We start from the raw sequence: 230686 nt of genomic DNA on the forward strand, positions 1-230686 counted from the left end.
GCTTATCGAAGATGATGTCGCTTTGGGCGAAGGTGTTCATCAGGCCCTGAGCCGAGAAGGTTATACCGTCGACTGGCTAAAAGACGGCAGTAGCGCGTTGCATTCGTTGCTCACCGAAACCTTTGATCTGGCCATTCTCGATCTTGGGCTACCACGCATGGATGGCCTCGAAGTCTTACGCTGCTTGCGCCAGAGCGGCTCGACGCTGCCTGTACTGATCCTCACGGCACGCGATGCCACCGAAGACCGAATTGCCGGTCTGGATGCAGGCGCTGATGACTACCTGATCAAACCGTTTGATCTTGCCGAATTGAAAGCCCGCCTGCGCGCGCTGTTGCGACGAAGTGCAGGGCGCGCACGGGTGCTGATCGAGCATGCGGATATCAGCCTGGACCCCAGCACCCAGCAGGTGACTTATCATGACGAACCGGTTGCGCTGACCCCCAAGGAATACCAGTTGCTCCATGAACTGCTGTCTCCCCCTGGACGGGTCATGACCCGCGAACGATTGATCCAGCTACTGTATGGCTGGAGCGAAGAAGCGGAAAGCAACACACTCGAAGTGCATATCCATAATCTGCGCAAAAAATTCTCTTCTGATTTGATCCGGACCATTCGTGGCGTCGGCTACCTGGTTGAAGAGCACCGATGACGTCAATCAGAAAGCGCACAATGACGCTGATCCTTGGCCTGTTGCTTATCGGCCTGTTGATCATGAGTTTCTTCAACCTGCATGACAGCAATCATGAAATTGCCGAGGTCTACGACGCGCAATTGGCCCAAAACGCTCGTCTGCTGCAAGGCATCATGCGCACGCCGATGGCCAGTCAGGAACTGTCAGCCCTGTACCAGGCCTTTAACCTGGCCCTCAGCCAAGCCTCGCCCAGAGTCGTCGGCCATCCCTATGAGAGTAAAATCGCGTTCCAGGTATGGAATCATCAAGGTGAACTGTTGGTGCACACCGCGAGTGCCCCCGTCTTTACTACCCCCCCGTCCACGCCAGGCTTCAGCAATGTCGTTGACCTGAAAAGTCATCAGTGGCGGACATTCATTCTCGACGATGCGCAGTACGGACTGCACATTTGGGTCGGCGAGCGTGAGGATGTGCGAAGTGATCTGGTCGACCGTATCGTGCAACATACGCTGGGCCCAAATCTGTTGGGCGGCCTGATTCTCGTGGCGGTGGTCTGGTTGGCGATTGGCTGGGGGTTGAAGCCTCTGGCCGATTTGGCTGCAACGTTGCGCGCCCGCCACTCTGGTTCCCTGGAGCCCCTGCATATCGAGCCATTGCCCAGCGAACTTGAACCCATGCAGGCCGCACTCAATCGCATGCTTGCGCAGATACAAGAGGTGTTGGGGCGGGAGCGGCGTTTCATTGCCGATGCGGCACATGAAATGCGAACACCGTTGGCGGTACTTCGGGTGCATGCGCAGAACTTGCAAGAAGCGGGCACCGAGGAAGAAAAACGCGAGTCACTCGAATACTTGATCATCGGTGTGGACCGCACCAGCCGTCTGGTCAACCAATTGCTGACCATGGCCAGGCTTGAACCTCAGGCAATAACCCCGCCCCTGCAAACCATCGACCTGACGGCGACCGTGCGCGACAGCCTGATTCAGCTCACGCCCTGGTTGCTGAGCAAGGGCCTTGAGCTTTCTTTCGACGTCAGCAATGTCCCGTACATCACCGATACCGATCCTGCGGCCATCAACATCGCACTGAATAACCTGGTGACCAACGCCGCGAATTTTTCTCCGGAACAAGGCTTGATCACCGTACGGCTGACAAAAGACGACGGACACTTCCAGCTCGCGGTGGAAGATCAGGGCCCAGGTATCAACGAGGAGGATCGTGAGCGGCTCTTTGAGCGTTTCTATAGTCAAGGAAATGACCAAGGCGCAGGGCTTGGCTTGACGATTGTACAAACGATTGCCACGCGACTGGGCGGTCGAATAAGCCTGGAGAACATTGCGGATGGCGGCCTCTGTGCAACACTGGAAATCCCTGCCCTCTCAGCCGGTAGCAAACGTCCTCAACCTTGACGCCGGGCAGGCAGCGCTGCAGCACCTTTTGTGGTCATTGTGCCTCGTCCGGGCTGGCGATTTTTTGCTCGCTTTTAAGGGCGTTGTCCTTGCGGAATTGTTTGATGTCCGCAAGACGCAGCTCTTCTGGCAGCGTACGACGGTGCTTGCTGTGGCCTAGTCGCTGCGCGTGGTAGATGCCGGTGTGCCCAGAGAAGAGGTAGCTGGCTATGCACGCAATGGCGGCAAGCGGGCCGATTTCCGTGCCGAAGAGTTCCATGGCCATGACGATGGTGGCCAAGGGCGTGTTGGCCGCGCCGGCGAATACCGCTACAAACCCGATCCCCGCGAGCATCGAAAAAGGCAGATGCAACAGCGGAGCCAACGCATTCCCCAACGTTGCGCCGATATAGAAGAGCGGGGTTACTTCGCCCCCCTTGAAGCCAGTCCCTAGCGAGGTGACGGTAAACACGAGTTTGCCGAGAAAGTCCCAGGGAGCCATCGGTACTTCGAAGGACTGAACGATGCTCGGAATACCCAAGCCGATGTATTGATAGGCATCCAGCGCCCACACGGCGATCGCAATGACTACGCCGCCCGCGAAGGGGCGCAAAGGTGGATAAGCGATGAGGCGTTTGACCAAAGCGCCCAGCCGTTGTGTGGCTGTCGCGAATATCAGACCAGTAAGTCCGAAGATGATGCCGGCTGCGACCACTGCCATCACGCTCCAGAACGCTACCGGCACCACCTCGCCAATCACATAGTGGGTATGGTGCACGCCCCACGCCTGGCCTACCTGATCCGCCACGATTGCGGCAACTACACACGGAAACAGTGCGTCGTAGCGCATACGCCCAATAGCCAACACCTCTAAACCAAAGAGCGCACCCGCCAGCGGGGTGCCAAACACCGACGCGAATCCCGCGCTGATGCCTGCCATCAGCATTATCCGGCGATCCTCCCGGCACATGCGAAACAGGTGCGAGAGCTGATCCGCAAGCGCCCCGCCCATCTGGACCGCCGTCCCCTCACGCCCGACCGAAGCACCGAGCAAATGGGATATCACCGTTCCGCCCAATACCAGCGGCACCATGCGCAGCGGCACGACCTTCTTGGGATCGTGGATTTCGTCGATGATCAGATTGTTGCCCGCGTCGACTGCCTTACCCATCAGGTGATACACGAGGCCGACTGCGAAGCCCCCTACCGGAAGCAGCCAAATCGCCCAGCGATGGGTCTCGCGCCAGTTTGTCGCGTGATCCAGGGCAAAGAGAAAGAAAGCAGACGCGGTGCCTGCCAGGAAAGCGACAGCGGTTGCGATGAGAAGCCACTTGCCAATGTAAGGCAGGAGTTCAAGTTGTTCAGGACGTCGGAATCGAGACATGTGGTCAGCCATATGAATAAGTCAGGACTGACCAAAAGGAAGGAATGTGAACGCAAGCGCCTGCAGACCTGATTTTGATCAGATGTCTGTAGGCATCATCAGCTGCAATCGCGCAGCGGTTCATGGAGGAATGCCATCTCCAGTGCCGCGGATCATATCCAGTAACGATTTCAAAGTAAAACGGCTTTTTTCAACCCAAAATCAGCGGGATGGCGTGACGAATTTATCGGCCTTTTTGCCGACAGTGCCCAACTCAATGGGCGCCTTTATGTAGAACAAGGAGAAGTCTTCGGCCTCCAGGCGCTCGAACAGGCGCACGCACTCGTCTTCGGTAATCGCCATACGAATTTCGGCAGGCTGATCGGCAAGTTCAAAGAAGTGCGTGGAATGCAGTTGGCCTGTGTGTCCAAAACCCTCTATGCCCGTCGCCAGCGTAGCGCCACGTAGCCCCATCTCTTTGGCCAGATCCACAAGCCAGTCACCGAGCATTTTTCCGTGATAGCGACGACTCTGCTGCGTGAAGAAAATCACCAGAAAGCCTTTCATGATCCATCTCCTGTCAAACAACCCGTAACCCATTGAAAAATAATAGTAAATGTTATTAAATTTTCAGCCAAACGCTGATCCCTTGTAGGAGCTGCCGAAGGCTGCGAATCGGTCCGGGGTCGCGTCCGACCGTAGCAGTCGTAAACTCTGGATTGCTGAAGGTCGTGCCGACCTTTTCGCAGCCTTCGGCAGCTCCTACAGGGATCCAGTTTGCTGCGCGACAGCGCGGCGTCTAAGCCATGATTTCAGCATAGCCGCCGCCCTCCTCGTTGCTCGATCCCTCAACGGATTTATTTAATGCATCGGACTAAATAAAGCCCATCTTCCACCTCGACGCCGTGGGTGTCATGGGTGAAACCCGGGAAGTGTCGGTCGTACTCTTGCAGCGCCTTGAGGTAGCCGAGAATCGGGCCATTCGCCGCACCAGCGTTCTCTCCGGGCATCAGCAACGGGATGCCAGGTGGATACGGGACCACCCCGGTCGCCACGGTGCGGCCCGCCATTTGTTCAAGGGTCAGGATTTCGATATTGCCGCGCACCAGTTGCTCATACGCCGCGACCGGACTGAGTTGGGGCACAGGCAAGGTTGAGAATGCCCGAGACATGGCTTCAGTGGTGTGCAGTCCGGACATGGCCTGGAACATGGTTTCGCACAGGGTTTTCAGGCCCATGCCTCGATAGCGTTGCGGGTGCGCGGCAATCAGCGTCGGCAACACGCTTTCCAGCGGCGCGTTGGCATCGTAGTCACGTTTGAAGTCAAGCAAGGTGCTGACCAACGTGCCCCATTTGCCTTTGGTCACACCAATGGAGAACAGGAACAGAATCGTGAAATCGGTGGTTTTCTCCACCACGATGCCCTGCCGGTCCAGATAGGCACTGAGCACCACCGCAGGAATGCCCTGCTGGCTCATGCCGCCACCGGGCAAAATCCCGGGGGTGGTGATCGAGACCTTGATCGGATCAAGCATGCAGTAGCCGGCTTCGATGTCACCGAAACCATGCCAGGCCGCGTTGGGTTTTAGCACCCAACACTCAGGTTCACTTGCCAGCAACGCCTCATCGGCGGTGTGAAAATGCACCTCTTCGCCACTCTCAGGGTCGGTGACGGTATCTGGCTGCCAGACGTTGAAAAACCACTCGCCCCTGGCCTGAAACTCTTCGTTGAGTCGAGGCAGCATGCGCCGGAAAGCGATCGCCTCGCGAATAGCATCGCCCGTCAGGGCTTTACCACCAGGGCCGTCCATCATTGCCGCACTGACATCGTTGGAGGCGATGATCGCGTAATTGGGCGAGGTCGAGGCATGCATCATGAACGCTTCATTGAACCGCGCATGTTCGATAGGTCGGCGGCCATCGCGCACATGGATCATCGAGGCCTGGGACAGCGCTGCCAGCAGTTTATGCGTGGATTGGGTCGCGAAGACAGTCGGCCTGTCGGCACTGTAATCAGCGGGTTCACCGTGCATCGCGAAACGTTCGCGGTAGATCGGGTTGAAGCGCGCATAGCCGAACCAAGCTTCGTCGAAATGCAGACGGTCAACGCTTTGGCCAAGCAGTTCTTCGACACGGGTCACGTTGTAACAAAGGCCGTCGTAGGTGGAGTTGGTGACAATCGCGTGCATCGGCGTCGGGTCTATCCCCTCGCGCACCAGCGGGTTGTTCGCCACGGCCGCGCGCACGGCCGCGGGGGTTAGGCGCTGGGGCGGTATCGGGCCAATCAAACCATAGTGATTACGGGAAGGAATCAGGTAGGTCGGAATCGCCCCGGACATGGTCATGGCGTGCTCGACCGACTTGTGGCAGTTGCGATCACACAATGCCACCTGGTCGCGCGTCACGCTGGCCATCAGAATCACACGATTGGAGGTCGATGAACCATTGGTGACGTGATAGGTACGATGAGCACCGAAAACCTTCGCTGCGTACACTTCGCTGGCACCGATGGGGCCCGAGTGATCAAGCAACGAGCCCAGTTCGCCGACTGAAATCGACAAGTCCGAACGGAACAGGTTTTCGCCGAAATAATCGAAAAAAGCCCGCCCTACCGTCGACTTCAGAAACGCTGTACCGCCGGTATGTCCCGGGGTGTGCCATGAGTATTCGTACACTTGCGAGAACCGCACCAGCGCACCAAACATCGGCGGCAGCACGGCCTCACGGTAACGCTGAATGGCGGCGACGATGCGCCCGCTGATAAAAACGGTGGTGTCTTCCAGCAGCCAGATGAAGTCGTCTGATTTCTGCATGGCGTCAAGCGGGATGGTGGCCGCACTGTTGCGATCAGCCAGCAGAAAAATCGGCAGCGTTTCACTGCGCCCGCGAACAGCATCCAATACGCTGTTGGCTATTGCGTGGCTGTCGTCGAGGGCCAGCTCCCAATCGAGCAACACGCATTGGACCGTCGGGTCTGCGTGAATCAGGACGATGGCATCCTGTGCCGACTGTGCCAGCACGACCTCTACCTGACGCTTTTCCAGCTCATGCGCCAGTTGCCTGACGGCGCGGCCTGCGGACGTATTGGCCGCAAGATCTTCATGAATAAGCAGTGCTTTCATGCCAAGATGATTTTGCTGGTGAGGGGACATAATGTCTTCCAAAAAGAAATAGAAGGTAACTCGAAGCCCGCAACCGCGAGGCTCGAGATTAGATGTTCAGCGCGTGAAGGCCGGCGCTGTGGAACGCGCGTTATCGCTGCCAGGCAATCAGATTGACCTCCAGCGGGACCGCCAGCCCAGCGGAATCATTGGCGATTACGCGCGCAGTGTATGCCTGCGCAGAACGATCATTGGGCACCTCTGCGCGATAGATCAAAACACCATCAGGAAGTACCCCTGGGTCGATCAGCATGTCCTGAACTTCAGCGGCCATGCCCTCCATTCCTTCGGCGTATAGCTGCACGCGCAAGTGATTCGGGGACAGTCCCGCAAGGTCCATGTGTAACGTGGCAGCGTAGCGGTCCGCATGCGTTTGCATGTCGAACTGCAAAAAGCGGATATCGGCCCAACGAACGTTCAAGTCCTCACGCACACGAGTGAGTTGAGCAGCCAGTCGACTCTCATCAGCCGCACGTGCCCGGTAGGCCGTTGCTGCGGGTAAATAGTAGCGCTGGGTATAGTCGCGTACGGCCCGGTCTGCGGAAAACTGGGTCACCAGCGCGCCCATGCTGCACCGCATGCGCCTGATCCATTGCTCGGGAACCCCTGCGGCATCGCGTTCATAAAACGCGGGCACCACTTGTTCCTCAAGCAACGTGTAGAGCTGAGTAGCGTCGACGCTGTCATAGTCGGCGCCGTGCTCGGCACCATTACCAATCCCCCAGCCCACCTCCTCGGTACAGGCTTCGGCCCACCAGCCATCGAGCTGGGACAGGTTCAACCCACCGTTGGCGAGGACTTTCATCCCACTGGTGCCGCAGGCTTCCCACGGACGTCGGGGGGTATTGACCCAAACGTCGACACCCTGCAGCAGATGGCGCGACACACGCATGTCATAGTCTTCGAGAAAGGCCACTCGCCCATTGACCTCCGGGCGGCGAATAAATGCGTGCCAGTCACGAATCATCTGCTGCCCGACGATGTCGGCCGGGTGAGCCTTGCCGGCGATGAGCAGCTGCACGGGCCGGGTTGGATGATTGAGAATACGCAGCAGACGGTCGGGATCCTGCAGCAGCAGGTTGGGTCGCTTATACGTGGCAAAACGACGGGCAAAGCCCAGCGTCAAGACCTTCGGATCGAACAAGGCGCCTGCCGATTCGATGGCCTCCAGCGAGGCACCGTGGATGGCCTCGCTGCGCGCCAAATACGTGCGGACGAATTCGAACAGCAAGGTCCTGGCCTGCTCGCGCAAACGCCAGAGAAGCCCATCATCAACCTGCTCCAGCAACTCGCTGACCCGCGACTCACTGGTGCCGCGCCACGGCAGCTCACCACCGTGCATGGCTTGCCAATGCGCCTCGGCTTCCAGAGATACCCACGTCGGCAGGTGGACCCCGTTGGTTACATGCCCGATCGGCACTGCATCGCGGGGCCAGCGTGGAAACAGACTCTGGAAGATATGGCGGCTGGTAGCGCCATGCAGGCGGCTAACCGCATTGACCGCACCCGCGCAACGCGTTGCCAGGAAAGCCATGTTGAACAGTTCTTGCGGATTGTCAGCGTTCTGCCGTCCTAGCGCCAGAATGGCGGATAACGGCTGACCCAGTTCATGTTCGACATAGCGCCCCAGGTATTTACCCATCAACTCAGGGGGAAACCGGTCGAAACCAGCCTCGACCGGCGTATGGGTGGTGAACACATTACCGGCACGGGTGGCGGTCAGCGCCACATCGAACGTCACCTTGTTGGCTTGCATGTAGCTGCGGGCGCGCTCAAGGACCGCAAAGGCGGCGTGTCCGTCGTTGAGATGACAGACTTCCGGGTTATAGCCGGCCGCCTCCAATAAACGCCAGCCACCGATACCCAACACAATTTCCTGGCGCAGACGCATCTCCACGTCGCCCCCATACAGCTCACTTGTGATCAGCCGGAAGGGGGCCGGGTTTGCCGGGTCATTGCTGTCGAGCAGCAACAATTTGTTGTGCCCCACCGTTGCCTGCCAGCCCCGCAGCCAGACCGTCAGGCCCGGCAATTGAACCGCCAGCCGCAACAGGCTGCCGTCTGGGCGCAACAAAGGCTCCACCGGCAATTGGCGTGTGTCGTTGACCGGATACAAGGCTTGTTGGTTACCCTGAAAACCAATTTCCTGACGGAAATAACCGTGCTGCCAGAGCATGCCGACAGCCACCACAGGGACACCTAGGTCGCTGGCTGCTTTCAACTGGTCGCCCGCGACATTGCCCAGACCGCCCGAATAGATCGGCAGTGCCTCACTGAGCATGTACTCCATGGAGAAGTAAGCCACCTGATGCAAATCCACATCAGCGTGTTCGCGTTGGAACCAAGTGTCGCGAGCGAGAAAATCACGGTGGATCTCGGCGACGCTGGTGACCCGCGCATGAAAATGACTGTCGGCCCACAGAACATTGATTTTGTGTTCTGAAACGGCATTGAGCACTAGGCATGGATTGTGGGTCAGCTCCCATAACTCATTGTCCAGACTGCGCCAGATATCATCATTCAAGCTCGACCAACGAATGGATTGGTCGAACGCCAGTTGGCGCAAAATGTCGAGACTCGAATCAAGAGCATTGCTGCGAGACGGCATGGACTGGCCCTTATATGAACGGGGGGCAAATAGGGCCGACCACACCCAAGGTGTGGCCGGTGATCGGAGCCGGTCAGGCGTCGGTAAATGTCTGGCCTCTTGTATGACCCTTGGCCAAGGGTGCCGGGCTGTCCGGCTGGCTGAAGTCAGCGGTCCAGTGCCAATTGCGTATCTCGGGAAGGTCCTCGAAATGCTCGCGGATGTAGGTGTGATGCTTGCGCAACTGGCTTTCGAAATAGCTCATCGCGTCCAGGCTGTGCGAGCGCAGGCGCGGCACATGGCTCAATGCGTCGATAGCGAGGTGATAACGGCTCATCTGGTTCAACACCACCATGTCGAATGGCGTGGTCGTGGTGCCTCGATCGGAGAAGCCACGAACATGGAAGCGGGCTTCGTTTGACCGGCCATGCACCATGGAATGGATGACCCAGGTAGAACCGTGGAAGGCAAACATCACCGGCGCTTCACGCGTAAACAAGGCCTCGAAAGACACCTGATCCATGCCGTGAGGGCGCGTTTCCGGGCTGCTGAGAATGCCCAGATCCACGACATTGACCAGCCGCACGCGGATGCCGGGCACGTGCTTTTGCAGCAGCCATGCTGCGGCCACCGCTTCGGTGGTCGGCACATCGCCGGCGCACGCCAACACCACATCAGGATCGCCATCCTCATCACTGCTGGCGAACGTCCAGATCGAGGCGCCTTGTGAGCAGTGCTTCAGCGCCGCGTCGAAATCCAGCCACTGAAAATCCGGTTGCTTGCCGCAGGTCACCACGTTCACGTAATTGCGGCTGCGCAAGCAGTGGTCGAACACATTGACCAGGCAGTTGGAGTCCGGCGGGTAGTAAACGCGCACCACGTCGGAGCGACGTTGCAGCACATTGTCGACAAAACCGGTGGACTGATGACTGAAACCATTGTGGTCGTTGCGCCACGCGTGACTGGTGAGCAGGATATTGAGCGAGGCCAAAGGACGGCGCCACGGAAACTCGCGACTCTGCTGCAACCATTTGGCATGTTGCGTCACCATGGAATCGACGACTTGGGCGAAGGCCTCATAGGTCGACCACATGCCGTGGCGTCCGGTAAGCAAATAACCCTCCAGCCAGCCCTCACACAGATGCTCGCTGAGCACCTCCATCACCCGGCCATTGGCCGCAAGGTGATCGTCGATCTCGAGTACCGGCCCCGCCGCCGTTCGGTTGGTGGCTTCAAACACGGCGTTGAGTCGGTTGGAGTTGGTTTCATCCGGTCCGAACACGCGGAAGTTGCTGGGGTTGGAGCGAATCACATCACGCAGGTATTCACCCAGCTTGCGCGGTGCCTCAGCGATCACTTCGCCTGGCCCTGGTACTTCCAGGCCGTAGTCGGCAAAGTTGGGCAGGTCCAGCGCGGTCAGCACTCGGCCGCCATTGACATGGGGAACAGCGCCCATCCGTAACGCAGCCGGCGGGGTCAGTGCTCTCAGCTCAGGCACCAGCGCGCCATTGTCATCAAACAGCGTCTGGGGCGAATAACTGCGCATCCAGGCCTCGAGCTGGGCCAGGTGTCCTGGGTTCTGGATCACGTTGGCCAGCGGCACCTGATGCGCACGGAACGTACCTTCGACTGGCAGGCCGTCCACCACCTTCGGTCCGGTCCAGCCTTTAGGGCTGCGCAGAATGATCATCGGCCAACGCGAACGCTCGACCAGACCGTCGCTCCGCGCACGGCGCTGGAGGTTACGTATGTCGGCATAAGACGTGTCCAGGGCATCAGCAAACCGCTGGTGCATACCCGGCAAATCATCGCCCGCGACAATAATCGGCTCATAACCGCGTCCACGGTACAGCTCGATCAGGTCAGCATCGTCCGTGCGCGCTTCCACGGTGGGGCCGGAAATCTTGTAGCCGTTGAGGTGCAGAATGGGCAGTACTGCACCGTCGTATAGGGGGTTGAGGAAACGAATACTTTTCCAGCTGCCTTCCAGTGGACACGTCTCGGCCTCGCCATCACCAATCACGCAGGTCACCAGCAAGTCTGGATTGTCGAACGCGGCGCCGAAGGCATGCACCAGTGAGTAACCGAGCTCACCGCCTTCATGCAGGGAATTGGGCGTGTGCGGACCACAGTGGCTAGGCACGCCGCCAGGGGTTGAGAAACTGCGGAAAAACCGCAGCATGCCCGCCTCGTCCGGCGTTATATCGGGATGCACGTCACTGTAGGTGCCTTCCAGCCAGGCGCAGGCGTTAAGCGTAGGGCCGCCATGCCCAGGTCCGGAGATATAAACCATCTGGACATGCTGCTCACTGATGAGCCTGTTCAAGTGCACATAGATGAAGTTCTGACCCGCAGACGTGCCCCAGTGCCCCAGCAGGCGTGGCTTGATGTGCTCGGCCGTCAAGGGTTCCCGCAACAGCGCATTGGCCTTGAGGTAGATCTGGCCCACGCACAGGTAATTAGCGGCGTGCCAGTAGCGATTCATTCGGTCGAGCAGATCGGGCGAGAGCGGTCCGGTACCGATGGGTGCACGCGACATGACCGGGACGTCTGATGGCTTATCCGCACTGGAAAACAATGGGTTAAAGGTATACATGGCGACTCCATGGGCGGCGTTGTAAAGCTTCCACAACAGCAGATCAATCGCACTCAAGGCGTGTCTTCATAACCTCAAGAGCACTCTGGTTGCACGGCAGAAGGCAACTGCATGCCTTCTGCCACCCTTTAGTATTTCTGGCTATCAGACCGGAAATTTATCGCTGACGAACTGAGGATGTTCTTCCTTCAGGAAACGCCGAGCGACGGTGCCATACAATGTCCAACCCAGCATCGTCACAATGCCGCCCAGCATCATTGCGTCAGCACCGGAGCTGTAGAGCGCGTAATAGCTGTAAGCAGCGGCGATATAGGCGACAGCATTAGCCAGTAAGGCTTGGCGCGGGGTAATACCTGCTGCCTTCTGAATCGTCATCAAGGCAGCCATCGACATCAGATAAGGCACCAGGTTGGTCACTACCGCCAGGTTAACGAGCCGATCGAACTGCGCGCTCAGGTCTGGACTGATGGTCATGAACGACAACACGGTCTGGCACGCGAGCAGCACCAGCATACCGGCGACAGGTGTGCCGGTTTTGGTCGCCTTGCCGAAGATTTTCATGAAGTAACCGACATCGGCCGAACTTTTGAACACTTGGCCAATGGTGAACTGCCACCCCAGCAACGAGCCAATACAGGCCACGATCATCAAGCCCATGACAATGTTGCCCACCAAGGGCGTAAACATCGTGGCAAAAGCCAGGCCAAAGGGTGCGGTCGACGCAACCAGGTCGGCATTGGGAATCATGCCGGCGATGACGTTGGTCGAGACGATGTAGATCACCGCTGAGGCCAAGGTGCCCCCCAATACCGCGATGGGCACGTTACGCTCAGGGTTTTCGACGGCATCGGTGTTGGCACACGCGGATTCAAGCCCCAGGAATGCCCACAACGTAATCGAAATCGAGGAGCCAACCGCCTGCATAAACGGCATGTTGTGAGGATTCCAGGCCGCCCGGTAGGTTGAGAAGTCGAACCAGAACCAGCCGATGATCGAAAGGACAACCACAGGCAGGATGACCCCCCAAATGGTGACGTTACCAATCTGACCGGTGATCCTCGCGCCCCCGAAGTTGGCAAACATCGTCACCCAAAGCAGCGCGATGGTTGCTACGGCGGTGGCCACGGGTGACAGCGTTGTATTGAACAGGACGACCGAATAGCCCACCGCCGTAATGGCGATTGCAATATTGGCAATCAGCAGCGACACACCGTAGGTGTAGTTGGACATGAAGTTACCCGAGCGCCCGAAAGCGTACTCGGCATACCCACCCATCCCACCGGCCTTGCGGCTGAAACGGCCACATTTGGCAAACGCATACGCCAGTGCCAGCGAACCCAGGGCGGTCACGATCCAGGAGAAAATCGAGATCGTTCCGACCTGTGCCAACTTACTGGGCAACATGACGATGCCCGACCCGAGCATGTTGACGGCCGTCAGCACCGTCAACTGCACGACGCTCATCTTTTTAACTGTAGTACCCACTTTCTACCCCTTTTTACTGCCCGAAACGACATTTGAAATCGACACGCCTCACCGGTTGGCGGGCGTCCACACGGGTAAGTCGTTACTGCTTGAGCATGTAGCCATAAGCCCGTAGGCGACCATCGTCTTCCTGTTTCAGGTACACGCCCTGCAACTCAGGGTTGAACCCCGGGAATTGATTAATGGCATCCTGGAGTGCGAGGAAATACTTCAGCGCTGCCCCGTCCCACACCTCACCGGGTACCACGCACAGCACGCCTGGCGGATAAGGCAATGCGCCCTCTGTGGCAATACGCCCTTGCGCCTCTTCGAGAGCAATCAACTCGACATTGCCGCGGATGAACTCCAGATTGGCGTCGCGCGGGCCCATTGCAATAGCCGGCATGTGCGACTGCCGAAACATCTCTTTTTGCAACTGTTTGACGTTATGCCCCACATACAGGTTATGCATTTCCTGGCACAACTGAACAATGGTGTAGTGCTTGTAGCGCGCTTCGTGCGCAGCATAAATACCGGGCAATACGACACTTAACGGCGCGTCTTCTTTAATGAACCGTTCAAACCGGGCAATCTCGGCCACCAGGTGGTGCATCTTGGCCTTGCCTTCGGCAGGCGTCAGCAGAAACAGAATCGAGTTCAGGTCGCTTTTCTCCGGCACGATGCCGTTCTGGCGCAGGAAGGTCGCCAGGACGCCCGCATGGATCCCGAAGCTCGTGTATTGACCGGTGACCGCGTCGATGCCCGGGGTGGTGAACAACAACTTGCACGGGTCAATAAAGTATTGCTGCTCGGTATACCCCTCGAACGCATGCCAGCGTTCATCGGGATGGAACATGAAGAACCGGAGATTGCTGGCAATCTCGTCGGTGGAATAATCCTGCCAGTATTTGCCATCAATCGTCGGCGGCACGAATGGCCTGATCAATGTGCAGTTGTCCATCACCAACTTGCGCGCCTCAATGCCGGCACGTACACATTCGCTCCACAAACGCCGGCCGCTGCGGCCGCTGTGCATGCGGGCATTGACATCGAGCGAGGCGAACAGCGGATAAAACGGACTGGTGGACGCCTGCGCCATGAACGAGTTATTCAGGCGATGGTGATTGCAGTAACGGTCCTGCCCTTTGATGTGGCGATCTTTTTTGTGGATTTGCGACGCTTGAGAGAAGCCGGCCTGTTGTTTGTGTATGGACTGAGTCACAAAAATGCCGGGGTCGTCAGGGCCCAGTTCCAGCAACATTGGCGAGCAGTCACGCATCATCGGGATGAATTGCTCGTAGCCTACCCATGCCGAGTCGAAAAGAATGTAATCGCAGAGATGGCCTATCTTGTCGACCACCTGACGGGCGTTATAAATCGTGCCGTCGTAAGTGCCCAACTGAATCACCGCCAGCCGGAAGGGCCTTGGCGCATTGGCCTTTTCGGGCATGATTTCCTGCAAACGCTCACGCAGATACGTTTCATCAAAGCAATGCGCGTCGATGCCGCCGATAAACCCGTAGGGGTTGCGCGCTGTTTCCAGGTAAAGCGGCGTAGCGCCTGCCTGGAATAAAGCACCTTGATGCACCGACTTGTGATTGTTGCGATCGAACAGCACCACATCCCCCGGCGTCAGCAGAGCCGTGGTCACGACTTTGTTTGAAGCCGAGGTGCCGTTAAGGACGAAGTAAGTTTTATCCGCGTTGTAAATCTGAGCGGCACGTTGTTGGGCGGCCAGCGGCGCGCCTTCGTGGATCAGCAGGTCACCCATCTCCACATCGGCGTTGCAGCGGTCGGAGCGAAACAGGGTTTCCCCAAAAAAATCAAAAAACTGACGTCCAGCAGGATGCTTTCGAAAGAACTGTCCACCTTGGTGGCCGGGGCAAGCAAACGTTGAGTTGCCAAGTTCCTCATAGCGTTTGAGTGCGCCGAAAAAGGGTGGCAGCAGATCCTGTTCATATTGACGGGCGGCGGTTTCCAGCTTGTCACCATAGAACTCGGCCGTGTCGCTGCCCAAGTCGAACACGCCACTGATCTGCATCAACACATCGTCAATGCCAGGAAGCGTGTCACGAGAGAATTTGTCTTGTGCGGTAACAGCAAAGAAAATAGGAATATCGAACCCGGAATTACTAATAACTTCGATCAGGCCATGGCGCACGTCTTCAGCCGTAAGAACGGCAGCAGCAATGTCGGTTAAATCGGTTTGATCAAAACCTACTACTTGTCGCGAGGTCAAAAAACTGGCCTGTGCAGCAACGCTCGAAGCCACTTTCAACTGTTTCATCGCTTTTCCTTAATGCCACTACGTTGTCAATCCATTCGCACCCGCACGCGGATGAGTCACTGCTCAGTCACTCTGGAATGGAGCGTATCGGGCGTCGTTAATTCAATAACTTTTAGTTTTCTTTCGTACGGCCTGACAGTCGCCGTTGGTGTGCAACAACTGCAAGGTATGACGTGCGATTACGTTGTCTTCATCGGTGGGAATCACCCAGGCCGCCACGCGACTGTCGGGGTGCGACAGGCAAGGCCCGTGCGCTTGGTTTGCCTGCTCATCTATGTCCAGTCCGAGCCAGGCGCAGCCCTCAAGAATGCCGGCGCGCACAGCGACCGCGTGTTCGCCAATGCCACCGGTAAACACCAGCGCATCCAGCCCGCCCAGCACGGCAGCGAACGCCCCTATCTCACGCACGACGGTGTGCACGTACAGGTCAATGGCTTCCTTGGCTTCAGGGGCCTGGCTGGCGGACAGCTCACGCATGTCGCTGGAAATACCGCCCGAGACACCGAGCAAGCCACATTCGTGATAAAGCAAATGCTCAAGCGCCTGGACACTCATGCCTCGTTCGCGCAAGAGGTACAGCAGAATCCCTGGGTCAAGCTGGCCTGGACGAGTGCCCATGAGGATGCCGTCCAGCGTGGTGAACCCCATACTGGTCGCGCAGCTAAGGCCCCCACGCAGGGCGCACACACTGGCGCCATTCCCGAGGTGGGCGACAATGGTTCGACCCGCCGCCGCACGCTGATCGTAGCCCGGCAAGACACTGGCGATGTATTCGTAGGAAAGACCATGGAACCCATAACGACGTATCCCCTCTTCGCTCAACGCACGGGGAAGTCCATACAGGGTTTCCAGGCGATCCAATGTGTGGTGAAACGCGGTATCGAAACAGGCCACTTGCGGCAGTAAAGGGTGCTCACGCGCCAGATAACGCACGGGGGCCAGACACAGGGGTTGATGCAAGGGCGCGATCGGTATCAGCGCTTCCATTTCCGTCAATACCGTCGAATCGATCAGCAGGGCGACTTCCTTTCGTTCACCGCCATGCACGATCCGGTGGCCTGCGGCCGCCAATGTGTCGTCGGTGTAACGTTCGATCCATTCAACCAACAGGCCCAATGTCTCGTCCGTGACCGACTCGTCCGCCTGCGGCCATTGCTCCTCGACCTCCGCATCACCGGCCACTTCGCGAAAGCGTAACCGGTACACGTTGCCCTGCCTCTCCAGACTCCCGTGGCCGCGGGCCACGGGTTGTCCTTGATCATCCAGCGCGGATGGGTAGATCGAGAACTTGATGCTTGAAGAACCTGCGTTCATGACAAGCAACACGCCCTCGGAAGGCGGACGCAATGGGACGCGTCCCTGATCATCCATACGATTTCCTTGGTGTCGGACCGTGATCGAAAACGCTCTATTGAGACAGAATCACTTTTATAGCCTTTTCTTTGGCCGCGTTGCCGAAAACTTCATACGCCTGCAGGATCTCGTCAAGTTTGAAGCGATGAGTGATGAGCTGGCCCGGCTCTATTTTTCCGGATTGAACCGTTTTCAATAACATCGGGGTGGTATTGGTGTTGACCAGACCGGTGGAAATATTGATGTTTTGAATCCACAACTTTTCCAGATGCAGCTCGACACTTTTGCCATGCACACCCACGTTGGCAATATGCCCACCCGGAGCAATCACCTCCTGACAGGTATCGAAGGACGCGGGAATACCCACCGCTTCGATGGCAACATCCACACCCACCCCATCAGTCAATGCAAAGATTCGCTCAACAGCATTCTCCACGTTGATGTCAATGGTGTGAGTGGCGCCGAATCGCATGGCAACTTCCAGTCGATTTGGATCGGCATCCACCACAATCAACATGGCCGGAGAATAGAACTGGGACGTCAGTAATGCAGCCAAGCCGACCGGGCCTGCACCCACGATGACAACTGAATCACCCGGCTTAACCTTGCCCGACAGCACACCTATCTCAAAACCCGTGGGCAGAATATCGCTCAACATCACCAGCGCTTCTTCATCGGCGCCAGCAGGTATCGGGTACATGCTGTTGTCTGCGTGCGGAATACGCACCTGTTGCGCCTGGGTACCGTCAATCAAGTGACCCAGAATCCATCCGCCATCAGCGCAGTGCGAATACAGTTGACGCTTACAGTTGGCACAACTGCCGCAGGAAGTGACACACGAAATCAGTACGTGATCGCCCTTCTTGAAGTTACGGACAGCCGAACCCACCTCCTCCACCACGCCCACGCCTTCATGGCCCAGCGTGCGTCCTTTGGTAACGGCAGGAACATCACCTTTGAGGATATGCAGGTCAGTGCCACAGATGGTGGTGTGCAGGATTCGCACAACAGCGTCTGTAGGTTTTTCGATGACAGGGCTTGCTTTGTCCTCCCAGGATTTCTGGCCAGGACCTTGATAAACGAGAGCTTTCACTAATGTCACTCCTAAACTAAGGCGTAAACCATCACATTGGGCTCCCTGTCGGCACGTCAACTGGGTGTTTCACTTTCTCAACGTCAACGCCATTCAAGGGACAAACCTCACCCCTTTGTCGACCCGAAACCCGAATTTTATGTGCAGCATAGGCTGGTATTTATAGCAGGCTGGATTTTGTGACGGTTGATCTGGGTCAGTAAACCGGGGGGGGGCATGATCAACATGACCTCCTATCAAACAGTAACTAATTGAAAAATAAAAAATAAAAAATAAATGTTATTAAATTTTCAGCCAAACGCTGACCCCCTGTAGGAGCTGCCGAAGGCTGCGAATCGGTCCGTTTGCTGCGCGACAGTGCAGCGTCGAAGACGCGGCGAGGCCTCCTATAAAGCTTCTTTTTAATCGTTTAAAAAGTAACCGTCCGGCCAACACACCTTTCTGATCCCAACACTAATGGCGATCGTGTCCGCGCAATTTAAGTGAACGTTATGTTCAGCCTGATTACGCGGGTCGCGATGAGCCACGACATCAATGCCAATGTCGTGCGCAAATGGATGCCGCTTTATCGCGATGTGGCTTCCACCCATTTGCCAGACTCTTAAAGCTGGAACCGAAGGTTCAGGCTAGCCCTGAACAATCGATCAGCTTTGAGGTGCCCTACGGACATGAAACGCGGATCCCGAAGGGTGCGTTCGATTTGTGCGCGGATTAACCTGATGATCCGCATCGATTACATCTGGCTCGCCACTGAGCCCATAGAATCAATGCGTCGCGAATTGGGGCCGAAGTGGCTACAAAATCCCGCTCAATGCGGGATGAGATTTAACCGGAACGAACTCAGTGACGCTATAAACGGCTATACCGTTCTGATGGAACGGATCTTTTGCAAGTATCGCGTCCAGTTCTGAGCGGCTGACCCGACCGCTTACAATGATTACTCCACCGTTGCGTGGATTTTTGGGGCCGGACGCTAGAAACACCTCCTGAGTGTATTGTTCGTCAAGGAACTGGCGATGTGCCTCTAGATAAACTTCAATTACATCAATGGTTTTCAGATATGTTAGATCTACGATGTACATTGCTTATCACGACCTCTAGGGCAGTTAGAAAGTCACCTTTGTCCTACTCAGCTGTTGCACTAGGCCGTTGAGTGCAGCCTTGCACAGTGAATAGACCAACGCCTGCGGCTGGGAACCGCAGATACCGCCCCATTATGCCCATAACACCTTGCGTCATAAAGCAGGCGTCCACTTATGCGGCAGTAACTCGGCAATTTCAATAGCGCGCTGCGTCGGCAGGCGTGTGAGGACGTCCTTCAAATAAACATACGGATCATGCCCATTGAGTCGCGCCGACTGGATCAAACTCATGATCGCGGCAGCCCGTTTGCCGCTGCGCATGAGGTGGCGGTGAAGGTTGGGTTGCCGGTGGATGGAAGGGTTTCGTTTTTTCAACCGGTGGAGTTAATGGGGTTAATTTAAGGAGGGCTACTCCTACCGCGACCGATCAATCAGCAGCAGCGAGGGAGACTGCCCGTTGCCGCCACCGTAAAAACGCGCCACGACTGGCGTGGCGCGCGGGGTCAAATACGACAGTCCATCACGGGTTCAGCAGCACTTCGGGCCACCTTTGCCGCCGTAACGAGCCTCTTGGCGTTCACGAAAAAACGCTTCGTAGGTCATCACCGGCTTATCGGGGTGCGTGATCTGCATATGCTCGACGTAATTGTCGTAGTCAGGCATGCCTACCATCAGGCGCGCAGCCTGACCGAGGTATTTCCCGAGGCGACTCAGGTCATTGAACATAGCCAGCTCCTCCGTTGAAGCCGGGGGTCATTGTGCATCCGGCAGCGCCTGGAATGGCGCTTCTTTGTCCGTACGCTCTTTGCTGCCCCAGGCTTCAACACCGACTTTGACCGCATAGAACATGATGCTGAACACCACGAACAGGAACAGACCCGTCAAGGTAGCGTTGGTATAGGCGTTATAGATCACATGTTGCATCTGATCGATGGTCTTGGCCGGCGCCAACACCTGACCCGCATCCAGGGCCGTGCGGTACTTGGTCGCCAGCGCGAGAAAGCCGACCGCCGGGCTTGGGTCGAACAGCTTGATGTAGCCCGCCATGGTGGTGCAAATCAGCAACCACACTGCAGGCAGCAGGGTGACCCAGATGTAGCGTTGGCGTTTCATTTTGATCAATACGACGGTCGCGAGCATGAGCGCGATACCCGCCAGCATCTGGTTGGAGATGCCGAACAGCGGCCACAAGGTATTGATCCCGCCCAATGGGTCGATCACGCCTTGATACAGCAGGTAACCCCACATCGCCACGCAGCCAGCCGTTGCGATCAGGTTGGCAGGCCACGAATCCGTGCGTTTAAGCGATGGCACAAAGGTGCCGAGCAAATCCTGGAGCATGAACCGACCGGCGCGGGTCCCCGCATCCACGGCCGTGAGGATGAACAGCGCCTCGAACAGAATCGCGAAGTGGTACCAGAACGCCATGGTGTCTTTGCCCGGCAGCACCTGGTGCAGGATCTGCGCGATACCGACCGCCAGGGTCGGCGCACCGCCGGCACGGGCCAGCACGGTGGTTTCACCGATGTCTTTAGCCACCGCGATCAGCGCATCAGGAGTGATAGCGAAGCCCCAACTGCTGACGGTTTGCGCAACCGTGACTGCGTCGCTGCCGACAATCGCCGCCGGGCTGTTCATCGCAAAGTACACGCCTGGATCAATCACCGAAGCCGCCACCATGGCCATGATCGCCACGAAGGACTCCATGAGCATCGCGCCGTAGCCGATGTAACGGGAGTTAGCTTCACTGTCGAGCAGTTTCGGCGTAGTACCCGACGCGATCAACGCGTGGAACCCAGACACCGCACCGCAGGCAATGGTAATGAACAGGAATGGGAACAGCGCGCCTTTCCAGACCGGGCCGGTGCCATCGGTGAACTGAGTCAGCGCCGGCATTTTCAGCTCGGGCGCAATGATCAGGATGCCAATCGCCAAGGCGACGATGGTCCCGATTTTCAGGAAGGTAGACAGGTAATCCCGTGGTGCCAGCAGCAGCCAGACCGGCAATACCGCCGCGACGAAGCCATAACCGACCAGCATCCAGGTGATCTGTATACCGGTGAAGGTGAAGGCTTTGGCCCAGACCGGATCAGCAGCGATCTGCCCGCCGGTCCAGATTGAGGCCAGCAGCAAAATCACACCAATCAGCGAGATCTCACCGATGCGACCTGGGCGGATGTAGCGCATGTAGATGCCCATGAACATCGCAAGCGGGATCGTCGCCAACACTGTGAACATGCCCCATGGGCTGTCCGCCAGTGCTTTAACCACGATCAGCGCCAGCACCGCGAGGATGATGATCATGATCAGGAAGCAACCAAACAAGGCGATAGTGCCAGGCACCTTGCCCATTTCTTCACGCACCATCTCGCCCAGGGAGCGACCGTTGCGCCGCGTGGACAGGAACAGAATCATGAAATCCTGCACCGCACCGGCAAACACCACACCGGCAATCAGCCAGAGTGTACCGGGCAGGTAACCCATTTGCGCCGCCAACACGGGACCGACCAGAGGACCGGCGCCAGCGATGGCCGCAAAGTGGTGACCGAAAAGAATATGTTTGTTGGTCGGCACATAGTCCAGACCATCGTTATTGACGACCGCAGGGGTGGCGCGATTGGGGTCCAGCTGCATCACTTTAGTGGCAATGAACAGGCTGTAATAACGGTAGGCAACCAGATAAATCGCCACGGCGGCGACCACGATCCAGAGTGCGTTGATGGCTTCACCGCGGCGCAGCGCGACGACACCCAATGCAATTGCCCCCAAGCAGGCAACGGCGAACCAAGCTAGATGTTTGGTCAGTCGAGTCATTGTGGGTCTCCTGCCGAGGACCATGGCCCAGCGGCGATAATTGTTATTGTTATGCCCGGTAAAACAGGGCATCACTACTATCCACGTAGATCGCGACCATAGACATCCGCAGTACTACTAAGGCTTCTACGTAGAACTACGTGGGTCAATTGCCGCGCGACACGGCTACCATGTGCCGTCAAGTCGCTCGATATTCGGTACCTAGCCCCTGTAGGCAAGCTCGTCAGCCTGGATTCCACTCGTCATGCAACTCAAATACAAGATCGTCGCCCTGGGCATCCTCCCGCTGATATTGGCCGTCGCGGTCATCAGCGCGTTGGTCATCTTTCAGAACCAGCGGTTGGGTGAACAGCAAGCGCAGCTGATTGAAGACAGCATTCTGGCCAGCAAGCGTGCGGAGCTGAAGAACTACGTAGAAATGGCCATGAGCGCGCTTGCGCCGCTGTATGAGAGTGGTCGGGACGATGAGCAAACCAAGCAAAAAGTCCTTGATGAGCTGGCAAAGCTAAGTTTTGGCATCAACGGCTACTTCTTCGTTTATGACCATAACGGCCGTAGCCTGATGCACCCCCGTCAGGCCACGCTGGTGGGCAAAGATTTGTGGAGCATGACCGACCCCCATGGTTTGCCGGTCATTCAGGCGCTGTTGAAAAGCGCACAGTCCGGCGATGGGTTTCAGCATTACGCATGGGAAAAACCCTCGACAGGACAAGTCACCGACAAACTGGCCTACGTCGTCATGCTCGACCGCTGGGGCTGGATGTTGGGCACCGGGATTTACCTTGAGGACGTCGAGCGCGCCACCCATCAGGCACGCGAAGAAGTTGCCAGGGGCATCTACACCACCATGCTCGCCATCGGCGTCGTGGCCCTCGTCGCCGTGTTGCTGGTCTTCGCGTGCGGGCTGACCTTGAACGCCAGCGAACATCGTCTGGCCGATAAAAAACTACAGGGTTTGACTCAGCGCATTGTCAGCCTTCAGGAAGAAGAGCGATCACGGCTCTCGCGCGAACTGCACGACGGCATCAGCCAGGTATTGGTTTCAATCAAGTTTCAGTTCGAACTGGCTGCCCTCGAACTGGAGGCGGGTCGCGAAAAAGGCCTGGATATCCTTCGCCAAGGGATAGACCGACTGGCGGACGCAATAGGTGAAGTCCGGAGCATTTCCCATGATCTGCGCCCTTCGCTGCTGGACACACTGGGGTTGGCCCCCGCCGTCGCCCAGTTGGTGACGGAGTTCGAACTGCGAAGCGGTTTGACCCTTCACTATGAAAATAACCTCGGCGACGTCCAACTGGTCGATGGCACCCCCGTGGCACTGTTCAGAATCCTCCAGGAGGCACTGACCAATATCGAACGTCACGCCAAAGCGAAGAATGTATACATTGATCTGGAGGGTGACCCGGTCCAGGTCAGACTATCGGTGTGCGACGATGGCGTCGGATTCAAGACCCATCGGCTCGAAGAGATGCAAGGTGGAATCGGCTTGCGCAACATTCGCGAGCGCGTTGATCACTTCAACGGCCATTTCAGCCTGTCGTCGGTCCCTGGCAGAAGCGAACTGATCATTACCCTGCCCACCCGCCTTCGCTCGCTCGCGTAGTTATCAATACGATCCCAAGAATCATCCCAATAATTAGAGTGCGATCATGAACACCTCATACCCTATCCGTATTGCCTTGGTGGACGATCACTCTTTAGTGCGTGATGGCGTACGCGCACTGCTGGCTGTCCGGCCTTCGTTCGAAGTCGTCGGCGAAGCTGAGAATGGCGCTCAAGCGCTCGATCTTTGTGGTCGGGTCTCACCCGATATTCTGCTGGTCGACATCGGCTTGAAAGACATGAACGGCCTGGAGCTTACCCGGCTGCTGCGCATTCAATACCCGGACATCAAAATCCTCATCCTGAGCATGTACGACAATCATGAGTACATCGCCACGTCTATTCGGGCAGGCGCCAGTGGCTATGTGCTGAAAAACGCACCGTCAAAGGAAATCATCGCGGCGATCGAGGCAATCGCTACCGGCGGGACGTTTTACAGCGCTGAAGTGGCCCTTAAACTGGCCACCAAAAAACCAGATGAAACCGAGCTCACTCCGCGAGAAAGCCAAGTGCTCATCGGGCTGGCGCAGGGTCTGAATAACAAGACCATTGCCCGAGAACTCGCTATCAGCGTGCGCACGGTTGAAACCCATCGTTTGAGCATCAGGCGCAAGCTGAAGGTCGACAAACCGGCCGGCCTGGTCAAATACGCCATGGAACACGGCCTGCTGTCGCGTTGAAACGCCTGCGTCAATCCACCGCAACAATAAGCGGCACGATCAATCTAAAAATTGACGAGAATCATTACTGTTCGTAAGAAATCTTCCTAAACTCTGCGTCCACAGTTTTACGGCTCAGAGGAAGACATTGATGCGAGCAATCTTTCCATTTTCGCTAGGTTTAGCGCTACTCACCACCGTTGCCCACGCCAAGGAATACCCTATTGGCGCGCCGCAGCAATGTGAAGGCCTGGAAATAAGCGCTGTCTACCTGCAACCGATCGAGATGGAACCGGCAGGCATGATGCGCTCGGTGGCGACTTCCGATGTCCATCTTGAATCCGATATCCGGGCCCTTGCTGATAATCGCCAGGGCTTTCAGGAAGGCAGTTTCGTGCCCTACCTCAATGTGACCTTCGAGCTCGCCAAGCAAGGCGGTGAAGCGCCTCTCAAGGGTGATTTTCACGCCATGGTCGCCAACGACGGGCCGCACTATGGCAACAACGCCAAACTGCAGGGCCCTGGCAACTATCAACTGACGCTCATCGTTCTGCCCCCCGATGGCCGCTCCATGTTTGGTCGACACACGGACAAGGAAACCGGCGTAGCCCCTTGGTTCGCGCGCTGTGAGCTGCACTACACGTTCACCTATGCCGGTATCGGCAAGAAAGGCGGCTATTGAAAACGCCGGACGCAATGATAGTTGTCACGTCTCCGGGGAGGTCCGGTATGTCACGCGTTGGGGGGATCTGCTTGTCGCTTGCCCTTGGCATGCCCTTGACCGCCTTCGCCGAATTGCCGACCTACGAGCTAACCATTCGGGACGGGCAATTCAGCCCTGCCTTGATCGAAGTCCCTGCCGGAGAACGCTTCAAAATCGTTCTGCATAACCTGGGGCAAGGTCCGGCGGAATTTGAAAGCACCGTCTTGCGGGTGGAGAAAGTGCTCGCGACCGGGGTGACGACGTTCGTGGTTATTCATCCCTTGCGGCCGGGTCACTACCCGTTCTTCGATGATTTCCATCGTGAGCTGCCCGAGGGCGGCATCCTCGCCAAATGAAGCGGCGGGACAAGGAGTATTAAATGAATCAGGCGATGTTCATCGTCTGGCGCGAGAGCGTCGAGGCCTTGCTGATCATCGGCATTTTGCAGACATGGATCAACCAGCAGACTGAGCGCCGCCGGGCCATGACCTACCTTTGGGGTGGCGTCATTCTCGGCGTGGCCTTGTCGGGATTGCTGGCATTGCTGATCCTGTTTGCCGGCGAAGCCTTGGCCGGACCTGCCGGAGAATGGTTTCAAGCGGCGCTGGTGCTGACGGCCAGCCTGTTGATTCTGCAAATGGTCGGTTGGATGCGCAAGCACGGCCCTACGCTCAAGCAAGAGCTACGCAAGACCGTTGACGCCAGTCTGGATAAACGCGGTGGCTGGGGCCTGCTGATATTGGCGATGCTCGCGGTCGGGCGTGAGGGCAGTGAAACCGTCGTGTTCCTCTATGGCCTGGGCATCAACAAACACGGGGCCGATTTAGGCTTGTTCGCAGCGGGCGGTGCAATGGGGCTGGCCTTGGCGCTCCTGACTTTCCTGGTGCTGCAAGCCAGCAGTCGGTTCATTTCCTGGCGGCGGTTTTTTGCCTTCAGCGAAGCCATTCTGTTGCTGCTGGGTGCCGCACTATTGGTCGCTGGACTCGACCGCATCAGCGGCCAATTGATGAGCATGGATCTACCCGAGCGCCTCTACAGCTGGTTTGGCAATGCCGTCTGGGACACCTCGGCCAGCCTCAGTGACACCCAGGGACTTGGCTCGATCCTGGCCAGCTTCACCGGTTATAGAGCGACCCCCTCTGCCGCGACATTGGTGGCTTTTGCCGGGTACTGGTTGGTCGCCGGTTACTGGCTGCGCCGAAAGGCCCCAAGAACTGTCGCGGTCCCGGCATGAGCAGCCTCAATGGCGCACTGCGCCTACTGGGCGATGCGCTGCGTCGACACGGACGATTGATTCGCTACCTGCAATGGCTGGTGGTGGGGTTTTACGCGGTCTTGCTGGTCGTACCCGCGCTGCTGCCGTTACCTGCCAGCCAGGCGCGTATCCTGAGCAACCTGACGCTTTTGGCTCAGTTTCTCTTCTGGGGCATCTGGTGGCCCTTCGTCCTGCTCTCGATCGTGTTGTTCGGTCGCATGTGGTGCGGGGTTTTCTGTCCGGAGGGCTCGCTGAGCGAATGGGTCAGTCAGTATGGTCTGGGTCGTGGCGTACCGCGCTGGGTGCGTTGGGGTGGCTGGCCCACCGTGGCGTTCTGTCTGACCACTGTTTATGGCCAGTTGATCAGCGTCTACGACTACGCCCAGGCAGCCCTGCTGATTTTGGGCGGATCGACCCTGGCGGCCATGGCGGCGGGCTTGTTTTTTGCTCGCGGCAAACGCGTCTGGTGCCGCTATTTATGCCCCGTCAGCGGTGTATTTGCCTTGCTGGCGCGCTTGGCGCCGATGCACTTCAAGGTCGATGAACAGCGCTGGGTAGAGAACCTGGCACCGCGCCTGCCGCCGCCCAACTGTGCCCCGCTTCTGGATATCCGGCGCATGCGCGGGGCCACTGACTGTCATGCCTGCGGACGCTGCAGCGGACAACGCGGCGCCGTCCAGTTGCTTGCCCGATCCGTTAATCAGGAAATACTGCAAACCCAGGCTGAAACCCTATCGCCGTGGGACGCTCGTTTACTGTTGTTTGGCGTGATCGGACTGGCCATGGGCGCTTTCCAATGGACGGTCAGCCCCTGGTTCGTCGATCTCAAACAGTACTTGGCAACCGGGTTGATCGAACGCAATCTGCTCGGCCCCTTGCAGGACAATGCGCCCTGGTGGCTGCTTACGCACTACCCCGAGGTCGGCGACACGTTTACGTGGCTCGATGGCTTTTCCATCCTGATCTACCTGGGCACAACCTCGCTGTTGTTCGGCGTAGGGTTAGGACTGTTGTTGCGATTGGCCGCCAAGGCTGCCGGGCACCCGTCTCTGTATCCGACCCTGGCCTTGACCCTGACTCCGCTCGGCGCCGGTGGTTTATTTCTGGGGTTATCCGCTACCACGGTCAAGCTTCTGCGCTATGAAGGGCTGCTGCTGGCCTGGGTACAACCCGTCCGCGCAGCCCTACTGGTCAGCATGATGCTATGGAGCCTGATGCTCGGCTGGAAAGTACTGAGTCGCCACGGCGTGCGAGGCCTGCGCCGGTCAATCGGTGCTGGCTGCGTGGCGCTGGCGGCATTGTTGGTAGGGTATGGCTGGTGGTTGCAATTCTGGGGTTGGCATTGAGGACACGCCGATCAGCCATGCCAGTAGAACATTGCCTTGGCCAGGATCACGATCCCGATCATATGGCAGAACAGACTCAGATGAATAAAGCGCGAGTAACGCGCATTCATCCGCCCGGTTTTTAACAGGAACATGGCGGTGAGAAAATGCCCAAGGACGCTGACGGCCAGGATGATTTTCAGCGTCAACAACAGGCTGAAAGAAGACGCCAACGGTGTGGCAAGCACTGGCAGGTAGCGCTGCCAGACCATGCCCAATCCGGCGCCAAACAGAATCAGCAAGACCCAAGGCATCAGCTTTCGGGCACGTAGAGCAATGCCCCGCTCGACCATAATCATCGCCTTGGCCGGCATTTGCTTGAGCACGCTTTCGAGGATCAGCACCTCGAAAAACACCGTACCGATGAAGATCAGTGCGGCAAACAGGTGCAGGGTCAGCAGGATGGGATAGCTCATGGTCTTCTCGAATTCGGGGTGACAGGATTTCACTCGGCGCACCGCTAGCGGTGCTTTCCGTAAAATCCAAGACAGGATCTCGCTACTGGCGCGATAGCGCCCTGTCCTGAATCAAGTGTTCACGGAATGACCTTGGCTTAACGCAGCTTCAGCGGGTCTACTATTCCGGCCACTATGGCCATGCCCACCAGTTCCGGCAGGTGGTCGGCCTGCATGCGCTTCATCACCCGTGATCGGTAAAGGTCCACGGTTTTTGCGCTCACCCCCAGTTGCTCGGCGATTTCGCGGGTGGTGTAACCCTGCACCAGCGGCAGCAAGACATCGCGCTCGCGTGGCGTCAGCGTGAGCAGGCGAGCCTGCAACTGTGCATGGCCCTGACTGCCGGAGCGGTTTGCATCGAAGCTGCCCAGCGCCTGTTGCACGCTGTCCAGCAGCAGTTGTTCGTTATAGGGCTTTTCGATGAAATCATGGGCGCCCGCTTTGAACGCACGCACAACAATCGGCACGTCTGCGTGCCCGCTGACGAAGATGACGGGCAAATGCAGTTCACGTGCGCGCATCTCTTCCTGCACATTCAACCCGCCCATGCCGGGCATGCGTACATCCAGCAGCACGCAGGCGTTGAGTCGAGCATCGCATGCGTCAAGGAAGGCGCTGCCACTGGTAAATGGCAATGCCTTGAGGCCCACCGACTCCAACAACCAGACGGTTGAGTCGAGCATGCCTTGATCGTCGTCGACCACATAGACCACCTGCTCCGCGACACTTGTCATTCATTCACTCCTGCTGTTGTTTTAAGGGGCCTACAAGCGGCAAGTAGCAACGCATCAACAGCCCGACCGGTACGCGCTGAGCCTGCAATTCACCACCAAATCCTTCGATGATGCTGCGGCTCATGGACAACCCCAATCCCAATCCATCGACTTTGCTGGTGTAAAACGGGGTGAATATGTTCTCCAGCGCTGACTCGCTCACGCCGGGACCTTGATCATGCACGCTGATCTCTACCCGTCCGTCATTGGCCCGCTCAGCCACGAGCACAATCTTCGAAGGCTGTCCCGGATGAGCCTCGCGGTTGGCGTCGATGGCGTTGCGCAACAGATTGAGCAACACCTGCTCCAACAACACCCGGTCGGCATAAACGAGCGGTAGATTATCGGGCAGTCGCTCCTCGATAGTCACCTGGCAATTGCTCGCCTCCCAGGCACACAAACGCACCGCCTCACGGGCGACTTCGGCGACGTTCAGCGCCTGCATGCGCCGCTGGCCCTTGCGCAGGAATGCGCGCAAACGCTTGATCACTTCCGACGCGTGATTGGCGTGCAGGGTAATGCGCTCCAAGCCTTGGGCTACCCGTTCGGCAGCCTGCGGGTTTGTGCCCAGGGCCTGTAAATAACGTTGGCTGGCATTGGCATAGTTGACCACTGCCGCCAACGGCTGATTTATTTCGTGGGCGATACCCGAGGCCAGTTCACCCAGCGTCACCAGCCGCGCGGTGTGCGCCAATTCGTCCTGATGGTGGCGCTGTTGCACTTCGCGCAGTTCATGCTCAGTCATGTCCCTCGCGACCAATGAGTAGTAACGCTCCCCCCCGGCAGAACGGTGAGCCAGCAGCACCAGCGATACCGGTACCGAAGCACCGCCGCTCGGCGGCTGAAGCCGCGTCTCCAGGTTCCAGGAGCCATCGCGCTCCGCAGTGCTCCAGCCCTCCCGTTGCAGACGCGCCAAGTCGTCGCTGGCAAAAAAATCGCTCAGAGCCGGCATCGACTGTTGCTCGCCCAGACGCAAAATACGTCGCGCGGCGGGGTTCAGATACGTGACCTGGCCATTGGGATCGATGAACAACACCGGATCGGTGTTGGCCTCCACCACTTCAGCCAGACGCCGCTTGTTTTCCTCGGCCTGCACACGCTCAGTAATATCGCGCGACACGCTGACCACCTCGACCACCGCACCGGTGTAGGTTTCACGGATCGCGCGGCTGGCCGTCTCGAACCAAAGGTAATGCCCTGCACGATGACGGATGCGGTAGGTCATGGTGTGATAACCGTCCTGCTCCAGGGCATCCCGAGCACGCTGTACCAGACCGGCCAGATCCTGAGCATGGAATAAACCTTGGGCCGGCTTCCCACGCAACTCTTCGGGCCAATAGCCGAGCAACGTCCAGGACGCCGGCGAGGCATCCAGAAAGTACCCATCCGGTGTGTGCCGGGAAATAAGGTCGGTAGTGTTCTCGATGATCAATCTGTAAAGCCGCCGCGCCTTGGCCGCCTCGCGCTCGGCCAGCACCTGTGCGGTAGCTTCCCGGCATCGAGCAAACACACGGTTTTCCTGTAGGTCAGGAATAAAGGTCCAGATCAATATCCGGTCATCTAACTGCGCCTCGACCCCTTCGATGGCACGTTGTTGTTCGAGACAAGCGCGTATCAGTACCCGTTGGTTAACCGGCAGAAAGTTCAGCACATCGCTCAAAGGCCGTTCGGCGAGCAAGGCCAACAGAGCAGTATTGAGCTCCAACGGGCGACCCTGCGCATCCAGCAGCAGGCTCGGTTGCGGATCAAGGCCAAGCAGCGGCGAACCTCGCTGCATGCCGTTGACGCCACTCAACAGCGTCGCCAACAGATCTTGTACCCAGCCCAGCCAGTCCAGGCTCACCCCTTCGCAAACTTCCACCAGCAGCAGCCCGGCTTGCCCCGGCTCCAGTGCAAGATCGAATACCTGACCATAGCTGATAGCCGCACGACGCAGACGACCGGACAGCCAGCAATTGAGCTGCCGTACCTGATCCAGATCGAGGCGCCCTTCCTCGGCCAGGCGGTCGAACAACAACTGGTCGCTGGCCAATAAAGGGTCTCCCAGACCCGGTGGCAAATGCTGGGCGGCCCCTTCATGGCTATAAATGCGCGCTCGCGGTTGCCAACTCAGGTATACCGCCTGGCGCACCCCTGGGCAGTCCTGAAACACCCGGCACAAGGCATCGGCGCGTGTAGGCAGAGACACGCCCTCGCGTTGCAGGCGCAACCAACTGTGCAATCGAACGGGGGTTGGGGTCATCGCGGGTCCTTGTAAGTGTGGCCAAGGATATACTCGCCTTAGCGGTATAGCGTTACCCATTCAGATAAAAATGAATAATGTATAGTACTATTACTATACTACGCAGGTAGTACTTCCATAACTTATAGTGATTAGCATATAAGGTACCTCGGAGAATTAACTGACCTAACTGAGCAATCCGAAACGGTCAGATATAGAGCTAATAATCAGCCACCGAGTACCCGTACATGTCGATCTTCGAGCAAGGACTAGCCCGTAAGGCTGTCAATCATATTGCCTTGTCCCCGCTCAGCTTCATCGAGCGCACTGCCAGCGTCTACCCTGATTACCCCGCCGTTATCCACGGTTCGATCCGCCGTACCTGGGCGCAGACCTATGCCCGTTGTCGTCGTCTGGCCTCGGCGCTGGCCGGTCGCGGCATTGGCAAGAACGATACGGTGGCGGTGATGCTGCCTAATATCCCCGCCATGCTTGAGGTCCACTTCGCCGTGCCGATGATCGGCGCGGTGCTCAACCCGCTCAACGTGCGCCTGGATGCCGAAGCCATCGCCTTCATGCTCCAGCATGGCGAGGCCAAGGTACTGATCACCGACCGCGAGTTCCATGACGTGATTCGCGCAGCGATTGGCATGCTCGATCACCCACCCTTGGTGATCGACGTCGATGACCCGGAATATGGTGAAGGCCAGGCCGTCAGCGACCTCGATTACGAAGCGCTGCTGGCAGAAGGCGATCCAGCGTTCGCCTGGCAGTGGCCGGAGGATGAGTGGCAAGCGATTGCGCTGAATTACACCTCGGGTACCACCGGCAACCCTAAAGGTGTGGTCTACCACCACCGTGGCGCTTATCTGAACTCACTGGGTAACCAGATGATCTGGGGTATCGGTAACCACCCGGTTTTTCTGTGGACCTTGCCGATGTTTCACTGCAACGGCTGGTGCTACCCGTGGATCATCACTGCGATGGCCGGCGTGCATGTGTTTTTGCGCCGCGTCGACCCGCAGAAGATCCTGACCCTTATCCGCGAACATCAAGTCACCCACTTCTGCGGCGCACCGATCGTGCTCAACGCCTTGGTCAACATGCCCGAATCGGCAAAAGCCGCCATCGATCACCCGGTCAACGCCATGGTCGCCGGTGCCGCGCCGCCGGCCAAAGTGATCGGTGCCGTGGAAGAGATGGGCATCAAGGTCACTCATGTCTACGGCCTGACCGAGACCTATGGCCCCGTCACTATTTGCGCCTGGCATGCCGAATGGGATGAACTGCCGCTTGATGAACGCGCCCAGATCAAATCCCGTCAGGGCGTACGCTATCCCACCCTGGAAGGGGTGATGGTGGCAGACCCTAAGACCCTGGAACCGACGCCGAGTGACGGCCAGACCATCGGCGAGATTTTCATGCGTGGCAATACGGTGATGAAGGGTTACCTGAAGAACCCTACCGCCACCGCAGAGGCCTTCGAGGGTGGCTGGTTTCATACCGGCGACCTGGCGGTCCGTCATCCCAACGGTTATGTCGAGATCAAGGACCGGCTCAAGGACATCATCATCTCGGGTGGCGAGAACATCTCCACCATTGAGCTTGAAGGCGTGCTCTACCGCCACCCGGCCGTGCTCGAAGCGGCGGTGGTTGCGCGCCCGGATGAGAAGTGGGGAGAAACGCCCTGCGCGTTCATCACCCTCAAGGCCGACCACCAGGACGTTCAGGAAGCCGACATCATCAGCTTTTGCCGTGAGCATCTGGCGGGGTTCAAGGTGCCGCGCACCGTGGTGTTCACCCTGCTGCCGAAGACCTCCACCGGGAAAATCCAGAAGTTCGTCCTGCGGGACATCGCCAAGAACCTTTAACCCCCGGCCCTTTAACCCTCGATAAGGCCCGCATCAAGCGACAGGTCCAACCTGTCGCTTCGGGGCTGTACACGCCGAAATCGACCTGATAGCCATACCGCAACCTCTAGCTTCAGCTTCAGCTATGAAACGTTGGCGACTAAAGCCATCCAGGCACATGCCGGCGTCTGGAACATCATGGGGCCCGGCACCTGCCATCAGGTGCCCGTCAGAGAGGCAAAAAATGCCGGAATTCTTCTCTGGCATGACCTGAATATCAACGTCCATCGCGCACACTCGTGGCGCTCAATCGATACCTCTATCGATGCGAGGAACCGCGAGCGTCAGACGCCGTTACTTGCCCCTCAACCTACGACTACCCACTCAGCGAATTCTTCAACAACAGGGATATCGGATCGCGCGGAAGGTCCTGATCTCCAAGCCATTTCCGGCAAAAGAGCTGGAAACATGGTTATCCAGTCGCCGTATCAACGTCTAATGATTTCAAGCTTATACTGGCGGGCTGAAATCGCCCATCGCGGCTCCACCCCACCCGACGTTTCAAACGTAGAGCCGAAGATGATCGCTATCACCGCACTAAACACGTTCATCGTCATAGCAGCTGTCTGCATACACTATGAATTACTGCTTCGCCTCAACTCTTTAATGCCCAAGCTAAAGGCCTGGCACCGATTCAGGGTAGTCGTTGGCGTGCTGGGCGCACTCACCGCTCACGCGGTTGAAGTGTGGATCTTCGCCCTCGCCTATTACTTTATGATCGAGGCGGGTAACTGGGGTACGTTGAGGGGGGATTTTGATGGCAGCCTGATGGACTGTGTCTATTTCTCGTTCACAACCTTTACCACACTGGGCTTTGGTGACATCGAACCGGTAGGGGTTCTTAAATTTCTGACAGGGCTTGAAGCACTGACAGGTCTGGTGCTGATTACATGGACGGCATCCTTTCTTTTTATCGAGATGCAGAAGTACTGGAAGACACCATAGTACGTGCGCGCCTTCGGTCCTGTGGGCTTGCCAGCAGGTGGGAGCTACGCATGGCAGGTGTGTCACTGGGTGCGAACTTACCGGCCCATGATCGCGAGATGCATTTCATGCAATGGCAATACTCTCTTTGCCGCACCCAGTTTGACAGCCTCCTTGGGCATCCCGTAAATAACGCATGTAGCCTCGTCCTGGGCCACTGTCAGCCCCCCGGCATCCAGCATTTCTTTCAACCCCCTGGCGCCATCATCTCCCATGCCGGTCATGATGATACCCGTCGCATTTCTGCCGGCAAATTTGGCGACGGAACGAAACAACACATCCACTGATGGACGATGACGGTTGACCAGTGGGCCATCAATGACTTCAACATGGTAATAAGCCCCACTGCGCTTAATCAGCATGTGCTTGCCACCCGGAGCAATAAGCGCGAGGCCAGGTATGACTCGGTCATTGTTTTTGGCTTCTCGAACTTCGATCTGTGACAACGTGTTGAGGCGTTCGGCGAATGAGGCGGTAAATTTCTCCGGCATGTGCTGCACAATCACAATCCCGGGGCAGACCCTGGGCAGCGCAGTCAGCACGGCCTCCAACGCCTGAGTTCCACCGGTAGAGGTGCCGATGGCAACGATACGTTCGGTGGTTTGCAGCATGGCCTGGTTACCGGATGCGCTGAGAATCGCGTCAGCGCAGAGTTTCGCCGCCACAGGCGCACGGACGACAGGCGCACGGAGCAGATTCCTGACATTGACATGGGCCGCCGCCCTGACTGCGGCTATAAGTTCAGCAGAAGAGTCCAGAAGGAAATTTTTCAGCCCTATCTTAGGCTTAGTGATGATTTCGACCGCACCGGCAGCCAGCGCTTGCAAGGTTGTTTCCGCACCCTTGTCCGTAAGCGACGAGCAAATCACGACGGGGGTTGGGTGCTCGGCCATGATTTTTTTCAGAAATGTAATGCCATCCATACGCGGCATCTCTATGTCCAGAACGATCACGTCCGGCCAATCACGGGACAGTTTTTCCATGGCGAATATAGGATCCGAGGCCGTGCCAATCACCTGAATATCCGGCTCCGACTCCAGGATTGCCAACAGAACCTGACGCACCACGGCGGAATCATCCACCAGCAAAACCTTGATCTTTTTCATCAGTTTCTCAACCCTGTTTCAGTTGTTGATGCCGTACCCAGGCATGACCGCTCTGAATATCGAAATTGACAGCCCTGTGTCCGGTCAGGCCGAGGTCTTGAGCCATCAGGTTCAGGTTATGTTTTGCCACAAGGCTATGTGCCGCCTCCACGTTTCTAAGGGCAACATCAGCAACTCCCGGTTTTATGTGGCGCTCTGGAAACATGCTGCCGCCGCCGAAGAGCTTGACCTGATACTCCTCCGGGACCGTGTTGTGGCGTGCGACATCCAGTAGAAAAAGCGCCATCGCTTCGTCTGCATACCGCCCATTGAGCGGACCTGTCTTGCGCGCGCGACTTGGCAGCATGTAATGACACATCCCGCCGATCAACAGGACCGGATGCCACAGGGTGATCGAAACACAGGAACCCAGGAGGGTGCGGATCAGGGTGGAGGCATCGCCAAAATAGACGTCGCCGGGCTGCAGGAATATATCGATGGTACCGTCGGGCGTTTTCATGACTTCTGATAAATGGAGGGTGCTAATAACGTCAGGGCATCGGTGATGCCATTCAAACTTTCCGAATGGCTAACAATGAAATAGCCCCCAGGCTTGAGCAATGGCAATACGCGCGCGACAACTTTGCGTTTAGTGTCCTGGTCAAAATAAATCATGACATTGCGCAAAAAAATCACATCGAACTCCCCGATCTGCGGCAGCGTCTCGTTGAGGTTGATCTGCTGAAAATGGACCCTGTCGCGCAGGCGCCGCTCAATCAGGAAGGTGCCCTCCTGACGACCGGTGCCCTTTAAGCAATGTTTGACCAGCAGCGGCTTTGGAATGGTTGCCGCCCGAGCCATCGGGTAATGACCACTGCGGGCTCTTTCCAGTACCTGGCAGCTTATATCAGAGCCGATGATCTCCCAGGGCGTACTGCCCAAACCATCTGCCAACGTCATCGCCAGGCTGTAGGGCTCCTCGCCAGAGGAACTGGCGGCGCTCCACAGACGGAACATCCTGGCGGCTGCGGCGCTGGGCAGCACGTGTTGACGCAAAAAATCGAAGTGCTTTGGCTCACGAAAAAAATAGGTTTCATTGGTTGTCAGCAGGTCCAGGGCGACCTGCAACTCTGTTTCGCCACCCTCGCCCATAATCAACAGCAAGTAATCGCCGTAGTTGGTCAATTGATGGTGTTGCAGGCGTTTGGAAAGGCGACCGGCAACCAACGCTTTTTTCGTTTGAGACAGATTGATCCCGGCGGTGCGATACAGCCAGGACTGAAACTGATCGAACTCGCGATCTTTCAACGGAGAAGCATTCAAGGTAGACATCCTTGCCTGGTGCATCGGCGGGTATTTCGGGAAGCGCTTCCCGGCTGACGCCTGTCACGCCTGTCACGCCTAGTAACCGGGGGGCCTTCTAACGGCCCCCCTGCAATTGCCCCCCGATTTAAAGGCTCTTACGGAGCGGTACTCTCGAGGTTCCCTGCTTCGGCCAGCATGGACATTTCGTCGATCGACATCACACGGTCAACATCGAGGACGATAACGAACTTGCCATTGACCTTGGCCATGCCGCTGATGAAGTCAGCGCGTATCCTGGTACCGAAACTCGGAGCCGGCGCTATTTCAGTCGCCGGAATCTCCAGCACCGCCGATACCGCATCCACCAGCAGGCCAATATCCTGCGGGTTGCCTTCATCCGAGTTGGACTCGATGATCACGATGCAACTGCGCCGGGTGATCTCCGAGTTATGCCGTCCGAAGCGGGCCGAAAGATCCACCACGGGCACCACGGCACCGCGCAGATTAATAACCCCGCTGACGAAGTTTGGCATCATCGGGACGATGGTGAGATTTCCATACTCGATAATCTCCTTGATACCGAGAATACCAATGGCAAACATCTCACCACCGAGCAAGAACGTCAGGTATTGAGCCTCCTCTTCCTGGAGGACGACCGCTGTACGATTTGTCGTGACTAATGCGCCCATGCTGATCTCCAGTTAAAACCGGGTGAATTCGGCTTCTGCGGCGCTACTCGCTGCCTGACCAATGACGGTTTTATGGGGCGGCTGTGCGAAGCTCTGGGACGAGAACTTACTGCCCTTCGGCGCCCTGCTCGTGGCGGCCCTGGACAGGCTGGCAGTGTCGCCGGCTTCCAGGACAAAGAAACTCATGACCGCCTGTAGCTGCTCGGCCTGGCTGCTCATCTCCTCCGCCGTTGCTGCCAACTCCTCGCTGCTCGATGCGTTCTGCTGGGTGATCTGATTCAGCTGATTCATCGCCATGTTGATCTGGGCGACACCGGCTGCTTGCTCTTCGGAGGCGGCGCTTATTTCCTGAACAAGGTCGGAAGTCTTGTTGATCGAAGGCACCATTTCATCCAGCAGCTTGCCAGCCTTCTCTGCCAGCTCGACACTGCTCGAGGACAACTGACCAATTTCCTGAGCCGCGATCTGACTGCGTTCGGCCAGCTTGCGCACCTCCGCCGCCACCACAGCAAAGCCCTTGCCATGTTCGCCGGCCCGCGCCGCTTCGATGGCGGCGTTAAGTGCCAGCAGATTGGTCTGGTAAGCAATGTCATCAATGATGTTGATGCGTTGGGCGATCTGCTTCATCGCCGAGGCTGTCTGCTGTACCGATGCACCGCCTTCTACAGCCTCCTTGGCCGCCTTGCTGGCCATGCCGTCGGTGACCTTGGCGTTATCGGTATTTTGATTGATGCTGGCGCTCATTTGTTCGATCGACGCACTGGTTTCTTCCACGCTGGCCGCCTGTTCGCTGGTCGCCTGACTCATGGCTTGGGCCGTTGAACTGACCTGCTCCGAAGCGCTGGCCAGGCTGCTAGCGGCGCCACGTACCTCGCCGATAATCTGCGACAGCTTGCCGACCATGTTCTGCATGGCGGTCAATACCATGCCGGTTTCATCCTTGGAGGTCACCTCGATTTTGGCGGTAAGGTCGCCCTCGGCGAGCTGGCTGGCCACTTTGGCGGCGAGATTCAGCGGGCGCGAGATGATGCGGGAAATAAACAATGCGAGGAACAGACCAACGAGCAAAGAACCGAGCAGGACTCCGATGATGGCTATTCGAGCACTGGCATATAGTTCGTCGCCATGTTTGCTGGCCGTAGCCCCGCCTTCCTCGTTGAGCGTCACCATCTTCTGCAGGTCTTCAGTGACCGCATCAAAGGCTCGCTTCGAGTCGCCGTTGAGCAGCGTCAACGCCTGATCTTTCAGGTTCTGACGTGAGTAACCCAGCAGAGTCTTACTGTAGTTTTGATAAACCGTAAAATCGCTAATAAAATTCTCGTATAATTTGCGCTCTTCTGGACTGGCGATGAGTTTTTCATAAATCACAATCTGGACGGCCATCTGTTTATTTATATCGCTAGTAGAGCGCTCGAGCTCGTCCATTTCGGTGACCGATTGAGACAGAATATGGCGGGCTTCACGCAAGCGAAAATGAGCAACATCGAAGCGAATAGAGGATGCGGCACCCATAGCGGGCATCCAATTGGTTTCCATGTCGGTTGCAGTCAGATTCACCTGGCGAAGCTGGATGATAGAAAAGACGCCCATGAAGGCGGTCAATGCCAGCACAGCAAGAAAGGAGGCGATCAGTTTTGTGGCAATCTTCAGATCGTAGAACCATTGCATGGTGTATACCCCTGGGATAATGCTGCAACCTGCTCAGCGAGCGAGTATGACTGTTCTGTTTTTTTGTAATGGATTCAGTGTTTGCTGATGAGTAATCTGTTGCACCATCGATGGCACATCAACAATCAAGGCCACCGCACCGCTGCCCAGGATGGTTGAGCCACTGATGCCGCGCAGAGCATTGAACAACTTGCCCAGAGGTTTGATAACGGTCTGGAACTCGCCAAGGAGTTCGTCCACCACTAACCCTGCTTTCTGTTCGGCGCAATGCACCACCACCACGTTTTCCCGACGTCCCGGTTTACCCCCGACACTGAAGTGATCACGCAGAAATACCAGCGGCAGTACTTCGCCGCGCAACTCCAAATAGTTTCGTTCGCGAGTCGCCCGACGATCCTCTTCACTCAACTCGATGCACTCTTGCACCATGTCCAGCGGCACCACGTAGCTGGACTGGCCGACGCTGATCAGGAAACCGTCAATGATTGCCAGGGTCAGCGGCAGGCGGATGCGCACAGTGGTGCCCAGGCCGGGCTGGCTGTCGAGATCCACACTGCCGCGCAGAAGCGTGATGTTTTGTTTGACCACGTCCATGCCAACGCCGCGCCCGGAGAGGTTGGTGACGGCCGCAGCAGTGGAAAACCCTGCCTCAAAAATCAGGTTGTAGATTTCCTGATCGGAAGGCGTTGCATTGAGGGTAAGCAAACCCCGCTCCCGTGCTTTTTCGAGGATGCGCTCGCGGTTGAGTCCGGCACCGTCGTCCGCAATCTCAAGGACGATGCTGCCGGCATCGTGGTAAGCATTGAGGTGCAGTCGACCTTTGGCCGGTTTGCCAGCAGCCTGGCGAGCTTCGGGCGATTCGATACCGTGATCCATTGCGTTGCGCAGCAGGTGCATCAGCGGATCGCCGATTTTTTCTACCACGGTCTTGTCTAGCTCAGTTTCGCCACCGCTGATCACCAGCTCGATATCTTTGCCAAGCTCGTGACCGACATCCCGTACGACTCGCTGGAAGCGACTGAAGGTATCGCCGATTGGCACCATGCGTAGGCTTAATGCCCCGTCGCGAATTTCCTCCACCAGCCCGGAGACGATCGAGGAGGCTTCCTGCAGCGCATCATTACCTTGGTTCTTGGCGATCAAACTGGCTCCGGCACTGGCGATGACCAGCTCTCCCACCAGATTGATCAATTCGTCCAGTTTGTCCGCATGCACACGGATGTAGCGGTTTTCCTTGTTCTTCTGGTCCTGGACCTGGGTTTGTTTGTTCAGCGCGGCTTGCACCAGCACCGGCTCTACCGAGCACCGTTCAACCAGAATCTCACCCAGCGGTGTCGCCGGGCCGACTTGCCTGGAATTAACCCGCTGCACGTTCAAGCCGTCTTCGAGTTCTTGCGGGGTCAGAGCGCCGCTGCCGACCAGAATCTCACCGAGACGAATGGCGTCTTCCGGCAGGGCATTGATCAGCTCGATGTATTCCCCGATTTTGCTATGTGGCGGTAGAACATGCAGTACACAGTCATCGCGCACAAAGTCGAAAACCTCAGCGATGGTTGTCTTGTCAGACATGGATTGAAAGTCGATCTCAAAACCCAGATAACACGACTCAGCGTCCATCCTGTCAGTCTGCGGCATGCCCTCAGCCAGCGTAGTAATGCTGACAATCGTTCCCAAGGTGCTCAGGTAACGCAGAAACGACAGAGGGTCCATGCCATTGCGGAACACATCGGGGCCAAAACGCAGGGAGATATGCCAAAGATCCGAAACAACCGAGTCACTGCCGTATAGAGGGGTCAACTCAGCGGTTTCGAATGGGGCAACCGACGTTGGCACCTGCTGTACCGTAGACCCCTGGTAAATCTGTAAAGCCAGACGCAAGGCGTTTTCCCGGGTCACTGCGGCGACATCCAACTGCCCCCCTTGGGCCGCAACTACATTGACCAGCTCCAGCATGTGGTCATCACTTTCCAGCAGTACCGCCACCAGCTCCGAGGTGATTGTAATGCCGCCGTCACGGACCCGATCGAGCACGTCTTCGACAATGTGGGTAAAGCTGACAATGGGGTCCAGTCCGAACAACCCGGCGGAACCCTTGATCGTGTGCGCGGCACGAAATATAGCGGACAGGGTCTCGCTATCAGCCGGGTTATTCTCCAACAGCAGCAGCGACGCCTCCATGTCCTGGAGCAACTCGCGAGCCTCAACGATGAAAGTTTGAAGTGCCTGATCCAGGTTAAGACTCACACAAAATTCCTTTTAAATGCGTTTAGTAATTGACCGCCTGGGTCAACACCAATGGGTCACCCAAAAAAGCCGCCAGGTTGCACAGTTCAAACGCCTCCTGCACTGCCCGGCTGTGCGAGGTTAGCAGCAGCGTTTGACCTGTAAGCCGGGTTTCGCGCTTGGCCAGGATCAGGAGTTGCAGGCCTGCACTGTCGACCTCACTGACCTGAGACAGATCAATTTCCAGCCCACCCGAACGGGCCAGGTGGGGCAGCAGCTGTGACTTGAGTTCGTCTGCAGTGTAGATGGTCATCTCGCCTTCGATATGCAGCAGCGATATGCCATTTTTTTCTTCTATGCGGATCGTCATGCTGCGTTACTCCGAAACAAAGGAAGTTAAGGCAGGATCAGCTTGGAGACAGCGGCCAGCATCTGTGCTGGCTGAAACGGCTTGACCACCCAGGCCTTGGCGCCAGCCGCCTGACCTTCCAGCTTCTTGGCTTCTTGAGATTCGGTGGTCAGCATGATGATGGGTGTGAACTTGTAACTGGCCAGTTTCTTGACCTCTTTGACGAGGGTGATGCCATCCATGTTTGGCATGTTCACATCGCTGATCATCAGATGAATTTTCTGCCCATTCAGCTTGGCTAGTGCATCTTTGCCATCGCAGGCTTCGATCACATCGTAGCCTGCACTCTTGAGGGCAATACTGACGACTTGGCGTACGCTACTGGAGTCATCAACAACCATTACGGTTTTAGCCATGGGGTTCTCCTAGAAAAAAGTGATGGCCTGTTCTTGCACTGAACTCACCCTGCCACCATGGTGGATCTGGCGTTGCTCCTCGGTGGCGTAGGTCAACTCCATCTCCGCTAACCAAGCTTGAGCATCAATCTGTGCAACCTCGCCAGGACGCTGTCGACAGTGCTCCAAGTGCCGGTGCAGGCCCTCCATGTTGTCTCTTACATGGGCCAGAATCTGGCTAACCCGATCCTGGAACTGCAGGGCAACAAGAACCTCGGTAATTTCGTCACGAATACCGACACTCTCTTTTTGTAATATTTCGGCCGAGCCCGCCAGACGCTCCGTGATGCTATTAAAGCGCTCCAGAACCTTCTTGATCGAGGCTTCTGACCCTGCAACAGAGCCGCTATCGTGCTTGGCACTGCTTGCGGCAACCTCAACCAGTTGGGTGATGGCACTGTTGATAATGTCCACCTTGGCCGACATTTTTTGCCCCGTATCACTGGACTGGCTTGACAGTGTTCGTACTGCATCGGCCACTACCGCAAACCCCCGCCCTGCCTCCCCTGCCCGAGCAGCTTCGATTGCAGCATTTAAGGCCAGCAGGTTCGTTTGTGCAGCAATTGCAGCGACATCAGCGGCCATTGTTCTCAGCTCGCTGGTGTAATCCGTGAGGCTGCAGACCTGCGCTAGCATCTCGTCGCGGGTTTGTTGTGCTGCCCTCAATGTGTCGATTACATGCGTTAGTTCGGCCTCGCTTTGAGCCAGTACCTCCAGCGCCCCGCCTTCAGCTCGGCCAGCCAAGTCGCCTGCAGCGTTTTGTGACGTGTGAACAGCATCCTCCAGCTTTGTGCTTATTCCATAAAATCGGTTGCTAAGGGCAACAATGGCATCTTCGGTTTGTCGGCGGGAGCTTTCGACCTGCTTGGCCCAAATAGGGACAGCCTTGAGACATACCGCTTGTAAGCCATTGGCCGCAGCCGCTGTGTTTATCTCGATGGATCGCGCCTGTGCATCAGAAGATGCTTGAGCAATAACGCTTATAAGTTCACTACGCTGGCGACGGCCGACCCATACGCCAGTGCCTATCCCTAGTCCAATCAACAACAGGGCGGATGCCAACGAGATCGAATCGATTCCTGCATGGACGAGCAACAGGACAGCGCCAATGAAACTTGAGCCGAATGCCGGCCAGCAGAAAAAAGTCTGCCGGGACAGGAGTGATACGTATTGGTCAGCATCGATGTGCGGAGGCATAGGTTCCTTCCTAAGTAATTCTGACGATTTGGACAGTGAACAGCCTCAAAGGCTAAAGCGCCGCAGAATGACCTCTAACCCAGTGAACTCAACGATGTTCACGGCGTACATATAGGCGATTTTTTCAAGTCCCGCAGCGGCAGAGAGCCTGCCAAAAGAAACAAATGAGTCCTGATGTTCCATTTTGCCATGATGAGTAATTCCATTACTGAGCAGAGCGCATGTGTCTATTTTTATTATTTAAATCAGCTGCTTATCAAGCTACCTGACCAACCAATATCGTGTTGGTAATCGGTATTTTACGGAACACTTGTATTTTGCAGTGCGATGGCATCATGCCATACAGCACTCGCGCTTATTTATACTTATTTATACTAAATTGAACTGACAATCACGATTAAATGATATAAAGAACACCTTTGCTCATACGCTCCAGCACTGGCCTTAGCTGCATACAAAATAATGAATGTGATCGTGTGTCTCGAGAAATCGCGTCACTTCTTTACTGTTGCTCTTGGCTGAAGCACGCGTGAAACGGCATGGCGTAACCTGATCATTGCCTTCGAGCATTTCAACGAACAGCATCCCCATGGCACGTTGAAATACCGCACCCCAAAAGAATTCTGTAGCCATAACCCTCAATCAGTAAGCCTTCAGTTTATGAACAGCGCAGGGGGACCTTATGCCAATCCAACGGCCGAATGAACTGAGCCCGGCACCTAGCTATTGTCGTAGCGCTGTTCCGAGATGACCTGGACCACGGCCGAGAGCTGCGGCGTAAAATTCGCAGTCACCTATGCACCGACCAACCTATCGACGTCGGCACTCCAATCGCTGGTATAACCGGCACCGCTGGGCCTGAAGACGCTAGAGACGTAGTCCGTTTTTTCGCTGGAGTGGACGACATCCACAGTTCCGAAGCGACTGAAAGAAAATATTGGCGCGTCTTGATCATCGGCGCTGGCAGCGGCGGTATAGAGCGTTATACGCTTCTGTTCAAAATGACGCTTGACCCTAGGCATGACCGTGGTCGGAGCAGCTATAGTGGCACTTTGGAACAATCTTCTGTGCGCCCCCCCGCTTAAATCAGGTGCTGCGAAAAGGACGAACCAAGGCGAAAAAAACTGTTGCCGCAGATTCGGCTAAAATTGTTCAACTTTGTTCATTCCTGTGTAATATCTTGAGCATAAAATGCTACGGTTAAACGAGTTTCCATTTTCCGCCTGGACTGATTTGAGGCAAAAAACCCGTTCTGAAAATGGCCTGCTGGAGCTAAAGGGTCCCTCAAGCTCAACAAAAAGGGGTGCGACATGGCTCGCGATAAATATACGAGCGTCACCGACGTGACATGGACAGAGGTCGCAATGCAGAGCAACCCATGGTCCCAGAGTCAAAGGCAATTGCCTCTCACGGGCCACGCCCCGTCAGAAACGAGCAGGAAGCGGTATGCCCTCGGTCTCTCACCGACGCGCACAGATCCGTGTACCGGGGCTCAAGCTATACAGCACTGAAAGTGCCGTTAGCTTGAGCCCCGGAGTAAGTCCGTAATGGCTCCAAAAAGGATGTTTGATTCAACGGATAGATGAGGCCGTCATGTATAGAGTAAGCACGGGCTATGCCAGTGTATTGGTGAATACGCTCTCGGCTGAAGGCTTGAATGTGGTCGACCTGTGCAAGGAGGCTGGCCTGGATATGGAAATTCTGGGTCAGCCGTCAGCCTTTTGTCGGCGCAGTATTATGTACCGTTTGTGGGACTTGGCAGCTCAGGTGTCTGGCAATCCGAGTATCGGCCTGAAAGCCTACGGGCATGTGCACCCCGGCAGTTTACAAATCGTGGGGTACACGATGATGTCCAGCTTGAACCTGAAACGGGCCCTTGAACGTTTGGTTCGTTTCAGCTCATTGATTGGCACTGGATTCAGCCTTTTCTTTGTTCAAGAAGGGCCGAATTATCGCTTGTCCGGACTCGATCTGCAGCAACCTGACTCGGTTAAACCCCGGCAATACACCGATGCAGGGCTCGCTTCACTGCTCGGCTTCTGCCGCTGGCTTACGGGTGGAAACCTGCCGCGACCACTGAGTGTCGAGTTTACCTATCCAGAACCCGAGAACACCCATGAACATCAGCGGGTTTTTGGTTGTCCTTTAGTTTTCGGGGCAGCCTATGACAGCATCGTGTTCGATGGGCAGGAGCTCCTGCATCCCTTGAGTATGGCCAATGAGGCTTTGGCCACACTCCATGACAGTTTTGCCGAGGCTCAGATGGACCTGTTGTTTGGCTTCTCTATCCTTGGCCGGGTTCGCGCGATGATCACTGAGCGCTTGAGCCAAGGGCAAGGGCAAGACCTCTATGACATGGCGTCGATAGCGGCAGAGCTGCATATCAGCAAACGAACACTTCAGCGAGCACTTGAGAAGGATGGTGTGCAATACAAGGATGTCTTGAGCGATTTGCGTAGGCAAATGGCTGACTTCTATCTGCGCCACTCTCATTACAACATGAAGCATGTGGCCTACCTCCTCGGCTTCCACGACCATAGCAGCTTCCATAAAGCCTGCTGTCGCTGGTTCGATATGCCTCCTGGACAGTACCGAGTCCATGGGTCGCCACTCAAGGTCGAGGAAGAAGAGCACCCCCCTATCGAGGCAGAAGAGAACGTTCAGGAACCGCATCGGCAAGAGGGCGCATACGCTTGGCCAGGATTCTTGCTGGGTGGCAATCAAGCCGTGTAACGCTCCAGTTTCTCCGGACCTCTCGATATGAGCCTGCGCCGCAGGCCTCCATACCCTGCACCCTGCGGGGTGCATCCACAGTTTTCCAGTGAGCGCTAAAGACATCCGGACAACCCTTAGCGCAACACCGATCCGCGGCAGTGGTCATAGTAGGATAAGATGCTTGCGAATCAGGCTCGCAATGAGAAGCCCCGCATGACAGATAACAGTCGGAACACTACCCGTCTGATCAAGAAATACCCCAATCGCCGCCTCTATGACACGCACACCAGCAGTCATTTGACCTTGGCGGATATACGTCAGCTGGTTGTCGATAAAATCCCGTTCCAGGTGGTCGACGCAAAGAGCGGCGAGGACCTGACTCGAAGTATCTTGCTTCAGGTGATTCTAGAAGCCGAAAGTGGCGGTGAACCGATCTTCTCCAGTGACATGCTCATGGGAATTATCCAGTTCTACGGCCCCTATCAGGGAGTCCTCGGCAGCTACCTGGATAAAAGCATCCAGACCGTCATCGACGTCCAGTCCCAAACGGGTGCGCAGTCCTCTGAGGCCTGGAGCGAGTTCATGCACCAGCAGGCACCGGTCATGCAGGATTTGATGCGTCAATATGTCGACCAATCAAAGGCGCTTTACCTGAACACTCAAAACCTCTTCGGTTTGTTCGGCGGCACACCACCAAGCCAGCCTGGAACCGGCGCCGGACGAAAAAAAAATGACGATGGGGAGTGAACCCATCGCCATTCGTAAAACTAATCTTTACTTGATTTGAATCGACTTACTTGTTACCGCCAGCCGCCTTGCCCGGTGCAGCTTTGCCAGCTGCGGCAGTCGCAGCGTTGAAACCGCTCTGGGCAATATCAGCAGCCTGTTTGGCAGCTTTCTGTGCGTTTTCATAAACGCTACCGGCATTCGCCAACGTCGACTTGAATGCAGCCACGACAGGCTCTGAGCCAGCCGGTGCATTTTTGCTGATCACTTCGATGAACTCTTGCACCTGCTGGGTGCCCGCTTCTACCTGACCTTCAGCCAGTTTGGCGATTTCCGACTGAGTGCCGACAATCAATTCCTGGATTTGACGATTGAACTCAGCCAGGCGCTCGGCCTGTACATTTGGCTGGGTAAAAGAAGCTTGCAGCTCAGCGAACCCTTGTGGATCACGTACTGCCAACAGCTTGCGGAAACCGTCGAAGTACTCTTCAGTGGACGCCCGCAGAGTTTTGAACTGCAATTGGCTGAGCTGTTCAACACTCGAGAAGACTTTGCCGCTGATTTGCTGCAGAAGATCGAGGTTAGCTTTCTGAGCGGCTTGCAATTTATCCGAATTAAAAAAAGACATGCTTGAATCTCCTGATGCTGGAAGGCCGACATGGGCCTGAGGACGCGACAGCAATCCTGTTGAGTCATCGCGTTAGCCTTAATATTGCAGCGCACAAAACCGTTTGGCAACCTTTTTTTGTGCACTGCAAAAAAGCTTTGCCCATTTTGCCACTATTCGCTATAAAACCCTCAGAAACCGAATAGATCGGCCAAACCACATCCCTTCCTGGATAGCGGGGGCTGAGGCTAGCTACTTACCATGCATACCGCCAGGAGATCATCATGGGCCAGGAAGATATTGTTGCGCCGCAAGATAGAGGGCTTTTTTCACCGCACGGCCTAGTAGAACATCTGAGTCACCTGCAACACATGAACACCTCGAACGCCCTCGACGCCTCGCGCCAGCGTCAGGAAAAAACCCTTACCCCTCTGTTTCAGGGTCAACTCCGTCAACCCACAGCCGATGACTGGCAGGAATACTTCACCGACCTCAGCCAACGCAGCCTGTTGTTCTGGGACACCCTGCGCCAGCGCGGCGACAATACGCTTGCCCATGAGCGCGCCGGGTACCCACTGCTGCTCAAGTTCAATCATGAAACGCTGATCGCCGGCTCGGACCTCCCCCGCCCGGTCAACTACTCGCTATTGCGTATCTTTCCCGAACCCGAGCAACGGATCGACAGCAGCAGCCAGCCAGTGATCATCATTGATCCACGCGGCGGCCACGGCTCGGGCATCGGCGGCTTCAAACAGGATTCAGTCATAGGCGAAAGCCTCAGAGCTGGCCACCCCACCTATTTCATCGCCTTCAGTCACGCACCGACGCCAGGGCAAACGCTTGCGGACATTGTAGAAGCCGAAGCCCACTTCATCGAAGCAGTCAGTGCCCTCCACCCTGCCAGCAGCAAACCCATAATGGTCGGCAACTGCCAGGCCGGCTGGGCTTTAATGGGTTTGGCTGCAACACACCCAGAACTGCCGGGCTTGATCATCATTAATGGCGCCCCCCTGTCGTACTGGGCCGGTGTCAATGGCCGCAATCCGATGCGTTATACCGGCGGCCTGCTGGGTGGAGGTTGGACCACTCGCTTGGCAAGCGATTTGGGCAACGACCGTTTCGACGGTACCTGGCTGGTCAGTAACTTCGAAAAACTGGACCCCGCCAACACCTATTGGAACAAGTACTACCAGCTGTTCAGTCAAGTCGATAGCGAGGCGCCGCGCTTTCTCGATTTTGAACGCTGGTGGGGCAGCCCGAGCCTGTTAAATGGCGAAGAAATCGAAATGATTGTCGACAACCTGTTCATCGGCAATCAACTGTCCGGCGGCCTCGGTCGCAAGACCAACGGGCTTGACCTGAAAAGGATCGAAGTACCGGTGGTGGTGTTCTGCTCTTACGGAGACAACATCACTTCCCCGCAGCAAGCGTTGAACTGGATCGCTGACGTGTATCACAGTGATCTAGCGTTGCATAACGCTGGGCGCACTATCGTCTACCTGCAACACGCCAGTATTGGCCATCTGGGCATTTTCGTTTCCGGCAAGGTTGCCCGGCGTGAACACCGCGAGTTGCTCGGCGCTGTCGAGGCCATCAATGCGCTGTCAGCGGGGCTGTATGAAATGCTGATCGACGATCTGCCTGACCCATCAGGCAGCGGTGACGCACACTATCGCGTACATTTCGAACCAAGGAAAATCGCCGACATCCATAATGACCGCGAGCCGACGCGTGATGACGATCGCGAATTCGCGCTGGTAGAGCGCACCTCCGAAATCAATAGCTCGCTGTACGACTGGTTCGTCCGTCCCTGGATACGCCAACTGGTCAATGAGCCCAGTGCCGAACTGATGCGCAAGGCACACCCGTTCCATCAGCAACAGGTGGCCTGGAGCAGTCTGAACCCAGCACTGTGGTGGCTTGCAGGCACCGCGACTCTCGCGCGCAATGATCGTCGCCCGGTACGCAAGGACAACCCACTGCTGGCGTGGCAGGACCTGTTCTCCAACCAGATGCAAGATGCTCTAAATGCTTATCGTGATGTGCGTGATGCATCCCTGGAGCTGTGTTTCTACGGTGTGTATGGCGGGTTAAGCGCCCTCCTTGACAACAAGCCTGCGCGAAATCTCCAGAAGCATGCCGACCTGCAGGACAAGGCCCTGATAGAAAGCCTGCATCAAGCACTCTCCCTCGGCGGTAAATTGGAAGCGCTGGCACGGATCCTGGTTCTGATTGGCCGTGACAACGACGCAATCGACAAGCACCGCATCGAGCAACTGATCCAGCAAGGCAATGTCCCGGTCCAGCACTACATCGATCCGATTATCCTGCGCGAAACCATACGACTGCAGAGCCTGCTGGTCTTTGTCCATCCAGAAGAAAGCTTGACCAGCCTGCCCTTGCTGCTTCCACAGGCTGAGGCGCGCCAGCAGGTTCTGACGGCCGTGGCGCAATTCGTGCCTGAACTGCTGACGACCACCGGGACTGGCTTTGGACTCTGGCGTGAACTGCACTCGCTATTCGACATCCCTCTTCCCGGTTTTAGCTTGACCCAGTCGCCAAGTGAAGCAGATGCCATTCAGAAGGTAGCGCCTCTGGAGCTATCGCCGCCTGTAGTGACGCAGCCGCCAGAGGTAGCGGAGGTAACACCCGTAATAGCCAAACAAGCAGAGACCCTCGCGCCACTTGCCCCACCTGCGGAACGCACAGTCAAAACAGTCGCACCTGAACGTCAGCGTGCCAAGGTCAAGGTCAAGGTCAAAAGCACTCGACCAGCAACACTCCCAACCGTTGCAACGCCAACGCCAACTGTAATTCCAGCTGCAGCGCCAACCGAAACTTTAATTCCAACCACAATACCCACTGAAACTGTAATTCCAACTGCAGCACCAATTGAAACTGTAATTCCAACCGCAGCACCAACTGAAACTGTAATTCCAATCGCAGCACCAATTGAAACTGTAATTCCAACCGCAGCACCAATTGAAACTGTAATTCCAACCGCAGCACCAATTGAAACTGTAATTCCAACCGCAGCACCAATTGAAACTGTAATTCCAACCGCAGCACCAATTGAAACTGTAATTCCAACCGCAGCACCAACTGAAACTGTAATTCCAACCGCAACTGCAATTCCAGCTCCAGCTCCAGCTCCACAGTTGGTGCCCGCGCCGACCCCCACCACGGGTAAAGGTCCAGCGCACACGCCAAAGAAGGGGGCGAAAGGAAAAAAACAGATCAAGCCCGACATCCTCGGGTAACCCGCGATCTGCAACGGCCGGAATAGGAATCTCTCATATACAGTCCAGCCTGTTGGAACAGGCTGGCAATACCCAAGCGGTGGATCCGAACAACATATTCATTAGCATGCTTGCATAAACCGAATTCATTTCCTGTGCGTGGCACCGTAGGACACGAAACAGTCACCTCCCAACACTTCCGTGTGACCCGTCAATACAGAACAATCCACGTATTGCAGCGCAACACATAAAAAAGGAAGTTGAAGCATGGAATCACGTAGTCGTATTGCAGTAGTAACAGGCGGGATGGGCGGTATTGGTACAGCGATCAGCCGACGTCTTTATCAGGATGGATTCAGGGTAATTGTTGGCTGCAGTCCCAATTCAAGCCGTAAAAATGATTGGATCGCGAACCAGCTTGAGAGCGGTTATCACTTCGAGTGCGTCGACACCGACATCACCGACTGGGAATCAACCCGCAAAACCTTCGAACTGGTCCGCGAAATGTGTGGCCCGGTCGACGTGTTGGTCAACAATGCTGGTATTACTCGCGACGCCTCGTTTCGCAAGCTCACCCCAGAAGACTGGAACGCCGTTATCGGGACCAACCTGAGCGGACTGTTCAACACAACCAAACAAGTCATCGAAGGCATGTTGGCCAAAGGGTGGGGGCGGATTATCAACATCTCCTCGATCAACGGCCAGCGCGGCCAGTTTGGTCAGACCAACTACTCCGCCGCAAAAGCCGGCGTTCATGGTTTCACGATGGCGCTGGCCCGGGAAGTTTCCGGCAAGGGCGTGACCGTCAATACCGTATCCCCAGGCTATATCGAGACCAATATGACCGCGGCGATACGCCCGGACATTCTCGAAGCCATGATCTCGGCAATACCGGTCGGTCGCCTTGGTCTGCCCGCGGAAATCGCATCGATCGTTGCCTGGCTGGCCTCCGATGAGTCCGCTTACAGCACCGGTGCCGACTTCTCGGTAAACGGCGGCATGAACATGCAGTAACCCCTCCAGGGGCTCCAATGCCCTGGTTCTGTTTGACACTTTTTTTGTCTTACCCATAGAGGTTATGCATGAACGACGTCGTAATTGTTGCTGCCACTCGTACTGCCATCGGCAGCTTCCAAGGTGCTCTGGCTGGGATTCCCGCCACAGAACTGGGTGCCGCCGTTATTCGCCATCTGCTGGAGCAGACGGGTGTCGATCCAGCCCAAATAGATGAAGTAATCCTCGGCCAAGTGCTCAGTGCTGGCGCTGGACAAAACCCGGCACGCCAAACGGCAATCAAGGCTGGCCTGCCACACACCGTCCCCGCCCTGACCTTGAACAAGGTCTGCGGCTCCGGTCTCAAGGCGGTCCACCTCGCCGTACAGGCGATTCGTTGCGGTGACGCGGAGCTAGTCATCGCTGGCGGCCAGGAAAATATGAGCCTGTCTCCGTATGTCCTGCCCAAAGCACGCACCGGCCTGCGCATGGGTCATGCGCAACTGGTCGACACCATGATCCAAGACGGTCTGTGGGATGCCTTCAACGACTACCACATGGGTATTACCGCCGAAAATCTGGCGCAAAAGTACAGCATCAGTCGCGAGAAACAGGATGCCTTCGCCGCCGCCTCGCAACAGAAGGCTGCAGCTGCCATTGAGGGCGGGCGTTTCAAAAGCGAAATCACTCCGATCCTGATTCCTCAGCGCAAGGGTGATCCGCTGGTCTTCGACACGGACGAACAGCCGCGCGTCGACAGCACCGCACAAGCCCTGGCAAAACTCAAACCCGCCTTCCAGAAAGACGGAAGTGTGACCGCCGGTAATTCGTCGACCCTCAACGATGGAGCTGCTGTTCTGTTGCTGGCCAGTGCCGCCAAAGCAGAGGCCCTGGGTTTACCGATTCTGGCACGGATCAAAGCCTACGCCAGTGCTGGCGTGGACCCGGCACTCATGGGCATCGGCCCTGTCCCGGCCACACGCCTCACCCTGGAAAAAGCGGGCTGGCATGTGGACGAACTGGACCTGATTGAAGCCAACGAAGCCTTTGCAGCGCAGTCGCTGGCAGTTGGTCAAGAGCTGGGTTGGGACACCAACAAAGTCAACGTCAACGGTGGGGCCATCGCGCTTGGCCATCCGATCGGAGCGTCAGGCGCTCGGATATTGGTGTCGCTGGTGCACGAACTGATCCGCCGCGATGGCAAAAAAGGTCTGGCTACCTTATGCATCGGTGGTGGACAAGGCGTCGGCTTGGCCATCGAACGCTAGACCACGGCACATCAGCAGTCCTGGGGCGGGCCTGGACCCCCGCCCTATACACCACGTTGGCGTCAAAACAGGGCTGCCCGCCTTTACATCATCGTTGCGCCGGGCTCAGGCAGAGTCCGGCTTATTTTCTGTCCGGTTCATCTTTCCGGGCAAGGAGCTCTATGGACAATAACACGCAAACATTCAATACCTACTGGTCGGGCCAGGTTCCCTTCATTGCCTCCTTTGCAGTGCAACAATTACGTCTCTGGGTCAGCAGCAATCAATGGTTTTCCGGGCATGAGCACAGTGACTGGTTCGACTTGCCTCGCGCGACGCTAGACAGCCTTCAGGCCGATTACCAACTTCAATGGGGACAACTCGGCCAACAGCTGTTGACCGGCCAACCCTTCAACTTTGATGATCGTCGATTCTCCAGCGGCAATTGGAGCGAGCCACTGTTCGGCTCCCTCGCCGCCTTCTATTTACTCAACTCCAACTTCCTCCTGAAACTGCTCGATAAGCTGTTGATCAAAGAAGAGAAACCGCGCCAACGCCTACGCTATCTGGTGGAACAAGCCATTGCCGCCAGTGCACCAAGTAATTTCCTGACCAGTAACCCTGATGCTCTCCAGCGCGTGGTTGAAACCCAAGGTGCCAGCCTGTTTACAGGTCTGCTGAACTTGGCCAGCGACCTGCAGGAAGGCAAGATGCGCCAGTGCGACAGCGGCGCCTTCGAAGTGGGTGTCGACCTGGCCACCACCCCAGGCGAAATCGTCTTCGAGAATGATCTCTTTCAGCTCATTCAGTACTACCCGCAGAGTGAAACACAGTACTTGCGCCCGGTTTTCATCGTGCCGCCCTCGATCAACAAGTACTACATCCTCGATCTGCGCCCGGACAACTCCGTCGTTAAACACCTGCTGCAACAAGGGCACCCAGTGTTCATGATGTCCTGGCGCAACTTCGGCCCGGAACATGCCGAAACAACCTGGGATGACCTGATCGAGCAAGGCGTGCTCAGAGGCCTACAGGTTACTCGGGCGATCAGTGGTGAACAGCGGATCAACTGCGTGGGCTTCTGCATCGGAGGCACCCTCCTGAGCACCGCCCTGGCGGTATTGGCGGCGCGTGACGACCGCGAGATCGGCAGCGTAACCCTGTTGACCACCTTTCTGGACTATCTCGATACCGGTCCAATCAGCGTATTCGTCGACGAAGAACTGGTGGCCTACCGAGAGCGCACCATCGGCGGCATAGATGGCCCAACCGGTCTGTTTCGTGGCGAGGACATGGGTAACACTTTTTCCATGCTTCGCCCCAACGACCTGTGGTGGAACTACAACGTCGACAAATACCTCAAGGGGAACAAGCCCATTCCTCTGGACCTGCTGTTCTGGAACAACGACAGCACAAACCTCCCCGGTCCGATGTACTGCTGGTACCTGCGCCACACCTACCTACAGAATGACCTGAAGTCAGGAGACCTGGACTGCTGTGGCGTCAAACTCGACTTGCACGCCATTGATGCACCCGCCTACATTCTCGCGACTCATGACGATCATATCGTGCCCTGGAGAAGTGCCTTCGCCAGCACCAACCTGCTCTCCGGGACCAAGCGATTTGTATTGGGCGCCTCCGGGCATATTGCGGGCGTCATCAATCCCCCCGCCAAACAGAAGCGCCACTACTGGACAAACAATCGAGTCACGAAAAACCCTGACACTTGGTTCAAGAATGCCGAACAGCATCCTGGCAGCTGGTGGGATGACTGGTTCACCTGGCTTGCTGGACACGGCGGAGAGCGCCAACCTGCAGTGGCGAACATCGGAAATGACAAATACCCGATTCTAGAGCCAGCACCAGGCCGTTATGTGAAGCTATAACAAACTGCCTATGGTCACCGGGACCACTTCGTCTGAATTGATACCACGCAACAGGAGGCGGAGCCCGGTTCCGCCTCTGTTCAGGACGCATAAAGCCAAATCTTTATGCTCAGATGCCGCCGCCGTCATTTTCCGTAGAAACGCTTGACTCACATCAAACATACCGAGCCCCGGTCGGACCTATACTGTTCCATATCCTATAAAAACAGGGACTTGGGATAAATCACCCCTTCGCCCCCCCATGAAGGTCGCAGCATGCGCGTGATGATTCTGGAAGATGATCCCTGGATCGCGGACATGCTCAAACAGATTGTCCTGAGTATCTGCCCGGACGCTCCGGTGGACCTCTTCAGCGAGGTACGTGACGCCGATGAGGCCTGCAAGCGCATTTCTTATCAGTTAGTGCTCGCGGACTGGGCCCTGTCAGATTCAACGGGCGTGCGCCTGCTTCACAGTGTGCTCCACAATAATCGCCCCGCTCCTCTGGTCGTTGTTACCGGCCGCGCCGATCGGGAGAATGTGCTGGCCGCGCGCTCACTGGGGATTGGTACCTTTATCAGCAAACCCTTTCACGTACAGCGTGTAGTGGCCCGCCTGAAGAAGCTATTACCCGAAATCGTAAAACCCTCAAACGAACCGCTAACGGAGCAAGACTTCATTGCCTATCTTGGCAGCCTGTCCGCCGCTGACCTGGACCTGCCTCTGCTTAGCAATGTCAAAGACACACTTCAACTGATCCTCAAAGGTGAAGAGCTGGACCTGCGCGAGCTTGTCGATAGCTGGCAGTATGACCCGGCCTTGAGCGCCCATCTGGTCGCCGCGTCCAACAGCAGCGCCTATATTGGCATTGGCCACCCCTATATGAGCCTGCCCGAGGCTTTGCAACGCCTGGGCGGACCGACCAGCCTCAACATGGCCCTGTGCCTGGCATTGCGCCAAGCCAACGAGCCGAGCAGTTCTTTAGTGCAGGTGTTAGCCCAAGCTCATCTGAACGACGCAGAAGCCCTTAGTGATCAAGTAACGCGTTTGGCACAGGGATGTGGGGTTGATCCCGCGCCACTCCAGTGCGCGGCTTTATTGCACCGAATAGGAGAACTTTGTGTGATCTATCAGGCTCAAGCCTGGGAACACAAAGGCCACAGCCTTAGCGAAAGCTCGCTGAGGCAAGCTATAGGCGAATTCAGCAACACCTTTGCAATCAACCTTAAGGCGCACTGGGGCCTGCCTATGGCCCTGCGGGACCTTATTGGTGCAGTGTACATCCTGCCGCTGGCGCAATTTCGTCGAGAAAAGGTGCTTATGCGTTTGGCCGCAGCCGAAATCAACGGCGAGGAGCAAGCCAGCCTGGAGCGCCTGCGACGCCTTGCCGGCCTTGCCTGAAACACCTCAAAGGCTGTCTTGGATCCTCGCGATCACTCGTCAAGGTAATTCCTTTGATACAGCGCAGACCACCCGTTTATCCAATGAGCTGGCTGAAACGACCCGATTACGGCCCGTTTGTTTTGCGGTATAGAGCATGTTGTCGGCTATTTTCAGCACTTCATCGACGCGGCTGGAGCTTAACGGCCAGTGCGCAACACCTAACGAGACAGTGATATGCCCAATAGGGTCCATCTGAGTGTGTTCTACCTGCTCACGCAGGCGCTCAGACACGCGCTGGGCTACCTCAGGCGAGGCATCCGGCAAAAGAATAAGAAACTCTTCGCCACCCACTCGGCACAGCACATCACCGTCGCGGGTATTAACACGCATTAACGCTCCCAGGCGTTTGAGCACCCCATCGCCGGCATCGTGACCATAGGTATCGTTGACACGTTTAAAGTGATCGATATCCAGCGCCACGGCGGCGAAAGGGCGATGTTCGCTCTCCAATTGCGCTAATGAACTTTCAAGAACGCGACGGTTATGCAGCCCCGTGAGTGAATCTGTTTGCGCATCGCTAGTCAGTTTGCCGATCTGCGCATTCAATAGACGAATCCCGATCAACATTGCCCGTTTGAGCTGTGTCGATTCGTAGTACCACGATCTTACGTGCTCGATACGCTCGGCCGCGCCAGGGATATCCATCTTCTGGGCGCTATCGGCCAGCTGCAACAAGGGGCGGGAAATCAGGCGCGCGAGCCACCAAATGACGGTAAAACCCAGAACGCTCAGCGGCAGCGTATTGCGAAGCACATCCAGCATTAGATTATTAAGTGCCGCCAGCGTTGCATCCGTCTGCTTTTGCGCCACGATACCCCAGTGGGCTGAGGGTACGCTCGCATAACCGGCGAGCATGTCGATGCCCCGACTATTAATAAGGCGCTGCTTTCCACTCTCTCCACGCATCACGGCCTCGATAACCGAATTGTTAAGCACCACCTGAGCGATCTGCATCTGATCCGGGTGGTACAACACTCGCTGATTCTGATCCACCACATAAAGGTAAGAGCCATCGTGGTAATACTGCTGGCCAAGCAAGTCGTCTAGAATACTCTTGTGTTTGAGATAAATAGTACCGCCGACGTAACCCAGGTATTGACCATCACCATCAATGATTGGATGGGAAATGAACACCACCAGATTACCCGCAACGGAGACGTAGGGTTGACTGATGAGTGGGCGGCGCGCGTTCAATGCCTCGATAGCACCGGGCGTGTTCAATTTTCGTTCCTTGATCGGCAATGTCTCGGGCGAGACCGCACGTAGCCAACCCTGCGCATCAGCAATCGCTATCGAGTTGAAGCTGTTGGTCTGTAACCGCAACCGGTCGGCCTCGCTTTGCAACGTCGGCTTGCTATCAAGCTGATCACTCAATAGTCCGGCGCTGTAGGCCAGTTGCTGCTTCGCCGCTTCAAGAAAGACTTCAGTATTATTGGCCAGCTTGGCCGCATAAACACGATTGGATTCCAGCGTGCTATCGATGAGCAACTGGCGCTGTACACAATAGCTTGCATACAGACTGTTGGTGAGCGTGAGAATGGCACTGAAAAATGCCAAAAAGAGAATCAGTCGCCTTAAGTTAATGCGAAAACAGTGCTTGATTGACATACGCCGACGCTCGAACGGACACTCCGTTTAAACGGAGCGCTCTCAAATTATTTACGACAGAAAACACTCATCTGCCACTGTGTATAGGTCCCGACTGAGCACAACAGAGCTGTCGATATTCGTCGCCGCCGAAGCGGTTCTTGAATAGCACTTGAGTCGTAACTTTTTACGCATGCAGCACCGTGGTTAGCGCGCATAAATAATTGTAGCCAGCATTCCTTGGGAGGGCCTTAAGATATCACTATACTCCGCAGGGTTATAGCTATTTCAAACTTCACAGGCATCATTATGCATAACCGCCGACTGCATTTTGACGCCAATGATTGCAACCAATAACTGGATCCAATTTCTTATCGCGTATGCCGTAATAAATATACATTCATCAAATAAATGGCTATTCACAGAAGTTATATGAGTGCACCCATTACCGCAGACGTCACGCCTTAAGGCGATTAATTTAATACAGCACTGTCGCCTGACGAAGTGTCCAGCCCATGTCCATTGAAACGTTCAAGCCCCTCTTTATTGTATAAAATCGTATAAAAATTATCGGTAAGCCCCCCGATAAAGTCAGACCTTTTCATGGCCGCGCAAGCACAAACTGCACAGTAACTTCAAAGCCATCCTGCTTGCCTGTTGCGGGGGATGCGAGGCTCATTGTCGCCTCGACGCCTCGAACAATCGTTTGTGCGATTGCCAGTCCAAGACCAGAGCCGCTGGCCTCGCTGTTACCTCTCACGAAACGCTCGGTGAGCCGCTCCAAAACCTGCGCAGGCACTGTCGAGCCCGCATTCACGACTTTTAGAAGCGCCTGACTCGACAAGCCCACTTCTATTGGCTGATCCGGCGCGCCATGCTTCAACGCATTCTCGATCAGATTGCGTAAAAGGATGGCAAAGGCGTCCGGGTCAATCGTTGATAACACTTCCCCCTCCGCAGGCAGCGTTAAATGAATCCGCTGTCCGGCAGTAGCGCTCACCTCTTCCGCCACGTGGGCCAGCAGCGGGATGAGGTCTTGCGGGGTTTCCGATAGAAGCCCACCCCCTTCGGCCTTGGCCAGTTGCATGAGTTTTTCCGAGAGTCGTGCCAACTCACGGAGCGACGCCTCAATCTTTGCCGCACGCACTTGCAACGGCCCTTCAGGTGCCTCGCGACGTAACCGCTGCATCTGCGCTAATGCCGCCGCCAATGGGGTGCGCAGCTCATGGGCGCTATTGGCGGTAAAGCTGCGTTCAGCCTCCAGTGCCCGACGCAGCCGCTCCATCAGATGATTGACCGCTTCCGCCAGCGGATCGATTTCTGCGGGCAATTGAGAAACCCTTATGGGGGATAGATCGCCTACCCCACGGGTCTCGATTGCGCGACGGTAAGCCAACACGCTACGCAGACTGAAGTGAACCAATAGCCAGGTTCCCAACAAGCTGATCGGGATAAGTATCAGTAATGGCAGGAGCAAGGCGAGCAACGCTTCTTGCGCAGCTTCGCGGCGATGTGCCAATGGCTCCGCGACCTCAATATAAACTGTTTCGCGTAGGGCGCTGACGGTATATAGACGGTACTTCCCAGTGGTGGTGAAGCCCTCCATAGGCTGGGCATTGAATACTCTCGGGTCGGCATCGTGAGACTGCAACAACGTATTGCCCTTGGCATCCCGCACCAGATAGGCGAGGTATTCCTTATGTTCTCTCAGTCCCTCGATATGTTTCGACTGGCGAGACTCACCACGATTACTGATTTCGAGTACGGCCAGGGGCAAAATACGCTGCGCCGTTTCTTCCAGAGCACTGTCGAAGGCCTCATTCAGCTCATGTTGCACGACCAACCAGGCGCCCGCCGTGGCGCCCAGCCAAAGCAATGTCATCCCCAGCGTCAGCCCAAGCCCCAGACGTTTTTGCAAACTGAAGGTAGTCTTCATAGGGGCATCAGCCGGTAGCCCATACCGCGGACGGTTTCAATCAAATCGCGCCCCAATTTCTTGCGCAGACGACTGATGTACACCTCAATGGTGTTGCTTTCGATCTCGGCGCCGAACGCGTACAGGCGCTCTTCAAGCTGCGATTTCGACAACAGCGCGCTGGGGCGCTGAATGAACGCTTCCAGCAGAGCCCATTCGCGAGCAGTCAAATCCACAAGGGTGCCGACACGCTGAACGGTGCGAGCAGTCATGTCGATGACCAGTTCTCCCACTTTCAGCTGTGGATTGGGATTACCGCTGTAACGTCGCGCGACGGCGGCTACTCGAGCAGACAATTCAAACAGATCGAAGGGTTTTACCAGGTAGTCGTCGGCCCCCGCATTCAAACCGGCGATGCGCTCGGATATCTGGTCTTGAGCCGTGAGGATGATCACAGGCGTTACATCGCCAGCCGACCGCTGCTTGCGCAGAAAGTCCAGTCCGCGCCCGTCCGGGAGCATCAGATCCAGCAAAATCAGGTCATAGACCGTCGTGCGCACGCTCGTCTCAGCGTGGTCAAGCCGTTGCACCCAGTCCACTGCATGGCCGTCATCGGCAATTTGCTCACGCACTGCGTCCCCCAGCCCCACCGCGTCCTCAACCAACAAAACCCGCATATCTACCCCTTCTGTGTTCATTCCCAGCGCTGCACGTTAGCGGCTGTACCTGAATAAGACCTGAAGTACTACGTTGAGCACGATTCAGGTTGCTGTCAGGGAAACTCGCTAGGGTATGCCACAGAGACTCAAGCGGGAGAGAAATCATGCCCCGCGACTAAAACCTCCTTGTCCCGCAGCTGAAAACTACCTGATCAACTTTTTTTCACGCCTTCAGGTTGCATTCAGCTAGCAAGGCCAGTATTCCGCCACAACGTTCTAACAGGAAACCCCACCATGAAAATGATTGCTGCTGCACTGTGTCTCGCCGGAGCCATCGCGCTGCCAGGGTTAGCTCAGGCGCGCGAAGTGACCTTGACCACCCAGTTAAAAAACTACAACGGCAACGATGCTTATCTGGCGTTTTATGTCACCGATGCCAATGGCACCTATCAGAAAACCCTCTGGGTCGCTGGCAAGAAAGCCAAGTATTACAAACACCTTCCTGACTGGGCTCGCGGCAGCGGCTTGAAGCCCAGTGAGTTTGACGGGGTCAGTGGTGCCAGCGTCGGTAGCGGGCGCACCCTGAAAGTCAGTGTAGAACTGGCTGACACCCTGATTGATGCGGGTTATCAGATCCGCGTCGACAGCGCTGTCGAGAGCAAACGTGAGGTTCGCGCTGACGTTGTCGTACCGCTGACGACTAAAGGTGCGGGCAAGCCTGCATCCGGCAACGGTTATGTAGAAACCTTTACCTACGACATGTGACTTCGGCACCTATTGGAGGCTGAACATGCTTCGCCAGTTTCATTCACTGCCCGGCCTTATCGCGGCCCTGTTGGTTATGGTGTTGGCCATCAGCGGCGCGATCCTGTCAATTGATCCAGCCATAGAACGAATGAACGCGAACGTACCCCCGGTCGGCCAATTGAACGTTGCCGAGTTGGCGGGCCGGGTGGCGCACACCTATCCAGCGGTTGAACAGATTCGGCGCAGCGCTTCTGGCTCGATCATCGTTTACTACAGCCAGGACGGTCAGGCGGGCGCCGAGCTTGTCGACCCCATGACCGGGCAGGGTATTGCGCCCTATGCACCGTCAGCATTCTCACGCTGGGTGAAAGACTTGCACAGGTCATTGCTGCTGGGCACGCCCGGCCATGCGATGTCAGGTATTGCAGCCTTAGTGATACTGATCTTATCGGCCTCCGGAGCCGCGTTACTGGCAAGACGCCTGGGTGGCTGGAAGCAAATCATGCGCCCGCTGCAGGGCAATTTCAGCCAACGCTGGCACGCTGAAGTCGGGCGTTACGCGATCCTCGGTCTGCTGCTATCCGCATTGACCGGGATGTATATGTCAGCGGTGACGTTCGAGTTCATCCCTGACGGATCCCTGCAGGAACCCGCTTTCCCGACCACCATGAGCGGCGGTCCGGCAGCGCCTGTCGAGACCTTGCCTGCGCTGCTGGCGACCGATCTTAATGATCTGCGCGAGCTGAACTACCCCAGTCCCGGCAACCCGACTGATGTGTTCTCGCTGCACACGGCCCAAGGCGACGGTTTTGTTGATCAAGCCAGTGGCGCGCTGCTGTCTTACCAGCCCCATGACAACGCCCATGATGCCTATGAATTGATCTACCAGCTGCATACCGGCGAAGGTTTCTGGTGGCTTGGCCTGTTACTCGGCATTTGCGCGCTGAGCGTGCCGTTGATGAGTGTCACAGGCGCCCTGCTCTGGTGGCGCCGCCGTCAGTCGATGCCACACATCAGTCACAATAGTGGCGCACAGTCCGCTGACACGGTGATTTTGGTGGGCAGCGAAAACAACAGCACCTGGGGGTTTGCGAAAACGTTGCATGAGGCCTTGAACCAAGCGGGTCACCGCGTGCATACCGCCACCATGAACCAACTGGCGACTGAGTACCGCAGTGCCGAGCGCCTGTTTATTCTGACGGCGACTACCGGTGACGGCGACGCGCCAGCCTCCGCCAGACAGTTTTTCAAACGACTGGCGAACGTACCTGTAAAACCGGGCCTTGGCTTTGCCGTACTGGGCTTTGGCGACAAGCAGTTTCCAAACTTTTGTCAGTTCGCCAAGGATACGCAAGCTGCTTTACGTTCACAGGGTTGGTCGCAACTGCTTGAACTTGACACCATCAACCGACAATCAAGCCAGGAGTTCACGCGTTGGGGGCATGCCGTTGGCCTGTTGATCGGCCACGAACTAACGCTTATGCATACGCCCGATCGACCTCAAACCTATACGTTCCAACTGGCGGAGCGTGTGGAGTATGGCGAACAGGTCAAGGCACCCACTCACATCCTGCGTTTCAAAGCCGTAGCGCCTTCGCCTGCGCCGAGTTGGCTGGCGCGCGCGCGCAAGGGAGACACACTGCCTCATTTCGAAGCCGGTGATCTGGTCGGGATTCTGCCGCCTGGAAGCTTGCTGCCGCGCTTCTACTCGTTGGCCAGCGGGTCGAGGGACGGCGTTCTGGAAGTCTGCGTGCGCAAGCATCCTGATGGCCTGTGTTCCGGCCTCCTCCACGACTTGCCGATTGGTTCGCCAATTGAAGCATTCATACAGCCCAACCCAGACTTCCGCCCTGCCTCTGGAAGCGCTCCAGTCATTCTTATCGGTGCGGGCACAGGTATTGGTCCTTTAGCCGGTTTCATCCGTAACAACACCGCCAGACACCCGATGCACCTGTATTGGGGTGGCCGCCACCCAGCCTCGGATTTTCTCTATGAACCTCAGCTCAATGGCTACCTGGCGGACCAGCGACTCACCGAACTGCAAGCGGCTTTTTCACAAGTACACGACCGCAGCTACGTACAAGACCGAATCATCAGCGACGCCCTGCAGATGCGCCGACTCATTGAAAAAGGTGCCCAGGTATTGGTGTGCGGCAGTCGCGAAATGGCAAAAAGCGTAATGCGCGCACTCGATGAAGTCCTGGCACCGCTTAACCTGACCGTGCTGACACTCAAGGCACAAGGACGCTACCGTGAAGATACCTACTGAACGTCAGCCCTCCTCCGCCTTGCAACGGCACAGCCTAAGCGGAGAGACCATGGGCACACGCTACACGGCGCTGTTCTATGCAGAGCCGCAGGTGGACGAGCCTGCCATTGGCAATGGCCTGTTTGAGGCTGTCGACAAGGTGGATCAGCAGATGTCGACGTGGAAGCCAGGGTCAGACCTGAGTCAGCTTAATGCCGCGCCTGAGCATGAATGGCGGCCCCTGCCCAAAGAGCTGATCGTTGTACTGACGACGGCTCTACGCGTCGGCCACCAGTCCAAGGGGGCATTTGATATCGCCGTGGGCGATCTGGTTAATGCGTGGGGCTTTGGTCCCGCCGAGCATCAACCCACTGCACAGCAGATCGGCGCGCTAAAAAATCAGGTGCGGCTGCGTGCAACAGACGCACTCGAGATTGATGCGCTACGTGGCCAGGTCCGTAAACGTGCAACGACGACACTTGATCTTTCGGGCATAGCCAAAGGCTTCGCAGTGGATGAACTGGCCCGCTGCCTCGACAGTTGGGGGATAACACGTTACCTGGTGGGGATTGATGGCGAAATGCGCGCACGCGGCCTCAAACCTGACGGACAGCCTTGGGTGGTTGCGATTGAAAAACCTAACCGGGGGGTTCGTGAAGTCATGGGAGTGATGGACCTCAGCGATGCAGCCATTGCGACCTCCGGGGACTACCGACACTGGGTCGAAGTCGATGGCCGCCAGTACTCGCACACCATGCACCCCACGTTTGGAGCGCCCTTGACCAATACACTCGCGGCGGTGACAGTGGTTGCATCGAGTTGCATGCTCGCCGACGCATGGGCCACCGCACTTATGGTCCTTGGGGAGGATGCAGGTCCTGAACTGGCGCAAGCGCGCGGCATGGATGCAGTGTTCGTATTACGTGAAGGGCAAGCGTTCCGGGAAATATCAATTGTTGCCGGGCGCCTTCAGACGACCATTGAGACTCGTTAATAAAACACAGCCCGGTCACGGCCCTCATGAGCAGCGTTATCTCCAACATCGACCCCCTCACCGCGAGCGTCATTCATTGATGAAGTTCAAACGCAAACATGCCGAGTCCCATAGAAGTGACCGGATTGGTTGGCTTCGCGCAGCGGTACTGGGTGCCAACGACGGAATTGTGTCAACCGCTAGCCTGTTAATCGGGGTTGCCGCTGCCCACGCCACGCACAGCACCTTAATGGTGACCGGTATTGCAGGACTGGTAGCGGGCGCCATGTCGATGGCCGCCGGAGAATACGTTTCAGTGCACTCACAGGCCGACACCGAGCGAGCGGATCTCCTGCGTGAACAAACCGAGCTTAAAACGAATCCGGTTTCTGAACACTCGGAACTGGCGTCCATTTACATGGGTCGCGGTGTTGAACCTGATCTCGCCAGGCAAGTGGCAACGCAATTAATGGCACATGATGCGCTAGGCTCACACGCTCGCGATGAGCTTGGAATCTCTGTCACCCTAAGCGCAAAACCCCTGCAGGCAGCATTAGCATCGGCAGCCAGTTTTATTGTCGGCGCGGCGTTGCCGCTGGCGGTTACTTTTAGTGCACCCGCTCAAAGCGTTATCCCGTGGATCTCAGGGATGTCACTTCTATTTTTAGCAACGCTCGGCGGTATAGCGGCCAAGACCGGGGGCGCGAGTGTTCCAATGGGCGCGTGGAGAGTGACCTTATGGGGGGCTCTCGCCATGGCTATTACAGCGCTGGTAGGCACCTCACTCGGTGCCGCTGTCTAACATCAATCATCCAGCCACTGCCTTGAAACTTGATCCGTATCAAACTCTGCGCCACGACTCAGCGCATGCTTGTGTTCAATCGCTACCCACGATGGCAACTAACGGCGTTCTTGCAGAGGTGCACCATGGCCAACCAACAGCGACTCATGCTCATCGCATCACCCTTGATGCATAAAACCCCGGCTTTTGATCGCGCTGCGGCATTGGCAAAGGCCAAGGGTGCAGCCCTGCACATTGTTGCCTTTGATTATCTGGAAGGTTTGGCAGCCGTCGGACTGGCCAACCAGCAGGTGCTGGAGGAAATGCGCTCCAGCTACGTCGAGCGCCACCGTCAATGGCTGGAAGAGCAAGCGCATCCGCTACGTAACCTGGGGATACAGGTCACGACAGAGGTGGTCTGGGTCGAGCAGGCTCTAAAGGAAATATTCACGCACCTGCATGAGATGCCTGTTGACCTGGTAATCAAGGATTTGCATCACGAGTCCTTGTTAATGCGCACTCTATTTACCAGCATGGATCTGCACCTGCTTCATAATTGCCCCTACCCTTTGCATTTCGTTGCAAAAAACCATAACCCCATGCCTCGCAGAATCATTGCAGCGATTGATCTACTCAAACCGGATGGCCAGTACCCTGGGTTCAATGACAAGATTATTTACGAGGCGTTGAAATTGGGCATTCAATGCAAAGCTCGGGTGGATGTGCTGTATGCCTATGACCTGTCAATGATCGATGCAGCCGATTATAGCTACGCCAATGCCTCGATGATGCTTGACTCAAACATGACACCGACGACGCCGACGTTGTATGACCTGGAAACCAATGCCTTCAATACATTGGCGGAGCGCAATGGTATTCCCACGGAAAATCGTCACTTTTTACTGGGAAACCCTGCCAAGGTATTAACTCGCTTTGCCGAGAGCCAGGCCATAGACGTCATCGTTATGGGCCGGGTACACCATCGAGGTTTGGGAAACTTACTTGGCAGTACGGTAGAGCGCGTCCTGTATAAGATGCCCAGCAGTGTATTGGTACTCAATCCACCCAACTCGGAAACGTGAGCAGACCAAGGACCGCCCATCGCCATCAATGGGCGCTCGGTTAACGCGCGAACCGCCAAAATCAAGAGCAGCATCAACCCGTGAAGGCCTGTCGACAGATCACCTGGCGAAAAGACACCTCAATGCCGTTTTTCGAGCGCATGGGGGCCGCTTTAGTCCTTGCCCAGCGGGCCTCTCTCTACGATGCTGTACCAAACCAAGAACAACACTGGAGAGGCCCACATGAAGAGCGTTGCTCAACTACTGAAGTTAAAAGCCAAGCAACATCAACACGTTCACACCATCGCACCCGATCAGTTGGTGCTGGAAGCGCTGAAGGTCATGGCTGAAAAAAATGTCGGCGCTCTACCGGTGATTGAGAATGGTCAGGTGGTAGGCGTTATCAGTGAACGCGACTACGCGCGCAAGATGGTCCTGCAGGGACGCTCCTCCGCGGACACGCCGGTCAGCGCAATCATGAGCGCGCCCGTAATAACAGTGGACTCCCATCAAACCATCGAAACCTGTATGGGCATCATGACCGATAGCCACCTGCGCCATTTACCGGTGGTGGATAACGGTCAACTGCTGGGCTTGCTGTCTATTGGCGACCTGGTTAAAGAAGCCATCGCCGAACAGGCTGGCCTGATCCAGCAACTGGAGCAGTACATTCGCGGAGACTAGGTTCTGTACGAGAAGTCGGCGAGCGAAGGTTAGGCAAGGCAAAAACAGGCGAGGAAGCGGACTGGGCTCGCACGCGAGTTTAGGCCTCTAAATGAGCATTCTGATCGGACTCGCGCACGAGCCTGTTTTTAACGCAGCATCACCGAGCGCAGCCACTTTTCGTACAGAACCTAAGCTGACTGCGCTGCGAAATAGCCCGTCGTTGCCAAACGACTGGGCGTTCATAGGAGCTGCTTACTTCCCCTTACGGGCCTTCTTCATCGCCTCCAGCCAGGCTGGATTCAATTGAGACTGCTCAGTGTCGATTGCCAGCGCCTCCATGCACGCCTTGTGTTGATCGATGTCTCGCACCATCTGGCTCAGGGCGCTGGAATTGCCATCCAACTGGTGCATCTGCGTGAGTCCCAGATGATAAAAGCGCAGCAGCTTGATGGCCTGCGGGTCACCGGCCAGCACGCCGTCGGTGACCGAATGCATGACATTGGTAATGCGCATTAGGCTACGTTTGAGCTGCCAACCGTAGACGGCCGGTGCCATCCAGGGCTGCGACCAGAATTTGATCCGCACCAGCGCCACGGTCAGCACCAACGCCACAATAACCCCACCCATATTCAAGCGGAAATTATCGCCACCGACTTCACCGAACAGCCTCACGGCAAAGTCAGACAGCGCCATGGCCAGCACCGCGAAGATCACGGCAATGATCAGCGTGCTGCGTCGGGTTTGTCGGCGATATGCTTCAGGATTAAATGGCTTGATCTCGAACATCACTGCTGCAGGACTCCACTGTTGAGCTGAAAATAAAATCGTGGGGCATTATCACCTGTAGAGAGCGGTACAGACACGCTTAATGAAGCCGCCAGGGGTTTTAGACCCCACAGCGCCCGGCGCTTTAAAAAAGAGACAGATTTATTCAGCAAAAATAAATCTGCCTCTTTTATTTTCAACGCTTTTTTCAAGCAGCGACTATTGCATGCCGACCGCAGTGGCCAGTAGTGGAGCGGCCTGTTCATCGGTCAGCGCTGGGTGAATCTCCATACTCATAAGGTCACTCCATTCCAGCACCCATTTCTGTATCAGCGTGAGATCAGTGGCCTCTGCAACGCCAAAGCCGGTCATGCGTCCTACCGCATGCCAACGTCCCAGCATCGTCACGCCTGCTGGTGGAACTGCACCTGTTTTGAGAAAACGTTCGATCGCGCTATTGCGGCGTTCGGGATTGATTGACCAACTGACAATGAATAGCATTTGCCACCTCCTGATAGAGACTGGCACCTGTTCTTCTCTTCGCGTACCTGGCTGGCGCCGCGACCATGGTCACGCGTCTGTTCCCAACCTGCATCCTGGCGGGCCGGAACGACTGCTCCCATGCAGGCTGTGTGAAAATTACTGCGTTTTCATACCGCCTGCATGGGAAGGAATAGCAGCCTCCCGAACCCTGCGCATGACCGCTGATCCTCTTTCCTTGTCTCTACCCCACCCAACGTAACCGCCAAATCCGCTGAGGCAGAGGCGAAGACCGACTGCGCATCGCCTGGTGGAGAGCTACACTTATTGATCCCGACCACCCCCGAGCAGGTTGTTGTCTGGAGTCGCAACGTCTTGGCCGGTGGCCTTCTTGATAGGAGGACATGCCATGAATGAGGCCAAACTCAATGAGTTCATGGGCAAGCTGGTTTCCGACATGGGCGGAGCGGCGATGCTCGCCAATATCATCCTCGGCGATGAACTGGGTCTATACCGCGCCATGGCTGACAGCCAGCCTGTCACCCCCGAAGCGCTCGCTAGCAAAACCGGGTGCAACGCGCGCCTGGTCCGTGAGTGGCTCAATGCTCACGCCGCTTCCGGCTACATCGAGCACATTGATGGGCAGTTCCGTCTGCCAGAGGAACAAGCCATGGCGTTGGCGATCGAGGACTCCCCGGTCTATGTGGCAGGCGGGGCGGTGGTCATAGCAGCGTTGTTCCATGACAAAGACAAGCTGGTCGCCGCCATGCGCGGCGATGGCTCACTCGCTTGGGGCGATCACCATCCGTGTATGTTCAGCGGTACGGAGCGCTTCTTCAGGCCCGGCTATCGAGCGCATCTAGTCGCCGAGTGGCTGCCTGCCCTGGAGGGGGTCGTCGACAAGCTGAAAGCCGGCGCCAAGGTGGTGGACATTGGCTGCGGGCATGGCGCGTCGACAGTGATCATGGCGCAGGCCTTCCCGGCATCGCGTTTTGTAGGCATTGATTACCACGCGCCGTCCATAAGCATCGCCACGCAAAGGGCGGAGGAAGGAGGCGTGGCGGATCGTGTGAGCTTCGCCCAGGGCACCGCCAAGAACTACCCTGGCAACGATTACGACCTGGTCTGCTACTTCGACTGTCTCCACGATATGGGCGACCCGGTAGGTGCTGCCCGGCATGCCTATCAGTCACTCAAGCCGGACGGTACGGTTCTGTTGGTGGAGCCTTACGCCAACGACACGCTCGACGAGAACATAACCCCCGTTGGACGCCTGTACTACGCCGCGTCGACCTTTATCTGTACACCGAACTCGCTGTCTCAGGAGGTCGGCCTTGGTCTGGGCGCACAAGCTGGAGAGGCGCGCCTGCGCAACGTTTTCACCGAAGCGGGGTTCACCCACTTTCGTCGGGCAGCGGAAACCCCGTTTAACCTGATCCTGGAAGCACGCAAGTAATCGGGTAATTCACCCGCATTGACATGGCGCTGGCTGGATTCGGCGCCATGCCGAGGTCTATCGCGCTCAAGCTCATCCATGAGAGGCGTTCCTGTGTCGCTGAACAGTGCGCGGCTACCCTAGCTGATCAACCATCACCGAGTTGGTATAGATCAAGCTGCCGTCACTCGCCCGATGCCCGACCAAATGGAACTGGCCGCGCTGATCACTCAAATAGACGCGCAATTGGCAATCGGATAAGGGGCCGTATCCCTCTGGGATGATCAAGTCTATCGAGTTCATATCGACATCGACCATGACTTCAGGCTCGTGGGTCTTCTGCAAGCGTTCTTCGGCCTGCTCCAGACGCAAATGGACGGGTCCATTGATGTAAAAGTGGATGTCCCCCACCGGGGTGGACTTTTGCTCGCCGCTGATTTTGCACCAGCCGTCGATCGTCAGGGCATTCATGGCGAAACCTCCTGATATGGACCTTTGGACACTGAATGGGCTCCTTGCGTATCTACGCCAAGGTGCCGACTTTCAACGCTTGATCAGGGAAATCTTCGTTCCCTCGATGCTGACCCCAGCCATCAACCCTTCCTGGTCGAAGATGAACGCGTAGGCATCGCCCTTCAGCGTCGAGCTCGACAGATTCTTCGCGGCCCCAGCGTCAACCACGACAACGGTTGGCCCCACACCGATTTCCCAGCCTTTGGTCTTGCGCACATAGTTCACGGCTTTGTCGGTCATCAGGAAAACCACATAGCCGTAGGATTGGGCGCCTGCCTGCAACCCCCATGACCCGGTCACAGAGTTGTAATAACCCGCCACTTTCGAGCCCTTCAATAACTCGCCTTCACCATAGCTGCCCCCAAACACAAGGCCCGCCTTGATGATTTTCGGGAAGACAAGCACCGCTTTGGCACTGTGCGAGATGGTCTCGGCAAATGGAGTAGCCTTGTAGAGGATTTGCAACGCTTGCCGGGACTCGGCATTCAGATCCTCGGCGGTTGCAGCGCCTGCGCTGTTCAGCAGACTCGCTGATGCCAGTGATACTGCTGCGAGGACAATTGATAGGAAGAACCGCAGTGACTGAGTCATTTTCGTGCTCCGATGCGGGAGGACCGACAGGATGGGAATGAATCCACCCATAGTGTAGGTCGACACTCGCCTTCGCGCCCGCCGGACTGGCAGGATAGTCACGATCATCAGGGTCGATTGGCCGCGTCGGATGCGGACATGGACTTGCGCGGGTCAGCGAAGCCCTGAAACAGGGCTTCGCATCACTTACATCACTTAATAACCCAGTGAAAGTCCTGACCCCTGCCGCGGATCGTTCGCACCATAGAAGCGGTTCTTGCCGACCGGTTTTCCGCCCAGCGAAGGTGCACCGACTAAAATCGCCGCAACATGGTTGAACGGCTGCGGCCCCGTGAACTTTTGCCCCCAACCTTCGAGGATTTTCTGGGTATCAGGGCTGACAGCGAACGCTTCAAGATTGGTCTCTTCAGGCAACCACTGCTGATGGAATCGCGGCGCATCGACTGCTTCCTGAATATTCATGCCGTAGTCGATCACATTGAGCATTGTCAGCAACGTCGCCGTGATAATCCGGCTGCCTCCTGGGGTGCCGACGACCATGACGGTTTTTCCGTCCTTGGTGACGATCGTCGGACTCATTGAGGACAGCGGTGTTTTCCCTGGGGCGATAGCGTTAGCCTCCCCTTGCACCAAACCGTACATATTGGGAACGCCCACCTTGGAGGTGAAATCATCCATCTCGTCATTGAGGATGACCCCGGTCTTGCTGGCCATGACCCCCGCACCAAACCAATCATTCAGCGTGTACGTCACCGAGACTGCGTTGCCCCACTTGTCGACGATCGAGTAGTGCGTTGTGTTGTTGCCCTCGTGAGGCGCCACCCCTGGCTTGATATCGCGAGAAATCCCGGCTTTTTGCGGATCGATAGCAGCGCGGAGCTTGGCCGCATAATTTTTATCCAGCAGGTGCGCCACCGGGTTCTTGATGAAGTCAGGGTCGCCTAGATAGCTGTTGCGGTCGACATAGGCGTGCCGCATGGCCTCGATCTGGTACTGCAGCCCCTGAGCCGAATGAAAACCAAGGCTTTGCATCGGGTAGCCATCGAGGATATTCATAATCTCGCAAATAACGACGCCGCCCGAACTTGGCGGTGGTGCCGAGACGACGTGGTAGCCGCGGTAATCGCACTCGATGGGGGCGAGTTCGCGGGTCTGGTATTTATCAAGGTCGGCCTGAGTGATAATGCCCTTCCCGGCCTGGCTTGAAGCAACGATAGACTGGGCAACCCAGCCCTTGTAGAAACCGTCGGTGCCCTTAGCGGCAATTTCCCGCAGTGTCTTGGCCAAGTCCTTTTGCACCAGCTTCTGGCCGACCTGCATTGGCTCGCCTTTGCTCAGGAAGATCGAACCTGAGTCGTGCATATCTTTCTTGAAGTCGGCGGTCGCAGTTCCGAGCAAATCTACGTCGCCCTGCTCAAGCACGAAGCCTTCCTCGGCATACTTGATGGCCGGCGCAATGACCGTGGCGCGCTTCATCGTGCCGTATTTCTTTAACGCCAGTTCCATGCCTGACACGGTACCCGGCACGCCGACGGCCAAATATCCCTTCGTGCTCAGGTCCGGGACAACGTTGCCGGCCTTATCGAGGTACATGTTCGCGGTGGCAGCCTGGGGCGCCTTCTCGCGGAAGTCGAGGAAGGTCTTGCGGCCATCGGCCAGTTGGATGGTCATGAAACCGCCGCCGCCAAGGTTGCCTGCAGCAGGGTAGACCACCGCCAGCGCATAGCCGACCGCCACCGCCGCATCGACTGCGTTGCCGCCGTCCTTGAGGACATCAACGCCAACATGAGTGGCCAGGTGTTGAGCCGTGACCACCATGCCGTTCTCGGCAGCAACAGGGGCTTGCGAAGCCGCTTGTGCACAGATGGAGCCAATAGCGAATGCCGTCGCAATAAGCGATTTGGCAAAGGGTTCGAATTTCATGAGCCGACTCTCTTGTTTTAAGGTAAGGGAATGTCGTGTGGACAGTTGCTCGCATGCTGTGAATGACGTGTTGCGCATGCTCATCAAGCGGTGCGCGGTAAGCTTGCCAGATGACTGACGCCAACAGACTGTAGGACAGTTTCGGCTCGCTTGCCCCGCTAATCAGGTTGCGCGCCCCCTTACACGGCAGCGGGCTCACTAAACCGAATGCTGGCTGAACCATGATCCACGCCAGAAGAAAGAGCATAACGATAGATCATATCGATATAAGTAGGTGGGGAGAAAGATCGTTATGCTGCGGACCATATTCTTCGTGTAGTCGCGCTTGATGTGTGGGATGGGCAATGGATTTCGGTAATGTTGGGTTAGCAATTGCAGGCTTGGTTGTCGGATTTATTGTCGGGATGACCGGTGTGGGTGGCGGCTCTTTAATGACTCCCATTCTATTATGGTTTGGGATTAATCCGGCCACCGCAGTGGGGACGGATTTGCTGTATGCAGCCATCACCAAGTCTGGCGGTGTATTGGTTCATAGAAAGAACAACAATATTGACTGGTCAATTACCGGTTGGTTGACACTCGGCAGTGTGCCAGCGGTAGCGCTTACCCTGTGGTTTTTGAGCAGCTTAGATGCGCCCGAAGCGCTGAATGCGGTTATCAAGCAGACCCTGGGGTTCGTTTTATTGATCACGGCGCTGGCCGTGTTCTTTAAAAAACAGCTGCTTGCATTTGCCCATAAACGTGCGGGCGGCAACTATCAACTCAGCGGTTATCGCTTGAATCTGTTGACGGTCGTCACGGGTCTCGTACTTGGCAGCATGGTGGCATTAACCTCCATCGGCGCCGGCGCATTAGGCACCGTGGCGCTCTTTATCTTGTACCCTTTCCTTCCCACCAGGCGTTTAGTCGGTACGGAGATAGCCCACGCGGTCCCCCTGACGTTGGTCGCTGGCTTGGGGCATGCAAGCATGGGAAATATGGATTGGCATGTATTAGGCTTTCTATTGGTAGGTTCACTTCCAGGGATTTACCTCGGGAGTCATTTATCTGGCCGAATCTCTGACGAAACACTGCGCCCTTGCCTGGCTATAATGCTGGTTTTCATTGGTTATAAGTTGGTGTTTTGATCCGGCTTTAATAATGACCAGCACGACGACCACCCGCCTTTGCAGTTCAATGTCAGGACGGCAATCAGAATGGTTCAAAGGGAGACGCACAGATGACCCGTCTTACTGCGAAAGATTTTGCCCCTGAACTGCTGGAACTGTATGACTACTACGCCCATGGCAAGATCAACAGGCGAGAGTTTCTTGATCGTGCGGCGGCATTCACGCTGGGTGCGCTGACGGCCAGCGCTATCCTCACCGCCCTGAGTCCGAATTACGCGCTCGCCGAGCAGGTGGAATTTACGGACCCGGACATCATCGCCGAGTACGTTTCCTATCCCTCACCCAAGGGCAACGGGCAGGTTCGTGGTTATCTGGTGCGCCCTGCGAAAGCCACCGGCAAGGTGCCGGCGGTGGTTGTCGTGCATGAAAACCGCGGGCTCAACCCTTACATCGAGGATGTCGCTCGGCGGCTGGCCAAGGCGGGATTCATCGCCCTCGCCCCCGATGGCCTGACCTCGGTAGGGGGTTACCCCGGCAACGATGACAAAGGCCGAGAGCTTCAGCAGAACGTAGACCCTGAAAAGCTCATGAATGACTTCTTCGCCGCCATTGAGTGGCTGATGAACCATGACGCGACCACTGGAAAAGTGGGCATCATTGGGTTCTGCTATGGCGGTGGCGTCGCCAATGCCGCAGCCGTGGCCTATCCAGAGCTAGGGGCTGCCGTGTCCTTTTATGGCCGTCAACCGAAGGCTGAAGATGTCATCCGCATTCAGGCGCCTCTGCTGCTCCACTACGGCGAACTGGATACGCGCATCAATGAAGGATGGCCCGCCTATGAGCAGGCGTTGAAAGCCGCAGGCAAGACCTATGCAGCCTACATCTACCCAGGCGCCAACCATGGCTTCCATAATGACTCCACGCCCCGATACGATGAAGCCGCCGCCAAGCTTGCATGGAGCAGGACCCTGGAGTGGTTCCGGCGATACCTGGTTTAGGCAGGAATGTAACGCTACCGGATCGGCATAGCCAAGCAAGATGCATTCGCTGCTTGCGTGTACAGGAACTCAAGATACTCATTGGAGAAATGGATGCTTCATTCAACCCGCATAGTTTTTATTCACGGTTTAATCGGCCCACTCAATGAAACCATCTTGATGGAGGGGGCAAAGTCTACGCAAATGCTCGCTCCAGATATGCTCGGCTACGGCGCCTTGGCAGAAGTAGATCCGGCAATGATGAACCTGGATGCCCAGGTCGAGTATCTGCATAAGGAAATCAACACAGTCTCTGCAGCGCATGACCGCTGGTACCTCGTAGGACACTCGGTCGGTGGTGCGATTGCTGCGCTTTTTGCCGCAGCGTACCCGGATCGCGTGAAAGCGGTGATCAGTGTTGAAGGCAATTTCACGTTGGATGACGCTTTTTGGTCGCAAAAGCTGGCAAAGATGTCACTTGAAGAAGTCGAGGCCAAGCTGATGGACGACCGTTCAGAGCCTGAAAAATGGTTGCAGGGCGCTGGCGTAAAACCAACCGAAGCCACCTTGCTGGCGGCGGGAACCTGTCTTTCGTTTCAGCCGGCGAGCACCCTTCAACAAATGGCGGCCTCAGTCGTTGATATCACGGGCGACCCTGCCTACCTGAAGGGAATCAAAGGCTGGATTGATAACATTCCGCTCCATCTTATTGCCGGTGAGCGATCAGCCGATGGGTGGCACATTCCAGCCTGGGTCAAAGAAAAAGCCGCGTCATACCGGGTAATGAAAAATTGTGGCCACCTGATGATGCTTGAGGATGCCCACCAATTTTCGTCCGCCATCACCTCCATCATCGAAAAAAACTAAAGCCCCCTTTGGATCGGTTTACGCATGAAGACCCGGGCGAACCCATTTTCTGTGGCTCGGTGCGTTTCCTGGTAACCCAGCCTTTTGTAGATTTCTATGTTTTCAGTCATCAGTTGATGGGTGTAAAGCTTGATGGCGTCGCAACCCATAACCTGCGCATATTCTTCACAGAAAGCCATCAGCGCCTTTCCGATGCCTTTTCCCTTGCACCGGGGTAATACGGCGATGTTGTTCAGAAGCAGTTCGGTGTTCTCCTGGCTCAATACCAGAACACCCACTATGTCTGCATTCTCTGCCAACACGAAAACGCAGAAATCAGCGACAACCTGCCTATAGTCATCGAGCATAGGGGCCGGCTTTTTTCCGATTCGCGGAATGTAAGGCGAGTAGGCCTCGGCAACCAGTGCAGCTATGCACTCGGCGTCATCCTGAGTGGCCCTGCGAATAGTCGTCTGTGTTTCCATTCCATTACCGGCCTAAGACGAATGATTGAGCGGCTAACTGTAATGCACGCCAAGCCAGCAGGGCTACTGGCTTACATTGCCAATGCCCGCAAGGGTCGGATGGCGACCCTCTGTTGGCCCAACGCCGCTGCGCAAAAACATTGGATGGGCCCATCGCCAATCAAATAGAGATAAGTGCCCCGACCGGTAAGCGTCGTTATGAGCATCTCGTACCCTCACCCAGACTCGGTTGCCGCAATCCAGCGGCACATGGTTGGATCGAGTCAATGGGCCACGCATACCTTTACCCTCTGATGGACTGGCCGAAATCGACCGGTATGGGTCTATTTCCGCCAGGTGTGATCGGCAGCACTCGGCCGAGGCTGTGTAAAAACGTTTTAGAGCAGGTTTGAAGGTCAGAATCGGAACGAAAATCGCGTTCCTACGCAAATTTCCGGTCCGCTAATTAACCAATCACTGGCAGATTTTACGTAGCAACGCAGACTTCAAAACGGTGCCTGCGTTTTTACACAGCCTCGGCCAGAAGCGGCCTCTGAAGAGAATCTGCAATCGAGCTAGCACTGACGATTGAGTATCCGAGCCGCAAGTGATGGTGTCAGGCGTTATACAAAGGTGAATCGCCAACCCCAAGACGCATGAGCGCACCCCTCGCAATTATCGCTCAGGTAGGGACTCCGATGAAGGGTTGTATCTCAAAGGAGGAACGTTGCCTGTTTACTAAGTGACACGCCTCATAAAACCCTACACTGCTTCAGCAGGGTTATTGCCACCTTTGCTCAGCGATCCGCCGGTGGCCATGATCTAGCCGACCATGGGAATTCGAACCTGCTTGTGATGAACAGAGTAAACGCTTGCTACCGCCATCTTGGTTTCTTGGAGACAATGCATCTATTAATCGGCTGAGTAGGCCGAATCATGGCAGAGCGCCATCTCTAGGGTTTACGATAGGGAAACGAGGGGCTAAGGTGGGTACGTCCTACTAGGGAAGTCCATTGCTTCCGCCAAGCTTATTCGCGATGCAGAAATTTTCTCAACTTGGAATTCATACTGAGGCATCAAAACTACGGCCTGTAGAACTTCGCTGAGTCTGATGTAGGCATATCTAGGCCAAAGACCATTACTGCTTTTCTAACTTAATCCCCTCTAGCATAAAACCACGTTAGTAGGGGTATTGCTTTTTTTGGAAGGAAATGATGAAAGAAATCTCCTGGCTTCATCTCAGCGATCTTCATGCGGGAATGCATAGGCAAGGATGGTTGTGGCCTAATCTCAAGCATGCATTGTTCAATGACCTACGGAGCCTGCATAACGCTAATGGCCCTTGGGATTTCGTAATTTTTTCAGGTGACCTTACCCAAAGAGCATCAGTTGAGGACTACGCCAAATTAACTGACGTGATATTAGAGCTATGGGGTGTTTTCAAAGAACTAGGTTTTAGCCCCTCTTTATTATGCGTCCCCGGCAATCACGACCTGTTGAGACCTCCAAAATTTCAATCTGAAACGATGGTGCTAGAGGGTTGGTGGAGTACTCCTGAAGGGTTTCATGCGGAATTCTGGAATGAAGGAAATCCATACCTCGATCTAGTCAATAAAAATTTTGATAACTACCGCACTTGGCTTATATCACTGGACAGCCTTGGCATAAAATCAGTTTCCACACAGACAGGAATCATAGTTGGTGACTCGTCGGGCGTAATTGAAAAAGAAGGGATAAAACTGGGGGTCATAGGATTGAATTCTGCTTGGCTCCAGCTGGGGGGCGGAGATTACAAAGGACGATTACACGTCGACATAGCGCAAGTTGGCAATGTAACAGCAGGCGACCCCGAGAGATGGTGCGCAAATAATGACTTCAATTTACTTGTAACGCATCATCCACTCAACTGGCTAAACCAAACCAGTCAGGCTGATTTCAAGGAGCTCATTGCCCCTGACGGGCGCTTTACGTGCCATTTGTTTGGACACATGCACGAGCCGAATCATCAGACCATTTCTACTGGGGGGAGTAAACTCCGAAGAGAGTTGCAGGCTGCATCTTTGTTTGGCCTGGAAAAAATACAAAGCACTGGAGTTGAAAGGATTCATGGCTATTCTTTAAATAAGATCTCTTGCAATAGTGGGAATGCAGAATTGTCTTTTTGGCCGAGAAAAGACAGACTCGTAGCAGGGAATCGCAGAGTAGTAGGGGCGGACCCATATTTTGAATTTGAGGTCATAAAGGAAACTTTGATTGGTTCAAAACCATCAAGTCCAATACCAAACCAGCCAAAACACATTCCAGTTTTCACACTCTCAGAACTCGCAACTACAACTGAGGGCGTTCTCGATACTTTTGCGTTAAAAATCCCGCTAGCGCCGGAGCATATTAATGTTCGGCGTTTAGAGGCCGACAAGTTAATCGAAGCGCTTGCAAAAGATAGATGTGCATGGGTTATCTCTGAGTGGGGAATGGGTGAGGATGGTTTCCTTTGGGCTCTTCAGCAGAAGCACAAAGCCAAGATAGCCAACTATATTGTCGTCAATATGGCCAGCTTTAAAAGCTTATATAGCTTTCAAGAGGGCATAAAAAGCGATACAGGGCATTCACTTGAAGTGCTGTGCAGCGCACTTGAAAATATTAATGGTGTAGGGCTGTTACTTGATGATATTCCAGTAGATATAAACTGGAGTGAAGAAAAAACACAAGAACTGCTGAAGCTGGCAAGGATATTTTTGGATTTTGCTCCTTATGTTAATGTCATATTGAGGGCCAGAGTCTCTCCTAATAATCGGGAGTATGCTGAGGTTGATTTAAAAGCCTTAGATCAAGGTGATACTAGGTTATATGTATTAGACCATCCGAATGGTGGGTCTAAGTACGGTACGTATGACGCTATTGATAGAATATATCGCAATACTGATGGAATACCATGCGTCATTGATTCCGTGCTAAAGAACTTGTCAGTGACTGGGTTGTCTGGACTTTCAGCTATTTCTTCAGATGTAGCAGGTAAAGAGGTAATTGTCTCTACGGGCAATGATGCCTTAAAAGACATGATCCTTGATATCGGTAACTCGCCTGATCCCGCATTAAAGCGTAGCTACGACCTCCTTAAAGCTCTTACCATATTCCCTCAAGGTGAGCAGCTCCAGAGAATAAAATACTTAAACCCAAGAGCGCCATTTTTCTATTCCAGCGTCCACGAACTCAAGAGCCGCGGGCTCGTTTCGACAGTGGAAACAGAAAGCCTGGGTATATATCAACCTAATACCGAAAACACAATTATTGTTAACAGGCTAGCTAGAGAAGTTTTAATAAATATGTTGAATCCCGCGCAGTTCAGGGATTTAAATCGCAAAGCTGCAGATCTTTATTTCGGAGACAGAACCTCACAAGGCGTTTTCAAACCACCGAGATCGCTACGGTTCGACAAGCCTGGCAGGTCAAGCTCCGAAATTTCCAATGCCGCAGTTATCATTCAGCGTCTTGCAGTTGATGCTGCATACTCTAAAGATAAGGTAAAGGTTAATTACGTCGTAGAGCTTGCTTCGTTTCATGCAAGCGTTTTATTTAGTGGAGGCTACTTTAAGGCGTCGTGTGATTTTTTTCAAGATATCTTCCCACTGCTGTCCGAGCATATTACTGACAAACAGCATGCATACTTTACCACGCAACACGCCTCTGCGTTAAGAATGCTGGATGGCGACGTATACTCCGAACAGGCGAGGGATATGATTCTGAGCATAGAACCAAACTTGCTTGAAAAATCAGATCGATTACATACTGAACTTAATCTTGCTCTTTGCCATCACTCGCTTAAATCATCGGCCGAAACTATATCAAGCGCTGAAAATGTTATTGCACTGGATAAAAGGTCTAATGCAGCGGTGCAAGCCCAGTGGATTATTCTTCAGAATCAACCGGCTGACCCTGAACGGGAGTCGAAACTAAACCAGCTGCTTAAGGTTGCAGAGAAGAAAAAAATATCCACCGTTCTCAATAGTATCAAACTTGAGAAAGCTAGGAAGGAACAAGATCCAGCCACTCAGAGAGGCATGTACGAAAGCATATTGCTTCAAGCCAATAGCAACGGCGACACGTATGATGCGACGAGGACGATAGTTGCGCTTGGCGCAGCTAACTCTGATAATCACACTCCGCAAGATAAGAGCAGGCTTATCCAAGCATACCACTATCTTTACAAGGGTGGCTTCCTATACCTATTTAATAGCTGTCATGACGCACTTTGGAGGATTTTTGAAAAAGAACGCGATATGACAAACTTGCTGCAATTATTTAAATACAGTTCTTTGGTTTGGCGATTGCGGGGGATCGAGAACCGGGAAAGAGAAGCAATAAGCAAACTAAAATCTTACGTTGCTGGTCAAGCAATTGAAGTTTCCGCCTCAAGCCAAACGATGGCTTATTACATTTTCAGAAGTACGCCGGGCAGTTAATTGTCCATATCGGATGTGGCGCCAACGCATTGAGCGAGCATTACTTGCTCCATGCGTTGATTGGCCTAGAGGTCATCGTCTCTGGCCGCTACAGAGTCTTGCTTGTTATGAACCTTTTCGGAGGGGCACGATCCGGATTCCCAAACTCGACCGTTACAGACATTACACTGTCCAATGTCATCCCCGCCGATACCGAGGCCGGCCGGGCAGTACATCCGATTGGCCCAATCACAAATCTGACGCTCGGAAGCATGATGCTATGTAAGCGCGCCATAAAGCACACATTCCAAGCCGTCGGCTAATGCCTGACGCTGTGCTCCCGATCTCTCTCTGGAGCCAGCACCGTCATGATGCGACCCGACGCCAAAGTTGAAAAAGTGTATCTCTACCCCAAGCCGGTGGACTTTCGAAAGTCAATCGACGGCCTGGCCGCTCTGGTCGAACTGGATATCAAAGTCGCAGTGTTCGACCCTGTACTCTTCGTCTTCCTGAATCGCCCCCGTAATCGAGTGAAAATACTCTACTGGGAGCGCAACGGTTTTTGCCTCTGGCTTAAGCGCCTGGAGTCCGAACGTTTCAAAACATCGCCCGACATCACTGACGAGGCCATCGTGCTGACCGTTCAAGAACTGAACTGGTTGCTGGATGGTTTTGACCTCTGGCGCAACCGCCCACATCAAGTTTTAACCCCTCGATTCGTCGCCTGATCGGATATAATCCGGGCATGAATTTGATGCCTGATAACCTTCCTGATGATCCGGTTCTGCTCAAGCAAATGCTTGTGCAGATGCTCGGTGAGCGTCAAGTAGACAAGGGCCAGATCGTCGATCTGAAAGAGCAGATCAAGTTGTTGCGCGACCGATTATTCGGTCGCAAGTCCGAGCAAACAGTCGATCCGCAGACGCCGCAACTCGCGCTCTTTAATGAGCCCGAAAGCATCGTGATTCCGGTCAGTGAAGAGTCTGACGAAGAAGTCGTTGCCCCCACCAAACGTCGTGGCAAACGCAAACCACTGCCTGCCGACCTGCCGCGCATTGAAGTCATCCACGAGCTGCCCGAACACGAACTGACCTGTGCCTGCGGTTGCCGCAAACACACCATCGGTGAAGAAACCAGCGAACAGCTGGAGATCGTGCCGATGCAGATCCGCGTCATCAAACACATCCGCAAAATTTACGGGTGCCGTGGCTGTGAAACCGCCCCGGTCACCGCTGACAAACCGGCGCAGTTGATTGAAAAGAGCATGGCCAGCCCCAGTGTCCTCGCGATGCTGCTGACCACCAAGTATGTCGACGGACTGCCGCTGCATCGCTTCGAAACAGTACTCAGCCGCCACGGCGTGGATATCCCGCGCCAGACATTGGCGCGCTGGGTTATCCAGTGCGGCGAACACTTGCAGCCTCTGCTGAATTTAATGCGGGACCGATTGCTGGAAAGCCCCGTCGTCCACTGCGATGAAACTCGGGTGCAAGTCCTGAAAGAGCCGGGTCGAGACCCGACCAGCCAATCCTGGATGTGGGTGCAGGCCAGCGGGCCGCCGGATCGAAAAGTAGTGCTGTTTGACTACACGACCAGCCGTGCGCAGGAGGTGCCGCTGCGCCTGCTTGAAGGTTATCGGGGTTACCTGATGACCGACGATTACGCCGGCTATAACGCCTTGGGTGTGCAACCGGGCGTTACGCGACTGGCTTGCCTGGCGCACGTTCGACGCAAGTTCGTCGAAGCGCAAAAAGTGCAACCCAAGGGCAAAACTGGCCGTGCCGATATAGCCCTGACGATGATTAACAAGCTGTACGGTATCGAGCGTGAACTGAAAGACGTAAGCGATGAACAACGTTTTGTCGGTCGGCAGGAAAAGAGTTTGCCGGTCTTGGCGCAACTGAAAAGCTGGCTAGAGAAAACACATCCGCAGATTACGCCGCAGAGCGTGCTCGGCCGAGCCGTCAGTTACCTGGCCAGCAACTGGAGCAAGCTTGAGCGCTACACAGAGGCTGGCTTTTTACCCATCGACAACAACGTCGCCGAAAGAGCAGTAAAGCCGTTTGTGATAGGTCGCAAGGCATGGCTGTTCAGCGACACACCCAAGGGCGCCACCGCCAGTGCCCAGATCTACAGCCTGGTCGAAACTGCCAAAGCCAACGGCCAGGAGCCCTATACGTGGCTGCGCCACGTACTTGAACGCCTGCCACAAGCCTCGTCGGTAGAAGACTTCGAAGCCTTGCTGCCTTGGAACTGCTCGCCAGAGATGCCAAGGTAAACGTAAACCCCATCTAACGGTACGTGGGGTTTATGGGTCGCTTACGATGCTATTGCGACTCGGAGGTAATACTCATGCCTTTTGCGTTGAATAACAACGGGCTCACGATAGCGGCTACTGCCTGCAGCGACTGACTGCTATCGGCCGAGGCTGTGTAAAAACGTTTTAGAGCAGGTTTGACGGTCAGAGCCAGAACGAAAATCGCGCTCCTACGCAAATTTCCGGTCCGCTGATTAACCAATCACTGGCAGATTTTACGTAGCAACGCAGACTTCAAAACAGCGCCTGCGTTTTTACACAGCCTCGGCCAAAAGCGGACGTTTGCGCAAAGGCTGAGCGCTTTGTCGATATAGCGTTCCACACCAATGTCAGAGCGCGGCTGCCTCGATATGTTTGGATTCCCCATAAATAAGCCTGCCTATTATTTGCAAGGCTTCCGAGAGTGGATGACTTTCTATTGCTGAATGTCCAGCTCTTACCTTGAACCCTCTACCGTTTTCCGGTTATGTTTTACTGTCATTGCAAATCAAGCAACCAGTTATGGCCATTACGCTACGTACAAGCAGTACAAGGCCACATCAAGCCAGTTTTAAGTAAAGGAATTTTTAATTGACAGGAAGGACCGATAAAAAAACCCCGGCTCTTTAATATTCTTTATGGCCTCGATAAATATTTTTAGGCATAGAAGAAAATTGCTATGCTCAACCAACAACTTATCTTTCGATATCGCGACTATTTGGGAATCCTGCCTTAGCAAGACTGGCGAGACAAGACTATAGGTCATATAGGGGAACATTTGCTGAGGCGTACTATAAAACCTCCCCACTGCATGGGTAGGTATAATTTTATAGGGCACTTCAATTCTATATGCCCATCGGCGATACTGGCCCATATGGTATTCCGCAACAATGGGAGATATGTGCGAAGGGAAAATGTTAAGCTTGAAATCTTCGTACGCTCCAACCACATAAAATCTTAACATTAATACTCGCGCCCCTCTATTCCATATTTTGGATTATACGTAACGACCTTACCCTTTAGTATGATGCTTAGCTTTCTTATTGCTGGGTTTGACATATATGTATTAGGTATAAACATTTTCTTTATGTGCTTTTCTGTAAGCGTGTACCCTAATTCTAAACAAAACTCAAAAAGCCAAGCATGGGGGTTTGTTTCGCTGTACATGAAATCTATTACGGCAGTAGAAAAATATTTTTCAAGGACAGGCTTTAAAGTGTTGCAGGCTGTGTGAGTATTTAGTTTTTCCAGTGACGGGCCGGGCAGGCTGAATAGATCTGCTGTCAGCGCGTGAAATTTTTCGTAATCGCAACTTATCATTTGCAGGAAGAGGTCCTTGTCAAAATCCGGCTTAAGAAATCCAAACTTAAGACTCCCTGTATCAACAGGGCTCCCTGCCTTGAAAAACTGACTATTATCAGTCAGGAACAACATATTCATATCTATAACAATTGACCCCCTGAGAAGAGGCGGATTCCCAATGGGAGAGCCAATATTGAAATAGTCAGCTTGCAGGCTGCCGTTACCGACGGCACCAATGATATTTTCAATAATATGCAGTTTATTCAGCGTAAGTACTTTGGAGAAAACTTTCATTTGTCTTTGTCTTTGTCTTTGGTTTTCTGTATGTATTGTTGCCACTGTCCATTCGCTGCGTTCAAAATCTGCTGATACCGTTCTTGATATAAGTCGACTTTCTCAAGTGTTATTTTGTGGGTTTCCTCATCATCTTCCTCCTTCTTTCTATCCATAGTAATTGTGTGGCTTAGTTCGTAGATGGCGCAAACCGTTGCAATATTCATAGCCATCCTTTCTTCATACATATATTTGCTCAGAAGCTGGCCGGCCAGACTAGCCAGAGAGCTAGTTACAAGAGTGGCTACAGTGATCGAGAAGAAGGATATTTTAGTATTGACGGCTATCAGTAGAGTAGTAAGGGCGCTCAGGAGTACCTGCCCTAGTGAATATAATTGATTATTTTTTTTGTTTTTGGCGCGTTTTTCATTGAATTCTACAATGCGCCTTCCGATCTGGACCTCCAGTTCGGTTAAGCTCTTTAACTTGTGCGCTGTGTTCACGAAACACCCTTTGGTGGTTGGTCGGCGAATCAACATACATATGATGACATAATGATGTCAATAAAAGTCGCGGCCACGAAGGTTGTTTTTCACATTATGAAGAGAGCTTTCAAATTGGCTTGAATTCGTGCTCATGTTTCATTGACCAGCAAGGTAGCAGTGCCGCTTTAGAATTGACCTTGAACGATGTGACGTCCCCAGGTAAAGGTAAGGCATGTAAAAGGAGGCATATGTAATTTTAATCTGGCCGAGGTGCACTAGGGGAATCCCAATTAAGACCAGCACAGGTCTCCTGAGCTGTCCTCAAATAGCCCTCTGCTCAGCCACCTTCAGCAATAGGCTTAACGCCGTTCTAGGGCGAACTGAACGTCAGCCGTTAGGACCACTGCCAATCACCAGAGCTGGCTTCTGGCCGATTGCTACCGATGGCGGCCGTCCGCTTCGGGTCGAGGCTGTGTAAAAACGTTTTAGAGCAGGTTTGACGGTCAGAGCCAGAACGAAAATCGCGCTCCTACGCAAATTTCCGGTCCGCTGATTAACCAATCACTGGCAGATTTTACGTAGCAACGCAGACTTCAAAACAGCGCCTGCGTTTTTACACAGCCTCGGTCGCAAGCTGCCGGTCGCGACCGGCAGCAATCGGCCGATTGTGTTGAAAAAGTCGGTTTTCTCAAACTGCCGAAAAATTGATCGGTGAAAGCGCCTTTTGGCACGCTGCTACGTGAAATCCCAGTCCGAATGCCTCTGCGAAAATTCTGGATTTCAATCTCCGGCGCTTACTTTTTTGCCATGGGAACTAAGGCCGGCTTTTTCAACAGAATCGGCCAGAACCGATCAGTCGTTCAAAGTACCTTGCACCGTAGCCTTCAACGCCGCGTCCCTTTACGATCAAGTGACCAAACGAATGGAAGCGCCCAAATGGACTGCCTGATTCGAAACGCAACAACCGAGGACGCAACAGGCATAAGCCAGGTCGTTGTTGCTGCCCTGCGTGAGTCCAATGCCCGAGACTATTCGCCAGAAATCATCGCGCAAGTGGAACAAAGCTTTTCCCCACAGGCGATCCTTCACTTACTCGGCCTGCGTCGGATATACGTGGCAACAATCGACGGCCATGTAGTTGCAACTGCCAGCCTCGATCGGGACATTGTCCGAAGCGTGTTCGTCGACCCACCCTGTCAAGGAACAGGCATAGGACGATTGCTTATGGAAAGCATTCAGTCAGTGGCCGTCAATGCCGGAGTCAAACTATTGCGTGTTCCGTCTTCGATCACCGCAGAAGGCTTTTACTCTGCCCTTGGATTTAAAAAACTTCGAGACGAATTTCACGGTGCTGAGCGCACGATCATCATGGAAAAAAGACTCGATCAATAGCGTACATCTGCGTATTCAAAAGGCACCTGTTGCCTGTCAGTTTCCTCTGATGAATGGCGGCTTTTGGGTCCAGCCTGTGTAAAAAATTTTTAGAGCACGTTTGACAGTCAGAATCGTTGAAAACATTTATCTAGATCGAAAGGGCGAATCGGCATTCGTCTCCCGTTTTGTCGTTACAAGATAGTTGTTCAAGCAAGAATCCGCACCGACCAAGGACCTTTTTTGAGCCCACATTTTCCTTATATACATAAGCGACGAGTTGCGTAAGTTCCCAGCGCCTCTGTGCCACAGGCCGAAATGGCCGCCATCGGCTGTGGATTCACTCAGTTTCGATAACAGCGCTCAGACAAGTAATTCGACGGTCTGCAACATGCGCCGATAAGGCGAGTGCGGATGCCTCATCTCAGAGTGAATGGTTTCGATCAGACATTCCAGAAACCGTTCGGCCGCCGGCCGCAGGGGCTGCCCGCTTCGGCTGATGGCCCCCACTGAGGCACTGCTCACCGGCTCGCGCAACGGCAAGGCGCACAAGCCTTCTCTCTGAGCGCAAATTTCCACCAGCGGCCATGGAAAGATGCTCAACATGTCGGTTTCACGCAGCAAGCTCAAGATGATCGACAGCGAATGGGCGAAATGCACATGCCCCTGCGTCGTAATCGTCCCGTCTTGCTGCGAGGCCAGAATCCAGTCGGCCAACGCCAGTTCCTCCATGGCTCGACTGTTCGACAAGGGATGTTGCTGACGGGCTACCACCGCACAATCGGCCGTGAACAGAGGTAGATAGGTCAGGTCGGCGCTGGAACACCGAGTATCAAGCCGTCCGATAAAAAGATCGATGCTCGCATCCCGCAGCTGCGGACAGGCGACGGACGAAAGACCTTCATGCAGCTCAAGTTGTACGTTTGGAAATAACTGGCGAAAACGCACGACGGCCTTGGGCATGAGCGTCATCGCCAACCAAGGTGTGACGGCTACCGACAAACGTCCAACCAGTTCCCCATTGCAATCAGCCAATACTTGACGGGCATTGACCATCTGCGCCACCAGCAAGCGTGCCTGAATCAACAGTTTTTTGCCGAGTTCGGTAAACACAATCCCGGAGGTAGTGCGGATCAGCAATTGTGTTGCTGTGTCTGCCTCCAGTTTCTGTATCGCTTTGGTGACTGCGGCCGGCGAGGTGTCGAGCCTTTTTGCGGCGCCGCGAATGCTGCCTGCGTCGGCCACCGCCACCAGTGCATTGAGTTGATAGAACTTCATAGTGTCCGCCGGTGTTAACCCTGGGTTGCCTTGTTCACTTTTGATTGCCTATTGGCCTTTCCCTTTGCCCTCTAAGCTCAAACCAACGCCGCCTAGGCTCCGAGCCTCACCAAAAGACCGTATCAGAAAAAGCGTAGGCACTTTGATGAAACGCATGTTGTCGTGAGCCATAGCGTGGGATGTGGCCCTAACGACAGATCTGTTTCTCCTCTTGGTAACAAAGGAAAAACTCTGCCAATGACGCAGTTCATGACGCTACTAAAAGAGATCGAGCACGAAATGCGCGAACTCCGCCACCATATCCATGCCAACCCTGAACTCGGTTATCAGGAGGTCGAGACTAGCGAACTGGTAGCCGAGCGATTAACCAAATGGGGGTATGAAGTGACGCGTGGCTTCGCTGAAACTGCGATCATCGCCACGCTTAAAAAAGGCACCAGCCCCCGTGTTCTTGGCATAAGGGCTGACATGGACGCACTGCCTATTCTAGAGAAAACCGGGCTCCCCTATGCAAGCCGGATACCAGGCAAAATGCATGCGTGCGGCCATGACGGGCATACTGTCATGCTCCTCGCCGCCGCATACGCCCTTGCCCATGGTCACCCGTTCGATGGCACCGTACACCTGATTTTCCAGCCGGCTGAAGAAGGCCTGGCCGGCGCCCGAAGAATGATTCAGGAAGGTGTGCTGCAACGGTTTCCCTGCGATGCGGTGTTTGCCGCACACAACATGCCTGGCTACCCTGCCGGAAAACTCGGGTTCCGAGCCGGGCCCTTCATGGCCTCCGCCGACCAGGTCAATGTCACGATTCACGGAAAAGGTGGTCACGGCGCGATGCCGCATCTGAGCGTCGATCCTGTGGTGGTCTGCGCAAGCATCATCATGGCCTTGCAGACAATCGTCTCGCGCAACGTTTCACCTCAGGAAATGAGCGTTATCACCGTCGGGGCCATTAACGCAGGCAAGGCGTCCAACGTGATTCCGGACAGCGCACAGATGCTGATGTCGGTCCGCTCGCTAAACAACGCCGTCCGAGAGCGCCTGGAGAGCCAGATAAAACGCCTCATTCATGCCCAGGCAGAGGCATTCGGCGCGACCGCCGACATTCACTACAGTGCCGACTACCCCTTGCTGGTGAATGACGAAGAAATGACCCGGTTCGCCAGTCACGTAGCCATCGACTGGCTCGGTGAGGACGAGGTGATGATGGACATCGTGCCCTTCAATGGCAGCGAGGATTTCGCCTACTTCCTGCAGCAATGCCCTGGCTGTTACCTGATCATCGGCAATGGCGACGGTGAAAAGAGCTGCATGGCTCACGACCCACGCTACGACTTCAATGACGACATCCTGATTCGTGGCGCTGGCTATTGGGTCAAGTTGACCGAGGCCTTTTTACCGCTTAACGCTTGAGCAACGACCTGCCAAAACGTGAAAACCAATAAAAAATGAGGTCATCATGCAGTTACGCAAACTTCAGTACACCGTGATGCTGTTCGGGCTGATCATCACCCCGATATCGCAGGCGGAACCGGTGATCAAATTCGGCGTAGACCCCAGCTACCCACCTTTCGAGCAAAAGCAGCCAGACGGTTCACTGAGTGGTTTTGATATCGATCTGGGCAACGCCCTGTGTGCCGAGTTACGCGTCAAATGCATTTGGGTCGAGCAGAGCTTCGACAGCATGATCCCGGCGTTAAAGGCGAAGAAATTCGACGCCATCCTGTCTGCATTCAGCGCCACCGAGGCGCGTCGCCAGCAGGTCGATTTCAGCCATAAGATCTACACCGCTCCGTCTTCTCTTATCGCCAGAAAAAACGCCGGATTACTGCCGACGGCTGAGTCATTGAAAGGAAAGTCCGTAGGGGTTGTTCAAGGGTCACTGCAAGAAAGTTATGCCAAATCGCAATGGGGCCGCCAAGGCATCGAGATCCTTTCCTACCAAACCCAGGATCAAGTGTTTTCAGACCTTATCAACGGGCGCCTGGATGCTTCGTTCCAGGCCTCGGTACAGGCAGATATCGGGTTGTTGCAAAAGCCTCAGGGTCAGGGGTTTTCCTTCGCGGGTGAACCCATCACCGACAAAAGCATCATTGGCGATGGCGTCGCAATCGGTGTCAGAAAAAACGAATCTGATCTGAGAGAGCAACTGAATATGGCCATTGCTGGCATTCGCCAGTCAGGCCAATACGACCAGATCGCGAAGCACTATTTCAACTTCGATATTTACGGCGAGTGAGCGAATCCCCATGAACGAAATGACACAATGCGCTGAGCCTCGTCTTGCCGTTCCCATCAGTGACGAGACTGTGCGCGCCTTCCAGACTCAGGGCGCGGTGTGCATCCGCAATGCGTTTTCTGCGCAGCAAATCAGCGAACTGACCCAAGGCATCGAGTGGAACCTTGCTCATCCCAGCCATCGAGCAAAAGTGGCGAGCAGTGCCTCCGATCCGGGATGGTTCTTCGAGGATTTTTGTAACTGGCAAGAGAATGCGCACTATCGCAACCTCATTTTCAACTCCGCCATCGCGCCTATCGCTGCTGCCCTGTTGAACAGTCAACAGGTGCGCCTGCACCATGACCACTTACTCGTGAAAGAGCCCCATACGCGCCAACGCACGCCTTGGCATCAGGACCAGCCTTACTACAACATCAGTGGCTCGGACACCGTGAGTTTCTGGATTCCCGTCGATCCAGTGCCCAGGGAATCGACCCTCGAGTTTATAGCGGGTTCACACAAAGGACCTTGGTTGATGCCTCGGTCCTTCATGGACAGCCAGGCCAAATGGTTTTCCGAGGGAACATTGGGCGAGCTACCGGATATAGAAAGCCACCGCGAGGACTTTCCTATCCTGGGATGGGCGTTGTCGCCGGGGGACATGGTGTGTTTCAACATGTTGACCTTGCATGCCTCTGCCGGGGTGGGAGGGCAAAACCGCCGTCGCGCATTTTCAGTGAGGGTCATAGGCGATGACGTACGGCATGCTCCTAGACCTTGGGCCACCTCACCCGATTTCCCTGGGCTTCGGGATACTCTGGCGTCAGATGCGCCTATGGAACACGAGCTGTTTCCGACACTTTGGCATCGCGGGATCTGAATGGCCGCCTCTTTTATAGACATTTCTGAACGCCTATAAAGGGTCAAGCCTGTGTGAAAACACCATCAAAACCGAGCGCACCCAAGTCGAGTTCGTCGACGAAGAGTAAGCGTCCGGGCAACACACCTTTCTGATCCAACGCTTAGGGCGATGATCGCCATTACCCCTATCGGTCTTGGCATGCTCGTCAGGCAGGTGACTTGCCCAGACGCTTACCCTTGATGGATGGCACTGTCATACTCTAATCTTCGAACTCACAGTGGTCGCAAGCATTGAGCATGGCTTTTTCCGAGGGTACCGAAATCGACCCGCAGCTTGACCTACGTGCATGAGCACATTGCCGAACGCCCTATCAATCGGGTGAGCGAGTTGCTGCCCTGGAACATTTCTTTGAACCACACTGAACACTGCGAGGCCGCCTGATCCATGGTTAAAACTGTCCGGTTACCCAAACCCGCCCCCGACCTGTTGCTGCTGCGCATTGAGTTGAAGTGGATCACTCCGACGATCTGGCGTCGGTTCGCGGTGCCTGAAGACATCACCTTGGGCAAACTGCACCATGTCATCCAGATCGTGATGGGCTGGAGTGATAGCCATCTGCATAAGTTTGAAATTGCCGGTGAGAAGTACAGTACTCCCGATCCTGATGGCTGGGGGCCGACGGGGAACCCGGAAGCCCATAAAACGCTGATCAAGGCGCTTAACGGAAAGCGGACATTCAAGTATCTCTACGACTTTGGTGACAGTTGGCTTCACAGTATCAAGGTCGAGAAAAAGCTACCCGCTATTGCTTGTCCTCAGGTGCCGTACTGCATCGAGGGCGCCAATGCTTGCCCACCGGAAGACATAGGTGGCGGGCCTCGTTATGAGGACTTTCTGGAGGCAATGGTCAACCCCAATCATCCAGAACATGACGCCATGGTTGAATGGCATGGAGATGCTTTTGATCCAGCGGCATTTGAGTGCGAGCGCGTGAATCAGTGGTTTAAACGGATTAAGGTTTGAGTTGCAAGGCGGTGTAGTTCGGACGCTTACGAAGACATCGACCACACACGTAGTCTGCAAAAGCCATCATGCCTATAGCACCCACAATCGCCATTGTTGTAATCGGACCGCCCAAGGCATTCTTCGATAAGGACTGGAAACCCAGCTATTTACAGAAGCAGGATTAAACATATTCATCGCTAAAGGATGAACATACCCTGGCCCTGCCCGCTTTCTTCGCCTCGTAAAGTTGCTGGTCCGCAGCCGCTATCAACGCCTGGAATTCAAGATCACCAGTGGGCATCAATGTGGCTACGCCTAGAGAAATAGTCACCACACGATCTACATCAGAAGCAGAGTGTTCGATATCCAGTGCCCGGATACGTTTTTGCATTTTTTCTGCAATTTCGACCGCTCCAGAAAGACCTGTATTGGGCAGTACGCAGGCAAACTCTTCACCGCCATACCGAGCGACCAGGTCATAGGGGCGTCTAACCGTTTCAGATAACGCCTGGGCAACGGATTTCAGGCATCCATCGCCAGCCAGATGCCCGTATCGGTCGTTGTAGCGTTTGAAATAGTCGACATCCACCAAAATGAGCGACAGCGGCTTTTGCTCTCGAAAGCACTGACGCCAATCCGCCAATATGTCCTCATCGAATTTGCGTCGATTGGCCACTCCAGTAAGGCCATCCATCAACGCCATTGAGCGCAGCAGATCGTTCTGTAGTTTCAGGGTCAGATGTGTTCGCACACGCGCTCTGACAATGGTGGGATTGATCGGTTTGCTGATGAAGTCCACCGCGCCTAGCTCCAGCCCTAGCACCTCATCCGACTCCTGCTGCTGTGCGGTAATGAAGATAATGGGAATGCCCTGGGTCGCAGGGTCAGCCTTGAGTCGACGGCATACTTCATGCCCGTCCATGCCCTCCATAACCACGTCCAGCAAAATCAGGTCGGGTAGTTGGGCCTGGCATACGGTGATCGCCTGTTCACCGCTGGTGGCCATGAACACATCACAGTCCTCACGAAATAGCTCATGCAGTACCCTGATATTTGTCGGTTGATCGTCAACAATAAGGAGTTTTTGACGGTTATGGGGATGCACTAACCAGGTGTCCATCGATTGTTCCATCAAGCAGATCTCAAAAGTTTACGACCCATCGGCATCGCAGCGGAAAAGTCTAGCGACTGCACCATGGCAACAAGTTCGTCGAACTGTGGGCGCAGGGATGGCGGCGTTTTTGACGCCAATGCGTCTGCCAGCTCTATGGCTTGAAGGTTACCCGCCTCCAGCAATAGCAAAATCTCTTTAAGGGATTCTTTCCATTGCGTCGGCTCCATTGTTTCCTTGCCTGCACTGATTTTTGCCCGTGGGCAACGACCAAAGTCGACATCCATCTGCTCAAGGCTTTGTTGCAGTAACCTGCTCAATTCGTCAAACCATGTTGCGTCAGCAAAGATGCTCGCTACAGACTCTGCATCGCCGTGCTTTAGTTTGTGCTCCAAGTTGCCGGCCAGCAGCGACACCGCCTTGGCACCCATGGTGCCGCTGCTGCCTTTAATGGTATGGAGCACGAAAGCGGCCCCCGATGCGTCTTGCCGCTGGATCTGATCGTGCAACCGGACAAGCTGCTTTTCCAACTCCGGGCCAAAGTTTTTCAGAACGTTGCGGATCAACTCGAGGTTACCGCCAAAGCGGTCAATGATCGATGCACGAGGCTCTATGACGCCTTCTCCTGTATTGGCTTGCCCCAAGGCTAGAGATGCCTGGCTATCCTCGCGGCCCGCTTGAAAGAGCAGCGTTGCGACGAGTTGTTCCAGATCTATGGGCTTACCGACATGATCATTCATCCCTGCAGCAAGACAGGCTTCACGGTCAGCATTGGAGGCATTGGCGGTCATCGCCACAATCGGCAGCGCTGCAAAGCGCGGATTCGATCGAATGCGACGGGTCGCCTCCAAGCCATCAATATCCGGCATCTGGATATCCATCAACACGGCGTCGAAGGACACATTTTCAGTCATCACCCTGCTCACACTTTCCAGCCCACCTTCAGCCAGCGTCACCTGAGCGCCTTCCCCTGTCAGTAACTCATCGGCAACCTGCCGATTAAGCGTGTTGTCTTCCACAACCAATAGCCGCAGCCCGGCCAGACGCTGCGGCCTGTCAACAGTTGACTTGGACGGGAGTGACTGAGAAAGGCCTTTGCCGTTGAATGCTCGCTGAATAGCCTCGGCTAACTGCTTGGGAGTGACAGGCTTGGTGAGAAACCCTACGAAGGGAGCGTCTCCCGTCTCGTTTGTGTCGGCCAGCACTTCACGGCCGTAAGCGGTAATCATAATGACCATTGGAGGAGGTACGCCGTTGCCCTGCTGATGGATCAATTGCGCGGCGGTCAGCCCATCCATATCGGACATCCGCCAGTCCATCAGTACCACGTCGTAGGCTTCGCCTCTCGCCTGGGCGTTCTGCACCCATTCCACTGCTTGCGTGCCACCACTCACGTGGTCGGCCTTCCACCCCAATGCATGAACCGTTCGCAACAGCAATTCACCCGCCACGGCGTTGTCGTCGACTACCAGTATCCGTATGGACACATCGACTCCAGGGCTATCAGATCTCAGCAGCGAATTCGGCGCTACATCCAGGGCGATATCGAACCAGAAGCGACTTCCCACACCCTGCTGGCTCTCCACCTGAAGTTCACCGCCCATCAAAGTGACCAGCCGCTTGCAGATCACCAAGCCCAGACCGGTGCCGCCAAAGCGACGGGTGGTTGAAGCCTCGGCCTGAGTGAATCCGTCAAAAATGCGCTGAAGTTGCTCCGGGCTGATACCGATGCCTGTATCAGAAACGGCGATGCGCACGCTCACAGAGTTTTCCGTGCGCATCAGTTGCTCGATGCTGACCACGATCTGGCCTTCCAGGGTGAACTTGAGGGCATTACCCGCCAGGTTGATCAGCACCTGTTGCAGCCGCAGGCTATCGCCTATCAGGTCGCTGGGTAGATTGGAGTCCAGGTCGAACATGACCTCGACCTCTTTCTGGCCCTGGTTGCCGGCCAGCACAACGGCGAGGTCACGCATGAGCGGTTCAAGTTCGAACGGGTGCACATCGAGTTGCAGCTTGCCGGCCTCAATCTTGGAGTAATCGAGGATGTCATTGAGCAAACCCAGCAGTGATTTCGCAGCTGTTTGTGCTTTGGTCACGTAATCGAGCTGGCGACCATTCAGGTCAGTGTTCTGCACCAACTGCAACATACCCAGCACGGCGTTCATCGGCGTGCGTATTTCATGGCTCATGTTGGCCAGGAACGACGATTTGGCCGCGCTCGCGGTATCGGCCTGTTCCTTGGCATAAAGCAGGTGTGACTCAAGCTCGCGCTGGGAGGTGATGTCCCGATTGATACCCGTCACACGCAAAGCCGCACCGCTTGGACCGCGTTCGACCTGCGCACCTGCCTGTATGAAGCGGATCTGGCCGTCCGGGCGAACGACGCGGAAAATTGCGTCGTACACACCCGTTCCCTCGACTGCGGCATTCAGCTTTGCAGCCGCAGCCGTAGCATCCTCGGGGTGAACGCGAGAGTACCAATGCTTATAACTCAGACCATTATTGCGCAACGTCAGTGGCTGCCCGTAGAACTCGAACATGCGGTCATTCCACTGCAAGGCATTGTCCATCAATGTCCAGGACCAGATGCCCAGTTCGGCTACTTCAGCGGCCATCAGCAACTGATCATGCACGGCCATCAGTTCGCTACGTTGTTTCTGTGTCGTCTCCAGGCTCGCAGCCAGCTCCTTTTCTGCCGCTTTACGTTCCGTGATGTCTACAGCGATGCCTAGGTAGCCGCTCAAGTTCCCATCTTCATCGCGCATGGCCGTGACCACTAGCGTGACAGGAAACCGTGAGCCGTCCTTGCGTATGTAAGTCCACTCACGTGTTTCTGCGCCTTCAAGCTCAGGTTTATGGATAATCACACGGAAACCGTCGATTACCTGAGCGTACTCCTCACTCAGTTCAACGCCACGAGCAGCGACTTCCTCGGGTACATGGATCAGCGCTGGGGTGTCTTTACCCAATAACTCATCAGCGTCATAACCCAATAAATGCTCGGCGCCTTTGTTGAACACACAGATAACACCCTCGAGATCCGTCGCAATGATCGAGACCTCAGTGGCCGAGCGCAGCACAGTACCCAACAACAGATTGAGATGCCGCAACTCGGACGTTCGCTGCGCAACCTGCTGCTCCAGGTTAGAATTGAGTTCGAGAATTCGGGCCTCTGCTGCTTTTTTCGCCGAGATATCCCTTAACGTCTTGGAGGCTCCAATGACGCGACCACCCTCGCCATAAATGGGTGAGACGTTGACGGAGACATCGATCAGCCGGCTATCTTTGCGACGGCGTTGGGTATCAAAGCTGGTAATACGCTCCCCCGCCCTGATACGCACAAGGATATCGGCTTCCTCAGCGATACGCTCCTCAGGAACAACCAGGCCGGCCAGTGTCTGGCCCACCGCCTCCTCGGCGGTGTAGCCCAGAAGGTGCTCGGCTCCTTTGTTCCAGTTGGTGACTATGCCATCGAGTGTTTTTCCAATAATGCCATCAGCCGAGCTTTCGACGATGGCGGCCAGCCTTGCCTGCTCGGCGAATATCTGCCGCCGGCGTTGACGGCTGACACTCACGACACCCGCCAGAGTAGCCAGAAGAAGAGTGAGCAAACCACCCATAAACAAGACGACCGTTGGTGAAACCTGATGCAGGCGCTGGATGAACAACGAGTGCGCGCTGAGTTCAATTTGCCATCGCCTCCCGTATACGTCGCGCTCCAGCTGGTGGGTCACTTGCGTTTCATGGCTAGTCGAGCTGTCGGTGCTTTCATAAAACAGTTTCTCTTGCCCAGGGACAGTGATATCCCTCAATCGCAGGTGCACCGTCTCATTTTCTATGCGAAGGCCTCTGAGTACCTCCTCGGTCTGCAACGCGACATAGCTCCAGCCAAAAGCTGCGGCCTCTCGTTCAGCAGCGGTCGCTGGAGTCACTCCGCCACGAAAGATGGGCATCAAAACCAGGAAAGACTGCTGCGGTTTTCCTATGGACTGTATCAGCGTGATAGGCCCAGTGATCCGTGCCATACCGCTTTGTATCGAGGATTGGGCGGCCTCTCGCCGCGATGTTTCCGAAGCAATGTCCAAGCCAATGGCGGGCTGGTTACCCTCAACCGGTTCGACATACTGGATAACGTAACGCTCGCCTGAATGGGGTGAGAGTTGACGAATGGAGAAATCAGCTTTGCCGTCAGCCCGAGCATGCTTGAGAAACTCGCTTTCCTCCTGCTCCGGTACACGCCTGATAAAGCCCAAGGCACTTGCGCCGGGGAACTCGGCAGCGAAGTCGCGCGTTTGGTTATAGTGGCCAAACACCTCACGGCTGATGCCATGGTCACCCGCTGTCAGCAAAGCTCCACGAGTGCCTCGCAATCCGTATTGGTAAATATTGAGACGAGCCGAAACCAAATCTGCGGCTTCTTCGGTAGCCGCAACGATCGCTTCCTGAACCTGCTGCTCGTTGATGCGTTCAAGGGTCCAGCCACCCAGAATGCTTGCCCCTAACCCCACAGCCAGAGTGATAGCTACCCCCCAGCTCAATGCAAAAAACTTATGTTTTCTCACCCGCACTGTCCCTTTGCAGAAAGCCTTCAATATTAAAGTTCGGGCCCTGTTGGGGGCGTCAGAAACTTAGCTCGTAGGCATAAAATCAACCTTGAGCCCCGTGGATGCCCAGTCTGCGTTCCCAAATGCGCTCAGGTCAGGCCCGCCAATCGTTGAAGTCTTTCGAGGTCCGCTTGAGGCTCGCCATTCTTCATGGCGGCCCCAAGTCGCATGATCACTTGCTCGCGGCGTACCTGCATGGGAGGCAACGCATAGATCGCGCCTATCAACTCACGCAGTGTCTGAGGGAGCCCCCAGGAGGCTTTCAACTTGATGGCAAAGGGGGCGGCGAAATCACGCAGGGCATGGGTGAGCACTTTTTCATCCACCCTATGCCCCTGCCCCTGCCCCTCCCACTTCTGGATTTGGTAAAGCACACAAAGCTCGCCTATCCGGTGCAGCAACGCAGCACTCTGTAGTGGCGTAGGATCCAGCTTGCATTGTCGAGCCAGGGAAACAACCTGTTCAGCCAGGCCCTCGGCATTATCCAGATAAGACTGCATGCAGGTCATCAGCACCCCACTGGTTTGGGTATTGGCCTGTCGCAGGGCCTGGCTCAACGCCAGATTCACACTGGTACGCCCTCCCAATCGTTTAATGGCATCGATCAAACTGGTGCAGGGTTGGCCAACCCCGTGATACGCCGCACTGTTGGCTGCCGCAATCAGATGAGCGCAAAGCGCCGGATCATGCTGCCAATCGATGACCAGCTCGCGAATATCCAGCAGCCCTCCCCCGTACCCCAGTTGAAGTCTTTCCTTTACCTGAGCGAGTAAAGGCAGGTCCAACTCATGGGCGGATAAGCCACTGAGATAGTCGATCAGACTTTTATCAATAACAGGGGGGGCCTGCACAGACGTATCGGGAGGAAGGAGCGTTTTGAGACATTCAACGACTCGCGACACCTGAAACGGCTTGGTAAAAAAAGCGCTAATCCCCAGAGGCCTCACCGCCAAGACACTGTCTCGATCGGAACGCCCGGTGATCATAATCAGCGGTATTTTCAGATCCTGTGCACGAATCGTTTGCAACAGACTTACACCACTGGCATCCGGTAGATTCCAGTCGGCCATGACCATCTGGTAGGCACTCTGCTGCCAGGCATGCAAGGCGCTGGCAACATCGCCAAAGCAATCGACTTGCGCCTGCGGACGGATGCTCAAAACCAGCTGTTTCAGCAGGTCTGCTATCCAGGGGTCATCATCCAGAATCATTACGCGCATTCGGTCACCGCACTGGAATGATGCACCATTTCGCAAGGTCTTGCGGCCCGGGTTTGTTCGACGACGAAGTAGAGGTCGCTCACGTCAGGAAGTGTGGTGTTGAGCGAGTAATCGGACTTGAGTCACGGCGATATCCATTTCTATTTTGGGTGTAAAAATGTTCAAACTCGAATCTATCCCTCACCGGCGAACTATACAAGTAAGCAAACAGCTCGCAGGTAAATGGGCGGGGTAATGCATGAATGCTGCGATAGCGCAATTGCTTAAGTGGTTCCATCCTGCTGCTCGCTGCACCCGGCCCCCCCCCAAAAAAAAATGCGCTAGATCCAAATGGTACTGGCTACCAGCCCGAGCGACAGTCGACCCATTGTTCCGAATGGTTTTATTTCAACGCCCAGGGAATGATCTGACCTCTACTGAGGGAGCACGTGTCGAAGGGTCGAAAGCGGACCTTCGTGACCGGCTGCTTTCGGCCCAGGCTGTGTGAAAACGTTTTAGAGCGCGTATGACAGTAAGAACCGCAACGAAAATCACGCTCCTATCAAGCAACCTGTAACTAATTGAAAAATAAATAAAATTTTCAGACAAGCGCTGATCCCTGTAGGAGCTGACTTGTCTGCGAATCGGCTGCGAAGCAGTCGTAAAATGGCTGAATTCACCACCGCATGAAGGTCCTCCGGGCAGAATCGAGACCCAGTTTGCTGCGCAACAGCGCGGCGTCGGAGACGGGGCGACATCTCCTACGCAAATTCCAGGTCTGCTGACCGACCAAACGCTGGCGGATTTTACATAGCAACGCAGACTTCAAAACGGTGCACACGTTTTTACACAGCCTCGGCCACGAGCTACCTGTCGAAAAGCCATTACCCGCCTCGCTCTTTCAAAGCTTAGCTGGCGTCCAAGCCCTGAGACACCAAGGAAGAAATGGCAAATAGCCACCCACGAGACTATGCTGCGCGCCCATTATTTTTTGGACTGGAATCCACCATGAAAACGAACGTCGCGCTGCTGCTTTTGGCCGTCGCAAGCTTGTCCGGCTGTGTGCAGACCGCCTACAGCAAAAGCATCGCCGTCACCAAGGACGCCGATGGCCGCATCATCCAGACCGTTGAAACCGAAACGGTGACGCAACCTGGCCAGCAGGGTTATCCAATCCACCTGGAAAAGATCAAGGGCGTACAACCCTGAATAGCTTCAAGAGGGGGACCTTTCGGTACCCCTATTGTGCCTTCAGCGGCAATCTCACCCTACTTCGTTCTGACCCCGAAACATCCGGGCCATTTCAAATGCTTTGAATGACCTATATCGGGTCGATTTCGGCCCTTGGCGATAGGAAGCAATCGGCCGACTCTGTTGAAAAAGTCCATCCGGCAAAGACGCCTGTGCATTGAGCGACGAAAGCGACTTTTTGCGCGCTGCTACGTGAAATCCTGACCCGGAACCCTCTACGTAAAGCAGGGATTTCAATCTCAGGTGCATACTTTTCTGCCGTGGAAACCAAAGCCGACTTTTTCAACAGAATCGGCCAAAAGCAGTCGTTCGGATACGTTTACAAACCTAAGGTCGATTCACTAATCCACTCGCACAATTCTGAAAAAAAATCCTCCTTAGAAAAAATCGCATATGCTTAATGCCACTATACGAACCACATGGAAGGGTTTTATGTTAACGAAAATGGCCTCAATTTTTGACGTCGAGTGGGCTGATGCCAAGCTCAAAGTCGGTCATGTCGTCCTTTTCGTCGCAGCAGTGTGTATTTCATTGATAGCGATAAGCATCTGGGGGGTTTTTAACTCTTTGGAGTACCACTTGCACGACAAAGAAACTGAGATGTCAAACCTTTCTAAGACCTTATCATCCAGTATAGCGGCTACGCTCACTCAAGCCGACACAGTGATTTTAGGGGCTAAGGAACGAGTGGAAACTGAAGGTTCCGGCCCGGAGAATTTAAAAAACTTAGGGGAGATGCTAAACGTACAACAAAAACACCTACCTCAAATACATGGTTTCTCTATTTATGACGAACAGGGACGCTGGCTGCTTAACTCAAACGGCACAATCCCGGCTGGCGTAAATAACTCAGATCGCGAATACTTTATTTACCACCGCGACCATACCGACCCGGGCCCTTTTATTGGCCCATCTATACTCAGCCGCTCAACAAACGAATGGATCATAACAATATCGCGGCGAATTAATCATCCTGACGGTAGTTTTGCTGGCGTCACGCAGGCCACCGTGTATCTTAAATATTTTCTCGGCCTTTACGATGATATAGACATAGGGGGAAATGGCATTATAAATCTTGTATCCTCAACAGGGAAGATTGTATTGCGCAAACCATTTCGTGATGCTGACGTCGGCACTGACATTTCAAGCGGACAAGCATTTTCCCTATTAACTCCCGGGGTAAATTCGGGCACCGCAACAATAAAATCACTTATCGATGGTGTAGAGCGGGTCATCAGTTTTCGCCGTCTTGATGGATATCCCCTTGTCGTTATCGCTGCATTTAATAAAGGTGAAATACTTGCGGACTGGCGTAGCGAATCCCTCGCCAGTTTATTTGTGTCATCCATAATGCTAGTGATTCTTAGCCTTCTTGGATATCGACTCATCAAACTTATGAGCCAGCAAATCCAAGCACAAAAAGAATTACAACTCTCTCAGAAAACCTATATCGAAGTCAACAAAACCCTCGGATTACTTGCTCTCGAAGATGGATTAACAGGGCTTTCCAATCGCCGTCAATTTGATTTTTTCATTGGAGCTGAAATCAGTAGAACAAAACGAAAATCAGATGACACAGCATTAATCATGATCGATGTAGATCTCTTCAAGAAGTACAACGACCATTACGGTCACGTACAAGGAGATGAATGCCTAAAGGCCGTGAGCGCTATAATCAAGAAAAATGTAACCCGGGCAGGCGATCTTGCCGCACGATACGGAGGAGAAGAATTTGCCATCGTACTTTCAGACACAGATTATGTTGGCGCTTTCCTGATAGCCGAAAAAATTCGAATCGAATTAGAGCAAAGTGCAATTCAACACAGTGAATCTCCTATTGGAGTAGTGACCATCAGCGTTGGCATCAGCGCATTGTCAGGCTCAAAGACTGATACACCCGAAAACTTGGTAGACATCGCTGACAAAGCGCTCTACATCGCCAAATCTAGCGGGAGAAACCGAACTGTTATTTCCAATTAACTATCCAACAGCCAACATTAAATTAGCTCTACAGAGCCCGGCGCAGCGCCGGGCCTCTTTATTTGCCATCACTAATACTTCGCACACGGCTGTTGGGCAAGCACGGACTTAAAAGAGCCAGCCCAGCAAAACGCACCCAAATGCGCTAAACCCGCTAAACCGACCCAAGGGTAGGCGCAACACCGTCTAATCTGAGTAGAGCGCCACCACAAACACGCCTCTAGCCTATTGATACAGGGGAAATGGGATGACCGGAAAAACAGCGCGCCAATGCTCGTCATGGGTCCTGCCCTCCCTGCTCGCCATCAACCTGGCGCTGACAGCTGGATGTGCAAGCAAAGCTGCCACGGCTCGCTATTCGGCCTCAAGCATAGGCTCAAGCTGCTATGCAAAAGCGCTACCCACTGCCGGCGAGGGCGGCGTGGCTTGGGGCTCCACCTTGAACATGGCTCGCAAAAAATCCCTGGATAATTGCATACGCTATGCTGGCCGATCCGGTGGCACGCCAAATACCTGCCAAGTGGTGGTGGCGGAGTGCAGAAATCAATAGAGCGGCAGCGAAGCGGGCCGTTCGGTTCGCGATCAACCACCTGACCGAACGTACGTCGGTCATGACCGAGGGCAACCGATCGGTTTGGGTTGAAAGCCGCCCCTCCTACCGACTGATGCCTATCGTCATAGACCAAGGCAGGCAGCGAGCCCCGGTCCACTGTGATCGGCCTCTTAAACCGTGGTGTGGGTCAACCCGGTCAAGGTGTCAGCGATGGTCTTTGTGCGTTGCGCCGTGCCTTCGGTAGTGCGGCTTGAGTCTTCCAAGGCATCGAGCATCTCGCGCAGGGCGTCTACGGCTATGGACTGGTCTTCGATCTGTTGCGCGACGCGCTGGATCTCGCCTGACAGCAGGTCAATATCGACGCCAATTTCAGCGGCATTCTTGCGGGTAATTTCCGCCAGTTTACGCACTTCGTCAGCCACCACCGCAAAACCCCTGCCCATTTCGCCGGCCCGCGCCGCTTCGATGGCGGCGTTGAGTGCCAGCAGGTTGGTCTGCCCGGCGATTTGCTGAATCACTTGCACGATCGACTGGATACGCAAACTTGAGCCGGCCAGCGCGCGGGCGCCTACCACCGCTTCACCAGCTTGCGTGGTAAGGCGCTCAACGGTAGTCCCGGCCTGCGCCGCGACGATGTTTTGCCGGTCTATGGTGCCCGCCAACTCGTCCATCGACAGGTGCAGCTCGCCCGAGTAATGCTTAATTTGCGTGGCCATCTGCTCTTGCTGCTGGCTGGCCTGGGCCAATACCTGGCCCAGGTCCGCCAGGCCGTCGAATACTGGCAAAATCGTGCTGTCCAGCCCGCGGGTGTCCAAGGCGCTGCTGAAGTCATTGTTCTTGAACGCCATGATCTGCTTGACCACTAAATTGTTCAGCCCCGCCAGCTTCTTGACCTGACGGCGCAGGAAAAATGCCTTGAACTCGCCGTAGTGGGCGATGAAATTGTCGACGTATTCATCGGTAAAACTGGCGCCCTTGGCGACTCGAAAGAAGAAAATCGCCGTCAGCGTTTGGTTAAGGTTCAAGCCCAGGATTTCACCGAAAGTCGAGAAACCGGCCAGGGGCACATCACCGAAAATACCGGCCATGCTGCCCAGCTCACTGCTGTTGTTGAGCCGGCGCAGGATGCAGTCGTTGAGAATGGCCGCTACCGGCTGGCCACCTTTACCTCTGAGGAATTGCTCGTAGTCGGTACGGGTGGCATCGCGAAGGGGCGTGCGTTTGACCATCACCATTTCTTCGCCGGGCGCGACGTCGCAATACAGCTGGACAATTTGCTGTTGATAGTCGATGCGGGCAATGGAGCGCACGAACAGTTCATCGCCCACACGGATGGCGAATGAGTAATCGGCCAGCTTCTTTTCCAGTGCCTGGGCGTTGCACTCAAATGCGTCGCACAGTGCCTGCACCATGCTCTTGATGTTGCCGCGGCTGTCGATAACCTGGTCTATGGTGCGGTCTTCAACCGAAGCGGTCAGCACACTGAAACTCAGCCCGGCAGGTTGGAAGTTCTGGCTTTTGAATACCCCGAAGCGTACATCCGCAGCGGTCTTCAAGAAGACAATTTGCGCGTGGTTCTGATAACTGCGCTGGCCATCGCTGATCAGGGTCTTTTTAAAATCAAGCTTGCCACCGGCAGAGCCGCCGACGAACAGGCAAGGGAAACGCCCAGACTCGTAAAGCGCTTCCATAAAGAATGATTCGGATGCCGAAAGGCCATCGAACACCACGTACGCCAAGGTGTCGCGGTGGTCAATGGACGTGCGCACCTGCGCCTGCTTGATGTTACCCACCAGTTTGGCGATCCGCTCGCGCATCGCCAGGCGTTTGCCGCCACTGCGAATGTCTTCGCACTCCAGCCGCACCATGACCACCTCGGCCGACACAATCACACTGGCGTCAAACAGTTGCAGCACCACCCGGTCCCAACTGTCACCCGTCGCGCAGTACAGTGTGTTCGGGCCGTTGCACAGCTCCCCCGACGTAGTGCACAGGCTGATAGCACTGTGCGCAAAACGCTGTTTGACCTTGGCGGCGATCTGGTCGATGTCCAGGTGAGGGGAAACAAACCCGGTGACCAGCACCGGGTCTATGCGCAGGCCAGCCAGAGCTTGGTCAAGCTCGACAGCGGTGCAGGCCACGCTTACAGCGCCTTGGGCGTTGGCTCGGGCCTTATTGAAGAGGTTCAGTGGGTTCATGGCTGGGCTCGTTAGAATGGGTGGCGTGACGTATGCGTGGCATACGTGCGGGGCCCTCCTCTGTATCGGCCATGGCTGAGCGGGCTAAAGCGTGGGTGTTGGCTTTCGTTACGCGGGGACGCGCCTGGCTCCGTTCAGGTTCTATATGAAAACTGGCTGCGCTCGGCCATGCTGCGTTTAACACAAACTCAGAATGCTTATGCACGCCCCAGTACACCGTGCTTCTTCGCCTGTTTTTACCTTGCATGATCTTCGATCGCCGGCCTTTTGTACGAAACCTAGGCGAAACACTCAAGCATGAATTTAATGGAACTGCGCAATTTCCGCTTTCGGCGAAAACAGGACATTCCTTACGCCGCCAGTTTGGGCTTTGTAGGAATATCGGCCTGGAGCAGTCCCTCGTCAAAATTGCAGCCCGGACTTCCATAAGTCGATTCTGCTCAACAAGCGATTCTCAGCTACGCCTTCGTCAGCCACCTGCGCATAGAGATTGACGGCCAAGGCATTACATTTCAGGCTGGATGGGTGCCGGCTTGTCTGTAGCTTCGTAAACTCCGTGGTAAACGTTTAGGTATTCGAATAGCAATTTAGTGGGGAGCAGCAACGTTTGGAATTAAGACAACTGCGCTATTTCGTAAAAATCATCGAGCACGGCAGTCTCGGGCGTGCGGCACTTGAACTGGACGTTGGTGTGTCAGCTCTAAGTCAGCAAATCTCCAAGCTGGAAAACGAGTTATGCACCCGCCTTCTGAATCGCACCACTACCGGCGTGACACCCACTAGCGCTGGATTTGCATTTTTACACCATGCCCAGCTAACACTGCGCCAAGCGGAGAACGCCATCATGGCCGCCCATCGCGGGCGAATGAGTGGCTACGTCAGCGTCGGCTTACCACCGACCACCGCGACGGTGCTCGCTCTGCCGTTGATCAACGCAATGCGTGCCCGTTATCCGGACATACAACTGCACCTGGTAGAAATGCTTTCCGGGCACTTGGCAGCACAGCTCAATGCAAGGCAGATTGATCTGGCAATTATGTTCCAACTCGAAGGGGGTAAACGCTGGAGCGTGACTCCCCTGCTTGATGAAAAGCTGTTTGTAATTGCCTCGCCCAGCCTGCCTCATGCTCCCTGTGGCGACAGCGTGCAGTTAGCAGACCTCGGTGGCTTGCCGCTGGTGATGCCCAGCGCGCAACATGGTTTGCGCTCGGCATTGATGAGCGCGTTTGAGCGGGTAGGATTGACACCCAATATCATCATGGAAGTGGACGGTCTCGCCGTTCTGATGAACGCCGTCCGTGCAGGTCATGCTGCGACGATACAACCGGGGGCCGCCGCTGCGTTGAAAGGCGAGTCTGGACTTTCACTGGTTAAAATCGCCGATCCCCATGTGGGCCGGCGTAATCTTCTGGCGACGCTGGCTGACGACGAACTCTCTCCTGCGGCGTTGGCAACGCGGTTGGTCATCGTCGATGTGGCGCGACAATTGGTCGTCGACAAACAGTGGCCGGGAGCAACGTGGATTGAGGATGTAGACGCGTGACACCAGGTGCGATCCATCTCGGCCACATAAAAGTCGCGTCAAGGCGAAGCCTTTAGAAAAACTAAATACCCCGCGTCAAAAGCAGCCTTTCGGCTCTTCGCTCCCCACCCTATCGTGCTCCCAACTCGCAAGGAGCACATCGTTCCTGCCTCCTTGCAAATCGAGGAGCGATAATGATCGATGTTTTAATCATAGGTGGTGGCAATGCAGCCCTGTGCGCCGCACTGATGGCACGAGAAGCCGGCGCCAGCGTAATGCTGCTGGAAGCCTCACCAAAAACCTGGCGTGGCGGTAACTCACAACACACCCGTAACCTGCGTTGCATGCACGACGAACCGCAAGACGTACTGGTCGACGCCTACCCGGAAGAAGAATACTGGCAAGACCTTTTGAAGGTCACCGGTGGCATCACCAACGAGAAACTTGCCCGTATCGCCATCCGCGCATCGTCTTCTTGCCGCGACTGGATGCGTTCACACGGCGTGCACTTCCAACCTCCGCTGTCCGGCGCCCTGCATGTGGCGCGCACCAATGCTTTTTTCATGGGCGGCGGCAAAGCGCTGGTTAACGCCTATTTCCGCAGCGCTGAACGCCTGGGTGTGAAAGTCCGCTACAACACTCAAGTCACCGATATTGAGTTGGACGATGGCAAATTCATCGCCGCCCACATTGGCGAACGTGAAGTCGATGGTCAGCGCGTAGCCGCAGAACGAATTGAAGCCCGCGCGTGCGTTCTGGCGTCAGGCGGCTTCGAATCCAACCGTGAATGGCTGCGCGAGGCATGGGGTCAGAATGAACGCGGTGAGTGGCCGTCCGACAACTTCCTGATCCGTGGTACACGATTCAATACCGGCATTTTGCTGCGGCGAATGCTCGACCTTGGCGCTGATGTGATCGGCGATCCGACGCAAGCGCACATGGTAGCGATTGATGCCCGCGCGCCACTGTACGACGGCGGCATCTGCACTCGCATCGACTGTGTATCGCTGGGTGTTGTGGTCAATCGTGACGGTGAACGCTTCTACGACGAAGGCGAAGATTTCTGGCCAAAGCGCTATGCAATCTGGGGGCGTCTGGTAGCCGGACAACCAGATCAGCAGGCGTATTCGATCATCGATCAACAAGCCATCGGTCGCTTTATGCCGCCCGTCTTTCCCGGAACCACTGCTAATACTCTGCAAGACCTCGCCCGCCAGTTGAAGCTGCCTCAAGAACAATTCGTCAAGACCGTCGAGGAATACAACAACGCCTGCCGGGTCGGCACTTTTGACCACACAGCCCTGGACGATTGCTACACCCAAGGGCTGACGCCCGCCAAAACCCATTGGGCGCGGCCGTTAGCGAAACCACCTTTCTACGCCTACCCGCTTAAACCGGGTGTCACTTTCACCTACCTCGGCCTCGCTACCGACGAAACCGCCGCCGTTCACTTCAAGGGCGAGGCCAGCCCCAACCTGTTCGTCGCAGGAGAAATGATGGCGGGCAACGTGCTGGGCAAGGGCTACACCGCCGGAATCGGCATGGCCATCGGCACCGCATTCGGCCGCATCGCCGGTGTGCAGGCAGCGGCTTCGGCCGGCTTCGTTTCTTCTTCACAAACGGAATTTCAACATGCAGCTGTTTGATCCCAAGGCACCGAGCGATTTGATTCCGGTGCTCAACCTTGATGAAAGCGAAGTTCAGCGGCAAATGACCATTTGCAATGCCTGCCGTTACTGCGAGGGCTTCTGCGCTGTATTTCCTGCTATGACACGGCGCCTGGAGTTTTCTCAGGCAGATATCCATTACTTGGCGAACCTTTGCCATAACTGCGGCGCGTGCCTGCACGCCTGTCAGTACGCCGCTCCACACGAATTCGCGGTCAATGTGCCCAAGGCCATGGCCAAAGTTCGCCTCGATACCTACGCCGAATACGCATGGCCGCAGGTGATGGGCAAGTTGTATCAGCGCAACGGACTGACCTTGGCGCTGGCTTCTGGTGCGGGACTGGCATTGTTCCTGTGCCTCACGCTGATGGTTATGGGCAATCTGTTCAAGATCATGCCAGGGGGCAACTTCTACGGGATCTTCCCGCACAACACGTTGGCGCTGATGTTCGGCGCGGTCTTCGGCTTCGCGACACTCGCGTTGACGATTGGCGTGCGACGCTTCTGGCGCAACGTCTCACCGGTTGCAGCACCCTTGCAGCTAAAAACATCCGCAGCACTGGAGGCCACGGCCAACGTCGCCCAACTCAAATACCTGGACGGCGGGCATGGTGAGGGCTGCAACAACGCCGATGATAAATTCACGTTGTGGCGTCGGCGCTTCCACCATCTCACCTTCTACGGCTTCATGCTGTGCTTCGCCGCCACTGGCATTGCCACGCTTTATCACTTTCTTCTGGACTGGTCGGCCCCCTACCCGATCTTGAGCTTGCCGGTGATGCTTGGCCTCGCAGGTGGACTTGGGCTGCTGTTCGGCCCTGCGGGTTTGTTGTGGTTGAACCTGCGTCGTAACCCTGAGCACGGTGACGAAAATCAGAAACCCATGGATCGCGGTTTCATAGCCCTGCTGTTTCTAGTGAGTGCCAGCGGCCTGGCATTGCTTGCGTTTCGTGAAACTGGCGCCCTAGGTCTGTTGCTGGCGATCCATCTCGGTCTGGTCATGGCGTTTTTCCTGACCATGCCCTACAGCAAATTCGCCCATGGAATCTTCCGCAGCGCCGCGCTGCTCAAATACTCCATCGAAAAACGCCAACCCAACCCAATTAACGCCGGAAGCGACTGACCGCTAAACCACTCATTCTAAAAACAATATTGAGCACTACGGTAGCCATGATGAAAACAACAACTAAAGAAACCCGTTCCAAGGGCTCTAAATTGGGCGCTATCTTGCGGGTCACCAGCGGTAACTTTCTCGAACAGTTCGACTTCTTTCTGTTCGGGTTCTACGCGACCTACATCTCCCAGACTTTCTTTCCTGCCACCAGCGAGTTTGCCTCACTGATGATGACCTTCGCCGTATTCGGCTCGGGATTCCTGATGCGTCCGTTGGGCGCTATTGTGCTGGGGGCATACATCGACAAGGTCGGACGTCGTAAAGGATTGATCGTGACGCTGTCGATCATGGCCACAGGTACGGTATTGATCGCATTGGTGCCAGGCTACGCCAGCATTGGTGTGGCAGCACCGATATTGGTGTTACTGGGGCGGCTTTTACAGGGCTTCTCCGCAGGCGCGGAAATGGGCGGCGTTTCAGTCTATCTGGCTGAAATCGCCACTCCGGGCCGCACCGGTTTCTACACCAGTTGGCAGTCGGCCAGCCAACAGGTTGCGATCATTCTTGCGGCAGCGCTGGGTTACACGATTAACGCGTCTATGGAAACCGCTGAAATTGCCGCTTGGGGCTGGCGCATTCCATTCTTGATTGGTTGCGTGATCATCCCTTTCATCTTCATCATTCGCCGCTCGCTACAGGAAACTGAGGCGTTCAAAGCGCGCAGCTATCATCCAAGTGCCAGTGAAGTTTTTCGCTCAATGCGAGACAACTGGCGCACGGTACTGGCGGGCGGTCTGCTGGCGTCAATGACCACTACCACGTTCTACCTGATTACCGTCTACACCCCCACTTTCGGCAGGTCGGTACTAAATCTGAGCACCACCGACAGTCTGGTGGTCACGCTCTTCGTCGGCCTGAGCAACTTCATTTGGCTACCCATCGGCGGGGCAATCTCCGACCGCATCGGTCGTCGGCCGCTGTTGCTGACCATTTCCTTGCTGTGCATCTTCACCGCCTATCCCGCCATGCACTGGTTGGCCGAGGCGGCGAGTTTCGAACGACTACTTGCCGTTTTGCTGTACTTCTCTTTTTTCTTTGGAATTTACAACGGCGCGATGGTCGCGGCATTAACTGAAGTGATGCCGCAAAACGTTCGAGTAGTAGGATTTTCCCTAGCCTTCAGTTTAGCGACAGCTGTGTTTGGTGGTTTTACACCCGCAGTGTCGACAATACTGGTACAGGCAACAGGAGACAAGGCATCCCCCGCTTATTGGTTAATGTTTGCTGCCATGTGCGGGTTCACGGCGACGACGATTCTATATCGTCGGCAAAAAGCTTTAGCGGTCAAACCCGTTTAGCTCCAGTTGGATAGCCGTCGCTTACCACTCGTTGATCCATGACGGGTACTGGGTGAGTGGCGGCTTGGGGTCGAAATGACCCTCGATCTACGCGCACTTGAGGAAGTCGGCTTGGAAACGCACGGTGTATCCGCTGCGCAGCGGCAAACGAGCCGCAGCAATCATGAGTTTGATCCAGTCGGCATGGCTCAACGGGCATGATCCGCATGCCTATTTGAAGGACGTGCTCACTCGCCTGCCAACGCAGCGGGCGAGTGAGATTGCCGAATTGCTACCGCATAACAGGTAGGAGGATCGGCCTCTCCCTCGCGGGAGAGGCCGGGTGCCAACCTTATGCGTGATGAATTTCTCGATCCTTGGTTTCCGGCAGGAAGAAAGTGCCAAGAATGGCCGTCATCACGGCGATGACGATGGGATACCACAGCCCGAAGTAGATATCACCCGTGGCCGCTACCATGGCGAACGCCACCGTGGGCAGAAAGCCGCCGAACCATCCATTGCCAATGTGGTAAGGCAGCGACATCGATGTGTAGCGGATGCGCGCCGGGAAGAGTTCAACCAGCCAGGCGGCGATCGGACCGTAGACCATAGTCACGTAGATCACCAAGAGGGTCAGGAGCGCCAGCACCATCGGGTAGTTGGTCTTGGCCGGGTCGGCCTTCTCGGGGTAGCCGGCGTCCTTGAGGGTGGTACCGAGAGTGGCGGTGAAGACGTCGTTCCTGACCTTGAAGTCGGCGGCCGGCATGCCGGTGCCCTCGAAGCTCTGGATCAGCTTGTCGCCGATGCGGATCTGCGCGACGGCGCCCGGCTCGGCCTTCTCGTTCGCGTAGGGGATGGCCTTCCTCGCCAGCAGGCTCTTGACGAGGTCGCAAGAGCTGGTGAATTTGGCCTTGCCCACCGGGTCGAACTGGAACGAGCACTGGTTGGGGTCGGCGACCACAGTGACCGGATTTTTCCTCTGCGCGGCGAACACGTCGGGGTTACCGTATTCGGTCAACGCATGAAAGATCGGGAAGTAGGTCAGCGCAGCAAGGATGCAGCCGGCCATGATGATCCCCTTGCGGCCGATGCGGTCGGACAGGCTGCCGAACAGGACGAAGAACGGCGTGCCGATCAGCAGCGAGCCGGCAATCAGCAGGTTGGCGGTCTGCGGGTCGATCTTGAGTATCTGCAGCAGGAAGAACAGCGCATAGAACTGCCCGGTGTACCAGACCACGGCCTGGCCGGCGGTGCCGCCGAGCAGGGCCATGATCACCACCTTGAGGTTGTCCCAGCGGGCGAAGGACTCGGTCAGCGGCGCCTTGGAGGTCGTGCCTTCGGCCTTCATTTTCTGGAACACCGGCGACTCGCTGAGCTGCAGGCGGATGTAGACCGAGACGATCAGCAGCAGGATCGACAGCAGGAAGGGAATCCGCCAGCCCCAGGCCTCGAATGTTTCGGTGCCGAGGATGGTGCGGCAGGCGAGGAGCACCAGCAGCGAAAGGAACAGACCGAGGGTCGCGGTGGTCTGGATCCACGAAGTGAAGTAGCCGCGCTTGCCTGGCGGCGCATGTTCCGCCACGTAGGTCGCCGCGCCGCCGTACTCACCGCCCAGGGCCAGGCCTTGCAGCAGGCGTAGGGTAACCAGGATGATCGGCGCCGCCACGCCGATGGTCGCGTAGCCGGGCAGCAAGCCCACTACGGCGGTGGATGTACCCATGATTACAATGGTGATGAGGAAGGTGTGCTTGCGCCCGATCATGTCGCCCAGCCGGCCGAACACAATGGCGCCGAAGGGGCGTACGGCGAAGCCCGCGGCGAACGCAAGCAGAGCGAAGATGAAGGACGTTGTCTCATTGACGCCAGCGAAAAAGTGCTTGGCGATGATCGCGGCGAGGGAGCCGTAAAGGTAGAAGTCGTACCACTCGAACACGGTGCCCAGGGACGAGGCGAAAATGACCTTGCGCTCCTCCTTGGTTATCCCGCGGTTGGGCGCGTTGCCCGCGGATGTACTGTCGATTGCCGCCATGAGTCTTCTCCGTCTTGCTCTTGTTGAAGGCCGGAGTACCTCACTACCACTGCCACACCCAGGCCCTGGGGCTGATGTCATCGGATTACGAATTGCGCGAAGCATGGAACAGGCTGACGGCCTCGCATCTCTGCCGGGTCCCTTAAAGCATAATCACCTTCGCGCAGATATCAACTCGCCATCCCACTCAAACCCAGGCTGGGGAAGATGTCTCTGCCAACCAAGACGACTCGACCGCCAACCGTGGCACAGGAAAGGGCTTTGCCGCTATAGCGAGGCAAGTGAAGCGCCAACTACTTGCCCGGCCATAGAACTGTTGATTGGCGTTTGGAATATCGCAAGACAGAAATGTCTGGCGATCTGACTGCTTTCGGCCAGATGCGGGCCATGGACACAATGCACGTGCCGATGCACCAAGAACAGAGAACCGAGAAGAATTTCGCCATTGCGAATGCCGGCTAACCAGTCAATCAAGCGGACGCCTAGCGGCGCCGTTTATTTCCAACGCTGGGCACTAAGAGCGCACCACAGGGATCTGGTTCAATATTTTAAGCTGGTATCATTCAAGAATTTACAAGCTGAGTAGAAAAATATGAATCGTCGTAAAAAAATAAAGCAGTTATTAAAGGCTCACGCCAAAAAGGCCAGTGCCAAATTGGCACCGCCAAACAAGTCTCAATACATTAGTAAAGCTGACCGATTGAAACTAGCTGCTGAATCCAGTCACGACTCAATCATTTCCTCTGAGAACTGATCTATGTATCTTAAGCACCACCGGAATTTATAAATCCGGTTGGGCTAGGCATTCCGATGGCACGCACCGCAAGGGCGCGGCCTAACCATGCACTCAACGTCGCTCTCTTCGGTTGCTGGACGCTGCGCGATAAAGCCGCGTAGCACCGATTAGTTCTACGTTAGCCAATGCCTGCAAGGGGTCGTGAGCTGCCGGTCGTGACAGGCAGCACTCGGCCAAAAGCAGTCGGTCGGATATACCTACAAACCTAAGTCCGACTCAGTGTGAGCCACTCGCCCATCCAAATCACCGGTTACGTCAAAAACGCAATGCTCGCTGGATCACTTAGTAGGGGCAGCGCCCACTGCAGCGCGACCCAACGACGGTGCAGATGCCGTTATGTATTGGTTTTCAATTTAGTCCACAGGCGAGTAGTCAACCGTGCGATTGCAGGGGGTAGATCCTCTACGGTGAACAACTTGTCCAGCACGCTTTTGGGAGGGTAAATCGCCAGGTCCTGCTTCACCGACGGAATGACATAGGCGTCCGCCGCACTGTTGGGGTTAGCGTAATGAATGCTGTTGCTGATGTTGGCAATGACTTGAGGCGTCAACAGGTAATTCATGTACGCGTAGCCGTTCTTCTCGTGAGGCGCGCCCTTTGGCATGACCACCATGTCGAGCCATAGGGTAGATCCTTCGTCAGGGATCGAATAAGCGATGTCGATACCGTTTTTTGCTTCCTTGGCACTGGCGGCAGCTTGTACAACGTCGCCATTGAAGCCAATCACGGCGCAGATATTGCCATTGGCCAGGTCACTGACGTACTTGGATGTGTGGAAATACTGGATGTAGGGTCTGATCTTGAGCAATGCCTGCTCGGCTTTAGCGTAATCCGCCGGCTCGTGGCTATGATGGGGCAGTCCCAGGTAATTGAGGGTAATCGGCAGGATCTGCGTAGGGTTATCAATAATCGCCACGCCGCACTGACTCAGTTTTTTGATGGTGTTCTCATCAAAAAACATGCTCCAGGAATGGGTGACATCGGTGTTGCCGAATATCGCCTTGATTTTCTCAACGTTGTAGCCAATACCGACGGTGCCCCACATATACGGAAAACCATACTGGTTGCCTGGATCATTAACCTCCAGCTTCTTCATCAACGCGGGGTCAAGGTTCTTCCAGTTGGGTAACTGACTTCTGTCGAGCTTCTGAATAGCCCCTGCCTTTATCAATCTGGATAGAAAATGATTCGACGGACTCACCACGTCATAACCGGTGTTACCCGTCATCAGTTTTGACTCTAGAACTTCGTTGCTGTCATGAATATCGTACGTTGCCTTGATTCCCGTTTCTTTGGTGAAGTTACCCAAGGTATCGTCGGCTATGTACCCGCTCCAGTTAGAAATATTGACTTCTTCGGCTGCGTAAGTGGCCGCCGAAAACGCAGTGAGTAATACCATCAGGGAAATATTATTGACGTGCATATTCAATCACCTTTTTTGAGGAGCTTTTATTTTTTTGTGATGCCCGGAATTCTAGATTTCTGTCTTTGCTCTGACCGCCTCCACGCGCATGCGAAGCATGGCTCCGATGTCGAGTAATGGTCGGGGTGGGAGCCAGCCAGGCTGTGCCCTACGCATGACCGACGCCAATAGTGGCGAGCTGGCACCCGATGCCAGTTCGGCGAGCAGTCGCCCCCAAAGAGTGCCGCGAGCAACTCCTGAACCATTGCATCCGGCCACCGCAAACACGCCCTCTTCAACCTTGGAAAAATAAGGTTGCCCGGTGCGTGAGGCGCTCAGGTGTCCGGTCCAGCTGTATTGAATGTCCTGCTCGGTAAACCAGGGGAAACGTCGTTGCAAGCCGAGCACATGGTGTTTTCGACGGATCAAAAGATCACTGGCGGACAAATCTCGAGAGCGGTATTCGGCGGTGTTACGGATCATCACGCGACGATCCGGGGTCAGTCGTACCGTGGCGCCAAGTGGACGCGTGGACAACACCCCCCAAGGCTCTACCGCACCGATACTCAGGAATTCCTCGTCGCTCAGCGGCCGCGTAAGGCTTGCGCTGAGTTCCATTGGGAACGTCCCGCTGTCATGGATTCCCGCACGAGGGATGAAGGCATTAAGGCAGACCAGGACCTGCTTCGCCTCAATACTTCCTTCAATACCATTGGCGCGAAGACGCCCTTTATCCAAACGCTCCAGGCCAGTGATATCGGTGTTTTCGTAGAGGGTCACATTATCCGGCAGCGCATCCAACAAGCCCTTCACGTATTTCGCCGGTTGCAGCAGTGCGTTTCCATTGCCGCACCAGATTGCGGCGCGGTAATGCCGGGTTCCCAGTTTTTGAATCAGCGGTTCACCTTCCAGAAATTGCGCAGCTGCCCCAACGGCCCGTAGTGTTTGCAATTTAGCCTCGACATGAGTCAGCTTGGCTGGATCGCTAACGGCGAAGAAATAACCGGAATCCCTAAACTCGCACTCAATGCCATGACGAGCAATGCGCTTGCGTACTTCCTCGCTGGCGGCACGTGAAATCGACGTATCCACTTCAAAATCAGCGAACCCCCGGCGGCCAACAAGCTCATCGTTGTTCGGCTGTTCGTGGGCCACCGCGAATCCGGAATTGCGTGCCGAGGCCCCCTGCGCCGCTCGCTGCCTGTCAACGATCACGATTCGTGCCTGAGGGTGCATTTCAGCGAGCGCATGAGCGGCACAAAGTCCGGTGATACCGGCACCCACCACCAGCCAGTCAGCTTTTTCCATGCCGCTCAGACGAGGGCGACCTGATAAACTTCCAGCTTGCGCAATCCAGCCACATACATTCTTCACGCGTCACCTCATTGACTGTTGTTCTGGGTTGGCCAAAAAAAGCGCTACCCTGCTAGCCGCCTCTATCAAAAGGAGCTATACATGCGGCAATCGCATGAACAGTTTTAGATGGCGGTAGCTAGAGCTAGACTTTATAAGGTCTGCAGAGATCAAACCAACGTTATAAAATCATTGAGTTATTCTAAAAACGCATGGATAAAATTCGTCACGCCCCCTCTCTTCAGGGCTTGCAGGCGCTGGTGGAGGTCGCTGATTCGGTCAGTTTCACCCAAGCTGCGCAAAAGCTCTGCTTGACCCAAAGTGCAGTCAGCCGAAAAATCCAGCAGTTGGAGAGTCACTTCGGCGTCCCTATGTTCGTGAGGAGCAGTCGTAGCATGCGACTGACCCCAGAGGGCGAACAGGTTCTGGCCAGCGCTCGGAATATCCTGGAGCAATTGAAAACACTCGAGGATCGGCTTTCTCCGCAGAAACGCCCCTTTCGCATACGCATGCATGTATCGCTGGCGGTTCGCTGGTTGCTGCCGAAGCTGAGCGACTTCTACCGGCGTCACCCGGACATTTCCCTGTCGATCGAGACCGTTGCGACTGAGATCGTCGAGCCGGCCAGCGACAGCGACGCCTACATCCTCTATCTGCCCGAACCGTCCAGCGATTCAGCCTGTCTGACCCTATTCGAGGAAGCGCTGGTTCCGGTGTGCGCCCCTGGGCTGGGCAGCCCAACCCAGCCGCTGGCGTCGGTGGAGGATCTTGTACGCTTTCCTCTGCTCCATCGTTCGGCGGACAAGCAAGCCTGGATCCATTGGCTGGCAGCCAATGGCGGTAAGTCGCTGGAGGACTACAGGCACATACCCTTCAACCTCGACGAGTTGGCGCTCGATGCAGCGGCGCGAGGTCTGGGGGTGGCCATGACCGACCTGACCCTGGCAGAGGAGTCTATCGATCGCGGCGTGCTCGTCGTCCCTTTCGGCCGACCCTTGAAAACCAGAGGGATCTATTCGCTTTGCCTGCAACACTCAGCCGAATTTCATCCGGCATGCTCGCTGATCATGCGATGGTTCGCCCAGCAGGCTGAACAGGACGCAGGCTGAAGCGCCGCCGCACGTTAAATAATTGCACTGAAAACTCCCCCGATACTATTCTTGAAGAGCCCTAAGCTAAGCGTGGTGTCCTGAGGCCCCTGGGAATTAAAAAAATGCAGAATAAGAAAGAGCTCAACCCCAAACCCCTTGTTGATCATTCCGGTTCGTTGCTAAAAAAACTTGGCCCCGGGCTTATCACAGGCGCAGCGGACGATGACCCCAGCGGTATAGCGACCTATTCGCAAGCCGGCGCACAATTTGGTTTGAATACGCTCTGGACGTTGTTTTTTACTTTCCCCCTGATGGTCGGCATTCAGATCATCAGCGCCAAAATAGGCCGAGTCAGCGGACACGGGCTCGCTACCAATATCCGCGGCCATTACCCCAGACCTTTTCTATATGGCATCGTTGCGCTATTGATGGTTGCCAATACCATCAATATTGCAGCGGACATTGCCGCGATGGGCGCGGCGATGAAGCTGCTGATCGGTGGGTCTGCTCACTTCTATGCCGTCGGCTTTGGCTTGATTTCTCTGCTACTCCAAGTGTTTATTCCCTATAAACGTTATGTGCGAGTACTTAAGTGGCTGACACTCGTGTTGCTGGCGTATGTGGGTTCTCTGTTTGCTGTGCATATTCCATGGGGGCAGGTCGCTCGCCAGACCGTATGGCCCCACCTGTCCTGGAAGCCGGAATATATAACAATGGTGGTTGCCATTTTTGGCACAACTATCAGCCCCTACCTCTTTTTCTGGCAAGCATCGCAAGAAGTTGAAGACATGACGGCTGACCCTAAGGCTCAGGCGCTGATTGATGCCCCAAACCAGGCGCGGGCCAGCTTTAGTCGCATCAACATTGACACGATGGTGGGCATGGGATTTTCCAACATTATTGCTTTTTGCATTATGTTGACTACAGCCGTCACGCTCAATATGCATGGCATCACAGATATTCAAACATCCTCACAGGCGGCCAGTGCTTTGCGACCGATTGCGGGTGAGTTTGCATTTTTGTTGTTCAGCGCGGGCATCATTGGCACGGGCATGTTAGCGGTTCCGGTGCTGGCAGGCTCTGCAGCTTATGCAGTGGCCGGAACATTTAGATGGAAGAACAGCCTGGCGGCCAAGCCGGAAGTAAACAAAGCATTTTACAGCATTATTACTGCGGCTACATTATTGGGTGTATTGATCTGCTTTGCTCCGATTGACCCCATTAAGGCGTTGCTTTGGAGTGCCGTCATCAACGGCGTGATTGCGGTGCCCATCATGTTTATCATGATGTTGATGGCATCAAATAAAGACATCATGGGCTCGTTCGCCATTCACCCTGGGCTGAGGATATTAGGCTGGAGCTGTACGGTGGCCATGGCGTTTGCCGTGGTCGGCATGTTCTGGGGTATGGTTGTCGCGTAAAGCCTCATTCGAAAAAACAGGTTGTTCAAAGCCGCTTTCCAGCAAAGAAAAGCGGCTTTTTTTGCTGCTAACTCAACGCCACGGTGCAGTAGTTAATATCTAGTACGCCGTGTCGTCCTTCTTCATGGTGTCCTTGGACATCGAATCCTTTTTCATCCCGTCCTTACCCATGGAGTCTTTAGACATGGCGCCTTTCTTCATGCCATCCTTGCTCATTGAGTCCTTGGACATGGCGTCCTTCTTCATTGTGTCTTTCTTCATGGTGTCCTTGGACATCGAGTCCTTGCTCATGCTGTCATTGCCCATGGTGTCGGCGGCGAACACGCTTGCTGCGCCCAGTGCCAGGCACATGGACAGTACGGCGGTAGCTAACTTTTTCATGATGAAACTCCTTGAAGCACAGGTGGATATGGGGATGACTGATCGCTGCGCGTTGAACGGTCGTGCTGACCGAGGCAAGCAAGATTGACATGATCAGCGCCAGTCGGAGGGTTGTTGGAGCCAATTATCCGCGCCTAGCCATCCCCAAATCCTCACGTAAAGTTAATTTAAATGTGATAACTCCCCATTCAATATGTGTGAAAGAGAAGCTTCCCCATGAGTGACGTTTCCCCATCAGCCGCTGGACAGGATCTGCCTCGGCCTGAGGCCATCAGCCTGCGTGAGGCGTTCTGGTTCTGGCTCAAGCTAGGCTTTATCAGCTTCGGCGGGCCTGCGGGACAGATCTCGATCATGCACCAAGAGTTGGTAGAGCGTCGGCGCTGGATTTCGGAGAAACGATTTCTGCATGCCCTCAACTACTGCATGTTGCTCCCAGGGCCTGAGGCTCAGCAGTTGGCCACCTATATCGGTTGGCTGATGCATCGAACCTGGGGTGGAGTGATTGCTGGGGTGCTCTTTGTACTGCCCTCGCTGTTTATCCTGATTGCCTTGTCCTGGATGTATATCGCCTTCGGCGAAGTTCCGGTGGTGGCGGGACTGTTCTATGGCATCAAACCCGCCGTGACGGCCATCGTGATACAGGCTGCTCATCGAATCGGCTCGCGTGCGCTGAAGAATAATTGGTTGTGGGCAATAGCGGCGGCTTCGTTCATCGCAATATTTGCGTTCAATGTCCCTTTCCCGCTGATCGTGCTGGGTGCGGCGTTACTCGGCTACCTTGGCGGCCGTTTTGCGCCTGAAAAGTTCAGAACCGGAGGCCACAGCGCCGCCAAAAAGTCCTTTGGCCTGGCGCTGATTGATGACGACACCCCATCGCCTGAGCATGCCCGATTCAGCGGGTTGAAACTGGTGATGTTGATGCTCATCGGCGCTGCACTCTGGGCGTTGCCGATGGGGATCTTGACTGCACTTTTTGGCTGGGAAGGCACCTTGACCCAAATGGGCTGGTTCTTTACCAAAGCGGCATTGCTGACGTTTGGCGGCGCCTATGCCGTGCTTCCCTATGTCTACCAGGGCGCGGTCGGTCACTATGGCTGGCTGACGCCGACACAAATGATTGATGGTCTGGCACTGGGGGAAACCACCCCTGGGCCGCTGATCATGGTGGTGGCCTTCGTCGGTTTCATCGGCGCCTATGTTCTACAGGTTTTCGGTGCCGATCATGTTTTTCTTGCCGGGGCCGTCGCGGCCACGCTGGTGACGTGGTTTACATTCCTGCCGTCGTTCCTGTTCATCCTCGCGGGCGGCCCGCTGGTGGAGTCGACTCACAACGAGCTCAAGTTCACCGCGCCGCTTACCGGCGTTACAGCCGCAGTCGTTGGGGTGATTCTGAATCTGGCGTGTTTCTTCGGTTACCACGTGATCTGGCCCAAAGGGTTCAACGGCAGCCTCGATTGGCCATCAGCCTTGATCGCAATTGCGGCGGCTATTGCCTTATTCCGCTTCAAGCGTGGCGTCATTCAGGTGCTGATGGCCTGTGCGCTGATGGGCTTGGTGGTGCATCTGCTGCGATAGGGTCTAGAGCGCCTGAGTCAACTTTGCCCCTCTGACGCAACCCGCTTCAGAGGGGGCTGCGTGCACTCAGCATCAGAAGTTCGCGGGGGTGTTCGCACTGATGATCTCGGCCTCGTCCTGCCCGATATTTTGAAAACGATGAGGCAAGGTGGTGGAGAAATAGTAACCGTCGCCGGCATTGAGCACGCTGATCTGGCCATCAACCGTCAACTCGACGGTGCCGCGCGTCACCAACCCGCACTCCTCACCTTCGACATGCACGATGGGCTCCTCGCCGGAACTCGCTCCTGGCGCGTATTGCTCACGCAAAAAGCGCATCTGCCGACTCCCGACGGTCGCACCGATGAGCAACAGACGCAGCCCGTTACGGCCCAGGTCAGGCTGTTCATTAGCGCGGAAGACGTAACGGTCCTCCCGAGGGGGTTGGTCAAAGGTAAAGAAATCCGCCAGCGACATGGGTATGCCGCCGAGCAGTTTCTTCAGAGAACTGACTGAAGGGCTTACGCGATTCTGCTCAATCAGGGAGACCGTGGCATTCGTGACACCGCTACGCCTGGCCAGCTCGCGCTGAGACAACTTGTAGCTTTCACGTACTAATTTGAGTCGTGTCCCCGTGTCCATGGCAGCCTTATGTGGAAAATACTCAAAGGGTTGGGCGTCGAGTATTAAATCACGTTTGTTCGCAGAGCTCAGCCGATTGAATGAGTGACCGACAAAAAGAACGGCGGCCGGTGTCGAACGGGCCGCCGCAATCAATGTTTACTAGATACCGAACCGGTCACGCATGGCGTAATACGTGGCACCCAGGGCCGTGAGCGGAACCTGGAACGCCCGGCCACCCATCATTGGCATGTGCGGTAGCGATGCAAACGCATCGAAGCGTTCCGCATCACCACGGATCATCTCCGAGATCAGCTTCCCGGCCAGGTGCGAACAAGTCACGCCATGTCCGCTATAGCCCTGCATGTAGTAGGCATTTTTTTCAACGCGACCGAATTGAGGCATGCGGGACATGGTCAGCAAGAAATTGCCTGTCCAGCGGTAATCAATTTTGACCCCTTTCAGCTGCGGGAAGGTCTTGAGGATTTTGGGCAGGATCAGTTGCTCAATGTCTTTCGGCTCACGGGCACCGTAAACCACCCCGCCGCCGTAGAGCAGGCGGTTGTCGGCCGTAAGCCGGAAGTAATCGAGCAAGTAGTTACAGTCTTCGACGCAGTAATTGTGGGTGATCAGACTCTTGGCAACTTTCGCCGACAACGGCTCGGTGACGACAATTTGTGAACCGCACGGCATGCTCTTGCGCGTCACGCGTGGGTCCAGGTCTTCGTTCAGGTAAGCGTTGCCCGCAATCAGCAGGTACTTCGCTCTCACCTGGCCTTTGGCCGTGCTCACCACGATCGGTTCGCCGTAAGCGATGTTTATCGCCGCCGACTGTTCGAAGATCTTCCCGCCCAGGCGAATGATGGCCGACGCTTCACCCAACGCCAGGTTCAACGGGTGAACGTGCCCACCCGACATGTCCAGAAGGCCACCCACATAGTTGTCAGAACCGACTTCTTTAGCAATGTCAGCGGCACTGAGCATCTGCAGCTGCTGGTTGCCGTAGCGCTCCCAATGGCTTTTTTGCCCCGCAAGACCGTTGAGTTGCTTCTTGTTGAGCGCAGCGAAAATGCCGCCTTGGCGATAATCGCATTGGATGTCGTACTGCTTGATTCGCTGGCGGATGATGTCCCCACCCTCGAAAATCATGCTTCCCAGCACTTGTGCGGTCTTGTCGCCGTAGCGCTGTTCGATGACATCGACGTCACGGCTGTACGAGTTGACCAACTGACCGCCGTTGCGACCGCTTGCCCCGAAGCCCACTTTGGCGCCTTCCAGGACGGTCACACTGTAGCCTGCTTCGGTCAGAAACAGTGCCGATGACAAGCCGGTGTACCCCGCGCCGATCACGCAGACATCGCATTCGATAACCTGATCAAGGATCGGGAAATCGCCGACGCTGTTCCGGGTCGCGGCGTAGTAGCTATTTACGTAGGGTTGCATCATTGAGTTCCTCGGCGGACACGCACCTGTGCAGGCGTCCGCCTTTTTCAAGAGGTTTAAAGCTTGATCCAGGTTGCCTTGAGTTCGGTGTATTTATCGAACGCATGCAATGACTTGTCTCGACCGTTGCCCGATTGCTTGAATCCGCCAAAGGGCGCGGTCATATCACCGCCGTCGTATTGGTTGACCCAGACACTGCCAGCCCGAAGGCCTCTGGCAACGCGGTGAGCCTTGCTCAAATCCCGCGTCCAGACGCCTGCGGCCAAGCCGAAGATGCTGTCGTTGGCGATGCTCAACGCTTCTTCAACGGTGTCGAAGGTGATAACCGATAGCACCGGGCCGAAGATCTCTTCCCGGGCAATGGTCATCGCATTGGTCACGCCATCGAAGAGTGCCGGCTCGACGTACAGCCCACCGGTTTCCTCAAGGATTCGATTGCCGCCTGCGAGCAGCCGGGCGCCCTCCTCCTTGCCGACTTCGATGTACCTGAGCACGGATTCAAGCTGGCGCCCATCGACCACGGCACCAACGGTCGTCGCCGGGTCCAGTGAATGCCCGGGCGTCCAGGCTTTGAGCGCGTCGACCACCATCGGAATGAACTGATCCTTGATTGACCGCTCGACCAGCAACCGTGAACCCGCCGTACACACTTCGCCCTGGTTGAAGGCAATGGCACCGGCCGCCGCCTGCGCCGCAGCATACAAATCGGGCGCATCGGCAAAGACAATGTTGGGGCTTTTGCCACCCGCCTCGAGCCACACACGCTTGAGGTTGCTTTGCCCGGCATAGATCAGCAGTTGCTTGGCGACAGCGGTAGAACCGGTAAACGCCAAGACATCGACATCCGCATGCAGCGCCAGCGCCTTGCCTACCGTGTGACCGAAGCCCGGCAGCACGTTGAAGACACCCTTGGGTATCCCCGCCTCCAGCGCCAGCTGGGCAATCCGGATCGCCGACAGTGGCGACTTCTCCGACGGTTTGAGAATAAAGGAGTTGCCTGCGGCCAGCGCTGGCGCAAACTTCCAGCTGGCCATGATCAACGGGAAGTTCCATGGCACGATCGCTGCCACCACGCCCGCTGGCTCCCGGGTAATCAGCCCAAGCTGGTCCGCTGGCGTAGGTGCGACCTCGTCGTAGATTTTGTCGATCGCCTCGGCGTTCCATCGGATCGCATTGGCGGTCGCTGGCACGTCGATGGCCAGGGCATCGCTGATGGGTTTGCCCATGTCGAGGGTTTCCAGCAGCGCCAGCTCCTCTTTATGGGCGAGGATCAGGTCGGCGAAACGGATGAGAATCCGCTTGCGCTCTGCCGGCGCCAACCGTGACCACACGCCCGATTCGAACGCCCGGCGAGCAGCCTGCACCGCGAGGTCGGCATCGGCCACGTCGGTGCTTGCGACGGTCGCCAGAAAGCGCCCGTCGACCGGGCTATTGCTGTCAAATGTTTCGCCGCTGGTGGCCCAGCAGTATTGGCCGTCAATGAATGCCCGACCTTCAAGTGTGAGTGACTGGAAGTACTGCTCCCAGTCGCTGCGATTTTTGACCATTTTATAAACTCAACGCAGAGAATGTTGGCGAGTGTCAGACCGTGTGCAAGTACCAGTTGTACTCAAGGTCTGAAATGGAGTTCTCAAACTCGGCGAGTTCGCTCTCCTTGCACGCAACAAAAACGTCGATGTACTTGGGGTCGATATAGCGCGCCAGAATTTCGCTGTCATCCAGCTCGCGCAACGCATCGCGCAGGTTGTTGGGCAGGCTTTGCTCGTTCTGCTCGTAGGAGTTGCCTTCAACCGGTGGCCCTGGTTCGATCTTGTTGGTCAGACCGTGATGGATACCGGCAAGCACTGCTGCCATCAACAGGTACGGGTTGGCATCAGCCCCAGCCACCCGGTGTTCGATACGGACGGCATCAGGCGAACCCGTCGGTACTCGAATCGCTACCGTACGGTTATCGATCCCCCAGCTAGGCGAGTTGGGCACATAGAATTGCGCGCCGAATCGACGGTAAGAGTTTACGTTCGGGCAGAGGAAGGCCATCGAGGCCGGCAAGGTTTCCAATACGCCGCCAATGGCATGGCGCAGCGTCTCGCTCTGTTCCGGGTCGTCGCAGGTAAAAATGTTTTTGCCGTCTTTGTCCAAAATAGAAATATGTACATGCAACCCGTTACCCGCTTGTCCGGGATACGGCTTGGCCATGAAAGTGGTGTCCATTTCATGGTCATAGGCAATGTTCTTGATCAGGCGCTTGAGCAAGACTGCGTAATCGCATGCCTTGATCGGGTCGGCGACGTGATGCAGGTTCACCTCAAACTGCGCGGGCGCACTTTCCTTGACGATGGCATCCGCAGGAATACCTTGCTCCTTGGCACCTTCCAGAATGTCTTGCAGGCAATCGACGTATTCGTCCAGATCATCGATCAGGTAAACCTGGGTCGAATACGGACGTTTGCCGGAGATTGGTGAACGTGGAGACTGCGGACGACCGTTCACGTTCTCCTGATCAATCAGGTAGAACTCCAGCTCGAAGGCGGCGCAGATGGTCAGGCCCAGCGCATCGAATTTGCTGACGACCTGACGCAGGACTTCGCGAGGGTCGGCGAAAAACGGCTGCCCTTCGAGTTCGTGCATGGTCATAAGAAGTTGAGCGGTCGGGCGTTTTTGCCAGGGTTCGTCGCAGAGGGTATCGGGGATCGGATAACAGATTCGGTCGGAATCACCGATATCCAGACCCAGGCCTGTGCTTTCCACCGTAGAGCCGTTGATATCCAGGGCAAACAGGGAGGCCGGCAGGTTGATGCCTTTCTCGTAGACCTTGTGGAGACTGGTGCGCTCGATGCGTTTGCCACGCACCACGCCGTTCATGTCCGCAATCAGCAGGTCAACGTACAAAACCTCAGGGTGTTTCTTAAGGAATGCGTTCGCTTCATTGAGCTGAACGGCACGCAGGGGTACCGACATGTTAAAACACCTTTTTATTGTTAATAATAATATTCACCGCCCTTTCACACCCCCAGTCAATCCGAAAGGATTTAGGAAGTCAATGGGGATTATTCGCGAAATATTGAACACTAGAGACCGTTCGTGCGAAATTTTTTACAGAATGGTTGTTAATTAAAATCAACATAGCTAAGCTCCGGAAAAGCCCGTTCAAGTGCAATTTCGAGGTGAATAAAAATGGCAACCAAGCCATTGGTCGGTGTGACTGCATGCGTTAAAGATATCGGACTGCATGCCTACCATGTCAGCGGAGACAAGTACTTGCAGGCTGTGTGCATTGCCGCGCAAGGACTCCCAGTGATTCTTCCATCCCTGGCGGAGCTGACCGATATAGACGGGCTGCTCGAGCATTTGGATGGCCTGTTGTTTACCGGCTCGCCCTCCAACGTCGAGCCGTTCCACTACCAGGGCGCGCCGAGCGAAGCGGGCACTGCCCACGACCCTCTGCGTGACCGCACTACCCTTCCCCTATTACGCGCAGCAGTCGCTGCGGGCGTTCCAGTGCTCGGCATTTGCCGGGGTTTCCAGGAAATGAACGTGGCGTTTGGCGGCAGCCTTCACCAAAAAGTGCATGAGACCGGCACGTTCATGGATCATCGCGACGCCGACGATTCAAGCCTCGAAGCCCAGTACGCGGCCTCCCACGCCGTGCATGTTCAACGCGGCGGCGTGTTCGAAACACTCGACCTGCCCTCCGTTATCCAGGTCAATTCAATTCATGCTCAAGGCATCGACAGGCTGGCGCCCGGTTTACGGGTCGAGGCCACCGCCAGCGATGGGCTGATCGAGGCGATTTCAATCGAGGGCAGCGATACTTTTGCCGTAGGCGTGCAATGGCACCCGGAATGGCAGGTGTTATCGAACCCGCCTTACTTGCGTATTTTCCAGGCGTTTGGCGACGCGTGTCGGCAGCGCGCGGCGCTCCGACGCGTGCGCTGACGGCTTGAGCTCGACGGCACAAGACAACATTCAATGATCCAAACGTCACTGTGAAGTGGACCGTGCATCAGTACGTCCCTCACAGCGGCCGCCCGATAGTTATGAAAAAACAAGATGCAGCATTGGGCGGCAAGGACAGCTGCGCCGGATAAACCCACCTCAAGCGGGTTTGTCATCAACCCATTAAGTCCGGCCGTATTGGCCAGGCTACTAACACCTGTTGGGAGTTTCACATGGCAAACGCCTCCAGCATTTACAGGAAGGCTCTTGAAGGCAACCCGCGCTCTAAAAAAGTGCTGGTTAAAATTGATCGCGTAACCAAAAAGTTTGACGAGACGATTGCCGTGGACGATGTGTCCCTGGAAATCCATCAAGGTGAAATCTTCGCGCTACTGGGCGGTTCAGGCTCAGGCAAGTCGACGCTCTTGCGCATGCTGGCAGGCTTTGAGCGCCCGACCGAAGGGCGAATCTACCTCGACGGTGTAGACATCACTGACATGCCGCCCTACGAACGGCCAATCAACATGATGTTCCAGTCCTACGCACTGTTCCCGCACATGACCGTGGCCCAGAACATTGCCTTTGGGCTTAAACAGGACCGGCTTCCCAAAGCCGAGATTGATGCCCGCGTAGAAGAAATGCTCAAGCTGGTTCATATGAGCCAATACGCCAAGCGCAAGCCTCACCAACTCTCTGGGGGACAACGTCAGCGTGTCGCCCTGGCACGTTCGTTGGCCAAAAGACCCAAACTGCTGTTGCTCGACGAGCCAATGGGCGCACTGGATAAAAAGCTGCGTTCGCACATGCAGCTGGAATTGGTGGAAATCATTGAGCGAGTCGGCGTGACCTGCATCATGGTGACCCACGATCAGGAAGAGGCCATGACCATGGCCCAGCGCATCTCCATCATGCACCTGGGCTGGATTGCCCAGACCGGCAGCCCGGTCGATATTTACGAAGCGCCTGCCAGCCGCCTGGTGTGCGAATTCATCGGCAACGTGAATGCATTCGACGGTGTCGTCACTGAAGACGAGGAAGGTTACGCGATCATTCAGAGTCCGGACCTTGCACAAAGCATCTACGTAGGCCACGGGATCAGCACGTCAGTTGAAGACAAGACCGTCACCTATGCCCTCCGCCCGGAGAAACTGCTGGTAACAACGCTAAAACCCGACGCACGGTACAACTGGTCCAAAGGCACGGTTCACGACATTGCCTACTTGGGTGGGCACTCAGTGTTTTACGTAGAACTGCCCAGTGGCAAGATTGTTCAGGCATTCATGGCCAACGCTGAACGCAGAGGCGCGCGTCCGACCTGGGACGATGTGGTCTATGTCTGGTGGGAGGATGACAGCGGAGTGGTACTGCGCTCATGAACCCAATTACCAAGCGGATTCAGCGGTTGATACCGACCGGCCGTCAAATGGTCATCGGTGTTCCCTTCATATGGCTATGCCTGTTTTTCATGCTGCCGTTCTTCATCGTGATGAAGATCAGCTTTTCCGAAGCAGCATTGGCTATTCCACCCTACACAGATATTTACACCTTCGCCGAGCAGAAGTTTCAACTGCTCCTGAACCTGAGCAACTACACCCTGCTGGCGGATGATCAGCTGTACCTCTCGGCATACCTGGGCTCATTGAAAGTGGCCTTTTTCAGTACGTTGATGTGCTTGTTGATCGGCTTCCCGATGGCCTACGCCATTTCAAAAGCCCGCAAAGAAGCGCAGACCGTGTTGTTGCTGCTTATCATGATGCCGACCTGGACGGCCATCCTGATCAGGGTTTACGCCTGGATGGGCATCCTGAGTAATAACGGGCTATTGAATGCGTTTTTGCTGTGGACCGGTCTGATTCAGCAGCCCATAGAGATATTGAACACCAATACCGCCGTGTATATAGGCGTGGTGTACGCGTATCTCCCGTTCATGGTTCTGCCGCTGTTTGCCAACCTGGTCAAGCACGACCAGAGCTTGCTCGAAGCAGCGTCGGACCTGGGTTCAAGCACGTTCAATAGTTTCTGGAAAATCACTATGCCCATGGCCAGGAACGGCATCGTCGCTGGCTGCATGTTGGTGTTCATTCCCGTGGTCGGTGAGTTCGTCATTCCCGAGCTCCTCGGCGGGCCGGAAACCCTGATGATCGGCCGAGTATTGTGGCAGGAGTTTTTCAACAACCGTGACTGGCCTGTCGCCTCTGCGCTGGCAGTGATCATGCTCGCCATCCTGATCGTACCTATCGTGCTCTTCAACCGTAGCCAAGCCAAAGAGATGGAGGGACGGGCATGAACCGTTTCGGGTTTTCAAGATTGATGCTGGTGCTCGGCCTGATATTCATTTACCTGCCGATGCTGATTCTGGTCATCTTCTCGTTCAACGCCTCCAAGCTCGTTACCGTCTGGGGTGGATGGTCCATTCACTGGTATGCAGGTCTGCTCGACAACACGCAATTGATGGGGTCCGTCGCCAGATCACTTGAAGTAGCCTGCTACACCGCAGTGGCCGCCGTGGCACTGGGAACATTGGCGGCATTTGTCTTGACGCGGGTTACTCGCTTCAAAGGCCGTACGCTGTTTGGCGGCCTGGTGACAGCGCCTCTGGTCATGCCCGAGGTGATCACCGGCCTGTCGTTGCTGCTGCTGTTCATCGCAATGGCCCAGGCTATCGGATGGCCCGAGGAACGCGGCCTGATAACCATCTGGATCGCCCATACGACCTTCTGCTCTGCTTATGTAGCGGTGGTGGTTTCAGCACGCCTACGCGAGCTGGACCTGTCGATCGAGGAAGCGGCCATGGACCTGGGGGCGCGTCCCTGGAAGGTGTTTGCCTTGATCACCACCCCCATGATCGCACCGTCACTGGCAGCGGGCGGCATGATGTCCTTCGCCTTGTCTCTGGACGACCTGGTACTCGCCAGCTTCGTTTCGGGCCCAGGCTCGACAACCTTGCCGATGGAAGTTTTCTCCGCCGTACGTCTGGGGGTCAAGCCAGAGATCAACGCCATTGCGAGCCTGATCCTGCTGGCGGTCTCTTTCGTCACGTTCATGGTCTGGTATTTTGGCCGCAGGGCCGAGGCCAATCGCAAATGCGCGGTTCAAGAAGCCATGGAACAGACCGCGAACGAATCGTGGAAACAACCTGAGCAGCACAGGGCGGAGGCGCTTGCCTAGGCAGCCGGAGATCACAAAAAAACGCGGATAAGCATGCCTGCCAACGGCCGAGTCGGGTTATTCATCCGCGCTCCCAACGTTGGCAGGCGCTTCATCCTGAAGAGGTTGCGCCTCTGGAAGGGAAACTTCTCGCGCTACCGGTTCGGCCTTGACCGGCAGCGTATCGGTTTTGGCGAGACTGCCTTCGATATGTCCAGACAGGTGATAGACCGCTGCCATCACCCCGTTGCTGCGGTTCTCCATCAGACCAAGCCACTCCTCGTCAAAAGCAGTGTTCAGATCTTTCCGAAGCTGCGCTTCCATTTTCGGCCGTTCGCTCTCGTGCGCGACAGCCCCGATACCCGCCGCTCCGATGGAAATCAACATGCCTGCGACCCGACCGACTGCCGTGGCGACAGCGCTCGCAACCCCGCGAGGAGCGAGTTGAGCCTCCAATTGCTCGCTGACCTGTTTAGCCGATGACGATATACCGGCGTCCGACGGACCGACTCCCGCGCCACCCACGGCATTACGAATCTGGTCTACCAGGGCCACATAGGCCGGTAACGTGGTGATCGGATCGGCGTGGAGAATCTGGTAGAGCGAAGCGCTGGGGGCGGCTGGAGGCGCCAGGGCAATCGCTGGAATGCCTTTGAGCCGCTGGTCGAATTGATCGAGAGGGACACCGTAGCGCTGCGGGATTCCTCGAAGTTGCTCGCCGAGGAGCTGGACGTAGTATTTCGTCGCCTCCCCCATCACCTGGTCAGGATCGATTTCCTTGGCCACCGGGTCCAGCACGCGTTTGTGGTATTGCTCCTGCAGATAGGCAGCCAATCGGTTGGCGGCCGGATCGGTCTCTTTCCCGGAACTCACCTTGTACCAGGTCACCTTGACCGCCAGCCATTGCTGGGTCCAGTAGCTGGAAAACCATGGAATGAAGTTTTCCTCGGTGCGCTGATTGACCCGATCCCTCCAGGCTTCCATGGAGCCGCGCGCGTAGATTTTGACCTGTTCTGTCGCCGCTAGCGACGCGACGGCTATGTCCCCATCGACGTGCTGCCAGGCAGTCTCCGAGACCAGCACCGGAGGTGTTAGATCGGGCGTGCGATGTGGAATGGCGCAGCCTGCCAACACCACCATCAAGGCGACGATCAAGGCGACGATCAAGGAGCGCAGATTCAAGATCGCAGTACCCTAAAATAAATTCGACAGCGTTAGCACACCCGTTATGGGACCGGTGTATTGAGTATAGAAGAAGGTCTTCGCGAACAGGATTTGACGCCGAGGGCTGGTTTCACCAAGCTACTCGCCTCGAATTGCCCACCAGGTACACACTGCGTGATTGACCTCCGTTCTCATTGGCGCCGGCTTTTGCTATGCGCAATTCCCCTCATCGCCCTGCTGGCGGGTTGCGATGGCTACACCTCGAAAACCAAACCTCCTGCGGTGGCGACCTATGTCAGCACCGACTGGGACGATTTGCCCGCTGTCAGTGACAGCGACCTGCTGGCCGGCTTTAACGCGTGGTCTTCGGCGTGTGGGCGGCTGGCCAATGATCCCGTCTGGAAAAGTCCCTGCAGCGCAGCCGCTCAGCTGTCACCGACCCCTACGGCGATTCGCCAGTTCCTCAAGGAGCACCTGCAGGTGTATGGCCTGCGCTCGGCCGACCGCAGCAAGCTCGGTCTGATCACCGGTTATTACGAGCCCGTCTATCGGGGCAGCCTTGAGAGCAGCGCGCAAAATCCGGTGCCGGTACACGGCGTCCCCGACGACCTGGTGGTGGTCGCGCTGGACAGCCTTTACCCGGAACTCAAGGGCAAGCGTCTGCGCGGCCGCCTCGAAGGACATACCCTCAAACCCTATGACGACGCAGGCACCATCCAGCGCCAGGGTTTGAATGCCCCGGTACTGGCCTGGCTGAGCGACCCTATGGACCTGCAATTCCTGCAGATCCAGGGTTCCGGTCGCATCCAACTTGATAATGGCCAGCAACTGCGAATCGGTTACGCCGACCAGAACGGCTACCCCTACAAGCCAGTGGGACGCTGGCTGGTCGAGCAAGGCCAACTCAAGAAAGAAGAAGTGAGCATGGGACGGATCCGCGACTGGGCCGAGGCCAATCCAGATAAGGTTCCAGAATTGCTGGCGAGCAATCCCAGCTACGTGTTCTTCAGCCAACGCCCCGACAGCAACGAAGGGCCGCGCGGCTCGTTAAACGTACCTCTGACGGCGGGCTACAGCGTGGCGGTAGACCGCAAGGTCATCCCGCTGGGCAGCCTGCTCTGGCTATCCACCACGCGTCCGGACGGCAGCGCACTGGTGCGGCCAGTCGCTGCGCAGGACACCGGTGGGGCCATCGCAGGCGAAATTCGCGCCGACCTGTTTTGGGGCACCGGTACGGAGGCCGGCGAACTGGCAGGCAACATGAAACAGCAAGGGCAGATCTGGATGTTGTGGCCCAAAGGAATTACGTTGCCCGGCGCCCAATAATGGCTGATTCGAATTCGACCGCAAGAGTCGGAGTGTTCACAAAACGGAGTGCACCTAAGCTGAACTCAACGTGAATGCTGAGTAGAGAACGACATGAAAACCACAGCGCCTCCGCAGGCCAAAGGCAACGTAGCTGAAAATGACCCACGCTGGCTGGCAGTACTTGCCCGTGATCCGGCGGCTGACCAGCAGTTTGTCTACGCAGTGAAAACGACGGGGGTGTATTGCCGCCCCAGCAGCCCTTCCCGGCTGCCGCGAATAGAAAATGTCGAGTTCTTCGACACTGCCGAACACGCCAAAGCAGCGGGCTACCGCGCCAGTAAACGCGCGGCCGCCGATCAAACCTGGGTCGCCGAACACCATGCCGCCCTGGTCACCAACGCCTGTCAGATCATTGAGCAGGCCGAGACCGTACCCAACCTTAATCAGCTGGCCGAACACGTGGGCTTGAGTCCATTTCACTTTCACCGTGTGTTCAAGGCAGTTACTGGCTTGACGCCCAAGGCCTATGCCACGGCTCATCGTGCACGCAAAATGCGCGAGCAACTGGCGCGCGGCGGCTCGGTGACAGACGCGCTCTACGAGGCCGGTTTCAACGCCAACAGCCGTTTTTATGAGTCCTCTAACGGCGTTCTCGGCATGAAGCCGGGAGAATATCGGTCAGGAGGCGCCAACACCGACATCCGGTTTGCCGTGGGCGAGTGCTCATTAGGCGCGATCCTGGTGGCTCAAAGCGCGCGCGGTATTTGCGCCATTTCGTTAGGCGATGACCCCGAGGCGCTGGTGCGCGAGCTGCAGGACAAATTCCCGCGCGCCAACTTTATGGGTGCTGATCACGCGTTCGAGCAACTGATTGCCAAAGTGGTGGGGTTCATTGAAGCGCCGGCCATTGGTCTGGACTTGCCTTTGGACCTGCGTGGTACAGCGTTCCAAGAGCGTGTCTGGCAGGCACTCCGCAGCATTCCGGTCGGTACAACCGCCAGTTATGCAGAAATCGCCCTCATGATCGGTGCGCCGAAATCCTTCCGGGCGGTCGCTCAAGCGTGCGGAGCGAACCGCGTGGCCGTTGCGATTCCATGCCATCGGGTTGTACGTAGCGACGGCACAATTTCCGGTTATCGCTGGGGTGTGGAGCGCAAGCGCCTGCTGCTGGAACGTGAAGTTCAATGAGCACGCGCCCGTTTTGGGTCAAACGGCTTCGGCATGCCTGGGCAGAGCGATAGAAATCAACGCGGCGAGCACCACAAAAGCGCTCGATATCCACAAGCACGCAATCAGCCCATACACCTGGTAAATCCATCCAGAGAGGATTGTGCCGATCAAGCGACCCATGGCGTTGGACATGTAGTAGAAGCCCACATCCAGCGAGACACCGTCTTCCTTGGCGTAGGAGACAATCAGGTAGCTGTGCAGCGATGAGTTCACCGCGAACAGGGCACCAAAGACCATCAGCCCACCCAACAGAACGACGTGCTCGGATAAGCCGGTGTTCAACCCCAGGGCAATTGCACCTGGCAACACCGCCAGCGGAAGCGCCCAGAGAAAGGCCGCGCGCCCATCGGGCACACGCCCGTTTTTCTTGCCTGTGATGCTTGGCGCGAACGACTGCACGATGCCGTAGCCGATCACCCACGCAGCAAGAAAACCACCGACCTTCCAGACGTCCCAGCCAAAGACTGTACTGAGATAGACCGGCAATGCGACGACAAACCAGACATCCCGAGCACCAAACAAAAACATCCGCGCTGCCGACAGGATGTTGATTGCACGGCTCTTGGAAAGGATCTCCCGGAACTTGGGTTTGGCTTTAGCTTTGCCCAAGTCCTTCTTGAGTAAGATCAAACTGCTGATCCAGATCAGCCCCAACACGATGGCCATGGCCAGCACCGCGCCCTTGAATCCGATGGCTGCCAGCAAAGCACCGCCCAGAAAGAAACCGACGCCCTTGAGCGCATTCTTCGAGCCGGTGAGGATGGCTATCCACTGATAGAGCCTGCTCTGCTGTCCATCGGGCACCAGCAGCTTGATCGAACTTTTGGCACTCATCTTGTTCAGGTCTTTGGCAATCCCCGACAAGGCCTGGGCACCCATCACCCAAGGAATCGTCAGCCAGACCGATGGCACTGTCAGCATCAGCAGTGCCACGACCTGAATGGCCAAACCAATATTCATGGTTCGGTTCAGGCCCAAGCGGGCCCCAAGGTAGCCACCCACGAGGTTGGTGACCACACCAAAGAATTCATAGAACAAAAACAGCGCCGCAATCTGAAGCGGGCTGTAGCCCAGCGCATGAAAGTGCAGTACCACCAACATGCGCAGCGCGCCATCGGTGAGGGTGAAGGCCCAGTAATTACCCGTGACGAGCAGGTACTGCCGCACTTCAGGAGCGAGGGCTGACAACGCGTTCATGATTGATCCTATCAAACAACAGATAAGTTATTGAAAAATAAAGCATAAATGTCGTTATATTTTCAGCTAAACGCAGATTCGTAGGAGCTGCCGAAGGCTGCGATCGCCCCAGTTTGCTGCGCGACAGCGCGGCGTTGAAGACGGGGCGGTATCGCCTATCAGACTGCCAAACCGACCATTTTCGCCAGTTCGACCGTACGGTTGGCATAGCCCCATTCGTTGTCGTACCACGCATAGATTTTTACTTGGGTGCCATTGATGACCATGGTCGACAGCGCATCAATAATCGAAGAACGCGGGTCGGTACGGTAGTCGATGGACACCAGTGGACGCTCCTCATAGCCAAGAATGTCTTTCAATTCATTCTCGGAAGCGTCCTTCAGCAGTTGATTCACTTCTTCTGCGGTCGTGGCGCGTTCGACTTCGAACACACAGTCGGTCAGCGAAGCGTTGGCCAACGGGACGCGCACGGCGTGACCATTCAGGCGTCCGCGCAGCTCTGGGAAAATTTCGGCGATGGCCGTGGCAGAGCCGGTGCTGGTCGGAATCAAGCTCATCCCGGAAGCACGCGCACGGCGCAGATCCTTGTGTGGCTGATCGAGGATGCTCTGGGTGTTGGTCAGGTCATGAATGGTGGTGATCGAGCCGTGACGAATCCCCAGCTTTTCGTGGATCACTTTGACCACCGGAGCCAGGCAGTTCGTGGTGCACGAAGCAGCGGTCACGATGCGATGTTGCGCAGGGTTGAACAGGTGGTGATTGACCCCCATCACAATGTTCAACGCCCCGCTCTCCTTCACCGGGGCACTGACCACAACGCGCTTCACGCCTTGGTCCAGGTAGCCCTGAAGGACCGCAACCGTCTTCATTTTGCCGCTGGCTTCGATCACCAGATCGCAGCCCGACCAATCGGTATCGGCAATCGCTTTATTGGCACTGACCTTGATCCGCTTGCCGTCGATGACAATGCACTCGCCCTCGGCACCGGCCTGGTACTGCCAGCGGCCATGCACGGAGTCGAAGTTGAGCAGGTGCGCATGCGTTGCCGCATCACCTGCCGGGTCGTTGATTTGCACGAATTCAAACTCTGGCCAACTCCAGGCAGCTCGCAGCGCGAGGCGACCGATCCGACCGAAACCATTAATGCCAACTTTGATAGCCATGTCTTTGCTCCTTGTAACTGATGTCAGTGGGGGCCGATTTACGCGTATCGAACTGGCCGAATATCGGTTATCACACGGTAAAACTGTCCTCAGATAGAACGCTGATTAACCCGGTCCATGAGTGCTTCCGCCGACTCTTTACGCTCGGAATAGCGGTCAACCAGATAGTCCTGGCGGTCGCGCAGCAGCAGCGTGAATTTCACCAACTCCTCCATCACGTCGATGACGCGGTCATAGAAGGGAGAGGGTTTCATGCGACCGTTCTCGTCGAACTCCAGATAGGCCTTCGGTACGGACGATTGATTGGGGATGGTGAACATCCGCATCCAGCGCCCGAGTACCCGCAGTTGATTGACCACATTGAACGACTGAGAACCACCACACACCTGCATGACCGCCAGGGTTTTACCCTGGGTCGGACGGACTGCGCCCATGGCCAGAGGCACCCAGTCGATCTGTGCTTTGAACACGGCACTCATTGAGCCGTGGCGCTCGGGTGAGCACCAGACTTGCCCTTCCGACCACAGCACCAGTTCGCGCAGCTGTTGAACCTGCGGGTGGTCATCGGCCACGTCATCGGGCAATGGCAAGCCTGATGGATTGAAAAGCCGTGTTTCGGCGCCCATGCGTTGCAGCAGGCGAGCAGCCTCCTCTACCAGCAAGCGGCTGAAGGAGCGCTCACGCGTCGATCCATACAGCAGCAGGATGCGTGGTTTATGGGTGGATTTAAGCTCGATCCCCAGTTTGTCTGCCGAAGGTAATTCAACCAATTCGGCGTCGAGTTGGGGGATGGGGTCGTCATACATAGTCGTTGTCCTGCGCAGCTGCGCTCTTGGGTTCATCAAACCAGCGGCGTTTAAGCCACAGCGCTACACCCACTAAAGAAATCAGTACCGGCACTTCCACCAGTGGGCCAATTACCGTGGCGAAAGCAACCGGGGACGCCAGGCCGAAGGTGGCGATGGCCACCGCAATCGCAAGTTCAAAGTTGTTGCTCGCGGCGGTAAAAGCCAGCGCGGTGGTGCGTGGGTAATCTGCCTTGAGCAGCTTGCCCATGCAGAAACTGAGAAAGAACATCACCACGAAGTAGATCGTCAGCGGGATCGCAATGCGCAATACATCTAGCGGCAATTGCAGCACCTTGTCGCCCTTGAGGCTGAACATGGCGACGATGGTCAACAGCAATGCCACCAGGGTCAGCGGGCTTATTTTTGGGATAAAGCGCTCTTGATACCAAGCGTTTCCTTTACGGGCGATCAGGATCTTTCGGGTCAGAAAACCGGCCAGGAATGGCACACCCAGGTAGATCAGAACCGACTCGGCAATGCTGATGAAGCTGGTCTCGATGACACTGCCTTGCAACCCGAACAGTGGCGGCAGGAGGCCAAGGAACACCCAGGCATACAGACTGAAGAACAGGATCTGGAAGATGCTGTTGAAGGCCACCAATCCGGCGACATATTGATTGTTGCCGCCTGCGATCTGATTCCAGACCAGCACCATGGCGATGCAACGTGCGAGGCCGATGAGAATCAGCCCGGTCATGTATTCCGGCTTATCGCTCAGAAAGACAATGGCCAAAACGAACATCAATACCGGCCCGACGACCCAGTTCTGGATCAGAGACAAGGCAAGGATGCGCTTGTCTTTGAAGACCTCTGGCAGCTCTTCATAACGAACCTTGGCCAGGGGCGGATACATCATGACGATCAAGCCGATGGCAATCGGGATATTGGTATTGCCCACAGACAGACTGTTGAGCCACTGCGGCCAGCCTTCGAACAGGCTCCCCAGCCCGATGCCGAACGCCATGGCCAAGAAGATCCACAGGGTCAGGTACCGATCCAGGAAGGAAAGGCGACTTTTACTCATGTTCATATCTCCTGCTTTAAGCGTGTCGATCAGAACGGGCTCACCTTGAGCTGTTCGGCACTCAACATGGACGGATCAGCAGCACGCTGCGGCGCGCGCCGGACGGTCGCCCATTTCATCAAGACGTTTCGCATCAGTACTCAACCACTGCTTGTTGGCGTCCAGCACGGTGGTCAAAACGCCGTGCACCCAATCAGGCAGGTTCGGGTGCAGACGGTAATACACCCATTGCCCTTGCCGCCGATCCGCCAGCAAGCCGCAGTTGCGCAGTTGCGCCAAGTGCCGGGATACCTTGGGCTGACTCTCGTTGAGCGCGCAGGTCAGCTCGCAGACGCAGAGTTCACCCTCACGAGTGACCAGCAACATCATGCGCACCCGGTTGTCGTCAGCCAGGCATTTAAAAACAGTGGTCGGTGTCAGAAGGTCGGCCATTGCTGCTCTCTGAATGTGGATGTCACCAAGAGGAACAAGACTCGGGCGTTGGCGGTCATGCCGAGGTCTTAGCTCATATACGATTTTTCGAATATATGGTTTTTCGCATATGGCGTAAAGCGAATATGTAAAAAAATTCATGTGCAGGGGAACAGGGCGAAATGCGGGGCGCTCTAGGATGTGCTCGAGCCTAACGCTCAAGCCGGCAAACATTCTTGCTGGCAAAACCCGAAGTGTGGAGAGTTCCCCATGAAAACCCTTAAAGCGTTGTTGATCGTTGCCCTGATGGGTGCGTCTGTTACAGCGATGGCCGAAGGTGGTGGCGACCGTGTAATGGCCCAGATGGTCGCTGCACGAGACGCCTCGATGGCACATTACCAGCAGTCTGAACATGCCCAGGCCGTAGCGAGTACTCAGAAAGCGAGCTCTAGCGAAGTAGAACACTCGAACTGACAGTGCTCTACCCGTCAATTCGACTGAGCAGCCGGATTATTCGCCATGCGCTTAACGTGTCATGGGATGCAACCGGACAACTGCGCAACGTATGTTTTAACCGAATCGCTTACTTGCCTTGTGGCAGTGGGACTCGGGAAACAGGGGCGACAAGACATCGCCTCAGGCCCGGGACTCTGGATTATTCTGGATGCCCGGCCCCATTTTGGCGGACCGGGTGCCTGGTCCGCCAAAGGGAACGGTAAATACCCTTCCAACTCCTCTATGACACTATTTCGTTCACAGAAGAGCTCACTTTAAACGGACTATAAATAACCTGTGTTCTGATCAATCACTTCCATTGCCGGCTGCATCTTCACCTGTATCAAGCCGATAACCCACGCCTGGAATGGTGAGAATCAGGGAGTGATCAAATCCTTCATCCAGTTTGCGTCGCAAGCGATAGATATGCTTATCGATCACGTTATCGTTGGGATCAAACTCATAGTCCCAGGCGCTCTCAAGCAACATCATGCGAGAAACAATCTCACCGCTATGACGCATGAGTTTTTCCAGGATCAAGGTCTCACGATAGGCCAGAGCGATCGTTCGTCCCTGACGCGTCGCCCGGCGCGCAGCGCAGTCGAGGTGAAGGTCTCCGACCTGAAGGCTGCGCGAAGGCCCAGGGTTTTGATCGTGGGTACGCAGCAAGGCATCCAGCCGGGCCAGGACTTCGACAAATGCGTAGGGTTTGCCCAGGTAATCATCGCAGCCGGCCTTTAAGCCTTCGACTCGCTGTTGAGTCGAGGCCAGTGCACTCAGCATCAGTACCGGCAATCGCATCTGCTGGCGGCGCAACTCACGGACCAGGGCCAGGCCGTCCATGCCCGGCAAGCTCCGATCGACAATCAACGCATCGTAGATACCCTCCAGCGCCATGGCCAGGCCACTTGGACCGTCGTCGGCAGCATCGACGATATGCCCACACTCCCCCAGCCCACGGACCAGATAACTTGCCGTGCGCGCATCGTCTTCGATCACCAGGATGCGCACGCAGACCTCAACGTCGTCGAAACTAAACTTTCTTTCATGTTGCCGCGACCTTTGCGTCTATGTCGATTTGGCACACTATGCCATTAACGGGGTCGAGAGCCAGTACCACGACCTAAAAGCCTCACCACAGAGCTCTGCATAACGCCTATGACTCATGTATTGGTCGTTGAGGATGACCCCGTCACCTCCCGCGAGATCGAAGCAGCCCTTCAGGATCATGGTTTTGACGTGACACTGGCCGAGAATGGCCGGGACGGTTTACTGCAAGCAATAAGCGATACATTCGACATTATTGTCCTCGACCGGATGCTCCCTGGCGCTCTCGATGGCTTGGGCATGCTCACCGCTTTACGCGCCTCAGGCATCACTACGCCGGTGCTGATACTCAGTGCTTTAAGTGCACTGGATGATCGAGTCAAGGGCCTGCGCGCGGGCGGGGACGACTATCTAACCAAACCATTCGAGTTCATCGAGTTGACCGCGCGCCTGGATGCACTCAGTCGTCGACGCATCGCGCAACCGGAACAGGATCGCGAGAACCGTCTGCGGGTCGGCAATCTAGACCTCGACTTGCTGCGCCGCTCGGTACGCCGGGGGGAACGGCAGATTGAGCTGCTGCCTCGTGAATATGCACTGCTTGAGTACCTGGTAAAACACGCAGGCGAGGTCGTGACGCGCACCATGCTGTTCGAAGCGGTGTGGAACTATAACTACGACGAGCGCACGAACGTCATTGAAGTGCACATCGGTCGCCTGCGCCGCAAAATCGATAGCGACGGCGAACCCCCCATGCTCCACACCATTCGCGGATCTGGCTATGTTCTCCGTTCACCTGAGTGAAATTCCGCGCACGATCAGCTTCCGTACAGCGCTCATGTTTTTGGCCCTGTTCGGTTGCTCGTTCTTCGCCTTATTCGGTTATATCTACTGGCAAACCACCGGTTATCTCATCGCTGAAGTGGACACGACCCTGTATCAAGAGATAGACCGCCGGAGTCAACAGCCTCCAGTCCTGCGCCAGCAGGAACTTCTCAAACATGCCGAGCAGGACCCCGACGGGCGACGCCCCTACACAGTGTTCAATGCACAAGGCAAACCCATCGCGGGAGCCTTACAGTCGCTGCCTGTATTCCGTGAATATGACAGACCCACTGAGTTTGTCTGGGATAAAACCAGCGGCCATAACAGACCTGTCCGTTTTATCGTCCATCGCTTGGAAGACGGCGCAACGCTGCTGATCGGACAGGACATCCACGATATTCGCGAGTTTGACGAACTGTTGGTCAATGCCCTGATCTCCGGGGGCGCACTGTTGCTGGTGGTAGGCCTGTTCGGCGCCATTGCGCTGGGCTTTTCCGCCCGCCGACGCCTGGACATTCTCAGTCGATCCATAAAAAAAATCGTCGAAGGCGACCTCAGTCGACGCCTGCCCACGCGCGGCAACCGCGATGACATTGATCGTATCGCCAGTGTGGTCAACGGCATGCTTGACGCTTTAGAGCGGCTGATGAGTGAAGTAAAAGGTGTCTGCGACGATATAGCCCATGATTTACGCACACCGCTTACCCGGCTGATCGCCGGACTGGAACGTGCACAGCGACGCGACCTGAGCAAAGAGGAATATGCCAGCGCCATTGATGTCGCCATTGAGGAGTCGAAGGGGTTGATGCAGACGTTCCGCGCACTGTTGCGTATTTCGGAAATCGAAGGCAGCGTCCGCCGTAGTCACTTCTCCCTGGTTGATCTCAATAAAATTGGCGCCGACGCTACCGAGCTATTCGAGCCGCTGACGGAGGAGCGCGGCATGACCCTTGAGTTCATTCCCAGCGCCAAGCCCGCGAATCTATCGGGAGACGCCCAACTGCTGTTCGATGCTGCGTGCAACCTACTCGACAACGCCATCAAGTTTTCGCCCGACAACAGCCGGATCCAGGTCAGGGTGATCGCCGATGCAACCCACAGCGGGATTAGCATCAGTGACAATGGCCCAGGCATACCGGAGGCAGAGCGTGAAGCCGTATTGCGCCGCCTTTACCGCTCCGAGTCCAGTCGCCACACCGCAGGCAATGGGCTGGGTTTAAGTATGGTTTCAGCGGTTGCCCGACTGCATGACATGACCCTAAAAGTTCATGATGCACAGCCCGGCTGCCGGGTTGATCTGATCGGGAAAGCACCCTCTGTTTAACGATTAAGCCTCGCTGCATAATTGATACATAACCTGCCTACCCCCGTGGAACGACCCGTTCTGCGTTTAGTGTGCACCCTCCAGGGCGATGGCACGTAGAATCGCGCCGTGGAACAGGTTCTTGAGGTTGCAGCGGTGGATCTAAAGCAGGGTTTTGTCCTGACCCGGCACTGGCGTGATACGCCCGCAGGCACGGAGGTCGGGTTCTGGTTGGCAACCAACGACGGTCCTCGGTATATCCGCCTGCCTTACCAGCCCTCGGTGGCCTTCATTCCTGCCGAGCAGCGCGAACAGGCCGAGTCGCTACTGCGCAGCGAGCGCGACATAGAACTCCGCCCGCTGGGCCTCTGCGATTTCCAGCACCGTCCCGTGCTGGGCTTATATTGCCAGCAGCATCGCCAGTTGATGAATATCGACAAACACTTGAGAAAGGCTGGCGTCGATGTCTTCGAGGCCGATATCCGTCCGCCGGAACGCTACCTGATGGAACGCTTCATTACCGCGCCAGTGTGGTTCGGCGGAGCGGCGGACGGCAACGACACAGTGCCTGACGCGCAACACATGAAACCCGCTCCGGACTATCGCCCCCGGTTGAAGCTGGTCTCCCTGGACATTGAAACCAACGCCCAAGGCGACCTGTATTCCATCGCGCTCGAAGGCTGTGGCGAGCGCCAGGTCTATATGCTTGGGCCTGCAAACGGCAAGGACGATGCTGTCGATTTCCTGCTGGACTATTGCGACACCCGGACTCAGTTGCTCGAGAGACTGAACCAGTGGCTTGCCCGGCACGACCCCGATGCGATCATCGGCTGGAACCTCGTGCAGTTCGACCTGCGCGTGTTACACGAACATGCTCAGCGCTTGCAGGTACCGCTGCGACTCGGACGCGGCGGCGACGTGATGGGTTGGCGCAAGCACGGCACCCGCAGCAACCACTACTTCGCGGCAGCCGCCGGGCGCCTGATTATCGATGGCATCGAAGCACTGCGTTCCGCGACCTGGAGCTTTCCATCGTTCAGCCTCGAATACGTCGCACAGACGCTGCTTGGCGAAGGCAAGTCCATCGACACCCCGTACCAGCGCATGGATGCCATCGACCGCATGTTCGCCGAGGATAAACCCGCCTTGGCGCGGTACAACCTGAAGGACTGCGAGCTCGTGACACGGATCTTCGCGAAGACCGAGCTACTGACATTCCTGCTGGAGCGTGCCACCGTCACGGGCTTGCCCACTGACAGCAGTGGCGGCTCGGTCGCCGCCTTTTCGCACCTCTATATACCTCAGATGCATCGACTGGGTTTTGTCGCGCCGAACCTTGGGGAGCGGCCGCCAGAAGCGAGTCCGGGCGGCTTCGTGATGGACTCGCGCCCCGGCCTGTATGAGTCGGTGCTGGTGCTCGACTACAAGAGTCTGTATCCATCGATTATCCGCACGTTCCTGATCGATCCAGTGGGGCTGGTAGAGGGCATGCGGCATCCCGGTGACAGCGAGTCGGTACCAGGCTTTCGCGGTGCGCGCTTCTCGCGGACCCGACATTGTCTGCCGGACATCGTGGCACGTGTTTCGCAAAGCCGGGAAGCGGCCAAGCTCGAACACAACAGCCCACTCTCGCAGGCGCTGAAGATCATCATGAACGCGTTCTACGGTGTACTGGGATCCAGCGGCTGCCGCTTCTTCGACCCTCGCCTGTCCTCATCCATCACGCTGCGCGGCCACGAAATCATGCGTAAGACGCGCGAATTGGTAGAGGCCCAAGGCTATGCCGTGATCTACGGAGACACCGACTCCACCTTCGTCTGGCTAGGGCACATCCATTCAGAGGAAGAAGCGGCACGCATCGGGCAGGCATTGGTGCAGCACGTCAATCTGTGGTGGCGCGACCACCTGCTCAGTGAGTTCGGGTTGGAAAGCGCGCTTGAGCTCCAGTTCGAGACACACTTCCGCCGCTTCCTGATGCCCACCATCCGGGGCGCCGAGGAAGGCAGCAAGAAGCGCTACGCCGGGTTGGTCACGCGTGCGGACGGCAGCCACGAAATGGTCTACAAGGGACTGGAAACGGTGCGCAGCGACTGGTCGCCACTGGCCCGCCAGTTCCAGCAGGAGCTCTACCTGCGCATCTTCAATCGGCAACCGTATCAGGACTATGTGCGCGACTATGTGCGCCGGACGCTGGCGGGAGAGCTCGATGAACTGCTGATCTATCGCAAGCGCCTGCGCCGTCAACTGGCCGACTACCAGCGCAACGTGCCACCGCATGTGCGTGCGGCGCGCCTCGCCGACGAATACAACGACCAACTGGGCAGACCGCGCCAATACCAGAACGGCGGCTGGATCAGCTACGTAATGACCGCCGGGGGCCCCGAGCCTCTGGAAACCCGGCGTACGGCGATCGACTACGACCACTACGTCACCCGCCAGCTGCAACCGGTGGCGGACGCCATTCTGCCCTTCGTGCAAGACGATTTCGCCACGCTGGTCGGCGGACAGCTCTGCTTGTTCTGATACTAACCAGCGGTCACGACTAAAACCTATATCCGGAAACTGCCCACCAACTGCTTAAGGCGACCCGCATGCTGTTCCAGGTCGGAGCAGGCACGCAACGTTGTCTGAAGGTTTTCCACCCCTTCCTGATTGAGGGTGTTGATCTCGGTGATATCGATGTTGATCGCCTCGACGACCGCAGTCTGTTCTTCGGTGGCGGTGGCGACCGACTGGTTCATGCCGTCGATTTCGCCAATGCGTTGGTTCACGCTGCTCAAACGCTCCCCGGCGAGGTTGGCGACGACAACGCTGTCCTGACTATGGCGCTGGCTTTCAGTCATCGTACTGACCGATTCGCGGGCACCGATTTGCAGCTCGTCGATCATTTTCTGAACCTGTTGCGCCGACTCCTGAGTGCGGTGCGCCAGGTTTCGAACCTCGTCGGCCACTACCGCAAATCCCCGTCCGGCTTCCCCTGCCCTCGCCGCTTCGATGGCCGCATTGAGCGCCAGCAAATTGGTTTGCTGAGAAATACTGGTGATCACTTCGAGAATCTGCCCGATGTTCACGGTTTTGCTGTTAAGCGACTCGATATTGCTGCTGGAGGCGCTGAGCATCTCGGACAATTGATTCATCGACTGAATGCTTTTATCGACCACCTGCTGACCTTCCTCGGCCAATTGCCGCGCATCGCTGGCCTGGCGGGAAGCTTGTGCCGCATTGCGAGCTATCTCCTGCGCCGCAGCACCCAATTCGTTGATCGCAGCTGCGACGCTGTGGGTACGATTGGCTTGTTCATCCGAGTTGAGCATGGATGAGTTGGAGGCGCTGACCACACGCGCGGCCACCTCGTTGAGATGATCAGTGGCCGACGACACTTCGCGGATTGAGCCGTGGATTCGTTCGACGAAGCGGTTGAACGCGGTACCCAGGATGCCAAATTCATCCTGAGTCTGGATGGTCAGCCGCTTGGTCAGGTCGCCTTCACCTTCAGCGATGTCCTGCAGGGTATGCGTCATTACATGCAAGGGCTTCATCAGCATACCGATCAGCATACCGAGCAACGCGATGATGATAACCACCGCAATGAGTGTCGCGACAATCGCAGAGGTCCGGAACTCGCTCAACACTCCGTAGGCCTTGTCTTTATCCACGGACAAGCCGATGTACCAGCTGACCGAGGACAGGCCTTTGATAGGGGTAAAGGTGACGATGCGGGTTTTACCGTCGACCTGGACTTCACTGATAGCGTCGCTGATCGGTGGCGTGTCTTTTGGGTAAATGTCTTTGAGGGTTTTCATCACAAAGGCTTTGTCCGGATGAACCAAGACTTTACCGTCCGCGCTGACCAGGAAGGCATAACCCATGCCGTCGAAATCCAGAGCGTTAATACTGTCGGCAATGGTTTTCAAACTCAAATCCCCACCGACCACTCCAATGTTTTGACCGGCCTTTTGCACGGCATCAACAACGGAAATCACCAGCTCGCCAGTTGCCAGATCAATGTAGGGCTCAGTCAGTGTCGAAACGCTGCTGCCTTGCGCACCTTTGTACCAAGGCCGTACGCGTGGGTCGTAGCCGTCCGGCATCTTACTGTCCGGCCGTATAGTAAAACTGCCATCCGAACCGCCGATGTAAACGCTCATAAAGCTGGAAATGAGCGCTTTCTGGCTGAGCACATTGCCCACATTCGTTACGTCGGGATTGAGGGCGGCCGATTGCGAGAGGTTTTCAATGAGCAGGGTCCGCCCATTAAGCCAGGTCTGAATATTGCGCGCCGTGGCGCTGCCCATCTCATGCAGGTGGTTCTTCAGATCACTGCGAATCGCATTGCGCTGCAGGTAGTCGTTGTACGAGGTAAAGAGTGCGAAGGTTGTAATCACGATCAGCGAAGCGGCCAGCAGAATTTTATGGCTGAAGCGCAAATGATTATTCATGGCGTGTAGTCCGGTCAGTCTTCATGACCAAGGGCGCCCTTTCTCCGAAAGAGCACGATATGGGCATTATTTTAGGGGGGGCAAACCGGTTATTCCTCCGTTCCCTTGAGGAGCATCCGCGTTCTTCAGTCTTTTCTGGGCTATCGCCTTTATATCGACAGTGATGGACTAAAGATTAATCAGAAATGTCGAAAACAATGCACAGCGCTCGCGAGCATTTAAATCTGGCTTTTCAGGTGCAAGCGCACACTAGTAACGTGCAGAAGCACGTTACTAAGCAGGGCTATAGGAGTCTTCGGGCAGATTGGGTACTGGCTGGAGAAACGAGCTCATAAGCCCTACGATGAAACCACCTATTTGAATGCCTTGAGGAAGCGCGGTTCACCGCTGATCAAGAACCTTGATCAAGGTTGACTGGCTTCCCAAGAGCGTGAAGCGGCCGGTCGTGACAGGCCGCAAGTGGCCAACAACTGATCTGTGGCACTCTTCGGCTAATTAGCCTGCCTGTGGCGCTGTGCTGCATGGCCGTATTCAGGGCAAAGCTGTTAGCATTTGCCGAACGAACCAATTTGTCCTGTCATTCGAAAAAGGAATTTACCCCTATGTCGCAAAACATCAGCATCGCCGTGATCGGCGCAGGCCGCACCGGCTCGCCGTTGCTAAGTGAGCTGCTGCAGTATGACTACATTCAGGTTCTGGGTGTCGCAGACCTTGATCCAGAATCCACCGGGATGACCCTGGCCCGCGAGCGGCAAATCCCTTGTTTCCTGGACCCGCTAGAAATGGTCGAGGCCGTTGGCGAGGTGGATATTCTGGTTGAGGTCAGTGGTGATCGGGAGCTAAAAGCGAAGATCAAGCAGCGCTACGAAACCACGGGCAACCGCCACACCATCATCTTGCATGACCTGGTGGCGCGACTGGTGATCAGCGTGTGCACGCGTAGCCCGATCCTGGTCCCGGCACGGCATCCCGACGACCACGGAATCGGCTAAGGGACATCGCGCTTCCGAAACAGGAATGGACAGGCGTCCACCGGCCAAGTGGACAGCCTTGTCAGAGGCTGATGACAGCTGCCCGCTGTGCAGGTTAGCTTCGGGTCCACAGAAACCGACCTGAACCTTGCGGTGTTCCGTCCGGGCTACCGCCTGACGCAGGGTTTCACTCCACTGATCGACCCCACCGCCATTACCCCACGAACTGCACTCCACATAACCCCAGCCATGGTTTGCAACTCTCCGGCCGGAGGGAGGGCGCGTGAGGGGGTTGAAGCAGCAGACCCAGGTAGCTTTGATATACAACTCAATAAGTCTGTTAAATTATCGAGCGCGCATAAGATTTTCATGCTCGACTTGGCCAGCGCTTAAGCGATGCCGTAGCTGCACCACCTGGATGTATGGATACAGCAATGACGAGTTCATTCGGAGCAAGGAACAGAAGCCAAGCTTTCGCAAAACGCACATTGGTGCCTCGTGCAGTAGGGCTGGCCACTGGTTTTTTCTGCGTCGCGGGGGTCTTTTGGGAGCAAGGTCGTCCACCGTTTATTTGGGCACTGCTCATCACCTTCTGCTTCGTCTGGCCGTGGATTGCCTTTGTACTGGCGCGATCCTCCGAACGTCCCGCGCATATTGAACGGCATAGTGTCCTGCTTGACTCCGCTTTTGCCGCGTTTTTGATCGCCACCATAGGGTTCAACCTGTTCCCTAGCATTGTGATGTTCTCGATGCTGGCAATGAACAACGTTGCTACCGGTGGGATGGCCTTTGTATTACGCGGTTGGCTGGCCCAAATGGTGGGAATAGCCTTCTCCATCGCGATATTCGGCTTAAGTTTCTCGTTTTATAGCAGTCCCTTGGTGGTCTATTCGACGGTGCCGATGATCATCGTCCAGCCATTGGTCATCGGCTGGACGTTATACCGGCTTGCGCTTCGGCTAGGGCAGAACCGTAAAGTGTTACGTACGTTGAGTGAGACCGACAGCTTGACAGGGCTCTACAACCGTCGTTACTGGAATGCGCTGCTTGAAAACGAATATAAACGCTGCGGATACGGAGCCTCGAACGGGTGTCTTGCACTCGTAGATCTGGATAGTTTCAAGCAGATAAACGACATGCATGGTCACCTTGTCGGGGATGAAGTCCTGCGACACGTGGCTTCCGCGCTCAGGGCGAACGCCCGCTCAACTGACATTGTGGCGAGATTCGGCGGGGATGAGTTTTGTGTATTTCTACCTGATACCCATAAGGTGGTCGCCTTTCAGGTGCTTGAAAGGGTGAGGATGGAAGTCGCTGACGCTGTATTCGGTCCAAAGCAAGGTCCCCTTGCGACCTTGAGTATCGGTCTAACCGAATTCGACAATCCAATGTTGTTCAACGAATGGTTCAAACAAGCGGACTTGGCACTGTACGAAGCTAAAGCCCTTGGGGGAAACCAGGTCGCCTGCTTCGGCTCACGGCCTGATGACGATACGCGATCAGCCCAGCAATATGGCGAATCAGGCGCGTGAAAAAGCCGAATATACCGACCGGATTCAGTTCAAGTCCAGCCTGATCACCAACTCCATCGCCACCCTGAAGAGTTACGTCAAGGCCAAGGTCCGTCTTGGGGTGACCTTACTGTCTGCCCATGCAGTGGCCAATGAAGTCGCAGAGGGTCAACTGACAGCGCTCAGAACGCAGAACGAAGTATTCGAAAGTGCCGAAGCACATTTGATGGTTCGAGCGAACCGGCAGTTGTCGATGGCGGTGGAGCGATTATTGGAAACGCTGAGGCTGCGATTGAGCTTTGATAGCCTCGATGAACCCACGGTCAGAAAAGAACACCAAAAACCCACCTGAAACTGCAACTAAACAAATGCCATTGCTGGGCACTTATTCAATTGCAGCGATTGAAACTAATTCGAAAAATCTAAACTTCTCCTTCATTGCAGCTTTTCTAGCAAATTGCTCGGCATCAAAGCGACTCAGGGTATTCGTATCGTGAACGAAGAGCGTCTCTTCACCCTCGAATTCTCGTGTCACCCGAAGCGTAACGCGGAGCCCCGTGGAGGCTCGTTTTTTAGGCTTGGGTGCTGCTGCGGGGGGTGAGGCTGGTCTTTGTTCAGGCTCCTCCGGTGCATCCTGGACTTGGGCATCAAGCCCTAAAGCGTTTCGCATTTCTTGTTCGGTCAGCTCTGTATTCATTTCGGCGCCTTTTGGGGGAGTTAGGTTCAATTTTATAGAGACGAGATTGGATTGGCGCAATGACCTTTCAAGAAAATCAACCCCGCTGAAAAAGTGAAGGGTCAATACGCCAGGGGAAAATTAAAACGCCGGGTGCTTCGTAAACCACTGGTCAACTGCAGTGACTACAAACGAAGGAAGATTTGGCAATGCAGCGTCGAGAAACGGCGTGCGTAAGATCGCCGTGTCCTTGACCAGATCAGCGTCGTGATCCGGGAATTTTTTGGGAGCCACAGGTGGGGTGAATGATGCGCGCGTCAGGGCGACATTGGCGGCCCCACCACTCCATAAGTCGTCAATGCGATTGACCGTCATGTCATACCAGAAACGAAACCAGTACTTGCGCCTCAGGACGCCTTTCTGCTTCATTCCGGTCGCAGGTGGGTAATCATGGGCCAACACCAACACATAAGGCACATCTTCGATCGCCATACCCCTGTAAGCGAACATATTTCGACTGAGCGCTTGCTCCAGCAGCATCAAAAACTCATCGAAACTCATCGCCGGAATCAACCGAGCCAATTCCTGGTAATGCAGCTGCCAGTGAGCCTTGAACAGCGCCCGCAGGTTGGCACCACTCTCGGCGTCCGAATTATTAGGCTTCAAACCCATGGTCGGTTGCCCGAACGGCGCTTTGCTCGGACAGAATCCTGACGCTGTTCCATGCCAGAAATGCAGGTTTTTTGCCCCCTGACGAAGATAAAGATGTTGTTTGCAATACGGACATTCAGCGGGCTGAGGCGTCAGCTCGTCCGTTGTGGTCGTTCCGTAAAGCCGTTGAAAAACGACAGCGGTGACGCGTGAGCCCGTCGTCGGGTCAATACCAAAATGCATATAAGTCCTTATAGAACACACGGTGACAGGCAAATACAGCACGCCACCTTTAACTTGACCAACGGGTAGCGTGGTCAAGTTGATTATTTATTGTTAACAGAACTCAGGGCTGTTCTCGACCCACCATCATACTCGGGTGACAAAGGATTTCTCCGCGAAAATTTCTATCGCCAAAGGCGCGCAGCCCAAACACGCTCATCACAATGCAATTATTCTTTAACCATAAGAAAAAAAACGCCACAATAATTGCATCACGCTGTAAATTGTCAACAAAGTGCTATTATTCTTGCACTCACCTTCGACGAATATCGGAATTGTTGTACACATGGCCAACAAAACAGCCCCTCTCCTCCCCGCTACAAGCCGTCTCCTTGTCGAGCTCGGCGAACGGCTTCGCCTTGCCCGCTTGCGGCGCAAGCTGCAGGCCAAGCAGGTGGCAGAGCGAGCCGGTATGTCGCAGATGACGCTGCGGGCCCTGGAACGGGGTGGCTCTGGCGTCACTATGGGCGCGTACCTTTCTGTCCTACAGGTGCTTGGTCTAGAGCAAGATATTTCCCTGATCGCCAAAACTGACGATATGGGGCGCCACCTGCAAGACTCAGCCCTCCTGAGCAAGCCGCGCCCTCATGCCGGGAAATCGATCACCTCCGATGGCACCAAAACGGCGCTGCGCCAACGGACGGTCTCCACGCCACCAACACCCAGTCAGGACGACCTGTCGAGCGCTGCGCAAAGCCCGGACTCGTCAGTTAAAGCCGCGTCGAAACTTTCCGCTCTGATTATCAAACCCAAAAAAGCAGCCAAAAAACCTATCGATGCGGAAACCAGGGAATGAACTTGATTGCCGTTTATGCCGACTGGAACGGCTTGCCAACACCTCGCAGACTGGGCTTTCTCCACGCACGGCGCAGTGGCGCCAGCGAACTGTTCGAGTTCGAATACGATCGTGATGCACTCGCTGACCCGCAGTTGGGTATAACCCAACTCGATCCGCGACTCGCGCTCTTCGAAGGCCATCAATATCCAGGGCAAGGACGGGGGACGTTCGGCGTGTTTGCAGACTCAAGCCCTGACAGTTGGGGTCGAATGCTCATGAACCGTCGGCTAGAACGCGATAAAAGATCAGGCTTGGTGCCGGCAAATACCCGTCTGTTCGAATCGAACTACCTCCTCGGTGTGCATGACGCTTACCGAGTTGGCGCTTTGCGCTTTAAAATCGATGACGATGGCCCGCTCCTCGAAAATCGGGAAGGTTTGGCGGCCCCTCCTCTGGTCCAGTTGCGCGAACTGGAGGCTGCCAGCCAATCCGTGGAAAATGACCCAGACAATACTGCTGCCGAAGGTAATGACTGGATTCGCATGTTGATTGCCCCAGGTGGTTCGTTGGGCGGCGCCCGGCCCAAAGCCAGTGTGGTCGACACCGAAGGGCAGCTCTGGATAGCCAAGTTCCCAAGCGTTCGCGATGAACATGACGTAGGCGCATGGGAGTACATCGTCAGTACGCTGGCCGAAGCATGTGGTCTTCGTGTTGCGCAGATGGACGCTGAACGCTATGCCAGCCCGCACCACTGCTTCAGGGTGAAACGCTTCGACCGCACTGAAAATGGCAGACGGCTGCACTTTGCTTCCGCCATGACCCTAACGGGCCATACCGACGGCGAGGATGCCTCTACCGGCGTCAGCTACCTGGAGCTGGCTCAGGTACTCATCACTCAAGGCGCCAACACAAATGTGGACTTGCGCGAGCTCTGGAGTCGCATCCTGTTCAACATGTTGATTTCCAACACAGACGACCACCTTCGCAACCATGGCTTCATTCTTGATGCCGGTCGAGGATGGCATCTTTCCCCAGCCTACGACATGAATCCGGACAAGTACGGTCACGCCCTCAAGCTGAATGTCAGCGAAAACGACAATGCGCTGGATCTGGATCTGGCTCGCTCAGTGGCACCGATCTTCCGGGTGCCTTTAACCGATGCCGACGAGATGATTGAACAGTTCCAACAAGTTGTTCAGCAATGGCCAATCCTGGCCAACACACTCGGTATTTCACGTCGAGAACAAGATGAAATGAGAGGGGCCTTCAGGCTCTCCATGAACGACACCGTTTGACATAAGCATCATCATTTCCAATCTTGACAACTGTCTCGCCGAGGTCGTCGGCAGCTTGCCATTGAGCATAAACGTTCTGGAGCGTTTGATCGCCAGACGTTGATCCGCTCAAGTCATTACAGAACGCCAAGGAGAGTCCATAACCGCCGAGCTTCCGGGTCGGCGGAGATCAGTTCCGAGAGCAGTTCTTTGAGGGGTTTGTTGCCCCACTCCACTCCCCGCTTGATCAGGTAGGGCACCGGGCTGTGAGGTTCGGTCCTGGCCAGGTAATCGGCGATCAGCAGCAATTGGCGATAGGCCTCTTCGCGGCTACGCGGTTCGGCGAATACCTGGACAGGTGATCGCACGGTTTTCAATTCGCCAGTCACATCAACGATTGCCTGCGCCGCTGAATCCTGAATGTCGATCAGCACAACCTGAGGCGGGTGCATTGCGATGAACTCCTTGAAAAGTACCGTCAACGACTGAAGGATCTTCTGCAGCAAGACATACGTGGGCGCAAGTTCCTGCAGATGAAGATCGCTCCAGCGTTCCAGTGCTGCCAATTGTTTAATCGCCAGTTGCATGGCGTCCAGGCTGCGTAGCCACCACGCCAGGGGCGTACTGCGGACACGCTCATTGAGTTTATTTTGCTGGCTTAACGCGGCTTCGGCGGCGATCTTGGCTGGTTTGGTGTCGTTGACAGCCACTTGCTTGTGCTGCACCTGCTGCCAATCAAAGAGGCTAAACCCAGCGAAATCACCGTCTTTGTCACCGAACAGCGGAAGTTGAGTGTGCAGTAGCTCGCCGTAACGGCGAGCCAGCCAGTCCAGAGGCGTGACGCGCCAGGACTGGTCGCCATCCTCGGCCTGAGGGTGCAAGTCTTGCGGGTAGCGTTCGCATAATTGGGTGATCAGGGCCAGCGCATCGGTGATCCCGGGCAACGCGTCCCGGTGCAGCCAAGCCTCACCCAGCCAAACCGCAACCATCAGGTCTTTGCTGCGCTCACGCAACACCGTGGTGGATAGTTTTTCCACTTCACCCCAATCGGCGCGCTTGATGTCCGACTTCCACACACCGGTAGGCAAACTAGCATCGTCCTCACGACGCAGTTCGCGCAGCCGGTCGAAATCCGGCTCATAGCGCAGGCTGTTGCCACAGGGCAAATCCGCAGACAAGGGGTCGAGCAACTGGCTGACCCGATCCGGGTATGGCAGCGAAAGCATACTCATGGGTTCCTCCCTACATTGGCATCGACAACAGAACGCGGCCCGTAACCGAACGGCGAACGCGGCGCCTGAACCGGCAAGGGTTGAATAGACAACGGGGCTTTGCCTCCCTGACTCATGAGCGATAGACGCACGAACATCACTGCCTGGTTCTCTTCATCCTGCGGCGCGTGCACGGGCACTGCCAGGCTCAGCGGGAAATCGGTGTAGTCCGCATTCGGTTGGCGCTGCATCGACACATGGGCACTCATTAAACGCAACAATGACCAGGGACCAAGGTATTGCCATTCGGCTTCCAGTCCGCTGACCCGCAGGTCAGCCTGTAACGGATCGTTAACCGGCCGTTGCGTGCCGCCTTTCGCCCAGCGCAGCAGCAGGTTGATCGGCTGGCCGACGTTCCAGTGCAGCACCTGTTGCTCTTCACCGGGGTAGCTGATGCCCTGATTACCGGCGTCCAGTGTCCAGGCGATCACCTGGTCCGCGCCTTGCTCGCTGTCGCGGTCGGTACGCCAACGAACTTCCATATCGATCCCCGCCAGGCCTGCCTTGTCACGCAGCAACATCGCGCCCAGCCACGGGCGAGCCAGCTTCAGGCGTTCGAGAAACTCATTGGCCGCCAGTCGATAGACTTTCGAAAGTCTACGGGTTTGGGGTATAGGTACACTAATGAGATAGTCACCCCCCACACCCTGCTAGGGCTACGCTTTCGACTTTGGCGTCAGGACGCATCATGAGGGGCTGGCTGGGGCATTGCCGGCATCTGCCCCGGCCCGGCACGGGTGTCGCTGCCCACCGGGCACTGGCAGGCGTGGGTGTTTGCGATCGCCATGTTGGCAGGGATGTTGATGTTCAGAGCGCTGCAAGCACGCCGTTGAGTCGCCAACGGTAGAAGGTCGCAACCTTCGGCGGCGCCCGCAGGCGTTGCCGAAGTCTGCAATCCTTTACGCTTCAGGCCGCCAATTGCCCACTGGCAATCGCCGCCGACGCCGCCAGCATTGCCCGCAACAACACCGCACACCCGGCCGCCAGGTCATCCGGCGCGGCGTTTTCGATTTCGTTGTGGCTGATGCCGCCTTCGCACGGCACGAAAATCATTCCGGCCTGGCCGAGTTCGGCGAGGAAGATTGCGTCGTGCCCTGCCCCGCTGACGATGTCCATATGTGACAACCCAAGGCCTTGAGCGGCGCCGCGTACCGCGTCGACGCAGACCTTGTCGAAGTACAGCGGTGGGAAGTCGGCGGTGGGTGTCAGTTCGAAGGTCAGGCCATGTTCTTCGCACGTGGTTTCGATGACGTCGCGAACCTCGGCGATCATCGAGTCCAGCCGCGCCGGTTCCAGATGACGGAAGTCCAGGGTCATGCGTACCTCGCCGGGGATGACGTTGCGTGAGCCGGGATAGGCTTGCAGACAACCGACGGTGCCGCAGGCGTGGGGTTGATGGCCGAGGGCGGCGCGGTTGACCGCACCGACGATGACCGATGCGCCGACCAGCGCGTCTTTGCGCAGGTGCATCGGGGTCGGGCCGGCGTGAGCTTCGACACCGCGTAGTTTCAGGTCGAACCATTTCTGGCCGAGGGCGCCCATCACCACGCCGATGGTTTTGTGTTCATCTTCGAGGATCGGGCCTTGCTCGATGTGCGCTTCGAAATAGGCGCCGACCGCATGGCCGCTGACCTTGCGCGGGCCAGCGTAGCCGATGGCATTAAGCGCTTCGCCGACCGTGATGCCATCGGCATCGACCTTGGCCAGGGTTTCTTCAAGCGTGAATTTTTCTGCGAACACGCCGGAGCCCATCATGCACGGGGCGAAGCGCGAACCTTCTTCGTTGGTCCAGACCACCACTTCCAGCGGCGCTTCGGTTTCCACGCCCAGGTCATTGAGGGTGCGCAGCACTTCGACACCGGCCAGTACACCGAAGCAACCGTCGAACTTGCCGCCCGTGGGCTGGGTGTCGATGTGGCTGCCGGTCATGACTGGCGGCAGGTTCGGGTTGCGGCCGGGGCGGCGGGCGAAGATGTTACCCACGGCATCAATGCTAACGGTGCAGCCGGCCTCTGTGCACCAGTTGACGAAGATGTCCCGGGCCTGACGGTCGAGGTCGGTCAGGGCCAGGCGACAGACCCCGCCCTTGACCGTGGCGCCGAGCTTGGCCAGTTCCATGAGCGACTGCCACAGGCGGTCGCGGTTGATGTACTGATGGGTGGATTGCAGAACGTCTACGGCAGCGTTCATGTTGATCTCCTCAGGCAGTATTTATGGGGTTCTTCAAGCACTTCGTTGGTGTGTTTGCTCGCGATGGGGCCCGTTGTTCAACCCGAAGATTTCACAACAGACGGGCTGCTGCGCATCGAGCACAACCCGTAATAAATCAATCCGCCCAGGGCCGAGCCGGTAAACCAGCCATAGCTGTAGAACCAGCTGAACACATCACTGCCCAGCGACATCAACGTCAGCACCACCGGCACGCCAAACGCGGTAAAACCAAACCAGTTCCACGCCGGATAAATGTCATCGCGATACAGCCCGGCCAGATCCAGTTGCTGTTTCTTGATCAGGAAATAGTCCACCACCATGATCCCGGCAATCGGTCCCAACAGGCTGGAATACCCCAGCAACCAGTTGGAGTAGACCGTCTCCAGGCTCACGTTCGAGACAATCAGCCCAAGCTTTTTCAGCAATTCATGGCCCATCAGCAACAACCCGACCAGACCGGTGAGCAACACCGCTTTGGTGCGGTTGATCACCTTGGGCGCGATGTTCTGGAAGTCATTGGTTGGCGAAACGATGTTGGCCGCGGTGTTGGTAGCAAGCGTGGCGATGATGATCAACGCCATGGCCAGCGCGACCCAGACCGGGCTCTGAATATGGCCGATCAGGCTGACCGGATCGGAGACCGTGACGCCCACCAATTTCACCGACGCAGCGGTCATGACGACGCCCAGGGAAGCAAACAGGAACATGGTCAGCGGCAAACCAAAAAGCTGCCCGAGAATCTGATCTTTCTGGCTTTTGGCGTAACGGCTGAAGTCCGGAATATTCAGGGACAAGGTCGCCCAGAACCCGACCATGGCCGTCAGCCCGGCGGCGAAGTAACTGACCACGCTGGCCCCTTCCGGACGCTTGGCCGGGATTGCCAGCAACTCGGTCATCGACACATTCGGCATTGCCCAAACAAGCAGCCCTACCCCCACCAGCACCAACAGCGGTGCCGAGAGCATTTCCAGCCATTTGATCGATTCGGCCCCGCGCAATACCACCCATAGGTTCAGCGACCAGAAGATCATGAAACCGATGACTTCCCCGGTACCACCGAGGGATTTCCAGCCCTCGAAAATCGAGCCCAGAAACAGATGAATCGCCAGCCCGCCAAACATTGTCTGGATGCCGAACCAGCCGCACGCTACCAGCGCGCGGATCAGGCACGGCACATTGGAGCCGAGGATGCCGAAGGACGACCGCAGCAACACCGGAAACGGGATGCCGTACTTGGTGCCGGCGAAGGCGTTCAGGGTCAGGGGGATCAGCACGATGAGGTTGGCAAACAGAATCGCCAACAGCGCTTCGCCGACGCTCAAACCGAAGTAAGCGGTGAGCACCCCGCCAAGGGTGTAGGTCGGCACGCAGATCGACATGCCGATCCACAAGGCGGTGATGTGCCATTTGTTCCAAGTTCGTTCGTGCACCTTGGTCGGTGCCATGTCGTGGTTGTAACGGGGACTGTCAAGGACGTCGCTGCCGGCTTCGAGCTCAAACAAGCCGTCGCGCTCGGTCACTTGCGATCTGATCTGTTGCATGGCCGCTCCACTGTTGTTTTGATTATTTTTGCTCATCGGGGGCTGGCGCCAACAAGCGCTAGCCGGACGATGGCCGGAGAAACTGACAACTTTACGGACCGGCCAAGGTGTCAGCGGCGGCATCAATAAACGTGCCGGGTATTCCGCTTATGCATCGGGCAGCGCCATAAAATCTTTGTAAATAACTGATGCTCATCAGTTTTATTTATCCAACGATTGGGTCCAGGGTTACTTGTCCGTTCGCTCAGGCCGAATGCCAGGCACGTTGTCCGAACAGTCAGGACTCAATCTGGTGCATGGATCTTTTTTTCAACGTTGCGCATCAACCATAGACCTTCCTCAAACAGCTGATTTCACATAAGAAATCTCGTCTATTTTTGAAACCTGTCAAGTGCGTCAAAATGGTGAGAGGTCGAACCATTTTGGTGATTTTATAAATAAATCGTTATTTTTCATAAACTTAAAAAATATATAAGCTTATAAAAAATATTCTTGCTCATTCCTTGAACTACAACTAGATTCTATTCCTGACAGCGCTGACAGGAATACACCTGTTTGCACCATCTTCATATAAAACATTTAGAACCGGCATCAGTCGGTCATGCCTGCGAGGAACTCGGAATGTCTCTGTTGATCCGTGGCGCCACCGTTATTACCCATGATGAAAGTTACCGCGCCGACGTCTATTGCGCCGACGGCGTGATAAAGGCCATCGGCGAAAACCTTGATGTTCCCGTCGGTGCCGAAGTGCTCGATGGCAGCGGACAATACCTGATGCCCGGCGGCATCGACCCCCACACCCACATGCAACTGCCCTTCATGGGCACAGTGGCCAGCGAAGACTTTTTCAGCGGTACGGCGGCGGGTCTGGCCGGTGGCACCACGTCAATCATCGACTTCGTGATCCCCAATCCGCAGCAGTCATTGCTGGAGGCCTTTCACCAGTGGCGTGGCTGGGCCGAGAAATCGGCCTCCGATTACGGCTTTCACGTAGCTATCACCTGGTGGAGCGAGCAGGTCCGCGAGGAAATGGCCGAGTTGGTCAGCCATCACGGAGTCAACAGCTTCAAACATTTCATGGCCTACAAAAACGCGATCATGGCGGCCGACGACACCTTGGTGGCGAGCTTCGAACGCTGCCTGGAACTCGGTGCCGTGCCCACGGTGCACGCGGAAAACGGTGAACTGGTTTATCACCTGCAACGCAAGCTGATGGCCCAGGGCATCACCGGCCCGGAAGCCCATCCGCTGTCGCGACCTTCGCAAGTAGAAGGTGAAGCCGCCAGCCGGGCGATTCGCATCGCCGAAACCATCGGCACGCCGTTGTATGTGGTGCATGTGTCGACCCAGGAAGCCCTCGACGAAATCACCTACGCTCGCAGCAAGGGCCAACCGGTCTACGGCGAAGTGCTGGCCGGCCATCTGCTGTTGGACGACAGCGTCTATCAACATCCCGACTGGCAGACCGCCGCCGGCTATGTGATGAGCCCACCCTTCCGTCCGCGCGGTCATCAAGAAGCGCTTTGGCGCGGCCTGCAATCGGGCAATCTGCACACCACGGCCACCGACCATTGCTGCTTCTGCGCCGAGCAAAAAGCGGCAGGGCGTGACGATTTCAGCAAGATCCCCAACGGTACTGCCGGCATCGAAGACCGCATGGCGGTGCTGTGGGACGAAGGGGTGAACACCGGCCGTTTGTCGATGCAGGACTTCGTCGCGCTCACCTCCACCAACACCGCGAAAATCTTCAACCTCTACCCGCGCAAAGGCGCGATCCGCGTCGGCGCCGATGCTGACCTGGTGCTGTGGGACCCCGCCGGCACCCGCACCATTAGCGCCAAGACTCACCACCAGCACGTGGACTTCAACATCTTCGAAGGCAAGACCGTGCGCGGTGTGCCCAGCCATACCGTCAGCCAGGGCCGCGTGGTGTGGGCCGATGGCGACTTGCGTGCCGAACGCGGGGCCGGACGCTACATCGAACGGCCGGCGTATCCGGCGGTGTTTGATTTGCTGAGCAAGCGGGCTGAGTTGCATCGGCCGGTTGCAGTTAAACGCTGAGATCGAGGCCTTCGGCTTTCGCGAAGGCGTCGGCACAGGCGACGAAAAAACCAATGCCCATCAGAGGCAGTACCTCAATAATCGTGAGGCCAATACCGTGATCAAGACCCTGAACCACCTCCCGCATCCCCATGAGAATGCGGCCGCCCTTGCCAGCCACTTCACCGATCTGGCGCCACCGCTCAACGACCGTCAAGCTCATCTGGAAGCCTCGCGCTGCCTGTATTGCTACGACGCGCCATGCGTGAATGCTTGCCCGAGCGAGATTGATATTCCGTCGTTCATCCGCAATATCCATCAGGACAACGTCCAGGGCGCCGCGCAGAAAATCCTCTCGGCCAACATCCTCGGCGGCAGTTGTGCCCGGGTGTGCCCGACAGAAGTCCTCTGCCAGCAAGCCTGCGTACGCAACAACGCCCAGGAATGCGCACCGGTGCTGATCGGCCTGTTGCAGCGTTATGCCGTGGACAACACACACTTTAGCCAGCACCCCTTCCAGCGCGCTGCCGCCACCGGCAAGCGTATCGCGGTGGTCGGCGCCGGTCCTGCGGGGCTGTCCTGCGCCCATCGCAGCGCCATGCACGGTCATGACGTGGTGATTTTCGAAGCTCGGGAAAAGGCCGGTGGCCTCAACGAGTACGGAATCGCCAAGTACAAACTGGTGGACGATTACGCGCAGAAGGAGCTGGATTTCCTGCTGCAAATCGGCGGCATTGAAATCCGCCACGGGCAGAAACTCGGCGAGAACCTGACCTTGAGCGAACTGCACTCACAATTCGACGCGGTGTTCCTCGGGCTCGGCCTGGCCGCCAGCAAGCAACTGGGCCTGCCCCACGAAGAGGCGCCGGGGCTGCTCGCGGCCACCGACTACATCCGCGAACTGCGCCAGACCGATGATCTGACGCAACTGCCGTTGGCCGACCGCTGCATCGTCCTCGGCGCCGGCAACACCGCGATCGACATGGCTGTGCAAATGGCACGTCTGGGCGCTCGCAATGTGAATCTGGTGTACCGCCGTGGTGTCGAGGACATGGGCGCGACCGGCCACGAGCAGGACATCGCCAAGGCCAATCAGGTGCGCTTGCTGACCTGGGCGCAACCCGATGAAGTGCTGCTCGACGATCAAGGCAACGTGCGCGGCATGCGCTTCGCCCGAACCCGGTTGGTAGACGGTCGCCTGCAAACCACCGGGGAAACCTTCGAGCTGGCCGCCGATGCCATCTTCAAAGCCATCGGCCAGGCGTTCGACGCCAGCGCCCTCACCGACCCCCTAGCCCGGGAACTCAAGCGTCAGGGCGAGCGCATCCAGGTAGACGAACAGCTGCGCACCAGCATCCCCGGAGTGTATGCCGGCGGCGACTGCACCAGCCTCGATCAGGACCTCACCGTGCAAGCGGTACAGCACGGCAAACGGGCCGCCGAGGCCATTAATGCTCAACTGATGCTCAATGTGGAGGCTGCGTAAATGGCCGATCTGTCGATTGTCTTCGCCGGTATCAAAGCCCCTAACCCGTTCTGGCTGGCCTCCGCGCCGCCTACCGACAAAGCCTACAACGTGGTCCGCGCGTTCGAGGCTGGCTGGGGCGGTGTCGTCTGGAAAACCCTGGGTGAAGACCCGGCGGCCGTCAACGTCTCGTCGCGCTACTCCGCGCACTTCGGTGCCAACCGCGAAGTCATGGGCATCAATAACATCGAGCTGATCACCGACCGCTCGCTTGAGATCAACCTGCGGGAAATCACCCAGGTGAAAAAGGACTGGCCGGACCGCGCGCTGATCGTGTCGCTGATGGTGCCCTGTGTCGAAGAGTCCTGGAAATTCATCCTGCCGCTGGTGGAAGCCACCGGTGCCGACGGCATCGAGCTGAACTTCGGTTGCCCCCACGGCATGCCTGAACGGGGTATGGGCGCAGCGGTGGGCCAGGTGCCGGAGTACGTCGAACAGGTCACTCGCTGGTGCAAAACCTATTGTTCGCTGCCGGTGATCGTCAAGCTCACGCCAAACATCACCGACATCCGCCTCGCCGCCCGTGCGGCCCACCGTGGCGGCGCCGATGCGGTGTCGTTGATCAACACCATCAACTCGATCACCAGCGTCAACCTGGAGCAAATGGTCGCGATCCCCACCGTCGGCCACCAAAGCACCCACGGCGGTTATTGCGGTTCGGCGGTGAAGCCGATTGCGCTGAACATGGTCGCTGAAATCGCCCGCGACCCGCAGACCCAAGGCCTGCCGATCTGCGGCATTGGTGGCATCGGCAGTTGGCGCGACGCGGCGGAATTCATTGCCCTGGGCAGCGGCGCGGTGCAAGTGTGCACGGCGGCGATGCTGCATGGTTTCCGGATTGTCGACGAAATGAAGGACGGGCTATCGCGCTGGATGGACAGTCAGGGTTACGCCAACCTGAACGCATTTTCTGGGCGGGCGGTGGGCAACACCACAGACTGGAAGTACCTGGACATCAACTATCAGGTAATCGCCAAGATTGATCAGGCGGCCTGTATCGGCTGCGGGCGTTGCCACATCGCTTGCGAAGATACCTCGCACCAGGCGATTGCCAGCCTCAAGCAAGCGGACGGCACGCATAAATACGAAGTGATTGATGATGAGTGTGTGGGGTGCAACTTGTGCCAGATCACCTGTCCGGTGGCCGATTGCATCGAGATGGTGCCTATGAACACCGGCAAACCGTTTCTGGATTGGAATCATGATCCGCGCAATCCCTACCATGTCGCCCTTTAAGAACTGCGGCGCCTGAGCTGACGCCTTCGCGGGCAAGCCCACTCACACAGGGGGCTTCTGAACACTGGAGACCTCATGTGGGGCGGGCTTGCCCGCCTCCCCACCGCAAAACCTACGGTTCCAACCCAATCCCCCGCAAGATCACACTGGTCACCGTCTGCACCGCCCGCTCAAACTGCATGTCGGACAACGGCTGATGGTCATTCAGAATATTCACCTGATGATCAAAGTCGGCGTAGTGCTGGGTCGAGGCCCAGATCATGTACAACAGACTGGAAGGCTCTACCGGCAGGATGCGTTTGTCCTCCACCCATTGGCGAATTTTCGCTTCTTTCATCTTGGCCCAATCGTACAGGCTGGCGTCCAGAGCCTCACCCAGTGTCGGCGCGCCGTGGATGATTTCGTTGGCCCAGACTTTCGAGCCGTAAGGCCGGCTGCGGGAATGGTTCATCTTGGCGCGGATGTAACTGCTGAGCACCACTCGCGGGTCGTCGAACATCTCAAAGCACAGCGCGTCCTGTTTCCAGACTTCCAGCAGGTCGAACAGCACAGCGCTGTACAGCTCGCCCTTGGTACTGAAGTAATAATGCAGATTGGAGCGCGGCAGGTGCACTTCGGCGGCGATATCGGCCATGGCGGTGCTGCCGAAACCTTTTTCGGCGAAGACCTTCTCCGCCCCCAGCAGGATTTTCTCGACGTTACTGCGGCGAATCTCGATCTTGTGATTACCCATGAGGGGTCCCTGACTACAGCGTTGCTCAAGACTATCACCCGTCCCGGATCGCGGCGACCGCCCTGTCGCACCTACCCGAGCAAAACCCGATTGGGTAGCATCCCCCGCTCCTGGACTTCAACGGACTCCCACCGTGAACATTCGCCCCCCGTGTCGCCGCCGACGATGCTGCCCTCGCCGCCCTATGGGAACGCTCGGTGCGCGCCACCCATGACTTTCTGAGCGAAGATGACATCCGGTTTTTCTACCTTCTGGTGCGCGACGCCTAAAAACCTGCTTCCACGTAGCGCTCTAATCGACTCCAGTTGCTGGCGAAGCCTGCGTTCGGTCAGGGCCGTACTCGGACGAAGCGGTTGTAAAACCAGCAACCTCATTCCTTCAGCACAGACGCGGTTTGCCGTATTACGACTGCTTCGCAGCCGAACGCAGGCTTCGCCAGCTGCTACAAGAGCCCGGCGCGGCTGAATCAACCCGCCAGTTGACGCAACCTCGCCAGTTCATCCGCCGCCAACGGAATGCCGACGCTGCGCGATTGTTCCCGCGCTTGATAACGTCGGTCACCCGGTAAACGCTCAAGCCCCACGGCACGCATCTGCCGCACCAGTTCTTCGCTACGACTGGCGAAGCTGTTACCACCGGCTTTGCTCGGATCGATCAGGATGACCAACTGGCCGGTCCAGGGTGTTTGCGCACCGGGATGCTTCGACCAGTCGAACTCGAAAGAAAAATTCCCTCCGGTCAGCGCTGCTGCCAGCAGTTCAACCATCATCGACAAGGCCGACCCCTTGTGCCCACCAAAGGGCAACAAGGCGCCGCCAGCAAGGATCGCTTTCGGGTCCTGAGTGGCTTGGCCCTGGCTGTCGACGCCCATGCCCAGAGGCAATTGTTCACCTTTGCGCGCGGCAATCTGCACATCGCCATGGGCGATGGCGCTGGTAGCCAGGTCGAAGACGATGGGCTCGCCGCCAGCACGCGGCGCGGCAAAGGCAATAGGGTTGGTGCCGAACAACGGCCCTTGCGCGCCATGAGGCACCACGCAGGTCATGCTATTGACCACGCTCAGAGCCACTAAACCCTCATTGGCGAACGGCTCGACGTCCGGCCACAGCGCGGCGAAATGGTGCGAGTTGCGGATCGCCAACACGGCGATACCGGCGCTCCGTGCCTTGTCGATCAGCAAACCGCGCGCAGCGGCCAACGCCGGCTGGGCAAAACCGTTGGCGGCATCCACCCGGACGAAACCCGAGGCCACATCTTCCACGATGGGCCGCGCCTGACCATCGACCCAGCCGCTGGCCAGGGACGACAAGTAACCGGGGATCCGGAACACCCCATGGCTATGAGAACCGTCACGCTGGGCTCTGGCGCAGTTGTCGGCCAAAACACGCGCGACCTGCGTGGAGGTGCCGTGGCGCTCGAAAATCTGTTGCAGCATCTGGGTCAAATCAGAGAGGTAAAGGTACTCGATCTCGGGCAATACGGTCGTGGATTCGGACATTCTGAGGCTCCAGGTGAATTGTTATTGGGAGTGGGCAACAGCTGCCTGACTATCCAGTCATGCCAGTTATCTGTCAAATATTGACTTTGTGCCATAAAACATTCACATTCTTGCCCAAGCGCTGAATAATCACAGGAAACAGCCTTGAGCCAGCCCATCAAACAACGTCTCGAAAGCAGCCTGTCGACCACCTCCGCCTCGGGCCGGGCGATCGCCAATTACATGCTGGCCAACCTCTACGAATTACCGTTCCAGACCTCGGCCGATATCGCCGTCAAGCTGGGGGTCAGCGAGTCCACCGTCGGGCGCTTCTGCCGCTTCATCGGCTACAGCCATTTCAAAGACCTGAAAAACGACCTGAAAGCCGACCTAGGCGATGGCCCGTGGCTGGTCGGTGACCGTTTGCAGGAGTACCGCCGGCAGTCCAGTCAAAGCCCGCAAGGCTTGCCGCGCAGCCTCGAGCTGGAAGTCGGCGCGCTGATCAAGGTCTACGAATACAGCCTGACCCCGGACTGGCAAACCGTCAGCCAGCGCCTGGCCACTCGGCGCAAGGTGTTTGTCGCCGGGTTCCAGACCGAGCGCGGCATCGCCGCCTCCATGGTGCATCTGCTGCAGTACCTGCGCGACGGCGTGCAACTGGTCGACGGTGCCGCCGGGCATTACGCCGACGTGCTGCTCAGCAACCCCGAGGATTGCGCACTGGTGGTGTTCGAAGCCAGGCGCTATTCCCGCCACGCCCTGAACCTGTGCCGCAAGGCCCGCGAAGCCGGAATCGCGGTGACCCTGGTCACCGACACATTCTGCGACTGGGCCGAGCAAAACGCCGATGAAGTGTTCCGCGTGCCAACCGAGTTCAACCTGTTCTGGGAATCCACGGCAGCCATGCTGTCGCTGGTGCACCTGCTGGTCAACGAGGTGTGCAAGCAGTTGGGCCCCGAAGTCGAAAGACGTCTTGAAGCAACCGCCGCATTACATAACGAGTTTGTTGGATACACATCCTCACCAGGACCAAAACAATAATAGAGGTGTCAGATGAAAAACGTTATTCGCTTTACAAGTGCATGTGCAATGGTCATCGCCGGTATATCAGGCGCCCAGGCCGAAGTACTGAAAATCGCCACTGAAGGCGCCTATCCGCCGTTCAACTACGTTGACTCGGACAACAAACTCCACGGCTTTGACGTCGACATCGCCAATGCCCTGTGCGAGCGGATGAAGGTTGAGTGCACTATCGTCGCGCAGGATTGGGAAGGCATCATCCCGGCACTGATGGCCAAGAAATACGATGCGGTGGTCGCCTCAATGATCGCCACCGATGAGCGCAAAAAGAAAATCGCTTTTACCAATCGCTACTACCGTACGCCGCTGTCCGTGGCCGTCGCCAAGGACTCGAAAATCACCGACGCCCAGGCCAATTTCAAAGGGCTGGCGGTGGGCGCACAGTCGTCCTCGACCCAGGCGATCTATGCCGAAGAACATTACGGCCCGGCCGGTGCCGAGGTGAAGCTCTATCCCACCCAGGACGAAGCCAATAGCGATCTGGCCGCCGGCCGAGTCGAGGGGGTGATTGCCGACAAGTTCCCGCTGCTGGCCTGGGCCGAAACCGCCGGCAAGAACTGCTGCAAGATCATCGGTGACGTCAACGGCACCACCGCCGACGCCGCCATTGCCGTGCGCCAGGGTGACGATGCCCTGCGCGAACGCTTCAACAAGGCGCTGGATGAAATTGTCGCTGACGGCACCTACAAAAAGATCTCCCGCCACTACTTCGCCTTCGATATCTATTAACCCCTCAGGTCCAGGGCGCTGGCTCTGGACCTTCTTCTCTGGCACCGCTGCCCCGTGCCACCTTGAGCGCGTCGGCAGCGTGTGGGCTTAACTTCACGAGAGGGTTCGGGCATGTTCGAACATCTGTCACTGTTATCTTTCGCCAGCGGCGGCTGGGGTTCGGCCTTGTTGGCCGGTGCCCTGGTGACCATAGCCCTGGCTCTCAGTTGCGTGCCGGTCGGCTTGCCGCTGGGCCTGGGCGTCGCGTTGGCGGCGCGCTCCAAACGGCGCTGGTTGCGGGCTTGGGCCACAACGTTTTCAACGGTGTTCCGTGGGCTACCGGAGCTGCTGACGCTGCTGATCATTTACTACGGTTGCCAAATCTCCGCGCAGAAGATCCTAGCCGCAATGGGCTACAAGACCGAAGTGACGATCAATACCTTCGTTGCAGCGATGATCGCCTTCAGCCTGATGTTCGCCGCGTTTTCCAGCGAGATCTGGCTCGGTGCCTTCAAGACCGTGCCCAAGGGGCAGTTTGAGGCGGCTGCGGCATTGGGGTTGTCCAAGGGCACCACTTTCCGCAAAGTCGTACTGCCGCAACTGGCGCGCATTGCTCTGCCGGGTTTGTCGAATAACTGGCTGTCATTGCTTAAAGACACGTCACTGGTCTCGACCATTTCCCTGATCGATCTGATGCGTCAGACCAACCTGGCGGTCAGCGTGACCAAGGAGCCGATGTTCTTCTATGCCGTGGCCTGCTTCGGCTATTTGTTTTTTTCGGCACTGTCCGGTCGCTTGTTCCACTTTCTTGAGCAGTATTTCAGCCGCCATCAACGGAGTGCCCGCCCATGAGCGTCGATGATGTGCTGAACCTGTTTCTCAGCCCCGAACTGCTCGATCGCTACGGCTCGCGCTTTATCGACGGGTTGCTGGTGACCGGTAAACTGGTGGCGATTTCCTTCACCCTCGGGGCTCTGCTCGGTCTGCTGATTGCGCTGGGGCGGTTGTCAAACAACCGCTTGGCGCGCAGCTTTACCGGCGCCTATGTGTACTTCTTCCGTGGCTCACCGCTGCTGGCGCAGCTGTTCATGCTGTATTACGGCCTGGGCTCATTCAAAGGCTTCTGGCAAGACATCGGCCTGTGGTGGTTCTTCCGCGATGCCTGGTTCTGCACCCTGCTGGCCTTCACCCTGAACACCGCGGCCTATCAGGCCGAGATCCTGCGCGGCAGCCTGCTGGCGGTCGCCCAGGGCCAGCGCGAAGCTTCAAAAGCCTTGAGCCTGTCGCGCTGGACCACCTTTCGCAAAGTCATCCTGCCGCAGTCGCTGCTGGTGGCCATCGGGCCGCTGGGCAACGAGCTGATCCTGATGATCAAGGCCAGCGCCATTGCCTCGCTGGTGACCATTTACGACTTGATGGGCGTGACCAAGCTGGCCTTCTCCCGCAGTTTCGACTTCCAGATCTATCTCTGGGCCGCAGTGCTGTACTTGCTGATCGTCGAAGTGGTGCGCCGCAGCCTGAAGCTGATCGAAGGCCGTCTTGGTCGTCATTTGAACTGAACCGACTTTCCTGGGCTGCCATCGCGGCCCGCGCACCAAGGATTTACCCATGCATTGCGAAACCATCGTTCTCGGCGCCGGGATTGTCGGCGTCAGCACCGCGCTGCAGTTGCAGGCCCGCGGCCGCAAAGTGGTACTGCTCGACCGCCAGCAGCCGGGCAACGGTACCAGTCACGGCAACGCCGGGTTGATCGAGCGCGCCAGCGTGATCCCCTACGCGTTTCCGCGCCAGCTCTCAAAGCTGCTGCGTTACGGCCTCAACCAACAGTCGGATGTGCGCTACAGCCTGCGCTACCTGCCCAAGGCTGGCCCATGGTTGCTGCAATACTGGCGCCATTCCGGCCCCAAAGGGCTGGCCGCTGCCACCCGGACCATGCTGCCGCTGGTAGAGCGCTGCGTCATCGAACATGATCTGCTGGCGGAACCGGCGGGCATGACCGGCCTGATTCAAGGCGACGGCTGGATCGAAGCCTTCCGCGATCAAGCGGCCTTCGAAAAGGCCAAACAGGATGCCTTGGGCCTTAGTGAGTACCGGTTGAACTATGTGGTCCTCGACCAGCAGCAGATTCATCAACGTGAACCTGGGCTGCATGCCGAGGTGATAGGTGGCCTGCATTGGCTCGACCCCAAAACTGTCAGCGATCCGGGTGGCCTGACCCGGGGTTACGCCGAACTGTTCAAAAAACGCGGCGGCACCTTCGTGCTAGGCGACGCCCTGACCCTACGCCAAAAAAAAGGCCAATGGCAGGTGCAAAGCGACCTCGGCCTGATCACCAGCAACGAAGCGGTTATCGCCCTCGGGCCCCAGGCCAGAGGCATCTTCGAACCCTTGGGTTATCGTATTCCGCTGGCGATCAAACGCGGCTACCACATGCACTACGCAGCCAAACCCGATACTCACATGCATCACCCGATTCTTGATCCGGTGGGTGGCTACGTCCTGGCACCAATGGTGGGCGGTATTCGTTTGACCACCGGGATCGAGTTCGCCGACAGCGATGACCCGATCAATGAAATCCAGCTGCGTCGCTGCGAAGAGCATGCCCGTCATTTCTACCCGCTGGGCGAACGCCTCGACGCTGAACCCTGGCTCGGTCGTCGGCCGTGCCTGCCGGACATGTGCCCGGTGATTGGACCGGCCAGTCGCCATCCGGGGCTGTGGTTCAACTTCGGCCACGCTCACCACGGCCTGACCCTGGGCCCGGTCAGCGGTCGCCTGCTGGCTGAAATGATGACCGGCAGCATGCCGTTCACCGACCCGACGCCTTACAGCGCCGAGCGCTTCCACTGATCGCTGGAGACCTGAGCATGCAAACCAATACTGCCCTGCTGGAAACGCAGGCAATCATAGTCCCGGACACCCGTAAAGTGGTGGTCGATATTGCCGGGCTGAACAAGTTCTATGGCGCTTTCCATGTGTTGCACGACATCGACCTGAAAGTCCGCGAAGGCGAACGCATCGTGCTCTGCGGCCCCTCCGGCTCCGGAAAGTCGACGCTGATTCGCTGTATCAACCGCCTGGAAATCGCCGAAAAAGGCACCGTCCTGATTGACGACACCGACCTGTCGCAGAACACCCGACAAGCCGCCAAAGTGCGTAGCGAAGTGGGCATGGTGTTCCAGCACTTCAATCTGTTCCCGCACATGAGCGTGCTCGATAACTGCACGTTGGCACCCATCTCGGTACGCGGCCTGCCGCGCAAAAAAGCCGAAGAACTGGCCCGCAACTACCTCAACAAAGTCGGCATCGAAAACCAGGCTGACAAATACCCCAGCCAACTCTCCGGCGGCCAGCAACAACGCGTGGCCATCGCCCGGGCGCTGTGCATGGAACCGAAAATCATGCTGTTCGACGAACCGACCTCAGCGCTGGACCCGGAAATGGTCAGCGAAGTCCTCGACGTCATGGTCAAACTCGCCGGCAGCGGCATGACCATGCTCTGCGTCACCCACGAAATGGGTTTCGCCCGGCAAGTGGCCGAACGGGTGCTGTTTCTGGATGGAGGGAAGATCATCGAGGATGCGCCGCCGAATGACTTCTTCGGCGCGCCGAAGAGCGCGAGAGCCAAAGCGTTTCTTGCGCAGATTGTGCATTGAGGTCGGGGGCCGGGATCGCCCCCCTCATCAGTCCGAATGTCTACTGATCCGGCAGCATCAGATTCCTTGCAGGAATGAAATTTAGTAAAAACATGAATTTACTTTATTCAATTGCTGGCGCTAACGTGACAGCGAATTGGGCAAAGAGGAAATCTGATGCCGGACTCAAATCCCGACGCCGTTCAAAAATTCGACTCCTCACGTGCAGACGAATATGCCCGGCATGGACATGCGCGCCGGTACGGAAACGGCTTTGGCTAGGGTCGTGGCGGTTGGCAGCCCGGCGGCTCAACCAGGGTCGCTTCGTCTGGTCGAACCCTCGACACGGCTCGCAAGCCGAATTGAACATCGAACGACTTCAGGCGCTGGTGCTGGGTTTGCCGTGGCAGAGGGTTGGCCCCGGTGGAGCGATCACTGTGCTGTGATCTGCGGTTTAGCAGGATTGCCTGCGTCATTGTCCGATCAGTCTGTCGTCGATTATTGCCGGCTCTGGCAAAATCGGCGGCATGACTTGTGCCCCCGCTCTCGACCAACTGAATGCTGAACAACTGCGCGTCCTGGCCGCGCAGTTGACGCAGCGCGTCGAAAGCCTGGGCAAACAAGTCCACCACTTCAAAACGGTCAACGAACAACTCACCCACGAAATCACGCTGCTCAAGCGCCATCGCTTTGCCAAGCGCAGTGAACAGTTGAACCCGACGCAAGCCAGCCTCCTCGATGACCTGCTCGACACCGACATTGCCGCCATCGAAGCCGAACTTGAGGCCCTGCAACCCGCGCCTGCTTCGTCCGAGGCACGCCAAAAACCGAAGTACGCGCCGTTGCCCGCGCAGTTTCCCCGCACCCTGATCCATCACGAACCTGACAACACCCAGTGCACCTGTGGCTGCGCCCTCAAGCGCATCGACGAAGATGTCAGCAAAACACTCGACTACACGCCCGGCGTATTTACCGTCGAACGTCATCTCCGTGGCAAATGGGTGGGCTATGTCTGCGTTAAGCGTTGCATAGGGTCATGTCCGAGTGATTCCTTCAATAAAACCAAGGGATTGATTTGGTTTCCATAACGCTCAAGCAGGCGCCGCCAGCCCAGGTAATTGACAACCAGAACCGGCACCCATTCATCGCTCATGCCTTTACTCTTAGCGTTGCCCCCTCGTTTGCGAGCGGGGCGCGGCAATCAGGCCCCCAGAAAACGATGGCGCCAGCGGAATGCCATTGCGGCTGGCTGCGGCTCCAAGCATTTACTCTAGGCGCGTACCTACCTTTTTGACCAAGCCGAGCGCTACCGCCACCTGTGGCTGACGCAAACAGTGTTCTCTGAAGAAGCCCTGAGAAGCTCAAGCGCAAGGAACATGCCGCGCTGGTCGAAGCCATCCTCGCCCGCGATACCGTTCGTGCAACAGCAATGATGCGCAACCACCTGATGACTCCGGTGCCAATCATCGTCGAGGTCATGCAACGCGGCGGGCTGGGCAAGGCTGCCGTTGCTCTTTGAGCTTGGCGCTCAGCGGGCCGGGCAGCACTTGGCGGCCTCATTCCAAAACGCATTTGAATGATCACGATGATGCAGATGGCAAAGCTCGTGGACGATGATGTAGTCGATGATGGTCAACGGTAACCAATATCTTTGATGTGGATATTGCCCGTAGATTGGGACTCTCGGATCATCAACAGCTGCTTGGGCGACAGCCAATTATAAATTTTGATTACTTGCGTGATCGCTCGAAGCGAACAAACTGCAACTTTCTTGACCAGTCCTTTGCTGGACGCCCCGTATCCAAGCCCCTTTGAGCGACCTACTAGTCGCTCAAAGGGGCATGGATCATGGGGCTTACTTCAGGTTGCCACTGAGGAACTGCTGCAGCCGTCCGCTCTGGGGGTTGCCCAGTACGTCCTCGGGTGCGCCTTGTTCTTCGACCAGTCCCTGATGCAGGAACAGCACCTGGTTTGACACTTTGCGAGCGAAGCTCATTTCGTGGGTGACCATGATCATGGTGCGACCTTCTTCGGCCAGCCCCTGAATGACCTTGAGCACTTCGCCCACCAGCTCCGGGTCGAGTGCCGAGGTCGGTTCGTCGAACAGCATGACTTCCGGTTCCATGGACAAGGCCCGAGCAATCGCCACGCGCTGTTGCTGACCGCCAGAGAGGAACGCCGGATATTGATCAGCGACGCGGGCCGGCAGGCCGACCTTGTCCAGATAGCGTCGAGCCCGATCCTCTGCATCTTTCTTGCTGACACCCAGCACCCGGCGCGGGGCCATGGTGATGTTTTCCAGCACCGTCATGTGGCTCCACAGGTTGAAGTGTTGGAACACCATCGCCAAGCGGGTGCGGATTCGTTGCAGTTCAGCGTCGTCGGCCACGCGCATGCCGTGCCGATCACTGATCATGCGAATCTGCTTGTCGTCCAGGCTCATGGTGCCGTTGTTGGGTGTTTCGAGGAAATTGATGCAGCGCAGAAAGGTGCTCTTGCCTGAACCGCTGGCGCCAATCAGGCTGATCACATCGCCGGTTTTGGCTTTCAGCGAGACGCCCTTGAGGACTTCGTGGTTGCCATAGCTTTTATGCAGGTTATCAACGGTCAATTTGTACATGTGCGCAAATCCTGAATTAGTGAGCCGGGCCAAGGAAAGACAACCAACGGCGTTCGGCCAGACGGAACAAACCGACCAGTGTAAAGGTGACGGTCAGGTAGATAAGCGCGGCAATGCCGAACGACTGGAAGGTCATAAAGGTTGCCGAGTTGGCATCGCGTGCGACCTTGAGTATGTCCGGCACGGTGGCGGTGAAGGCCACAGTGGTCGAGTGCAGCATCAGAATCACTTCGTTGCTGTAGTACGGCAACGAGCGGCGCAGTGCTGACGGCATGATCACGTAGGCATAGAGCTTCCAGCCGGTCAGACCATAGGCCTTGGCCGCCTCGACTTCACCGTGGGACATGCTGCGGATTGCCCCGGCGAAAATCTCCGTGGTGTAGGCGCAGGTGTTCAGGGCAAAGGCGAGAATGGTGCAGTTCATCGCATCGCGAAAGAACGCGTCGAGCACCGGTTGAGCGCGAACGGCGGCGATGCCATAGATGCCCGTATAGCAAATCAGCAGTTGGATATACAACGGCGTACCGCGAAACAGATAGGTGTAGAACTGAACCGGCCAGCGTACCCATGCATTGGGTGACACCCGGGCAATCGACAGCGGGATCGACATCACAAAGCCGATGAAGATCGAGGCGCTGAGCAGCCAGAGGGTCATGGCCAGCCCGGTGATGTGATAACCGTCGTTGTAAAGGAAAGGTTTCCAGTATTCCTGCAGAAGTTCGATCATCGTACGGCCTCCCTGGAGCCTGCGGCATAACGGCATTCCAGCCTGCGCAGGATGTAGTTCGAAGCGCTGGTAATCAGCAGATAGATCAAGGCGGCGAGTACCAGAAAGTAGAACAGTTGATAGGTGCTTTTACCGGCATCCTGGGCCGCCTTGACCAGATCGGCCAGGCCGATGATCGAGACCAGTGCGGTGGCCTTGAGGATCACCATCCAGTTATTGCCGATGCCTGGCAGGGCGAAGCGCATCATTTGCGGGAACACCACGAATCGAAAGCGCTGGCTGCGGCTCAAGCCGTAGGCTGTTGCGGCTTCCATCTGCCCGCGAGGCACGGCGAGGATCGCGCCGCGAAAGGTCTCGGTGAAATACGCGCCGTAGATGAACCCCAGGGTAATGATGCCGGCGCTGAACGGGTCGATCTCGATATAGTCCCAGTCCAGCGCCACGGTGAGATTGGTCAGCCAGGTTTGCAGGCTGTAGAAAATCAGCAGCATCAGCACCAGATCCGGCACCCCGCGAATCAGGGTGGTGTAGAGCTGCGCCGGAATGCGCAACAGAGACGAGCTGGACAGCTTGGCACTGGCGCCGATCAGGCCGAGCACAACGCTCAACAACAGCGACAGTATCGACAATTTGACGGTCATCCAGCTGCCTTGCATCAGCAACGGGCCAAAGCCCTGAAGGCTGAAGACAGAAAGCCCCAGAGTCTGTAACAGGTTTTCGAACATTGGAAAGGCCCTTGGCAATCAAAAAAAGCGCCCATCTTGAGGATGGGCGCCGGGGCGTTATTTGCCGCTGTAGAGATTTAGATCGCCAAAGTGCTTTTGCTTGACGGCTGCATAGGTGCCGTTGTCGTGCAGCGCCTTGATGCCTTTGTCCAACAAGGCTTTGAGCTCCTGGTTGCCTTTGGTGATACCCACCGCCGTTTTCGCTGGCATCAGCTCACTGTCGATCGGCCAGCTGACCTTGAAATCAGCACCTTGTGGCGACTTCAGGAAGCCCAGCTGGGCTTGCAGCATGTCCTGGATCGAGGCATCGAGGCGGCCGGAGACCAGGTCGGCGTAGACCTGGTCCTGGTTCGCATAGGCTTGGGTTTCTACCCCGGCCTTGTCCAGTACGGCTTTGGCGTAGGCTTCCTGGATAGTGCCTTGCTCGTAGCCGACTTTTTTGCCTTTGAGCAATGCCGGATCGGTGTCGATGTCAGCGCCTTTCTTGAAGACCAGTGCAGTTGGACTCGAGAACAGCTCACTGGAAAAATCGATGACCTTCTCACGGGCTGGAGTGTCCGTCATGGACGACATCACGCCATCGAACTTGTTGGCCTTGAGGCCCGGAATCATGCCATCGAAGTCGCTTTCGACCCATATGCACTTGACCTTCAGTTCGGCACAGATCGCGTTGCCCAAATCGATATCGAAGCCCACCAGGCTACCGTCAGCGGCTTTGGACTCGAACGGCGCGTAGGACGGATCGACGCCGAAGCGCAATTCCTTGTATTCCTTGGCCAGCGCGGAGCCGGCAGCCATGCAGAGAGTCAATGCGGAAAGGGTTAGAAATGTTTTTTTCATTGTTTTATTCCTAAGGACCAACATGAGCGCTTGTGACACATGAGTACTGTTATGGAGCTCGTATGACACGATGGAAGAAGTAACACCCGACAGGTCGCGCTCCTGGCGAGCAAGGAGGCAGAGCACGCGAGGAGAAGAGTCTATAAACAAACGAGTGCGACGATAAGACGCAAAGTGCATTGATTTGACGAATTATTGGTCATTATGACGAGCAATAGTGACTGTGTGATGCTTTGACGCTAATTCATTAACCATGAAGAACTGCTGCGACCGGAACAAATCGCCCAGTTTAAATGCCTCGGCCGGTGCGCCGGAATCCCTTCTGTGGCAGCTCGACGAAAGCTGACTGCCGCCGGAAGTGTTGTCTGCAGCAGGTTGATTTGCGGATGGTCCGCGAGGGTTTCGGTAAGCGATTGATAGATCAGGCTCGCATCGTTGGTGGCATCGAGCTTGTTGATTACGATGTTTAACGGCGGCGTGTGCACGCCTAGAGCCGCAAGCGGTTCTAGATCCTTAAGCAACTGCTGTGTTCCCCGATAAAACTCACGGGCAGCGAGCATGTCTGGGGTAATCGGCGAGATCGCCAAGTCGGAGCAGAGCAGTGCCATCTCCAGCACCACAGAGCGCGCACCTTGGGTGTCGATCAGGATCAGGTCGAAGTCGTCAGCGAACGACGAGACCAGATTTTTTAAACGTAGGCGCCCGTCAGCAGCGTGAAGCAGCAGGTTGCCGAGCTGGTTGTAAGGATCGTTTGAAAGGATCAGCGACAGATTTTGGATGCAGGTCCGGGAAATGACCTGCTCTGGCCGGGTATCGTTTTGTGCAATGAGTTGATAAGTCCCGCCTGGCGCTTCGTGGTCGATGCGATAGAACGAGGACAACGACGGTTGAGTGTCGAGATCGATCAGTAGGGTGCGGATATTAGCGTCTGCGCAGAACGCGCCTAGGTTTGCGGTCACCGTGGTTTTCCCAGGGCCGCCTTTGGTTGAAACGATTGATGCAATTTTCATGATGCTGGCCTCTAAATCAAGTTGATTAGAGGCAGCGCTTTGCACGTGTAAATTGAACCGAAAAAATACTGTTACCAAATGTGTTTCGAGGCGATGGAGCGGGATTTTGACATGTCGGCTCAAATGATCAAAATCATTTGGTGCCGGAAACGTCCTACAACACCCCGCTCGACCCCTTGAAAAATCTGGCTCCACGACCTGGACTCGAACCAGGGACCCAATGATTAACAGTCATTTGCTCTACCAACTGAGCTATCGCGGAATGTGGTCTATGTTACTGATTGAAAAGGGCAAGTCAAGCCTTTGGCAAAAATATCCTTACCCTATGCGGCCAAAATCAGATAACTCCACAGGCCATGCGACTACCGCCACCGCCAAGTGTTTTACACATGACGACACGATGCATTTCAGGCTGGGAAGTTAGCCTTGAGTGCCTGAAGACCACCGCTATAGACACCGCTGAACAACTCGGTGACTTCTGCATCTGTTACGCCGACGGGGGTGAAGCTGCCCGACCATTCAACCTGAGACGTCTGTTTGCCCGCCACTTCCCGAACCTGCACCTTTGCCAGGTAATCGGTCACCGGGAACGGTCCGCTTTCAATGGAGTAGGTGTACGTACGCGCTTTGTCATCGAACGTCTGGAGCCGCTCGACGATCACCGTGCCATCGCGGGTCTCCAGGTGACGCACGCGCCCACCCTCGCCCGGTTCGCTTTTGGCAATGAGCGGCAACCAGTCGGGAAGCGAGTTGAAGCCGCCTATCAGTTGCCAGACTTGATCGGCAGTCGCCGAAACTTCAATCGTTGCAGACGCTTTAGCCACGGTATTTCTCCAAGCAGGGTTCAAGGGATCGGAAAAGGCTCAACTGGCCAGGCGGGTGACTTCAGCTACTTCAGCCAAACGCTGAATCATAACGCCCAGTAACGTGTCACTGCGTGAGAGCCACCGCCTTGTTACAGCACCATACCATCATGCGCAACGATCACCCGTGCGGGCAGTTGATGTGCCTCATCGAGCAGCCAGGCGTCCAGCGTGTGGCCAATATGGGTTAACACCGCCTGTTGGGGTTGCAGTTCGGCGATGCAGGCCAGTGCCAGGTTAAGGTCATTGTGGTTGCGAGGCGTTTGCGGCTGAGGGGGCATGGAGCAGTCCAACACCAGTACATCGAGGGGTTGGCGTTGCAGAAAATCGCGAGTCGGCTCAGGCAGGCCGACGGTGTCGGTGAGGTAAGCGATGCGTCGCCCCTCGCCTTCGAGCAGGTAACCCAGGGTGGGTTTTGAATGCATCAACGGCATCGCGGTCACGCTCAGGGCGCCGAACTGGCGCATTTCGAAGGCAGCAAAGGGCTGACTGAAGTCGAGAATGCCCGGATGTTTGTACAGATCGGAAAAGCCCTCTGGATCAACCGGACCCAGCACTGGAATGCCCCATCCCTGCCCCCAACGCAAATGCAGCAGGCCTTGGGCGTGGTCAGCGTGGTAATGGGTTTGCAGGATGCCGTTAAAGCTGCGCGGCGGGAAACGCTCGGTAAGATCGGTCAAGCCCGCGTCGATCAGCCAGCGTTGGTCGGCGCACTCGATCAGGGCACTGCACGGCAGACGGCGCAAGCGCTGATCCGAACGTGCAGCGGCGCACGCCGGACAATCGCAACCGTAGACCGGCACCTGACGCGCATCGCCGGTACCCAGCAAGGTCAGGCGCATGAAGGCTCTTTGCCCATCAGTTGCAACAACCGCTCGAGGGTCTGTTCGATGGGGCCAGAGTTGTCCAGGAGCCACAACGCCTTATCCTCGGCCGCCATCAAGGTTGCGGCAAAATCGGCATTGCGCGCCAATCGTGCTTCGATCTCCGGCAAAGATTCACGACCACGGGCCTGCAAACGCTGACGCAACACGGCCTGATCCACGGTTAGCAGCAGCGCCAGCAAGCCCCGATAGCGTTGATGCGCTTGCGGCAAATAAGCACGCGAGCCGTTGACCAGAACATCCAGCCCGGCCTCAAGCCATTCGTCGATTTCCTTCGGGATTCCGTAGTGCAAGCCGTTGGCTTGCCAGCTCAGGGCGAACGCACCCTCGTCTTGCATCGTCGCGAATTGCTCGACGCTGACCGCTTGCGCTGCCTCACCGACCGCCTCAGCCGAACGGGTGATGACCCGCCGCACGATCCGGCAACCCTGATCGGCCAAGGGTTTACGTGCAGCATCGAGCAGGCTGTCCTTGCCCGAACCTGAAGGCCCGATGAGATAGATCAACCTGCCTGCCATCAAAACACCCTCTTCGCTTGTCGCCAAACCTGTTGAATCACCGGCAGGCCGCCTTGGTTTCTAGCGTGAACCAGGTCGGCGCGCAACCCCACCCGGATCTCGCCCCGGTCGTTGAGCCCTGCGGCCTGGGCCGGTGCGCGACTGACCATACCGACGGCCTGAGGCAGATCGCAATCGTTGTCCTGGGCAGCCAACATAAATGCCGCCTGCAATAGACTGGCCGGATAATAATCGCTGGAGAGGATATCCAGTAGTCCTTCTTTAGCAAGGTCGGCCGCCGCCACGTTGCCCGAATGCGAACCGCCACGCACGATGTTCGGTGCGCCCATCAACACCCCCATGCCAAGACGATGACAGCCTCGCGCCGCTTCCAGGGTGGTCGGGAACTCAGCGATAGTCATTCCGTAACTGGCCGACTCTTCGACGTGCGCCAGGGTCGCATCATCGTGACTGGCCACCGACAGACCGCGTGCCAGGCAATCCTCGACGATAGCCCGCCGGTAACGGCCACTGAACGCACGGGAGTTGGCCATCTGGGTGACGATGAACGCGTCCATCTGCACCGTCGTCAGTTGGTATTTACCCATGTAGTACTCGCGGTACTTGGACTCCAGAGCGAACTGCCGCTGACCTGGCGAGTGATCCATGACCGATACCAGCTGCACCAGCGGGTTCTCCACCAAGTCGCGGAACACGCTCAGGGTATCCGGGTGGCACAGCTCACAACGCAGGTGCAGACGGTGTTCGGCGCGGGTCAGGCCGGCGGCATTGGCCGTGGCGATGGCGTCGAGCATCGCGGGCAATTTCTGCATGCGATTGCCCTTGGGGTTCACGTCACCGATGGACAGCGCGTCGAACACTGTGGTGATGCCCGCAGCCACGATTTGCGCGTCGTGGCTGAGCACGGCCGAGGTCGATGGCCAGTCCACGCCGGGGCGCGGCGTCATGTGTTTTTCCAGGTTATCGGTGTGCAACTCGATCAGGCCCGGCAGCAGGTAATCACCGTGCAGGTCCTGTGCTCGGGGCAACCGGCTACTGCCCTCGCCCACCTCGACGATTAGGCCGTTGCGCAGTACCACCGTGCCGTTGAAAACCCGGTCGGCGGTGACCACTTGGGCGTTGCTAAGGATCTGTTCAGTCAGCATGGCTGTGATTCCTTCGTCGTCGGCGCATTCGGGGTCATGTCGAGGTGCCGGTCGGCGACCGCTTCACGGGCGGCACGGTCGTGAAAAATGCCGATCAAGGCGGCACCTCCCGCTTTGGCTTCGTTCATCAGTTCCAACACGACTTGGCGATTGGTATCGTCCAGCGACGCAGTGGGCTCGTCGAGCAGCATCACGGGCCAGGCGACCATGAAGCCGCGAGCGATGTTCACCCGCTGCTGCTCGCCGCCGGAGAAGGTGCCGGGCGCCAGTTGCCATAGGCGCTGCGGAATATTCAGCCGCGCCAGCAGGTTTTCTGCGCGGGCCTTGGCCAACGTCTTCGACCAACCCCGCGCCAGGGCTGGCTCCATGACCACGTCCAGGCTGGCGACACGCGGGATCACCCGCAGAAACTGGCTGACATAGCCAAGGGTCTGCTGGCGCACGGCCAATACATCACGCGGTTGGGCGCCGACCAGTTCCAGCCAGTCCCCGGCATGCCGCACGCGAATGCTGCCGCCTGCCGGTAAATAGTTGCCGTACAGCGTGCGCAACAACGTGCTTTTGCCCGCGCCGGACTGCCCGTGCAGCACCAGGCATTCGCCTTCGTTGACGGTGAAACTCAGGCCGTCGAGCACGTTGAGCACTACACCGCTCTGCTGATGCAGCGTGAAGGTTTTCGATAGGTCGCGAACCTCGATCAGCCTGTTCATCAAGCACACCCCAAAAAGACGACGGTGGCCGGGGATCGCCCGGCGGATGGACGGATCACGGTTGCAGCACCGAAGACACCAGCAGTTGCGAATAAGGATGCTGCGGGTCATCAAGAATCTGATCGGTCAACCCGGCCTCCACTACGTTGGAGCGCCGCATGACCATCAGCCGGTCGGCCAACAATCGCGCCACCGCCAGGTCGTGGGTGACGATCACTACCGCCAGATCCAGCTCCCGTACCAGACCCCGCAACAGGTCAAGCAAGCGCGCCTGGACCGAGACGTCGAGTCCCCCTGTCGGCTCGTCCATGAACACCAGGCGCGGGCCGGAAACCAGATTGCGAGCGATCTGCAAGCGCTGCTGCATTCCGCCAGAAAACGTACGCGGCAGGTCGTCGATGCGCAGCGGATCGATTTCCACTTGGGTCAGCCAGTCGATCCCGGCTGCACGCAATTGCCCGTAGTTACGAATACCTTGAGCCATCAGCCGCTCGCCGATGTTGGCGCCAGCCGACACGCCCATGCGCAGGCCATCGCGCGGGCTCTGTTCAACAAACCCCCATTCGGTGCGCAACAAGGTGCGGCGTTCGGCTTCGCTCGCGCTGTAGAGGTCAAGCCAGTCGCCTTCTTTACGTCGATACGCGACGGCACCGCTGTCGGGCGGGCAACGGCCGCTGAGCAATGACAACAAGGTCGATTTTCCCGAGCCAGACTCACCGACGATGCCCAACACTTCGCCGGGGTACAGGTCGAAGCTCACGTCCTGACAGCCCTTCTCTGGCCCGTATAAGCGCGACAGACCACGGACTTCAAGCAGCGGCTGCGCACGGTCTGCTTGCCGGTCCTGCAACCGCTGCGCGTGATGCACGGGGTTGTTCATTGGCCGGCCTCCTGTTCGTTGCTGCGCTGGGCGCAGTAGTCGGTGTCCGAGCAGACGAAGCTCTGGGTGCCTGCGTCGTCGAGGATCAGTTCATCCAAATACGAATCGCGGCTGCCGCAGATCGCGCAACACTCTTCCCACTTCTGAATTTCAAACGGGTGATCCTCAAAATCCAGACTCACCACCCGGGTGTAAGGCGGCACGGCGTACAGGCGCTTTTCGCGACCGGCGCCGAATAACATCAGCGCCGGGCTCATGTCGAGCTTCGGGTTGTCGAATTTTGGAATCGGTGAGGGGTCCATCACATAGCGATCATCGACCATCACCGGGTAGGCGTAGCTGGTGGCGATGTGGCCGAAGGTGGCGATGTCCTCGTAGAGTTTCACGTGCATCACCCCGTAATCGTTGAGCGCGTGCATGGTCCGGGTCTCGGTTTCCGAAGGCTCGATAAAACGCAGCGGCTCCGGGATTGGCACCTGATAGACCATGATCTGATCTGCGTGCAGCGGGGTTTCCGGGATCCGGTGACGGGTCTGGATCACCGTTGCTTCTGGCGTGCGCTCGGTGGTCACAATGCCTGCCGTACGGGCGAAAAAACGCCGAATCGAGACCGCGTTAGTGGTGTCGTCCGCGCCCTGATCGATGACCTTGAGCACATCATCAGCCCCCAGAATGGCCGCGGTCATTTGCATACCACCCGTACCCCAGCCATACGGCAGCGGCATTTCGCGGCCACCGAAGGGCACCTGATAACCGGGAATTGCCACGGCCTTGAGCAGGCCGCGTCGGATCATGCGTTTGGTTTGCTCATCGAGATAAGCGAAGTTGTAGGCCTCATCGCGCACTGGACGCTCGTGCGTCACGCTGTTCATTGTGGATTCTCCTGCACGCTGGCCTGCACGGCTGCGGGTTTGCGCAGCTTGCGGATCAGTTCCAGCTCGGACTGGAAGTCGACGTAGTGCGGCAGCTTGAGGTGCGACACGAAACCGGCCGCCTCGACGTTGTCGCAATGGCTGAGGACAAACTCCTCCTGCTGCGCCGGCGACTGGATTTCTTCGTTGAATTCATCGGCCCGCAGTGAGCGGTCCACCAGGGCCATGCCCATGGCTTTGCGCTCGGCATGCCCAAACGCCAGGCCATAACCACGGGTGAACTGCGCCAGTTCCGCGCCAGAGCCGACGAACTGGTTGACCATCTCGCACTCGGTCACTTCGATGGCGCCGATGGCGATGGGGAAACCGAGCTCTTCCGGCTCAATCCAGACCTCCACTTCACCGATGCGGATTTCCCCGGCGAACGGGTGATTGCGTCCATAACCACGCTGGGTGGAATAGCCCAGCGCCAACAAGAATCCTTCATCGCCACGGGCCAGGGCCTGCAAGCGCTGGGCACGACTGGAGGGAAATTCCAGCGGATCGCGGGTGATGTCGGCGACGGCTTCACCGTTGTCGGACTCGTTTTTGATCAGGCCTTCTTTAGCCAACAAACCGAGGACCCGCGGGCAAGGTTCCAGGGTCGCGCCCTCTTCTACCTGCGGTCCCGGATGTTCGCCTTCGGCCAGCAACGTGAAGTCCAGCAAGCGATGGGTGTAGTCGAAGGTAGGGCCCAACAGTTGCCCGCCCGGTACATCCTTGAAGGTTGCGGATAAGCGTCGGCCCAGTTGCATGACCGAGGTATCAATCGGCAGGCTGGCGCTGAAACGTGGCAGCGTGGTGCGATAGGCGCGCAGCAGAAAGATTGCTTCGATCAAATCCCCCGCGGCCTGTTTGATTGCCAGCGCGGCCAACTGCTCGTCATACAGAGAGCCCTCGCTCATCACCCGAGCCACGGCCACGGGCAGTTGCTGGCGAATCTGCTCGACGCCCAGTTCAGCAATCGCGGTGTCGCCACGGCGCTTTTTCGCCAACAAACGGTGAGCATTGTCGATGGCCTGTTCGCCACCTTTTACGGCTACGTACATCAGGCAAACTCCTCAGCCAGGGGTGTGGGTTCGAGGCGGCTGATGCGGGTGCTGCGCGGCAGACCGATGACACTGTGGCCCGCGAGAAAAAACGCATCCAGCCCACGGGGGAAGTTGTTGCGTGCATCGCGCTCGCGCCAGAATCCTTCAGCCAGTGGCAAGGCGACCCGATTTTCGTGTTGGATGCCGGGGCCGCGCCACGCCAGAGGATGACCGCCGTCGAGCTGAGCCAACTGGATCAACAAGGTGCAGGACTGATCGGGGTAACGGTCATTGCCCAGATCTAAGCCCTGTAAATCGTCGAGTTCGCTGTCGTCGAGCAATGCAAAACGCGCCTGTTCACGATGGCTGACAATCGCGCAGCCGCAGTGAAAGGCCAGGTTGGCGCGGATTGTCGGTGTGTCGAAAGCCGGCGCCAGCCACAGCGGGGTGTCGCCATCGAGCAGTGCCAGACACAGCGCATAGCTCGCCGGTGCCAGTCCTTGCAGCGGGGGAGCCTGTTCCAACGGCTGAGCCACACCCGGCCCGGCCAGAGCCTTGAGCGCCGCACGGAAGCTGCGCTGGGCGTCCAGCACCGGGTCGGCGAATGCGGGTTGCAAAAGGGTTGTACTCATCAGTCTTCTCCTCGAACCAAGGTAAAGAACTCGACCTTGGTCGCTGCGGTTTCGGCGTCTTTTTTGGCGCGGCGTGCAGTCTGCGAACGGGCCAGGGGTTCGATCAACTCACTCAACCAACGGGCCTGTTGCGAGCCTTGCAGATGCGCGTCGGCCAGCGCGGCCAGTTCGGCATGCGCCTTGTCGCGCCCGGCGAGGTAGCTGTAACCGGTGCGTCCATCCGCCAGGCGCACGACACAGCGAGTCACGCTCATCTCTCCGACGTTGAACGGCGCACCGGTGCCGCCCATGCGACCACGGACCAGAGTCATGCCAATTTCCGGGGCGCGAATCAGTTGGTATTCGGTGTCACGCAGGGCCGCTTCATGGCCACTCAATTCGTCACGGTGGGCACGGGCGAGCACGCCGATCCACTGTTGGCGGGCTGCGTGCGGGGCAACAGGAGCGGAACTCATCGTTGGCATCTCCATCATGTGATGACCTGATATTGGAAACGGTCCGAGCGGCTGGTGGACTGCGCAAGCTCCACGGGCTGGCCGGATGAATCACGGGAAAGGGTAAAAACGCTGAGCGCGGGCAAATGCCGAGGCATGAGCAACAGCCCTGCCTCCTCACGGCTCGGCAGGCGCGCACCGATCAGACTGAACGTGCGGGTCAACGGCAAGTCGCGCTCAGCGAAGAACTGGCGCAGCGAGCCCCCGGTGTAAGGCGCCAGCATCTCGGTTCGGCTGGCGCAGTAACGATGGCGAATCAAGCTCACGGGCTGACCGTCGACCATGCGCAATGTTTGCAGCTCAATCAGTGGTGCCTGATCAGCCAGGCCCAGGTGCCTCGCCTCATCGCGGTTGGCCACGCAACTGCGCCGTTGCAGCAACCGGGCTTCAACCCCATGCCCGAGCGCCGACAACGACTGGCTGTAGGCGCTTTCTGCGACCAGCGGATAGATCAGTGGACGCTCCAGCACCTGGGTGCCCCGACCCTGGCGACGCAACACGCTGCCATCGAGCACCAACTCATCAATGGCGCGGCGCACGGTATGCCGGTTGACGGCAAATCGCGCGGCCAGACGGATCTCTGCGGGCAGGTAATCCCCGGCCCGATAATCACTGAGTTCCCGGCGTAAGGTGTCTGCCAACTCGCGGTAAACAGGTTCAATTTGTCTAGACAACTGCATGGTTTAAAAAAAGCGCCGTTGGGCACCCTCTCCATTAAATGAACTGTTTGCGCAGGCGTTGCGACAAGATGTCGATCACGCTCACCACGACGATAATCACCAGCAATACGGCGCAGGTTTGAACGAACTGGAAGGACCGAATGTTCTCCCAAAGGATCACGCCGATCCCCCCAGCGCCGACCATGCCGACCACCGTGGCCGAGCGCACGTTGGACTCGAAGCGGTACAGGGCGTAGGAAATCCACAGCGGCATGACTTGCGGGATGACCCCGTAGATGACTTCTTGCAGGGCGCTGGCGCCGGTAGCGCGCACGCCTTCGACGGGACCGGGATCGATGGCCTCGACTGCTTCAGCGAACAGCTTGGCCAGGACCCCCGTGGTGCTGATCCACAACGCCAGGACACCGGCAAAGGGTCCCAGGCCGACCGCGACCACAAACAGCATGGCGAACACCATTTCGTTGATCGAACGGAACGAGTCCATGACCCGGCGCAGCGGCTGATGAACCCACCAGGGGGTGATGTTATCGGCGCACAAAATCCCCAGCGGAACCGAACAGACAATCGCCAGCACCGTGCCCCACAGCGCGATCTGCACCGTGACAATCATCTCCTTGAGGTATGAGCGCCATTCGTGGAAGTCCGGCGGGAAGAAGTCGGCCGCGAAGGTCGCCATATTCCCTGCGTCGCGGTACAGCGCCAGCGGGTTCATCTCAGCCCCGTGCCAGGCCCAGGCCAGCATGGCGAGGAACAGGCCCCAGCCAACGTACTGCGGCCAGGTGCGTTTGCCGACGGCGTCAGCATGTGCAGCATTGGTAGTCATAAATGGCTCTCAAAAAAAGGTCAGCCATAGAAGGCTACGATGACGCGACGCGCTGGGGCGTCGCGTCGTCAGGCGTCAACCGGCGCTGGCGGTGGTCTTCTTTTCAAGCTCGGTGATTCGTTCCTGGAGCTTGGCCAGGCCTGCATCGAGCTCTTTCAATCGCTTGGTTTTTTCGTTAGCGTCCAGGGTGGTGCTCGCGTTGACTTCGGTGCGCTGCTTGAACAGATCAAGCTGGCGAATCGGCAACAATTGGTCGTCGGAGGACGGCAGGAATTTGCCCAACTGCATCTCTTTGAGTACAGCCATCTCGTGATCGGTATCGCCGTAGGTGGCGAAGAATTCACGAATTTTGCCTTTGTCGACGTCTGACAGGCTTTTGTTCCAGACCATCGGATCGGCAGGGATCAGTGGAGATTTCCAGATAATCTTGAGCAGGGCGGCCTGGTCCGGCTGGGTGACTGCCAGGCGGTCCCAACTTTCGGTGTTGAAGGTGGCAACGTCGAGTTGGCCTTTGGCCACGCTCAAGGCATTCACTTCATGGCTGGAGTTGAGCGTGCGTTTGAAGGCCGTGGCGGCATTGACATGGTTCTTGGCGAAGACGTAATAGCCCGGCACCAGATAGCCGGAGGTGGAGTTCGGATCACCGTTGCCGAAGGTCAGGTTCTTGGCATTTTTGAGCATGTCCTCGACCGAATTGATCGGGCTGTCCTTGCGCACAATCAGCAGGCTCCAGTAACCGGCTGCACCGTTGGCGGCGGCGGTCTGAGCAAAGATTTCGCCGTTGGAGCGGTCCACGGCTTCCATCGCGCCCTTGTTGCCCAGCCAGGCGATATCGACCTTGTTGAAGCGCATACCCTGGATCAATCCGGCATAGTCGGAGGCGAAGGTTGCGTTGACTTTCAGACCGGTTTTCTTCGACATATCGTCCAGAAACGGCTGCCAGACGCTTCGCAGATTGGTCGAAGACTCGGTGGACATAAGGCCGAAGTTGATGACTTTTTCTTCAGCCTGGGCAGTGCCCAGAAAACAGGTGGCCAGTAAAGCGGCAGACGCGAAAACACGACCCATACGATTCAACATGGAAGGATTCCTGAAGGTGGCGTTGGTGGTTTGTTTTTTAGAGCAACTGCAACGAAATCAGGCCCGCGCAAGCACTCGCTTTACTGGCCTTTCCGTGCTGCGAGCTTTGTCGGAGAACAGAAGACTGGTGTCCAGATCCGCGCCGTAGAGGTCGTTAAGGAACTGCGTGCTGAGTTCTGCAGCGGCGCCATCGAAATGAATGCGCCCGGCTTTGAGGGCCACGGCGCGCTGGCAATAGCGCACGGCGTAATCCACTTGATGCAGGGTGACCACCACGGTCTTGCCGTCGCGGCGATTGATATCAGCGAGAATTTCCATGACCTTGCGTGCGGACTCAGGGTCCAGTGACGCGATGGGCTCATCGGCCAGAATGACTTCGGCGCGCTGGGTCAACGCCCGGGCAATCGCCACGCGCTGTTGTTGACCACCGGACAGGGTCGAGGCGCGCTGAGTGGCGAGATCGGCCAGACCCACGCGGTCCAGGGACTCCATCGCCCACTGTTTTTCCTGAACACTGAACAGGCCCAGATTGCCGCGCCAGCCGGGCATGCGCCCCAGGCAACCGAGTAACACGTTGTCCAGCACGCTGAGGCGATTGACCAGATTGAACTGCTGGAAGATGTAGCCGATATCGGCGCGCAGTCGACGGACGTTGCCATTCAGGCGGCCTGAGGCCTGCACTTCGCGGCCCAGCACCTGCACACGGCCACCGTTGTTGCGATCGCAACGCGCCAGTCCCGCCATATGGCGTAACAACGTGGATTTCCCCGAACCGGAAGCGCCGATCAGCGCGACCATTTCACCGGGTTGTATAGACAACGCAAGATCAATCAAAGCAGTCTTGCGAGCAAAAGTCTTGTTCAGACGGTCGACATGGATAGCTGCGTTCATGGGCTTCTCTGTCTGGTTGAACAGCCTTTGCGCGGCTGCGTTTGTGTGCAACTGACAGTAGAGAGAGGGTGTTTCAGACCCATGAACCGTGGATGACAGTAAGGTAACGATTGGTTGACGGTTTGTAGACGCCCCAGCCTCTCCTGCGAAGGCCGGGCGTCAAACGCAGACTCAGATGCGGAACGTCCCCACCAAATGTTGCAACGTGGCAGCTTGGTGTTCCAGGTCGGCACAGGCTTCAAGGGTCGACTTCAAGTTGCCTACAGCGCCCTGATTCAAGGTGTTGATTTGGGTGATATCGACATTGATCGACTCGACGACAGACGTTTGTTCCTCGGTCGCGGTGGCGACTGACTGGTTCATGCCGTCGATTTCGCCTATACGGCCGGTAACGCTGCCCAGTCGCTCTCCGGCCTGATTGGCGATGGTGACGCTGGTTTCGCTCTGGCGTTGGCTTTCGGTCATGGTCACTACGGCTTCCCGTGCGCCAACCTGCAACTCTTCAATCATTTTCTGCACTTGCTGGGCCGAGTCCTGGGTGCGGTGCGCCAGGTTGCGCACTTCATCGGCCACCACGGCGAAGCCTCGGCCTGCCTCCCCCGCCCTCGCCGCTTCGATGGCAGCATTGAGCGCGAGCAAATTGGTCTGCTGGGAAATGCTGGTGATCACCTCGAGAATCTGCCCGATATTGACGGTCTTGCTGTTGAGGCTTTCGATATTGACGCAAGACGAGCTGATTTTTTCCGACAGCAGATTCATCGCCTGGATGGTCTGCTGGACAACCTTCTGACCATCGCTGGCAAGGTGGCTGGCAGCGCTGGAATGCTGCGAGGCCAAGGACGCGTTTTGCGCGATCTCCTGGGCCGCCGCACCCAACTCGTTGATGGCCGCCGCAACGCTGCTGGTCCGATTGGCCTGCTCGTCAGAGTTGAGCATGGACGAGTTCGACGCGCAGACGACCCGCGCAGCCACTTCACTGAGATGGGCTGCGGTGCTGGCCACTTCGCGAATCGATGCATGGATACGTTCAACAAAACGGTTGAACGATTGCGCCAACGCGCCGAACTCATCCTGAGAATGGATCGACAGACGCTTGGTCAGATCACCCTCACCGTCGGCGATTTCCTGCATTGCTCGGCTCATCAGGTGTAACGGCTGCATAAGCACACGAATCAACAGACCCAATAGCACGATGATAAAGACCACGACCACCACCATGGCGGTCAGCGCTGAGGTGCGGAACTCACTGAGCATCGAATAGGCCGCGTCTTGATCAAGCACCAGCGCCACGTACCAATTCGCCGAAGCAAGTCCGTCGACATGGGTGAACGAGATAAATTCAGACTTGCCCGGCACGTTGACTTCAGTGACCCCCGGCGCGATTTTTGGCGTACCGGTCGGGTAGGCATCGCTCAGGTTTTTCAGGACCAGCTTGCTGTCCGGGTGAACCAGAATCTTGCCGTCGCCGCTGACAATGAACGCATAGCCGTGGCCGCCAAAATTCAGCGCGTTGATAGTCTTGCTGATGCTGTCCAGCGCGATATCGGCGCCAGCGACCCCTATAAACTGGTTGTCGTGCTTGACGGGGGTCGCCAGGGTGACCACCAGCTTGCCCGAAGACGCAGCAATATAAGGTTCCGTCACGATGGTCGTCCGAGCGCTTTCAGCTGCCTTGTACCAGCCCCTAAGGCGCGGGTCGTAATCGGCAGCGCGGTTGCCCGCCGGGACGGAAAACATGACGCCATCATTACCGCCGAAATAGCTCAGCTGAAAACTATCGACGTAAGCTGGCAGCCCGACCACCCGCTGCAGCGTACTCGGGGATGGGCCATCAACGGCAATTTGCTGGGCCATCGATTGCAGCAACTGAGTGCGGCTTTCCAACCAGGTCTGGATGTTATGTGTGGTGAGAGTGGCTAATTGTTGCAGTTCAAGAAAAACATTGGCACGTACGGTTTGACGTTGTCGATAGTCATTCACGGCAATAAAACTCGTAAATGCGACAACAATAATTAACGTGGCGGCGAGCAGAATCTTCCTGCTGAAACCCAGATTTTTGATCATGCGAGCAAGTCCACTACAAAGAATGACAACGGCATATTCGCAACGCAAGTGCGAACAGGGGGATGGCGATGCAGCGTTGTACGGACTTACGCAATAAAAAGGAAGCCGTTGTTTCAAGAAGAACGGCTGCGCTCATCGACGTCGTTGCAGGTCCGGCTCCGCCAAGGCGCTTTTGCCACAGTCGGAGGCGCCAATCACCCCGACGAGTTCACCCGATTCGACGGACAGCGATCCACCGTTCAGGGCCTTGACGATGCACATCGCTTGGCTTGGCTTGGCTTGGCGCTAGACGTGCGGATCACCCGGCGCTTTGACCGGTGTCGCGTATTGCGGTTTCAGCTTTCCTTCCTTGTCGAGCAACCAGGCATCCATCACCTGGCGGACTACAGGGCCTGCCACGCGGCCGCCCGCCTCACCGTTCTCGATCATGACCGATACCGCGATTTTCGGATGTGCCGCCGGCGCGAAGCCGACGAACAAGGCGTTGTCGCGATTGCGCTCTTGGGTTTTCAAGCGGTTGTAGCGCTCACCCTGTTTGATCGCGACCACCTGGGCCGTACCGCTTTTACCGGCAATCCGGTATTGCGCGCCAATGGCTGAGGCTCGAGCGATGCCCCGCGGGTCATGCATCACCAACTGCATACCGTGATTGACCTGATCCCATTCACTGGAGTCATGCAACACGATATTAGGCATGGGGTGATCATCGACCGGTGCCACACCATCGACGGTTTTCGCCAGATGAGGTCGATTCCACACGCCTTTGTTGGCAATCAGCGCGGTGGCCTGGGCCAATTGCAACGGCGTCACCTGCATATACCCCTGGCCGATACCCAAAATGACGGTTTCACCCGGGAACCAGACCTGACGCCGGGTGGCCCGCTTCCATTCACGCGAGGGCATCAACCCTGGCGCCTCTTCGAACATGTCCAGCGACACTTTTTGCCCCAGGCCAAACATGGTCATGTAGTCATGCATGCGGTCGATGCCAAGCTTGTGCGCCAGCGTGTAGAAATAGGTGTCGTTGGAACGCATGATCGCAGCATCCATGTCCACCCAGCCGTCACCGCTGTGGTTCCAGTTTCGGTACTTGTGATCGTAATCCGGCAATTGGAAATAGCCAGGGTCGAACACCCGTGTCTGCGCGGTAACAACACTGCTGTCCAGCCCTGCGATCGCGACCTCTGGTTTGATTGTCGAGCCGGGCGCGTACAACCCGCGCAGCACCCTGTTGAACAGGGGCCTGTCGACGGAATCACGCAGCGCTGCATATTCCTTGAAGCTGATACCGGTGACGAACAGGTTGGGGTCGAAGCTGGGCTTGCTGACCATGGCCAGTACTTCGCCGGTTTCCGGGTCCAGCGCCACCACTGAACCGCGCCGATCTCCCAAGGCATCTTCCGCTGCTTCCTGAAGACCGATATCCAGGCTCAGGACAATGCTTTTGCCGGGGATAGGGTCCGTGTGCTTGAGCACGCGTAACACCCGCCCTTGAGCGTTGGTTTCGACTTCTTCATACCCGACCCGGCCATGCAGTTCGGACTCGTAGAAACGCTCGATGCCCGTCTTGCCAATCGATTGGGTACCGCGATAGTCCACGGCATCCAGTTGTTTGGACTCTTTTTCGTTAATTCGACCGACGTAACCGATGGAATGCGCAAAATGCGCGCCCAACGGGTAATGCCGAACAAACTGCGGCTCGACGTCGATTCCCGGAAGGCGAAACTGATTGACGGCGACCAAGGCAATTTGTTCTTCGGTCAATTCATACAGCAACGTCACAGGGTCGAAGTGATGACGGGCCTGCTTTAGATCCTTGTCGAACAAAATCCGGTCTTCTTCAGGCAACTGAAGAATGCTGATGAGGGCGTCCAGCACCTGACTCCAGTCCCCGGAGCGTTCGCGGGTCATGATCAGGTTGAAACTGGGCCGATTGTCCGCCAGCACCACACCATTACGGTCGTAGATCAGGCCTCGTTCCGGCGGGATCGGCAGCACATGCACTCGGTTGTTCTCTGAAATCGTCGAGTGATAGGCAAACTCGGTCACCTGCAAAAAATACATTCTGCCCACCAGAATGCAGCTCAACACGGCCACCAGCAGACCACACGCCAACAAACGTTTGTTGACCAGCTGCGTCTCTTTTTCGTGGTCTTTTAAGGGAATTGGATCAGGCATTTCTACAGCTTCTCGTTAACAAAAGGGGGAATCGTCACAAATTGTGACGCACAATACCAAGAAGTGCCCCCGGATATTGCACCTCTGATCAACGGCGGCGATCCCACGCCCACAACGCGGCGTGCGCAGGGTGATTCCTTGCCGACTATTTACGCGCCATCAGCTTCGACGCCAGAAACCGGTGATCCGCTGAAAACAGTCGCCTATACGTGAGTAACACCGCACACACGGTCCCCAGCGCCGACGCCGCCGCGATCAGAAACATAATGATGATTTGATAACGCACCGCCTGAATCGGCGACTGGCCCGCCAGCACCTGCCCCGTCATCATCCCTGGCAGACTGACCAGCCCGACCACGGTCATTTGATTCAGGGTAGGGATCATTCCGGCACGCACTGCCTGGCGAGCCGGGCCTTGTGCGGCCTCCCAGCGCGTGGCACCGAGCGCGAGGCTCATTTCCACGACGTTGCGCCCGGTGGTCAATTCCTGAGTCATTCGCTCAATACCCAGCGATACGCCGGTCAGCGTATTGCCGAGAATCATGCCAAGGATGGGGATTGCATACTGCGGCTCATACCAGGGATGAATCCGAATGACCGCGAACAGGCCCACGGCCGTGACCAGCCACGAACTCAACCAGATCGAGGCAATACTGTCGATGCGCTGCCCCGCGTACGTACGTTTCCCGCGACCCGAGGCGGACAATCCCGCTATCAGGGTCATCCCGGCCATCAACGGCAGCACAACGTACCACTGGGCAAAGTTGAACACCCAGCCCAGTACATAACCAATGGCGAGTAGCTGCACCACGGTGCGGATCGCCGCCCACACCAGTTTGCGTTCCAGATCAAGTTTCAGGACAAGGGACAGCACGCCGTTAATCAGGATCAACGAGGAAGCAATACCAATATCCAGTAGCGATAAGTTCTGATAATCCATCAGGTTGTGTGCTCGCTCAATGTGCCTGCCTGCATCGTCAGCCTGCGCTCACTCATGCGCTGAGCCTGCTCTTGATCGTGGGAGATCCAGATGTAGGCGCGATCGTCTTGCCTGGCGCCACTGAACCAGGCCGACACCAGTGCCTCGATTTCTCGAGATGACTCAGGATCCAATGAGGCGGTCGGCTCATCAAGCAGCAGCACATCAGGCTGCAATTGCAGAACCCGGATCAGTGCTGCAATTTGCGCTTCGCCTCCCGACAGCTCGCTGGACTGCTGGTCGAGGAAGCGATCCCCCCTGCCCGCCTGCTCGGCCAGCCGCACAGCGGCAGCGCGATCGAACGTGAGGTCCTGATAGACCTTCAAGGTGAAGGGATAACGCAGGTTGTCCTCGACCGTGCCCTCAAGCATTGCGGGTCGCTGAGCGATGTAACTGACGTGGCGGCGATACGCCGGAATCCCTGCGCCTGGCACCGGTTTATCGCGCCAGGAGACGCTGCCGCCCTCCAGTGGATCAAGCAACGCCAGGGCTCGCAGAAACACGCTTTTCCCCGACCCCGAAGGCCCTGTGAGGGCGATGCGATCCCCTCCGACCAAGGTAAAATCCGTCGAATCAAGAAGACACTTGTGGGTTTTGGCGTCATTTCGGACAAGCCCGGACGCTTTGATCAAGATCACTCGACAACTTTCTCGGCATAGAAAGCAGCGGTTTCATACGACCGACCGCGAACATAGTTATCAGCGGCCAAGGTGTAGCCGTCAGTGGCGGTGTGATGCACGTCGCTTGCTTTGCTCTTCATCCCTTCCCCCTGATTATTTCGTGCGGTGCCGCTCAGTGAACCCGAGCGGCTTTTGCCTAGGCTAACAAAATAAACGCCACCAACGCTCGGGTGATTACGCTTAAACTGCGCGGTCTCGAATGACTGATAGCCCGCTATGAACTCCGATGCCCTCTCTACCTTGCAACAGCATTTAACCTCCGCTTTAAGTGCCGTACCTGACGAAGCTCGCCGCCTGTTTCACGGCAGGGGCTTACGCTGGACAGGGCTTGAGGAAGTGACCGTCGACTGGTTGCAAGGCGTGCTGTTGGTGTCGTTGTACAAGAAACCCGATGACGCCGAATTAACTGCCCTGAAGCACATGCTTTTGGCCCTGACTCAGTCGCCCGCCTGGCTGCACAGCCAGGCGCACGCACTGTTATTGCAGCACCGCTACCTTCAGGACAGCACCACGGAATGGTTGCTGGGGGACACGTTTGATAACGGGGTTATCACTGAGGACGGCCTGCACTACAAGCTGGACTTTGGCAGAAATCAGAACACGGGGCTGTTCCTGGACATGCGCTATGGCCGCCGCTGGGTTCAAGCCCAGGCCCAAGGCAAACGCGTGCTGAATCTGTTCGCTTATACCTGTGGTTTTTCTGTCGCCGCCATTGCCGGGGGCGCGGAGCATGTGGTGAATCTGGACATGGCCAAAGCGGCGTTGAGCCGAGGGCGAGAAAATCACCGCCTTAATCAGCATGACTTGAGTCGCGTGAGCTTTTTAGGACATGACCTGTTCAAATCCTGGGCCAGAGTAAAAAGAGACGGTCCCTACGACCTCATCATCGTTGACCCGCCCTCTTTTCAGAAGGGTAGCTTTGTACTGACCAAGGATTACCAAAAGATCCTGCGGCGCCTGCCTGATTTGCTCAACCCACAGGGCATTGTATTGGCATGCCTCAATGATCCCGCCATTGGCCCGGACTTTCTGATCGAAAATACTGCGATTGAAGCGCCAAGCCTGAGCTTTCAGCAGCGCCTGGAAAACCCACCGGAGTTTGCCGATGTCCATCCTGACGGTGGGCTGAAGGCGCTGGTATTTACGCTGAATGCTATGCAATTTTGAGGCGACGGAACAACGTCATCTTGGCAATATCCAGCAAGAAGGCAAAGATGATCGCGGCCACAAAAAGGCCGGACACAATAGCGATTGGCAGCGCTGTCATCACTACACCATTGATTGCCAGTACGCTGATGATCGTCAGGTCGACGACCGAGGATGCCACCAGCCAACGCCCCGGCGCCGAACTCCAAATATGCTGCCGCTCACGAGACACGTAGAATACAGCTTGGCCGCTGAACACAAGCGTCACCACGGTCAATGTACGCAAGGTCATCAGGTCAAGGCCGAGCAGGTATTTTCCAGTGGCCAGACTGGACACACAGAACAGCAGATCGAATACGCCAAGGATGATACCCGCCACGGTCAAATTGCCGACCCGCCAGACACTTGGCAGTGGCGATGGTCTGACGTTGTCCGTGGACGACGACATGGCCATAAAATCGCCGACGACCATCATAAGCACCATGAGCATCGGCGTCAGGATCGCCTGGCCCGTCATGATCAGCCCGATTGCCAGGAAAAGTACCTGGACAATCTTGTGAATGATCGACCGTAACGTATAGGTCAGGATCCGCTGGAAGGTCGCCCGCCCCACCTTGACCGACGCGACGATGCCGCCCAGACCAGGCTCGGTCAAGACTATACCGGCGGCAGACTTGGCGACATCTGTTGCCGTGGATACGGCAATCCCCATCTGAGCCTGCCGCAGTGCCGGCGCATCGTTGGCACCATCACCACACATGCCGACGAGATGGCCGCTTTTTTGCAGCGCTTTGACAAGACGATACTTGTCTTCCGGCAGGACACTGGCGAAGATCGAGAACGCGTCAGCGCGGAGATCCTTGGCCAGCGGTGTCGTTGCGCAGACCTCACCCGAAATGCCAATCATGCTGGCCACGACTTTTGCCGTGATGGGAGCATCTCCGGTCACCATGACCGTGCGCACGCCCATCTCAGCCAGCTCGGCGATGAGCGCTGCCGAATCCTCACGCGGCGGATCGCTGAGTGCAATGAGCCCGGCCATCTTCAATTGATCTGCAGGACCCACTGCCACCGCAAGTGCCCTGAACCCCTTGGCTTGCAGTTCGTCGACAATGCTCACCACGTCGGGCGGCGCTGCTGACACCTTCTGAAGCACCGAAAACGCCCCCTTGACGATCCGAGCGGTGGTGCCGTCCGCCAGGCGAACCGTTGCTTCTGCCAGTTTCACTGCGGGATCGAACGGAATGAAAGTCTCTAGTTCGGGGGCATCTTTGATGGGCTGGAGAGCCGCTGCCGAGCGAATGGCAACATCGACAGGATCCTGCCCCCCGTCGGAACTTGCCAGGGCGGCCAGTGCCAGCACATGCGCCTCGTCAAAGCCTGGCATCGTCCTCACGGACATCACCGCCAGCTCGTTGCGGGTCAGTGTTCCCGTCTTGTCTGAACAAAGAATGTCGATGCCGGCGGCTTCATCTACTGCCGACAGGCTGGTTGGCAAAACGCCCTCACGGGCCAATGCGCGCGCACCGACTGCGGCGGCCAGCGTGAACATTGATGGCAAGGCAACCGGTATTGCGGAGAGGACCGCCACAAGAACAAGCGGAACGATATCGACAAACGGCATAGGCAGCAGCAGCAGCGCATAGATCGCCAACAGAAGGGTCACCGTGCCGTTGAACAGCACAAGATTTCGCACCACCCGCATAATGGTCTTCTGCTGAGAACTTTCCACCTTTGCGCTACGCACGAGTTCGGCCGTTCGCCCGAACTTGGTGTTTACCCCGGTCGCGGTCACCAGGGCAACCGACTCGCCTCGTCTGACAAGAGCGCCTGCATAAATTTCAAGCCCCGCCTCGGCCTCGATCGGAAGCGATTCACCCGTCAACATGGACTGATCAACCAGAATTGATCCAGCGATCAAACGCACATCCGCAGCAACCACTGCGCCGAGCGATAATTTGATCAGATCGCCGGGAACCAGCATGCCTGCAGGCACCGTTGTCCACTTGCCATCGCGGTGTACCGAAGCAACGAGCGCCAGGCGTGACTTGAGTGCATCCAGCGTCGCCTGTGCTCGCCCCTCCTGGAAAAAACCGAGCGCTGAATTGAAGATCAGCAGCAACGCGACAACGCTGGCCTGGACATAGTCACCGAGGCCAAGCTGAAGAAGTATCGCTGCCTCGAGCATCCACGGTACGGGAGCCCATAGTTTCTGCAGAGCGCGACGCACTGGGTGCTGCGCCACATCGGCGATGGTGTTTGGCCCGACGTGTTCAAGACGAAGCCGAGCCTCTGTACTCGTCAGGCCAGCAACCGAATCCGGTGCAACGATCAAGGGCGCCTCACCGTGGTCAAACCCGACCCCAAGCATCCAGCCTTCAACTGTTCGGTCATTGGCACTCACTCTCAGGCAAGGTTGCTCAGCATCACGATATAAAAGGAGGGGCTATCGATGATGGCGGACTACGTTATCCCGTATTGGACGACAATCTGCGCACTGTCGATATGGCAATGCGTACTCCGCCACGAGAACCACTCACAAAGACTAGCGCTGAACAAGCTGAGCTATAATGCGTTTTAACTTATGACTGCCCGGAACCCGCCCAATGCCCAGTATGCCCGCCACACTCCCATCACGAGGCTTATCGTACTGGTGGAAGCCCATTCTGTTCTTGTTGGTGGCGGTCATTGGCCTTTACTACGTGAAATGGTCGCCCTACTACCTCAAGTCCTTTATCGCGGCAGACAATCACAGTATTGGCGCCTCGATTCTCGGTGCAGAACAGAGCACGCCCATCACGGCGGCGCTGGCCTACGCCCAAGTGTATTTCCTTGCGATCTGGAAAGCGGCGGTACTCGCGGTGATCCTCGGTTCGCTGCTTCAAGTGCTTATTCCCAAGGACTGGCTTCTGAACCTGTTCGGTCGCGCGGGTTTTGGTTCGACGTTACGCGGCGGGCTGTTTGCGCTGCCGGGGATGATGTGCAGTTGTTGCGCCGCGCCCGTCGCGGTGGGCATGCGTCGTCAGCAGGTTTCGGTGGGTGCGGCCCTGGCCTTCTGGATCGCCAATCCGGTGCTTAACCCTGCAACCCTGGTGTTCATGGGCTTTGTGCTGGGTTGGGGTTTCACCGCATTGCGCCTGGTGGCTGGCCTGGCGTTGGTGCTGGGCGTCTCGATGATCGCGCAGCGCGTTTCTACCCCTGAGGAAATTCCCGAGCCAGCCCTTGAAGCAGTGGCTGACGCGAGCATAGCCGACCAGCAGAATTTCTTTACGCGCTGGGGGAAGACCCTGTGGCAGTTGTTCTGGAGCACGATCCCTATTTACGTGGTGGCAGTACTGGTATTGGGCGCCGCACGTGTCTGGCTGTTTCCCCATATCGATGCGTCGATGGGCAACAGCCTGGTCTGGTTGGTGGCGTTCGCCATCGTGGGCACACTGTTTGTGATTCCCACCGCAGCTGAAATCCCCATCGTGCAAACCATGCTGTCACTGGGCTTGGGGATGGGACCCGCCGTGGCACTGCTGATGACATTACCGAGCGTCAGCCTACCGTCGCTGCTGATGCTGCGTAAAGTCTTCGATGCCAAGGTTCTGGTGATTGTGGCGTTGCTGACCATGTTGGTCGGCATCGTCAGCGGGTTGGTAGGGGCGATGGTGCTTTAAGCCTCAGCCATCCCCCGCAAAAACGAGGCCGCGCGGTACTCAGTCGAGTCGCCGGCCACGTTCTCTCAAGTACTCAAGTACCGCCGCATGGTCGCCAGAAAATTCGATGCGAGGTTGTTTGCTGTCTCTCTGGTAGGCATACATCGGGTCGTAATACTCCATCAGCATCCCGGTGATCCAGTCACGGTGTAGATCGACCACACCGGATTTTTCCTGCTCGATCAACGCGCTGTCCATGATCGATGCCAGGCGCTGGTAGCGCTCACCCCCCAGACGTTTGACGATACCCGACAAACTCTGACGCAGGTGCGCGGCAAAGACACCAAAGCCCTGTTCGATGCCATGCACATCAATAAACTCGGCACACAGATCGACCACGTAATCCTTGAGAATTCGCTCGACCCGATTTTCGAAGCGTTCTTCAAGCCAGACCAGTGGGTACCGCTGCATCCCCTGATACAGGTTCAGCGGGATTGAGCGGCTACCAACAGCACGCCCCTCGTCCTCGAGAACAAACCGACTCACGCCGCCAGCACGCTTCTTGAGAATGTCGATCGCCAAGGCATTTTCAAAATTGATCTGCGCCGGTTGTGGCGTGGCATGCTTGCCGAAACTGGAGCCCCGGTGATTCGCAAGCCCCTCAAAATCGAGGGTATTGGCCAGCTGTGTCAGCACTTCGGTCTTGCCCGAGCCCGTCAACCCGCCCACCAGCACGAAGTCGCACTCGGCCACTGCGCTGTCAGTGACCTCGATCAGGTAAGTACGCAGTGCCTTATAACCACTGATGACCCGCGGATACTCGATCCCGGCCTCGCTCTTGAGCCATTGCTGGGTCAGTTGCGAACGTAATCCTCCCCGAAAGCAATACAGGTAGCCCTCAGGTTGGGAACGGGCGAAGTTCGCCCAGGCCTCAATGCGATCTTGTTTGGTCTGGCCCGACACCAACTGGTGACCCAACTCAATGGCCGCCTGCTGCCCTTGTTGCTTGTAGCAGGTGCCGACTTTTTCCCGTTCCAGATCGTTCATCAGCGGCACATTGCACGCCAGGGGAAAAGCGCCCTTGTCGAATTCGATCGGCGCACGAACATCCATCAAGGGACGGTCGTTGAGAAAGATGTCGCGGTAGTCGGCGCTGTTGTCTCGCATCAGAACACCTCAACCGCGTGACGCTGTCGACCTACGAATTCGCCAATTGCAGACAGCTCCAGGCCAAGTTCGGAGGCCAGCGCGAGGAAGTTCGCTTGCTCACCCGCCTCGACCGCAACCAACAGACCGCCACTGGTTTGCGGATCACACAGCAGCAACTTCTGCAGTTGCGTCAGCGCGGTGATGCGCTCGCCGTAACTCTCGAAATTACGGTGGGTGCCTCCTGGGACGCAGCCCTGCTCAAGATAAAAATCGACACTGGCCAACCGAGGCACGGCGGCAAAGTCGAGGCGCGCGGTCAGTTGGCTACCGTCCGCCATCTCCACCAGATGGCCAAGCAGGCCAAAACCGGTGACATCGGTCATCGCCTTGACCCCCTCCAGCTTGCCGAAACGGCTGCCGGGCTTGTTGAGCGCGCACATCATGTCGCGTGCCACGCCTTGATCCTCGGCGCGCAACACCCCCTTCTTCTCGGCCGTGGTGAGAATACCGATGCCCAAGGGTTTGGTCAGATAGAGCTTGCAGCCCTCGGTCGCGGTGTCATTGCGCTTCATGAAGCGCTTCTCGACCAATCCCGTGACCGCCAGACCAAAAATCGGCTCCGGCGTATCAATCGAATGCCCACCCGCCAGCGTGATGCCCGCAGCATCGCAAGCGGCACGCCCGCCGCGAATCACTTCACGTGCGACTTCCGGCGCCAGCAGGTTCACCGGCCAACCCAGAATGGCAATCGCCATCAGCGGATCGCCGCCCATGGCGTAGATATCGCTGATGGCATTGGTGGCCGCGATCCGCCCGAAATCGTACGGATCATCCACGATCGGCATGAAGAAATCGGTGGTCGACACCACGCCGCGCTCTTCATCGATGGCGTACACCGCGGCGTCATCGCGCGATGCATTGCCGACCCAGAGCTTTGGATCAAGGTTCTGCGCACCACTGCCGGCCAGAATCACCTCCAGCACCTGGGGCGATATCTTGCAGCCACAACCTGCACCGTGACTGTACTGGGTAAGACGAATCGGCTCGCTCATCTGTGCACCTCTGAATATCAAGTGCATCGATTCTAACAGAGCGACCCAGGGTGGTAGGCGCTTTGGATTGAAAGCAGGCTCAACGCGTTGCGGGATTCAGTGGCCTATGTTCATCCCGTATTGGGGAGCGGTTGGCGTGCTAACAGCCTTTCGGCAGTCGCTTAATCCCTCCGGCGCTGTATATCGGCCTAGATTAATAGTTAAGCTTCTCTCCTGAGAAAAAGGTCACCCCTCACCTCCTTGACTTGACGCCTTATATAAAAACGCTCAGCCGAATAAAGAATGCCGACACAGAAGTGTCAAATGGCCATCTTTGTAGTCGATGTGCCTACAGACCTTTTGTTGAACGTCTATCTATCGTTGATCCCCACGGTGCAGTTACAGGCACGTATTTAGCCCGCGCATTCGTCAGGGGTCACCCTGAAACCGTGTAGCTTTACACCATTACATACTCATAATTTCTGGACACCCTGCCCGTGCGAACTGCCCGCTCCACCACGACTGTCGAGCAACTATTTCCTGTTCAACAACGCCTGATTTCAGCAACTGATACCCGCGGAAAAATCACCTATTGCAATGGCGATTTCGCCCAGATAAGTGGTTACTCTCAGGAAGAGTTAGTGGGCAGCCCCCACAACCTGGTGCGTCACCCTGATATGCCTTCCGCTGTTTTCGGGCTCATGTGGAGCTATTTGAAAGCGGGTAAAAGCTGGATGGGCATTGTAAAAAATCGCTGTAAAAATGGCGATTATTATTGGGTCAGTGCGTATGTAACCCCTATTCTGGAAGAGGGGAAATTAATAGGTTATGAGTCCGTCAGAGTCAAACCGACCCGGCAGCAAATAGACCGCGCACAAGTGCTTTATGAGCGGCTGCGCACGGGCAAAAGCGCCATTTCAAAAAGACGTCATATCGCGGCCTTTGCGGGACAGATGCTTTTTCCCGTCACGGCAGCGATCATCGCTATGGGCGCTGCTAATTTTTTGCCCAGCCTGGCAACCCAAGTCGTCACCTCCGGGCTATTTTTAATCGTAGGTGCGTGGTCATATAAACGGGTTGGCCAGCAACTAAAACACATTATTGAAAGTGCCCCGGACGCGTTTACAGACCCGGTGAGTGCTATTACTTATAGCGATGCCTATGGCCCCTCGGCGCAGCTGGACATGATACTGATCAGTGAGGATGCGCGGCTTAAGACAGCCCTCACGCGCCTGAGCGATCTCGCTGCCCAGGTGTCTGAAGCGGCGGCCCACTCCTCATTTCTTTCCAGCCAGACTGAACAGGCCTTGCTGGAACAGAGAGCCGAAACCGATATGACGGCGGCCGCCATGACTCAAATGTCAGCGTCGATCAACGAAGTGTCCAGGCATGTGCAACACACCGCAATGGAAGCACAAACAGCACATGAACTGGCTCAACAGGCTGATAAAGTAGCCGGAACATCAAGAAAAGCCATTCAACTGTTGGCGAGTACCGTCACCAACATCAGCAATGCCGTGGATAACCTGGCCAACGAAACCCAGCAAATCATGAGCGCTGCCGGGATGATTCAATCCATCGCCGATCAAACCAACCTGCTGGCCCTCAACGCGGCCATTGAAGCAGCCAGGGCCGGTGAACAGGGTCGGGGCTTTGCAGTCGTGGCCGATGAAGTACGTGCCTTGGCTGGCAAAACACGCGAGTCGACTCAGCAAATTCAACGCGTTATTGAAACCCTGAAAAAGGGTGCCGATGCGGCTGTAAGCATCGCCAGACTGGGTATCGACGAGGCCGACCACGGCGTTCTGCACGTCATCGAGGCGCAACAGGCGCTTCAAGGAATCCGTGAGGCGGTTGAGCGGATCAGTAGCATGAGTCATCAGATGGCAGCGGCTTCAGAAGAACAGGCCCATGTCGCTGAAGATATCGCCAGGCAGATCAACAATGTTGCAGGGACCGTTGAGAAAACAGCGAACAATGCAAACGCCGCCGTGATTCGTGGCAACGAACTGGAAAACACCTCTCGTGGTTTGCGCGCGCTGGTTGAACGGTTTAACAGGTGACCCGTTGCAGCAACACAATGCTTGGCAGAGGCCAGTAAAATGACGTCGCCCTTTGCAGAACTCACTGTCCGGCGATAGACGCCGCTGCTCATCCACCTTCACCTGGGTGGATGAGCCCATACAGTGCGTGCGGGGCCTGTGATCAGACCTTCACGATCCAGCCTTCAGGTGCTTCGATATCGCCCGTTTGCACGCCAGTGAGTTCGTTATAGAGCCGTTGAGTAACAGGCCCTACTTCTTCTTCACTGTAAAACACGTGCAACTTATCTTGGTATTCGATGCCGCCAATCGGTGTGATCACCGCAGCGGTACCGCAGGCGCCTGCTTCCTTGAAATCACCAAGGTTGTCGATGAACACATCGCCCTCGATGACTTTCAGGCCCAGGCGAGTTTGCGCCAGCTCGATCAACGACAAGCGAGTAATACCTGGGAGTACCGAAGGTGACTTCGGTGTCACGAACTCATCATTGCGCGTAATAGCGAAGAAGTTGGCAGACCCCACTTCTTCAATCTTCGAATGGGTTTGAGGGTCCAGGTAAATGCAGTCGGCGAAGTTACGCTTTTTGGCTTCTGAATTGGGCATCAGGCTCGCGGCGTAGTTACCGCCCACTTTGGCGGCCCCGGTGCCATTGGGTGCAGCGCGGTCATAGCTGGAAATCACGAAGTTGTTCGGTTTCAAGCCACCTTTGAAGTACGCCCCCACCGGCATGCAGAAAATCGAGAAAATAAACTCAGGTGCCGTACGCACCCCAATGTTATCGCCAACCCCAATGATGAAGGGGCGCAGGTACAGTGCCCCGCCTGTGCCATAGGGCGGTATGAAGCGCTCGTTGGCATGCACCACTTGCTTACAAGCTTCAATGAAGACGTCGGCAGGGACAGGAGGCATCAGCAACCTGGCGCAACTACGCTGCATGCGTAGCGCATTCTGGTCAGGTCGGAACAGATTGATCGATCCATCCTTGCAGCGATACGCCTTGAGCCCTTCGAAGCACTGCTGGCCGTAGTGAAGGGCTGTCGAGCCTTCGCTGATGTGCAAAACGTTGTCTTCCGTCAGGGTGCCTTCCTGCCAGGCACCGTCACGCCAGTAAGACAGATAGCGCAGATCTGTCTTGATGTAATCGAATCCCAGCTTGTCCCACTTTATGCTTTCGTAACCCATGACACCCTCGATCATTTAACAACGCCTGACACGCCAGGCTTCTGACAATTTGCTGACGGGAACCACAATACTTTATTCAGGCACTCACCGCAGCCTGGACGAACACACACCGCCTCCTTTACCTCTCATCAGTGACCGGACGTCAGTACCTGTCTCTATACACCCTTTGGCATTCGCACGGCACCCTTCACCTTTGGTCAGGGCACCGAACGGATGTTTTTCACCGGATACTTGATCAAGGTCTATGCACCCTGTGTTTATTGGCGCAAAAATAGGTTGCTACCGTTGATCAGCCCGCGCGAAGCGCAACCGCTGCAAAGAAATGCCCGAACGTACACGTTCAGAATGAGATTTCCCGGTGCCGTACTCGGCTGACAATGGAAATAAGGGACGCGCATGACAAGCAATGCCTGCTTATCGAACACAGGCGTGGTCGCTTCGGTGCGGGGCAGCGTCGTTGATATTCGCTTTGAAGCCCACCTGCCTCCAATCCATTCCCTGTTGCGCACAGGGACGGAAGGCAAAATTATCATCGAGGTGATGGAGCAACTCGATGCCCATCGTGTACGTGGGATCGCCCTGACACCGACACAAGGCCTCGCCCGCGGCATGCGGGTCGAGGACAGCGGCGGCCCCTTGCTTGCCCCGGTGGGTAAAGAAATTCTGTCACGCATGTTCGATGTGTTTGGCAATGCCATCGACCGTCTGCCAGCGCCCAAGGTTGGCTGGCGTAGCGTACATCGCGCGCCCCCTGCGCTGGCCAACCGGTCGACCAAAACCGAAGTGTTCGCGACGGGGATCAAGGTCATTGACGTGTTGATGCCACTGGAACGGGGTGGCAAGGCCGGGTTGTTCGGTGGGGCCGGCGTCGGCAAGACCGTGCTGCTGACCGAGATGATTCATAACATGGTGGGTCAGACCGAAGGCGTCAGCATCTTTTGCGGCATAGGAGAACGCTGCCGCGAAGGCGAGGAACTCTACCGTGACATGAAGGCGGCAGGGGTTCTGGACAATATGGTGATGATCTTTGGCCAAATGAACGAGCCACCCGGCGCGCGCTTTCGGGTCGGTCACGCAGCCTTGACCATGGCCGAGTATTTCCGCGACGACGAGCACCGTGACGTGTTGCTGCTTGTCGATAACATTTTTCGTTTTATCCAGGCAGGTATGGAAATTTCCGGGCTGATGGGCCAGATGCCGTCACGTCTCGGGTATCAACCAACCATGGGCACCGAACTCTCGCAACTGGAAGAGCGCATCGCCAACACCGATACCGGGGCCATTACCTCGATTCAGGCGGTCTATGTACCGGCTGACGACTTCACCGACCCCGCTGCCGTGCATACTTTTTCTCACCTGTCGGCCTCCATCGTGCTGTCTCGCAAGCGGGCCAGTGAGGGTTTGTACCCGGCCATCGATCCGTTGCTGTCGAACTCGAAGATGGCCACGCCTGGGATTATCGGCGAGCGGCACTATGCGCTGGCCCAGGAAATCCGCCGCACACTGGCGCAATACGCGGACCTGAGAGACATCATTGCCATGCTCGGCCTGGAACAGCTATCAACTGAGGATCGCAAGGTGGTTGCCCGTGCGCGGCGGCTGGAGCGCTTCCTCACTCAGCCTTTTTTCACCACCGAGCAATTTACCGGCCTTGAAGGCAAGTGGGTCAGCCTTGAGGACGCCCTGGATGGCTGCGAGCGGATTCTGCGCGATGAGTTCAAGGATGTGCCGGAAAGTGCGCTGTACATGATCGGGGCCATTGACGAAGCGCTGGCGAAACCCAAGCCCGAGACCAACGTGTCTGCGGAGGCTAACGATGCCGTCAACCCGCATGAAACTTAAGATTCTGCTGCCCTTCAAGGTCTTCGCCGAGAAGATCGATGTGCTGCGTATTGTCGCCGAATCCCGCAACGGTTCTTTCGGCCTTTTGCCCCAGCGGCTGGACTGCGTGGCGGCTCTTGCGCCAGGCATTCTCATCTACGAAACTGCGGCCGAAGGCGAAGTGTGTGTGGCGGTCGACGAAGGGGTATTGGTCAAAACCGGGAGCGAAGTACTCGTTTCCGTACGCAATGCCATTGGCGGCACGGACCTGGAAAAACTGCACAAGGCTGTCGAACAGGAGTTTCTCAATCTGGATGAGCAGGAGCGCACGATGCGTTCGAGTCTGGCAAAGATGGAGGGAAGTTTTATTACCCGTTTCGCGGCCCTGCACCATGAATGACCAAGACGAAAAGAAACCCGCCAAGAACAATGAATTCAGCCAGCAAGTCGGCGTCAAGGCGGCGCGCAAGCTCAAGGCGCAGCGCCAGGTCAATCAAACGGTCTGGTCCGGTCTTGGCATGATGGGGCTGATCGGCTGGTCGGTCAGCCTCCCGACGCTGCTCGGCGCGGCGCTAGGGTTTTGGCTGGACAAGCACTACCCCGGCAGCCATTCGTGGACACTCGCGCTGCTGGCCTTGGGACTGGGACTGGGCTGCTTCAATGCATGGCATTGGGTTGCCAAGGAAGGTCGGGAAATTCGCGATCAGGAGTCTGATAAGGATGAGTGACTTTTTGAATCTGGCCCCGGCACTTGTTGCAGGGATTGTGCTCGGTGCTTTTTTTTTCGGGGGCCTTTGGTGGACGGTTCGTCAGGCGGCGTCATCACGCTGGGCGGCGCTCTGGTTTTTCGCCAGCCTGCTGCTGCGAACCGGCATCGTGCTGGCCGGTTTCTATTTCGCCTGCGGCAGTGACTGGCAGCGTTGGCTGGGTGCATTGCTCGGGTTTACCGTGGCACGGTTTTTCGTTACACGACTGACTCGACCCGCCCTAGCTTTCACGGAGGACAGCCATGCACCTTAGCCCGGACGACGTCATTTATTGGCAATACGGTCTTTTCAAAATCAACGCCACCATCGCCTTCACATGGGGGCTGATGCTGTTCCTGGTACTCGGCTCAACACTGGTGACACGCCGGCTGTCCCGTGGGCTGGAACGCAGCGGCTGGCAGAATCTGCTGGAAATCATTGTCACTGGCATTACCACCCAGTTAGGTGAAGTTGGCCTCGTTCAACCCCGCAAATACCTTGGGTTTGTAGGAACGCTATTTCTGTTTGTAGCGAGTGCCAGTCTATTTACGATCATGCCCGGTTATGAGCCACCCACCGGGTCGCTGTCGACGACAACCGCGCTGGCAATCTGCGTGTTTATCGCCGTGCCCCTGTTCGGTATCGCCGATTGTGGTCTAGGTGAATACCTGCGTGAGTATATGCAGCCAACCGTCATCATGCTGCCCTTCAACATCGTCAGCGAACTCTCGCGCACCCTGGCGCTGGCTGCCCGCCTGTTCGGCAACATGATGAGCGGCACGATGATTCTGGCGATTCTGCTCACCATCACACCCTTCCTCTTCCCCATTGCCCTCAGCGCGCTTGGATTGTTGACCGGCATGGTCCAGGCCTACATTTTCAGCATTCTGGCGGCGGTTTACATCGCGGCGGCGACACGATCACGCACGCCGGAAGCTGACCCCGTACCCGACTCGATAACTTGAACTCAGGAAGGATTTACCATGGATAGCATGACGATTATTGCAGTGGTTTCCATTATCACTGCGGGGCTGACCATCGCCATCGGCAGTATCGGCCCCGCGCTTGGCGAAGGACGCGCAGTGGCAACGGCGTTAACGTCATTGGCGCAACAACCCGATGCTGCCGCGACCATCACTCGAACGCTGTTTGTCGGCCTGGCCATGGTCGAGTCGGTGGCAATCTACTGCTTCGTGGTGTCGATGATTCTTCTGTTCGCCAACCCGTTCTGGAATCACGCCATCGCCCAGGTCGCCGGAAAATAGATCATGCTCATCGATTGGTTCACTGTCGGCGCCCAAGCGCTCAACTTCCTCGTCCTGATGTGGTTGTTGAAGCGTTTCCTTTATCACCCGATCCTTGCGGCTATCGATGCGCGAGAGCAACTCATTGCGACGCAACTAGCGGATGCCGAGGCCAAAAAAGCCGAGGCCCGTAAAGAGCGCGACGAGTTTCTCAACAAAAACGTGACGTTCGACAAAGAGCGCGCAACGCTTTTGCAACAGACTGCAGGCGCGGCGAATGCAGAGCGCCAGCGTCTCCTCAATGACGCACGCCAAGCCGCCACCGCCCTGAGTGCCAAAAGCCTGGAAAACCTGCACAGCGAAGCGCGTCGCCTGCATGACGAATTAGGCCGCCGTACTCAACAAGAAGTATTCGCCATTGCTCGCAAGACGCTAAAAGACCTGGCCGGGACGACTCTGGAAGCGCGCATGGTCGAGACCTTCGTCAATCGTCTGAAGGCGTTGAGCACTGAGGAAAAACAAGGCTTGGTGGCAGCGCTAAAGGCATCGGCAGAACCGGTCATCGTACGCAGTGCCTTCGAGTTGCCAGAGGCGCAACGCACCGCCACGCAAGCAGCCATCAACACACTCCTGGCGGCGACCCCTGTCGTCCACTTTGAGACCGCCCCGGACTTGGTGAGCGGTATCGAACTCAGCGCAGCCGGGCAAAAAGTGGCCTGGAGTATTGCGGAGTATCTGACGTCCATGGAAAAGGGTATCAGCGAGCTGCTGGACACGACGGCGCAGACACAGGCTCACGCCCAGACGGAAGCAAAGTCCCCGCTCCTGAGCGAAGGGCAAGCGACATGAGCACTGAGCGTCTTCAGGATGTCTTGGCGACCGCCTTTGCTGTCATCGGTGAGGCGCGGGAAGGCTTTTCACATCAATTAAAACCAAAAGAAGTCGGCTGGGTCACCAGCATTGCGTCCGGCATCGCCAAGGTGTCCGGCTTACCCGGTGTCGGCTTCGAGGAACTGGTGAAGTTCCCAGGCGATATCTATGGCATCGCCTTCAATATCGACGAGGACGAGATCGGCGTCGTGCTGCTCGGCGACTACTGGCAACTGCAAGCCGGCGATGAGGTCGAGCGCTGTGGGCGCGTGGTAGATGTACCGGTCGGCGATGGCCTGATCGGTCGTATCATCGACCCTACCGGGCGGCCACTGGACGGTCTGGGGCCTGTATTGGCCAGCGCCCGGCTGCCCATCGAACGGCCAGCAGCGCCCATCATGGATCGGGCACCGGTTACCGCGCCCATGCAAACCGGCATCAAGGTGATTGACGCAATGATCCCGGTCGGACGCGGCCAGCGCGAACTAATCCTCGGGGATCGGCAAACCGGCAAAACCGCAATCGCCCTGGAGACCATTCTCAACCAGCACGATCAAAACGTTCTTTGCGTGTATTGCTCCATCGGCCAACGGGCCTCCGGCGTCGCCAAAGTGATCGCCACCCTGCGCGAACAAGGCGCGCTAGCGTATACCGTGGTGGTCGTCACCGAAGGTAATGATCCTCCAGGCCTCGCCTACATTGCGCCTTACGCTGCGACCAGTATTGCCGAGTACTTCATGGAGCAAGGGCGCGACGTTCTGCTGGTCTACGACGACCTGACCCACCACGCTCGGGCCTACCGTGAACTCTCTCTACTGCTGCGCAGACCCCCAGGTCGCGAGGCTTTTCCCGGCGACATTTTCTACATCCACTCGCGCTTGCTGGAGCGTGCGACCCATTTGCGCCCTGAACTGGGCGGTGGCTCGCTGACAGCCCTACCCATCATCGAAACCGAAGCTCAGGATATGTCCGCTTATATCCCGACGAACCTGATTTCCATCACCGACGGTCAAATCTACCTTTCCCCAGCGCTCTTCGAGCTCGGTGTACTGCCTGCAGTCGATGTCGGAAAATCAGTTTCCCGGGTTGGCGGCAAAGCGCAACTGGCGGTCTATCGTGCCGTGGCTGGCGACCTCAAGCTTGCCTATGCCCAGTTCGAGGAGCTTGAAACCTTTTCCCGCTTTGGCGCCCGTCTGGATGAAGACACTCGCAAACTGATCGCCCACGGATTGCGAATCCGTGCGTGCCTCAAACAACAAGAGTTCGCGCCGCTGTCCGTGCCCGAGCAAATTGCGGTGCTGCTGGCGTTGACTGCAGGGTGCTTCGATACTGTGCCGCTTGAGCAGATGGCCCAGGCCCAGCAGGCGGTGTGTGAGGCTACAGGGGCTATCCCGGAAGAGGTTAGAGCACGTTTTAATGGGGATAAAAAACTGAGTGACGCCGACCGGGCTGTGATTATTCAGGTCGCCCGCGATGCCTTGGCGCACGTGCAGTCGCCTGCAGACTCCGGGAAGGCGCCGTGAGCGACACCCCCGCCAGCCTGCGTCGTAAAATCACTGGCGCCGCAGACCTCGAATCGGTTGTGCGCACCATGAAAGCCATGGCCGCATCGAACATCAGCCAATACGAGAGCGCCGTCAGCTCACTGAATGACTACTATCGGACCGTACAGTTGGGCCTGATGGCATGCTTCCAGAGTCAGGCGACCGTTGACAAAGATGTACAGAAAAAAGAGGCGCGAATTGGCGTTATCGTCTTCGGTTCGGATCAAGGGCTGGTCGGCCAATTCAACGATGTTTTGGTCGATTTCGTCATCGATGAGCTGGGCAAGCTGCCAGGAGAAAAAAGAGTCTGGGCGGTCGGCGAGCGCATTCAGTCGCGCCTGGCGGACAGCGATTTGGATCTGGGCGAAAGCTTCGTTCTCCCGGGCTCAATCACTGCGATTACACCGCTGGTCGGGCAGATTTTGATCGAAATGCAAACCCGCTGCGAACAGGGCGAGATCACTCAGGTTTACCTGTTCCACAACCGTCCACAATCAGGCGCGATTTATGAACCGGTAAGCCAGCGGCTATTGCCGCTGGACGACCTGTGGCAGCGTAATCTGGCGGCTAACTACTGGCCGACCAAAAACCTGCCCGAAGTGATGAATGGCGCAGCGCAAACGCTGCCGGCTTTAATCCGAGAGTATCTTTTTGTCTCGCTGTTTCGGGCCTGCGCCGAATCGCTGGCCAGCGAAAATGCCAACCGCCTTGCGGCCATGCAACGCGCTGAAAAAAACATCGGCGAGCTGTTGGAAGACCTTAGCCGGGACTTCCATCGTCTGCGCCAAGGCGCTATTGACGAAGAACTGTTTGATGTCATTTCCGGCTTTGAGGCGCTGAACATGAGTAAGCGCTAACATTCCGTTGCATTTGAACAGCCTCGGCCGAAATCAGACATCGCTGTGCGTGCTTCTGCAGGGGGCTGTTACAACGAGGGTGTTGTTGTACTTGTGTTCGTATCCACAATTGTATGAAAACGTGCCCTCCGACTCTGAGCCTCTAATCTAGCCTCTCTCGAATGCTTTTTGGGTATCCACTGCTTTCTCTCGCAGACCGAAACGTTTCTTTATTTCATCAAGAGAGGCGAAGTCGTCCTAATCGACCTCGTGCGGAATAGCGTACGGGGCCTTTATGCCAATTGCTCTCAGCTGACTAGGCGTAGTCCCAGGCATTTTACCCGTTGCAACATCCCATGCCTTTTGGATCGCTTTGTTATTACTTTTTAGCGCCGCCGGATTTAACGATCTAGTTAAAGAATTTTTCGCACTACCTACGGCCTTGAGCATGCGTGACGAAGTTGCACCAAAAGCCACGACATCTTCAGATTTAAGGTTGCCAATAATCTCCCTATAACATCAGGCATGTTCTCAAACGGTGTAAAATCCCCCATGAGGCTATCACCACGGGCTACTGCTGAAACAGCACCTTTGCGCCCCGCACTAAATATTGAACGTGACGCTGAGTTGGCGAGCCTGGATACCCTCCCCATCTCGACTACGCGCGGGGTATTTTTCGAATTATTGCGCAGCCACTAAAGTGTCCTGTCGTATCGACCCGATTCACTGGATCCCCCACGCAATATGCATATGAATTCAGGGATCTGAAGTTTTCAACTCTTTTAAAACCGTCCGTGGAAATGGGGTAGAACCCGGGTGAGTTGCGTGCGTAACAGGGAAATCGGGCTGAAAATCCCAACAAGGTGTTGTAAACTCAATATTTATCGCTAAATCATCGACAAACCCTGATGAGATTTTCAATTTTGCCGCACGGTGGCGGCAAGTTGGTCGGAGCATCTTTAGGTACGTAAAATGATGGAGCCTAATTCGAGTCTTATATTGGCTGTACCATCATTATAAGTCAGAAACACTGAGCAACCACCAGCAATGCCCGATGGAGCGAGGAACCTAAGGATTGGTTTGGGAGAAGGGGGAGAAGATATGAATGCTGAGAAGGAAATTCTCATGTCCGCGTTTAGCTCAAAGCGGATAGTAGCCCCATTCCCATGGCTGAATGCACTACTGTGCACCTCGCTCGTCAGCGTTATAAGATCACCTGGATTACAAGAATCCGGCATTCCAATTATTCCATCTGCATTAGACATAAAATCTCCAAAAAGTTACTGTTAGATAAAGAAAAATCATTCAATCGATGAAGTAGCTGTGGCTTTTCCACACTATTGCCCCCGAGGTTCCGCGCCCGCCAGCCGATCTAGCGGGTCGTAGTGATAGCGACAGAGCAACTCTTCGGGAGCAATAGCCAAGGGGGTTCTCCTTGAAAAGCCAATACCATTCAACGCATCCAGTTTGAACTGAGTTGAGTGGATGTCTACCTAGCAGAACTGCTAGGTTTAGGGCTTCATTGAAAACACACCGGTCCAGCCAAAAACCACATTAATGACACCTAAAAATATTCGGATAGGCAATCGCGCAGCTCAGTGGTGCGTGCATAATCAAGCGTATTGCCGAACAACACCTTAATCTCGGTGGGCCTGGTATCGAACGGCTCCAGCAGATCCATGTCGGGTCAGGGTCGACTCGAGATCATCACGTTGGCGCGACAGCAGTGAGCCCACCACTACGACCGGCAAAACGTCCATGATCACTGACCAGGTCGATACCCTCAGAGCAACCGGTTTGAAGCTACAAACGCTCGGTGGAATGCGCCTTTGATATCGATGATAAGAAGGCCGAGCGCTGCTGAGACGTCCTCTCCCGCCACTAGTAAGGAGCGATGCGGTGCCATTTAAATAATGAACCCTCAAGGCAACAGGGAGATTCCGACATGATCGATAGTCAGGTCAGCGAGCGTTTCGAGGCGCTTTACCAGCTAATGGCCGAGAAGCCATTTTGGGTCCTGACGGGGGCAGGCATCAGCACGCCCTCCGGCATTCCGGACTATCGCGACAGTGACGGGGTGCGTCGGGGCAAGGCGCCCATGATGTACCAGGAATTTCTCAGTGCTCCGGCGTCGCGTCGGCGCTATTGGGCACGAGCGATGCTGGGTTGGCCATGTATCCAACGGGCCCGGCCCAATGCCGCCCATGAAGCCCTGGCGACGTTACAAGCGAAGCAGCTTATTGCCGGGGTCATCACCCAAAACGTCGACACACTGCATGATCAAGCGGGCAGTCACGACGTGATTGAGCTGCATGGCAGCCTGCACTGGGTCGTCTGCCTGGATTGCGATCAGCGCATTGATCGCAACGCGATCCAGATCGTCATGGAAGCGGAAAACCCTTACTTGTCGGGTGTCGATGCCCTCCAGGCACCCGACGGCGATACGTTGCTGGACCCGGCTTTCGAAGCGCGCTTCCAAGTGCCCCGCTGCCCGTCCTGCGACGGAGAACGGCTAAAGCCCGACGTGGTATTTTTCGGCGAAAACGTAGCTCAAGCCACCGCCGCCAAGGCCGCACGGGGTGTCGAACAGGCCGCAGGATTGCTGGTGGTGGGTTCCTCGTTGATGGCCTATTCGGCCTTTCGGTTATGCCGCGCGATGGCTGACCAGCACAAGCCGCTGATCGCCCTCAACGTCGGCAAGACCCGCGCTGACGATTTTCTGAACCTGAAAATCGAAGCATCCTGCGAACAGCTATTGCCTCGATTGGTTGAGCGCCTGAGCGATTGATACATCGCTGGTGATCGCGGATTCACCCATTACGCCAACCATTTCCTTGATCACCTCGATGCTGCCCAACTCCATTACCAGCCCTCAAGTGTGGGGCTATCCTTCGAAGACAGGCTCCGGCATGCCTTTGACTCCGGCTTGAACGGCGAAAACACCGCCTGCCAGAGGTTGGTCGCTCAGGTCCCCGGCTGGTCGGATTGAGGTGACAAACAGGGTATCCAGATTGCGCCCACCGAACGCACACATAGTCGGCTTTTTCACCGGTACGCGGATGGAGCGATCCAGACTGCCATCGGGTGTAAAGCGGTGAATCAGACCTGCATCGTTTGCGCAGATCCAATAGCAACCCTCGGCGTCGACAGCGGCTCCGTCAGGTCGGCCAGGATGTTGCTTCATATCGACGAACACGCGGCGGTTATGTGGGGTGCCGCTTTCAGTGTCGTAATCGAAGGCCCAAATCAGTTGCACTGACGGATGAGAGTCAGATAGGTACATCGTCTTGCCGTCGGGACTGAATGCCAGGCCGTTCGGGACCATAAAGCCTGTAAGTTGTGGGGCGAGTGCCGCACGTTGCCCGGCCACATAGCAATACAACGCACCCGCCGTCGAACCCGTCGCCATATCGAGCGACATGGTGCCTGCCCAGAAGCGCCCCTGGCGGTCACAACGACCGTCGTTGAAGCGCATGCCCGGGTGCGCGTGGCTCACGCCCGTCAGTCGGGTACTGTGCAGTTTTTCATCAAGGCTGGCGGCAAGCAGGAACACGCCGCTCTCCATCCCCGCGATCCAGTTGCCGGTGGGAGTGGCGGCGATGCACGCGAGCATCTCGGCAGTTTCCCAGTTGTGCGCCTGACCGTTTTCCGGGTCCCAGCGATGTAGCCGCCGGGCAGGAATATCGACCCAGTACAGCGCCTGTTCCCGAGAGTTCCACACAGGGCTTTCGCCAGTGGCATTACGTGCGTCGAGAATCAGCTCAGCGTCCATGGCGGTTCCATTGGCGTGTTAGAAGGGCTATCCCGCGGGGGATCTTAATCGTCGCCAAAGGGGCCGGCTGCTACGAAGGCGCCGCCCTGGTAGAGCATTATGGGGTCGTTTGCAGCCGGTAAGGGTTGCGCTTCGACCTGGCTACGGAAAGCCTCGGAATTGTCTTGAGCGTTAAAATCAAGGTGCGCGGCGTAACGGTTATCCCACCACGTGTTTTGATTATTGGAGACACCGTAGACCACCGTGTGGCCAACATCCGGTGTGTACAACGCACGCTCCAGCAATTGAGTCAGATCGTTGTAGCTCAACCACGTGCTCAGCATCCTGCGGTTCTGCGCTTCTGCGAACGAAGACCCGATGCGGATGCTCACGGTCTCTATACCGTAGCGATCGAAGTAAAAGCTGGCCATGTCCTCGCCATAGGACTTGGACAAACCGTAATAGCTATCCGGACGGCGCAAGGAATGGGCGTCCAGGCGCTGCCCCTGCGGGTAGAAGCCGATTACGTGATTGGAACTGGCAAAAATGACTCGTTTCACCCCATGCCGGCGGGCCGCTTCGTAGATGTGGAAGACCCCACAAATATTGGCACCCAGGATGTCCTCGAAAGACCGCTCGGTCGAGACGCCGCCAAAATGCAGAATCGCATCGACCCCCTGAACCAGTTCGTCAACGGCTTTTTTGTCAGCGAGATCGCAGTAGTGGATTTCCTCGCTCTCATCCAGAGCAGGCGCAATGTCGGCAATATCGGAGAGACGCAAAACGCTGGTCAAGGGTTTCAGACGTTTGCGAAGTACTTTGCCGAGCTCACCGGCGGCACCTGTTAGCAGCAGACGATTGAAAGGTGTTCGCGCGCTGGTCGTTGAAGTCGTCATGGCAGGTCGGCTCGGGTTATTTTTATTGATATAGGTTGTCGTACAACTGATTAATTATCGACATGCTCTCTTATGGTTGTCAACGCGCCGCGAGTCGTTGGCGCGAAAATCCTTAAACCCGCCTTCAAATTCGGCATAATTTATGCCGTGAATACCTGTTTATGTGCTGTAGCCGCGCGAGAAGTCGGTTGACACGTAAACGCGAGATTGGCTATATTTTATGTAGATGTACGACGACCTACAACCTGTAGGTTCGCCATTATAAAAATAAGACAATGAGTGTTGCCCCATTATGGATGTATCCCGCGCGGCTATTTTTCTAATCGCTCTTCCAATTTTCGATCTGGTCAGTTTGCACACCCGCACACTCTCGCCTGCTGCTTGAGGCAGGCTCGCGCAGGGACCTGATCGTGCTCGTCACACACTCGATATCCTGGATGCGCAGAGGGATGTCGCACGCTTCCAATCCAATAATAATTAAGGTGAAGGGATGAAAATCAAAGGCATCCGCTGGTGGATGGTCGGCCTGGTGACGGCTGGTTTGATTGTCAATTATCTGGCCCGGAACACCCTGTCGGTCGCGGCTCCAACGCTGATGAGCGAACTAAGCATCTCGACCGAGCAGTACTCTCACATCGTTGTCGCCTGGCAACTGGCCTACGCATTTATGCAGCCAGTGGCTGGCTACGTCATTGATGCCATCGGTACCAAGATGGGTTTCGCAGTGTTTGCCTTGGCATGGTCGGCGGCCTGTGCAGCGGCCGCATTGGCTACGGGCTGGCAAAGCCTGGCATTCGTTCGCGCCTTGCTTGGGCTCACCGAGGCCGCGGGCTTACCGGCCGGGGTCAAGGCCACCACCGAATGGTTTCCGGCCAAGGAGCGTTCAGTCGCCATCGGTTGGTTCAACATTGGATCATCGATTGGTGCTCTTCTCGCGCCGCCACTGGTCGTCTGGGCCATTCTGCAAAGCGGCTGGCAACTGGCGTTTCTGATGGTTGGGGGGCTGGGGCTGGTCTGGAGTGTCCTCTGGCTCGTGTTGTACAAGCATCCGCGTGATCAACAACGCCTGAGCGATACCGAGCGTGATTACATCCTGTCCGGGCAGGAGTCCCACTTTAAGGATGCCACGTCGAAAAAAGGTAGCTGGAAGAAGATTATTGGCAGCCGTAACTTTTTTGCGATTGCCGCGGCACGGATTCTATCGGAGCCGGCCTGGCAGACGTTCAATGCCTGGATTCCCCTGTACCTGATGACCGAACGGCACATGAATATCAAGGAAGTTGCCATGTTTGCCTGGCTACCCTTTCTGGCGGCGGACATTGGCTGCGTACTGGGTGGTTACCTGAGCCCGCTGTTTCATCGTTACTGCAAGGTATCGCTGTTTACGTCACGGAAGATGGTTTTGCTGTTCGGCTGCTCTTGCATGATCGGACCGGCCTGTATCGGTTTGGTGGACAGTCCCTACACCGCGATCGCTCTACTGTGTGTAGGCGGTTTTGCCCATCAGACACTTTCGGGCGCGCTGTACTCAATTACTTCGGACTCGTTCGGGAAAAACGAAGTGGCGACTGCTACCGGTATGGGCGGCATGTTTGGCTACTTGGGGGCTGCAGCATTCACGGCGGTGTTCGGCGTTCTGGTGACACAGATTGGCTACAGCCCGCTGTTCGTGGTGTTGGCGATTTTTGACATCGTCGCTGCCATTATCGTTTGGGCAGTTGCCCGAGAAGTCACCTCTGGAACTGGGCCGCAGACCCTCAACGTGGCGGGCTCCAATCAAGGCTCAGCTTTATCTTCAGTTTGAGTTATTTGCTCGAGCCAGCGTGTTGGCTCGAGCCTCTCTCCCATCAAACAACCTGTAACTAATTGAAAAATAACGCATAAATTTCATTATATTTTCAGCCAAACGCAAATTCGTAGGAGCTGCCGAAGGCTGCGATCGACCGGGTACCGGTCGCTTTCTTGAAACCGCTGAAGGTCGTTCCGAACTTATCGCAGCCTTCGGCAGCTCCTACAGGACCCTTGTTTGCTGCGCGACAGCGCAGCGTCGAAGACGCGGCGAGGCCTCTTATCGCTCCGTCGTATGAATAGTTGTTTACGACACGTTTGACTCACCTCATCCAAATACCTCGCCCAGGGAATCTCCGAACACGTTCTCAACTGTTCTCGGTCAGTAGCAACACACTTAATTGGCCGCCGACAAATAGTGTCAAACATCACAATCGCTTATGCACCGCTGATCCGCACAAAGATTCGGAAAGCAAAATCTTATAAAAATAATCCAAAGGAGCATTACATTGAAAAAGCAAAATCTCGCAACAGCTATCGCGCTGGCCGCGTTGTCGCTTCACGCTCAAGCAGATGATGCTGCGAAGCCACAAGGATTCCTGGAGGACAGCAAGCTCGCCCTCAGTTCCCGTACCTATTATTACGAGAACGATGATCACTCCGCTAAAGGGACCAACCAGCGCGAAACCACTGAAACTCTCAAACTCGACTACAAATCCGGCTTTACACAAGGCATGATCGGGGTCGGTATCGATGCTCAGATGATCTACGGCTTGCACCTCGATGGCGGCCCAGGTCACCACCCAGGCACAGGCAACTCATTCTGGCCAAGCGACAGCGACAACTCGGCTGAGCACGATGTGGCCCGTGGCGATGCAAACGTTAAATTCCGTATATCCAAAACTGAATTACACGTTGGTGGCGCTCTGTTTCCACAGTTGCCAATCCTGATGGCGACCGACAGCCGCGCGATGCCGCAAAACTTCGACGGCGGCATGATCACATCCAAAGAAATCGACAACCTGACGCTGAACGCTGGTGAGCTGGAACACTCCACTGGCCGTGCATCGACCAACAGCACTGCGCTGTCGGTTGCAGGGGCAACCGAGGGCAGCAACCAATTCCGTTACGCCGGTGGCGACTATAAGGTCACTAAAGACCTGACCGTGCAGTATTACTACGCCAACCTGGAAAACTTTTATAGCCAGAACTTCCTTGGCTTGGTCCACGTACTACCACTGGGTGACGACCAGTCATTCAAGACTGATCTGCGCTACTTTAACAGCAGCTCTGACGGCAAAAACAGCAGCGGCGCCGCGGGTTACGGGTTCAACAACAACGGTGGCTATGCCAAGCACGCTAATGAAGTTGATAACGTCACCTGGAGCAGCATGTTTACTTACCAGTTGGGCGGTAGCAAGTTCCTCCTTGGCTATCAGAGCGTCAGTGATGACGGCGGTTTCGTTGTGCTGAACCAAGGTAACGTCACCACAAATGGTAAGGCTTTGGCGGCTAATGGTTCCAACAGCGAAGACAACGGTGGTAACGCCTTCTACTTGTACACAAACTCAGTGATCGGCAGCTTCATTCGAGCAGGTGAAGACACTTCGTTCGGTCAATACTCGTACGACTTCGCACGACTCGGCGTCCCTGGCTTGACCGCGTCTGTTAGCTATCTGCGTGGTGATGACATTAAAGACAAGACACTTCGCGGTGTGACTCACACTGAATGGGAGCGTGACGCAGGTGTCGACTATGTGGTTCAGAGCGGCTACCTGAAGGGCTTCGGTACAACTCTGCGTACTGGTAGCTACCACTCGGGCGGCACGGGGGTCGCGAACCAAGACCAGACCCGTCTGATTTTCAATTACACCTACAACTTCCTGTAAGTGCGTTGATCGATCGAGTAGGAGGCGGATTTACATCCGCCGTCCTCTCACATACATGGACGCCCCCCGTTTGCCTAGCGCTCAATTCGTGACAACACAGACGGGGGCGTTGACAACGATGTAAAGAAGATAGTCAGGTCAGCGAGCGTTTCGAGGCGCTTTACCAACTTTGTCGGGTGTCGATGCCCTCCAGGCACCCGACGGCGATACGTTGCTGGACCCGCCTTTTGAAGCGCGCTTGCAGATGCCTCGCGGCCCCTCCTGCGACGGAGAACAGTTAAAGCCCGACGTGGTGTTTTTTGGCGAAAACGTAGCTCAAGCCACCACCGCCAAGGCCGCACGGTGTGTGGAACAGGCCGCAGGATTGCTGGTGGTAGGCTCTTCGTTGATGGCCTATTCGGCCTTTCGGTTGTGCCGCGCGATGGCTGACCAGCATAAGCCGCTGGTCGCCATCAACGTCGGCAAGACCCGCGCTGACGATTTTCTGAACCTGAAAATCGAAGCATCCTGCGAACAGCTATTGCCCCGATTGGTTGAGCGCCTGAGCGATTAATGCATCGCTGGCAGTCATCTCAACGTTTTTCTTATGCTGAAGATGACTAATCATAGCTTTATTTTGGTAACCACGAATTGCATCATTGCGCGCATCCAGCCAGTCATTGAATCAGACGAGAAGTGAACATGAACCACATTCCGGTCGTGCGTGATGCCTGCGAAGACGACATGCCAGCGGTGCAAAGCATTTACGCGCAGCACGTTATAGGCGGTATCGCCAGCTTTGAACTGGAAGCCCCCAGCGTGGAGCAAATGATGGATCGGCGCGCTGACGTTCTAGCAAAAGGGCTGCCTTATCTGGTCGCAGAACTGGATGGAGAGGTGGTCGGTTATGGCTACGCAACACTTTACAGACCACGCCCCGCCTACCGCTTTACAGTCGAGGATTCGGTCTATGTCCGCGACGGTTTGGGAGGCCATGGCATTGGCCAGACATTGCTCGGCAAACTCATTGATCGCTGTGTTCGAGGCGGCTGGAGGCAGATGATCGCGATCATTGGCGATAGCGAAAACCATGCCTCGACTCGTTTGCATGAGCGGCTCGGCTTCCATCGGGTCGGCGTCTTTGAGTCGGTCGGTTTCAAGCAGGGTCGTTGGGTCGATACCGTGCTGATGCAGCGTTCGCTAGGCGATGGATCACTCAGCTTGCCGCCGGTTTAAAGCGATCGACTTACACACGCACAGCATAAGCATCGACAGCTTCAAGTACCCGCTTTCATCACTTATCGGTTTCCAGCGCATACCGACGGCAATGCTCCAGGTACCCCTGTTCATGGCTCCCCACCAGTTGAACCACGCTGGTCCATAGCCAGGAAGGCGCGTCGAGTGCTTTTGAGCGGTTGAGCTGCAAGTCCGCCAGCCAGCTTTTCCGTGTGGCTTCGTCCATCTGCCGTGCGTGGGCAACACCCACCACTCTCGCAAGATAGCCCGCAGTATGCATGGCATCGCGGTCATTGAGGGTGTCCAGCTCCAGCTTCATGTCTTGGGGCAGCAGTTCGCGAATGAATACACCGTGGTCTAGAAAGCGCGTCGCCAGCATGCGTTCACCCAACGCTGGAGAGAGATGGCGGGCACCTTCAACCACCCGGCGAGCATTGTCCCGAGGCATATGAGCACGAGCGACACGAGGCGCCGCAGCACCGATGGCTTCTTTGATATCGATGAGGCAATAGTCTTCCTCCTCACGATCACCCACTCCCAGCAACACCGCATAACGCGCCAAACCCAGCGAACTGCAGCCTTTGACCCAATACGCCGAATCGAGCAGTTCGACACGGGCATCATCCGGTCGAGCCTTTAATGAGGTGACGAGTTGCTGAATATCGCGGCTGGCACACATCGCCTTGATAGCGGCTTTCTCATCGCGCGAAAGAGGCCAGAAGCTCCGTCCCAAAGGAATGGTCGGCTTCACGTCCTCCACACGATCACGCGCGAGGTGTTTCCAGGTCCGTTGCACCGCAGCACGCATACTGGCCTTCACCTGACGAGGGCGCTCAGGCGCGTCGCCGGGTTTATCGAGAAAGGCTTGCTCGTAGCCTCTCATCATTTCTTCGAGCATGCGTGCGGTCGTCACGCCGGGTAAATCCGAACCTCGTGCAGAGGTCGCCAACGATAACGCCAGTCGGACGAGGTCATGCACTGGATTACCGATGACCGCTTGGTCGAGATCACGAATTTGGATATCGATTCGGCCATGGATATCGCCCGTCGGGCCAAGATTCCCTACATGGCAGTCCCCGCAAATCCAGACGCCGGGACCCCGTGGTAAACGCCGCCCGCGCTGGCTGTGCAGCCATTCATAGAACTGCACGGTATTGCCGCGCACATACGCATGGGCAGAACGGGCCATTTTTTCGTTACGACGGTGATTCAGCAGATCAAGCCGTTCTTGCGGGCGGGGTAATTTCATTCACGTTACTTCTGCACCTGATGAGTGGTGGTAGACCTGTGAACTCAGGCATTGGTTGCAATTTGCTATCAATCACCCCGCCCCTTTTTCTGTCAGTACCCCTATTTTTCCCACGCTGCCTTGGCGATGCTCAGACCATGCAGACCTTTATAAGCGGCACGCTCCGGCTGTTTCCAGCCTTCAAGCAAGGCCTCATCGAGTTGATAGATTTCCACGCCAAGCGGACGGCAAACGGTCAGCGGGTCTTGAGCATCCGGCCCCCACATCGCCAGCGAAAGGTCTCCGCCAGGGCACGTAGACAACGCACATAGCACATCGATTTCCGCGAAAAACTCCAGGTAGTCACCCTTCTTGGCCGGACAAGCTTTCATGAAATACATGTCGTCGTGATTGAGGCCCGTGCATTGGAAAATATTAAGCACATCGTGCACGTCGAACTCAGTCAGACCGTGGGGCAGTACGGCACGGGTCAGGTTAGAGTGGCAGTGGTGGTGGAAATCTTCGCCGGTCAGCATCTTGTTCACGTACGGGTCACAGCGGGTGCCGAGCAAGTCGTGCAGCCGTCCGCCGTGTTCGTCTATGCCGTAATCCGCCAGGCTGTCGTCGGTGATCGTCACCATCGGCCGCAGAAAAGGCAGGTTCGACCACAGCCGATCATAGGTGCTGACGTGCGCGCCTTGCAGTTGTCGGGTTCGTGCTGCCCACATGCGTTCACGCGGGTCATTGGCGCTCCATATATTGAAGTCGCCCACCTGTGGGCCGACCGGCGTCGTCACGCGAAACACCTGCCCCGCCGGGACTTTCCAGGCACGACCGGTGCGAATCGGCACTTCGAACTGTTCGACGAGGGTACGTGCGGATGTCTGCTCACGGATACGGTCATAAAATGCTTTATCCACGTTAAGCGCAGAGCCTTTACTGACTTGATAAGCCGCAGGGTAGTCTTTGTACATAGGTCAAATGCCTCTTGCAGGAAAAAAGGGCTGACACGATCCACCGCTTGAATGTAACAATTTATCGCGAGAAAAACGCCCCCCTTACCTCCCATGGATCCGGAAAGCCCGCATGTCTATGCTCTCTCCCGCCACCACGCCGCACGCTGCAGTTGCCACCGAGGGTATCGACCCCGTTCGGGCAGCCTATATTTCCGCACGTATTGACCGCCTACCAGCAGTGGCGACCTTATGGCGACTGGTGGCGCTGCTGTCGCTTGGCGGTTTTTTTGAGCTTTATGACCTGTTCCAGACGGCTTACATCAGCCCCGGCCTAGTCCGCGATGGCATTTTCGCCACCGGCAATCTGGGCGTGTTCGGCTTCTCCGATCAAGCCGCATTTGCGTCTGCAACCTTTCTCGGACTGTTCCTGGGGGCGAGCCTGCTCAGCCCGATTGCCGACCGTTTCGGTCGTCGCGCTATCTTCACCTTTGCACTGATCTGGTACACCGTCGCGACCGTACTGATGGGCGTGCAAAGCTCTGCACTCGGGATTATTGCCATGCGTTTTCTGGTGGGGATCGGGCTGGGTATCGAGTTGGTGACCATCGATGCTTACCTGTCGGAGCTGGTCCCTAAGCGGATGCGCAGTTCGGCGTTTGCCTTCGCCTTTTTTGTGCAATTTCTGTCGGTGCCGGCAGTGGCACTAATGTCGTGGTGGCTGGTGCCGCAGGCGCCTTTCGGCATTTCTGGATGGCGTTGGGTCGTGTTGGCCAGTGCAGTATTCGCTCTGTTTATCTGGTGGCTACGCTCGCGCCTGCCTGAGTCGCCGCGTTGGCTGGCACAACAAGGCCGCTTCGAAGAGGCCGGGCAGATCATGGATGGCATCGAAGCACGTTGCCTGCATGATCACGGCAAGACCCTGGACCCGCCGGAACCGGAAGCCATCAGCGTCGAAGGCAAAGGCCGTTTCGCCGATATCTGGCAGCCACCGTATCGCCGTCGAGCCTTGATGCTGATCGTGTTTCACGTGTTCCAAGCCATTGGATTTTTCGGCTTCGGCAACTGGCTACCGGCGTTGCTATCCGGCCAAGGCGTGAGCGTGACCCACAGCCTGATGTACGCCTTCATCATCACCCTCGCCTACCCGCTAGGGCCGTTGTTGTTCGTCAAAGTTGCCAACCGCTTCGAGAACAAATGGCAGATTGTCGGCTCTGCGTTAGGCGCCATGATTTTCGGAACGCTGTTTGCGATACAAACCTCAGGCATTGGACTCATCCTCTGCGGGGTAATGATCACGTTCTGCAACGCCTGGCTGAGCTTCGCCTATCACGCTTACCAGAGCGAACTGTTCCCGACCAACATCCGCGCCCGCGCCGTGGGTTTCTGCTACTCCTTCAGCCGTTTGTCGACCGTGTTCAGCAGTCTGCTGATTGGCTTTTTCCTCGACCACTTCGGTACGCCCGGCGTGCTCGCCTTCATCGTCAGCAGCATGTTGATCGTGATGGTCACCATCGGTCGCTTCGGTCCGCGCACGCGCAACCTGGCGCTTGAAAATATTGCCCACCGCTGATTCGCCCCATCGTTTGATAGGATGCCTCGCCGCGTCTTCGACGCAGCGCTGTCGCGCAGCAAACTGGGTTGCGATTTGTGTGCTGTGATCGGCGGCGGTGTGTCAGATAAGACGCCTTCGTGAATAAATTCACTCCCACCGGGATCGTGATTTGCCTTTGGTTTTTGAGTGAATTGACTGCCGAATTACGGCAAGGCCCCTTTTCCAAGAGGCCGAGCTCAGGCGTTGCGCAGGGGGTAACGAGGCAAGGATGCCGAGTAAGCCGCACGGGGCCAGGGATGACCCCTTGCGGCGCCCCCGGAGCAATGCCGGAGCGAGGGAAATCCGAGCCTAGGCGAGGATCCGTATGGAGGGGCAAAGCGTTTTGGCGGGACCTTTTTGCGGTTCGGCGTCCCGACGTTTGAAAAAGGTTCCTCGCTGTAAGAGCGAAACCGTAATTCCAGCACACCAAAATGCCGGATATACACATCAAGACCAGCGCCAACACATTGTTTTTAAACGATTAAAAATCAGTTTTATAGGAGCTGCCGAAGGCTGCGACAACCTTCAGTAATCCAGAGTTTACGACTGCTACGCAGCCGATCGCAGCCTTCGGCAGCTCCTACAGGACCAAGTTTGCTACTCGACAGCGTCTGTCGGCCACTGAACCCCGGAAAGCACAAAGGCCACCCGAAGGTGGCCTTTGTTGATTGCGTTGTCAGGTCAGCAGAAGCTTACTTGACAGCCCAACCCGTCAGCTCGGCCAAGGCCTTGCCGATGTCTGCCAGCGAACGCACGGTTTTTACACCTGCGTCTTGCAGTGCAGCGAATTTCTCGTCTGCAGTGCCTTTGCCGCCAGAGATGATTGCGCCAGCATGGCCCATGCGCTTGCCTGCAGGGGCAGTCACACCAGCGATGTAGGAAACAACCGGCTTGGTCACGTGTGCCTTGATGTAGGCAGCCGCTTCTTCTTCAGCCGAACCGCCGATTTCACCGATCATGACGATCGCTTCAGTCTTCGGGTCTTCCTGGAACAGCTTCAGGATGTCGATGAAGCTTGCGCCCGGAATCGGGTCACCACCGATGCCCACGCAAGTGGACTGACCGAAACCGGCATCAGTAGTCTGTTTCACAGCTTCGTAAGTCAGGGTGCCGGAACGCGACACGATACCGACTTTACCTGGCAAGTGAATGTGACCTGGCATGATGCCGATCTTGCATTCGCCTGGGGTGATCACGCCTGGGCAGTTAGGCCCGATCAGGACCACACCCAGTTCGTCGCACTTGACTTTGGCATCAAGCATGTCGAGGGTCGGGATGCCTTCAGTGATGCAGACGATCAGCTTGATACCGCTGAGTGCTGCTTCAAGGATGGAGTCCTTGCAGAACGGTGCTGGAACGTAGATCACGCTGGCGGTAGCGCCAGTGGCTTCTACGGCTTCACGCACAGTGTTGAACACTGGCAGGTCCAGGTGAACGGTGCCGCCTTTGCCCGGTGTCACGCCGCCAACCATTTTGGTGCCGTAGGCAATGGCTTGCTCGGAGTGGAAAGTACCTTGTGCGCCAGTGAAACCCTGGCAGATGACTTTGGTGTCTTTATTGATCAGGACGCTCATTACTTGCCCTCCGCAGCTTTGACAACTTGTTGAGCAGCGTCGGTCAGGCTGGTAGCAGCGATGATGTTCAAACCGCTTTCTGCCAATACTTTAGCGCCCAGTTCAGCGTTGTTGCCTTCAAGGCGAACAACAACCGGGATTTTCACGCCAACTTCTTTCACTGCACCGATGATGCCTTCGGCAATCATGTCGCAACGAACGATGCCGCCGAAGATATTGACCAATACTGCGGCAACATTGCTGTCGGACAGGATGATCTTGAACGCTTCAGTTACGCGTTCTTTGGTAGCACCGCCGCCAACGTCAAGGAAGTTGGCTGGTTTGCCGCCATGCAGATTGACGATGTCCATGGTGCCCATGGCCAGGCCAGCACCGTTGACCATGCAACCGATGTTACCTTCCAGCGCCACGTAGTTCAGTTCGAACTTGGCAGCGTGAGCTTCGCGCGGATCATCTTGCGATGGATCGTGGAAAGCTTTCAGCTTTGGCTGGCGGTAAACAGCGTTAGGGTCGATGTTGATCTTGGCATCAAGGCAAAGCAGGTTGCCGTCAGCCTTGATAACCAACGGGTTCACTTCCAGCAGCGCCAGATCGTAGTCCTGGAACAGCTTGGCCAAGCCAATGAAGATGTTGGTGAACTGCTTGATCTGGTCGCCCTTAAGGCCCAGTTGGAACGCCAGGTCACGACCCTGGAAAGGCTGAGCGCCTACCAGTGGATCGATAGTGGCCTTGAGAATCTTCTCAGGAGTGTCGTGAGCGATTTTCTCGATGTCCACGCCACCTTCGGTGGAAGCCATGAACACGATACGACGGCTCGAACGATCCACTACAGCGCCCAGGTACAGCTCTTTGGCGATGTCAGTGCAGGTCTCGACCAGGATCTTGGTGACTGGCTGACCATTGGCATCAGTCTGGTAAGTCACCAGACGCTTGCCTAACCACTGTTGAACGAAAGCCTTGGCTTCTTCTTTGCTACGAACCAGCTTGACGCCGCCCGCTTTACCGCGACCACCAGCGTGAACCTGGGCTTTGACGACCCATTCGGTACCGCCAATTTTATCGCAAGCTTCTGCTGCTGCTTCCGGGGTATCTACTGCGTAGCCTTTGGATACTGGCAGGCCGTATTCAGCGAAGAGCTGCTTACCCTGATATTCGTGAAGATTCATGCTTATTACCGTCTTCGTTAGTGCTGCGCATTCGGTGCTGCACGTTGTTAGTGCCGCACCACCTGTGACCGCTACTCTCGGATGACCTCAGGAATGTGCCGAACCAATGCTCTGTACGTTCCTGAAAGCGCCCATGAGGTCGAGTCCGGCGGACGTTCCGCGGTGAGTCTTGCTTGCAAGGCTCACGACGGGCAGCCCGTCGTGGTTTCTTGTTGTCTTAGCGTTTCTTTTTGTTCTGGATGTGAATGGCGCCGCCATTCACTGCCAGTGCCGCTTCGTGCAATGCTTCGGACAACGTCGGGTGAGAGAAAACCATCATCCCGATATCTTCGGCACTGCTGCCGAATTCCATAGCAATAGCGCCCTGCTGTACCAATTCGGCAGCGCCGGGACCAATGACGTGGACGCCCAATACGCGGTCAGTCTTGGCATCTGCGATGACTTTGACGAACCCGCCGGTATCGTTGGCAGCCATGGCACGACCACTTGCAGCGAACGGGAAGGTGCCGACATTAACCTCAACGCCTTCAGCCTTCAAGGTTTGCTCGGTTTTACCGACCCATGCGATTTCCGGGTGAGTGTAGATAACCGAAGGAATCAGGTCGTAGTTGATCTGGGCTTTGTGGCCCTTGATGCGTTCGACGACCATGATGCCCTCTTCCGAGGCTTTGTGCGCCAGCATCAGACCACGAACCACGTCACCGATAGCATAAACGCCCGGAACGCTGGTTTCGCACTGATCATTGACGAAAATGAAACCACGTTCGTCCAGGTTCACGCCGCTGTCGGAGGCCAACAGTTCGGTGGTCACCGGACGGCGGCCCACGGAAACGATCAAGCGATCGAACGTGATGTTCTGCTCGCCAGTCGAGTCGGTGTAGGTCACCACGACTTCTTCGCCGTTGACCTTGGAGCCGGTCACGCGTGCGCCAAGCTTGATGTCCAGACCTTGCTTGGTGAAGGTCTTCAGGGCTTCTTTGGAAACCTGCTCATCCGCCGCTGGAATGAATTTTTCCAGTGCTTCGAGAACAGTGACCTGAGCGCCCAGACGTGCCCATACCGAACCCAATTCCAGACCGATGACACCCGCGCCGATCACGCCCAGGCGTTTCGGAACTTGCTGGAACTCAAGGGCGCCAGTGGAATCGACGATAACGTTGTTATCGACCGGAGCAGGAGGAATGTCGATCGGACGCGAGCCAGAAGCAAGGATCACGTTGTCGGCTTCGATCACTTCAACCGTGCCATCCGGGTGGGTCAGTTCGACTTTCTTGCCGGCCAGCAACTTGCCGTGACCTTGCAGGGAGATCACACCGTTGGCTTTGAACAGGCTGGCTACACCGCCGGTAAGGCCTTTGACGATGGTGGATTTGCGGGCAACCATCGCCGGCACGTCCATGGTCACGTCGGAAGTCGAAATACCGTGGACTTTGAAGCCATTTTTGGCTTCATAAAACTTCCAGGAGCTGTCCAGCAGCGCCTTGGATGGAATGCAACCGACGTTCAGGCAAGTACCGCCAAGGGCCAGTTTGCCCTCCTTGTCCTGGTATTTCTCGATGCAGGCAGTCTTGAGGCCAAGTTGCGCTGCCTTGATAGCGGCAACATAGCCGCCAGGGCCCGCACCAATCACTACCAAATCGAATTTCTGGGTCATGAGTCATTCCTTTTTTCAAATCAAACCGGACGGCCCCTTATGAGGACCGTCGTGGGACGAAGCTGGTTCATTCAACAATCAGGCAGGACATCGCGATCAACCGCGAGCCTGCCCGAGGGGCGAAATCAGATATCCAGCAGCAGACGGGCTGGATCTTCCAGCAAGTCCTTGATGGTAACCAGGAAGGTCACTGCTTCTTTGCCGTCGATCAAACGGTGGTCATACGACAGTGCCAGGTACATCATCGGCAGGATCACGACCTCGCCCTTGACCGCCATTGGACGCTCCTGGATTTTGTGCATACCCAGAATAGCTGCTTGTGGCGGGTTGACGATCGGGGTCGACAACAGCGAACCGAAGGTACCACCGTTGGAGATGGTGAAGGTACCGCCAGTCATGTCGTCCATGGTCAGCTTGCCGTCTTTGGCTTTTTTGCCGAAGTTGGCAATACCGCCTTCGATTTCAGCCAGGCTCATCAGTTCGGCGTTACGCAGAACCGGCACTACCAGACCACGGTCGCTGGACACCGCAACACCAACGTCGGAGTAGCCGTGGTAAACGATGTCCGCGCCGTCGATGGAAGCATTGACCGCAGGGTAGCGCTTCAGCGCTTCAGTGGCCGCTTTCACGAAGAACGACATGAAGCCCAGACGTACGCCGTTGTGGGACTTCTCGAACAGGTCCTTGTACTTCGAACGCAGGTCCATGACCGGCTTCATGTTGACTTCGTTGAACGTGGTCAGCATCGCCATGTTCGACTGAGCGTCAACCAGACGCTCGGCAACCTTGGCACGCAGACGGGTCATCGGAACGCGTTTTTCTACGCGATCACCAGCAGAGAACACTGGGGCGGCAGGCGCAGTGGCGGCTTTGGCAGGTGCTGGCGCAGCGGCTGGAGCGGATTTCTTCGCTTCAATCGCAGCAACCACGTCTTCCTTGGTCACACGACCGTCTTTACCGGTGCCTTTGACGCTGTTGAGGCTGATGCCGTTTTCTTCAGCCAGCTTGCGCGCAGCTGGAGCACCGATTGCATCTTCGTCGCCAGCAGCGGCTGGAGCAGCGGCCGCCTGGGCAGGTGCAGCAGCAGCGACTGGGGCAGCAGAGGCGGTAGCACCTGCATCGAGGATTGCGATCAGTTCATTGGACAGGACAGTCTCGCCCTCGCCTTTCACGATCGATGCCAACACGCCGTCAGCTTCAGCCAACACTTCGAGAACAACTTTGTCAGTCTCGATGTCGACCAGCAGCTCGTCACGTTTTACCGCCTCACCTGGCTGTTTATGCCATTTGGAAATGGTGCCATCGGCAACTGATTCCGGGAAAGAGGGGGCTTTGATCTCGATAGCCATTATCTGTAATTCCTTAAATTCGGTTTCTAATGCGCGAAGGCGTTAAACAGTGAAGGCATCTTGCAGCAGTTTTGCTTGCTGCTCAGCGTGCATCGATGCATAGCCACACGCCGGCGCTGCAGAGGCGTCACGACCAGCGTACTCAAGGACCAATGCCTTGTCGTGACCACTGATAATGCGACGCATGTGATGCTGGCTGCAGTACCAGGCGCCCTGGTTCATCGGCTCTTCCTGACACCAAACGATGTGCTTGAGGTTTTTGTACGGGCCCAGGACTTCGATCAAGTCGTCTTCCGGGAACGGGTACAGCTGCTCAAGACGCACGATGGCGATGTCATCACGACCTTCGGCACGGCGTTTTTCCAGGAGGTCGTAGTAGACCTTGCCGCTACACAGCACGAGGCGACCCACTTTTGCCGGATCCTGCGCGTCGACTTCTGGAATAACAGTCTGGAATGAACCTTCAGCCAGATCTTCCAGGGTCGAAATCGCCAGTTTGTGGCGCAGCAGGGACTTCGGCGTCAGCACAATCAGCGGTTTACGCAGCGGACGAATGACCTGACGACGCAACAAGTGGTAGATCTGAGCCGGGGTCGTCGGTACGCAAACCTGAATATTGTGCTCGGCGCACAATTGCAGGTAACGCTCCAGGCGCGCAGACGAGTGCTCTGGTCCCTGACCTTCATAACCGTGCGGCAGCAACATGGTCAGACCGCACAGACGGCCCCACTTGTGCTCGCCACTGGTGATGAACTGGTCAATAACCACTTGGGCACCGTTGGCGAAGTCGCCGAACTGAGCTTCCCAGATAACCAGCGCATTAGGCTCGGTGGTCGAATAACCGTACTCGAACGCCAATACCGCTTCTTCCGACAGCAGGGAGTCGTACAGGTCGAAACGCGGCTGACCTTTGTACAGATTCTGCAGAGGAATGTAGGTAGCACCATCTTTCTGGTTATGCAGCGTCGCATGGCGGTGCGAGAACGTACCGCGGCCGATGTCCTGACCGGTCATGCGAATCGGATGACCTTCGAACGCCAGGGTCGCGTACGCCATGACTTCGGCATAACCCCAGTTGATCGGCAGGCCGCCAACTTGCATTTTCTGACGGTCTTCGTAGATCTTCGAAACCTGACGCTGAACCACGAAGCCTTCTGGCAGCTCCATCATTTTGGCGGACAGTTCCTGCAAGGTCTTCAAGTCGAAACGGGTGTCGTGACGAGCGGTCCAGGCATGGCCTAGATACGGACGCCAATCGACGAACAGTTCTTTGTTCGGCTCTTTGACCAGGCTTTTTACTACGTGCAGACCGTTGTCCAGCGCATTGCGATAGTCATCGATTTTTGCCTGAACGCGCGCATCGTCGAGAATGCCAGCCAGCGTCAGACGCTCGGCATACAGCTCGCGAGTCGTGCGCTGTTTGGCAATCTGCTGATACATCAACGGCTGAGTACCGCTTGGTTCATCAGCTTCGTTGTGGCCGCGACGACGGTAGCAGACCAGGTCGATCACCACGTCACGCTTGAACTGCATGCGGTAATCGATGGCCAGTTGGGTCACGAACACGACGGCTTCAGGGTCATCACCATTCACATGGAGAATGGGTGCCTGAATCATCTTGGCAACGTCAGTTGCGTACTCGGTGGAGCGCGCGTCTTCCGGGTTGCTGATGGTGAAACCAACCTGGTTGTTGATGACGATATGGACCGTGCCGCCCGTCTTGAAGCCGCGAGTCTGCGACATCTGGAAGGTTTCCAGGACCACGCCTTGACCTGCAAATGCAGCGTCACCGTGGATGGAAATTGGCAGAACCTTGTCACCGGTCGGATCGTTACGACGATCCTGACGTGCACGCACCGACCCTTCCACCACAGGAGAAACGATCTCCAGGTGAGACGGGTTGAATGCCATCGCCAAGTGAACTTCACCACCGGCGGTCATCACGTTGGACGAGAAACCCTGGTGATACTTAACGTCACCGGAACCCAACTCGACCTTTTTCTTGCCTTCAAACTCGTCGAACAGATCGCGCGGGTTCTTGCCGAAGGTGTTGACCAGGACGTTAAGACGTCCCCGGTGGGCCATGCCAATCACGATTTCTTTGGTGCCGTAAGAGCCCGAACGCTGAATCAACTCATCCAGCATTGGAATCAGGCTTTCGCCGCCTTCCAGACCGAAACGCTTGGTGCCGGGGTATTTGGTACCCAGGTATTTTTCCAGGCCTTCGGCAGCCGTCACGCGCTCAAGCAAGTGGCTTTGGATGTCAGCGGAGAACGCTGGACGCCCGCGCACGCTTTCGAGGCGCTGCATGAACCAGTTACGCTGCTCGGAATCGACAATGTGGGTAAATTCAGAACCAATGGTGCGGCAATATGTCTGCTGCAACGCATCGAGAATTTC

191 protein-coding genes, 1 tRNA gene, 13 pseudogenes and 1 riboswitch (2 of these 206 running past the window's edge) are annotated in these 230686 nt (G+C 56.4%); of the genes and pseudogenes, 95 read left to right on the forward strand and 110 right to left on the reverse strand.

Annotated elements, in window-relative coordinates; all coding sequences use genetic code 11:
- A protein-coding gene (locus tag AC1ME2_RS01590) for a response regulator (RefSeq protein ID WP_480438905.1) crosses the window boundary here: on the forward strand, nt 1-652 show its 3' portion. Its footprint begins 11 nt before the window's first position; the window shows 652 of its 663 coding nt (coding positions 12-663); its start codon lies beyond the left edge, outside the window; the stop codon is at nt 650-652.
- Nucleotides 649-2043 (forward strand): sensor histidine kinase, encoded by a 1395-nt coding sequence (locus AC1ME2_RS01595; RefSeq protein ID WP_480438908.1) that lies wholly within the window; start codon nt 649-651, stop codon nt 2041-2043. The genes AC1ME2_RS01590 and AC1ME2_RS01595 overlap by 4 nt, the downstream gene beginning before the upstream one ends.
- Nucleotides 2044-2077: 34 nt before the next feature.
- Here AC1ME2_RS01595 and AC1ME2_RS01600 read toward each other — a convergent pair whose 3' ends face one another.
- From AC1ME2_RS01600 to AC1ME2_RS01640, 9 genes are all read right to left on the reverse strand, one after another.
- Nucleotides 2078-3406: a voltage-gated chloride channel family protein gene (locus AC1ME2_RS01600; protein ID WP_480438909.1), complete on the reverse strand. Its 1329-nt coding sequence runs from the start codon at nt 3404-3406 to the stop codon at nt 2078-2080.
- A gap of 82 nt (nt 3407-3488) precedes the next feature.
- Nucleotides 3489-3556: riboswitch (Fluoride riboswitch) on the reverse strand.
- Between the two features lie 51 nt (nt 3557-3607).
- Nucleotides 3608-3952 carry a DUF190 domain-containing protein gene (locus AC1ME2_RS01605; protein ID WP_480438910.1) on the reverse strand — a complete coding sequence of 115 codons (345 nt, stop codon included), beginning with the start codon at nt 3950-3952 and terminating at the stop codon, nt 3608-3610.
- Between the two features lie 290 nt (nt 3953-4242).
- Nucleotides 4243-6537: an Orn/Lys/Arg family decarboxylase gene (locus tag AC1ME2_RS01610; RefSeq protein ID WP_480438912.1), complete on the reverse strand. Its 2295-nt coding sequence runs from the start codon at nt 6535-6537 to the stop codon at nt 4243-4245.
- 100 nt (nt 6538-6637) lie between these two features.
- Complete coding sequence (glgP, locus tag AC1ME2_RS01615; RefSeq protein ID WP_480438913.1) at nt 6638-9154, reverse strand: alpha-glucan family phosphorylase; 2517 nt, start codon at nt 9152-9154, stop codon at nt 6638-6640.
- A gap of 73 nt (nt 9155-9227) precedes the next feature.
- A complete protein-coding gene (locus tag AC1ME2_RS01620) occupies nt 9228-11729 on the reverse strand; it encodes a phosphoketolase family protein (protein ID WP_480441946.1) in 2502 nt (833 codons plus the stop codon).
- Between the two features lie 144 nt (nt 11730-11873).
- A complete protein-coding gene (gene potE, locus AC1ME2_RS01625; RefSeq protein WP_480441948.1) occupies nt 11874-13193 on the reverse strand; it encodes a putrescine-ornithine antiporter in 1320 nt (439 codons plus the stop codon).
- A gap of 103 nt (nt 13194-13296) precedes the next feature.
- On the reverse strand, nt 13297-15480 hold the full coding sequence (locus AC1ME2_RS01630; RefSeq protein ID WP_480438914.1) for an ornithine decarboxylase: 2184 nt from the start codon (nt 15478-15480) through the stop codon (nt 13297-13299).
- Nucleotides 15481-15582: 102 nt separating this feature from the next.
- The gene (locus AC1ME2_RS01635; RefSeq protein WP_480438915.1) at nt 15583-16851 is read right to left on the reverse strand and encodes an acetate/propionate family kinase; all 1269 of its coding nucleotides are present in this window, start codon (nt 16849-16851) and stop codon (nt 15583-15585) included.
- 37 nt (nt 16852-16888) lie between these two features.
- Complete coding sequence (locus AC1ME2_RS01640; protein ID WP_480438917.1) at nt 16889-17926, reverse strand: zinc-dependent alcohol dehydrogenase family protein; 1038 nt, start codon at nt 17924-17926, stop codon at nt 16889-16891.
- Nucleotides 17927-18417: 491 nt separating this feature from the next.
- On the opposite strand from AC1ME2_RS01640, the gene AC1ME2_RS01645 reads away from it, so the two are divergent.
- Entirely contained in the window at nt 18418-18531 is a 114-nt protein-coding gene (locus AC1ME2_RS01645; protein ID WP_480438918.1) for a transposase, read from the forward strand.
- A 189-nt stretch (nt 18532-18720) separates the two neighbouring features.
- On the opposite strand, the gene AC1ME2_RS01650 is transcribed toward AC1ME2_RS01645, so the two are convergent.
- The 4 genes and pseudogenes from AC1ME2_RS01650 to AC1ME2_RS01665 form a co-directional block, all read right to left on the reverse strand.
- Entirely contained in the window at nt 18721-19008 is a 288-nt protein-coding gene (locus AC1ME2_RS01650; protein WP_480438919.1) for a YciI family protein, read from the reverse strand.
- A 153-nt stretch (nt 19009-19161) separates the two neighbouring features.
- Nucleotides 19162-19329, reverse strand: a pseudogene (locus AC1ME2_RS01655) (transposase domain-containing protein); the annotation flags it as partial.
- A 207-nt stretch (nt 19330-19536) separates the two neighbouring features.
- Nucleotides 19537-19734 (reverse strand): YbdD/YjiX family protein, encoded by a 198-nt coding sequence (locus AC1ME2_RS01660; RefSeq protein ID WP_219059949.1) that lies wholly within the window; start codon nt 19732-19734, stop codon nt 19537-19539.
- A 27-nt stretch (nt 19735-19761) separates the two neighbouring features.
- Nucleotides 19762-21822 carry a carbon starvation CstA family protein gene (locus AC1ME2_RS01665; protein WP_480438921.1) on the reverse strand — a complete coding sequence of 687 codons (2061 nt, stop codon included), beginning with the start codon at nt 21820-21822 and terminating at the stop codon, nt 19762-19764.
- A 244-nt stretch (nt 21823-22066) separates the two neighbouring features.
- Here AC1ME2_RS01665 and AC1ME2_RS01670 point away from each other — a divergent pair, with 244 nt between their 5' ends.
- The 6 genes from AC1ME2_RS01670 to AC1ME2_RS01695 all read left to right on the forward strand — a co-directional run bounded on the left by AC1ME2_RS01670 (nt 22067) and on the right by AC1ME2_RS01695 (nt 27387).
- A complete protein-coding gene (locus AC1ME2_RS01670; RefSeq protein WP_480438922.1) occupies nt 22067-23425 on the forward strand; it encodes a cache domain-containing protein in 1359 nt (452 codons plus the stop codon).
- A 46-nt stretch (nt 23426-23471) separates the two neighbouring features.
- Complete coding sequence (locus AC1ME2_RS01675) at nt 23472-24104, forward strand: response regulator (RefSeq protein ID WP_480438923.1); 633 nt, start codon at nt 23472-23474, stop codon at nt 24102-24104.
- A gap of 130 nt (nt 24105-24234) precedes the next feature.
- Nucleotides 24235-24765 carry an iron transporter gene (locus tag AC1ME2_RS01680; RefSeq protein ID WP_480438924.1) on the forward strand — a complete coding sequence of 177 codons (531 nt, stop codon included), beginning with the start codon at nt 24235-24237 and terminating at the stop codon, nt 24763-24765.
- A gap of 47 nt (nt 24766-24812) precedes the next feature.
- Nucleotides 24813-25142 carry a cupredoxin domain-containing protein gene (locus AC1ME2_RS01685; RefSeq protein WP_480438925.1) on the forward strand — a complete coding sequence of 110 codons (330 nt, stop codon included), beginning with the start codon at nt 24813-24815 and terminating at the stop codon, nt 25140-25142.
- 23 nt (nt 25143-25165) lie between these two features.
- Nucleotides 25166-26020, forward strand: a complete 855-nt coding sequence (locus tag AC1ME2_RS01690) for an FTR1 family iron permease (protein ID WP_480438926.1) — start codon at nt 25166-25168, stop codon at nt 26018-26020.
- Nucleotides 26017-27387, forward strand: a complete 1371-nt coding sequence (locus AC1ME2_RS01695; RefSeq protein WP_480438927.1) for a 4Fe-4S binding protein — start codon at nt 26017-26019, stop codon at nt 27385-27387. Before AC1ME2_RS01690 ends, AC1ME2_RS01695 begins: the two co-directional genes overlap by 4 nt.
- Before the next feature lie 11 nt (nt 27388-27398).
- Here AC1ME2_RS01695 and AC1ME2_RS01700 read toward each other — a convergent pair whose 3' ends face one another.
- From AC1ME2_RS01700 to AC1ME2_RS01710, 3 genes are all read right to left on the reverse strand, one after another.
- Complete coding sequence (locus AC1ME2_RS01700) at nt 27399-27842, reverse strand: CopD family copper resistance protein (RefSeq protein ID WP_480438929.1); 444 nt, start codon at nt 27840-27842, stop codon at nt 27399-27401.
- A gap of 137 nt (nt 27843-27979) precedes the next feature.
- A complete protein-coding gene (locus tag AC1ME2_RS01705; RefSeq protein WP_480438931.1) occupies nt 27980-28615 on the reverse strand; it encodes a response regulator transcription factor in 636 nt (211 codons plus the stop codon).
- Nucleotides 28616-28619: 4 nt separating this feature from the next.
- Complete coding sequence (locus AC1ME2_RS01710) at nt 28620-30896, reverse strand: PAS domain-containing sensor histidine kinase (protein ID WP_480438932.1); 2277 nt, start codon at nt 30894-30896, stop codon at nt 28620-28622.
- 227 nt (nt 30897-31123) lie between these two features.
- Here AC1ME2_RS01710 and AC1ME2_RS01715 point away from each other — a divergent pair, with 227 nt between their 5' ends.
- Both AC1ME2_RS01715 and AC1ME2_RS01720 read left to right on the forward strand, forming a co-directional pair.
- Nucleotides 31124-32746 carry an acyl-CoA synthetase gene (locus tag AC1ME2_RS01715; RefSeq protein WP_480438933.1) on the forward strand — a complete coding sequence of 541 codons (1623 nt, stop codon included), beginning with the start codon at nt 31124-31126 and terminating at the stop codon, nt 32744-32746.
- A 558-nt stretch (nt 32747-33304) separates the two neighbouring features.
- Nucleotides 33305-33730, forward strand: a complete 426-nt coding sequence (locus AC1ME2_RS01720) for a potassium channel family protein (RefSeq protein WP_480441949.1) — start codon at nt 33305-33307, stop codon at nt 33728-33730.
- A gap of 77 nt (nt 33731-33807) precedes the next feature.
- Here AC1ME2_RS01720 and AC1ME2_RS01725 read toward each other — a convergent pair whose 3' ends face one another.
- The 9 genes from AC1ME2_RS01725 to AC1ME2_RS01765 form a co-directional block, all read right to left on the reverse strand.
- Nucleotides 33808-34875 (reverse strand): protein-glutamate methylesterase/protein-glutamine glutaminase, encoded by a 1068-nt coding sequence (locus tag AC1ME2_RS01725; RefSeq protein ID WP_480438934.1) that lies wholly within the window; start codon nt 34873-34875, stop codon nt 33808-33810.
- Nucleotides 34876-34882: 7 nt separating this feature from the next.
- Nucleotides 34883-35374: a chemotaxis protein CheD gene (locus tag AC1ME2_RS01730; protein ID WP_480438935.1), complete on the reverse strand. Its 492-nt coding sequence runs from the start codon at nt 35372-35374 to the stop codon at nt 34883-34885.
- Nucleotides 35371-36186 (reverse strand): CheR family methyltransferase, encoded by an 816-nt coding sequence (locus tag AC1ME2_RS01735; RefSeq protein WP_480438936.1) that lies wholly within the window; start codon nt 36184-36186, stop codon nt 35371-35373. The genes AC1ME2_RS01730 and AC1ME2_RS01735 overlap by 4 nt, the downstream gene beginning before the upstream one ends.
- A gap of 128 nt (nt 36187-36314) precedes the next feature.
- On the reverse strand, nt 36315-36848 hold the full coding sequence (locus tag AC1ME2_RS01740; protein WP_480438938.1) for a chemotaxis protein CheW: 534 nt from the start codon (nt 36846-36848) through the stop codon (nt 36315-36317).
- 12 nt (nt 36849-36860) lie between these two features.
- The gene (locus tag AC1ME2_RS01745) at nt 36861-38516 is read right to left on the reverse strand and encodes a methyl-accepting chemotaxis protein (protein WP_480438940.1); all 1656 of its coding nucleotides are present in this window, start codon (nt 38514-38516) and stop codon (nt 36861-36863) included.
- A gap of 33 nt (nt 38517-38549) precedes the next feature.
- A complete protein-coding gene (locus AC1ME2_RS01750) occupies nt 38550-40760 on the reverse strand; it encodes a chemotaxis protein CheA (RefSeq protein WP_480438942.1) in 2211 nt (736 codons plus the stop codon).
- A gap of 22 nt (nt 40761-40782) precedes the next feature.
- Nucleotides 40783-41109, reverse strand: coding sequence for an STAS domain-containing protein (locus tag AC1ME2_RS01755; RefSeq protein WP_480438943.1), 327 nt, complete (start codon nt 41107-41109; stop codon nt 40783-40785).
- A gap of 26 nt (nt 41110-41135) precedes the next feature.
- Nucleotides 41136-41504 carry a response regulator gene (locus tag AC1ME2_RS01760; RefSeq protein ID WP_480438945.1) on the reverse strand — a complete coding sequence of 123 codons (369 nt, stop codon included), beginning with the start codon at nt 41502-41504 and terminating at the stop codon, nt 41136-41138.
- A 9-nt stretch (nt 41505-41513) separates the two neighbouring features.
- Nucleotides 41514-42179: a methyl-accepting chemotaxis protein gene (locus tag AC1ME2_RS01765; RefSeq protein WP_480441951.1), complete on the reverse strand. Its 666-nt coding sequence runs from the start codon at nt 42177-42179 to the stop codon at nt 41514-41516.
- Nucleotides 42180-44333: 2154 nt separating this feature from the next.
- On the opposite strand from AC1ME2_RS01765, the gene AC1ME2_RS01770 reads away from it, so the two are divergent.
- Nucleotides 44334-45473 (forward strand): AraC family transcriptional regulator, encoded by a 1140-nt coding sequence (locus AC1ME2_RS01770; protein WP_480438946.1) that lies wholly within the window; start codon nt 44334-44336, stop codon nt 45471-45473.
- 195 nt (nt 45474-45668) lie between these two features.
- Nucleotides 45669-46202, forward strand: a complete 534-nt coding sequence (gene phaR / locus AC1ME2_RS01775) for a polyhydroxyalkanoate synthesis repressor PhaR (RefSeq protein WP_480441953.1) — start codon at nt 45669-45671, stop codon at nt 46200-46202.
- Nucleotides 46203-46248: 46 nt separating this feature from the next.
- Here the strand turns inward: phaR and phaP are convergent, their stop codons facing one another.
- On the reverse strand, nt 46249-46809 hold the full coding sequence (gene phaP / locus AC1ME2_RS01780) for a TIGR01841 family phasin (RefSeq protein WP_480438947.1): 561 nt from the start codon (nt 46807-46809) through the stop codon (nt 46249-46251).
- 263 nt (nt 46810-47072) lie between these two features.
- Between phaP and AC1ME2_RS01785 the strand changes: the two genes are divergently transcribed.
- The 5 genes from AC1ME2_RS01785 (at nt 47073) to AC1ME2_RS01805 (ending at nt 55533) form a co-directional block, all read left to right on the forward strand.
- Entirely contained in the window at nt 47073-50048 is a 2976-nt protein-coding gene (locus AC1ME2_RS01785) for a DUF3141 domain-containing protein (protein ID WP_480438948.1), read from the forward strand.
- Nucleotides 50049-50294: 246 nt separating this feature from the next.
- Complete coding sequence (phbB, locus tag AC1ME2_RS01790; RefSeq protein WP_480438949.1) at nt 50295-51041, forward strand: acetoacetyl-CoA reductase; 747 nt, start codon at nt 50295-50297, stop codon at nt 51039-51041.
- A gap of 68 nt (nt 51042-51109) precedes the next feature.
- Nucleotides 51110-52288, forward strand: coding sequence for an acetyl-CoA C-acetyltransferase (locus AC1ME2_RS01795; protein WP_480438951.1), 1179 nt, complete (start codon nt 51110-51112; stop codon nt 52286-52288).
- A gap of 161 nt (nt 52289-52449) precedes the next feature.
- The gene (gene phaC, locus AC1ME2_RS01800; RefSeq protein WP_480438952.1) at nt 52450-54153 is read left to right on the forward strand and encodes a class I poly(R)-hydroxyalkanoic acid synthase; all 1704 of its coding nucleotides are present in this window, start codon (nt 52450-52452) and stop codon (nt 54151-54153) included.
- A 255-nt stretch (nt 54154-54408) separates the two neighbouring features.
- Entirely contained in the window at nt 54409-55533 is a 1125-nt protein-coding gene (locus tag AC1ME2_RS01805; protein ID WP_480438953.1) for an HDOD domain-containing protein, read from the forward strand.
- A 39-nt stretch (nt 55534-55572) separates the two neighbouring features.
- Here AC1ME2_RS01805 and AC1ME2_RS01810 read toward each other — a convergent pair whose 3' ends face one another.
- From AC1ME2_RS01810 to AC1ME2_RS01820, 3 genes are all read right to left on the reverse strand, one after another.
- Nucleotides 55573-57183, reverse strand: coding sequence for a sensor domain-containing diguanylate cyclase (locus AC1ME2_RS01810; protein ID WP_480438954.1), 1611 nt, complete (start codon nt 57181-57183; stop codon nt 55573-55575).
- A gap of 580 nt (nt 57184-57763) precedes the next feature.
- Complete coding sequence (locus tag AC1ME2_RS01815) at nt 57764-59098, reverse strand: sensor histidine kinase (RefSeq protein ID WP_480438955.1); 1335 nt, start codon at nt 59096-59098, stop codon at nt 57764-57766.
- Complete coding sequence (locus AC1ME2_RS01820) at nt 59095-59754, reverse strand: response regulator (RefSeq protein ID WP_480438956.1); 660 nt, start codon at nt 59752-59754, stop codon at nt 59095-59097. Before AC1ME2_RS01820 ends, AC1ME2_RS01815 begins: the two co-directional genes overlap by 4 nt.
- A gap of 276 nt (nt 59755-60030) precedes the next feature.
- Here AC1ME2_RS01820 and AC1ME2_RS01825 point away from each other — a divergent pair, with 276 nt between their 5' ends.
- The 6 genes from AC1ME2_RS01825 to AC1ME2_RS01850 all read left to right on the forward strand — a co-directional run bounded on the left by AC1ME2_RS01825 (nt 60031) and on the right by AC1ME2_RS01850 (nt 66230).
- Nucleotides 60031-60501, forward strand: coding sequence for a DUF2271 domain-containing protein (locus AC1ME2_RS01825; protein WP_480438957.1), 471 nt, complete (start codon nt 60031-60033; stop codon nt 60499-60501).
- Nucleotides 60502-60526: 25 nt separating this feature from the next.
- Nucleotides 60527-62752: a PepSY domain-containing protein gene (locus tag AC1ME2_RS01830; protein ID WP_480438958.1), complete on the forward strand. Its 2226-nt coding sequence runs from the start codon at nt 60527-60529 to the stop codon at nt 62750-62752.
- A 49-nt stretch (nt 62753-62801) separates the two neighbouring features.
- A complete protein-coding gene (locus AC1ME2_RS01835; RefSeq protein ID WP_480438960.1) occupies nt 62802-63725 on the forward strand; it encodes an FAD:protein FMN transferase in 924 nt (307 codons plus the stop codon).
- Between the two features lie 79 nt (nt 63726-63804).
- A complete protein-coding gene (locus AC1ME2_RS01840; RefSeq protein ID WP_480438962.1) occupies nt 63805-64506 on the forward strand; it encodes a VIT1/CCC1 transporter family protein in 702 nt (233 codons plus the stop codon).
- 125 nt (nt 64507-64631) lie between these two features.
- Entirely contained in the window at nt 64632-65567 is a 936-nt protein-coding gene (locus AC1ME2_RS01845; RefSeq protein WP_480438964.1) for a universal stress protein, read from the forward strand.
- A 222-nt stretch (nt 65568-65789) separates the two neighbouring features.
- Nucleotides 65790-66230: a CBS domain-containing protein gene (locus AC1ME2_RS01850; RefSeq protein ID WP_480438966.1), complete on the forward strand. Its 441-nt coding sequence runs from the start codon at nt 65790-65792 to the stop codon at nt 66228-66230.
- A 234-nt stretch (nt 66231-66464) separates the two neighbouring features.
- On the opposite strand, the gene AC1ME2_RS01855 is transcribed toward AC1ME2_RS01850, so the two are convergent.
- The 3 genes from AC1ME2_RS01855 to AC1ME2_RS01865 are packed head-to-tail and all read right to left on the reverse strand — an operon-like array spanning nt 66465 to nt 67478.
- The gene (locus AC1ME2_RS01855) at nt 66465-66998 is read right to left on the reverse strand and encodes a DUF3087 domain-containing protein (protein WP_480438968.1); all 534 of its coding nucleotides are present in this window, start codon (nt 66996-66998) and stop codon (nt 66465-66467) included.
- Nucleotides 66998-67189 (reverse strand): hypothetical protein, encoded by a 192-nt coding sequence (locus tag AC1ME2_RS01860; RefSeq protein ID WP_480438970.1) that lies wholly within the window; start codon nt 67187-67189, stop codon nt 66998-67000. The genes AC1ME2_RS01855 and AC1ME2_RS01860 overlap by 1 nt, the downstream gene beginning before the upstream one ends.
- 7 nt (nt 67190-67196) lie before the next feature.
- Nucleotides 67197-67478: a DUF3303 domain-containing protein gene (locus AC1ME2_RS01865; RefSeq protein ID WP_480438972.1), complete on the reverse strand. Its 282-nt coding sequence runs from the start codon at nt 67476-67478 to the stop codon at nt 67197-67199.
- A 388-nt stretch (nt 67479-67866) separates the two neighbouring features.
- Between AC1ME2_RS01865 and AC1ME2_RS01870 the strand changes: the two genes are divergently transcribed.
- Complete coding sequence (locus AC1ME2_RS01870; RefSeq protein ID WP_480438975.1) at nt 67867-68913, forward strand: class I SAM-dependent methyltransferase; 1047 nt, start codon at nt 67867-67869, stop codon at nt 68911-68913.
- Nucleotides 68914-69027: 114 nt separating this feature from the next.
- On the opposite strand, the gene AC1ME2_RS01875 is transcribed toward AC1ME2_RS01870, so the two are convergent.
- From AC1ME2_RS01875 to ggt, 3 genes are all read right to left on the reverse strand, one after another.
- Nucleotides 69028-69363: a hypothetical protein gene (locus AC1ME2_RS01875; protein WP_480438977.1), complete on the reverse strand. Its 336-nt coding sequence runs from the start codon at nt 69361-69363 to the stop codon at nt 69028-69030.
- Nucleotides 69364-69435: 72 nt separating this feature from the next.
- Complete coding sequence (locus tag AC1ME2_RS01880) at nt 69436-69996, reverse strand: lipid-binding SYLF domain-containing protein (protein WP_480438979.1); 561 nt, start codon at nt 69994-69996, stop codon at nt 69436-69438.
- 195 nt (nt 69997-70191) lie between these two features.
- Nucleotides 70192-71919 carry a gamma-glutamyltransferase gene (gene ggt, locus AC1ME2_RS01885; RefSeq protein ID WP_480441955.1) on the reverse strand — a complete coding sequence of 576 codons (1728 nt, stop codon included), beginning with the start codon at nt 71917-71919 and terminating at the stop codon, nt 70192-70194.
- 344 nt (nt 71920-72263) lie between these two features.
- On the opposite strand from ggt, the gene AC1ME2_RS01890 reads away from it, so the two are divergent.
- The 3 genes from AC1ME2_RS01890 to AC1ME2_RS01900 all read left to right on the forward strand — a co-directional run bounded on the left by AC1ME2_RS01890 (nt 72264) and on the right by AC1ME2_RS01900 (nt 74872).
- Entirely contained in the window at nt 72264-73046 is a 783-nt protein-coding gene (locus tag AC1ME2_RS01890) for a sulfite exporter TauE/SafE family protein (protein ID WP_480438980.1), read from the forward strand.
- Nucleotides 73047-73138: 92 nt separating this feature from the next.
- A complete protein-coding gene (gene yghX, locus AC1ME2_RS01895; RefSeq protein ID WP_480438981.1) occupies nt 73139-74026 on the forward strand; it encodes a YghX family hydrolase in 888 nt (295 codons plus the stop codon).
- 93 nt (nt 74027-74119) lie between these two features.
- On the forward strand, nt 74120-74872 hold the full coding sequence (locus AC1ME2_RS01900; protein ID WP_480438982.1) for an alpha/beta fold hydrolase: 753 nt from the start codon (nt 74120-74122) through the stop codon (nt 74870-74872).
- On the opposite strand, the gene AC1ME2_RS01905 is transcribed toward AC1ME2_RS01900, so the two are convergent.
- Complete coding sequence (locus AC1ME2_RS01905; RefSeq protein ID WP_480438983.1) at nt 74869-75336, reverse strand: GNAT family N-acetyltransferase; 468 nt, start codon at nt 75334-75336, stop codon at nt 74869-74871. The genes AC1ME2_RS01900 and AC1ME2_RS01905 overlap by 4 nt on opposite strands.
- Before the next feature lie 1190 nt (nt 75337-76526).
- On the opposite strand from AC1ME2_RS01905, the gene AC1ME2_RS01910 reads away from it, so the two are divergent.
- The 3 genes from AC1ME2_RS01910 to tnpC all read left to right on the forward strand — a co-directional run bounded on the left by AC1ME2_RS01910 (nt 76527) and on the right by tnpC (nt 82032).
- Nucleotides 76527-79775 (forward strand): metallophosphoesterase family protein, encoded by a 3249-nt coding sequence (locus tag AC1ME2_RS01910; RefSeq protein WP_480438984.1) that lies wholly within the window; start codon nt 76527-76529, stop codon nt 79773-79775.
- Nucleotides 79776-80122: 347 nt separating this feature from the next.
- Complete coding sequence (tnpB, locus tag AC1ME2_RS01915; RefSeq protein WP_323569419.1) at nt 80123-80482, forward strand: IS66 family insertion sequence element accessory protein TnpB; 360 nt, start codon at nt 80123-80125, stop codon at nt 80480-80482.
- Between the two features lie 17 nt (nt 80483-80499).
- Nucleotides 80500-82032: an IS66 family transposase gene (tnpC, locus tag AC1ME2_RS01920; RefSeq protein ID WP_480437053.1), complete on the forward strand. Its 1533-nt coding sequence runs from the start codon at nt 80500-80502 to the stop codon at nt 82030-82032.
- A 981-nt stretch (nt 82033-83013) separates the two neighbouring features.
- Here the strand turns inward: tnpC and AC1ME2_RS01925 are convergent.
- Nucleotides 83014-83646, reverse strand: a complete 633-nt coding sequence (locus AC1ME2_RS01925; protein ID WP_480438986.1) for a hypothetical protein — start codon at nt 83644-83646, stop codon at nt 83014-83016.
- Nucleotides 83643-84128 carry a hypothetical protein gene (locus tag AC1ME2_RS01930; RefSeq protein ID WP_480438987.1) on the reverse strand — a complete coding sequence of 162 codons (486 nt, stop codon included), beginning with the start codon at nt 84126-84128 and terminating at the stop codon, nt 83643-83645. The genes AC1ME2_RS01925 and AC1ME2_RS01930 overlap by 4 nt, the downstream gene beginning before the upstream one ends.
- A gap of 918 nt (nt 84129-85046) precedes the next feature.
- Here AC1ME2_RS01930 and AC1ME2_RS01935 point away from each other — a divergent pair.
- On the forward strand, nt 85047-85502 hold the full coding sequence (locus AC1ME2_RS01935) for an N-acetyltransferase family protein (protein ID WP_480438989.1): 456 nt from the start codon (nt 85047-85049) through the stop codon (nt 85500-85502).
- 130 nt (nt 85503-85632) lie between these two features.
- On the opposite strand, the pseudogene AC1ME2_RS01940 reads toward AC1ME2_RS01935, so the two are convergent.
- Nucleotides 85633-85788 (reverse strand): annotated as a pseudogene (locus tag AC1ME2_RS01940) (GNAT family N-acetyltransferase); the annotation flags it as partial.
- A gap of 56 nt (nt 85789-85844) precedes the next feature.
- On the reverse strand, nt 85845-86759 hold the full coding sequence (locus AC1ME2_RS01945) for a LysR family transcriptional regulator (RefSeq protein WP_480438991.1): 915 nt from the start codon (nt 86757-86759) through the stop codon (nt 85845-85847).
- 237 nt (nt 86760-86996) lie between these two features.
- Here AC1ME2_RS01945 and AC1ME2_RS01950 point away from each other — a divergent pair, with 237 nt between their 5' ends.
- The 4 genes from AC1ME2_RS01950 (at nt 86997) to AC1ME2_RS01965 (ending at nt 90862) form a co-directional block, all read left to right on the forward strand.
- Complete coding sequence (locus AC1ME2_RS01950; RefSeq protein ID WP_480438992.1) at nt 86997-88172, forward strand: M20 aminoacylase family protein; 1176 nt, start codon at nt 86997-86999, stop codon at nt 88170-88172.
- Nucleotides 88173-88218: 46 nt separating this feature from the next.
- On the forward strand, nt 88219-88998 hold the full coding sequence (locus AC1ME2_RS01955) for an ABC transporter substrate-binding protein (protein ID WP_480438993.1): 780 nt from the start codon (nt 88219-88221) through the stop codon (nt 88996-88998).
- A gap of 10 nt (nt 88999-89008) precedes the next feature.
- Nucleotides 89009-89857, forward strand: a complete 849-nt coding sequence (locus AC1ME2_RS01960; RefSeq protein ID WP_480438994.1) for a phytanoyl-CoA dioxygenase family protein — start codon at nt 89009-89011, stop codon at nt 89855-89857.
- 426 nt (nt 89858-90283) lie between these two features.
- Nucleotides 90284-90862, forward strand: coding sequence for a plasmid pRiA4b ORF-3 family protein (locus tag AC1ME2_RS01965; RefSeq protein WP_480438995.1), 579 nt, complete (start codon nt 90284-90286; stop codon nt 90860-90862).
- 163 nt (nt 90863-91025) lie between these two features.
- On the opposite strand, the gene AC1ME2_RS01970 is transcribed toward AC1ME2_RS01965, so the two are convergent.
- The 3 genes from AC1ME2_RS01970 to AC1ME2_RS01980 form a co-directional block, all read right to left on the reverse strand.
- Entirely contained in the window at nt 91026-91976 is a 951-nt protein-coding gene (locus AC1ME2_RS01970) for a diguanylate cyclase (RefSeq protein WP_480438997.1), read from the reverse strand.
- A complete protein-coding gene (locus AC1ME2_RS01975) occupies nt 91976-96526 on the reverse strand; it encodes a PAS domain-containing hybrid sensor histidine kinase/response regulator (RefSeq protein ID WP_480438998.1) in 4551 nt (1516 codons plus the stop codon). Before AC1ME2_RS01975 ends, AC1ME2_RS01970 begins: the two co-directional genes overlap by 1 nt.
- Before the next feature lie 125 nt (nt 96527-96651).
- Nucleotides 96652-97782 carry an HDOD domain-containing protein gene (locus AC1ME2_RS01980; protein WP_480438999.1) on the reverse strand — a complete coding sequence of 377 codons (1131 nt, stop codon included), beginning with the start codon at nt 97780-97782 and terminating at the stop codon, nt 96652-96654.
- 987 nt (nt 97783-98769) lie between these two features.
- On the opposite strand from AC1ME2_RS01980, the gene AC1ME2_RS01985 reads away from it, so the two are divergent.
- The 3 genes from AC1ME2_RS01985 to AC1ME2_RS01995 all read left to right on the forward strand — a co-directional run bounded on the left by AC1ME2_RS01985 (nt 98770) and on the right by AC1ME2_RS01995 (nt 101542).
- Nucleotides 98770-98970: a hypothetical protein gene (locus AC1ME2_RS01985; RefSeq protein WP_480439000.1), complete on the forward strand. Its 201-nt coding sequence runs from the start codon at nt 98770-98772 to the stop codon at nt 98968-98970.
- 474 nt (nt 98971-99444) lie between these two features.
- Nucleotides 99445-100992, forward strand: a complete 1548-nt coding sequence (locus tag AC1ME2_RS01990; RefSeq protein ID WP_480439001.1) for a sensor domain-containing diguanylate cyclase — start codon at nt 99445-99447, stop codon at nt 100990-100992.
- 247 nt (nt 100993-101239) lie between these two features.
- Nucleotides 101240-101542 (forward strand): hypothetical protein, encoded by a 303-nt coding sequence (locus tag AC1ME2_RS01995; protein ID WP_480439002.1) that lies wholly within the window; start codon nt 101240-101242, stop codon nt 101540-101542.
- 173 nt (nt 101543-101715) lie between these two features.
- Here the strand turns inward: AC1ME2_RS01995 and AC1ME2_RS02000 are convergent, their stop codons facing one another.
- Complete coding sequence (locus tag AC1ME2_RS02000) at nt 101716-102393, reverse strand: methyl-accepting chemotaxis protein (protein ID WP_480441956.1); 678 nt, start codon at nt 102391-102393, stop codon at nt 101716-101718.
- A gap of 195 nt (nt 102394-102588) precedes the next feature.
- Nucleotides 102589-103743, reverse strand: a pseudogene (locus tag AC1ME2_RS02005) (FIST signal transduction protein); the annotation flags it as partial.
- 607 nt (nt 103744-104350) lie between these two features.
- Here AC1ME2_RS02005 and AC1ME2_RS02010 point away from each other — a divergent pair.
- From AC1ME2_RS02010 to AC1ME2_RS02030, 5 genes and pseudogenes are all read left to right on the forward strand, one after another.
- The gene (locus AC1ME2_RS02010; RefSeq protein ID WP_480439004.1) at nt 104351-105286 is read left to right on the forward strand and encodes a LysR family transcriptional regulator; all 936 of its coding nucleotides are present in this window, start codon (nt 104351-104353) and stop codon (nt 105284-105286) included.
- Between the two features lie 173 nt (nt 105287-105459).
- Nucleotides 105460-106911 (forward strand): FAD-dependent tricarballylate dehydrogenase TcuA, encoded by a 1452-nt coding sequence (tcuA, locus tag AC1ME2_RS02015; protein ID WP_480439005.1) that lies wholly within the window; start codon nt 105460-105462, stop codon nt 106909-106911.
- Complete coding sequence (tcuB, locus tag AC1ME2_RS02020; RefSeq protein WP_480439007.1) at nt 106898-108055, forward strand: tricarballylate utilization 4Fe-4S protein TcuB; 1158 nt, start codon at nt 106898-106900, stop codon at nt 108053-108055. Before tcuA ends, tcuB begins: the two co-directional genes overlap by 14 nt.
- Nucleotides 108056-108102: 47 nt before the next feature.
- A complete protein-coding gene (gene tcuC / locus AC1ME2_RS02025; protein ID WP_480439009.1) occupies nt 108103-109404 on the forward strand; it encodes a tricarballylate/proton symporter TcuC in 1302 nt (433 codons plus the stop codon).
- 133 nt (nt 109405-109537) lie between these two features.
- Nucleotides 109538-109693: pseudogene (locus tag AC1ME2_RS02030) on the forward strand (transposase domain-containing protein); the annotation flags it as partial.
- Nucleotides 109694-109735: 42 nt separating this feature from the next.
- On the opposite strand, the gene AC1ME2_RS02035 reads toward AC1ME2_RS02030, so the two are convergent.
- Nucleotides 109736-111412 carry an MFS transporter gene (locus AC1ME2_RS02035; RefSeq protein WP_480439011.1) on the reverse strand — a complete coding sequence of 559 codons (1677 nt, stop codon included), beginning with the start codon at nt 111410-111412 and terminating at the stop codon, nt 109736-109738.
- 592 nt (nt 111413-112004) lie between these two features.
- Here AC1ME2_RS02035 and AC1ME2_RS02040 point away from each other — a divergent pair.
- Nucleotides 112005-112166 (forward strand): DUF2986 domain-containing protein, encoded by a 162-nt coding sequence (locus tag AC1ME2_RS02040; protein ID WP_480439013.1) that lies wholly within the window; start codon nt 112005-112007, stop codon nt 112164-112166.
- Between the two features lie 376 nt (nt 112167-112542).
- Here AC1ME2_RS02040 and AC1ME2_RS02045 read toward each other — a convergent pair whose 3' ends face one another.
- Both AC1ME2_RS02045 and AC1ME2_RS02050 read right to left on the reverse strand, forming a co-directional pair.
- Complete coding sequence (locus AC1ME2_RS02045; RefSeq protein ID WP_480439014.1) at nt 112543-113631, reverse strand: polyamine ABC transporter substrate-binding protein; 1089 nt, start codon at nt 113629-113631, stop codon at nt 112543-112545.
- Nucleotides 113632-113682: 51 nt separating this feature from the next.
- A complete protein-coding gene (locus AC1ME2_RS02050; RefSeq protein WP_480439016.1) occupies nt 113683-114984 on the reverse strand; it encodes an NAD(P)/FAD-dependent oxidoreductase in 1302 nt (433 codons plus the stop codon).
- Between the two features lie 191 nt (nt 114985-115175).
- Here AC1ME2_RS02050 and AC1ME2_RS02055 point away from each other — a divergent pair, with 191 nt between their 5' ends.
- Together AC1ME2_RS02055 and AC1ME2_RS02060 are read left to right on the forward strand one after the other, a co-directional pair.
- Entirely contained in the window at nt 115176-116072 is an 897-nt protein-coding gene (locus AC1ME2_RS02055; protein WP_480439017.1) for a LysR substrate-binding domain-containing protein, read from the forward strand.
- A gap of 104 nt (nt 116073-116176) precedes the next feature.
- On the forward strand, nt 116177-117475 hold the full coding sequence (locus AC1ME2_RS02060) for an NRAMP family divalent metal transporter (protein ID WP_480439019.1): 1299 nt from the start codon (nt 116177-116179) through the stop codon (nt 117473-117475).
- Nucleotides 117476-117574: 99 nt separating this feature from the next.
- Here the strand turns inward: AC1ME2_RS02060 and AC1ME2_RS02065 are convergent, their stop codons facing one another.
- Complete coding sequence (locus tag AC1ME2_RS02065; protein WP_480439021.1) at nt 117575-117856, reverse strand: pentapeptide MXKDX repeat protein; 282 nt, start codon at nt 117854-117856, stop codon at nt 117575-117577.
- A 216-nt stretch (nt 117857-118072) separates the two neighbouring features.
- On the opposite strand from AC1ME2_RS02065, the gene chrA reads away from it, so the two are divergent.
- Entirely contained in the window at nt 118073-119431 is a 1359-nt protein-coding gene (gene chrA / locus AC1ME2_RS02070) for a chromate efflux transporter (RefSeq protein ID WP_480439022.1), read from the forward strand.
- A 72-nt stretch (nt 119432-119503) separates the two neighbouring features.
- On the opposite strand, the gene AC1ME2_RS02075 is transcribed toward chrA, so the two are convergent.
- The 4 genes from AC1ME2_RS02075 to AC1ME2_RS02090 all read right to left on the reverse strand — a co-directional run bounded on the left by AC1ME2_RS02075 (nt 119504) and on the right by AC1ME2_RS02090 (nt 124432).
- Nucleotides 119504-120052, reverse strand: a complete 549-nt coding sequence (locus AC1ME2_RS02075; RefSeq protein WP_480439023.1) for a cupin domain-containing protein — start codon at nt 120050-120052, stop codon at nt 119504-119506.
- A 141-nt stretch (nt 120053-120193) separates the two neighbouring features.
- Nucleotides 120194-121477: an NAD(P)/FAD-dependent oxidoreductase gene (locus AC1ME2_RS02080; protein WP_480439025.1), complete on the reverse strand. Its 1284-nt coding sequence runs from the start codon at nt 121475-121477 to the stop codon at nt 120194-120196.
- A 53-nt stretch (nt 121478-121530) separates the two neighbouring features.
- Nucleotides 121531-123021, reverse strand: coding sequence for an aldehyde dehydrogenase (locus AC1ME2_RS02085; RefSeq protein ID WP_480439027.1), 1491 nt, complete (start codon nt 123019-123021; stop codon nt 121531-121533).
- Between the two features lie 34 nt (nt 123022-123055).
- Nucleotides 123056-124432 carry a glutamine synthetase family protein gene (locus AC1ME2_RS02090; protein ID WP_480439029.1) on the reverse strand — a complete coding sequence of 459 codons (1377 nt, stop codon included), beginning with the start codon at nt 124430-124432 and terminating at the stop codon, nt 123056-123058.
- A gap of 216 nt (nt 124433-124648) precedes the next feature.
- Between AC1ME2_RS02090 and AC1ME2_RS02095 the strand changes: the two genes are divergently transcribed.
- From AC1ME2_RS02095 to AC1ME2_RS02110, 4 genes are all read left to right on the forward strand, one after another.
- Complete coding sequence (locus AC1ME2_RS02095) at nt 124649-125410, forward strand: gamma-glutamyl-gamma-aminobutyrate hydrolase family protein (RefSeq protein ID WP_480439030.1); 762 nt, start codon at nt 124649-124651, stop codon at nt 125408-125410.
- Between the two features lie 233 nt (nt 125411-125643).
- Nucleotides 125644-126786: a polyamine ABC transporter ATP-binding protein gene (potA, locus tag AC1ME2_RS02100; RefSeq protein WP_480439031.1), complete on the forward strand. Its 1143-nt coding sequence runs from the start codon at nt 125644-125646 to the stop codon at nt 126784-126786.
- Between the two features lie 29 nt (nt 126787-126815).
- Nucleotides 126816-127697, forward strand: a complete 882-nt coding sequence (locus AC1ME2_RS02105; RefSeq protein ID WP_480441958.1) for an ABC transporter permease subunit — start codon at nt 126816-126818, stop codon at nt 127695-127697.
- Nucleotides 127694-128578 (forward strand): ABC transporter permease subunit, encoded by an 885-nt coding sequence (locus tag AC1ME2_RS02110; RefSeq protein WP_480439033.1) that lies wholly within the window; start codon nt 127694-127696, stop codon nt 128576-128578. Before AC1ME2_RS02105 ends, AC1ME2_RS02110 begins: the two co-directional genes overlap by 4 nt.
- Nucleotides 128579-128635: 57 nt before the next feature.
- Here the strand turns inward: AC1ME2_RS02110 and AC1ME2_RS02115 are convergent, their stop codons facing one another.
- Nucleotides 128636-129739 carry a hypothetical protein gene (locus AC1ME2_RS02115; protein WP_480439035.1) on the reverse strand — a complete coding sequence of 368 codons (1104 nt, stop codon included), beginning with the start codon at nt 129737-129739 and terminating at the stop codon, nt 128636-128638.
- A gap of 156 nt (nt 129740-129895) precedes the next feature.
- Here AC1ME2_RS02115 and mltA point away from each other — a divergent pair, with 156 nt between their 5' ends.
- Both mltA and ada read left to right on the forward strand, forming a co-directional pair.
- On the forward strand, nt 129896-131047 hold the full coding sequence (mltA, locus tag AC1ME2_RS02120) for a murein transglycosylase A (RefSeq protein WP_480439037.1): 1152 nt from the start codon (nt 129896-129898) through the stop codon (nt 131045-131047).
- A gap of 93 nt (nt 131048-131140) precedes the next feature.
- Nucleotides 131141-132217, forward strand: coding sequence for a bifunctional DNA-binding transcriptional regulator/O6-methylguanine-DNA methyltransferase Ada (ada, locus tag AC1ME2_RS02125; protein ID WP_480439038.1), 1077 nt, complete (start codon nt 131141-131143; stop codon nt 132215-132217).
- 18 nt (nt 132218-132235) lie between these two features.
- On the opposite strand, the gene arsJ is transcribed toward ada, so the two are convergent.
- From arsJ to AC1ME2_RS02150, 5 genes are all read right to left on the reverse strand, one after another.
- Nucleotides 132236-133456: an organoarsenical effux MFS transporter ArsJ gene (gene arsJ, locus AC1ME2_RS02130; protein ID WP_480439040.1), complete on the reverse strand. Its 1221-nt coding sequence runs from the start codon at nt 133454-133456 to the stop codon at nt 132236-132238.
- A 158-nt stretch (nt 133457-133614) separates the two neighbouring features.
- On the reverse strand, nt 133615-134619 hold the full coding sequence (locus AC1ME2_RS02135) for an ArsJ-associated glyceraldehyde-3-phosphate dehydrogenase (protein ID WP_480439041.1): 1005 nt from the start codon (nt 134617-134619) through the stop codon (nt 133615-133617).
- Between the two features lie 89 nt (nt 134620-134708).
- Nucleotides 134709-135425 (reverse strand): arsenical resistance protein ArsH, encoded by a 717-nt coding sequence (gene arsH / locus AC1ME2_RS02140; RefSeq protein WP_480439043.1) that lies wholly within the window; start codon nt 135423-135425, stop codon nt 134709-134711.
- Complete coding sequence (arsB, locus tag AC1ME2_RS02145; protein WP_480439044.1) at nt 135418-136491, reverse strand: ACR3 family arsenite efflux transporter; 1074 nt, start codon at nt 136489-136491, stop codon at nt 135418-135420. Before arsB ends, arsH begins: the two co-directional genes overlap by 8 nt.
- 75 nt (nt 136492-136566) lie before the next feature.
- The gene (locus AC1ME2_RS02150; RefSeq protein ID WP_480439046.1) at nt 136567-136923 is read right to left on the reverse strand and encodes a metalloregulator ArsR/SmtB family transcription factor; all 357 of its coding nucleotides are present in this window, start codon (nt 136921-136923) and stop codon (nt 136567-136569) included.
- Nucleotides 136924-137172: 249 nt separating this feature from the next.
- Here AC1ME2_RS02150 and AC1ME2_RS02155 point away from each other — a divergent pair, with 249 nt between their 5' ends.
- Nucleotides 137173-137376, forward strand: coding sequence for a co-regulatory protein PtrA N-terminal domain-containing protein (locus AC1ME2_RS02155; protein WP_480439047.1), 204 nt, complete (start codon nt 137173-137175; stop codon nt 137374-137376).
- A 327-nt stretch (nt 137377-137703) separates the two neighbouring features.
- Here AC1ME2_RS02155 and AC1ME2_RS02160 read toward each other — a convergent pair whose 3' ends face one another.
- Nucleotides 137704-138408 carry a response regulator transcription factor gene (locus AC1ME2_RS02160; RefSeq protein ID WP_480439048.1) on the reverse strand — a complete coding sequence of 235 codons (705 nt, stop codon included), beginning with the start codon at nt 138406-138408 and terminating at the stop codon, nt 137704-137706.
- A gap of 147 nt (nt 138409-138555) precedes the next feature.
- On the opposite strand from AC1ME2_RS02160, the gene AC1ME2_RS02165 reads away from it, so the two are divergent.
- The 3 genes from AC1ME2_RS02165 to AC1ME2_RS02175 all read left to right on the forward strand — a co-directional run bounded on the left by AC1ME2_RS02165 (nt 138556) and on the right by AC1ME2_RS02175 (nt 143095).
- On the forward strand, nt 138556-139248 hold the full coding sequence (locus tag AC1ME2_RS02165) for a response regulator transcription factor (protein ID WP_480439049.1): 693 nt from the start codon (nt 138556-138558) through the stop codon (nt 139246-139248).
- Nucleotides 139226-140593: a sensor histidine kinase gene (locus AC1ME2_RS02170; RefSeq protein ID WP_480439050.1), complete on the forward strand. Its 1368-nt coding sequence runs from the start codon at nt 139226-139228 to the stop codon at nt 140591-140593. The genes AC1ME2_RS02165 and AC1ME2_RS02170 overlap by 23 nt, the downstream gene beginning before the upstream one ends.
- A gap of 135 nt (nt 140594-140728) precedes the next feature.
- Nucleotides 140729-143095: a DNA polymerase II gene (locus tag AC1ME2_RS02175; RefSeq protein WP_480441959.1), complete on the forward strand. Its 2367-nt coding sequence runs from the start codon at nt 140729-140731 to the stop codon at nt 143093-143095.
- A 26-nt stretch (nt 143096-143121) separates the two neighbouring features.
- On the opposite strand, the gene AC1ME2_RS02180 is transcribed toward AC1ME2_RS02175, so the two are convergent.
- Nucleotides 143122-143886, reverse strand: coding sequence for a methyl-accepting chemotaxis protein (locus AC1ME2_RS02180; protein ID WP_480441960.1), 765 nt, complete (start codon nt 143884-143886; stop codon nt 143122-143124).
- 93 nt (nt 143887-143979) lie between these two features.
- Nucleotides 143980-145011, reverse strand: a pseudogene (locus AC1ME2_RS02185) (HAMP domain-containing protein); the annotation flags it as partial.
- A gap of 602 nt (nt 145012-145613) precedes the next feature.
- On the opposite strand from AC1ME2_RS02185, the gene AC1ME2_RS02190 reads away from it, so the two are divergent.
- From AC1ME2_RS02190 to AC1ME2_RS02200, 3 genes are all read left to right on the forward strand, one after another.
- Nucleotides 145614-146003, forward strand: coding sequence for a hypothetical protein (locus AC1ME2_RS02190; protein WP_480439051.1), 390 nt, complete (start codon nt 145614-145616; stop codon nt 146001-146003).
- Nucleotides 146004-146416: 413 nt separating this feature from the next.
- Nucleotides 146417-147514, forward strand: coding sequence for a diguanylate cyclase (locus AC1ME2_RS02195; protein ID WP_480439052.1), 1098 nt, complete (start codon nt 146417-146419; stop codon nt 147512-147514).
- A complete protein-coding gene (locus tag AC1ME2_RS02200; RefSeq protein WP_480439053.1) occupies nt 147468-147845 on the forward strand; it encodes a LysR substrate-binding domain-containing protein in 378 nt (125 codons plus the stop codon). Before AC1ME2_RS02195 ends, AC1ME2_RS02200 begins: the two co-directional genes overlap by 47 nt.
- 33 nt (nt 147846-147878) lie before the next feature.
- Here AC1ME2_RS02200 and AC1ME2_RS02205 read toward each other — a convergent pair whose 3' ends face one another.
- Both AC1ME2_RS02205 and AC1ME2_RS02210 read right to left on the reverse strand, forming a co-directional pair.
- Nucleotides 147879-148190 carry a hypothetical protein gene (locus AC1ME2_RS02205; RefSeq protein ID WP_480439054.1) on the reverse strand — a complete coding sequence of 104 codons (312 nt, stop codon included), beginning with the start codon at nt 148188-148190 and terminating at the stop codon, nt 147879-147881.
- A gap of 120 nt (nt 148191-148310) precedes the next feature.
- A complete protein-coding gene (locus tag AC1ME2_RS02210; RefSeq protein WP_480439056.1) occupies nt 148311-149141 on the reverse strand; it encodes a hypothetical protein in 831 nt (276 codons plus the stop codon).
- Nucleotides 149142-149388: 247 nt separating this feature from the next.
- On the opposite strand from AC1ME2_RS02210, the gene AC1ME2_RS02215 reads away from it, so the two are divergent.
- Both AC1ME2_RS02215 and AC1ME2_RS02220 read left to right on the forward strand, forming a co-directional pair.
- Nucleotides 149389-149898 carry a helix-turn-helix domain-containing protein gene (locus AC1ME2_RS02215; protein ID WP_480439057.1) on the forward strand — a complete coding sequence of 170 codons (510 nt, stop codon included), beginning with the start codon at nt 149389-149391 and terminating at the stop codon, nt 149896-149898.
- On the forward strand, nt 149895-151175 hold the full coding sequence (locus AC1ME2_RS02220) for a type II toxin-antitoxin system HipA family toxin (RefSeq protein ID WP_480439059.1): 1281 nt from the start codon (nt 149895-149897) through the stop codon (nt 151173-151175). Before AC1ME2_RS02215 ends, AC1ME2_RS02220 begins: the two co-directional genes overlap by 4 nt.
- A gap of 116 nt (nt 151176-151291) precedes the next feature.
- Here the strand turns inward: AC1ME2_RS02220 and tssA are convergent, their stop codons facing one another.
- Entirely contained in the window at nt 151292-152386 is a 1095-nt protein-coding gene (tssA, locus tag AC1ME2_RS02225) for a type VI secretion system protein TssA (protein ID WP_480439060.1), read from the reverse strand.
- Nucleotides 152383-153006: pseudogene (locus AC1ME2_RS02230) on the reverse strand (type VI secretion system protein ImpL); the annotation flags it as partial. The pseudogene AC1ME2_RS02230 and the gene tssA, both read right to left, overlap by 4 nt.
- A gap of 111 nt (nt 153007-153117) precedes the next feature.
- Here AC1ME2_RS02230 and AC1ME2_RS02235 point away from each other — a divergent pair.
- A pseudogene (locus AC1ME2_RS02235) lies at nt 153118-153258 on the forward strand (DUF6691 family protein); the annotation flags it as partial.
- Nucleotides 153259-153331: 73 nt separating this feature from the next.
- Here the strand turns inward: AC1ME2_RS02235 and AC1ME2_RS02240 are convergent.
- The gene (locus tag AC1ME2_RS02240) at nt 153332-154615 is read right to left on the reverse strand and encodes a Zn-dependent hydrolase (RefSeq protein WP_480439061.1); all 1284 of its coding nucleotides are present in this window, start codon (nt 154613-154615) and stop codon (nt 153332-153334) included.
- 77 nt (nt 154616-154692) lie between these two features.
- Complete coding sequence (locus tag AC1ME2_RS02245; RefSeq protein WP_480439062.1) at nt 154693-156177, reverse strand: NCS1 family nucleobase:cation symporter-1; 1485 nt, start codon at nt 156175-156177, stop codon at nt 154693-154695.
- Between the two features lie 621 nt (nt 156178-156798).
- On the opposite strand from AC1ME2_RS02245, the gene hydA reads away from it, so the two are divergent.
- From hydA to preA, 3 genes are all read left to right on the forward strand, one after another.
- Entirely contained in the window at nt 156799-158238 is a 1440-nt protein-coding gene (hydA, locus tag AC1ME2_RS02250) for a dihydropyrimidinase (protein WP_480439063.1), read from the forward strand.
- Between the two features lie 97 nt (nt 158239-158335).
- A complete protein-coding gene (locus AC1ME2_RS02255) occupies nt 158336-159703 on the forward strand; it encodes an NAD(P)-dependent oxidoreductase (protein ID WP_480441961.1) in 1368 nt (455 codons plus the stop codon).
- The gene (gene preA, locus AC1ME2_RS02260; protein WP_480439064.1) at nt 159704-160978 is read left to right on the forward strand and encodes an NAD-dependent dihydropyrimidine dehydrogenase subunit PreA; all 1275 of its coding nucleotides are present in this window, start codon (nt 159704-159706) and stop codon (nt 160976-160978) included. It begins immediately after the preceding gene.
- Nucleotides 160979-161090: 112 nt separating this feature from the next.
- Here preA and AC1ME2_RS02265 read toward each other — a convergent pair whose 3' ends face one another.
- Nucleotides 161091-161711 carry a TetR/AcrR family transcriptional regulator gene (locus AC1ME2_RS02265; RefSeq protein WP_480439065.1) on the reverse strand — a complete coding sequence of 207 codons (621 nt, stop codon included), beginning with the start codon at nt 161709-161711 and terminating at the stop codon, nt 161091-161093.
- 146 nt (nt 161712-161857) lie between these two features.
- Between AC1ME2_RS02265 and AC1ME2_RS02270 the strand changes: the two are divergent.
- A pseudogene (locus AC1ME2_RS02270) lies at nt 161858-161974 on the forward strand (GNAT family N-acetyltransferase); the annotation flags it as partial.
- A gap of 203 nt (nt 161975-162177) precedes the next feature.
- Here the strand turns inward: AC1ME2_RS02270 and AC1ME2_RS02275 are convergent.
- Nucleotides 162178-163209: an Ldh family oxidoreductase gene (locus tag AC1ME2_RS02275; RefSeq protein ID WP_480439066.1), complete on the reverse strand. Its 1032-nt coding sequence runs from the start codon at nt 163207-163209 to the stop codon at nt 162178-162180.
- A gap of 144 nt (nt 163210-163353) precedes the next feature.
- On the opposite strand from AC1ME2_RS02275, the gene AC1ME2_RS02280 reads away from it, so the two are divergent.
- The 8 genes and pseudogenes from AC1ME2_RS02280 to AC1ME2_RS02315 form a co-directional block, all read left to right on the forward strand.
- Nucleotides 163354-164229 carry a MurR/RpiR family transcriptional regulator gene (locus tag AC1ME2_RS02280; protein ID WP_480439067.1) on the forward strand — a complete coding sequence of 292 codons (876 nt, stop codon included), beginning with the start codon at nt 163354-163356 and terminating at the stop codon, nt 164227-164229.
- Between the two features lie 12 nt (nt 164230-164241).
- A complete protein-coding gene (locus AC1ME2_RS02285) occupies nt 164242-164997 on the forward strand; it encodes a transporter substrate-binding domain-containing protein (protein WP_480439068.1) in 756 nt (251 codons plus the stop codon).
- Between the two features lie 111 nt (nt 164998-165108).
- Nucleotides 165109-165828 (forward strand): ABC transporter permease, encoded by a 720-nt coding sequence (locus AC1ME2_RS02290; RefSeq protein WP_480439069.1) that lies wholly within the window; start codon nt 165109-165111, stop codon nt 165826-165828.
- A complete protein-coding gene (locus AC1ME2_RS02295) occupies nt 165825-166535 on the forward strand; it encodes an ABC transporter permease (protein ID WP_480439071.1) in 711 nt (236 codons plus the stop codon). Before AC1ME2_RS02290 ends, AC1ME2_RS02295 begins: the two co-directional genes overlap by 4 nt.
- Nucleotides 166536-166584: 49 nt before the next feature.
- The gene (locus AC1ME2_RS02300; protein ID WP_480439073.1) at nt 166585-167826 is read left to right on the forward strand and encodes an NAD(P)/FAD-dependent oxidoreductase; all 1242 of its coding nucleotides are present in this window, start codon (nt 166585-166587) and stop codon (nt 167824-167826) included.
- A 17-nt stretch (nt 167827-167843) separates the two neighbouring features.
- Nucleotides 167844-168632 (forward strand): amino acid ABC transporter ATP-binding protein, encoded by a 789-nt coding sequence (locus tag AC1ME2_RS02305; RefSeq protein ID WP_480439075.1) that lies wholly within the window; start codon nt 167844-167846, stop codon nt 168630-168632.
- Nucleotides 168633-169138: 506 nt separating this feature from the next.
- Nucleotides 169139-169687 (forward strand): annotated as a pseudogene (locus AC1ME2_RS02310) (IS66 family transposase); the annotation flags it as partial.
- Nucleotides 169688-169846: 159 nt separating this feature from the next.
- Nucleotides 169847-170130: pseudogene (locus AC1ME2_RS02315) on the forward strand (FCD domain-containing protein); the annotation flags it as partial.
- 9 nt (nt 170131-170139) lie between these two features.
- Here AC1ME2_RS02315 and AC1ME2_RS02320 read toward each other — a convergent pair.
- The 27 genes and pseudogenes from AC1ME2_RS02320 to AC1ME2_RS02450 form a co-directional block, all read right to left on the reverse strand.
- Nucleotides 170140-170328 (reverse strand): M48 metallopeptidase family protein, encoded by a 189-nt coding sequence (locus tag AC1ME2_RS02320; protein WP_480439077.1) that lies wholly within the window; start codon nt 170326-170328, stop codon nt 170140-170142.
- 138 nt (nt 170329-170466) lie between these two features.
- On the reverse strand, nt 170467-171231 hold the full coding sequence (locus AC1ME2_RS02325) for an ABC transporter ATP-binding protein (protein WP_480438798.1): 765 nt from the start codon (nt 171229-171231) through the stop codon (nt 170467-170469).
- 16 nt (nt 171232-171247) lie between these two features.
- Nucleotides 171248-171958 (reverse strand): ABC transporter permease, encoded by a 711-nt coding sequence (locus AC1ME2_RS02330; RefSeq protein ID WP_480438796.1) that lies wholly within the window; start codon nt 171956-171958, stop codon nt 171248-171250.
- Nucleotides 171955-172683 carry an ABC transporter permease gene (locus tag AC1ME2_RS02335; RefSeq protein ID WP_480438795.1) on the reverse strand — a complete coding sequence of 243 codons (729 nt, stop codon included), beginning with the start codon at nt 172681-172683 and terminating at the stop codon, nt 171955-171957. Before AC1ME2_RS02335 ends, AC1ME2_RS02330 begins: the two co-directional genes overlap by 4 nt.
- Nucleotides 172684-172740: 57 nt before the next feature.
- Nucleotides 172741-173523 (reverse strand): transporter substrate-binding domain-containing protein, encoded by a 783-nt coding sequence (locus AC1ME2_RS02340; protein ID WP_480439078.1) that lies wholly within the window; start codon nt 173521-173523, stop codon nt 172741-172743.
- Between the two features lie 239 nt (nt 173524-173762).
- The gene (locus tag AC1ME2_RS02345) at nt 173763-174656 is read right to left on the reverse strand and encodes a ParA family protein (protein ID WP_480439079.1); all 894 of its coding nucleotides are present in this window, start codon (nt 174654-174656) and stop codon (nt 173763-173765) included.
- Between the two features lie 63 nt (nt 174657-174719).
- A tRNA-Asn gene (locus tag AC1ME2_RS02350) sits at nt 174720-174795 on the reverse strand.
- Between the two features lie 145 nt (nt 174796-174940).
- Nucleotides 174941-175357 carry an SRPBCC family protein gene (locus AC1ME2_RS02355; protein ID WP_480439080.1) on the reverse strand — a complete coding sequence of 139 codons (417 nt, stop codon included), beginning with the start codon at nt 175355-175357 and terminating at the stop codon, nt 174941-174943.
- A gap of 131 nt (nt 175358-175488) precedes the next feature.
- Nucleotides 175489-176238 carry a phosphonate metabolism protein PhnP gene (phnP, locus tag AC1ME2_RS02360; protein ID WP_480439081.1) on the reverse strand — a complete coding sequence of 250 codons (750 nt, stop codon included), beginning with the start codon at nt 176236-176238 and terminating at the stop codon, nt 175489-175491.
- Nucleotides 176229-176798, reverse strand: coding sequence for a phosphonate metabolism protein/1,5-bisphosphokinase (PRPP-forming) PhnN (phnN, locus tag AC1ME2_RS02365; protein WP_480439082.1), 570 nt, complete (start codon nt 176796-176798; stop codon nt 176229-176231). The genes phnP and phnN overlap by 10 nt, the downstream gene beginning before the upstream one ends.
- Entirely contained in the window at nt 176798-177943 is a 1146-nt protein-coding gene (locus AC1ME2_RS02370) for an alpha-D-ribose 1-methylphosphonate 5-triphosphate diphosphatase (protein ID WP_480439084.1), read from the reverse strand. Before AC1ME2_RS02370 ends, phnN begins: the two co-directional genes overlap by 1 nt.
- A complete protein-coding gene (phnL, locus tag AC1ME2_RS02375) occupies nt 177937-178653 on the reverse strand; it encodes a phosphonate C-P lyase system protein PhnL (RefSeq protein ID WP_480439086.1) in 717 nt (238 codons plus the stop codon). Before phnL ends, AC1ME2_RS02370 begins: the two co-directional genes overlap by 7 nt.
- Before the next feature lie 55 nt (nt 178654-178708).
- Nucleotides 178709-179533 carry a phosphonate C-P lyase system protein PhnK gene (phnK, locus tag AC1ME2_RS02380; protein WP_480439087.1) on the reverse strand — a complete coding sequence of 275 codons (825 nt, stop codon included), beginning with the start codon at nt 179531-179533 and terminating at the stop codon, nt 178709-178711.
- Nucleotides 179530-180405: an alpha-D-ribose 1-methylphosphonate 5-phosphate C-P-lyase PhnJ gene (locus tag AC1ME2_RS02385; protein WP_480439088.1), complete on the reverse strand. Its 876-nt coding sequence runs from the start codon at nt 180403-180405 to the stop codon at nt 179530-179532. The genes phnK and AC1ME2_RS02385 overlap by 4 nt, the downstream gene beginning before the upstream one ends.
- Entirely contained in the window at nt 180402-181493 is a 1092-nt protein-coding gene (locus AC1ME2_RS02390) for a carbon-phosphorus lyase complex subunit (protein WP_480439089.1), read from the reverse strand. Before AC1ME2_RS02390 ends, AC1ME2_RS02385 begins: the two co-directional genes overlap by 4 nt.
- Nucleotides 181493-182107, reverse strand: a complete 615-nt coding sequence (phnH, locus tag AC1ME2_RS02395) for a phosphonate C-P lyase system protein PhnH (protein ID WP_480439090.1) — start codon at nt 182105-182107, stop codon at nt 181493-181495. The genes AC1ME2_RS02390 and phnH overlap by 1 nt, the downstream gene beginning before the upstream one ends.
- On the reverse strand, nt 182107-182562 hold the full coding sequence (phnG, locus tag AC1ME2_RS02400; protein WP_480439092.1) for a phosphonate C-P lyase system protein PhnG: 456 nt from the start codon (nt 182560-182562) through the stop codon (nt 182107-182109). Before phnG ends, phnH begins: the two co-directional genes overlap by 1 nt.
- A gap of 14 nt (nt 182563-182576) precedes the next feature.
- Complete coding sequence (gene phnF / locus AC1ME2_RS02405; RefSeq protein WP_480439093.1) at nt 182577-183281, reverse strand: phosphonate metabolism transcriptional regulator PhnF; 705 nt, start codon at nt 183279-183281, stop codon at nt 182577-182579.
- Nucleotides 183282-183315: 34 nt separating this feature from the next.
- On the reverse strand, nt 183316-184104 hold the full coding sequence (gene phnE / locus AC1ME2_RS02410) for a phosphonate ABC transporter, permease protein PhnE (protein WP_480439094.1): 789 nt from the start codon (nt 184102-184104) through the stop codon (nt 183316-183318).
- Nucleotides 184105-184179: 75 nt separating this feature from the next.
- Entirely contained in the window at nt 184180-185184 is a 1005-nt protein-coding gene (phnD, locus tag AC1ME2_RS02415) for a phosphonate ABC transporter substrate-binding protein (RefSeq protein ID WP_480439096.1), read from the reverse strand.
- Nucleotides 185185-185241: 57 nt separating this feature from the next.
- The gene (gene phnC, locus AC1ME2_RS02420; RefSeq protein ID WP_480439097.1) at nt 185242-186075 is read right to left on the reverse strand and encodes a phosphonate ABC transporter ATP-binding protein; all 834 of its coding nucleotides are present in this window, start codon (nt 186073-186075) and stop codon (nt 185242-185244) included.
- A 171-nt stretch (nt 186076-186246) separates the two neighbouring features.
- Nucleotides 186247-187011, reverse strand: coding sequence for a methyl-accepting chemotaxis protein (locus AC1ME2_RS02425; RefSeq protein WP_480441962.1), 765 nt, complete (start codon nt 187009-187011; stop codon nt 186247-186249).
- A gap of 90 nt (nt 187012-187101) precedes the next feature.
- Nucleotides 187102-188139, reverse strand: a pseudogene (locus AC1ME2_RS02430) (HAMP domain-containing protein); the annotation flags it as partial.
- Nucleotides 188140-188424: 285 nt separating this feature from the next.
- Entirely contained in the window at nt 188425-190317 is a 1893-nt protein-coding gene (mrdA, locus tag AC1ME2_RS02435) for a penicillin-binding protein 2 (protein WP_480439099.1), read from the reverse strand.
- Between the two features lie 145 nt (nt 190318-190462).
- On the reverse strand, nt 190463-191257 hold the full coding sequence (locus AC1ME2_RS02440; RefSeq protein ID WP_480439100.1) for an ABC transporter permease: 795 nt from the start codon (nt 191255-191257) through the stop codon (nt 190463-190465).
- On the reverse strand, nt 191257-191934 hold the full coding sequence (locus AC1ME2_RS02445; protein ID WP_480439101.1) for an ABC transporter ATP-binding protein: 678 nt from the start codon (nt 191932-191934) through the stop codon (nt 191257-191259). The genes AC1ME2_RS02440 and AC1ME2_RS02445 overlap by 1 nt, the downstream gene beginning before the upstream one ends.
- Complete coding sequence (locus tag AC1ME2_RS02450) at nt 191931-192056, reverse strand: hypothetical protein (RefSeq protein WP_480439102.1); 126 nt, start codon at nt 192054-192056, stop codon at nt 191931-191933. Before AC1ME2_RS02450 ends, AC1ME2_RS02445 begins: the two co-directional genes overlap by 4 nt.
- A gap of 136 nt (nt 192057-192192) precedes the next feature.
- On the opposite strand from AC1ME2_RS02450, the gene AC1ME2_RS02455 reads away from it, so the two are divergent.
- Complete coding sequence (locus tag AC1ME2_RS02455; RefSeq protein ID WP_480439103.1) at nt 192193-193143, forward strand: class I SAM-dependent methyltransferase; 951 nt, start codon at nt 192193-192195, stop codon at nt 193141-193143.
- Here AC1ME2_RS02455 and AC1ME2_RS02460 read toward each other — a convergent pair.
- Entirely contained in the window at nt 193130-195457 is a 2328-nt protein-coding gene (locus AC1ME2_RS02460; protein ID WP_480439104.1) for an HAD-IC family P-type ATPase, read from the reverse strand. The genes AC1ME2_RS02455 and AC1ME2_RS02460 overlap by 14 nt on opposite strands.
- A 271-nt stretch (nt 195458-195728) precedes the next feature.
- Between AC1ME2_RS02460 and AC1ME2_RS02465 the strand changes: the two genes are divergently transcribed.
- Nucleotides 195729-196784 (forward strand): permease, encoded by a 1056-nt coding sequence (locus AC1ME2_RS02465; RefSeq protein WP_480439105.1) that lies wholly within the window; start codon nt 195729-195731, stop codon nt 196782-196784.
- A 39-nt stretch (nt 196785-196823) separates the two neighbouring features.
- On the opposite strand, the gene mnmH is transcribed toward AC1ME2_RS02465, so the two are convergent.
- The gene (mnmH, locus tag AC1ME2_RS02470; RefSeq protein WP_480439106.1) at nt 196824-197930 is read right to left on the reverse strand and encodes a tRNA 2-selenouridine(34) synthase MnmH; all 1107 of its coding nucleotides are present in this window, start codon (nt 197928-197930) and stop codon (nt 196824-196826) included.
- Nucleotides 197930-198964, reverse strand: coding sequence for a selenide, water dikinase SelD (gene selD / locus AC1ME2_RS02475; protein ID WP_480439107.1), 1035 nt, complete (start codon nt 198962-198964; stop codon nt 197930-197932). The genes mnmH and selD overlap by 1 nt, the downstream gene beginning before the upstream one ends.
- A 476-nt stretch (nt 198965-199440) precedes the next feature.
- Here selD and AC1ME2_RS02480 point away from each other — a divergent pair.
- Both AC1ME2_RS02480 and AC1ME2_RS02485 read left to right on the forward strand, forming a co-directional pair.
- Nucleotides 199441-199722 (forward strand): annotated as a pseudogene (locus AC1ME2_RS02480) (PAS domain-containing protein); the annotation flags it as partial.
- Between the two features lie 207 nt (nt 199723-199929).
- Nucleotides 199930-201006 (forward strand): methyl-accepting chemotaxis protein, encoded by a 1077-nt coding sequence (locus tag AC1ME2_RS02485; RefSeq protein WP_480441963.1) that lies wholly within the window; start codon nt 199930-199932, stop codon nt 201004-201006.
- Nucleotides 201007-201148: 142 nt separating this feature from the next.
- Here the strand turns inward: AC1ME2_RS02485 and AC1ME2_RS02490 are convergent, their stop codons facing one another.
- Nucleotides 201149-202168: a branched-chain amino acid aminotransferase gene (locus AC1ME2_RS02490; RefSeq protein WP_480441965.1), complete on the reverse strand. Its 1020-nt coding sequence runs from the start codon at nt 202166-202168 to the stop codon at nt 201149-201151.
- 396 nt (nt 202169-202564) lie between these two features.
- Here AC1ME2_RS02490 and atpD point away from each other — a divergent pair, with 396 nt between their 5' ends.
- The 10 genes from atpD (at nt 202565) to AC1ME2_RS02540 (ending at nt 212017) form a co-directional block, all read left to right on the forward strand.
- Complete coding sequence (gene atpD, locus AC1ME2_RS02495) at nt 202565-204010, forward strand: F0F1 ATP synthase subunit beta (RefSeq protein ID WP_480439109.1); 1446 nt, start codon at nt 202565-202567, stop codon at nt 204008-204010.
- The gene (locus AC1ME2_RS02500; RefSeq protein WP_480439110.1) at nt 204000-204389 is read left to right on the forward strand and encodes a F0F1 ATP synthase subunit epsilon; all 390 of its coding nucleotides are present in this window, start codon (nt 204000-204002) and stop codon (nt 204387-204389) included. Before atpD ends, AC1ME2_RS02500 begins: the two co-directional genes overlap by 11 nt.
- A complete protein-coding gene (locus tag AC1ME2_RS02505) occupies nt 204382-204717 on the forward strand; it encodes an AtpZ/AtpI family protein (RefSeq protein ID WP_480439111.1) in 336 nt (111 codons plus the stop codon). Before AC1ME2_RS02500 ends, AC1ME2_RS02505 begins: the two co-directional genes overlap by 8 nt.
- Nucleotides 204710-205009 (forward strand): N-ATPase subunit AtpR, encoded by a 300-nt coding sequence (locus AC1ME2_RS02510; protein ID WP_480439113.1) that lies wholly within the window; start codon nt 204710-204712, stop codon nt 205007-205009. Before AC1ME2_RS02505 ends, AC1ME2_RS02510 begins: the two co-directional genes overlap by 8 nt.
- A complete protein-coding gene (locus AC1ME2_RS02515) occupies nt 204999-205700 on the forward strand; it encodes a F0F1 ATP synthase subunit A (protein ID WP_480439115.1) in 702 nt (233 codons plus the stop codon). The genes AC1ME2_RS02510 and AC1ME2_RS02515 overlap by 11 nt, the downstream gene beginning before the upstream one ends.
- An 18-nt stretch (nt 205701-205718) precedes the next feature.
- Nucleotides 205719-206000 (forward strand): F0F1 ATP synthase subunit C, encoded by a 282-nt coding sequence (locus AC1ME2_RS02520; RefSeq protein WP_219060682.1) that lies wholly within the window; start codon nt 205719-205721, stop codon nt 205998-206000.
- Nucleotides 206001-206003: 3 nt separating this feature from the next.
- The gene (locus AC1ME2_RS02525; RefSeq protein WP_480439116.1) at nt 206004-206828 is read left to right on the forward strand and encodes a F0F1 ATP synthase subunit B family protein; all 825 of its coding nucleotides are present in this window, start codon (nt 206004-206006) and stop codon (nt 206826-206828) included.
- Nucleotides 206825-208372: an alternate F1F0 ATPase, F1 subunit alpha gene (locus tag AC1ME2_RS02530; RefSeq protein WP_480439118.1), complete on the forward strand. Its 1548-nt coding sequence runs from the start codon at nt 206825-206827 to the stop codon at nt 208370-208372. Before AC1ME2_RS02525 ends, AC1ME2_RS02530 begins: the two co-directional genes overlap by 4 nt.
- Entirely contained in the window at nt 208369-209250 is an 882-nt protein-coding gene (locus AC1ME2_RS02535; RefSeq protein ID WP_480439120.1) for a F0F1 ATP synthase subunit gamma, read from the forward strand. Before AC1ME2_RS02530 ends, AC1ME2_RS02535 begins: the two co-directional genes overlap by 4 nt.
- Nucleotides 209251-211174: 1924 nt before the next feature.
- Nucleotides 211175-212017 carry an NAD-dependent protein deacetylase gene (locus tag AC1ME2_RS02540; RefSeq protein WP_480439122.1) on the forward strand — a complete coding sequence of 281 codons (843 nt, stop codon included), beginning with the start codon at nt 211175-211177 and terminating at the stop codon, nt 212015-212017.
- Nucleotides 212018-212113: 96 nt separating this feature from the next.
- On the opposite strand, the gene AC1ME2_RS02545 is transcribed toward AC1ME2_RS02540, so the two are convergent.
- Together AC1ME2_RS02545 and AC1ME2_RS02550 are read right to left on the reverse strand one after the other, a co-directional pair.
- Nucleotides 212114-213001, reverse strand: coding sequence for an SMP-30/gluconolactonase/LRE family protein (locus AC1ME2_RS02545; RefSeq protein WP_480439123.1), 888 nt, complete (start codon nt 212999-213001; stop codon nt 212114-212116).
- A gap of 44 nt (nt 213002-213045) precedes the next feature.
- Nucleotides 213046-213876 carry an NAD-dependent epimerase/dehydratase family protein gene (locus tag AC1ME2_RS02550; RefSeq protein ID WP_480439125.1) on the reverse strand — a complete coding sequence of 277 codons (831 nt, stop codon included), beginning with the start codon at nt 213874-213876 and terminating at the stop codon, nt 213046-213048.
- Nucleotides 213877-214366: 490 nt separating this feature from the next.
- Here AC1ME2_RS02550 and AC1ME2_RS02555 point away from each other — a divergent pair, with 490 nt between their 5' ends.
- The 4 genes and pseudogenes from AC1ME2_RS02555 to AC1ME2_RS02570 all read left to right on the forward strand — a co-directional run bounded on the left by AC1ME2_RS02555 (nt 214367) and on the right by AC1ME2_RS02570 (nt 218768).
- The gene (locus AC1ME2_RS02555; protein ID WP_480439126.1) at nt 214367-215680 is read left to right on the forward strand and encodes an MFS transporter; all 1314 of its coding nucleotides are present in this window, start codon (nt 214367-214369) and stop codon (nt 215678-215680) included.
- Nucleotides 215681-216173: 493 nt separating this feature from the next.
- Nucleotides 216174-217553, forward strand: coding sequence for an OprD family outer membrane porin (locus tag AC1ME2_RS02560; protein ID WP_480439128.1), 1380 nt, complete (start codon nt 216174-216176; stop codon nt 217551-217553).
- Nucleotides 217554-217716: 163 nt separating this feature from the next.
- Nucleotides 217717-218106, forward strand: a pseudogene (locus AC1ME2_RS02565) (Sir2 family NAD-dependent protein deacetylase); the annotation flags it as partial.
- A 128-nt stretch (nt 218107-218234) separates the two neighbouring features.
- Entirely contained in the window at nt 218235-218768 is a 534-nt protein-coding gene (locus AC1ME2_RS02570) for an N-acetyltransferase family protein (protein ID WP_480439129.1), read from the forward strand.
- Between the two features lie 58 nt (nt 218769-218826).
- Here AC1ME2_RS02570 and AC1ME2_RS02575 read toward each other — a convergent pair whose 3' ends face one another.
- Together AC1ME2_RS02575 and AC1ME2_RS02580 are read right to left on the reverse strand one after the other, a co-directional pair.
- The gene (locus AC1ME2_RS02575; RefSeq protein WP_480439130.1) at nt 218827-220017 is read right to left on the reverse strand and encodes a DUF2252 family protein; all 1191 of its coding nucleotides are present in this window, start codon (nt 220015-220017) and stop codon (nt 218827-218829) included.
- 101 nt (nt 220018-220118) lie between these two features.
- The gene (locus tag AC1ME2_RS02580) at nt 220119-220970 is read right to left on the reverse strand and encodes an urea carboxylase-associated family protein (RefSeq protein ID WP_480439131.1); all 852 of its coding nucleotides are present in this window, start codon (nt 220968-220970) and stop codon (nt 220119-220121) included.
- A 112-nt stretch (nt 220971-221082) separates the two neighbouring features.
- Between AC1ME2_RS02580 and AC1ME2_RS02585 the strand changes: the two genes are divergently transcribed.
- Nucleotides 221083-222522: an MFS transporter gene (locus AC1ME2_RS02585; protein WP_480439132.1), complete on the forward strand. Its 1440-nt coding sequence runs from the start codon at nt 221083-221085 to the stop codon at nt 222520-222522.
- Nucleotides 222523-223235: 713 nt separating this feature from the next.
- Here AC1ME2_RS02585 and sucD read toward each other — a convergent pair.
- The 5 genes from sucD to AC1ME2_RS02610 all read right to left on the reverse strand — a co-directional run.
- Nucleotides 223236-224117 carry a succinate--CoA ligase subunit alpha gene (sucD, locus tag AC1ME2_RS02590; protein WP_480417551.1) on the reverse strand — a complete coding sequence of 294 codons (882 nt, stop codon included), beginning with the start codon at nt 224115-224117 and terminating at the stop codon, nt 223236-223238.
- Nucleotides 224117-225283 carry an ADP-forming succinate--CoA ligase subunit beta gene (sucC, locus tag AC1ME2_RS02595; protein WP_480439133.1) on the reverse strand — a complete coding sequence of 389 codons (1167 nt, stop codon included), beginning with the start codon at nt 225281-225283 and terminating at the stop codon, nt 224117-224119. Before sucC ends, sucD begins: the two co-directional genes overlap by 1 nt.
- 217 nt (nt 225284-225500) lie before the next feature.
- A complete protein-coding gene (gene lpdA, locus AC1ME2_RS02600; RefSeq protein WP_480439134.1) occupies nt 225501-226937 on the reverse strand; it encodes a dihydrolipoyl dehydrogenase in 1437 nt (478 codons plus the stop codon).
- Between the two features lie 125 nt (nt 226938-227062).
- On the reverse strand, nt 227063-228286 hold the full coding sequence (gene odhB, locus AC1ME2_RS02605; RefSeq protein WP_480439135.1) for a 2-oxoglutarate dehydrogenase complex dihydrolipoyllysine-residue succinyltransferase: 1224 nt from the start codon (nt 228284-228286) through the stop codon (nt 227063-227065).
- Nucleotides 228287-228328: 42 nt separating this feature from the next.
- Nucleotides 228329-230686: the 3' portion of a 2-oxoglutarate dehydrogenase E1 component gene (locus AC1ME2_RS02610; protein ID WP_480439137.1), read on the reverse strand. The gene runs 474 nt beyond the window's last position; the window shows 2358 of its 2832 coding nt (coding positions 475-2832); its start codon lies beyond the right edge, outside the window; it ends in the stop codon at nt 228329-228331.

This window comes from Pseudomonas sp. ASL9, assembly GCF_056680335.1.

Excerpts from the sequence above, each read along its gene's own strand:
- AC1ME2_RS01595 (WP_480438908.1), top strand. The coding sequence starts at position 649 with ATGACGTCAATCAGAAAGCGCACAATGACGCTGATCCTTGGCCTGTTG.
- AC1ME2_RS01600 (WP_480438909.1), bottom strand. The coding sequence starts at position 3,406 with ATGTCTCGATTCCGACGTCCTGAACAACTTGAACTCCTGCCTTACATT.
- AC1ME2_RS01605 (WP_480438910.1), bottom strand. The coding sequence starts at position 3,952 with ATGAAAGGCTTTCTGGTGATTTTCTTCACGCAGCAGAGTCGTCGCTAT.
- AC1ME2_RS01610 (WP_480438912.1), bottom strand. The coding sequence starts at position 6,537 with ATGTCCCCTCACCAGCAAAATCATCTTGGCATGAAAGCACTGCTTATT.
- glgP (WP_480438913.1), bottom strand. The coding sequence starts at position 9,154 with ATGCCGTCTCGCAGCAATGCTCTTGATTCGAGTCTCGACATTTTGCGC.
- AC1ME2_RS01620 (WP_480441946.1), bottom strand. The coding sequence starts at position 11,729 with ATGTATACCTTTAACCCATTGTTTTCCAGTGCGGATAAGCCATCAGAC.
- potE (WP_480441948.1), bottom strand. The coding sequence starts at position 13,193 with ATGAGCGTCGTGCAGTTGACGGTGCTGACGGCCGTCAACATGCTCGGG.
- AC1ME2_RS01630 (WP_480438914.1), bottom strand. The coding sequence starts at position 15,480 with ATGAAACAGTTGAAAGTGGCTTCGAGCGTTGCTGCACAGGCCAGTTTT.
- AC1ME2_RS01635 (WP_480438915.1), bottom strand. The coding sequence starts at position 16,851 with ATGGATGATCAGGGACGCGTCCCATTGCGTCCGCCTTCCGAGGGCGTG.
- AC1ME2_RS01645 (WP_480438918.1), top strand. The coding sequence starts at position 18,418 with ATGTTCAGCCTGATTACGCGGGTCGCGATGAGCCACGACATCAATGCC.
- AC1ME2_RS01650 (WP_480438919.1), bottom strand. The coding sequence starts at position 19,008 with ATGTACATCGTAGATCTAACATATCTGAAAACCATTGATGTAATTGAA.
- AC1ME2_RS01660 (WP_219059949.1), bottom strand. The coding sequence starts at position 19,734 with ATGTTCAATGACCTGAGTCGCCTCGGGAAATACCTCGGTCAGGCTGCG.
- AC1ME2_RS01665 (WP_480438921.1), bottom strand. The coding sequence starts at position 21,822 with ATGACTCGACTGACCAAACATCTAGCTTGGTTCGCCGTTGCCTGCTTG.
- AC1ME2_RS01670 (WP_480438922.1), top strand. The coding sequence starts at position 22,067 with ATGCAACTCAAATACAAGATCGTCGCCCTGGGCATCCTCCCGCTGATA.
- AC1ME2_RS01675 (WP_480438923.1), top strand. The coding sequence starts at position 23,472 with ATGAACACCTCATACCCTATCCGTATTGCCTTGGTGGACGATCACTCT.
- AC1ME2_RS01680 (WP_480438924.1), top strand. The coding sequence starts at position 24,235 with ATGCGAGCAATCTTTCCATTTTCGCTAGGTTTAGCGCTACTCACCACC.
- AC1ME2_RS01685 (WP_480438925.1), top strand. The coding sequence starts at position 24,813 with ATGTCACGCGTTGGGGGGATCTGCTTGTCGCTTGCCCTTGGCATGCCC.
- AC1ME2_RS01690 (WP_480438926.1), top strand. The coding sequence starts at position 25,166 with ATGAATCAGGCGATGTTCATCGTCTGGCGCGAGAGCGTCGAGGCCTTG.
- AC1ME2_RS01695 (WP_480438927.1), top strand. The coding sequence starts at position 26,017 with ATGAGCAGCCTCAATGGCGCACTGCGCCTACTGGGCGATGCGCTGCGT.
- AC1ME2_RS01700 (WP_480438929.1), bottom strand. The coding sequence starts at position 27,842 with ATGAGCTATCCCATCCTGCTGACCCTGCACCTGTTTGCCGCACTGATC.
- AC1ME2_RS01705 (WP_480438931.1), bottom strand. The coding sequence starts at position 28,615 with ATGACAAGTGTCGCGGAGCAGGTGGTCTATGTGGTCGACGACGATCAA.
- AC1ME2_RS01710 (WP_480438932.1), bottom strand. The coding sequence starts at position 30,896 with ATGACCCCAACCCCCGTTCGATTGCACAGTTGGTTGCGCCTGCAACGC.
- AC1ME2_RS01715 (WP_480438933.1), top strand. The coding sequence starts at position 31,124 with ATGTCGATCTTCGAGCAAGGACTAGCCCGTAAGGCTGTCAATCATATT.
- AC1ME2_RS01720 (WP_480441949.1), top strand. The coding sequence starts at position 33,305 with ATGATCGCTATCACCGCACTAAACACGTTCATCGTCATAGCAGCTGTC.
- AC1ME2_RS01725 (WP_480438934.1), bottom strand. The coding sequence starts at position 34,875 with ATGAAAAAGATCAAGGTTTTGCTGGTGGATGATTCCGCCGTGGTGCGT.
- AC1ME2_RS01730 (WP_480438935.1), bottom strand. The coding sequence starts at position 35,374 with ATGAAAACGCCCGACGGTACCATCGATATATTCCTGCAGCCCGGCGAC.
- AC1ME2_RS01735 (WP_480438936.1), bottom strand. The coding sequence starts at position 36,186 with ATGTCTACCTTGAATGCTTCTCCGTTGAAAGATCGCGAGTTCGATCAG.
- AC1ME2_RS01740 (WP_480438938.1), bottom strand. The coding sequence starts at position 36,848 with ATGGGCGCATTAGTCACGACAAATCGTACAGCGGTCGTCCTCCAGGAA.
- AC1ME2_RS01745 (WP_480438940.1), bottom strand. The coding sequence starts at position 38,516 with ATGCAATGGTTCTACGATCTGAAGATTGCCACAAAACTGATCGCCTCC.
- AC1ME2_RS01755 (WP_480438943.1), bottom strand. The coding sequence starts at position 41,109 with ATGACGATCCGCATAGAAGAAAAAAATGGCATATCGCTGCTGCATATC.
- AC1ME2_RS01760 (WP_480438945.1), bottom strand. The coding sequence starts at position 41,504 with ATGGCTAAAACCGTAATGGTTGTTGATGACTCCAGTAGCGTACGCCAA.
- AC1ME2_RS01765 (WP_480441951.1), bottom strand. The coding sequence starts at position 42,179 with ATGCTAGCGCAGGTCTGCAGCCTCACGGATTACACCAGCGAGCTGAGA.
- AC1ME2_RS01770 (WP_480438946.1), top strand. The coding sequence starts at position 44,334 with ATGTATAGAGTAAGCACGGGCTATGCCAGTGTATTGGTGAATACGCTC.
- phaR (WP_480441953.1), top strand. The coding sequence starts at position 45,669 with ATGACAGATAACAGTCGGAACACTACCCGTCTGATCAAGAAATACCCC.
- phaP (WP_480438947.1), bottom strand. The coding sequence starts at position 46,809 with ATGTCTTTTTTTAATTCGGATAAATTGCAAGCCGCTCAGAAAGCTAAC.
- AC1ME2_RS01785 (WP_480438948.1), top strand. The coding sequence starts at position 47,073 with ATGGGCCAGGAAGATATTGTTGCGCCGCAAGATAGAGGGCTTTTTTCA.
- phbB (WP_480438949.1), top strand. The coding sequence starts at position 50,295 with ATGGAATCACGTAGTCGTATTGCAGTAGTAACAGGCGGGATGGGCGGT.
- AC1ME2_RS01795 (WP_480438951.1), top strand. The coding sequence starts at position 51,110 with ATGAACGACGTCGTAATTGTTGCTGCCACTCGTACTGCCATCGGCAGC.
- phaC (WP_480438952.1), top strand. The coding sequence starts at position 52,450 with ATGGACAATAACACGCAAACATTCAATACCTACTGGTCGGGCCAGGTT.
- AC1ME2_RS01805 (WP_480438953.1), top strand. The coding sequence starts at position 54,409 with ATGCGCGTGATGATTCTGGAAGATGATCCCTGGATCGCGGACATGCTC.
- AC1ME2_RS01810 (WP_480438954.1), bottom strand. The coding sequence starts at position 57,183 with ATGTCAATCAAGCACTGTTTTCGCATTAACTTAAGGCGACTGATTCTC.
- AC1ME2_RS01815 (WP_480438955.1), bottom strand. The coding sequence starts at position 59,098 with ATGAAGACTACCTTCAGTTTGCAAAAACGTCTGGGGCTTGGGCTGACG.
- AC1ME2_RS01820 (WP_480438956.1), bottom strand. The coding sequence starts at position 59,754 with ATGCGGGTTTTGTTGGTTGAGGACGCGGTGGGGCTGGGGGACGCAGTG.
- AC1ME2_RS01825 (WP_480438957.1), top strand. The coding sequence starts at position 60,031 with ATGAAAATGATTGCTGCTGCACTGTGTCTCGCCGGAGCCATCGCGCTG.
- AC1ME2_RS01830 (WP_480438958.1), top strand. The coding sequence starts at position 60,527 with ATGCTTCGCCAGTTTCATTCACTGCCCGGCCTTATCGCGGCCCTGTTG.
- AC1ME2_RS01835 (WP_480438960.1), top strand. The coding sequence starts at position 62,802 with ATGGGCACACGCTACACGGCGCTGTTCTATGCAGAGCCGCAGGTGGAC.
- AC1ME2_RS01840 (WP_480438962.1), top strand. The coding sequence starts at position 63,805 with ATGAAGTTCAAACGCAAACATGCCGAGTCCCATAGAAGTGACCGGATT.
- AC1ME2_RS01845 (WP_480438964.1), top strand. The coding sequence starts at position 64,632 with ATGGCCAACCAACAGCGACTCATGCTCATCGCATCACCCTTGATGCAT.
- AC1ME2_RS01850 (WP_480438966.1), top strand. The coding sequence starts at position 65,790 with ATGAAGAGCGTTGCTCAACTACTGAAGTTAAAAGCCAAGCAACATCAA.
- AC1ME2_RS01855 (WP_480438968.1), bottom strand. The coding sequence starts at position 66,998 with ATGTTCGAGATCAAGCCATTTAATCCTGAAGCATATCGCCGACAAACC.
- AC1ME2_RS01865 (WP_480438972.1), bottom strand. The coding sequence starts at position 67,478 with ATGCTATTCATTGTCAGTTGGTCAATCAATCCCGAACGCCGCAATAGC.
- AC1ME2_RS01870 (WP_480438975.1), top strand. The coding sequence starts at position 67,867 with ATGAATGAGGCCAAACTCAATGAGTTCATGGGCAAGCTGGTTTCCGAC.
- AC1ME2_RS01875 (WP_480438977.1), bottom strand. The coding sequence starts at position 69,363 with ATGAATGCCCTGACGATCGACGGCTGGTGCAAAATCAGCGGCGAGCAA.
- AC1ME2_RS01880 (WP_480438979.1), bottom strand. The coding sequence starts at position 69,996 with ATGACTCAGTCACTGCGGTTCTTCCTATCAATTGTCCTCGCAGCAGTA.
- ggt (WP_480441955.1), bottom strand. The coding sequence starts at position 71,919 with ATGAAATTCGAACCCTTTGCCAAATCGCTTATTGCGACGGCATTCGCT.
- AC1ME2_RS01890 (WP_480438980.1), top strand. The coding sequence starts at position 72,264 with ATGGATTTCGGTAATGTTGGGTTAGCAATTGCAGGCTTGGTTGTCGGA.
- yghX (WP_480438981.1), top strand. The coding sequence starts at position 73,139 with ATGACCCGTCTTACTGCGAAAGATTTTGCCCCTGAACTGCTGGAACTG.
- AC1ME2_RS01900 (WP_480438982.1), top strand. The coding sequence starts at position 74,120 with ATGCTTCATTCAACCCGCATAGTTTTTATTCACGGTTTAATCGGCCCA.
- AC1ME2_RS01905 (WP_480438983.1), bottom strand. The coding sequence starts at position 75,336 with ATGGAAACACAGACGACTATTCGCAGGGCCACTCAGGATGACGCCGAG.
- AC1ME2_RS01910 (WP_480438984.1), top strand. The coding sequence starts at position 76,527 with ATGATGAAAGAAATCTCCTGGCTTCATCTCAGCGATCTTCATGCGGGA.
- tnpB (WP_323569419.1), top strand. The coding sequence starts at position 80,123 with ATGATGCGACCCGACGCCAAAGTTGAAAAAGTGTATCTCTACCCCAAG.
- tnpC (WP_480437053.1), top strand. The coding sequence starts at position 80,500 with ATGAATTTGATGCCTGATAACCTTCCTGATGATCCGGTTCTGCTCAAG.
- AC1ME2_RS01925 (WP_480438986.1), bottom strand. The coding sequence starts at position 83,646 with ATGAAAGTTTTCTCCAAAGTACTTACGCTGAATAAACTGCATATTATT.
- AC1ME2_RS01935 (WP_480438989.1), top strand. The coding sequence starts at position 85,047 with ATGGACTGCCTGATTCGAAACGCAACAACCGAGGACGCAACAGGCATA.
- AC1ME2_RS01945 (WP_480438991.1), bottom strand. The coding sequence starts at position 86,759 with ATGAAGTTCTATCAACTCAATGCACTGGTGGCGGTGGCCGACGCAGGC.
- AC1ME2_RS01950 (WP_480438992.1), top strand. The coding sequence starts at position 86,997 with ATGACGCAGTTCATGACGCTACTAAAAGAGATCGAGCACGAAATGCGC.
- AC1ME2_RS01955 (WP_480438993.1), top strand. The coding sequence starts at position 88,219 with ATGCAGTTACGCAAACTTCAGTACACCGTGATGCTGTTCGGGCTGATC.
- AC1ME2_RS01960 (WP_480438994.1), top strand. The coding sequence starts at position 89,009 with ATGAACGAAATGACACAATGCGCTGAGCCTCGTCTTGCCGTTCCCATC.
- AC1ME2_RS01965 (WP_480438995.1), top strand. The coding sequence starts at position 90,284 with ATGGTTAAAACTGTCCGGTTACCCAAACCCGCCCCCGACCTGTTGCTG.
- AC1ME2_RS01970 (WP_480438997.1), bottom strand. The coding sequence starts at position 91,976 with ATGGAACAATCGATGGACACCTGGTTAGTGCATCCCCATAACCGTCAA.
- AC1ME2_RS01980 (WP_480438999.1), bottom strand. The coding sequence starts at position 97,782 with ATGCGCGTAATGATTCTGGATGATGACCCCTGGATAGCAGACCTGCTG.
- AC1ME2_RS01985 (WP_480439000.1), top strand. The coding sequence starts at position 98,770 with ATGAAAACGAACGTCGCGCTGCTGCTTTTGGCCGTCGCAAGCTTGTCC.
- AC1ME2_RS01990 (WP_480439001.1), top strand. The coding sequence starts at position 99,445 with ATGTTAACGAAAATGGCCTCAATTTTTGACGTCGAGTGGGCTGATGCC.
- AC1ME2_RS01995 (WP_480439002.1), top strand. The coding sequence starts at position 101,240 with ATGACCGGAAAAACAGCGCGCCAATGCTCGTCATGGGTCCTGCCCTCC.
- AC1ME2_RS02000 (WP_480441956.1), bottom strand. The coding sequence starts at position 102,393 with ATGGCGTTCAAGAACAATGACTTCAGCAGCGCCTTGGACACCCGCGGG.
- tcuA (WP_480439005.1), top strand. The coding sequence starts at position 105,460 with ATGATCGATGTTTTAATCATAGGTGGTGGCAATGCAGCCCTGTGCGCC.
- tcuB (WP_480439007.1), top strand. The coding sequence starts at position 106,898 with ATGCAGCTGTTTGATCCCAAGGCACCGAGCGATTTGATTCCGGTGCTC.
- tcuC (WP_480439009.1), top strand. The coding sequence starts at position 108,103 with ATGATGAAAACAACAACTAAAGAAACCCGTTCCAAGGGCTCTAAATTG.
- AC1ME2_RS02035 (WP_480439011.1), bottom strand. The coding sequence starts at position 111,412 with ATGGCGGCAATCGACAGTACATCCGCGGGCAACGCGCCCAACCGCGGG.
- AC1ME2_RS02040 (WP_480439013.1), top strand. The coding sequence starts at position 112,005 with ATGAATCGTCGTAAAAAAATAAAGCAGTTATTAAAGGCTCACGCCAAA.
- AC1ME2_RS02045 (WP_480439014.1), bottom strand. The coding sequence starts at position 113,631 with ATGCACGTCAATAATATTTCCCTGATGGTATTACTCACTGCGTTTTCG.
- AC1ME2_RS02055 (WP_480439017.1), top strand. The coding sequence starts at position 115,176 with ATGGATAAAATTCGTCACGCCCCCTCTCTTCAGGGCTTGCAGGCGCTG.
- AC1ME2_RS02060 (WP_480439019.1), top strand. The coding sequence starts at position 116,177 with ATGCAGAATAAGAAAGAGCTCAACCCCAAACCCCTTGTTGATCATTCC.
- AC1ME2_RS02065 (WP_480439021.1), bottom strand. The coding sequence starts at position 117,856 with ATGAAAAAGTTAGCTACCGCCGTACTGTCCATGTGCCTGGCACTGGGC.
- chrA (WP_480439022.1), top strand. The coding sequence starts at position 118,073 with ATGAGTGACGTTTCCCCATCAGCCGCTGGACAGGATCTGCCTCGGCCT.
- AC1ME2_RS02075 (WP_480439023.1), bottom strand. The coding sequence starts at position 120,052 with ATGGACACGGGGACACGACTCAAATTAGTACGTGAAAGCTACAAGTTG.
- AC1ME2_RS02080 (WP_480439025.1), bottom strand. The coding sequence starts at position 121,477 with ATGATGCAACCCTACGTAAATAGCTACTACGCCGCGACCCGGAACAGC.
- AC1ME2_RS02085 (WP_480439027.1), bottom strand. The coding sequence starts at position 123,021 with ATGGTCAAAAATCGCAGCGACTGGGAGCAGTACTTCCAGTCACTCACA.
- AC1ME2_RS02090 (WP_480439029.1), bottom strand. The coding sequence starts at position 124,432 with ATGTCGGTACCCCTGCGTGCCGTTCAGCTCAATGAAGCGAACGCATTC.
- AC1ME2_RS02095 (WP_480439030.1), top strand. The coding sequence starts at position 124,649 with ATGGCAACCAAGCCATTGGTCGGTGTGACTGCATGCGTTAAAGATATC.
- potA (WP_480439031.1), top strand. The coding sequence starts at position 125,644 with ATGGCAAACGCCTCCAGCATTTACAGGAAGGCTCTTGAAGGCAACCCG.
- AC1ME2_RS02110 (WP_480439033.1), top strand. The coding sequence starts at position 127,694 with ATGAACCGTTTCGGGTTTTCAAGATTGATGCTGGTGCTCGGCCTGATA.
- ada (WP_480439038.1), top strand. The coding sequence starts at position 131,141 with ATGAAAACCACAGCGCCTCCGCAGGCCAAAGGCAACGTAGCTGAAAAT.
- arsJ (WP_480439040.1), bottom strand. The coding sequence starts at position 133,456 with ATGAACGCGTTGTCAGCCCTCGCTCCTGAAGTGCGGCAGTACCTGCTC.
- AC1ME2_RS02135 (WP_480439041.1), bottom strand. The coding sequence starts at position 134,619 with ATGGCTATCAAAGTTGGCATTAATGGTTTCGGTCGGATCGGTCGCCTC.
- arsH (WP_480439043.1), bottom strand. The coding sequence starts at position 135,425 with ATGTATGACGACCCCATCCCCCAACTCGACGCCGAATTGGTTGAATTA.
- arsB (WP_480439044.1), bottom strand. The coding sequence starts at position 136,491 with ATGAGTAAAAGTCGCCTTTCCTTCCTGGATCGGTACCTGACCCTGTGG.
- AC1ME2_RS02150 (WP_480439046.1), bottom strand. The coding sequence starts at position 136,923 with ATGGCCGACCTTCTGACACCGACCACTGTTTTTAAATGCCTGGCTGAC.
- AC1ME2_RS02155 (WP_480439047.1), top strand. The coding sequence starts at position 137,173 with ATGAAAACCCTTAAAGCGTTGTTGATCGTTGCCCTGATGGGTGCGTCT.
- AC1ME2_RS02165 (WP_480439049.1), top strand. The coding sequence starts at position 138,556 with ATGACTCATGTATTGGTCGTTGAGGATGACCCCGTCACCTCCCGCGAG.
- AC1ME2_RS02170 (WP_480439050.1), top strand. The coding sequence starts at position 139,226 with ATGTTCTCCGTTCACCTGAGTGAAATTCCGCGCACGATCAGCTTCCGT.
- AC1ME2_RS02180 (WP_480441960.1), bottom strand. The coding sequence starts at position 143,886 with ATGCTCAACTCGGATGAACAAGCCAATCGTACCCACAGCGTCGCAGCT.
- AC1ME2_RS02190 (WP_480439051.1), top strand. The coding sequence starts at position 145,614 with ATGTCGCAAAACATCAGCATCGCCGTGATCGGCGCAGGCCGCACCGGC.
- AC1ME2_RS02195 (WP_480439052.1), top strand. The coding sequence starts at position 146,417 with ATGACGAGTTCATTCGGAGCAAGGAACAGAAGCCAAGCTTTCGCAAAA.
- AC1ME2_RS02200 (WP_480439053.1), top strand. The coding sequence starts at position 147,468 with ATGACGATACGCGATCAGCCCAGCAATATGGCGAATCAGGCGCGTGAA.
- AC1ME2_RS02205 (WP_480439054.1), bottom strand. The coding sequence starts at position 148,190 with ATGAATACAGAGCTGACCGAACAAGAAATGCGAAACGCTTTAGGGCTT.
- AC1ME2_RS02215 (WP_480439057.1), top strand. The coding sequence starts at position 149,389 with ATGGCCAACAAAACAGCCCCTCTCCTCCCCGCTACAAGCCGTCTCCTT.
- AC1ME2_RS02220 (WP_480439059.1), top strand. The coding sequence starts at position 149,895 with ATGAACTTGATTGCCGTTTATGCCGACTGGAACGGCTTGCCAACACCT.
- tssA (WP_480439060.1), bottom strand. The coding sequence starts at position 152,386 with ATGAGTATGCTTTCGCTGCCATACCCGGATCGGGTCAGCCAGTTGCTC.
- AC1ME2_RS02240 (WP_480439061.1), bottom strand. The coding sequence starts at position 154,615 with ATGAACGCTGCCGTAGACGTTCTGCAATCCACCCATCAGTACATCAAC.
- AC1ME2_RS02245 (WP_480439062.1), bottom strand. The coding sequence starts at position 156,177 with ATGCAACAGATCAGATCGCAAGTGACCGAGCGCGACGGCTTGTTTGAG.
- hydA (WP_480439063.1), top strand. The coding sequence starts at position 156,799 with ATGTCTCTGTTGATCCGTGGCGCCACCGTTATTACCCATGATGAAAGT.
- preA (WP_480439064.1), top strand. The coding sequence starts at position 159,704 with ATGGCCGATCTGTCGATTGTCTTCGCCGGTATCAAAGCCCCTAACCCG.
- AC1ME2_RS02265 (WP_480439065.1), bottom strand. The coding sequence starts at position 161,711 with ATGGGTAATCACAAGATCGAGATTCGCCGCAGTAACGTCGAGAAAATC.
- AC1ME2_RS02275 (WP_480439066.1), bottom strand. The coding sequence starts at position 163,209 with ATGTCCGAATCCACGACCGTATTGCCCGAGATCGAGTACCTTTACCTC.
- AC1ME2_RS02285 (WP_480439068.1), top strand. The coding sequence starts at position 164,242 with ATGAAAAACGTTATTCGCTTTACAAGTGCATGTGCAATGGTCATCGCC.
- AC1ME2_RS02290 (WP_480439069.1), top strand. The coding sequence starts at position 165,109 with ATGTTCGAACATCTGTCACTGTTATCTTTCGCCAGCGGCGGCTGGGGT.
- AC1ME2_RS02295 (WP_480439071.1), top strand. The coding sequence starts at position 165,825 with ATGAGCGTCGATGATGTGCTGAACCTGTTTCTCAGCCCCGAACTGCTC.
- AC1ME2_RS02300 (WP_480439073.1), top strand. The coding sequence starts at position 166,585 with ATGCATTGCGAAACCATCGTTCTCGGCGCCGGGATTGTCGGCGTCAGC.
- AC1ME2_RS02305 (WP_480439075.1), top strand. The coding sequence starts at position 167,844 with ATGCAAACCAATACTGCCCTGCTGGAAACGCAGGCAATCATAGTCCCG.
- AC1ME2_RS02325 (WP_480438798.1), bottom strand. The coding sequence starts at position 171,231 with ATGTACAAATTGACCGTTGATAACCTGCATAAAAGCTATGGCAACCAC.
- AC1ME2_RS02330 (WP_480438796.1), bottom strand. The coding sequence starts at position 171,958 with ATGATCGAACTTCTGCAGGAATACTGGAAACCTTTCCTTTACAACGAC.
- AC1ME2_RS02335 (WP_480438795.1), bottom strand. The coding sequence starts at position 172,683 with ATGTTCGAAAACCTGTTACAGACTCTGGGGCTTTCTGTCTTCAGCCTT.
- AC1ME2_RS02340 (WP_480439078.1), bottom strand. The coding sequence starts at position 173,523 with ATGAAAAAAACATTTCTAACCCTTTCCGCATTGACTCTCTGCATGGCT.
- phnP (WP_480439081.1), bottom strand. The coding sequence starts at position 176,238 with ATGCGCCTGACCTTGCTGGGTACCGGCGATGCGCGTCAGGTGCCGGTC.
- phnN (WP_480439082.1), bottom strand. The coding sequence starts at position 176,798 with ATGGCAGGCAGGTTGATCTATCTCATCGGGCCTTCAGGTTCGGGCAAG.
- AC1ME2_RS02370 (WP_480439084.1), bottom strand. The coding sequence starts at position 177,943 with ATGCTGACTGAACAGATCCTTAGCAACGCCCAAGTGGTCACCGCCGAC.
- phnL (WP_480439086.1), bottom strand. The coding sequence starts at position 178,653 with ATGAACAGGCTGATCGAGGTTCGCGACCTATCGAAAACCTTCACGCTG.
- phnK (WP_480439087.1), bottom strand. The coding sequence starts at position 179,533 with ATGAACAACCCCGTGCATCACGCGCAGCGGTTGCAGGACCGGCAAGCA.
- AC1ME2_RS02385 (WP_480439088.1), bottom strand. The coding sequence starts at position 180,405 with ATGAACAGCGTGACGCACGAGCGTCCAGTGCGCGATGAGGCCTACAAC.
- AC1ME2_RS02390 (WP_480439089.1), bottom strand. The coding sequence starts at position 181,493 with ATGTACGTAGCCGTAAAAGGTGGCGAACAGGCCATCGACAATGCTCAC.
- phnH (WP_480439090.1), bottom strand. The coding sequence starts at position 182,107 with ATGAGTACAACCCTTTTGCAACCCGCATTCGCCGACCCGGTGCTGGAC.
- phnG (WP_480439092.1), bottom strand. The coding sequence starts at position 182,562 with ATGAGTTCCGCTCCTGTTGCCCCGCACGCAGCCCGCCAACAGTGGATC.
- phnF (WP_480439093.1), bottom strand. The coding sequence starts at position 183,281 with ATGCAGTTGTCTAGACAAATTGAACCTGTTTACCGCGAGTTGGCAGAC.
- phnE (WP_480439094.1), bottom strand. The coding sequence starts at position 184,104 with ATGACTACCAATGCTGCACATGCTGACGCCGTCGGCAAACGCACCTGG.
- phnD (WP_480439096.1), bottom strand. The coding sequence starts at position 185,184 with ATGTTGAATCGTATGGGTCGTGTTTTCGCGTCTGCCGCTTTACTGGCC.
- phnC (WP_480439097.1), bottom strand. The coding sequence starts at position 186,075 with ATGAACGCAGCTATCCATGTCGACCGTCTGAACAAGACTTTTGCTCGC.
- AC1ME2_RS02425 (WP_480441962.1), bottom strand. The coding sequence starts at position 187,011 with ATGCTCAACTCTGACGAGCAGGCCAATCGGACCAGCAGCGTTGCGGCG.
- mrdA (WP_480439099.1), bottom strand. The coding sequence starts at position 190,317 with ATGCCTGATCCAATTCCCTTAAAAGACCACGAAAAAGAGACGCAGCTG.
- AC1ME2_RS02440 (WP_480439100.1), bottom strand. The coding sequence starts at position 191,257 with ATGGATTATCAGAACTTATCGCTACTGGATATTGGTATTGCTTCCTCG.
- AC1ME2_RS02450 (WP_480439102.1), bottom strand. The coding sequence starts at position 192,056 with ATGAAGAGCAAAGCAAGCGACGTGCATCACACCGCCACTGACGGCTAC.
- AC1ME2_RS02455 (WP_480439103.1), top strand. The coding sequence starts at position 192,193 with ATGAACTCCGATGCCCTCTCTACCTTGCAACAGCATTTAACCTCCGCT.
- AC1ME2_RS02465 (WP_480439105.1), top strand. The coding sequence starts at position 195,729 with ATGCCCAGTATGCCCGCCACACTCCCATCACGAGGCTTATCGTACTGG.
- mnmH (WP_480439106.1), bottom strand. The coding sequence starts at position 197,930 with ATGCGAGACAACAGCGCCGACTACCGCGACATCTTTCTCAACGACCGT.
- selD (WP_480439107.1), bottom strand. The coding sequence starts at position 198,964 with ATGAGCGAGCCGATTCGTCTTACCCAGTACAGTCACGGTGCAGGTTGT.
- AC1ME2_RS02485 (WP_480441963.1), top strand. The coding sequence starts at position 199,930 with ATGGGCGCTGCTAATTTTTTGCCCAGCCTGGCAACCCAAGTCGTCACC.
- AC1ME2_RS02490 (WP_480441965.1), bottom strand. The coding sequence starts at position 202,168 with ATGGGTTACGAAAGCATAAAGTGGGACAAGCTGGGATTCGATTACATC.
- atpD (WP_480439109.1), top strand. The coding sequence starts at position 202,565 with ATGACAAGCAATGCCTGCTTATCGAACACAGGCGTGGTCGCTTCGGTG.
- AC1ME2_RS02500 (WP_480439110.1), top strand. The coding sequence starts at position 204,000 with ATGAAACTTAAGATTCTGCTGCCCTTCAAGGTCTTCGCCGAGAAGATC.
- AC1ME2_RS02505 (WP_480439111.1), top strand. The coding sequence starts at position 204,382 with ATGAATGACCAAGACGAAAAGAAACCCGCCAAGAACAATGAATTCAGC.
- AC1ME2_RS02510 (WP_480439113.1), top strand. The coding sequence starts at position 204,710 with ATGAGTGACTTTTTGAATCTGGCCCCGGCACTTGTTGCAGGGATTGTG.
- AC1ME2_RS02515 (WP_480439115.1), top strand. The coding sequence starts at position 204,999 with ATGCACCTTAGCCCGGACGACGTCATTTATTGGCAATACGGTCTTTTC.
- AC1ME2_RS02520 (WP_219060682.1), top strand. The coding sequence starts at position 205,719 with ATGGATAGCATGACGATTATTGCAGTGGTTTCCATTATCACTGCGGGG.
- AC1ME2_RS02525 (WP_480439116.1), top strand. The coding sequence starts at position 206,004 with ATGCTCATCGATTGGTTCACTGTCGGCGCCCAAGCGCTCAACTTCCTC.
- AC1ME2_RS02530 (WP_480439118.1), top strand. The coding sequence starts at position 206,825 with ATGAGCACTGAGCGTCTTCAGGATGTCTTGGCGACCGCCTTTGCTGTC.
- AC1ME2_RS02540 (WP_480439122.1), top strand. The coding sequence starts at position 211,175 with ATGATCGATAGTCAGGTCAGCGAGCGTTTCGAGGCGCTTTACCAGCTA.
- AC1ME2_RS02545 (WP_480439123.1), bottom strand. The coding sequence starts at position 213,001 with ATGGACGCTGAGCTGATTCTCGACGCACGTAATGCCACTGGCGAAAGC.
- AC1ME2_RS02550 (WP_480439125.1), bottom strand. The coding sequence starts at position 213,876 with ATGACGACTTCAACGACCAGCGCGCGAACACCTTTCAATCGTCTGCTG.
- AC1ME2_RS02555 (WP_480439126.1), top strand. The coding sequence starts at position 214,367 with ATGAAAATCAAAGGCATCCGCTGGTGGATGGTCGGCCTGGTGACGGCT.
- AC1ME2_RS02570 (WP_480439129.1), top strand. The coding sequence starts at position 218,235 with ATGAACCACATTCCGGTCGTGCGTGATGCCTGCGAAGACGACATGCCA.
- AC1ME2_RS02575 (WP_480439130.1), bottom strand. The coding sequence starts at position 220,017 with ATGAAATTACCCCGCCCGCAAGAACGGCTTGATCTGCTGAATCACCGT.
- AC1ME2_RS02580 (WP_480439131.1), bottom strand. The coding sequence starts at position 220,970 with ATGTACAAAGACTACCCTGCGGCTTATCAAGTCAGTAAAGGCTCTGCG.
- AC1ME2_RS02585 (WP_480439132.1), top strand. The coding sequence starts at position 221,083 with ATGTCTATGCTCTCTCCCGCCACCACGCCGCACGCTGCAGTTGCCACC.
- sucD (WP_480417551.1), bottom strand. The coding sequence starts at position 224,117 with ATGAGCGTCCTGATCAATAAAGACACCAAAGTCATCTGCCAGGGTTTC.
- sucC (WP_480439133.1), bottom strand. The coding sequence starts at position 225,283 with ATGAATCTTCACGAATATCAGGGTAAGCAGCTCTTCGCTGAATACGGC.
- lpdA (WP_480439134.1), bottom strand. The coding sequence starts at position 226,937 with ATGACCCAGAAATTCGATTTGGTAGTGATTGGTGCGGGCCCTGGCGGC.
- odhB (WP_480439135.1), bottom strand. The coding sequence starts at position 228,286 with ATGGCTATCGAGATCAAAGCCCCCTCTTTCCCGGAATCAGTTGCCGAT.